Consider the following 161,483-nt stretch of genomic DNA (forward strand, 5'->3'; position numbering starts at 1 on the left):
ATATAAAATAAAAGAATCGTTGTTCTTTTGGAATGACAACAAAAAAGAAGCGTTTTGACATAAATGGGGGATTCATTTTCATGAACAGCAAGGAAAATCGTTTACGTTATATATTAGGATTAGATGGGCTGAGGGCTGTTGCTGTATTGGCAGTCATTGTTTATCACTTACATATCGGACCTGCAAGCGGCGGGTTTCTTGGCGTTGATTTGTTTTTTGTGATTTCTGGGTACTTGATTACGACGATCTTGTTACATAAGCAGGATCTGGGCTATCAAGAGCTTTTACCATTTTGGATGGGCCGGATCAGAAGGCTTCTTCCAGCTGCTTACGTGATGATTTTTTTAACCGTCAGCTGGTGTGCGATTGCGGGTTCGAATGCACTATTGTCCATTCGTGGCGATGCCTTATCGTCCTTTTTTTATGTCAGTAACTGGTGGTACATCTTCCATCAGCTGTCTTATTTTGATAGCTTCAACGCTGTATCTCCACTGAAAAATTTGTGGTCTTTGGCGATAGAAGAGCAATTTTATATCATTTGGCCGGTTCTATTGATTGCAGGGCTAAAATGGGTGAAAAATAGATCCCATCTGCCAATGATCACCTTTGGCCTTGCACTTGTCTCCGCCTTATGGATGGCGATTCTTTATTCACCAGATACCGATCCAAGCAGAGTTTATTACGGAACAGATACTCGTGCATTTGCGCTTCTGATCGGGTGCAGCCTGGCTTTTGTATGGCCCATGCAAAGACTGTCCAGCAAAAAGTTACTTCCTGTTGGCAGACGTATTTTACATATCGCTGGTTTTGGTTCGTTTGCGGTTTTTCTTCTATGTGTTTATGCAGTGGACGAATTTGACGGCTTCCTCTATCAGGGAGGCATGCTTTTATTCTGTCTTAATGCAGCGATTTTAATTGCGTGCATCTGCCACCCTGCAAGTCTTTTGGGAAAATGGCTCTCCTATCAGCCGCTCGTCTGGCTCGGAAAGCGTTCTTATAGTATTTATCTGTGGCATTATCCCATCATCGTGCTGACCACCCCTGTCATTGAAATTGGACAGCCTTCTATGGGGCGTGTCGCATTGCAGATCATGGCCATTTTACTCATTGCAGAGGCCTCTTACCGCTTCATCGAACAACCGATTCGCCGGCTTGGCTTCAGACAATATTTTGCCTCTTGGTCTATTTGGAAAAAGGGATTCAAACAATGGTCTACGTCTCATAAAGTGTTCCTTGGAATCGCAGCAGCTCTTTTGATCTTATTTACCATTGGCATGTCCAGTTCGTCCCATACGTCCCCACATGCCAAGGAAGTGACACAAATTAAGACGGCACCGAAAAAAGCAGGAGACTCTGCGGAACCAAAAGCTAAGAAAAAGAAAGAAAAACACGAGAAGAAAGCAGCAGATCAGAAACAGTTTCACCAAATTCTTGCTATTGGTGATTCCGTCATGCTGGACATTGCGCCGAATCTTGAAAAAGCATATGCACAAATCACCATCGATGCAAAGGTTGGCAGACAAATGAACGAAGCCGTCAGCATCGCTCCTCAATATGCTTCATTTAATCAATCTGATGCCGCTGTTATTATTGAGCTTGGCACGAATGGCTATTTTACTGAGGGCACATTGACAGCATTCATTCAACAATTTTCAAAGGCGCACATTTTCCTTGTGAACACAAGAGTCCCAAGGTCTTGGGAAAATGATGTGAATGCAGTCATTCAGCGAGTGGCCAATCAATATTCCAATGTGACCCTTGTCGATTGGCATTCAGCCGCTACTGGACAGCCCTCTTATTTTCAGCCGGATGGTGTTCACCTTTCAACAAAAGGCTCTGACACATTGACACAGCTCATTACAGCGAGCATCAAGAAAAAAGGAGATGTGTCATCTTCATCATAAAAAGACTAGCATCCTGCTAGTCTTCTCAGATTGTTGACAAAGGGCTAAAATGATCTTCATTTTAGCCTTTTGTCTTCTTTTCAGCGTGATAGAAAACCTTTGCAGTCTAGGAAGGACGAGTACCGGAGCGGAGCGAATTTAACATTCGTGAGCACCGGCACGCAGGACTGACACCGAATGCGAGGGTTTGTCTACACGCTGAGAAGACTAGCATTCTGCTAGTCTTCTTTTATTCCGTCAAAAGGATGGCTCTAACCGCTAACACCCGCTTTTCCTTCGTTGTTTGATCCACCAAAGCAAAATCACCGTTCTCATACGCTAGAGAAAATACTTCTTCGATATGAAAAACACCTGTCTGAAACCGCCTGTTCAATAAATGCAGAGCCGCTGCAATGGCGACTTGAGCTGTTGCTTGAGACTCATCGCGTCCTTTTATTCCAAGCGCTGCTTGATGAATCTTGTTCCCATCCATTCCTGTAGCCTCCACTTTCACTGCATATTGATCTGTTCCCATTTGAGCAGATTGAATCATGGAAATGGCTCGTTTCTTGATTTTCGGCACAGTGAGAAGGGACGTCATTCCGAGACTCCTTGTGAAGGCAAATGCACGCGTTGCCGCGCGGGAATCAAAACAGAGCCTTGTCGTCACAGAAGGCACGCGGAGCGTCGAAGGCAATGTCTGCTGATCAGAGAAGGGGAACTGATAGGCATGCCGCTTTCCAAGACTTCCACCAAAGTCTATCCGTTTACCTCCAGTAAAGCTTTTGACTCTTTTACGCTGATGATGCTTAGTAAGCACATAGTCAGTATGGACATGATCAAGCGTCCATTCAATAGCGGCTTTTCCATGCTGATCACCCAACCCAAGCATAATCCCTATATCTATTTGATTCACTGATGAGAGCATAGATGCTGCTTTCGCTGCCAATAAATTCGTAAGGCCAGGCGCAAGCCCGACACTGAGCAAAGCCGTTGCACCGATGTGCCGCTGATCCAGCTTTGCCACCTGTTCCATGTACGTTCCCTTTGCGGAGATATCTATATAATCAATGCCTGACCGCAGAACTGCTTCAGCAAATGACGGTTCTTCTTGATCAAGGCACATGATCACCAGCTTTGTTTTATCCATCCAGTCCGAAAATAACGGCTCACTGACATCTAGTTGATAAGGACGAACCTTCCCTTTTGTGTGGCGTGAAAATTTCTCTGCCTTCTCATAGCTTCTGCCTGCCGCAACAATTTGCCCGGGATACACTTCGCTTAACTGTAGACATATTTGCTGTCCAACATGTCCATAGCCGCCAATCACCATCACCTGTGATCTCATTTCTCATCCGCCTCTCTTCGACCTCGCTTGCAAACAAGCCCTTTGATCATTCCTGCCTGAAAATAAGGTCTGATGTCTTCAAATCCCGCTTTGATTAAATGCTCTCTTATCTCTTCCTCAGGAACAGGGTGTGTCGCGTGTCCCAGCCTGTTTTTAAAGGATGTAAACACTTCTTTTTCTAGACCCTGCCGCTGCATGAAAAGAGAAAGCATGAAAAGCTCCTGTTGAAATGTATGGGACTTCATCTCTCCCTGTATAAATGCCAACACAAGCGGTGCATCTGGTTGAAGCCTGCGGGCAATCTCCTTTAAAAAGGGCTGGCGCTTTTCTATAAAATGAATCACAAGCAAACTCATCGCTGCATCGTAAACAGGTTCAGCAGAAACCTTATCTAATACGGTCTCATGCCATGTAACACGCGCCTCCATCTGAAGCTGTCCAACTCGCTGTTTCGCCATATCCAGCATAGAAGGTGACGGATCGATTCCTGTGATAAGCCAGTCTTCTTTTCTTTGAAGCATGTTGATGATCTCTTCGCCCCCGCCCGCTCCAACAGTCAAAATGCGAGAAGCCGCTCCCTTTACTTCAGTTTCTAATACGTCTATTGTCAACTCATGCAATAGCTGATAGCCGGGTACTTTATGAGCAATCGTGGCTGCGTATGATTCAGCTACGGGATCGTGCCAATGCTGGTTTCCTTTCATGTCCTTCTCCTCCAGTTCCTTTCCGCTTTACATCGTTTCCTGTACACTAACGGTATGACATCTTTATTGTAAAAAGAGACATCAAAAAACACGATCCCTAAAAGTGGGGATTTTTGAGGAGGAGATCATGTGACCAATCCAGCCACTCATTTTCAGCAGCTGAGACAACACATTCGGGACGAGCTTGCTGCCGTCCTTGATTTTGATGCCGCCTGTATCACGACCATTGATCCAGCCACTCTCCTCTCGACAGGTTCCTTCACAGATGAACCGATTGAAGAAATTCATGATCAGCTGTTTCAAAATGAGTTCTTAAAAAAGGACGTGCATCAACATGAGTCTCTAGCCAAAGGCCCTATTCATGCTGCGAGCTTAGTCCAAAGCGGGGAATATCTCAACAGTGATCGCTACAGAGACATTTTGTTGCCTAAAGGATGGTCTGATGAATTGCGGGCAGCCCTTGTGATTCAAGGAGAATGCTGGGGTATTGCCAGCCTATATCGTCTAAAGGACAAGGAACCTTTTCAAGAACAAGATATCCGAGCGGTCTTCGAACAAACGCCCAGACTCGCAGCCAAGCTAAGAGATGAACTTTTCAAGAAAAGAGATACTGAAGAGGATGACGCAGCGGAGCAGCAAGGTTTCCTCATTCTCTCACACGATTACAATCTTCTTTATGGAAATGAGACAGGGCTTCATTGGCTTCATACATTTCAAGCCTTTGAACAAATCCATGACAAGGCGACCATGCCGCGCCCGTTCAGAGCATTAGGGGCTAAACTTTTATACGGAGGTATCGACCAAACAGCGGCAAGCATGACGAGAATGCCTACGGGGCTGTTTCTCTCTCTTCAAGCATTTCGATTAGCGCAGGCAGCCGGGCAGGAAGAGGCTGTCATGATTCACATCAAGAGAGCCCAAACAAATGATATTCTTCCTTATGCGGCAAAAACGTACCGGCTGACAGAAAGAGAGATGAACGTCCTCGACTGCTTATTAAAGGGACAGTCTACAAAGGAAATCGCCAGTACTTTATTTATTTCAACCCATACCGTCCATGATCATGTGAAGGCGATGCTGCAAAAGACAAATTTGAGCAGCAGACGGATGCTTGTTTACTTTTTCTCTCACATATAAAAAAGCGGCTACCTCACTGGTAGACCGCTTTTTTGTTTATTTTCCTATAACTAACTCATGCAGGACATGTGCTACTCCGGCTTCATTATTGGATTTTGTCACAACATCCGCTACTGCTTTGACATCATCAATGGCATTTCCCATGGCAACGCCGCAGCCCGCAAATTCCAGCATCGATACGTCGTTCCCATTGTCACCAATGGCCATGACCTCTTCACGAGCAATTCCCAGCTCTTTCGCTAGAAGCTTCACGGCGTTTCCTTTGCTGACTTCAGGATGCAGTATTTCAAGGAAGAAATCTGTGCTTTTCACCATCATGTACTTGTCTTTTACTTCAGATGGAATGGCTTGTATCGTCTTTTCCAACCGTTCTGGCTGATCAATATACATCATCTTCGGAAGTCTCATTGAAGGATCTGCCTCTTCAACAGGTAAATATTTAAGCGGCAGCTTTGTTAAATAAGATTCAAGTACTGTGTATTCACTAATATCACGATTCGGTGTGTACAAATGAGCGGAATCGAAATAATGCATCGGTGTATCGAGCTCACGGCTCAGCTCATATAAAGAAGTCAAATCATCATAGGATAATGTCAGTTCTGACACCACTTCATTTGTATGGCTGTTTTGGACAAGCGCCCCATTGTAGGCAATCACATAGTCTCCTTCTTGATTGAGCTGAAGATCATCTAGATAGCGATTCACTCCACCAATAGGTCGTCCTGTACATAATACAATCTTAACTCCCTCTGCCTTCGCCTGTTGAATGGCCTCAAACACCTCAGCTGTCACCATATGTTGATCATTTAATAACGTACCATCCATATCAATTGCAACTAATTTATACATTCACTGGTCCCCTTTTCTCAGCAAAAAACGTGCTGTCACTATTTTGAGCCATCATCTATATGATGACAGGCTATATCATTACTATTTACCTATTTTAGCCTATCGTTTTTTCATCACGCTGTCTACTTGTTCTCACCTGTAACAAAATTGTCATCTGCCTACTCTATTATATCGTATTCTATTCATCCTGCTTTAAACAGAGTTTGTGCCCTTTTCCAATGGGAAAATGAAAACAAATGTTCACGACTGAACATTTTGAAACTAGCAAATCTAATTGTATGATGGATAGCAAAGAAAGGAGGTGCAGGGAATGATTACGTTTACTAGAGGTAAATTGTCAAAACTGTCTGGTGTGCATATTGAAACCATTCGTTTTTACGAAAATGAGGGTGTGCTCCCCGAACCAAAGAGAGCACATAACGGCTATCGTTTATATGATAAAAAATATGTACTCATGCTTTCCTTTATCACAGAAGCAAGAAAGCTAGATTTCTCACTCAAAGAAATTCGCGAAATTATCAAATCACTATTTGAAAAACAATCAAAAACAGAAGCTGAACAGCTGCTCGAACAAAAAGTTGAGGATATTCAACACTCCATTCAAGAGTTAAAGAAGAGGAAGGCTGCCATTCAATTGTTAACAAAACAAACATTAGCGGACATCAGCTAATTGTAAGGGCTGCCAAAAATGTGCCGGTGTTTGCCACTGGCACCCCTCTCCGCCCAGGCCTCAAGTGCACGTGTAATTCAAACATCAGTTATACTAGAGACAGCTTTACTTGATATCAAACGAGTGGAAGGGGTTTTGAGTAGAATGAACATTGCAACCATTGGAACAGGTGTGATTGTGGAAAGCTTCTTGCAAGCGATTGAACAGCTTGAAGGCGCTTCTTGTCATGCCGTCTATTCAAGAAAGGAAGCAACGGCAAAGAAGCTCGCAGACCAATTTGGTGTGAAAACAACTTATACGGACTTAACGGCTATGCTAGAAGATCCGAACATTGAAGCCGTTTATATTGCATCACCGAATCGTTTACATAGCGAGCATGCCGCAGCTGCATTGGAACACGGAAAACATGTGATTTGCGAAAAGCCTTTCACCTCTAATGTCAAAGAGCTGGAAGCCTTAATCGCACTCGCAAAGGAAAAGCAGCTTCTCTTATTTGAAGCCATTACGACCGTTCATATGCCAAACTATCATTTGATTAAAAAGCACCTTCATCAATTAGGTAAAATCAAACTGGTTCAATGCAACTATAGTCAATATTCAAGCAAATATAATCAGCTGCTAGCCGGCGAAACGCCAAATGTCTTTAACCCTGAATTCTCCGGAGGAGCGTTGATGGATATTAATATCTATAATGTCCATTTCATCATGAACCTCTTCGGATCACCAGAACAGGTCCGCTACCAGGCAAACCGTCACCCAAATGGCATCGATACATCTGGTGTTTTGACTTTCACCTACAATGATTTCATTGCGACAAGTGTCGGCAGTAAGGATACAAGCAGCATGAATTTTGCATTGATTCAAGGAGAAAAAGGCTTCATTCATGTGAAAAATGGGGTGAATGGCTGCGAGGAAGTGTTACTTCATGTGAATGATCAGGTGACCTCACTCAATGCACAAACAAATTCAAACCGCCTGTTTTATGAAACAGAAGCTTTTCAGCACATCATTGAAACAAAAAATTATGAACAGTGCTATGCATGGCTTGATGAAAGTCTCTCCGTAATGAAAGTCCTTGAAGCTGCAAGAAAAGATGCAGGTATTGTTTTCCCAGCAGATCAATTTTAATCAAAAAAACCGCCTTCTATGCGAGAGGGCGGTTTTTGATGATTAAATACTCTTTGAATAGGCTACAAGGCGCTGAGACATGTGGTTCACTTCATCGACTGAAGCATTTACTTGCTCTGTTAAAGCAGCCTGTGTTTGCGTAAGAGCTGTCATGTTCGAAATATTTTCAAGAATTTCATCAATTTGCGTTTTCATTTCCGTTAAACTAGATTCGATATTCTCCGTTGCATTGGCACTATGAAGCGCCAGCTTACGCACTTCATCTGCAACGACTGAGAATCCTCTTCCTTGCTCACCAGCTCTCGCTGCCTCGATCGCAGCATTTAAACCAAGCAGGTTCGTTTGGTTCGCTACTTCTTTGATCAAGTCAGAAATATTTTTCGTCTCATCTGCACTATTTTTTGCTAGATTGGCAGCAGATGTTGACTGCTCTTGTGCGACAGCAAGCTCTTGCGCTTGGTTTGTCACAGAGCTGATGCCTGATACCATCTCGCTGATCGAACTTGAAAGCTGTTCTACTTGTGAAGCCATTTCATTCGCTGTTTTCTCTTTGTTTTTCTCTAACGTGATGTCACGAATGGTTCCAGCCACACGAAGAGGAACACCTTTTTCATCACGAATGGTTTCACCACCTGCATGATACCAGCGATACTCGCCATTTTTGCTCTGCAATCTGTAATCAATGTCAAATGGTGTGCGTCCAGAGTGATCATTTAAATGATCTGCAAAAGCTTGGAGAGCCTTTTCTTGATCCTCAGGATGCAGGCGATCGCTCCAGCTGCTTAACACGTTCGGGAAATCCTTTTCATCCGTAAAACCAAGCGTTTTTCTGAACTGCGGGGACCACCAGAACTCGTTATTCGGATTGACTGGATCGCCGGCCTCTACGACCATGTCCCAAGGAGCTTCCACAAGCGCACGGTTGATCAAGTCATATCTCGTCACGAATGCTTGCAGCTCTTCTTCTTTCAATTTCTGATCATGAATATCAAAAAGAGCTCCCGCTACACGAAGAGGGACACCATTTCGATCACGAATGGTCGTGCCAGTTGCTTTGAACCAGCGATAATCTCCGTTTTTCAACTTCAAGCGATATTCGATATCATATGGTGTACGTCCCGAATGATCCAATAAATGCGAAGAGAATGCATTTAAGGTATATTCTTGTTCATCCGGATGGATTCGAGATGCCCAGCTGTCTAAAACATTTGGAAAATCGTGCTCATTTTGAAAGCCGATCATTTTGCGGAAATCATCCGTCCATGTGAACTCATTTTTTGGATTGACCGGATCTCCAGCGACAACGATCATATCCCATAAACCAACTTGAATGGCTTTTGTCACTAAATTCATCCGCATTTGAATATCTTCATTTACTTCCTGCATCTTTTGCAAAGCTTCATTTATTTGGGCTACTGCTTCAATCGTTTGACTTGAAGAGAATGCAGCAGTATCTATTCTTGCTGAAAGGTCTCCCTTCTCAATTCGTTCTACTAATTGACTGCTTTCATTTAAAAGGGTTCCCGTCGATGAATCATTCGCTTTTCTCATAAACATCTTTCATAACTCCTTTCACTTCTTCATACATTTTTGAAATATTTTACAGTTATAAACAATTCTTTATTAGGACTTTAGTATTACAAAAGATATATCGACAAAAACTGAAAATTGTTTATGTCATAATTAAGGCAAATGTTCATTTTTTCACGAAGTTTCAGATTTTGGTGATGGATGATGGAAAGGATTTATGGAAAAAAACGACTCATTTGAAAGAAACAACCGCCTTTTTTGTCTGAAAAATCTCTTTTTTTATATTGACACTGACGTCCCGAAAAAAGAAAATGGAACATAAGCATTTTTAAAAAAGGAGAACGTCATGAGCGCGAATCAGGAACAACAAGAATTAAAAAAGCTTTTATCACCGCGTCACATTCGCATGATTGCATTGGGCGGGGTCATTGGTACAGGAATTTTTAAAGGAAGTGCCGATACAATCGGTTTAGCAGGTCCAGGGGTCATCTTTTCCTATGTATTTGCCGGATTATTATTGCTCATCGTGATGGCAGCCTTAGCTGAAATGGCGATTGTCTATCCGGGAAATAACCTTCGCGACCTGATACAGATTGCGCTTGGTCAACGTTTTTCATTTGTCGTCGGCTGGGTTTACTGTTTCATGTGGCTCACTGTGTGTGTCATTGAGATTATCGCGGCAGGTAGCTTGCTTCAATACTGGATGCCGAACGTGCCGCTATGGTCACTATGTTTACTCTGCTCACTCTTAGTCATCGGAATTAACTTAAATAATGTAAAATACTTTGGTGAAATTGAGTTTTGGTTCGCTGGAATGAAGATTTTCGTTATTATTGTGTTTATTATTCTTGGTGCAGCCCTATTATTTGGGATCATTCCGAACGAACAAAGCACACCTGCACTCACCAACTATCAAAACTTCGTCCCGAACGGATGGGGTGCGATCTTTGCATCTTTATTAGTCGTTATCTTCTCTTACGGGGGCTCTGAATTGATCGGGCTGACCATTACAGAAACAAAGGATGCCGAGAAGGTCTTGCCTGGTGTTGTTAAAAGTATGATGTGGCGTATTATCTTATTTTACACTTTGCCGATTTTGATCATCTGCGGACTCATTCCTTGGAATCAAATTGATCCAAATAACAGCCCATTTGTTCAAGTCTTTTCAGCAGCCGGTATGCAAGGCGCCTCTCACTTCATTAATTTTGTATTAATTACAGCCGTTTTATCTGCGGCCAATTCTGGCATTTATGGAACGACGAGAATGATGCATTCTCTCTCTAAATCAGATGGCGGTCCGAAAAAGCTGGCACAGGTCAATAAAAGAGGCGTACCCATTTTGAGTTTATGGGTGACCGTTCTGTTTCTTCTCATCGGAACATTCTTTGCTTACTTATATCCAGAGCAAATTTTCAGCTATATGCTGGCTATTCCTGGTTTTGCTGTTTCACTCATTTGGATTAGCATTTGCATGGCACATCTGAAACTTCGCCCGAAATATCCACAGGAGCCGTATTTTAAGGTGTGGCTGTTTCCGTATTTGACTTTATTTGCAGGTCTTGTACTAAGTGTGAGTTTTGTGATGTTTCTATTCAGACCAGAAAACTTGCCTAGCTCGATTATCAGCATCGGTTTCTTAGTCGCAGCCATCATTGCTTCATTCTTAATGAAAAAGAAGGCTTAAACGCCAAAACCCGCCTAATGGCGGGTTTTTTTCATGAGCTGTTGGCTTCTGTTACTTCAAAATCAACCGACGCTTTTGGGATACCGTTGATGATAATCGATAAAGTATGGGTTCCCTCATAATGTTTTCTCGTCGTCATATTTTGAAAAGACTGTGACCTGACGAATTCTCTATGTAATGCTGAGCCTGTTTCAAACTCTGTAATTTTAAATACCTTCTGATTGCGGGTCCCCCGAGCTTTGACGTAGTCTATGGCATACTCTACACGCAGCTTTAGCGGCTTATCGGCCTGAAGTGTAAAATGAAAAGTCATTTTCTCACCGATCCGAATAGGGTCTTGTACTATCTTCAAATCCGTTACCTGAACGGATGGATCGTCTCCATAGCCAAACAAAGCCATGATATCTGGGTCTCCTTTTTTGAGTAAAGTACGGGATGCATGTTTGACAATCCAGTTCGTATGTTTGTTAGTTCCATACCAGTTTTGAACTGTCTGCTTCATCAGATCAGGCTGAATTGCTGAGATATCATTTAGATGGTTCGCCACACTTTTTTGCACATACCGCGCCGAGTCAGACTTCAAATTTTCCAAAATCGGCAGTGTGACCGAAGGATTTTTTTTAAGCGAAGGAACAGATAAGCCCCATGGCAGGCGCGGTCTGCAGCCTTCACTAGCAAGCCTCCGTATATGCTCATTTTGATCCTGAGACCATACGAGCATTTGCGCCAGCATTTTGTCTTGATCTTGAATCAGAAATGGCCGAACGGCAAATTCAGAAGTGGAAAAAGGCGTGAAGAATTCGAGCGCCTTGATCGAGAGATCCCAATGTGCAAGGCCATATGTCTCGACATAGTCTGGAAATACGAGCGCACTAAGCCCTGAAAAATGCGGGGCTGCCTGACGCAGTACCTCAATTGCCTGCTTATAATCCTCAGGCAGACAGGCATGCATCGATTCAGTGACTCTTCTCATCCGTCCTTTTAACTCAAGCTGCTGCCAATCCTCTTGAAGCACGAGCCGCTGGAATTGCTCAGCATCAAATCCAGTCGAAGCCTGTACAAGTTTCTCCGCTAATTCTTGAATAAATAATTCATGGTACACATGTTTTAATGGTTCGATCGTGTCCGCCTCCCACATCTCAATATCATTATTTTACCCCAATCTGAAGAAAGTGGTATCACAACAAGCAAAAACAGCCCAATTCCAAAGAACCAGGCTGTTGTTCGCTATATAAACATATTAATGATCATAATAAATGCAATAGCACTAACGGAAATGATCGTCTCCATAGCCGTCCATGTCAAAAACGTCTCTTTAATGGTCATACCAAAATACTCCTTGATCAGCCAAAAACCAGAGTCATTGACGTGAGATAAAATTAACGAACCCGCTCCTGTGGCTAACACAAGCAGCTCTCTGCTCACATCCGGCATAGTTGCAGCAATTGGGGCTACAATACCTGCTGCCGTCATCATAGAGACCGTCGCAGATCCTGTTGCTACACGAATCACCGCAGCAATTAGCCAGCTTAGCAAAATCGGTGAAATCGGCGAGTGTTTGGCTACATCTGCAATATAATCACCAACGCCCGAATCAATGAGCACATTATTGAAAGCCCCGCCTGCTCCAATGACAAGCAAAATGGAAGCGATTGGTCCTAAGCACTCGTTGCTAAATGAAAGCACTCGGTCACGGCTCATTCCTTGCATAAATCCAAGACTGAAGAAAGAATACACCGTTGCAATCAGCAGTGCTGTAATTGGATCCCCGATGTACTTGAATACCTGGAACCACATATTGTCCTCTGGTAAGATAATGTCCGCCAATGTGGCAAGAAGCATCAGAATCACCGGCACCAATATGGTAAACATCGTATTCGCAAAGCCGGGGAGCCTTCGATCTTCATTTCGTTCAGTGAATTGCTTCCTCAGCATCTCCGGAACTGGTTTATGTATCCGTTTTCCAATCCACTTACCATACAGCGGTCCAGCAATAATCGCTGTCGGCAATCCGACAATTATAGAAAAGAAAATGGTTTTCCCCACGTTGGCATGATAGATGCCAACGGCTGCCATTGCCGCTGGATGAGGCGGCACTAGTCCATGCACGACAGACAAGCCAGCAATTAACGAGAGCCCAATTGTCACGAGTGAGATGCCTGTTTCAATGGCAATTGTAAAAAGTAAAGGAATGAGAAGAACGAAACCGACCTGGAAAAAGACAGGTATCCCCACGATAAAGGCAACAAACATCATTGCCCAATGCACATTTTTCGTCCCAAACCGGCCGATTAAAGTTTGAGCTATCCGCTCTGCTCCCCCTGATTCAGCCATCATTTTCCCAAGCATTGTACCAAGCGCTAGAACAATGGCCAGCAATGATAACGTATTGCCTAATCCCGTTTTAATCGATTGAATGATTTCCTGCAAATCCATTCCAGTAGCAAAGCCCACTAGCATAGAAGTAATAATTAAACTCACAAATGGATTCAGCTTAGCGATTGTAATGAGAATGAGTAAAAGGACAATCGCCGCAATCACGATGAATAAAAGCATGTTCTCCCACCTTTTCCCTGATGTTTAACGATTTTGTTTTAATTGCAGCGCACTAATGACATCAAATTCATCCTTCAGTTTATCGTAGAGACGCTCATATAAATAAAACAGCTCTATGTAAGTTTCATTGTTCTTCATATTAGGTTCATGACGGGCAGAGATTCGAATCCACTCTTGAACCTCTTCTATCTCTTCCATATGACCTAAACTATGAAGTGCGAGGACAGCCGCCCCAAGTGCTGACGCTTCATAACTTTCTGGAACAAGTACTTCTCTGCCCATCGTATCCGCTAAAATTTGCCGCCACAGCGGTGATCGTGCAAATCCGCCCGAAGCTCTGACATCCTTTGCAGAACCGGTTAAATCTCTTAAGGCAACACCGATCGAGAAAACACTCATAATGACGCCTTCTAACACAGCTCTAATAAAATGCTCCCGCTTATGCTGGAGACCGATCCCAAAGAAGGTGCCTCTCGCATTTGGATTCCAATAAGGTGCACGCTCACCCGATAAAAATGGCAGAAACAGCAGTCCCTCTGAGCCTGCTGGAATCTTTTCTGCAATATCCATCATTAAATCGTAAGGGTCCACACCAAGGCGCTTTGCTACCTCCACCTCTGAAGATCCAAATTCATCCTTCAGCCATCTCAGCATGATCCCGCCATTATTGGTCGGTCCTCCCACAACCCAATGTTTATCTGTCAGCGCATAGCAGAACGTTCTTGATTGCTCATCTGTGATTGGTTTGTCTACAACCGTACGGACCGCACCGCTTGTCCCAATCGTAACAGCCACCTCTCCTTTTCCAATCGCGCCAACACCTAAATTCGCTAGAACGCCATCATTCGCACCAATCACAAATGGTGTATCTTCTTTAATGCCCATGCGCAGTGCAATCTCAGGCTGAAGTCCTCTCAGCTGATACGTCGTTGGGACAAGTTCAGACAGTTGACTGGCTTCAATTCCAGCAATACGAAGCGCCTGTTCATCCCATTGAAGCGTTTCCAAATGGAACAGACCTGTTGCTGAAGCGATTGAATAATCGACGACATACTGACCGAAGAAATGATAAAGAATATATTCTTTGATAGAAATAAATTTCGCTGCCTTCTTGAAGAGATCAGGTGTCATTTCCTTGATCCAACGTATTTTTGAAAGCGGTGACATTGGATGGATCGGTGTACCTGTCCTTTTATAAATGTGGAAGCCATCCATATCTGATAAGATTCGTTTCGCTTGTTCTGCACTTCTGTTATCTGCCCAAATGATACTGTTCGTTAACGCCTTGCCATCCTCATCCATCACAATTAAGGAATGCATCGCAGTACTAATCCCGATGCCGATGAGATTTGCTACATCAAATGCTGCTGTCGTCAATGCACCTCTTACACTCGCAATGACGGCTTCTAATATCTTTTCAGGGTCCTGCTCAACCCATGCTGGCTGGGGCTGAATGAGATCATAAGGTACTGAATGCTTCGTTATTACTTTCCCCTGTGGTCCAAACAGAACCGCCTTTGTACTTGTTGTTCCAATATCCAAACCAATTACCGCCTGGTTTCCCTTCATCTGTATCACGCCCAATCATTGATTTGAAATCACATATGTAGTTTTTGATATACCTGTTAAATCCCATTATAAAAATATTTTTTTCGACATTCAACGACCGTAAAGAAAATTATTTTCATCCAAAAGCTCACAATCGTTACCATAGCAGCATTTTTCATCATCAGAAAAATTTATTTTTGGAATCATTACACCCTTTTTTGTGATATGGTTTCTCGCATTTGCTTTAAATTTGTTATTGTTTCCTGCTGCCTTAAGTGAGCAAGTGCAAAGTATAGAACGTCAATGACAGTCAGCTGAGCAAGTCTTGCAGACATCGCTTCTGTTCGAAAAGCCGTTTCTTGCGTCGCTGTATACAACGTGACATCTGCAAGCTGACTCAATGGAGAGCGCTGATAGCTTGTAATGCCGATGGTTTTGGCTCCTTTTCCCTTTGCTGTTTTCATCGCATCGAGTAAATCTTTATTACGTCCAGAATGAGATATACCGATCACTGTACTGTGCTGGTCAAGGAGACCAGCAGACATCGCTTGAAAGTGAGAATCTGTGTGAACAATACAGTTGATACCTGTCCTCATAAATTTATGAAAAGCGTCTGTTGCAATGAGTCCAGACCCACCACTCCCATAAAACTCTAAGCGTTTCGCTTCATGTATGATTTGGATGGCCTTTTCTACATCCTCTGGATTCAACAATTGAAAGCTATCCTTTAAAGCGGATATATTCGCCTGAAAAACCTTTTGCATAAAAATCGCTGTATCATCATCAAGACTCATTTCTTCATCTACATAATTAGGCTTTGTTTGGTCTATTTCCTGGGCAATAGCAATCTTCAAATCTTGAAAGCCCTCAAATCCAAGCCTTTTACAAAGACGAAAAATCGTTGCCTCTGAGCTCGCTGTCTTTTTCGCAAGTTCTACAATAGACAAATGGATGATGTCGCGGGGCTCACTCGTAATATGTTCTGCAATTCCTTTCAGCTTTGGCGGCAATCCCCTGCTTGCTGCTCGTATTTTTTCAATACTACTTAAACTAACAGAAGCCAAATGACTTCACTCCTCCCTTATTGATGTGAACGCATACATTTCCTCATGTTCCCATCTTATAAAAAAGAAGCCTGTTTGCACAGACTTCTCTTTTTATGAATTCATCGTTTTGATCAATAAATCAAAAAAGATTTACTCAAAATTTTATAATATACACTTTTAGCTCAACAATCTACCACATTATTTTCAACTTCATTTTCTATATTTCTTTCCAAAAATCTTAAGCATTTTACCCTTATTTCTTCTAAACTATCACTTAATTCATGTGGTATTAAACTTTCTACATCTTCAAGTTCTGTTCCCAAATGAAGTATATTTATCAGTTCTTCATTTATCCCTTTCTTTTTTAAAACATCGATTGTTCGAGGACTGAACATGAGCTTTTCCGCTTCTTCTATAGTGATTAAACCTTCTTTTAGCGATATGATTATACCAATGATATTTATAACAATAATCCTATCTAAATCTTCATGTGAAGAATATCTTAGTTCTATTTTATTCATAAATCATTTCACACTCCAACCTTTTCACATCATACACCAAACCAGATTTACTTTGAAAATAATGCACAGAAACCTTTTTTCCGTCTTTATATCCATCTTTATATACTTTTTTCCAAGTCCCTCCTTCAATCTGTTTTAACTCCGATAACAATTTTTTATTATTTACTGTAACTTTTTTAGTCTACAAAAATAGTACGGATGACAAGACCCCATACAGCATCGGCTCCTTTATAACCAATTTGTACACTTTTGTCTTTTGAAGAAGCCTCTCGATTAATATGGAATGTTACAGACGGTGAGAATAACGATACAATTAAAGTAAAAATAATTAGAAAAGGAAAATGATATATTTGAATGACATAACAAAATATTCACTATAATCTAATCATATAGCGCAAGGAAAACTTCACCTAACCTTCCGATATATAAGTGTCTTTTAAACTCATTTTTTTATAAACCTTATCTGTATGATTCTTATGAATCTTTTCCCCGTCTCACTCGTATATACTAAAAGAGTGATTGATTTGAAAGGAGATCTGTTTGTGGGATATATTTTGTTATTTTCGGTTGTGATCGGTCTTGTCTTGACCCTTTTGCTCACACCGCTCAGATTGATCGTTAGAAAGAAAGGAACAGAACAGCAGGTTCCGCTTATGTGGATTGCAGGCCTTGCTTTGCTGTTCATGGTCGGTATTTTTGTTTTCTATTACATCTCCAATTTAGATCGCAACCCTTCATCCCTATGGTTGATTGGACTTGTTGTGACAGCAGCAGGTGCCTTTTTGTCAGTTGGATTGGAGCGTAAGATCAAAGGCGTGCTGTTTCTTATTCTATTACTGCTCGGTGTTTATATGGCGACAGCTTTTCTATTCAATGCGAATGAGAAATTTGATGTCTCTAAAATGGAACAAAAAGTGGAAATCAAAGCGTTTGATGAGACGGAAACACCTGCAAGTGTACCGCCTCAATTCGCTCGGAACAAAATGAAGAAATCGTTTGGACAGGTTCCGAACACAAGCTACTATGAGCTTGGCAGCCTGCAAATCCAGAAGGTCAACGGTGAGTATGTGTACATCGCCCCAGTGGAATTCTCGGACTTCTTTAAATGGATTCGTTCGGGCAGTACGCCGGGTTACTTTACACTAAGTGCGACCGACTCATCTGCTAATCCAAAGTTTGTAAAAACAGAGATGGTTTATACGCCTTCCTCTTATTTCAACAAAGAAATTGAGCGGCATATCCGGCTTCAGTACCCTGATTTGATTTTCTACGGCGACACCCAGCTGGAAATCAATGATGATGGTAAGCCTTATTACATTCGCACGTATGGCGATTTTATCTCTGCCCGAAACGGCTTTAAAGCTTCCGGCGTAGTCGTTGTTGATGCCAAAACAGGCGCAACGAAGAAATATGCTCTAGATCAAGTACCTGCTTTTATTGATGGTGCTGTTTCACCAGAATCGGTCAGTCTGCAAAACAGTTATTTCGGAAACTATATTCACGGGTTCTGGAACAGTATGTTTGGAAAATCAGATGTGAAGCTGCCTTCAGATGAAGGAACAGAAGCCAATGTAAGTCCAGTGTTTGATTCAAAAGGAGATATGTATTACTTCACAGATTTCACAAGTCCGAAAGAGGGCGTTGATTCGATGCTTGGGTATGCCCTGACAAATGCCCGGACAGGAAAAGCGACTTACTATACCGGTAATCTTGAAGAGTCCTACATGGATTCTCAAGGTGCTCTGCAAATTATTGAAAAACGATTCATCGAGAAGAAATGGAAAGGGCGCATGCCCATTCTCTATAATTTCTATGGAGAAGCCAGCTGGCTCACACCGGTTCTCGATTCAAATGGATTCCTGCAAAACTACTTTATCGTTTCTGCAGCCAATCCTGAAATCGCTGCGTACGCTTCAACACCAAACGAAGCATTGAGAGCCTATAAGACAGCTCTTCAAAAAGGCGGCGGCACCGTCAACAGTTCATCTAAGCAGGAAAAGAAAGAAGCTACAGGAAAAGTCAAACGAGTCTATAAAGAAAAGACCGGTGATTATACAACCGTCACCTTCCTGCTAGACGATGGGAAAAGCTACACCATGTCATCTGAAAAAGAACCTCTTGTCATTTATTTAAAAGAAGGCGATCAGGTCACCATGAAATACACAGATACAGGTGAAATCTTCCTTCCAGTTGATGAAATCAAAATCAAAGGATTATAAAAAAAGACGTTTCTCCTACTGAGGAGAAGCGTCTTTTCTCTCTTTCCTTAACAATTCAACGAGCAATTCTTTATTTTTATTTCCCCCTGTCATTGGTGACTCGACATAGGAGAATTTTCGTTTGAAATCCATTCCTCTCACAGAAATGACAGCCAATTCACCGCCAATGCTGCCTCGCTGGAGGACATATTTAGATAAAACGGAAAGCCCCATTCCGTGGATCACAGCTTCTTTAATCGCTTGATTGCTGCTAAATGTCACAAATGTCCGTGCTTTCAGTCCATTTGATTTCAGGACGTGCTGTAAGTATTCTCCGGTACCTGATCCCTCTTCTCTTGTGATCCATGTTTCGTTTTGCAATTGATCAATCGTGACATCCTTTTTCTTAGCAAAGGGGTGATCTAATGGCGCCACGATATAGAGCTCGTCTTCTAGAAAAGTTTCGACAGTTAGTTCTTTGTCATTGGTCTGTCCTTCGATCAAACCGATGTCGACATGGAATAAGCGGACATGTCTGGCGATCGCCTCTGTGTTATCAATGACCACCTCAATATCAACATGCGGATAGAGCTGATGAAACTCTGCCAATATTTGCGGCAGCACGTACTCTCCAATGGTGAAACTCGCCCCGATTGTCAGCTTCCCTCTTGCCAGATGATGATGCTCATAAATATCCTGCTTCGCCTGTTCATATAAACGAATGATTTGTTTTGATCGATGGTACAGCATATCCCCAGTTGGTGTAACCGTTAATTGCTTTGGCGAACGATTCAGCAGAACGGTCTGGAATTCCTGCTCCAAGTTCTTAATATGAAGACTGACACTCGGCTGAGAAATCCGCAGCTTTTGGGCTGCTTTTGTAAAGTTTTTCTCTTCCACAACTGTCACAAATGTCTTCAGTGCATCGTAATACATCGGTCCCTCTCCTATCAGAAATCTTAATCCAAAACCTTTCATATATATATCTTACTAATTCCTTCCCAGTGCGTAAAGAAGCGCTTAATTGAAAATAATTTAATAAAAATATTTACTAATTTTTTTAAAGACTCTATACTAGGAGGAGATATTTTCTATAGGAGGTGCTGATTTGGCAGCTAAAATAAAGGACATTGCTGAAAAAGCTGGATTATCCATTGCGACTGTATCTCGTGTACTAAACCAAGATCCCAACCTATCTGTCACGGATCAAACACGCGAAAAAGTATACGCCGCCGCAGAAGCTTTGTCCTATCAAAAGAAAACATTCAAACATTCATTAAAAAAAATCGCCTTTCTCTATTGGATGACCGAAAAGGAAGAGCTTGAAGATATTTATTTTAAATCCATTCGACTGGGCATTGAGGAACTGACCAATACTCGGAGTTTAAATGTCACCGCTTACAATCCATCTGATGGGCTTCATTCCATTGATCCTTCTACAGAAGGGATCATCGCCATCGGCCGATTTAAAACGTCAGAGCTTGATCAATTATATGCAATCACCCAGCATATCGTTTTTATTGATACGTCACCGGATGAAGACCGTTTTGATTCTGTAAAGCCAAACCTGAAACGAATTGTTGAAAAGATCATCGATTCTTTTATTGAAAAAGAGCACACATCTATTGGATTCATTGGCGGCACAGACCTTGATCTGAATACGAATGTGCATATTCCAGATATTCGCGAAACGACTTTCCGTGAATATATGATGGCTCACAATGTCCTTGATGAGCGATTGGTCTATGTCGGTCACCATTTCTCAGTAGATGAAGGCTATTCGCTGATGATGAAGGCGATTGATGAGCTTGGTGATGACCTGCCCACCGCTTTTTGTGTCGCTAGTGATCCTCTTGCCATCGGCTGCTTACAAGCATTAAACGAGCGCGGATTTTCTCTGCCGAACCGCGTGAGCGTCTTTAGTATCAACGATATTCATGTGTCTCAATATGTGTCACCACCGCTCACCACGTATCATATCCACACGTCTTTACTTTGTGAAACAGCTGTCGATTTACTGTTAGAAAGACTTGTGGACGGCAGAACATTACCTAAAACTGTTCTGATTGCTTCAGAACCTGTCTTTCGAAAAAGTACGATATAAACAACTAGAAGCCCCGTCCAATGTGGAGGGCTTCTTTTCTCTCTATATGAGTAAAAAATTTTACTTAATAAATTTAATGAAATATGTTTACTTTTTTTACTTAAGTTGATATTCTCACATTAAGAAAGCGTTTTCTTATTATCTGTGAAAATAGAACGAGAGGGGATTACCAATGAAAAAGGGAAAATGGGCGACATTATTAGCAGTCGTTGGTACTGCTGTGCTTCTGCTTTCAGCTTGCGGACCGGGAGATGACAATTCAAGCGGTACACAGCCGGCATCTACAGGTACAAAGACCTTGCTAGTGTGGGAGGATGTCAAAAAGTCTGATGGGCTTCAAGACGCTGTAAAAGAATTCGAAAAACAAAATGATGTGAAAATCAAAGTGGTCGAAAAAGCTTATGCCGACCAAGTTGAAGCTCTCCGTCTAGATGGTGCAGCCGGGACAGGTCCAGACGTCATCACGATGCCTCACGATCAAATTGGATCAGCTGTCACTGAGGGGCTATTACAGGAAATCAAGCCAGATCAAAAAGTGATTGACTCCTTCACAGACGAATCGATTCAATCACAAACGGTAAACGGCAAGCTGTATGGCCTTCCTAAATCCGTTGAAACGACGGTGCTTTTCTATAACAAAGATCTTGTCAAAAAGGCACCAACGACACTTGATGGCTGGTATGATCTTTCGAAAAAACTGACAAAAGACGGGAAATACGGTTTTGTTGCAAAATGGGATGAAATTTACTATGCACAAAGTGTGTTAGGCGGATCAGGGGGCTATATTTTCAAGCAGAAAAGCGACGGCTCTTATGATGTCAATGATATTGGTCTGAACAACGATGGCGCCAACCAAGGCGGAGAATACATTCAAAAATTCTTTAGCGAAGGGCTTTTCCCGAAAGGCATCATTGGTGAACAAGGAATCAATGTCCTCAACTCCTTATTCACAGAGAAAAAGGCGGCAGCTGTCATTTCTGGTCCATGGTCATTTGGTCCATACAAAGAGGCGGGTATTGACTATGGCGTGGCCCAGCTGCCAACACTCCCTAACGGAAAACATATGAGCTCATTCTTAGGTGTAAAGAGCTACAACGTCTCCTCTTATTCTAAAAATAAAGAACTTGCTGAGAAATTTGTTGAGTTTATCACGAACGAAAAAAATTCGAAGAAGCGCTTTGAATTGACAGAGGAAATTCCACCAGTGAAAAAACTGATGAAAGATCCAATCATTACGGAAAACGCTAATGCGGATGCTGTTTCAAAACAAACGAAATATGCCACGCTGACACCGAACAATCCTGAAATGGCAGAGGTGTGGAAGTCGATTGACAGCGCATTAGGGCTGATTGCAACTGGGCGTACAGATGTGAAAAAGGCATTTGATGATGCGGTCAATCAAATCGACTCTCAAATTAAAGCAAATCACTCCAAATAACCATCAAATGCGGGTAGTCTATCAAGCTGCCCGTAGTTGATCTAATTTCATATGAAGTAGGTGTTAGACGTGACGGGTAACCTTGAACTAGACCGCACACACACAGTGGAATCAAAGACACACCGGAGACGGGCGCTAATGTTCTCCTTTATACCCGGGATGGGGCAGATATACAACAAACAGTACGGCAAAGGGGCACTCTTTTTCCTGTTCGGCGTCTCTTTTTTGATTGTATTTTATGATTTATTCAATATTGGCTTCTGGGGGCTGTTCACACTTGGGACGATGCTGCCTCGTGACAACTCTGTTTTTCTTTTAGCCAAAGGGATTATTGCGCTGTTAACAGCTGGTTTTGGTATCGGCTTTTATGTACTCATGATGCGTGATGCTTTTATGAACGGAAAGAAACGGGATCAAGGGGTTCCGCTTCATTCCATCCGTGCTCAATATCATCAGCTCATCGATCAAGGCTTCCCTTACTTAATGAGCACTCCTGCTTTCTTTTTACTTCTATTTTCTGTTGTCTTTCCTATTATGTTCAGCTTTGCGCTAGCCTTTACGAACTACGATTTATACCACTCGCCTCCTGCCAACCTGATCGACTGGGTAGGAATCAAGAACTTTCAAAATATCTTTTCCATTGATATTTGGAGAGACACCTTCATTGATGTACTTGGCTGGACCGTCGTATGGACTTTGGCTGCGTCGACCCTTCAATGTGCCATCGGCATCTTTTTAGCGGTTCTGCTCAATCAGAAGGATTTAAAGGGAAAACGGTTTTTTAGAACCATTTTGATTCTCCCTTGGGCTGTTCCGGGCTTTGTGACCATTTTGGTGTTTGCTGGACTGTTCAATGATACCTTTGGTGCCATTAACAATACACTTTTTGCATCGATAGGGATTGATCCAAAACCATGGCTGACAGATCCATTTTGGAGCAAAATTGCCCTCATTGCGATGCAGACTTGGCTTGGATTTCCTTTTGTTTTCATTATGACAACAGGCGTTTTGCAGGCGATTCCCGAGGATTTATATGAGGCTGCGACCATCGATGGAGCCGATTTTTTTCAGAAATTCCGGTCCATCACGTTACCGCTTGTTCTCTATTCCATTGCACCCATCCTTATCACACAATATACGTTTAACTTTAACAACTTTAATATTATCTACTTATTTAATGGCGGGGGACCGCCTGTTGCGGGGTCAACCGCTGGAGGAACGGACATCTTGGTTTCTTGGATTTATAAACTTACGATGCAGTCCTCTCAATATGCACTCGCTGCGGCTGTCACGATTTTACTTTCAATCTTTGTCATCGCCATTGCACTCTGGCAGTTTAAGAGAACGAATTCATTCAAAGAGGAGGACATGATGTGATATGGGATCAAAACAAAACAAGCTCATTCGCCTGAGCATTACTTATTTTATCCTTTTCATTGCCTCCATTTGTATTCTATATCCACTGCTTTGGACAATCGGTGCTTCCTTTAATCCTGGAAACAGCCTCATGAGTACAAGTATGTTTCCGATGAATCCAACGTTCAGCCACTTTACCGAGCTCTTTTTCGGTCAGGGGGCACTTTATGCAAAATGGTATTGGAATTCAATGAAGATCAGTATTGCGACTATGCTCTTAACGTTAATTCTTGTCAGTTTTACAGGCTATGCCTTTTCCAGATTCCGTTTCAAAGGACGGAAAAATGGGCTGATGCTCTTTTTGCTGCTGCAAATGATTCCGCAATTTTCAGCGCTGATTGCGATTTTTGTTTTGGCTCAAATGCTTGGACTGATTAACAGCCACCTTGCACTGATTTTGATTTATGTAGGCGGGCAAATTCCGATGAATACGTATTTAATGAAAGGCTATCTTGATGCGATTCCGAAGGATCTCGATGAATCAGCCAGAATGGACGGCGCAGGGCATTTCCGGATTTTCATCCAGATTATCATGCCGCTTGCTAAGCCGATTTTGGCGGTTGTCGCCATCAACTCTTTTACAGGACCACTGGGTGATTTCATCATCTCCAGTGTCATTGTCCGCTCACCCGAAATGTATACGCTCCCGATCGGTCTGTACAATCTTGTGTCAGACAAAATGGGGGCCAGCTACACGACCTTTGCAGCCGGGGCTTTACTCATTGCGATTCCAGTCGCTTTATTGTTTCTTGTTTTACAAAAACAATTTGTATCCGGCCTCACACAAGGCGGGACAAAAGGATAAGGGGAGATATTTGATGAAAAAGTGGATGCTCGTCACGGTTGTCGTTTTCTTTTTTATGGGGTTAGGTATTTTGCCTGAAGCAAAAGCCGATACGATTTCTGTTCAGCCGATCAATGGACTGCAAGGTGATTTCATCAAAGGAGCCGATATCTCTATGCTTGCAGAAGTAGAGAGAAGCGGCGGCAGATACTTCGACCAGAACGGAAAACAGGTGGACCCGCTCAAGCTATTAAAGGAAAAAGGCGTCAACTATGTGCGCATTAGACTGTGGAACCATCCATACGACAACCAAGGCCGTGCCTATAACGGCGGGACAAATGATTTAAACACAGCCATCGCTCTATCGAAACGTGCAAAAGCACAAAATATGAAAGTGCTGCTTGATTTTCACTACAGTGATTTCTGGACTGATCCTGGTAAACAGTTCAAACCGAAAGCTTGGGCATCTCTTTCACAAAGCGATTTAGAAAAAGCGGTCGGCACTTACACAGGGGATGTACTCAAAGCGATGAGAGCACAAAATGCCCTTCCTAACATGGTTCAGGTTGGGAATGAACTGAACTCAGGCATGCTGTGGCCAAATGGAAAGAGCTGGGGTGAAGGCGGCGGGGAATTTGACCGGCTCGCCGCTTTGCTAAAGGCTGGCACAAATGCTGTCCGCTCTGTCGATTCTAACATCAAAATCATGCTTCACCTTGCACACGGAGGGGACAATGGTGCGTCCCACTGGTGGTTTGATGAAATCACAAAACGAGGCATCTCATTCGATACGATCGGTCTATCTTATTACCCGTATTGGGACGGTGGATTTAATGGTCTGACGTCTAATATGAATGATATTAGTGCCCGCTATCACAAAGACGTGATTGTTGTGGAAACCGCCTATGGGTTTACGACAGCAAATGGCGACAACCTAGAGAATTCATTTAATCAAGACTCTGTCAAAACAGCCGGCTACCCGGCTTCACCTCAAGGTCAGGCATCTTTTATACGAGATCTATCAGAGAAAATTTCACAAGTAAAAAACAATTGCGGAAAAGGGTTCTTTTATTGGGAGCCGCTTTGGATTCCAGCGAAAGGCGCTCCGTGGTCTAGTCAATACGGGCTGGCTTATATCCAAACAACCGGTACAGTCGGAAATGCTTGGGAAAATCAAGCGATGTTTGATTTCAACGGAAAAGCACTGCCTTCTCTTGATGTATTTAAACAAATGACACCGTAATTAAAAGGATAGGACGTGACAAAATGGGAAAGCGTTACCCACTCGTTCACCCAAATGTGAAAGGCTTTTTGCATGGTGGCGATTATAATCCAGATCAATGGCTCCATATGCCGGAGATCATTGACGAAGATTTTCGATTAATGAAGCTTGCACACTGTCAAACATTCTCCATCAACATTTTCGCATGGAGTAAGCTAGAGCCAAAAGAAGGGCAGTATGATTTTGCATGGCTGGATGACATCATGGACCGCTTGGCAGCTCAGGGGGCTCACGCCATTCTCGCAACGCCAAGCGGGGCAAGACCTGCTTGGCTGTCACAAGCATATCCAGAGGTATTGCGCGTCGAAGCGAACCGTCAGCGTAATTTACATGGACTGCGCCATAATCATTGCTTCACCTCACCGGTTTATCGAGAAAAAACGAATACACTCAACCGGCTGCTGGCTGAACGCTACAAGGATCATCCAGCACTGATTATGTGGCACATTTCGAATGAGTACGGCGGCGAATGTCATTGTGATCTTTGCCAGGAAGCATTTCGGGACTATTTGAAAGACAAATACAATCATGACCTTGAAGTTTTGAATCAAGCATGGTGGACGGGTTTTTGGAGCCACACGTATAGTGACTGGTCACAAATCGAATCACCTACACCGCACGGGGAGCACATGATTCACGGGATGAACCTAGACTGGAAACGCTTTGTCACAGCGCAAACGATCAATTTTTATCAAAATGAAATTGAACCGCTGCGGGAATTGACGCCTCATATCCCAGTGACCACCAACTTTATGGGCGACTACCCGCATATGCGCCCATTCCTTGGGCTGGATTATCATCAATTTGCAAAAGAGGTCGACGTGATTTCATGGGATAGCTATCCAGCATGGCATAGCGGCAGGGAAACAACCTCCGAATTAGCGTCAAACGTCGCCTTCGTTCACGATTTATATCGTTCATTAAAGGACGGTCAGCCATTTCTCGTTATGGAGAGTACACCGAGCCTTGTGAACTGGCATGAAGTGAATAAGGTCAAACACAAAGGAATGGCACACCTTTCTGCCATACAGGCGATTGCCCACGGATCAGACTCCGTGCTTTACTTCCAGTGGCGCCAAGGCCGAGGTGCCTCCGAGAAATTCCATGGCGCCGTAGTCGATCATTCCGGGCACGAACATACGCGCGTGTTTCAAGAAGTCGCTGATCTAGGGAAACAATTGGAGCAGCTGCAGCCCATTGCGGGCACGTCCGTACAACCAGAAGTCGCCATCATATACGATTGGGAAAACCACTGGGCCATTGATGATGCACAAGGCTTAAATAATACAAACAAACGCTATGTAGAGGCTTGTCAAACTCACTATCGAAGCTTTTGGAAAAAAGGCATCCCTGTTGACATTGTCGGCATGGAAAAGGATTTCTCATCCTATCGTGTGCTGGTTGCTCCAATGCTCTACATGATCAAACCAGGCGTCGCAGAAAAAATCGAAGCCTTTGTCAAAAAGGGCGGTATTTTTATCGCGACATATTGGAGCGGCATGGTCGACGAAAATGACCTATGTTTCCTCGGTGGTTTCCCCGGCCCTCTCCGTCATGTACTTGGCATATGGGCTGAGGAAATCAACACATTGATGCCAGATGAACATGTGTTAATAACCACAGGGAATGGACGCACCTACCATGTCGGGCAATATTGCGAATCCATTCATCCTGAAACGGCCTCTGTGTTAGGGCATTTTGAGAATGGCTGCTACGAAGGACAGCCAGCCCTTACTGTCCATCCTTTTGGAGATGGAAAAGCATACTATATGGCTTCCGAAAATGAGCAGATTTTTTATGATGAGTTCTACGAGGATCTCATCGCAGGAATGGGTATACAGCCCGTCCTATCATCTGTGATTCCAGAGGGAGTTAGTGTACAAAAACGAACAGATGGCACGCAAGACTATGTATTTATGATGAATTTTACAGAAGAGCAGCAGAACATATCACTAGATTCAGCGGAAAGCTATGAAAATATGCTGTCTGAAGAGCAGGTGCCAGACCAGCTTCAGCTTGACCCTTACGAGTACGTCATCTTGAAAAAATAATTTGAAAGAAGCGTTCATTCATTGGACGCTTCTTTTATTTTAACGATTCCAAATACCTATATAAATATATTTGCTTGTAGAAATGCCCTTGAATCGTTATATTTTATCTAAATTTTTTGACATGTTTGATACCGCGCCGTGAATGGATTCACCATCCTTTTTTACCATTGTATAGGTATGAAAGCGGTTGCCTAATACTCATATTTTTGATACCCTTTTTTTCAATGCAGATATGGGACTGCATTGTCATAAAAAGAGCAAGAAAATGTAAACGGTTTATTGTAGGGGGAGGGACTTATGTTAACGTTTGTTGGATTATTGATTATTTTAACGATTGTTGTATTGCTGATTTGGGGGAAAGCAAGTCCAATTGTTGCCATGGTCATGGTGCCTTTAATCGGGGCATTCATCGCAGGATTTGGAATCAATGACATTCAATCTTTCTTTGAAGAGGGGATTATCAAAGTACTGCCAGTGGCGACCATGTTCATCTTCGCCATTTTATTTTTTGGTATTTTACAAGATACAGGGTTCTTTGAACCTGTAATAAAAACACTGATTAAACTGACAAAGGGAAATGTTGTCACGGTTGCGATGGGAACAGCTCTAATAGGAGTCATCGCTCATTTAGACGGAGCAGGAGCGACTACATTTTTATTAACTGTACCTGCACTGCTTCCACTTTATAAAAAATTACATATGAGTCCGTACTTATTGCTGTTATTGATCGGGACAAGTGCCGGCTTAACGAATATGGTGCCGTGGGCTGGCCCCACAGGACGGGCAGCGAGTGTCCTTAATATGGACCCATCTGAACTTTGGGTGCCGCTCATTCCCATTCAGCTCATTGGGGTCGTTCTCGTATTAGGAATGGCATTTATTTTAGGAAAAAGAGAAGAAAAACGCATTCGGGTCAAAATCGCCGCAAATGAAATCGCTGCTGTTCAATTAGAAGGCGCAGATTGGGACCGGGCTATTCAATCCATTAGCGAGACAGGTGATGCCGCTTTAAAACGTTATCACTTGATTTGGGTGAATTTCATTCTGTTTGTAGCCGTTGTTGTCCTTCTTGTGCTCAACGTGATTCCGGCTAGTTATATGTTTATGATTGGTCTTTCTCTCGCACTATTAATTAACTATCCGAAAGTGGATGTACAAATGGAGAGAATCAAGGCGCATGCACCTAGTGCACTCATGATGGCTGCCGTTATTTTCTCCGCAGGTTCATTTTTAGGAATTCTCGAAGGAACGGGCATGCTAAAAGCTATTGCTGTGGACAGCATTCAGATTCTACCTGCTTTCCTGCTTCCATTTTTACATATCATTGTTGGGATGTTTGGGGTACCGCTGGATATGCTGACAAGCACAGACGCCTATTATTATGCTCTACTTCCAATTGTCGAATCGATTACATCTGAGGTTGGCGTGTCGGGCACTTCCGCTGCGTATGCCATGATGATTGGAAACATCATCGGAACCTTTGTCAGTCCACTCGCTCCAGCCGTTTGGCTTGCGATAGGTCTTGCGGGAGTCGATATGGGGAAACACATCCGCTACTCCTTCTTTTGGATGTGGGGATTCAGTATTATCCTTTTGTTCGTTGCGATGCTGATCGGTATCATTTAAAAAAAGAAAGACATGCGTACAACGACGCATGTCTTTTTCTTTGTATTTATGAAGGATATTCACTCGTGTGAATGTCTGTTTTCGGCTTTCTAATAAGAGACATCAATCCAATGATAAACAATAGAACCATTGGAGCAAATGCAAGGCCGACTGTTCCAATCAAAAGAGTCACAGCAGACACCAAGAAAAGAATACCTGAAAGCACGGCACGGCGGTCTGTTTTCAAGAAAATCACACCGACAATCGATAGCACAGCCGCAATTGCGGAAACGACCATGAACTGAGTACCAAATGCATTAACCGAAGCCTGAAGCGTTTCAATCGGCAATGTTTCTCCTTCCTCTTGCAACACTTCATTGATTTGATCATAAAATGATGGACCTAAGGAGAGAATTAATGCTCCAAATCCAACACCAATGGCATTGAGGACAATACTAATAATCCCCATAATTTTTTCACCTTTCCGTCTAATCATGTGTAAACCTCCTAAAAAGTTAAATTAACTGCCTGTTTTCACTTCTCGCTTTTGGAAGACAATTAAGGCAATCGCCAAGAAAATAGCCCAATAGATGACTAGGACTGTTAATGAGAATCCTAGAGACATACCTTCGATAAGAGTAACCTCTTCCATAAAATATTGAGATGGATCATTTGCAAATAACAAATATTTTGCCCAATCAAAGAAGAGCATTAAAATACCTGTAATTGATCCACCCACAATATAAGCTAACACACTAATAGCGATGGAGATAGCTTCACTTCTAAATACTGTAGAAATGGCGAACGAAAGTGTTCCCAGTACGACAAACATTGCACAATGAGCAAGATAATAAAAGACCATATTTGCAAACTGCGAACGTTCAATCACTTCACCATTTTGATAGACCAAATTCACATAATCAGTGTTGAGGCCGAAGAAAATGGCACCCAATATAAATGACAAGATAAACAGTACCACAACAAGTAAAAGAGCATATAGCTGCACCGTAATATATTTAGATATTAGGATCTTTAGCCTTGATGGTGGGCGAATCAATAATAATTTAATTGTACCATGCTTGTATTCAGCCGAGACAATGGTGGAAGCAATAATGATCACAAACACACCTACAAGCTGAAGTAAATTGGCGTTTGTTTTCACATAATCCCATACACTGTCACTAAACTGATTAGCTGGCGGTAAGTTATGCTTGATTCGATAATCATTAATAGCGATCTCTTTTTCAAGGCTTCTTTTAAAGAAACCATTTTCTGTTTCTTTGAGTTCCTTCTTGTTCTCAGTATTCATCATTTCTAGTTGGTCTTTCCAAGCTCCGGATGATTGATCTTCGTCATTTGTTTTAAGTGCAAAGATCAGTGTGGCAATCATACCTAAAACAAGAAGTCCAACCATAATCCAAGTTCCAACACGATAACTGATCTTCATCCACTCGTTTTGAATGAGGCGAATCATACGTCTGCCTCCTTTTTACCTGTTAAGCTTAAGAACTTATCTTCTAAGGTTTGTTTTTCTATTTTGATTTCGTACAAATGAATGGACGCGTCACTCAAATGACGAATCAATTCCGGCATCTTCTCTTCTGGCAAGGAGAAGAATAAATACTGCTCCTCTTCTCTTACAGTCGTGCCTTCCTCAAATACACCAATGAGCTTCTGCGCTTCTTCCAGCTCACCGGATGCGACCTTCATTCGATAATTGACCAGTTCGTCTTGATTCGTCTCTGTACGCTGATCCTCAATCGCAATCAGCTTTCCTTTTTGGATAATCGCAAAACGATCACACATCAATTCCATTTCTGACATGAGGTGACTTGAAACAATAACAGCCAGCCCTTCTTCCTTTGCCAGCCTTCTCAAGTAATCTCGTATCATGCGAATTCCCTCTGGATCAAGTCCATTGGTCGGCTCATCTAATATCAGCAGTTTCGGTCTATGTATAAGAGCCTGCGCAATGCCTAAACGCTGCTTCATTCCTAATGAAAACGTACGGACACGCTTATGTTTCACGTGCTGTAAGCTGACCAGCTCTAGCAGCTCATCAATTCGCCCTTCATCCACTTTCCCATTCATTCTGGCAAAGTGAACAAGATTTTGTCTGGCTGTTAAGTGATTATACATTTCTGGGTTTTCAATAATGGCACCAACATCTTGGATGGCATGCTGATATGAGGATTGAATACTATGACCATTAATCAGAATGTCGCCAGATGTAATTGGAGAAAGACCGACCATCATGCGAATGGTTGTTGTTTTCCCTGCGCCGTTTGGTCCTAAGAAGCCAAAGACTTCGCCCGCTTGGACAGAAAAGCTCAAGTCTTGAACGATCTTTTTCCCGTGAATATGCCTAGATACATTATGCAGTTCTAAAACGTTCGTCACGTTACCTCTCCTTCTTTGTCTAAGTATTATCTATCATCTATTTCCTGATAAACACCATGATCCGTTAAAAATAGAAGAACACTTCCATATGGTACAGCAATGCCCAAAAGTTGTGAAGGGGATTAGGCAAAATTTAGCGAATCATCTGCCTTTTTTAAGGTAGGGTTAAGAAAACAGCAATTTTTTATGTGAAAAGAGGCTTGATTTTTTTAAAAATGAACCTTTTTCAACAGGTATATATGTATGGAATTCTGTTTAAGATTATTCCTTTCACCTATAAATAAAGAAATAAAAAGAGGCCTCTTACTGACAGCCTCCTTTCGTTATTATACCTTTTTCACAAACTCTGATTTTAACTTCATTGCGCCAAAGCTAGGAATTTTACAATCAATGTTATGATCGCCTTCCACTAAACGAATGCCTTTGACCTTCGTCCCTATTTTTAAAACGGAAGAAGAACCTTTTACTTTTAAATCTTTGATGACAGAGACCGTGTCCCCGTCACTTAACAGATTTCCATTTGCATCTTTGACAACAAGCTGCTCCTCTGCCGCTTCTTCTTGTTCTAGCGACCATTCATGCGCACATTCAGGACAAACCAGCAGACTGCCATCCTCATAAGTATACGTTGAACTGCATGTAGGACAATTCGGTAGATTAGACATTTGTGTTTCCTCCAACTTTCTATTTTATTTCATACAATTTTACCACATTTCTATAGAAAGGATTGTGATAGAAAAGGAAACATTTTTCAACGTTTACTTATTTCTTCCAATTGATATAGCAGCCGCAATATTCCGAGCGGTTCTCTCTACATGAAGAGCCCCATCTCTCATCGCCTCAGAAAGAGAAGTTACACCTGGAACGATACTAAAAAGTGCATCAATTCCATGCTCATGTACAACTGCACTGTCTTTTGAGAGGGAGCCCGCAATACCAATCACAGGCAGGTTATACTGCTTTGCTGCTTTGGCTACACCAATTGGCGTTTTTCCATAAATGGTCTGCTGGTCAATCCGGCCTTCCCCAGTAATGACAAGGTCTGCCTCCTTGATGACATCATCAAAATGAACTGCCTTCAGCACAATATCAATTCCTCTTTGCAAATCGGCATGTAAAAAGCCTAATAAACTCGCACCAAGTCCTCCTGCCGCTCCTGCCCCTGCTGCACCTTCAAAAAATACATTGAACTGTTTTTCTGCTACTTGTGCAAAATGAGCTAAGTTTTTATCTAACACTTGAACCGTTTCTTTATCAGCACCCTTTTGAGGACCAAATACAGCAGATGCTCCTCTTTCACCCGTTAAAGGATTGTCCACATCACAAGCTGCCTCCAGCCGAACGGATTGCAGTCTTGGGTCAAGTCCAGATAGATCAATAGAAGCTAATTGATGAAGGGCTCCACCGCCTGGCGACAGATCCTGTCCTGCATTATCAAGAAAAGCCGCACCTAATCCTTGCATCATCCCAACGCCGCCATCATTTGTTGCACTTCCGCCAAGCCCAATGATGACATGCTTCGCTCCTTGATCCAGTGCCGCAAGCATTAATTCCCCTGTTCCTCTCGATGTCGTGAATAAGGGATTGCGTTTTTCTTGCGGAACAAGGTGTAACCCAGAGGCTGCGGCCATCTCTATGACGGCAGTCTGACCGTCCCCTAACATGCCAAAAAAGGCATCAACAGGCTCCCCAAGCGGACCTGTGACCACTTGATTGACAATGTGCCCGCCCGTCGCATCAACTAGCGATTGAACGGTCCCCTCTCCTCCATCTGCCATTGGAAGTTTGATATATTCAGCGTTTGGCAAAATCGCATGAAATCCTCGTTCAATGGCACATGCTGTCTCATATGCAGATAAACTTTCTTTAAATGAATCTGGTGCAATCACAATTTTCATCCTAAAGCCCCTCGTTTCTTATCAAATGTCATCAGCCAAACAACTGGAAAACGCCGAATATAATGGTCGATACAACGGTTAATGTCAAACCAATTAACGATTCAAAAGGCATGAGTTTCAACCGCTCTTTGATGTCCATTTGAACACTGCCTGCTGTGGCATGGAAAAAGCTCCCGTGCGGCATATGATCTAGCACTGTTGCCCCAGCATGAATCATGGCTGCTCCTGAAAGAGCAGATACGCCAAGGCCAATTAATGTACCGCTAAATACGCCACTCGCTACCGCCGTTCCTGCTGTTGTCGAAGCGGTGGCGGCTGACATAAATATCCCTGAAGCTGGTGCAAGTAAATACGGAGGTAATCCCGATGCATCGAGTGCTTGAATAAACACATCTTTTAAGGAAGAATTCGATACAATTCCTGCTAGTGTGCCTGTCCCTAATAACATAATCGCTACACCCGACATTTTATGAAGCCCCGACATCGCATAATCATTGAGAAACTTCCCTTTTTTCATGAAAAGAGCGCCTACAATGCCTCCGATCGGTAAGGCGATCATTGGGTCTATATTGATTTGAAAAAGCGGTCTTAAAGCCAACAATAAAATGGTGACAAGCGGACCCGCAAGTGCTTGAAAAAAAGCTGGCACTTGAACTTTGCTTTGCGCAGTTTCCTCTTCAAGAACAGGTGTCCCTTTTTTTGCAAGCTTTTTGGCTAACACATATGTAACAGCCAATCCAAACACAGCCGGGATGACACCCGCAGCCATCATTGAAGTAAGCGGTACACCAAAAGCATCAGAAGCGGCAATGGCATTCGGATTCGGTGACATGATATTCCCTGCCTTCCCGCCTCCAATCATGGCAAGTAGAATCCCCGTTTTCGACAGCTTTGCCCGTTTGGCAATGGCAAGTGCAATGGGTGCTACCGTGATAACAGCTACATCTACAAAAACGCCCACTGTTGTTAAAATCATGGTTGCCAGTGCGAGTGCTAATAACGCCCTCGCCTCTCCAAGCTTTTTCACGATAGCCTCGGCGATAGTTAAAGCTGCACCCGACTCAATCAAAACGCCAGCCAGCACACCTGCCGCCATAATTCTGAGGACAGCCGGAATCATATCCTTAGCGCCTTCCATCATGACGTTGACGGTCTGAACAATATCTACACCGCCTACCAAGCCGCCTATGAAGGCACCTGCCAGCATGCCATATGCAGGTGATACTTTTTTTAGAATAAGAACAATCGCTATCACAAGCGCCGTCACGGCTCCCAGTGTACTTACTGTCACATCTCCACTCATCCTCGATCTCCCCCAAAATGTCTTTCTCCAATTGTAAGCGTTTACTAGTGGGGATCGGGTTGTGAATCTAGATGAATTTTTTTAATTTATCCCTTCATTCCATTGTGCATATGCACAATCAAGATAGTTGACTCATCAACTGCGCCATATAAAGCTCCATCAACTGTTTCACATGACGGGGATTTTTTCCGGTCAATGCTTGAATTTTATCTAAACGATATCGCAAAGTATTCCGGTGAATAAATAAACGATCAACAATTCTTTGTAAATCACCGCCCTCTTCAATGTAAATCCTTAAAGTTTGGGCGAGCTCCGCTTCCTGTGTTAATGGCTTGTAAAAGTCAGTCCATCTAATCTCCTCTTCAACAGCTCCTGCAGTGAGGAATAGCCTTTCCAACTGATAAGATTTAAAAAAATAAATACTTTCCTCCGGATGAAGAGCCTTCCCCAACCGCAAGGAATCTCTTGCGTGCTCAAAGGACAATGGCAGTCGGCTTATGTCGTCGGCGACAGTCCCTATCCCCACCAGCACCTGACCTCCTACTGCTTTTTCCATTGTTCTTTGCAGCTGCCCTGCCACATGCTTTAAACGATGATCAGGGATTGGCTGCCTTAAAAGAACCAATTCATGACGAAAGGTCATGCCAAGCAAATCATCCGCATTCTTATCGTATTGAATCGCATGCATCATTTTATGCACAGCGTCTTCCGAGGATGGAACTGGCTGAAAAACGATGACCATTCGGCGCTTATCTAAATCCATTCCCAGCCATGCAGCTCGGTTCTTTAGCTGATGATCACCAACGTCCGAATCAGAAATTAACTGATTGACAATTTCACTCTCTATTCTTTGCCGCCACTGAATTCGTTCAAGCAGAAAAGACTGCTCTAACACAAGCTCAGCTGCCATTTTCACCAGCTCGGCATGATGCCGAATGTCCTCTGGCTCACCAGTAATTCCAATCACACCAACTACTTGTTCACGAAAGCAAATAGGCAAATTGATTCCAGGTCTCACTCCTTCTAAGCGTAAGGACGCCTCATGGTCAATTTCCATACTGTTTCCGCTTGTCAGCACAAGTCGTGCACCATCATGTTTCTGACCAATCCTGTTTCGTTCACCAGAACCAATTATGACACCATCCGCATTCATCACATTGATGTTTTTATCTAAAATACGCATCGTACGTTCAACCATTTCTTGTGCCAATTCAGTGGTTAAAAATTGCATGAGGCATCTCTCCTGAAAGTGTTTTCATTCAATGTATCATAGTGTCATTGCACAATAAATGCAATATGTTTAAAAATGAGGCATTGACAAAGGTACATTGAAAAGTGTTTAATCAAATCAAGAGACCGACCGATAGTCTAGTCAAAAGAAAGGATGGCTTTATGAGAACCGTTAAACATCCTGAAGAACGTAAAAATGACATCTTAAATGCAGCAGAAGAGCTTTTTTCTACCAAAGGCTATCAGCAAACAACGATTATCAACATTCTGAGAGCTGTTGGCATTGCAAAAGGCACTTTTTATTATTACTTTTCATCCAAAGAAGAAGTGATGGATGCCATTATTGACAGGATCATCAAAGCAGATATCATCGTGGCAAAGCGTATTGCGGCTGAGCCAGACCTTCCAGTCGTCGACAAACTATTTCGTATCATCATGGCACAATCGCCTCAGCAAGGAAGCAATAAACAGGGGATGATTGAACAATTCCATCAGCCTTCTAATGCGGAGATGCACCAAAAAAGCTTAATCAAAGCGATTAAAGAACTATCACCCGTATTGGCAGACGTCATTCAGCAAGGGGTGGAAGAAGGAACATTCAAAACAAAGTTCCCGCAAGAAACGGTTGAATTCCTTCTTGCTTCTGCACAGGTCATATTTGATGAGGGCCTTTTTCAATGGACAGCCGAAGAAAGTATACGACGCGCTTTAGCTTTTATCGATATCCTCGAATCCTCATTACATGCAGAAAAGGGAAGCTTCTGCTTTCTTCTAAAGCGATTAACTGGAGAGCTGGATGAAAAGAATCAGTGATTGGTCACTTCAATACCAATCCTGCATTCGTTATAGACTGACGGTCGGTCTAAAAGGAGAGTGATACTCATGTCTTTGTTATCCAAAAGAGGTTCATCCCACTTTATGTACCTCGTTCTCGGACAAATTATTTCCGTTTTTGGTTCTTCCTTAATTCGGTTTGTTCTATCTTTACACGTGCTGGATATGACCCAGCGTGTTGACTTATATGCCTTACTATTCGCTTTATCCAATGTCCCACTCCTTCTTTCTCCCTTAGCAGGCGCAATCGCTGACCGGTTTAACAGAAGGAACTTGATGATTTTATTTGATGTTCTCACCGGCATCATGATTCTGGCTTTTTATTTTTGGTTATTCTCAGGAAATGATTCACTCTATATGATCGGAGCAGTCATGGTGCTTCTTGGTGTGATGAGTACGTTCTATGCTCCTGCTGTGATGTCCAGCATTCCACAGTTAGTAAAACAGGAACAATTAGAACAAGCAAACGGAATCGTCAATGGCGTGCAGGCACTTTCAGGTGTTCTCGCTCCTATTATCGGCGGGGTTCTGTACGGACTGATTGGAAGTCAATCCATCATAGGTGCCAGCGCCATCGTGTTTTTTCTATCAGCATGCATGCTTTTACGGTTAAACATATCCTTCTCACCTAGCCCGCTAACGGAAACTATGGGCAAAGTGCTCGTAAAAGATATGAAACAAGGATTTTCCTATATTGGCAGTCAGCCATTTTTAAAAAGAGCCATGCTGCTTGCTGCAATGTTAAATTTCATCCTCACGCCATTTTTTATCGTGGGTGGTCCAATCATTTTAAGGGTCACAATGAAAAGCAGTGACATCATGTATGGAATAGGCATGGGCTTGATTGAGTTCGCTGTGATCGCAGGGGCTCTGCTAGTTGGACTTGTAGCAAAGCATTGGCAGATACCTATTTTATATCGCTGGCTGATCGTCATCGCGATCATCTTGCTACCTGTCGCATTCTCAACATCCAACACAGCTCTTCAATTTGGCACTTATCCAGCTTATTTTCTCTTTCTAGCAGGATGTCTTCCAATTGCTATGCTGCTTACAATGATCTCAATCGTTGTGATTTCACATGTTCAAAAGAAAACGCCAAATAGTCAATTAGGAAAAGTGATGGCAAACCTGACAATGGTTTCTCAATGTGCTGCCCCGCTTGGTCAAATGATGTATGGATTCTTGTTCAATACGTTTTCAGCCAACATGTATGTGACGGTGCTAATAGTCAGCACTTTCATGTTTGCCCTTGCCTACTTAACAAAAAATATGCTTCAACATGAAGGAGAATCAGCCTCATGAGACTGACGTTTATAAAGAAAGACTTAACCCGCCACCGTCTCATTTCCATCGGTTTAACCATTTGTATTATGTTGACATCATTTCTCGCAACAAACGCCGCTCAAATGACAGTACAGCTGAATGGTTCCATTTCTAATCTGCTCCATTCAGCCAAGGCACCAGATTTTGTCCAAATGCATGACGGCAGCCTAAATGAAAAAGACATTGAAGCATTTTCAAACAAGCAGTCCATGGTAAAAGCACATCAAATCGTCCCAATGATTCCAATTGAACATGCAAACATCAAGTTCGGACATGAACCCGCCAAAGCAGGTGTGATGGATCATTTATTTGTGAAACAAAATCGTCATTTTGATTTTCTTTTAAATGAACAAAATGAAAAGCTCACTGTCAATAAAGGTGAAGTGGCTGTCCCTATCTATTTTCAACAAAAGTATCATCTCAAGATAGGAGAAACGTTACTGATTGGGAAAGGGTCTAATCAATTCTCTTTCCGCATCAAAGCGTTCTTGCGAGATGCACAAATGAACCCCAGTCTTGTTAGTTCGAAAAGATTCCTTCTTCATCACAAGGATTGGGACGCAATGAATCAAGTGTTTCATAAAAAGGAATATTTAATTGAATTTTTACTGCATGATGCCGCTCAGGCAGATGCCTTTCAAGCAATCTACCAGTCATCACAGCTTCCACAGCAAGGTCCAGCTGTCACATTACCTTTGCTCCGTATGCTGAATGCATTGACAGATGGAATGGTGATTGCCATTCTCCTGCTTATTTGCATGCTGCTCATTGGTATAGCCCTTCTCTCTCTCCATCTTGCTATGACAGCTTCTATAGAAGAGGATGAACGTGAAATTGGAATACTGAAGGTGCTTGGGATTCCTTTAACAAGAATCAAGCAATTATACGTTGGAAAGTATGCCGTGCTTGCTTGTGTAGGGTGTATAGCAGGTTATGGGTTAACGCTTTTATTTGGTGATTTGTTTACGACCAATATTCAGCGCTACATGGGGAATCAGCCTTCTTTTACTTCTTGGTTCATCCCGCTTTGTGTTTCTATAGTGATAGCAATGATCGTCATTTCTTGCAGCTATGCTGTCCTAAGAAAGTTTGGTCGAGTATCAGCTGCTCAAGCACTTCAAGGCAGCGTCATTTCAACGAATGATAAAAAACAAATACCCTTGCATCTCAAGAAAAACAGGTTCATATCAGTCAATATTTGGCTTGGTTTAAAAGATCTGTTATCACGAAAGAAGTTGTACACAACGATTACTTGTATTATGGCCCTTTGTACATTTTTGATGCTGCTGCCTATTCAGCTATGGTACACCTTACAATCGCCGGATTTCATCACATATCTTGGCTCTGGTCAAAGTGACCTTCGAATTGATATACGACAAGGAAATCATCTAAAGGAAAATACTAATAAAATAGAATCAATGATTCGTGATGATCGAGACATTCAAGCATCAGCCATATATGAAACAACTTCTCTTCAGGCAAAATCAAAGGAGAATTCATTAGAAACACTCTATTTAGAAGCAGGTAATCTCTCAGCATTTCCTCTCACCTATTTACAAGGGAGACAGCCTTTAAAGAAGAAAGAAATTGCCTTATCAGTGCTCAGCTCAGATTCACTCCAAAAAAAGGTTGGAGAAAAAATTACTCTCGTAACAAACGGGCAGGAAATTCAAAAAACTGTGACTGGCATTTATCAGGATGTCACTAACGGCGGGAAAACAGCAAAAGCAATATCACAGCCATTTCCTCAAACAGCTCTTTGGAAAACCATTCAAATCCAACTAAACCAAGGAGTAGAAATTGCGGAGAAAAAGACAGTATTTGAAAAAGAGATATCTCCTGCAAAAGTAACAGATATGAAAGAATACGTTCATCAAACAATCGGCAGCACAGCATCTTTAGTAAAAGTCGTTGCATTTTTGTCTACATTAGCTGCTTTTGGAACCGCCAGTTTGATGTTATTCATGTTTCTGCACATGTTAAAAGCAAAAGATTCAAGCCGAAACCATTTATTACGAACGATTGGATTTTCTAAAAAAGATGTAACAGTACAATATATCACAAGTTTTATCGTCGTTATCTCTTTGGGCACCTTTATTGGTACGATCGCTGCCCATACGATTGGACCAGCTTTGATGAGTGTAGGTGGAGCATCCTTAGGGGCATCAAGCCTGCAGTGGCTGGCACCACAATGGGTGTCAGTTGTGTACCCAATCACACTATTGATTGTCAGCTTAGCTTTAACTGCTTCGTTATTGAAGTCGTTATTTACTAGTCAAACTACACGTCATACACTTTCATAAGGAGATGTTTCACATGGAACACTTGATTGAAACAAAGCGATTGTCTTTGCAAATTGATTCTTTAAAAGGACAGAAACAAATCATTCTTAAAGATATTCATTTATCGATAAATCCTGGGGAATTTGTGACCATTATGGGACCTTCCGGATGCGGGAAAACCTCCTTGCTTTATCAGCTTAGCGGGATAGAATCAGCCTCAACAGGAGAGATCAAATATAAAGGCAGTTTATTATCAGAAATGACAGATAAACAGTTAACTGCTCTGCGTTTAACAGATATGGGATTTGTCTTTCAACACAGCCACTTACTAAAAAATCTTAATCTATTTGATAACATCATTGTTGCAGCTTACTTAACAAAGAAAAAGCCAAGAAAAGAAGTGAATGAGCGAGCTAGATATTTAATGGCGAAACTTGATATTGATCATTTAGCAGATAGATATTTGTCAGAAGTATCAGGAGGTCAGCTTCAAAGAGTCTCTATCTGTCGAGCGCTTATGAATGAACCAGACATTCTTTTTGCTGATGAACCAACAGGTGCTCTTAACTCCAATGCAACGAAGGAAGTGATGAATATATTTTCGAAAATCCATTCTGAAGGAGCGACACTACTGCTCGTCACACATGACCCAAAGGTTGCTCTTCGTTCTGAAAGAATCATGTTTATGAATGACGGAGAAATAACAGCCAGCTTACATTTAGGGAGATATGATGGCTCAACTGCCGAGAATCGAGAATTTAGATTAAATCAATGGCTGCAAAATTTAGGTTTTTAATTGGAGTAAAAACAGGCAGAAAGCTGCCTGTTCTATTTTTTCTGGCACTCAAACGAATAATCCATCGAAAAACGAGTTGTTTCTAATATGATTTTGCCGCCTACTTGTTGACAAGATTCTGTCAGCAACTCTATTTCTTTGCTATAAAAGTATCTCTTTGACATATACAGAGTCACTAAAACGAGTAACAGCGTCGTCATGATCACTGTGATTTGCCAGTTTAAGATTTGAAATCTTTTTTTCATATCAACGTCCTTTCTAATAGACTAGTGTTTGTGATTGGCATTTATTTTTGTCTGCTTCTATCAGTTTCTATTCCAAATTTGATCTAGCATCATCATAACTGATTTTCTTTAATAGATCGACCTTCCAACCGACCCGTCGTTTACCTAAAATCACTTTATTTGTAATATACCAGTGATATTTTCGAACATAATCATAAAACCCAATGTATATATCCCTTTTTTAGACGACTAAAAAAAGATTTTAATCATTTGTAAAAACATTCAATCACCATTACAATTTCGTACATCACATGACCTTAGGTCCTTTTTATTACCTCTTGGCAATCACCTCGCAGAAATGATTATATTCTTCCAAAAATTGTGATATCGTTTTTTAGTGAAACAGGTGAAAGGATCTTAAAGAGGTGAAATTTCATGGCTATCATTTCTGCTGAACAGGTGGGGAACCGTTTAAATGATTGGCGAATTGCGATTCGCAAGCATGATGTACACAGTGCTAACGCAATGTACACAGAATTAAAGCAATTACTTCAAGAAATGGAAGAGAATCAGGAGGTCTTGACTTATTATTCATTGCTAGAAGGCAAGTATAAACTCATGTTATATGAACGGAGAGGTAAAAAACTGAATGAACAGACAGAGCTAGATTGCCCCTCTAAAACAAACGATTTAATTGAATACTATTTTTACCTATACAAAGCCCTTTACGCTTCATATAACAGGGACTATGCATCAGCCATTGGACTGTTTAAAATTGCCGAGAAAAAACTGCAAAACATTCCGGATGAAATAGAAGTAGCAGAATTTCATACGAAAATCGCAAACTTATATATGCTACTTCGTCAAAGCCTAATTTCTCTTCACTATATTCAGAATGCTATAGATATTTTCAAAAGTCATGAAGGATATGAAAGAAGACTAGCGACAGCCTTTGTCATCGCCGCTGCTAATTATATGGACATTGGCGACTTCATAAGAGCAGAAAACTACTACAAAAAAGCAATACACATCGCTGACAGTCTAAATGATCATTTTCTAACTTCACAGCTTTTTCATAATATCAGTATTCTGTATGCCGAAGCTGGAGAATCGAAAAAATGTATCGATGCCCTAGAAAAGGCTCTAAGTGATGAAAACTACCTCTCATCGTGCTATTTCCATCACTCCATGTTTATGTTAATCAAAGAGCTGCTCTCTATTGATGAAAGAACACAAGCTCTCTATTACTTCGAATTGGTCAACCAAAAACATGAATCAGAGAAATGCCCCATCTATACAGCAAAAATGAATTTGCTTTACCATCTATATTTTACTGAAGATATGGCTCAAAAAGCTCAAGCCTGTTTCGATGAAATCAGCATTCTAAAAGAATTAAAGGATGCTGAAGGTGCCTGTGAATTAAGTGCTCTAGCTGCAAAACACTTTGAGGAATTGGGTGACATTCATCAAGCCTATCTCTTTTTAAAGGAAGCCTATCACGGGAACCATCCTATACTTGACTGGAGGAATTCTAATGAAAAAAATGAGTTTATTGATCATCGCTTTAACCATCGTTGTTTTCGGACAAACAGCGTCTTTCAATTCGTTAAATGAGACGAATGCTGGTACAACAGAACGACCTATCGGAACTTAATATAAAAATTAGTCATAGCAAAGAACCACTTGCCTGATCACAAGGCAAGTGGTCCCACCATTATTTTAATTGCTGATAAGATATGAGGCGGTGTATATGTACCGCAAGATAAGTAAGCTCATCATTAGGAATGACGATACTATGCACCTGTTTAATATAATCTTTGATTTTAAAAGCAACATCCATCGCTTGAGGATACAAGTGTGCAATTTGTTCAAACAACTCATTTTCTTGATCTGAGAGTAATTTATTTGCATAAAATCTTTCTACAAAGAACTTCACATGTGTAATGAACCGACTGTAATGAATATTCTCTTGGTCCATCTTCATATTCAATGTATAGCGCACAAGATTGACAATACTCCCGATCATTTTGGCATATTTCATGCCATCTTTCGAATCAGATTCTTCACCTAATGCATTAATTAAGTGAAAGGCGATATTGGCGGCTTCTTCTTTTGGTAATTGTATGCCCAATGTATCATTGACTAACTCAAGTGCGTACTTCCCTACTTCAAATTCTTCAGTATAGTAATTTTTGATTTCCCAGTACACGCGATTCGTAATATTAATATTCTTTTTATGTCGTTCGACAGCAAAATTCAAATGATCCATTAAGGTAAAATAAACACCTGAATTTAGATTTGAATTTAACCGTTTTTCTGCATATTGGACGATGTGCTGAGTTAAATCGATAAACTCTTGAGGCATTGAATCTAACAGTTGAAGAAATTCTTTTGCTCTCATGTTATCGACTGACATAAAGACTTGGTCCGCTTTTTTCTCTTCTATCATTTGACCCGGTTTCTGTCCATAGCCAATCCCTCGGCCAAACAAAACCATCTCCTGTTGGTTCTGATCTTCAGCCAGGACCACACTCGAGTTTAAAACTTTTTTGATTTTAAACATCGTCATCACCTGTTTTCATGATTGTGGTGTTCAATCAAGCGATTCACCATTTGTCTCAATGACTTTTTGGTACCAATAAAATGAGTCTTTTCGAGATCGTTTTAAGGTTCCGTTGCCATCATCATCTTGATCTACGTGAATGAAGCCATAGCGTTTTGACATTTGTGATGTACCTGCACTAATAATATCAATTGAGCCCCAGCTCGTATATCCAAAGAGATCGACGCCTTCTTCAATCGCTTCTCTCATCTGACGGAAATGCTCTTTAAAATAGTTAATACGATAGTCGTCATGGATAGAGCCATCACTTTCAACTACATCCTTTGCACCCATTCCGTTCTCGACAATGATAAGAGGTTTTTGATAGCGATCATACAATTCGATTAAAGAAATTTTCAGACCAACCGGATCAATTTGCCAGCCCCAGTCAGTTGAAGGAAGATAAGGGTTTTTGACTCCACGAATCGTATTCCCTTCTGTCTGTTCTAATCCTTCTTGGGCTGATTCAGTTAAAGACATATAGTAGCTAAATGAGATAAAATCTACTGTGTTTTCTTTTAGAATGGTTAGATCATCTGCTTCCATATGAATATGAATATTTTTTCTCTCAAGCATACGTGTAATCAGTGGCGGATATTCGCCAAACACCTGAACATCTGCATAGAAGTAGTTTTCTAAGTTTTGTTTCAAGGCTTGTTCCACATCATTCGGATGACATGTATGCGGATACGTTGTCAATTTTGTCAGCATACACCCAACCTCGCTGCCTGGGATAATACGATGGCAATCTGCTGTTACAAGAGCAGATGCGACAAATTGATGATGAAGCGCTTGATACACCGTCTCTTCTACTTTTCCTTCTGGGCAACGATCAGGAATAATTCCTGCAGTAATGAATGAGTGGCGGTGTATACTATCAATTTCATTAAAAGTGAGCCAATATTTCACATCATGTTGATAACGTTCGAAACAAACATTGGCGAACTTCACAAAGAGATCGACCACTTTTCTTTCAACCCAGCCGTTATATTTCACACTAAGGGCTAAAGGCATTTCATAATGAGAGAGTGTCACAATCGGTTCTATGTTGAGTTTTTTCATTTCGGCAAATACACGATCATAAAATTGCAGCCCTTTTTCATTCGGTTCAGCTTCTTCTCCAGTAGGAAAGATCCGGCTCCATGCAATAGAAATGCGAAGTGTTTTAAAGCCCATTTCAGCAAATAGAGCCAAATCCTCTTTATAGTGATGATAGAAATCAACACCTCTGCGTTTTGGGTACTTTTTATCGTCTGGATCCTTTATTGCACGATCTATATTTTCAGAAGTAACAGCAAGATGTCCTTCATAATCTTCTACACTTAAATTGGAACGATACATTGCAATATCTGCAACTGATGGTCCCTTTCCATCTATATTCCAGGCGCCTTCTGCCTGGTTGGCGGCAATGGCGCCGCCCCATAAAAATCCTTTTGGAAAACCTTTAATTGTTGTCATATGATTAGCCTCCTAATTGTGTGACAACCATCAATGTATCTTGACGATTGACCTCTTGTAATGGCTGTACCTTTATATCATATTGATCTGTATTTGTGATTACAGCAAGTGTAACTGGATCATATCCTGCTGCTATGATTTTTTCTACATCAAATTCAATCAGTAAATCTCCTGCTTGAACACGTTCTCCTGCCTGCACTTTTGGATGAAAATACTGTCCTTCCAGCTGAACGGTATCGATGCCAATGTGGAATAATACTTCAACCCCTTGGTCCGTTTTCATACCAAGTGCGTGATTTGTTTCGAACAGCAAGGTCACCTCGCCATCTACTGGTGCATAAAGCGCTCCTTTTGAAGGTACTATGGCAATTCCTTCACCCATGACCTTTGAAGAGAAAATATCATCTTTTACTTCAGATAGAGAGATCATTTGACCAATCACAGGGCTTTTGAATGTTTCACCTGCTCCAATTTGTTCAGCAAATGCAGCTTGATCATTTGTCTTTTCTTCTACTGTTTTATCCTTACCTAATACAAAAGCAGCGATAAAGGCGACAATAAACGAAATGACTGCTCCAATGACAGCAAACATCAGATTTCGCGGGAGCTCATCTGAGATAAACATCGACATACTTGCTAATCCAGGGCCAACAAGTACAAAGGCTTGTATACCAACTAATCCAATGAAGATTCCGCCAACAAACGAACCAATCATGACACTTCCAAGGACCCGCTTATTTTGAAGTGTCACACCATACAAAGCAGGCTCTGTGATGCCAAAAAATGCTGAAATCCCTGCCGAAATGGCTGTTGATCTGAGTACCTTGTCTTTTGTGCGTAGTGCCACAGCGAAACACGCTCCACTTTCAGCAATATTATGTGCAAGTGATGCAGGTAAATAAAGCGCTTCTTTCCCAAGGGTCCCCATTGTTGTGACTGCATAAGGGACCATTGCTTTGTGCATACCTGATGCGACCATGAATGGGAGGACTGCTGCTAAAATTGCGACAGCTACCCAGCCTACTGTATTAAACATTGCAAGAATGATGGATGAAAAACCTTGTCCTGCTGTAAAACCAATCGGTCCTAATAGAAGTAACGTAACTGGTACAGTAATGACCAATGACATCATTGGGACAAAGAAAATCCGAATTGGTTTTGGTGAAAATCGTGTAAAGAATTTTTCCATTTGAGCGTAAAGCAATACAGAAAGGATTGCTGGGAACACTTGATACGCATAAGCTATATTTTTTACGTCGAATGTCATCAATTGCGCACCTTCAGTAAGCATAGCCGTCATGTTCGGAAGAAGGAGCGCACCGACTGCTGATAATGCGACCAGTGGGTTTACTTTTAGTTTATTGGCAGTCGTTACAGCGACTAGTAAAGGGAGGAAGTAAAGAGGTGCGTCCCCTACCATGTTCAATATTTGATAGGTTTGGCCCTTTGCATCCATCCAGCCTAATAAAGAGAAAAGGAGAAGAAATGATTTTAAAATCCCTCCGCCTGCGATAGCTGGAACAAGCGGCTGGAAGACACCTACAATGAAATCTAACAGAACTGTGCCTGCTTTTCTTTTTTCTTTTGGCTGATTGGAAGGCGCGTCTTTCCCTGATGAGCTGCTACCTATTAAACTTGTTAACTTTTGATACACTTCGATGACGTCATTCCCAATGACCACTTGGCATTGACCTGACATTCTGACAGCTATGACACCTGGCGTTTTTTCTAGAGCCGGTACATCTGCCTTCTTCTGATCAATCAGTGTGAAGCGAAGTCTTGTTGAACAGTGCTCAAGGTGCGCAATGTTTTCTTTGCCACCTACATGCTGTAAAACGTCTTTGGCAACCTGTGTGTAATCCATTTTTTCTCCCCCTTTTCTCATACATGAGACCTATATTTCGGCAATAAAAAAAGGACCTAAAACGACAAATTAAAGAAATTCATCGTTTTTAGATCCTGCCTGCATGACCAGTCACATGTCTAATTTATCAATATTGGATTTGATTTTAGTATATATTGAGTTAATGTAAGCGTCAACATATATTTTTGAATTTAAAAAATATTTTTTTACAAGTCTAATGTCATCAAAACGACCTCATTTTACTTTAGAGGAAATTTAAATCGAAAAAGTCAGATAGTCTCAAATGTCCTATCTGACTTAATTATTATCATTATTTTTTCTTTGCTTTTTTCTTTGCGGCATTTTTAAATGCTTCTTCTTGCTTTTGATATTGTTTCTTATTCACAGCTTTCAGTTTCATTTTTTCATTCTTTTTCCAAATCGGTAACTCAATATAGGAAGCCTCTACATCAGATGACCCTATCATCTTAGACAAGCCACACTTTATTTTTGGTGTGGGATATACCCAAAAGTTTTTAAAACCTGTGGTTCCAACTGCTTGATATTTTTCTTTTTTCAATGGCTTACTTTTCTTCCCTGTGGCTTTGGAGATTGTAATAGCTCCTGAAAAATCCCCTTCAAAAACGGCTTCTTCGATATCAAGGAAAATTTGATATGAATTGTTTTTTGCTGTATACAGATAGCCGTAGGCTTTATTTAAATTATCTGTGTATTTCCCTATGATCTCATAGTAACGGTCTTCTGCTGTATCGACGTACTCATCATAGCGCTTATCTATGGCTTTTTTGTATTCTTTTAATTTCTTCTCATCAACAGCTTGATAGCGTTTACTTTTCTTTGCTCCTTGCTTTTTGACCATGAGATCTTTTCCAGAAAAATAGATGTCATATACGATTGTTTTCTTCTTTTGTTGGACTTTAAGTTTGTATCCTTTTTTGGTGGTTTTCCCGGTTAGTTTGTATTTTGTTTTCACCATAAAAGGTTCAATTGGATCAATCTTAACACCCTTACCGTTTAGGTAACCCGTGACCTTGCCTTTCTTTTCAGTCACCTTCAGCCAACTGACATTGTCCTTTGTTTTATAAGCATATGCATAAGATTGATTCAGTGATTCTTTTTTAGCAGATGCTTTGTTTCCTCCAAAACTTCCAACACCAATCAATAGTGCAACAATCATGAACAATATTCCTATGTTCCTCAACTTCATTTGTACACCCTCCATTCTTTTATGAATAGATGCGCAAGCACTTTACACATCAAGTATATATTACCATATTTATGATTTATCTCCTGTATTTCAAAAATATAAATCTATCAATTATTATTTTCTTGCTTTTTATTCATTTCAAATTTATTATATATCTAATTGATATATCTTTTAGATAGGTGTGCTGATATGAAAAAATACAATGATACGACGTATGCAATTTTAGGTATTTTAACGACAGATTGTAAGTCAGGGTACGAAGTGAAGCAATTAATTGATAAGAGCTTGCATCATTTTTGGAAAATTAGTTATGGACAAATTTATCCAGCTTTAAAGTTTATAGTCGAGGAAGGTCTTGCTAAGGTTTCACCCGCTTCTACGTCTGGCCGCTCAGACAAGCGGGAATATCATTTGACTGAAAAAGGGCTGAAGACGTTAAGGCAGTGGTTAGCGCAGCCGCTCGATCAGTTACCAACAGAACGAAATGAAGTGTTATTAAAGTTATTCTTCGGTCAATATCTTTCGTTTGAGAAAAAGCTGGTGCTTCTACAGGATTATGAAAGGCAGCTTCGTATCCGTTATGAGACCTATGTTTCGATTGAAAAAAACATTCAAGAGCTTTATCCAGATGAAGCGGATGCGAAGTATTGGCTGTTTACTTTAGATTACGGAAAAAGAGTGGCTCAAGCGGGAATTGATTGGTGCGTGGAAACATCCCATTTGATGAAGAAGGAAGGGTAAATGAATGAAAAAAGACATACGTGCTGGCAGGTTTACAACAGAGAATTCTGACTCGATTGTTGTGTTCATTATCGGCATGCGGATCAACAAACGCTGGGCAGTTCATCAATGGCTGCCTGTGTTCATGGCGATGCCTGGCATGATCAAAGAGCTGTATACCCATCAAGATGAGCTTGGTTTCCTCGGGACAGAGAATTACTTTGGCTTACGCACGACAGCGATGATCCAATATTGGAAATCAACAGATGACCTCCTTGCCTATGCGAAGATGGAAAAACATTTGGCGGCTTGGAAGAACTTCCATCAGAAGGCTCAGAACAATGACGCAGTGGGCATTTATCATGAAACCTATCAAATTCAAGCCGGCTCGTATGAATCCGTCTATATGAACATGCCTTCCTACGGACTGAGCCAAGCGAGAGCTCCTATTCCAATTGGTAAAGGAAAACAAACAGCGAAAGAACGGCTGAAAACAACAAATTCCTAGAGAGCGAATCTCTAGGAATTTCTTTTTGCAACGGTCACAAAATGCTTTAATATGCGGGCTGTTAATCCCCAAATGGTGTAGTTTTCATAATCATAAAACCATTCCTCTATCGATCGGCTCCCCCAGCGGTACTTCTCACCATTCATGATTTTTTCATAAGGGAAATCCTCACCTGGTGTTGGCTGAACGGATACATGATGTAAGTACGGCTCATATTGGCTGAGCCATGATAGAGGCACGGTAAAGGTCTCTTCTACTTCTTCTTGATTGAAGGAGTGTTTCACTTTTTGTTCATCAATGATCCCGACATATGGGTAGACCACGAAGGATGGAGAAGCAATGTAAGGACTGAGCTGTCCAAGAATCTCCACCGATTCTGGCGGAATGCCCAGCTCCTCATATGTTTCCCGCAATGCAGCTTCCTGTGCTGTTTCGCTGCCGTCGAGTTTGCCACCAGGGAAGCTAATATCACCCGGCTGTTTTCTCATGGTCAGCGATCGCACCTCAAATAATATATGCCATTCCCCGTTTACTTGCACCAAAGGGACAAGGACCGCAGCTTTGAACGCTGTCTCTTCTCCAATAAATAACGGTTGTGATTGATGTAAGTCATTTTTTAATTGGTCAATGAACACGGACATCACCTGTTTTCTGTTCCTCTTTCCTTTAGCGTATCATGGTTCACCTTTTGATTAAAGATGATCTTTCTGACAATTATTTTTATCAATTTGACAACTATACTTGTCAAATTGAATACAATACTTTACAATCAAAGAAAGATTTCGATCAAAGTTGAGGTGACAGAATGAAAAATCGGCTAAAAGAGCTTCGTGCGCGTGATGGGTTGAACCAAACTGAGCTTGCAAAGCGTGCAAAGGTTTCTCGTCAGACCATCAGCTTGATGGAACGAGATGAATTAATGCCGTCTCTCTTGCTCGCTGTTAAGCTTTCACGAATTTTTCAGGAACCCATTGAACGTATTTTTCTATTCGAGGAGGATGAACTCACATGAAAACTGTATACAAAATGCTCTTAGGTGCTCTCCTTGGCTTTCTCGGCGCTTACTGTCTGCTGGCAGCCGAATTTGAGATGACACTTCTTGATGTTGCATTCGAAGCGACTCTTGTCATCAGCGGATTGACGATTCTATTGATTATTTATTGTTTTTCAGGGATTTCACGTATGAAAAAAAGAGTATCACTTTCGGTATCTGGTGATGAGGAGGATGAACTGGAAGCAAAACAGTATCGAACCTTTACTGATTTGACGTTAGCCAATACGGTGAGTACCATTTTGTCCATTATTGCCATCGGTATGGCCATCGTAACCGAGCAGCCTATTTGGCTGATTCTGGTCAATGTTACTTTATTTATCGTCACCATTATCGGTTCTTATGTAGCGATATCCGTTCTAAAGCTTGTCTACCCTAATCGCAACCTACCAAGCCCATCTGACAAAGATTATAGTAAAAAGCTGCTCGCTATTTCTGACGAAGGTGAAAAGCATGTGATGCTTGGCGGACTGTTTCACACATATCAATTGATGAATATCCTGTTGATCGGTGCCATGTTTATTTTGATTGTGTATTCCCTTGGGGCCAATCACTCTCAGCTCTTCTCAATCATGGTGATTGGACTTGTTTTAATCATTTTGAATGCAAATTATATGTTCAGGATTAGAAATCGTTAAATGAACAAAAGCACAGCCTAATGCAAAGGCTGTGCTTTTTTCCGTCCATTATGACGCACGGCGTTTCTTTCGTGCATAAATCAATAATAAGAAACCAAACCAAACCGGTGTTAATAAGAGCGCCGGACGTGTTGCATCCGCAAACAGCATGATTACAAGAATGGCAGCAAAGAGCACAAGAACACAAATGTTCACAAAAGGTGTGAACGGTGCTTTAAAAGTAGATGCCGCATGCAGTTCAGGCCGTGTTTTTTTATATTTCAAATGGCAAATTAAAATAATACTCCATACCCAAATGAAACAAATGGCGCTGATGGTTGTGACAATACCAAAGGCTTGTTCGGGAATCAGCTTGCTTAAAAGAGCACCGACCGATACCACAATCGTTGAAACGAATAGTGCATTACTTGGAACAGCGTGCTTGTTCAGACGTCCAAAGGAAGCCGGGCCCTGTTTTTGATGACTGAGATTATACAAAATTCGGCTTGTTGAGAACATACCGCTATTACAAGCTGAAGCCGCAGACGTCAAGACAACAAAATTAATAAGTCCCGCTGCTACTGGTATCCCAATCAGCCCAAAAGTTTTCACAAAAGGACTTTCTGATGCACTGAGCTCAGTCCATGGGTTGATACATAGTAAAACAAAGATGGCACCCACATAGAAAAATAGAATTCTTAAAGGAATTTTATTAATCGCAGACGGGATGTTTTTTTGCGGATTGGCTGTTTCTGCTGCGGACACACCGACTAGTTCCACTCCCACATACGCAAAGATTACCATCTGGAATGACAGTAAGAAGCCTGTGACACCATGCGGGAATAATCCGCCGTGTGACCAAAGATTCGTCACCGTCACCGGACCTGCATCTGTTTGAAAACCCATGATTAAAAGGACAATTCCAACGCCGATCAGTAATAGAATCGTAATGACCTTAATCAACGCAAACCAAAATTCCATTTCTCCGAAAAGCTTCACCGTTAATAAATTAAACCCTAGTAAAATCAACAAACAAATGATGGCAGGAATCCATTGCGGGATGTCAAACCAGTACTGCACATACACTCCGACAGCAATGACATCCGCCATCGCTGTCATAATCCAGCAAAACCAATACGTCCACCCTGTCACAAAGGAAGCCCAAGGACCGAGATAGTCCTCTGCAATATCGGTTAATGACTGATAGCCCGCCTTCGATAAGAGTAATTCACCAAGTGCCCTCATGACAAAAAAGATCGCCATTCCGACAATTAAATAAGCAAAAATGATCGATGGACCTGCCAATTGAATGGCCTTTCCAGAGCCTAAAAACAGCCCAGTTCCAATGGTTCCGCCAATTGCAATCAACTGAACATGGCGGTTTGATAAATCTCGTTTTAATTCTTGTTGTTCCAATGCTAACGCCCTCCTACGACACGATCTTATACTGAAATAATGAACCCTCAAAAAGTCCATAAAAAAAGAGATTGGATGCGCTCCAATCTCACGGTCATAAAAGAATAGCAAAATAGAGAAAAGCAATACACGGCGTCATCCATGCATTACAAATACAATATTTCGTACTCTTCTGTCCTTTTGCCTGAGATTGTGAACCCTTCGGCGCCGCACATACATGCGGTCTCTCCAGAAGCTGCTCCTGCCATAGTGTGACCCACAGCAATCATAGCCTTCGTTATTTACTTAAAATGTTGCTATTTCTGAATAATTTCATATTTTACGCCTCTAGAAGAAAGCTGTCAATGGAAATCTTTTATGATTTCTGTCACTCTACCTGACATCACTTCATCAACACCCCTCATTAAGGTATAATAAATCAAAAGATGTTCGGCTCGTTTGATGGAGAAATCCATCCTGACCATGAACCAAGTTAGGCAATCCATTGAAGTTGGTGAAGATAAATGAAAAAAATGAACAAACAGCGTGTCACATTACAGGAAGTCGCCCGTCATGCCGGTGTATCGACTTCAACGGCCTCACTCGTTGTTCGAAACAACCCAAGAATCTCTGAAGCCACTCGAAAAAAGGTCCTGCAATCTATGGAGGAATTAGGATACGTGTATGACCGCGTCGCTGCTAACATGCGGTCAAAAAGTTCAAATATTGTAGGTGTGATTGTCACGGATATTTCAAACACGTTTATTTCTGAGTTTTTAATCGGCGTGCAAACCACACTTGAATCACTGGGCTATACCGTTTTACTTGGGACAACCTTTGACAGTGTCGATAAGCAGGAACGGCTCATTTCCACCATGGTAGAGCACCGAGTTGGCGGGATCATTTTAAACCCAGCTTCGAAAAGCTCTGCTCGGACGGTCAAACAATTAAATCAAATTCGCACCCCAAAAGTACTGGCAAATCGTGAATTAGCAGATGTGCATTGTGACTATGTCGGTGCTGATTATGAACAAGGCGCTTGGATGGCGGTCCATCATCTTCTTCAAAAGGGACATCGGCGCATTGCCTTTTTAGGCGGCATCAAGTCCTCCTCGACTTGGATTGACCGAATGAAAGGGTTCAAAAGAGCCCACGACGAGGCAAACCTAACAATTGATGAATCTCTTATTATTGATATGGAACCGACTCGTGAAGGCGGGAAAGAAGCACTCGCCCAAGTCATCGATCAGCCCGATCCTCCTACCGCTATTTTTTGTTTTAGTGACTTAGTTGCGTTTGGGGTCATTCAAGGACTGACATCACGTGACATCAAGCCTGGTGAAGATATCGATGTAGTTGGATTCGATAACATCCCTGAAGCGGAAATGTATCACCCGCCGCTCACCACTGTCTCTTCATTCCCACGGTCCATCGGGGTAAAAGCAGCGAACCTTTTATATCATAAAATGAACGAGCAGGATGAAGAGCTGCAGCGATTGATCTTAAAGCCTCAACTTCATATCAGAGAAAGCTCTACCTCATCGTGAAAAGGAGAATTGTGTATAGCAATTCTCTTTTTTTATTGAGCAAGTCAATCATTTCTTTGTTTCATTTTTCTTTTTTTAAATCACAAAGTCATAAACTTGACACATTTTAAACACAGGAGTATATTTATCTCGTTGCTTCTTTTAGTATATCGTTATACCTATTTCTGTGTATCGTTGTTTTTATCAACATCAGTTAAAAGTGGACTTTTCTGATTCTGATCAAATTATGAAGATTCACTTTCTAATCAAGGCTGTTTTTATTTTTTTATTTTAGTAGAACGATATACTTAATTGAAGAACAGATGAATATTCATTATTTTTTCATCAATCACATAAGGGGTGTTGTGATGGGCTTTATGTACATTCATAAAAAGAACAACCGACATAAAAAGATTTAACCCTAAAAGGGTTGCAAATATAGGAGTGGGAACATGAAAAATCCTTATATTAAATCGTCACTCGGCATGTATTTAAATTACTTCATGCTCGGCATGATCAATATCATTGTAGCGTCCAATATGGATAGCTTATCTGAACGCTACCATGTAGATATTACGAAAATCAGCTTGCTTGTATCGGCGATCGGAATTGGTAAACTGATTGCTCTCTTTTTCTCTGGCCGGTTAGCAGACCGCTGGGGACGTAAGCCTGTCATTATTACAGGGAACTTTCTTTACTTATTATTCTTAATCGGTATTCCAACGACAACGAATTATACATTGGCATTTATCTTTGCGATTTCAGCCGGGATTGCAAACTCATTACTTGATTCGGGAACATATCCTGCTTTGACAGAATCGTTTCCTAAAAAGGCAAGTTCAGCTTCTGTTTTAGTGAAGGCGTCCGTTTCAATTGGAGCGACTGTTCTTCCATTTATCTTGGCGTTCCTTATTGCACATGACATCTTCTGGGGCTGGGCGTTCTTTGGGCTAGGACTTCTTTATTTACTTGTAGGGATTTACTTGATCTTTATGCCGTTCCCGAACCATAAGCAAGTCTCTACACAAGATGACCTTCCAGTGCAGGAACAAATGAAGGAAGAACCTAAAATGTTGGGTGAAGGCTTAGCCGTCGTGCTCATGGGATTCACGTCTACTGCATTGTTTGTCGTATGGCAAACGTGGCTTCCACAGCTCGGATTGAAATTGATTGGGCTTGGCGCAGGACAAGCGACACAGCTTCTTTCTTATTTTAGTATTGGTGCCCTTGTGTCAGTTCTACTGCTCTCAATTGTATTAGATAAATTCATTTCGCCGATTATGGTCGCAATCATTTATCCAGTTGGAGCATTTCTTGCCATGCTTTCACTATTTCAAATTGAAACGTATAGCATTGTCATTGTCAGCACCTTTTTCTTAGGATTATTTACAGCAGGGATCTTCCAGCTGGCGATGAGTATTATGATGAAATTATTCCCTACAAACAAAGCAACGGCTTCATCATACGTCAACATTGCGGCAAGCTCAGCGTTTATTCTTGTGCCGCTCATTACAAGCGGTTTGGTCAGCACGTACGATATTAAAATGACGTTATTTTTCGATATGATCATTGCGGTTATTAGCGTATTGTTAGCGGTCTTTGTTCTTGGACGCATGAAAAAATTGTTTAGATAATTAAAGGAGATGTCAATCATGACAAACATACATGAACGTAATATTGATGGAAAAACAAAATTAGTAGGCCTTCTTGCTACACCAATCGGACACAGCCTGTCACCACGTATGCATAACCTTGGCTATACACTAACAGGAATCAACTACGCTTACCTCGCATTTGAAGTAGGGAATGAGGAACTAGAAGCAGCTGTCAACGGTATGAAAGCAATGGGTGCAGCTGGGTTTAACGTTTCTATGCCGAACAAAATGAAAGTGCTAGACTACTTAGATGAACTAGATGATTCTGCAAAATACACACGTGCAAGTAACACCGTCGTAAACAAAGATGGCAAACTGATTGGCTACAACACAGATGGTCTTGGTTACGTGAGAAACTTGATTGAACATGGCGTTGAATTAGCTGGACAAAAGGTCACACTAGTCGGATCTGGCGGAGCTGCAACACCGATTGCCATTCAGCTTGCACAATCAGGTATTCGTGAAATTAGTATTTTTGCTCGTAATGATCAATACTTTGTTCAAGCAGAAGAAAATGTAAATTACATCAACAACGAAATGACATCATTTGGTGTCAAAGCGAACATTTTCCCACTTGAAAACAAAGACGCTTTCCGCCGTGAAGTAGCTGAAAGTGCAATCTTAGCAAATGGGACAAGCCTTGGCATGAAACCACTAGATCAGCTCAGCATCATCGATGATACGCTTGATGTCCTGCGTGAAGATTTAATCGTGACAGACGTCGTATATAACCCGCAAAAAACAAAGCTCCTTGCGCAAGCACAGGAAGCTGGTGCCAAAACCATTAACGGTCTTGGCATGATGCTATGGCAAGGTGCACTTGCTTACAAACTCTTTACTGGTGAAGATATGCCAGTTGATCAAGTGAAACAAATTCTTTTTGAAAATGACCGTTTCTAAACAAAAGAAAGACGACTTCCTGAGCGGAGGTCGTCTTTTTTATTCATGGACCATGATTTGACGGTATCGATACAGAATATACAGTGCACCGATAATAGCGGCAACTGCCACCACCGCATCGAACAGAAAGATTTGTAAAATGGTCGAGTGACTTTCAATTAAACCTGTTACGACCGGAATGACAATAGCCGACACCCCGCCGGCTGTGGAGATAATCCCTGTCATCGTTCCTTTGTTCTTCCAGAAGAATTCAGCCATCACCGTTAACGTCAGCTGAAAAACACCGGCTGTTGAGAATCCCAATACAAAGGCATTGACAGTTCCGATGACTGGGGATTTCACGACCAATAGTACACAGATGGAGACAAGTGTAATGATTGGATAGATCAGCAGCACAGTGACTGGACGGACAAAACGTCGCAAAAGAAATGCGAGCAATAAGACAGACAGCAGACCGCCCATGCTATAGTAACTAAGCAGCTTCACAGCACTCCCTGAAGCCATCCCCAATATGGTCTCACCGTAAGTAGGCAGCCAAATTTGCGGCAACGCATACAGCCCATTTGACGTAAAGCTGATCACAATGAGTGCAATCCCTTCTCTCCAAAACGTAGGCTCTGTCGAGAAGCGCGGAAGTCCGTCATGCTCCGTTACCTGGACTTGCTCCACCTTGCGATGATTCGGAAATGGCAAGCTCCACAGTATCAAGACATTCACAAGATAGATCAGAGCAGGAACAAAAAATGCCATTCCATAAAACAAATCATGCTCTGCTAAAAAGAAAATCGCCAGTGGCAAAATGGTTGCCCCAATCGAGATAAAGGCCTTCACCATCACATTCGCAGATCCCGAGTTTTGAGGAAAAGCCTCCATTAACGCTGGATACGTTCCTGCATCCATCGCCGAATTCGCCACCCCTGCCAAAATCGCAAACGCAAACGCAATTTGATAATTCGGAGACAATGGGATTCCGATGAGAAACACCGCCATCAGCACACCCGAAACCAAAATGACCGGCTTTCGCCCAAAACGATCTGACAGCACGCCCGATAGACCATACGTGAGCACCCTGCCAATGCCGAGCGCCGAAATCATATAACTAATTCCCGCACTATTGGTATCTAACTGTTTGATTAAAAATGGCATATTTGAAGCCAAAATAATATTGACCATACCTAATAAAAAATAATTGATATAAAGACTAGAAGCCGTTCTCACATACGGATTTCTCATCCTGACACACCCCTCAACACCATCGCAATGAAGTGACAAATAATGGTTACGCTTACAAGATCTCATATGTGAGGAAGAACAGCTTTGCAGCCTTCACGTTCATACATCTCATCCGCTCACAGCTTACATGCCCTTCATGTATCAAGCATTTCTTCAATTTTTCACTCTCTTATTTTATACGAATGCGAAAGGTAAAGATAGTGAATTGCTTAAATTTGAGAGAAAATCATCGATCAAGCGTATGACTCCATCGATAGAAAAAAAGAGTGGCTAATTCCACTCCCTAAAAGATGTGTCAACTCTATTCATCGTTAATTATTCTAGCCCCCAAATACTTAGCTCATAAAAATATTCCGTTCGCTCTATGCATAACCCAAAACAAAAATCCTCTGCGACTAAAATAAAATCCCCGTATCCACTTGAAAATTTCGTTTGCTCAAGAAGCTGGTTTAAATGGCTGAAAACTTCATGTACGTTTACTAAAAGTGCTTCAATTTCATGCTCTCGATAGTGGTTTCCGTGTATTTGAATTTTATCTTCTCTTGATTGAAGGAAAGTAAAAACCTTTTGACAAAACAATTGATTTTCTTCGATATCTAAAAATGCGTTTTCTGGAAGTGTCATATAGCTTAACTCGTTCATTAAGTGCTTTCTTCTGCTTCTTCTTTTTAAGGTTTCGATTTTAGTTTTTGGGTTATTATTCATTTTGGTGACCTTAATATTCCTTTTCCATCTTGTATTTATCAGATACATCCTTCATTAGATAATCAATTAATTTATGAATATGCTTCTTTAATCATAAATCGGAACAAATATAAAAAACCTTTAAGTTGAATTTCGTGTATAGCATACCATAAAACAATTTGGAGGTGTTTTTGTATGAAAAAGGAGTGAGTTATTCAATCAGTGTAAAAGGAGCGACCGTTCGATTGAAGTTAGCAGAGATTCAGTCAAAAAATAAGGATTAAGAATAGTACACAAGTGGAAACATGAAGAAATGGTATCTTAATGGGGAACAGCATTGCTTTCATCAATTGAAATGAAACAACAAGCCATCGAAAGAGTTTCGACAACTGGCTGTTTCATAAAGTGTCATGATCCCTGTCTCAAAAATGAGAGTCAGTCCCGAATGTGGGGATTGTTTAATATGTTAGAGATCATTGTCTTTTGAAGATACTATGAATAGCTTTGTATTCGCTGCCGTATTTTCTGGGTAAGATCTTGATTTAATATCAATGCCAATTCGGCCTCATTTACAACAGAGCCCCATCTGAAAATAATTTCACTATTCAAACCATATTTCAAAAAAAGTGCTTGATAATCTACTTCGTGACTATCCTTGTTCAAACCTGAGTAAAACAAATCTTTTATAGATTCCTCTGAAAGAATAGAATCCCTTCTAGTGGCAATCATGAAACTCGATTGATACTTATCCATTATCCGCAATGCTTTATCTAATTCAGGCTGAGGAACTTTCGCCATACTGACATAAAAATGATTTCTATGTTCATCTAAAAGTAGTTCTGGCCCCTTTTCAAAACCTGAAGTATTTATTTCTGAGTCAATAGACTTCCATACTTTTCGAAATTTCTCTATTCGAGAATGTACATCACTTACTTTCTTACTCAGGAATATATAAAAATGGTAATTATTCAACTGGTCGCTAAAAATTTCGATAAGTTCATTTTGACAATAACGTTGAAAAGTCTTAATTCCGCCATCATCTAAAAAGTAATATCCATTAATACTATATACACTTAACTGTTTAAGTTCATTTATTTTTTGATCTAACCACTTATAGTAGTTTGTAACTTCTTTTTCGAATTCAAGTTCTATTTTCATTAGGCATCTTTTAATCAGTAGTTACATTTGCTCAAATTGAACAAATGCTTTTTCTTTTTGTAAAAACTCCTCAAAAAGAGATGCTAATCTATTTATATTCTCTTCTTTTGAATATAGCAACGGATTATAACCATCTGAAGGAGGCATATAATGAATAAACGGTTCCATATCCTCAGGATATCCAAAATCTGCGTATACTTCAGAAAGTTCATCCAACAACTCTTCAGTTGAATTCTTATTTATTTCTTTTAAGTGAGAAGTTATACCATATCTCCATTTCCTTTTTTCAATGTCCCATTGGCTGGATTCTTCTTCTATCAAATCATTATATAATTCTACCAATACCATTTGAAGTTTTCTATAATCTTCATCTGGGTCGCCAGCTCCCCAAGCTAATTCTAGGATTAAAGAATTTTCACATTCAATATGATTAGATAAATATTCCACAGCATACTTGCTTATTTCTTTATATGAAATCAAATCTAGCCTAATTCCTACATATATAGTTTTCCAATCATAATGAATATTATAAGTTTTTAAGACCTCTATAGAACTTTTCATTTTTTCTTCATTCCTATCTTTTAGGATTTTGATTAGGTAATCCTGTAATTTCACCTTCTGGAATAAACCTTCTATGAGTAACCCCCTTATTGGGATCTACAATCCACTCAAAAATACCATTTTGATCTTTTACCGAAAACACTCTTTCAATTATACGTAAATCTTTATTATAAACGTCCTTGTAACTATAGTATTTCATTCCACCTTCTATTTGATATAACTTAACCTTTGTTTTATCACCACCAACCAAATCAAACTCTTTAGCCAGTGGTGTGTAATTGTCAATTATATCATTGAAACCATGTTGACCATCTGGCTTTTTCAACGCACTTCCGACCCTTTTATTATCTATTACCGGATGTTCAATTTTATCTCCTTTAATCCCCATCTTCCCATTGAACCCTTTCGCCCCAAACGGCAAAAGCATTCCCAGCGCCGCATTCATACTCGCTTCCTGCTGTTCTTTCGAGACCTTATTCCCAAGCATGTCTCTACCTGTAATTGCTTCACTGAAACCGTTGGTGGCGGTGAGGCCATATAAGCCTTTTTGGGATGTTTTTAAGGCATCAAAGGATTTTTGCGAGGTCTTGTAGATGTCGACTGCTCGTACTGCAGCTGAGGTGGCTTGAGTCGTTTTATAAACGGCTTTCCCACCTTTGAAAATGCGTCCTGCCCAACCGACGATAGGGATATATCCTGCTGCTGCCATGCCGCCTGCGGCGACGCGCTGTCCTGCGGTAAGTTCTTCGCCTGTGATCGGGTCAACGCCTGTTGCGGCACGTTTTGCATCGTTCACACCTGTCAGCTCATTCACGATGTTCCCGCCATAATCGAGCGCTTTTTCATACCAAGGACGGTTGGCGAGGGTTTCTTGTTCCTTCGCAATCTTTCGGGCTTCTTCTTGTTCTTTTTTGATTTTGAGATATTCGGAAGTTTGCTTCTCAATATCGCTTTTTGCCTTGTAGATTTCGCTATTTTGATACGCTTTCTTGTCAAAATTCATAGGCGAAATCGCTTTTCCGTCATTTGTCGCATTCATCATTTCTGCGTACAATGCCATTGTAGCTTGCTGCTCCGTTTCTGACAAAGCATATTCATCTTTTAAATTTTGATCAAGCTCTCTTAGGTCTTTTACTGTCTTTTTTCGTTCATCTTCTGCATTTGCAATTTTTTCATCAAAGGTTTTGCTGTCAAATACCTCTAGAGAAATGAGGTCGTCGATGTCTTGAAAAATCGTTTTGAGTGCCTTTTTTTGATCCTTTACAATGCTTTTGGCATTTTTGATGCCCATATGTACAGCGTTGTCTAAAAAGTGTTCTTCTACGAAGGTATCGCCGCCAAAGTTTGTATCATCGAGTGTCCCAGAAACACCTTCATGAAAGGCTTTTTGCTTATCAATGAAGCTGATAAACATGTCTACATTTCCAGCCAGCTCTTTATAAAAGCTTTTAATGTTGTCGGCGCCTTTTCCAGTGAAATCATCACCGAGATTCGCCACACCTTGTAGTGCCTTTTTTAAATCTACCATTTGTTCACGGAGTTCCTGATAGTGTTTTGCCCTTGTGTCCGTGGCACTTGTTAGTGCTTTTGCATCAATTATCTTGCCCAGAAGAAGTCACTCCCTCCATTATTGATCATAAAGTCTATTTTACCGTGTCCACCAAAACGGAAAAATAGGCTAATTGACATAAAAAATGGAATAGACTCACTATTTAACGGGCTAAAAAATAAGCTAGACAATGCGCTATGCTCTGTCTAGCCATACATTCGTTTTATTTATAATCATTGACAGGTCCTTTATCCATCAAAACCTCAATTTCATTAGAAGACTTCATTTTTAATTTAGGTCTGCGCTCAGAGTTTGGTTTGCTGTAAAGCTCAAGTGGGCGGATGATCACACCATCATTTGTATTTTGAAGTATACCTGGCACACAAGAATAAATACGATCATTGTCATTGGCATGTTTGGCATGAATCGTCACAGACGTTCCTTGGTGATTATCTATACTCATAGATACTCTATATCTATAAAAGGAACCTGTTCCGTTTGATTGGGCAGAATAAACAACCGGAACGACAGCAAGGATATCGTCATTTAACCGTAGTTTAATAACTTCTGTTTTCATTGATTCATGGTCTCTGCCGACATCTCCCATATGCTCAACAGCTCCGCTGCCGTAACTTTTGAGAGCAGGAATTCCTTTCGCACCAAACATAGCCACATCTACTTGCTTTCCTGACTTTGTGTAGACCAATGCATAAATATCATAATCGGTGCCGGACTCCCAGGATACTGTAGCTGTGATCTCAGGCGTTTTCTCGATTATGATCGGTTTATGACCTTTGTCTAGACTAATTTTACCCTGAACTTTCTCTAAACTGATAGGTGCAGAGACTTTCTCTTTAGCAGTTGTCTTCGTTTGAGCAGGGTCTTTAATTGGTTGTTTTTCAGGAGCCATTTGATGTGTAGAAATATCCTGTTCATCAGGTTCAACCTCCACACCATAAAGCTTGCATAGACCTTCCAGTCCAGAATCGAAACCACGCCAAATTGAGCGTGCTTTCGTGTCACCATTTCTTATATATAGCTCTACTACGACAATGCCCTTTTCATTTGTAAAGTTTACTGGTGTTAGATAAAACACCTCGTCACCTGTTCGAATTTCTGCTTGCAAATTCTTCACTTGAGAAAAGCCCGTTCCTTGATCTTCTGTTAATGTAATAGCCATCTTTGTGATTCCAGCAGGCACTTTGCTCATATCAAAATTCAATTGATGCCTTTTCCACTGACCTGATACCTCTGCTGGTAAAAGTGACGCTGCACCCGAAGCACTCTCTGGTTGATTGTAAAAAATAATGCCATGATCTCCTTCAACCTGATCTGAATCTGTTAAAAGAAACGCCGTTAAAGAAATATCAATTGCAGATGACACTTCATAACTGATGGATACATGCCCCTTTGGAGAACTTAGTACGGTATTGGCTCCCATTTGCAGAGTTTGATTCATCTCAACAGCTCCTATACTTTATCTACCATTTATCATTTTTATAGATCAATTATACCAAATCATGTAATAGAACCTATTAATATCTTTATCTCTTTTCAACCTCTGCAATGATATGAGACAATGCTAACTAAAAACAAACCACTCCCGAAAGGAAAATCAATGTGTATAAAAGAATCATTCCTGCAGTTATGGTGATATTCGGCCTTTGGATTCTTCTTCAAATATCCTTGAACATCAAGATCTTTCACAATCCAATGAACTATTTTGTCGCCATTACTCTCTTTTTTCTTTGTATTCAGGCTCTATTAAAACATAAACGATGAAAAACCCGAACAAGCACATACTTCGCTCATCCGGGCTTCTCTTTTCCTTTGTTACACTTCTTCACCGTTCGTGGCAATGACGTTTTGGTACCAAGTAAAAGAATCTTTTTTGAGTCTCTTCATCGAGCCGTTGCCTTCGTTGTCGCGGTCAACGTAGATCATGCCGTAGCGTTTTTTCATTTCACCTGTTGTGAATGACACGATATCAATGATGCCCCAAGGTGTGTAGCCAATAAGGTCAACACCGTCGTATTCAATGGCTTTTTTCAGTGCTTCGATATGAGAAGCGAGATATTGAATACGTTCTGGATCGTGAATAGAACCGTCTTCTTCCACTTGATCTATGGCACCAAATCCATTTTCTACAATGAATAGCGGGATTTGATAGCGATCATAAAAACGATTCAAAGTATATCTTAGGCCTGTCGGGTCAATGGACCAGCCCCAGTCGCTTGATTTGATATAAGGATTGTCTACACCATGCGGCAGGGCTCCGTTGACAATATCTCCGTTGTTATCAGACACTGCATCACTTTTAACCGTTGTCGACATGTAGTAGCTAAAGCCAAGATAATCTACTTTCCCTTTTCTTAAGCTTTCTTCATCGCCTTCTTCAAACGGAATATGATAGCCTTCGCGTTCGAATTCTTTAAGTGCATAGCTCGGATAGTAGCCCCGAACTTGTACATCTGGGAAGAAATAGCGTTGTCTCATATATTCTTCAGCAAGCATGACATCCTCTGGATTTGAGGAATATGGATAGATTGGTACGTGAGAAACCATTGCTCCAATTTGAAAAGCAGGATTGATTTCTTTGCCTTTTGCTACTGCCCACGCACTTGCAAGTAATTCATGATGTCCTGCTTGATACATGATTTCTTTGGCATTTTCGCCTTCTTTGACTGATACCCCTGAATTTGTCCAAAGGAACAGTGGGTTGTTGACATCCATTTTGTTATTGATTTCATTAAATGTCATCCAGTATGTGACTTTGTCCTTGTATCGATTGAAGCACACTTCTGCGAATTTCGCGAAATACTCAGCGACTTTTCGGCTTCGGAACCCGCCGTATTCTCTTGCCAAATGAAGCGGCATCTCAAAGTGAGACAGTGTAATCACAGGCTCGATGCCATGCTTGAGCAGTTCATCAAATACATCATCATAGAATTGTAAACCAGCTTCATTCGGTTCAGCTTCATCTCCCTTTGGGAAAATTCGGCTCCAGCCGATGGATGTACGCAGGCATTTCAAACCCATTTCGGCAAACATCGCGATATCTTCCTTGTAACGATGGTAGAAATCGATCGCTTCATGGTTCGGATAAAATTTGTTGTCTTCTATCGTCTCAGTAATTTGTCTCGGTACTCCGTGAGCACCAGCTGTCATTACATCCACAACACTTGGGCCTTTTCCTCCTTCATTCCATCCACCTTCGAATTGATGTGCAGCTAATGCTCCGCCCCATAGAAAACCTTTTGGTAATGTCATTATTTATTCCTCCTATTTTACAATTGTAATCATGACGTCCGTTGGCTGACATGTCGATTGTGCTTCTACCATCACATCTTCATACGCTTGTGTATTGGTGATGATGACTGGTGTGACTGTTTTTAATCCTTTGCTTTCGATGGCTTCTTGATCAAATGTCATCAACAAGTCACCCTTCTTCACCTTGTCACCTTCTTTGATCTTGAGTGTAAATGCTGAGCCATCTAGAGAAACCGTATCAATTCCAACGTGAACAAGTAACTCCACACCAAATTCTGAACGAAGTCCAACGGCATGCTTTGTTGGTGCAAGCATGACGACACTGCCGTCAAACGGTGCATACAGCTTATTGTCTGTCGGTTCAATGGCAAAGCCTTTGCCCATCGCCCCGGAGCTAAATACGGCATCCGGTACTTCAGATAATGTGAGCACTTTTCCTGCAAGTGGTGCAGTGATTGTTTCTTCATTGTTCATCGAAGCATTCTTTTTTTCTTTATCTTGATCTTTGACAGTTGTTGTTCCGGCTGTCTGCTCCACTGTATCTTCCCCATAACCAAACATTTGAATGAGCACAACTGGTAAGATCAGCGCAATTGCGACACCAATTAAGATACCGATGATCGATGTTGGGTAATCTGCACTAATTCCGTTCACAATTGTCAGCGGACCAGGCAAACCTGCATACGCAAAGTAATAAGGTGTGAAGAAGCTGGCAACGATAGCACCGGCTGCTCCAGAAATACATCCGAAAATAAACGGCTTTTTAAAACGTAAGGTAACACCGTAAATCGCAGGCTCCGTAATTCCGAAGAGTCCCGTGATTCCGGCTGAGACTCCGACTTTCCGAGTTTCGCGGTTTCTTGCTTTTAAAATAACTCCTAACACTGCGCCGACCTGAGCGATAACAGCGATGGTTTGATATGCCTGGAAGGAGTCACGTCCATATTGTTCAAAGTTGGCGAGCACCATTGGCGTAATGCCCCAGTGAACGCCGAATATGACAAGTACTTGCCAGAATCCACCGATAATGGCGCCTGCTAAAGCCGGTACATTTTCTGCTAAGATATTGTATCCGTTTGCAATCCCATTTGCACCTGCTGTTGAAAGAGGACCAATTAATAGAATGGTTAACGGAACCATAACGACCATACAGATAAATGGTACAAATAACGGTTTTACTACCTCGTGAATCCGTTTATTTAAAAATCTCTCTACATATGAAAGAATCCATACCAAGAACAGCGGAGGCAAAACAGATGACGTATAAACAGTTTCAGATAACGCAATGCCTAAAAAGGTAACGCCTTCACCTGAAGCCACACGCCCAGCAATTTCTGTCCAAGCTGGACTGACAAGCGCTGCTGTACACGCTACTGCGATATACATATTCGTTTTAAAATGCTTAGCTGCTGTGATGGCAATAAAGATTGGCAAAAATGTAAACGGTGCCCATGAAATGAAACTAAAGACTTCATATGTTCCCGTTTTCGAAAAGCTTGGAAATAACAAATTAATGAGGATAAGTGCACCTTGTAAAATACCAGCTGCAGCCAAAATATACACAAAAGGCGCAAACACAGCGGACATGGTCGCAATGACACGGTTCAGTACCGTTCCCTTGTTTTCATTAGGCTGGTCATCATCCGACGATTGGAGCTGAACAAGGTTGGAAAAATGCTCGTATACTTCACCAACATGCTGGCCGATGACGACCTGAAATTGACCGCCGTTTTCCACCACGGTAATAACACCAGGCATGGCGTTGACTGCTTCCTTGGCCTTTGGATTCGAACGTTTCAGTACCAAACGCAGACGCGTGGCGCATCTTGCGGCACTCACCACATTTTCTTCTCCGCCAACTGCCTCTAAGATGTCTTCTGCAAGCTTTTGATAATCCCTCACTTTTGACATATAACCCCCCCTTTATCACTACTAGTATATGTATATTATAATTATACCGGTACAATATATCAATACATATATAATTTTGATTAGCATATCAAAGGAAAATCGGTATGTGCTATAATACAAAGACAATAAATCGTGAAAACAAAGAGGAATGGCTATGTTAAAGTATCAACAAATTGCGAGCGATATTGAAAAATATATTGTCACCCATGAGCTGCAGCAAGGGGACAAGCTTCCTGTACTCGAAACCCTCATGAGCCAATTTGCTGTGAGCAAAAGCACCATTATCAAATCATTAGACTTACTCGAAAGAAAAGGAATTATCTATCAAGTGAGGGGCAGCGGCATCTTTGTTCGAAGACACAGGCGCAAAGGCTACATCAGCCTTTTATCCAACCAAGGGTTTAAAAAAGATTTAGAGGAATTTCAACTGACTTCAGAGGTTTTAATGCTAGACACCATCAAACCGTCCGAAGAAGCTGCGCTTAATTTGAATATTGAAGAAGATGAGGATGTTTTTTACCTCAAACGCATCCGTTACATCAATGGACAAACCTTATGTCTAGAAGAATCCTATTACCGAAAAACCATCATTCCCTATCTCAACACAGAAATTGCTGCCGATTCTGTTTTTAAATTTATCAGTGAAGGCCTTGGACTCAAGGTCGGCTTTTCCGATATGTACTTACAAGTAGGAAAACTGAATGAAACCGAAGCAAAGCACCTCGGCCTTAAACAAGATGATCCCGCTCTCCGCGTCGAGACCGTCTTTCATCTCACAAACGGCCAGCCCTTCGACTTCTCGAAAATCACTTATAACTACATGCAGTCCCAATTTTTTATTCAGGCGAATAATTATTATGGGTGATGGATGGAAAAAGCTTCCTGGGACAATCAGGAAGCTTTTTTGTCGTATGAAGAAATGTCGCATGATGAATGTTTTGCCGAATATGAGGCATCACCCGCTCACCTCATCAGTTAATGAAAGACCGTTTCGATTCCGCCGCAGCAATACAATCCCTAATTCGGATACGAGCTTCACAATGTTATGACTCACGCCAGACTGTGTCAGCCCAAGTTTCTCCTCGGCTTTTAAAACTGCCGGATTCGACGACTGTTAGAAATATTTTGTATTGGAATGTGATCAGTTTGCTTATCTCAAATGTTAATCTCACATTAAATCTTGGCAAAACCTACTGCTCGATATATCTTTGATCTTTCGATTTAAATGGCTTTCTACCAACTGAAAACATTTTTCCTGAATCAATGACCGTTTATGCGTGTCTAGTTGTTCTTTTTCATCACCATGCACATCTTCATCTTCCTCTAACTGAAAATCAGTTAAGTCCATTTTGTCATGAACATGAGTTTTAATAAAAACATGAGCATTGTGAAAATAGTGCATATGCTCTACTAAAGAAGAGATCGTGGTGATAAAATCATCGAATGTTTCTTCTTCAAACGTTTTTTTGAGATCGAGATTACTATGGACATCAATTGAAATGTAATTATCTCTTTCATCCAGTTCTTCTTGGGTAGCTAGAGGATTATCGTGAGTCGTTGCTTTTCGATTTAAATCTGTAATGGAGAAATAAATGGTGATTTCTTTTTTATCGAGAAATTCATACTCCCATATTTCTGCGTCTCTTAATCTTAATATGCGGGTTAGGTTGTCCAACTTTTTAAACCCTCCATTGTTATTCATCTATTTCTAAAAAATGATGATCTTAATTCGTCGTTGCCGACGACGAAGACCTAGACGCTGCTTCATCAGCCTTCACACAATCAATCGCAACAACCAACGCAATCATTACAGGCTCCATCTCTTCTTTCAAAATATCAACCTTATAGCTGTCACCCCAAGTAAACCATTCCTTCTTCACCTGACCGATCACTTCGCCGTTCTGCAGCACTTGGAAATTCATATCCCACCAGTTGCCTTGTACTTCTACACCAGCAGCATCAATTGAATATTTTGCTTTAAAGAACGTAAACTCTTTTTTGATCGTCAATACCTCTTGCCCACCAACTTCTACTAAAAACTTTGGTAAAAAGCTAAACATTTTCTTCGTAATCACGGCGATTTCTTCTCGTTCTGTATTCAGAATGGTGAACGTCTTCGGCATCTTCATAAAGCTGCCCTCGACCACATACACATCGTTCTCTTGCTGATCCTTTACCGTAAACCTGCCGCTCAGACTAAATACTTTCTGCTTCATGTAAAGCTGTTTCATATGTACCTCCCTCTACTCAAATGACAACTTCATTAAAGTTTATCATACAGAAAAAGGCCCAGATAACCCAGCTGTAAATTTCTTCACCAAAAACTGTATCAAACTAAGCGTTTTCCCCATTCATTTTCTTTTTAAAAGCAAAAATGGCGATAGCTACAATAACACCTGTATATCCAATTACCCACCAAAGATGCAGTAAAATTGATGCATAGTCTCCAGAAAGTGCGGCTCTGCTAGCGTCTACTGCGTGAGCAAATGGAAGTGCGTACGCAATATCTTTGAACCAGCCTCCAACTAAATTCAAATCAAACCATGTACCACTTAACCATGCGCTCATATTCGTTAGTAGCGCTCCACAAATACCACCAACCTGCTTGTCGTTAAATATACTCCCCACTAAGAGCCCTATGCCGATAAATAGTAAAGATGTTGGCAAAAGGACAAGAATGGATAACAAAACATTGGAATTAAAAGGTAATCCTAAGAAAAGTGCTGCGATAAAGCTAATGATAACTTGAACAATTGCTATCGGTATGAGTGGGACAATATACCCTACAATGTAGTCTGAGGCAGAAAGAGGTGTAGTAAACAATCGCATCAAAAATGATGTACTTCGATCTTTAGCTATTAACATTCCAGAGAATAGTGAGATAAAAGAAAGCCCGAAGACGGCTATGCCAGGAATTAGTTTATCAATGACAAATAAATCAGTTGGAACATTCGCTTGAATAGCATGAAGCAAAAATAAGATAACTAACGGGAAGCCTATACCAAATGCTAAGTTTAAAGGATCTCTCAAAATCTCTTTACGATTACGTGCAGCAAAGGCTAGTGACTTCATCTGGTGACCTCCTCATTGGTAGCTAACGAAATAAAGGCATCCTCAAGTGATTTGGTGTTGGTAATTTCCATCAATTCAGCTGCTGTTCCAACTGCCTTTAATTTTCCTTTCGCCATCGTCCCTATTCGATCCGAAAGGGCTGCTGCTTCCTCCATATAATGTGTCGTGAGAATGATGGTCATGCTCCCCTTTAATTTCTCAATAGTACTCCATAGCTCACGCCTTGCGATGACATCGAGACCGAGAGTAGGTTCATCAAGAAAAAGGATTTTGGGGTCTGTAATGAGTGCCATTGCAATACTAAGTCTTCTTTGCATTCCTCCAGATAAGGTTTTAGCCTTCATTTTAGATACCTCAGTCAAACTAAACGTATGAAGCATTTCCTCCACTTTTATATCCACCGTTTTATTGTGGAACCCGTATATTTGAGCGATTAATTCAAGATTTTCTTTAACGGATAAATTAGGAGCTACTGCCGTTTCCTGTGGTGAAACATTAATCTGTTCTTTTACTGCGTAGGGATTAGAAACAATACTGTTACCAAGGATCGTTGCATCACCGGTAGTAGGGATGCTAAGACAGGTCAACATCTTGATCGTTGTCGTTTTACCTGCACCATTCACTCCAAGTAAAGTAAAAAGCTCGCCTTGTTCAATTGAAAGATTAAGAGAATCGACTGCAATCTTTTCTTCGAATTTCTTAGTTAGATTCTTTGTTTGAATAGCAATCATTCCTCATCCTCCTGATCTTCCTGTGCCTTATATATATCGTCAGCAAACTGCAGGAAGGCCTCATTTTTTACAATGGCGATTCCTTGAGCTTCATCACCCAAAATCAACAGGCTGTCTCCAGGACTGATGCTGAATATCTCCCTCGCTTTTTTAGGAATGACAATTTGCCCGCGTTCACCAACCTTTACAAGTCCAAATATGTGTTTTCCTTTTGGTTTCACCCCTGCCTCTTCTGTACCATCCACATTATTCACGAGATCATCCAAAGCAACGCCGTATATTTCAGCCAAAGCCTTACAATTGTTGATATCCGGCACAGTTTCTCCCGATTCCCATTTCGCAACAGCTTGCCTTGAAACACCAATTTTCTCAGCCACTTCTTCTTGTGTAAACCTGTGTATTTTTCGCATTTTTTTCAAATTCATATTGATCATGTTTTTCACACCCTTCAATATCATTATATAAGACTTATTCCGATCATCTACCAACTGAACATGACATCAGAAGTTATCTTCAATTTACATTTGGTTAAATGCCTAAGTTTAACCCAAAAAAGCCACCTCGAAATTAAGTGGAGGGGACTTTTTTGGTGTGTAATCGAATAAAGGAACTGAGATTCATATGTTTAATCACATATACTAATTTTTTCTTCTGCTACAACACCTTTTGCTAAAGCTAATAAGGGAAGTAAGAATGGCTTGGAAAATAGGTATTCCCTCACGCAAAGAATCACTAGATAAGTATAGTAATGTTATCAGTGAATAAAAGGAGGAACTATGAAAAAAATAAAGTTTTTTGACTGGACAATCAATTTACAACATGATTTAACCGCAATTACAGATCATAACGAAAAGAAAATGGTCATTTTAGAACCATCAATTGAACTAAACAGTGTGATCTGGATGGATGAAAACAATGAACTACAAATCAAACCTACTTGGGATTGTATCATTACAATCGATTCAACTAACAGATCACTGACAATTCAGCAAACAGAAGAAGTTTTTGGAAATGTATACGAGTGAAAATAGGAGGAATGATGAAGGAAACCACTTTTTTTGACTGGACGGTTCACTATCCAGAACATTTAACAGCAGTCAAAGATGATACAGAAAAGAAGATGGTTTTTCTAGAACAAACTGTTGAATTCAAAGGGATTATCCGTATTGATGAGAATGATGAACTGCAAATTAAGCCAACTTGGGATTGTGTCATTTTGTGATGCAGAATATGTTGTAGGTTTACCATAGAAAATAAAAAAGTCTCGTTTGAGGGAAATCACTCAAATGAGACTTTTTTGTTTAGTTTCAGCAATTATTTAATAACCATTTACAAAATAAGCGATCGTCTCTAACTCATCTTCTTTGAGTTCTCTGTTAACATGTGCTTGATATTCACTCACGATTCTCTGCCGATCTCCACCACAAAGATCAGTGTATTTCGCAATCATCCTAAGCTTATCTGTTTCCTGACGAAACTCCTCCTTTGTCCACGGTCTTTGGTGTGAAGGAATATACGTATCGGCATCAAAAGCATCTAACTCATCTAAAAGACGCAATGTTTCCTTCATTGAATAATGGACTTTTTCGGCATACATTTTCGGATAAATACAATCACCAAGAAAAAGGATTTTCTCTTCTTTCACATACACGATGACTGAGTCAGCGGCATGATCGCCCCCAACAAGTTGCACGACACAAGTGACCCCGCCAAGATCGATCTCCATCCGACGGTCAAATGTCACATCCGGTAAAACCACCTGAATATCTCGGTGATCCTGATATTCCTCCTTGATGGCCTTCGCGCAGAACTCAATCTCCGTTCCTTCCCTCACCCGCTCATCAATCGCCTCATCTGACCACGAAAACGGAAGAAGCTTCTTCATTTCCTTTCTTGTCTTTGCAGAAGCAATCGAAAGCGAATCAGGCAGCGCTGGCAGACCAAAGATATGATCCCAATGCCAATGCGTGAGCACAACCATATCAGGAGTCAAGTTCTCATGTTTTAACGTTTCTTTGATAAAGTACTTGGCATGTTCTTTCGAGTTACCAGCATCAATCATTAATGTCTTGTTACTGCCCACAACCATACCTAGAATGGGGCGGTCGGTAAGCGATATAGGTGTGATGTACCAAAAATTCTGACCTATTTTTTTAATTGAGTGCATAGGTTGCTTCCTCCTTTCTATAATTATATTTTAAATCGAATCACGTTTTTTACCATCGTTCCGCTGTTTATGATGCGGTTGTCCTTCAATATTATAAGTGCGGTTTACTAATTCGAATTCCATTACTCGAAGTAGCACGTGAAGCCAATATTGTTACAATGATCGCGATTGCAACACCCAAAGCCCCTACCCAAGTAATGGAAGATAGAGAAACTCTCTCTACAAAGATACCTCCAATAGCTGCACCTGCAGCCATCGCCAATTGCATCATTGACTGATTGAGACCTAATAGTATACCTGATGACTCTGGCTCCATTGTAGCTAGGTGATATTGTTGAGTCGGGCCAGAAGACCATGCAGCAAATGACCATAATATTAAAATAAGAAATACTCCAATATAAGAATGCGTAACTAGTGAGAGCAATATTAGCATGATGACATGTAATGTCATTCCGCTAATCAGAGTAAAATTCACACCCCATCGATCGGTACTAAATCCACCAAACTTTGACCCAACTAGACTAGCAATCCCGAATACGAGGAGAACTCCACTCAGCAATTTGTTGCTTACACCTGATATATTTAAAAGGTAAGGGGATAGGTAGGTATAGGCAATTGAATAACCACCAAGCCAGAAAAAGGTGATGGCTAATCCCAACACTACTTTTGGTTTTTTAAAAAGAGCGAGTTGTTGAATTAAAGGTACAGGTTTATCCCCTTGGATTTTTGGAATCGTAAGAGAAATTATCACCATTGCTAATAATCCGAGTAAGGCTATTCCTCCAAATACAGCTTTCCAACCGAAGAAATCACTAGTCATTCTGCCCAGTGGGACTCCAATGATCAATGATGCTGTAAATCCCATTACTACTGTAGCAATAGCGTTACCTTGCTTACCTTTTGGTGCGATTTTTTCAGCAATTGTTAATGCAGTAACGACGACCATTCCCGCCCCAAGAGCCATAATAATTCTTGAAACAATAAATAATTGATACCCAGGGAGGACGAATGCAAGAATATTACCTAGAATAAAAACGCTAAGTGAAAATAACATTAACTTGCGTTTATTCATTCCCGATGTTAAAGCCATTAATACTGGGGTGAAGATGGCATACACAAGAGAAAAAATCGTAATTAACTGGCCAGCTGCAGCTATCGTAATCCCTAATGATTCAGAAATATTATCCAAAATACCAGAGATGATATACTCTGATGTACCAACTAAAAAACTTACAATAGCTAAAATGTAAATCTTTACAGTGTTTGACAATGTAGATCACTCCTTATATATAATACATTTACATATCTAGAATTGTTAATATGTATGGACAAAAAAACATATTACGATAAGTCGATTTGTATTTAATAAATGAAACTGAATTCTGATGTATGAATTCAGTTCATTTATTAAATATTTTTTTCTAGAATCTTAGCAATTTTTTTTATGGCATTTTCATCTCTTTTATAATACGTGTATTTACCTATACGCTCTGTCGTAATTAATCCAGCTCGTAGTAAAATTGAAAGGTATTGAGATGCTGTTGATTGCGTCATTTTCAATTTATCTGTTATTTGACTAACACATACCCCTGTAGTATTCATATCAATCCCTTCATGGGGTGTAAAATGACGATCAGGTTCCTTTAGCCATTGTAAAATTTGCAGTCTTGATTCATTGGATAAGGCTTTGAAAACTTCTATTGGCTCCATACAAACCATTATATCGATAAATAACGATATGTCAACATGTTTTGTTTGAGATCCCTTAAAACTTTCTATTTTCCTTCTTCCTCTGGTACGGTTCACCGTGATGCCTTTACATGCATTGAGCCTGTGATTACGCTGTCTCACTTTGAGATGCCGCTTCATTTGGTAAGTGAGTATGGCGGGTTCCACAGCCGAAAAGTTGCTGAGTATTTCGTGAAATTCGCAGAAGTGTGCTTCAATCGATACTGACACTATTGATACTATTTTTATAGGAAATAACTCTAAGAAAGGTGAAATTCGTACTTCAGCAATTGCAGCTGCTGTAGTGTTTACCTCATTCCAGGGATAGGACCAGTTGCTTTAACGGTAATTGGTGGAGTTACCATTGCAGCTGGTTCTTAGCTCTATAATAAGATTAGTTATTATTTCAGTAAGAAAAATGCTGATGCTGCAGCTAAAAAAATCCCAAAGAGTTTAAAGGGTAAAGTTGATTTAAAAAAGTTTAAAGACAAACATGGAAAAACGCCAGCCCAAAAAACAAGCGGTACGTTCAAAAATGGTAATTTGGTAATAACAATGTTACCAGTGAATAAAAGGAGGAACTATGAAGAAAATCACTTTTTATGATTGGACAGCTCACTATCCTGAACATTTAACAGCCCGTCAAAGACGATACAGAAAAGAAAATGGTCTTTCTAGAACAGACTGTTGAATTTAAAGGAATTATCCGTATTGATGAGAATGATGAACTGCAAATTAAGCCGACTTGGAATTGTGTCATTATTATCAATGCCAAAAACATGTCTGTCACAGTTCGTGATGCAGAGGATGTTGTAGGTTTGCCGTAGAAATTAATAAGTCTCATTTGAGTGAAATAGCTCAAATGAGACTTTTTTAGTTTAGTTACCTTACCATAATTATTTAATAACCATTTACAAAGTAAACAATGGTTTCTAATTCATCTTCTTTCAGTTCTATGTTCACGTAATTTTGATATTCTTTCGTGATTTTCTGCTTATCTCCACCACATCGATCAGTGAATTTCGCCATCATCCGAAGCTTATCTGTTTCCTGACGAAACTCCTCTTTTGTCCACGGTCTTTGGTGTGAAGGAATATACGTATCGGCATCAAAAGCATCTAACTCATCTAAAAGACGCAACGTTTCCTTCACCGTATAATGTACTTTTTCGGCCTACATTTTCGGATAAATGCAATCACCAAGAAAAAGGATTTTCTCTTCTTTCACATACACGATCACGGAATCAGCAGCATGATCGCCTCCAACATGTTGCACGACACAAGTAACCCCGCCAAGATCAATCTCTATCCGACTGTAAAACCACCTGAATATCTCGATGATTCTTATACTCTTCTTTTACCGCCTTTGCGCAAAACTCAATCTCCGTTCCTTCCCTCACCCGCTCATCAATCGCCTCATCTGACCAAGAAAACGGAAGAAGCTTCTCCATTTCCTTTCTGGTTCTTGCAGAAGCAATTGAAACCGTATCAGACAGCACCGACAGACCAAAAATATGATCCCAATGCCAATGCGTGAGGACAACGAGATCGGGCTTGGCGTTCTCGTGCTTTAAGGTTTCTTTGATAAAGAATTTGGCATGATCTTCTGAGTTACCAGCATCGATCATTAAGGTTTTGTTATTGCCTTCGACCATGCCTAGGATGGGGCGGTCGGTGAGTGATACTGATGTGATGTAGGTGAAGGTTTGGCCTATTTTTTTGATTGTGTGCATGGTGTGCCTGCTTTCTTAGATTGTATATTGAAGTACTACTTACGCAGCCGGTTACAAGCCAGTTGTACGTATATGTTATAAGTTTGAAATTCACTTATTATTATAGTCATTAATAATTGAAATAGTCTTGTTTGCAACGTCACTTCCAAGAGATGCATACAATTTCTTATCACCAATAATATAAAATTCTTCTTTAGCTCGAGTGGCCGCCACATTCATTATATTGGGCTCTGAAACAGCCCATTTTGCTGCTCCACTGCTATTTGAATCTGTTCCTAGGACAAAGTAGACAATTTTCGCTTCTTTTCCTTGAAAAGTATGAACAGTACCTACATTTGTTGGTTTACCGTCTTTTCGTTTAGTAAAGCAAATTTCATCTAAAACTCTTGTAATTTGATAAGCAACATTTCTAAAGGGAGATATTACATAGATATCATCAGCTAAATCTGTATTTGCTTGTAACTGCTTAGTAATTTGATTTTTTAGTAACTCAGCTTGTTCTTTAACATATTTGTCATTCGCCTTTCCCACACAATGAAGCCACTCTGAACTCCCTTGCACCTCATCATCATTTTTTCCTTGTACCATTAAACCATCATAAGAAATTTCATTAGAAATCGTGAACATTGGATAGTTTGAACGTCTATGTACCCACAAGGGAATTCCAATCCATTCGTCTTCGTTTTTTTGGAATCCATACTGACTAGTATCATCTACTATTGTTTGAGTGGATGCATTAGCAGATACAAATTTTTCGTCTACGTTATAGTGTCTTCCAATCAAAGTTAAAACATTTGGATCTAAATTTAATACTGGCCTTATTTGTGAGGGGTCTCCAACAACCATTACTTTTTTACTTCTAAAAATGGCTCCTACACTAGCCTGCGGTAATGCTTGACCAGCCTCGTCAATGAATAAGTTGCCTATTGAATTTTCCTTGAGGTTTTTAAACATTCGACCAAAACTTGCAAAAGTAGTACTGATAACTGGCACAGCGAAATTGATCCATTGCCATGCTTCTGAAATTATCTCATGGCCATTCTCTTTCGCAATGTAATTTGGTTGTTTATTCCAGATAATCCTTGCTGCTTTTAAATTTCTTACGTTCTCATTGAGGAATTGCTTTCTAACTTTTAAAGCCGAAATAAATAATTCTGATTGTAAAATACGAAACTCCTTTGTAAACCAAGGATTAGACTTTTGGAGTTCTTCGTATGATAAAGAAAAGTCTATTTCCTTAATTTCATTTTGTGACTTGTTCTTTTCAAATGCATCAATTTCTTTTTTCATTTTTCCCAAATCATTATTCTTAGCATTCACCCATCGTTCATAGGTAGATTTTCTTTCCATCATTTGTTTTTGAGTATGCTCTTTTTTAACAGCATTTTTCGCTAGATGCTTTTCAAGCTGTCTATAATCATTTGTAAGTGTTGTTTTTTGTTGAGTTAGATCATTTAAGTGTTCATTCACGCTGCTTAGCTTTTTGAAATAATGTTCGACTTTAGATTTATTAAATATTTTCTGAAACCATAAAAAACTAGGCTTTTGTGAAGTAAGAACATGATAATTTCGTTCAGCTAGTACTTCTGCCCTTGATAAATTTTCAAGTTCAATAGAAACATTAGATAAAACTTTTTGAAATTTTAATTCCTCTTCTCTAAGTCTCTCTAATTCAGCTTTTGCTTCTTTTTTATTACTAGTCAAAACTTTATGTTTTTCTTTTTTCTCATTTTCAAATTCTTTAACATGATTTATATAATTGATCTTTAGTTTTCGTATTTTATATAATTTTTGGCTATATTTTTCTACTTTGTCTCTTTCAACTTTTAATTTATTATAAAGCCGTTTGAATTCCTGATATACTCCAGTATTCGATTGATCATCTTCCTCTAAATCTTTTTCAATTGCCTCTATATTGAGAAGCAATTTATTCATGTTGATTGAATTTCCACCTTCTAATGAAAAAACACCCCAATTTTTATCATTGAGCAGTTCACTTATAATGTATCGATCTTTCCCAAATCCTTCTCCTGTTAGTTGAGAATTAGAAATATCTTTGAAATAATTTGCTTTCTCTAATTGATCTTGAAAACATTTTGGAATCTCTTCTTTCACCGGTAATTCATTAACGATATTTTGGACTGCTCCATTATTAGAACTTGCCACAATAATATTTTTATCAGAAATAGTTCGTGGTAACACGCCAAGTTTAGCATTTTGCCAATAGGCCAGACTGCCTTGAATCACTTTATTAGAAAGATTTGAAATAGCTAGAGCCTGTTGTACGACTAAATCAGCAAAAATATCCTTCAACAATGTTGTCTTGCCTGTTCCTGGTGGGCCGTTAATACTTCGGATATCGTTTTTGTCGTTTAAAGCTAAATTGACAGCTGCTTGTTGCATAAAATAGAGTGCATAATCAGGGTTTGATGGAAAACGTCCTAACGGATAATATTTTGGTCTTAAAGAAATTTCCTCAAAAATATAAGCGTTAAAATGTTCAGACTCTTTATGACTGTCTAGATTTCTTCTATTTCCAGTAAACCCGTTAAAATATCTGTTTATATTTTCAGTATCAATTAACTTTGCCATTTTTAAATCTTCAATAAAGAAGGAATGTAGATTTATATCCTCATTATCCAGATGTCGTATGAATTTATAACGGAAATTATCTATTGACACATGATACTTTTGTATAAGTTCAGAAAACACATTATGAAAACCCTCTTCAAATTTTCGATCTAATTCTTCTCTAAATAAAGTTTCAACTTTTAAGAAATCATCAGGTAAATGGCCATGTTCACGGATATAGCCGCTCATAGTTAAAAACAGTTTATCAGCTACCAAGTTAAGTTGATGATCAAAATATAAAGCTAAAGTAAATTTTTCCGAATGACTGACTTCCTCATAAGTTTTCTCAATATTGTATTTTTCTTTCAAAATATCAACAACTTCTTGGAAATTGAAAATACCAAAGTAAAATATGATTCCAGACTTTTTAAAGGCTTTATCAGACATATTATTTTGTTGTTTTTGATAAGATAAAAAATTCATAAAGAATTGTTGCCAATCTTTTTCAATACAATGAAATGTCTTTAATAATTTGCCACTTTTATTAATTGAACCTTCTGCTAACTGCTCTATTGTAATCCATGCATTTAGAATATCTTCTTTTTTATTCATGCTATATCTCCTGTTATCGAGCATATTTAAATAACGACAATTATACTTTTGAATAGTTTTTGAGTCTTTAATATTAAATAATAACATACTTTTCCAGTGTCACTCAATTCCATATTGCAGTTAATATGAAGTAGCAAAATATCAACTAAACATATTTCAAAAATTTTTTATAATAACCTTTCTATAGATGGTTTTATTACGTCATTAAATAAATAAAGCGTCATTCAATAGAATTGAATGACGCTTGCTTGATCTATAAATTAACTAATTCTGTTCTCTTTTTTTGAGCAGATAAACCATCCATTCCAACAGAACCATAATAAATAGCTAATCTATATCCTTTACCAATAATCCCAACTGGATAATCAGCTTCTCCAATGAAACCTTCAAAGTCATCTGGATGGACATCAACTTCAATTTCATGGCCAATGAACGCATGATGATAAGAGAGATCCTGATAAAGTTCGATTAAAAACTGTAGCATTTGATTTTGAAGAATAAATACTTCTTGAGAGGCTACTTCTTCCCAGTTAAAATCTAGTAAGAAACCAAAGTATCCATCTTCTATATGAATTGTTAATCTTACTGGTTTAGAGCTATTTAATAGATTTAATACTTCAAATTCTGTATAGTGACCAGACAAATATGAATCTTCGATGATATTTTTACTTATACTTTGTTCAATCCAATTTTCTCCATCTGTATCTATACTATACTTTACTTTTTTAAAGGACACGTCCCTTTTTTTTAAGGAATTTACGAAAGACTGAAACATTTGAATATGATCATCTTCACGAAAAACAACACCAACATTTACAGATCCACCTATACCCATTATTAATCACCTCTTAACTATTAACTCACCGATTCTAACATAGTTATTTTTTTGTTTCGTTGAGAGCTTATAACCAGTAATAAATTCACCGTTCTGCTTGAAAAATGCAGCTTTATTCCCCTTTAAATGCATCATAACGTAACCTGATTGTCCACTATGCTTTGTTCTATATACATGACTTGAACGACTTACGTGGTTTCTTAGAGCTGTTTCAAATTTTTTTGCATTTGCCTTGCTATAAGATCCTTTTACACCAAAATCAACAGCATGTTTAAATTTCTTTTGTAGCTGCACAGATTTAAACGTAACTGCAGTAACAGCTCTTAAAATTTGACTTCTTGTATACATCTTAAAAGCAATCTTAGCAGAAGTTCTGATAATCACACCTAAAATAATAGCTGGTAAAATAGAAGCCTCAATTTCTTCAGAATTAACAGTGTATTTTTCACCAGAGTCTTTATCTGTTAAGGTAGCTTTAAACGTTTCATTATCCGCCTCTTCAACGGCAATGTCATATTCTTTGTTAATAAGTTTACCATTTTCATCAATAATAGATGACGTAAAGTTCATTTCTTCCGTTTCTAAGCTCATTTCAAGGTCACCCTTAACTTCAAGATCTTCTGAGTTAAAGGTAGTTTCAATATGAAGTGATTCTTCTTCTAAGTCAATTAAATTAATATCCAATTCATCAGTATAATCAATATTTAATTCATCATAGACTTCCTGCTTAATCTCATCAAACTGATTTTCTAACAATTGATTATTTACTTCATTACTTTCACTAATTGCTTCGGCTTGATTTATTGGTAAATTTACAATTACCATCGCAGTCACTATTAATATAGTTATTATTTTTTTATAATTCATTTTAGGCTCCTTTATGATTATAGATTATTAATCCGTTCCCTTGCTCATCATCATTTAAAGATTGAACTTTTCGGGATTCTTGTTTCAACTTTTTCATAAGTTCATCAACATTTAACTTCTTAGATTTACTCAAGTAATCCTGAACATACAGTGAAGTTACACCAGTAACATGTGCGGCTGCAAAGGAGGTTCCAGTAAACAAACTATATTCCCCCCTATGATTAGTAGAGAGTATATCAACTCCTGGTGCAATATAATCTATCTTTCCTCTTGCCGCTGAGCTTGGCCTTTTAAGATTTTTTTTAATAGAATTAACTGATATCACATTTGTGTATTTCGCTGGATACTCTACACCAGTTCCATATGTATTTCCTGCTGCAGCTACTATAATTATTCCATGTGACACTGCTTTATCAATGGATGACTTTAATTTAGCTTTATTAGTAACTACACCTGAACTGATATTGATTATATGTACACCTTCTTTTATGCTCCATTCAATACCCTTTATTAAAGAATCAACATCTCCTTTACCTTGTTGATTTAAAACCTTAACATCATAAAGCTCCACACCTGAATGATTGTAACTTGTTATACCTTTATTAGATTGTCTTGCTCCAATGATTCCTGCCACGGCAGTGCCATGACCAAAATCATCGGTGACAGGTCTTTTTGGAGTAACAGCATTATATTCCTTTTTAACAATACCTTTTAAATCCTGATGTTGTTGATTAATACCACTGTCTAAGATAGCTATTTTAACTTTAGTTCTTCCTTCGCTTCTTCCACTGTTCATATATGGATCAAGCAACTTAATATTCCATTGGACTTTTATGTCTTCACTGAAGTTAGCTTTCTCACTCTCTTTATTCGTATTGTTTAAGTTATTAAATACAAAAAAAACAATTAAGAAAACTAACACTATTATACTAATTATAAACGTGTAAATTTTTATTCTTATATATAAAACCTCCTATTCATGACTTAAGAATCACTTAACTTCAAATATATGATAACTTATCATAATGGAAAATTCAATATTTTTATCCATAATTAGTTATTTAATGAACGTAATTATTAACTTAATTACTTTTTCAGCTTAATATATTAAAGGGGTTAGTTAAACGGAGATTTACTTCTATTAACAGATTACGGTAGGGAATTAATGATTAATCCAGATTCAAACATCAATGATTTTTGGAATAATCAGCTTCCAAAGGAAACTTCAGGGAAGTTGCAATCACTAGAGGCCCCATTCACTTATGATAAGGCTCACCGTGATGTATCTAAATGAGGTTTCTTGATATTAAACATAGCCAAATACATCTCCAACATTATTGAAAAGCCTTTTACTAAAAAGAAAAACACCATCAGGTTGATGGTGTAAACTTAAGTTTCAGTTTTTACATACCTAAATTAATAATTAGGTTATCTACCTGCAATATCTGCAGCTTCTTCAATCCAATCAGAAAAATTTTCGTAACCCTTGTCCAAATCCCAATAGTAAGTATTAAATACAGTTGAAGCTTTCTTTTGTTTCCCATCAACAGTTATATAATAATTATCTAGAGGATTATCTCCTTTAGTATCCTTTTCTCCATCTTGATTTTTTAGGCGGTGAATGTAAATTCCTAACAAACCATTACCCTTTTCAATTTCATAATTTACCCATTTTATATTTGATGTCTCTTTTCCAATAAGTACTACAGTAACAGAAGTACCTTTTAACTGTTCGTCTATCCAGCCACTAATTGCTTTATCACCTTTTCTTTTTACTTCTTCCCATTCTGCTGCATCCAAATAGCCCTTAATTGCTTGGGTTATGTTAGAGTTTCTAACCTGCCCAGCTCTCCATGCATCTCTTTCGTAATGAAAACTAAAAAACACCTTTCTCGCCATTATACCCGCTTCCTGATTCTTTCAATTATTGCAATTACCTCGTCAATAACATTTTTCGGATAGGTCTCTTTCTCCAATACATCTAACGAATCCTGTAAGTACCAATACCTTTTTAGGTCGCTTTTTACTTCTTTATAAATCGCTTCTGTTACATAACCTGTTGAACTGATAGGTATAATGTATTTTCCAGTATCTCTTGCAATGTGGAATTCTTCTAACATTCCATTTGCATGAACTACTTCAGCATCCACTAACTTATTACCAAATAAGAAAATCATCACACCCGCATCGTCTATCATTTCTTTTCTATACTCCGTCCAAAGCTCTTTTAGCGACTTTTCTCCCGAAGCTGATTGAGGAAATGGACGTAATGTTAGATATTCATTAATTTTCTTTCCCTTATTCTCAAATATTTCTTCAAGTGCACCATTTATTACATAACTGCCTACTCCCAAGCCGAACCCCGATATAATATGGTGGTTATTAGCAACAAGAGACTTAGAAAGATTATGTAATAAGCCTTTAGCTTCCTCGACAGAGTAATTCCCATAATTTTCGACGCTACCAGAAATAAATACTTTATTTACTTTAAACTTTTTTTCAATATTGATTAATATATTTGTAATATCTGTGTACTCTTCAATAAGAACTGAATTAATACCATATCTTTTAAGGTCTCTGATTTTCAAATCTTGCTTAACCCTGTCGTAATTAAATTCTTCCTCATTAATGGAACCATCGGGATTTTTGTATCGACTATCCGACCTATTAACTCTTCTAAAGAAACAGTAATGATTTTTAGGACTGTTTCCTAGTAAGTCTACACGAATTTTACTTAAAATTTGTTCTAGATTTGGGTCTTCAAAGCTAAAACCTATAAATATAAAAGTTTTAGATATAAGTTCACCTTTAAGTTGTGTGGTAAATAAAGTTCTTTCACTGTCATATTTTTCATAATCATCTCTCGTTATAACAGCATCATCTGGAAATTCCTTATCACCATGCATTTTATAAACAACAACATCCCGGTTAGGCTTATAATTTTTCATCTGACTTTGGCTAATTTTTTTATCTACTGTTTTTCCTTTATCACCCAAAGTATCTTCAATAATCGAATCATAGTTTGTAGTCCAATAAGTATCAATAGGTAGTCGAGATAAAATATCCATATTTACATTTCTTTCTGCCGTTCTTTGAAACTCTTCTACAATCGCCTCATTGATAGTTTGTCTACCATTTGCATTAAAATGATATTGAGCTACTGAAACTAAATCAAATTCTTTATTAATATCCAAGTCTAATTCAGAAGCAACATCACTAAGCAATCCTCGCCAATCAACAAAACCTGATCCCCTCGAAAGTCCTGCTCCGGCAAAAATAGCTAAGTTATTATTACGAAGTTCTTTTAATACTGCTTTTTCAAACATTGCTATAGATATACTCATAATAAACTATCTCCTAATTTATTTACTAATAATAAGGAAGCTAAAAAATATAAAACTCAACTTTACAGTAACAAATTTCAATAAACCAATTTTATCGCTTAAATTGAATTGTCCGATATTTTCTTTATAATCAAATTAACAACTTCACTTGTAGTTGTGTTTCTAAAATCAATATATCCCGTTGTAGGTAAAAGACCTGGAACCTCTGTATCATCAAGCCTTAAAGGTAAAATATACTCTTGATTTTCCTTCAATGCTTTTGCCTGAGCTGCTTGTCGTTCGAAGTTTGGCCAGTGCTCTTTTGCATAACTTTTTGAAACTATCATTAAACAATATTTTGCCCTTTCTCCGTAAATCTCACTTAAATAAGCATACAAATCTTTTCCCCATAAATTAGATTTTTCGAAATTATCATAGAATACTCTCTTACCTGAATTAGTTAAAAATTCTGCTATATCCTCAGCTATTTTCCTATCCTCTCCTGCAAATGATAAAGCAATATCATAATTTCTTTTATTGGAATTTGATAATTCCCATCTAATATCATCAAATTTTACCCACAAATTTTCACTGTTTTCTATAATTATATGCGATAATGTAATAAATGGTGTATGGAACTTAATATCCTCAATTGTTCCATTAGTTAATACGGGAAACTCCTCTTCATGAAGATCCAGAACTGATAAAATAATTTCAGCCTCGCTTATTTCGGAACGATTATTGTTATTAGCATTTTTTATACATTTGTCTATTATTAGGTATCGGTAATTACTATTTTCTTTTACAGAGTAATTATCAACAAAATAAGGATCACGCACTTTAAAATTACTATCATTATCTAATGTTCTCTTAATATCTTTAATTGCTAATATAGAGTTACCACCATACTTATCAATTATTTCTGCAAAATCGGCGTACATTGTGATTAATGGTAATAACAAATCTGAAGGAAAAAAAGCCATATTTCTTTTATAGCAAATTTCTTCAGCATTCATTAAAATATTTAGGGCATTTCCACTTATAGAGAAACCCCTTTTTTTCACAAAATAAATTAAATCTGCTTTTAATTCTGCTTTAACTTTTTCCAAATAACATTCCCTCTTTTTAATTATTTAAGTACTACTAAATATAGTTAATATAGGAATTTAATTCCTCACTTACTTATGATAAGGCTCCCCCCGCACAATCCGAAACGCCCGATAAATCTGCTCCACCAGCACCAGCCTCATCAACTGATGCGGGAACGTCATTTTCGAAAACGACAGCTTCTCATTCGCACGCTGCATGACGGCGTCGCTTAATCCGAGGGATCCGCCTATGACGAAACATACCTTGCTTTTTCCGTATGTTGCCAGCTTATCTATTGTATCGGCTAATTCTTCGGAACTTTTCATTTTTCCTTCGATGGCGAGGGCGATGACGTGGGCGTCTGGGTTGATTTTGCTTAGGATGCGTTCGCCTTCTTTGTCTTTGATGATTTTCATGTCTTGATCGCTGAGGTGTTCGGGTGCTTTTTCGTCTGCGAGCTCAATGATGTCGATTTTCGCATAGGCTTGTAATCGCTTTGTGTATTCGGCTATGCCTTGTTTTAAATATTTCTCTTTTAATTTTCCTACTGTGATAATTGATATATTCACAGGTCATCCCCACCTTAAGAACAAGTTATTCATATAAGTTATCAACAATTGTGGATAAAATTTGTGTATTTTGTGTCCGATCATTCGTTCCCCACTATATATATTGCAGGTTCATCGCACAATTCACAGGTTGTGGATAAACTGTGTGTATGTTCGATTTTTCTGAATTCTGGTGGCAGTTCGTGATCATCTATGTACATGTCTAATACGGTTTCTATGTGTTCTGCACAAGCATATAATGTTTTGTTCATAAGTTTCTGATTCCTCCAATATGTTGTCTGGTTATTTACAAGTGTTTCGCTCATTGTTCAATATAACCGATTTATTCACATGTTAATAGTCTTTTGCCATTTCCCACACCTTTTATCCACAAACCAAACAAAGAAGCCTCCACTTCTGTGAAGGCTTCTTTCTATAAAAATGGATTATAAAATCTCGTTCCTCTAACAAATGTAATCACAAGCGACACGATGAGTACCACACCAACAAACAATAACGCAGCATAATCTGCTTTTTGAAAGTCTTTCGCCGTGAACCATGTGCGCTTTTTATGCTTTCCAAATCCGCGCAGCTCCATCGCATTGCTGATCGTTTCAATCCGCTCCAAGCTGGAGAAAATCAGCGGCATCACAATCGACAGCGCATTTTTAATCCGTTTCCCCAGTTTTTCATTCTTCGATAAATCAATTCCTCTTGCTTGCTGAGAAATCGCTATCGTTCGAAAATCCCGCTGAATATCTGGAATATAGCGTAAAGCAATCGCGACAGCATAGGAAATCCGGTAGCTGACCCCGATTCGGCTGAGCGATGAGGCAAATTCACTTGGATTCGTTGTGACGATAAACAAAAGCGCTGCTGGCATGACGGTCACATATTTCAGCGTAATATTCAATTGATAGAAAAGCTGTTCCAGTGTGACGTTGTACCAGCCTGCAATATGAAACAGCTCATGCTTTGCTCCGTAGATGGCGACTCCTTGCTGGGGCGCAAAGATGTAAATAGCGATGTTGTTGATGACTAGGAAAATCGCCAGGACAATCACCACGAAGGAAATATCACGAAATCGCACGTTCGATAGCTGAAAGAATACGATACTGGCGGCTAGCATAAAGACTAAAATGCCTGTATCATACGTGAGCATCGCTGCGGATGACCAGAGGATAAAGCAAATGAGTTTGGTTGCACCTGTCAGCCGATGAATCGGCGACGGGCGATCGATATAGGACAGCATGTCTACAGCCATGTCATTCGTTCCTTTCTGTCAACCTCAATGAAGCGATCCACGAGTTCATTTGGATTTGGCCAGTCTGCTTTCAGTGCCAGTTCGTACAGCGATGTTTCCTTTAAGCTCGCCTTTTGGACAAGCAGTTGATCTGTCAGCACTTTGGCTGGGGTATCATCTGCGATTTTTTCTCCATCTGAAATGACAATGGTTCTTGTCGTGTATTCGAGCATCAAATGCATATCATGGGTGATCATGAAGATCGTGACACCCTGCTGATTTAATTGCTCTAAAAACGTCATCATCTCTGTGTAATGTTTAAAATCCTGTCCTGCGGTTGGCTCATCTAAAATGATGATTTCTGGCTCTAATACAAGAATTGATGCGATGGTGACGCGTTTTTTCTGTCCGAAGCTGAGGGCTGAAATCGGCCAGTTCCGAAATGGATATAAGCCGCATACTTTTAGAACCCGCTCCACCCGTTCCTTGATGTCGTCTTCCTTTACGCCTCTTAAAACGAGACCGAGTGCGACTTCATCAAAGATCATTTGTTTTGAAATCATTTGATTTGGGTTTTGCATGACAACGCCGATTCGTTCAGAACGCTGTTTGATTGTGTCTCCTGTGATGTCATCGCCATTCAGATGAATTGTCCCTTTCGTTGGCTTTTCAAACGCGCAGAGCACCTTGGACAATGTCGTCTTGCCTGCGCCATTGGCTCCAGCGATGCTGATCATTTCTCCTTTTTTGACGGTAAAGGAGATGTTGCTCAGCGTGTTTGGTCTTGTCGGATAGTCAAAGCTCAGCTCACGCACCTCTAGTAAATCCTGCGATGCAATCTGCTCTACTGACGGCTCAGACGCTTCCATCCACTGCTCGATTTTCTCTTTTTCCTCGTCATTTAAGGTGAGATGCTGTAAATTAGCTATCTGATCTCCCGGTGTAACTGGAATGCCTGCATATTTCATGGCCTTTACATATAAAGGCTCGCGCAAATATGCCGCTTCTAATACATTTGAGGCGAGCAATTCATCTGGTGTCATATCCGCTGCAATCGTGCCGTCATTGACGACGATGATGCGGTCGACATGACGGAAGAGGACGTCCTCTAACCGGTGCTCGACCATCACGACGGTTTTTTTCGTTTCTTTTTGCAGTCGATCGATAAGGTCGATCACTTCTTTGCCTGTAGACGGATCAAGGCTTGCAAGTGGTTCATCAAACAGCAAAATGTCGACATCGTTGACAAGTACGCCCGCAATGGCGACACGTTGTTTTTGACCGCCTGACAGCTCATGTACGGACGATGCCAGCTTGCCGTCCACCTCTGTTAATCTTGCCGCTTCTTCGACACGTGTTTTCATTTCTTCGCGTGTGACTTGATCATTTTCAAGAGCAAACGCGATGTCTTCTCCAACGGTCAGCCCGATAAATTGTCCATCAGGGTCCTGCAGCACCGTTCCGACGAGCTGTGAAAGGGAAAAAATGTTCTCTTTCTCTGCATTCTTCCCGCCGATGTGAAGACTTCCTTCCATAGAACCTTTATAAGACGCAGGAACTAGCCCATTGATACAATGGGCTAGCGTGCTTTTTCCCGATCCAGACGGGCCTGCGATGAGGACTTTTTCCCCTTCATAGATGGTCAGGTTGATATCTTTCAATGTCGGTTCTGCCTGACTGCGATACTTGAATCCGAAATGTTCGAATTGAATCATCGGTTTCTTCATTTATGTGTTCCACCTTGCTTCATGATGTTTCTTTCGATAGACTGCCGCTTTTGCTTCTCGTTTTCGCATAAGCCGCAATGATGATGGTTCCTAGTACACCGACTGTGATGATGTTCGAGATCCCTGCCACGATGCCTTGAACAAATACTTTGTTCGCAGGTTCTGCATAGATCACAATGTCGAGTACAGGAGCAATGACAAACCAGCCTAATGCCTGCGCACCTGCTTGTACGGCGTTGAAAAGCGTGATCTTCTTCCAGCCAAAGTCGCCCTCTTCTACTTTTAAACGGTTAGAAATGAAGCCAATCAATAACCCAACAACACCTGAAACGATAATCCAGCTCCACCAAGGGCCGAATGTGGTGGCATCTTTAATGAGATGACCAATAAACCCAATCAGTGCGCCTGCAACAGGACCAAAAAGCACAGCCATTAATGCAAGGAATGCGTATGATGTCTCAATTTGTGTATTCGGAATCCCAGTTGGAATGGAGACGAAGCGTCCTAAAATGACAAAGACGGCTGCGCCAATTCCGATGGCAACGACAGTTTTCGTTGAAAGTTGTTTACCTGCCATGATGTTTCCTCCTCTTATTCGTATATAATGCGCGGAGCTTTGCGAATCGAAAGGCGCCAGCCTGTGCCTGTACCGATGTTATAAGCCTTTGCAAATGACCCTTGATTGATCGCCACGCCTAAATGGTCGAGTGAATTGACATATACGAGTGGTTCGCCTACCTTTAAATCGGCAAAAGATCGTCCATAGGTCATGATATTTTTATACACATTTTTCGGCCCGTTGGCAATGGTAACTTCTATTGCATCGCCGTAATTAATTGAAAGCTGTTCAAATAACGTGTGATGAATGTTTGTCCATAGGTTTCCGAACCTCACGTCTAAAATATCAATCGTCCCTGTGATGACTTCTTCTTTCGCATACGCCTGTACGACTGGAAGGTGAATAATATCATCAATATTCGCCTTTGGCCCCACCTCTTCAAAAGAAATCACACCTGAAGCGATTCTCGCCCCTGTATATGCGTAAATGTCTCTCCCATGGAATGTATGTGATTTTCCCGACTTCGGCAGCCGGTTAATGGTTTCATCTAAATAACGGGCTTCCACAATGCCAATATCCTGCGCGACGTGCGTGAGTGTCCCGTTATCTGGGGTAATGATATAGTGCGAGCTTGTGGTTTTGACGACAAGACTCTTTCTCTCTGACCCAACGCCTGGGTCAACAACGGAAACGAATACCGTCTCTTCCGGCCAGTATGTGACGGTTTGGAGCAGGCGGTAAGATGCCTCCCAAATGTCATACTGCGGTATATTGTGTGTTAAATCAAAAAGGCGGATCCTGCTGCTCACCGTATTTGCCACTCCGTACATTGCGCTGACTGCTCCATCATCAATGCCGAAATCTGATTGTAAAACCAATGCATGTTCACTCATGTCAATCTCCCTTTCATTTGAAAAAATGGATGTGGTGTTTCACGTGGAACATTTGAACATTTGTATGAAAAAAGTGGACAATAAAAAATACCCCATCCTTATCTTTGAATCATAAGGACGAGGTATTTGTCTCGTGGTACCACCTTTATTTACTGTTTGCTCGCGCTAAACAGCCTCTACAAGTACAAAGCTCCAATCTGGCTCATATACTGTGGTTTTGATAACGAGTACCAACTCTCGTCGTGTCCTACTAATATCATAGATATGTTCAGCACGAGGCTCAGAGACCATTTTTCGAATCATTATTTTTGCTTCTTTTCAGCTGCCGAAGCTCTCTGTGGAAAAATTGATGATTGTACTTTCTCTCGTCATTGCCTGTTTAACTATCTTGAATTAAAGCTATCATACATGATGTTTTTTGATAAATCAAGATATTTTTCTGAACATTTTCAAAAGTGGGTCAACTGATGCTGGAAGAGTCTTCTTTTTATAAAATTTAAACAAATGTTAAAGAGCGAGATATGGTGTCTTTCCTTTCTAGCTGTATAATAAAGATGAAGGGAGGTACAGCGTGTGTGGACCATCTGTATGAATGAGTTTAAGCAGCTCTTCAAAAGCACAAAATCCATTTTAACAATTGTTATTATTTTCATTTTATCTACTTTTGTTTCAACTCTTCCGTTTATTGCTGCTCATCAGGACAAATGGGAGCAGGCAAAGGATCCTTATTCTATTGGGAATGAACTGGTGATGTCGTTATTTGGTTTCTTCCTTATTTTTTTATTGTCTCATGATATTTTGAGCCGCGAAATTCATTTAAAAACCATTCGTTTTCTAGTCAGTAAAACAACCCGTTTGAACATTATTATCGGAAAATATCTTGGGCTGATGCTGTTTTGGCTTAGCTGCATTATGACGACATACGTACTGAATATGGTGATTTCACATCGTTTTCTGTTCTCTGATGCGTTTAAAATCTTAACCTTTATCAGTGTCGGTATCTCATGTACTTTATTTTTGTCCATGCTCTTTCCAACACCGCAGAAATCAATGTTTGTTGGGATGTTGTTTTCCTTTCTTTTCCCGATCGTCAGTATGATATCTGTTCTTTCTTCAGAACGATTGATTCATTGGTTCCAATATATGACGCCTTATTATTATGCGCGCTTGAGTGAACCGCTGACCTATGTACTCATGAATACAGCATTAACCGTTGTATTACTCATTGGAACAGCACTCCTATTTCAAAGGAGGGATGTCTAAATGCTGCATACAAAAGAGCTCACAAAAAAATATCGGACAAAAGTCGCGATAGATCACATTACCATTGATGTCAATCAAGGCGATATCTTCGGACTCATTGGACCTAAGGGTTCTGGTAAGACGACGTTTTTCAATATCATTACGGGAATTTCCCGGCCAACCTCTGGTACGTTTACGATGATGGATATGCCTTCATTAAAAAAGGTGAGGCAGCATATCGGTGTTCTGCCTGAATATACGGATTTATATGAAGGGCTCACGGCACTTGAACATATTGCCTACTTATCCAAAATCACCGGGACACGCCAGAAAACGAGTGATTATGAAGAACTGCTCGAATTTGTCGGTTTAGATCACTATCATCAGGAAAAAGTCGGTACCTTCACACCTGGTATGAAGAAGCGGCTCGGAATGGCGCAGGCCATCGCCCATCGGCCCGAATTTATTTTACTAGACGAGCCTTTTGCCGATATTGATGCTGATTCGATCTTACACATCCAGCAGGTCATTGAAACGTTAAAACATGAAGGGAAAACCGTCTTTTTAACGGCTGACCGCCCAAGGTTCACAAATAGTATTTGTACCAAAACGGCATTCATTTCTGAAGGAAAATTAGTGTCCCCCCATACTCATCCTCAAGAAAAAACCATCACATCCTCAAACATACGTGCAACCTTCAAGCATGCGTGGATTGATGATGAGGTGAAACCTGTTCTCACGCAGTACTTACAAACTGTCGGAACAGATCTTGTGATCAGTGATGACGAGACCTCATTGTTGATTCGTTCAGAAGCCCAAGTCCCATCGATCATCCGCGCTTTCGTGAAATGCAAAGTCGATTTATACAGAGTCACGGCTCAGGATGCCATGAGCACCTCATAAAAAAGTACCGTACGCGATCCGCACGGTACTTCTTCTTTTTTATAAAGGTTTACTCATATAGATTCCGGTTTCTGCAAATCCGGTCTTCTCGTACAGTGAACGGGCGATTTGATTGTGAGCAAAAACATGCAGCGAGAGTTTCTGCACTCCTAATGACTTTGCCTGCCCCTCTAATGCAGCAATAGCCTGCTTTGCAAAGCCTTTTCCTCGATAAGCTTCGAATAAAATAAAGTTATAAATGAATCCTTCCTGCTGAGGGTGATTCGGGTCATAACAAAGCCAAACCCAGCCAATCGCTTCTTCCCCATTTAAGAAATTCCATAGTTCATGATGCTCTGTCTGCAGACCTTCTGGAAGCAGACGATCAAATTGCTCTTCTGCGTTCGCAAGTGATTCTTCCTTTTCCCATGTCCCTGCGAGTACCTTTTCTTCTGCGTACCGCTGAATGGCCTTCTCCATCAATACATCGTAATCCGTTTGTGACATTGGTTGTAGTGTAACCAATCGCATCGCCCCCTTTCCTCCATCATATGATGAGCATGCAAAAAAAACCAGTCCCATCAAGGAACTGGTCATCCGCCGAATCGGTCGGTTTGAGAAAGTTTGATCTCTACTGATTTTTTCTTTCCGCTTCGGTAAAACTCCATCTTTACCTTGTCGCCGACTTTCTTTTGATATAAATACTTACGAAGATCTACGATATTCTGTACACTCTTGCCATCAAAGGAGGTGACGACATCCAGCTCTTTTAGTCCCGCTTTTCCCGCTGGAGACAAAGACTCGACACTCATCACGACAACCCCTGATGTGACTTTAGATGGCAGCTTCAACGTTTCCTGCCAGTGATAGCTCGCAATATCTGCTAATGATTTCATGCCAACGCCTAGATACGGACGCTTCACCTCTCCGTAGCGCTCTAAATCTTCTATGACAGGGATGACTAGATTCGCCGGGATAGACAGCCCGATGCCTTCTACCTCTGATTCAGCAATCTTCATTGAGTTGATGCCGATCACTTTTCCGTCCATATTGATCAAGGCACCACCGCTGTTGCCTGGATTGATGGCGGCATCTGTTTGCAGTACCTCCGCATTCCAATCCGCCTGTCCGTCCCCATTCGAGTCTACAGGAATCGCACGTTCCGTTCCCGAAATGACACCTTGTGTGACAGAGCCCGCGAATTCAAGCCCTAACGGATTTCCAATGGCGATGACTGGCTCACCTGGCTTCACATGATCTGAATTGCCAAAGGCGGCGGTCTTCTTGATCTTATCACTTTTGACGGTGAGAACCGCTAAATCCATCAGCTGATCGCTTCCAACAAGATTGGCACCAATTCTTGTCCCATCCTGAAGGCTCACTTCAAGCTGGTTGGCTCCTTTGATGACATGGTGGTTGGTCACGATATAAAAGGTATCACCCTTTTTCTTATAAATCACACCTGACCCGCTGCCTGCCTCCCCGCCTTCTTCCCAAAAGCTCGACTTTTGGATATTAATGACGCCGACAACCGTATCCGACATATTAGATACGACTTTCGTGACCGCATCATTGACGTTCACATTGACGGTCTTTAAAGGGCCCTGTGCTGATTGCTCATCTCCGTTCTGCTGCCACCCAAAGGGACTGCCGCTCTGTCCTGACACATAGGGGAAAAAGAATCCCATTAAAAAAGCTCCTACCAATACACCGATCAGACCAGATAGGAAATATCCTTTTCTGCTTCGTCTCGGCATCCACTCTACATCGCGATAATCCACTATGTTTCCTTCCTTTCAGTGAATAGATGATGTATATAGTGTTGGTAAGAAGCTCTTATCTTAATCATACGATTGTAAAAATCATACGGCGCAAAGCGGGGTTGCTTTTTTCGGGTCCGTATCATATAAATCAAAGCCATCCCCGACAACAAAGCCTTTCATCTCAAGTGTCTGCTGGACCGCCATACGGGCTAAATCCTTCATGTTGTTGTCTTGACTCAAGTGAGCCAAGTAAATGCGTGAGGTGGCATCTCCAATGACATCGGTCATCGCAAGAGCGGCATCTTCATTTGAAACATGTCCGACATCGCTCAAAATTCTGCGCTTAATGCTCCACGGGTATCGGCCCATTTGCAGCATACCGACATCATGATTGCTCTCAAATACAAATGTATTGGCTGACTGAATGATGCCTTTCATACGGTCACTCACATAGCCTGTATCCGTCATTAGGGCAAGTTTGCGTCCGCCATAATGGAACACGTAAAACATGGGCTCAGCCGCATCATGTGAGACGCCAAAGGACTCAACATCGAGACCGCCAAAGGATTGGACGGTTTCCATATCAAAGTGGAATTTTTGCTCTGTGTCAATCTTCCCGATATGAGACTCCATCGCCTTCCATGTTTTCGCATTTGCATAGACAGGGAGCTTGTACTTTCTCGCCATGACACCGAGCCCTTTAATATGATCTGAGTGCTCGTGTGTCACAAAAATGCCATCCAAATCTTCAGGCTTGCGGTCGATTTGACCAAGCAGCTCGACCATTTGTTTGCCGCTTAACCCAGCATCCACTAAAAAGGCATGCTCGTCTGTTTCTAAATAAAAAGCGTTCCCCGTACTTCCGCTCGCTAGTACACTGAACTGCAAGCTCATGTTCTCTCACTCCATTGAAGATTTGTCATCTTTCTCTATATGATCAAGTGTTGAGCCATCAATGGCATTGATCAAATACTCTTCTTCTGTCTTTTTCTTTGAACTAACTGATACGCCTTCAAGCTCGACTCGCCATACAGGCACCATGACCTGCGTGCTTGCACCCGGGTATTGCGTATAGTAGCCAAGCTCTACCTTTTTCACGGTCGTGTTTTGGCTCAGCATGTTTTGTGTATATAAGTCCTTCACGGTTTCAAGCGCTGGGACAAGGGTTTCTTTTCTCACTTCATTAATCGACGTCACCATCGACTGCTGATACGACACGACCTCGTTTTGATCGTTTACATCTAAGGTGATTTTCCCGATGGTTTCGGTGTCATCAAGGCCTTCTTGGAAGATGTATTTCCCTTTATACGTTTGGAAAAAGACGATCTTCCCTGTCTCTTCATCAATACTCCACAGCTTATAATTCTTCCCATCCAGCAAACGCTGGTTTACGAGGTTTGCCGCCGCTGTTTTTATATCCTTTTTTGGCAATGCAACGGGTTTATTGAAGGTCATCTCAAGCAGTGTGACAGGATCATCTTTGTCCGTTTTCGGGAATGTGCTTTTCGCCTTTTGATCAGCTAATCCGTCGACATCCTTTTTCGTATATTGCTTCTTTTCAGCTGTAATGCGGTATCCAATCTTCGCTTCATCTGATAGATTGCCATATTTGATCCCATCTGCCTTCATTTCTTCCAGCGTATCCGTTTTTTCAATAATCGCAAAATGATCGGTTGATCGTTTTTCAAAGTATTGAAAACCTAGAAAGATATCGAGAACGAGAAAGGCTAGGATAAAGATCGTTTTGGTCTTATTCCACTCCATTATTCTCGCTCCCCTCTGTCAACAAATCATGCGATAGTATCACGGTTTTGCCGTTATATTTCATGCACCATACTGGCTCCAGCCAGACAAACATCGCTTGATCTTGATCTGATGCGGTTGAAGCAGCTTGATAGGCCGGGAAAATTTGTTCAATTTTCTCCAGGTCATCATATTTCGTCTGCTTGACGATTAAGTCCTTCAGCTCTGTCCCGTTCATCAGCTTGACCTGTTCACTCTGACTCGCTTTGTTGCCTAGAATATAGTTTGGACGCTTGTAATTCAAGATGTCATCATTCGCCCACTGTACTTCAAGAGAGGTCATCCCAAATGGATGCTTTGTACTGTTGACGATCGGCAGACCATCCATAAACATATTAAAGGAAAGCTGCTGGTTGCTGTTGATGCCAAAGTATTGATAGTCATCGGTAAAGCTCCCCGTATCATTGAAATACTTCACACTTCGCTTGATCAAATCCCCCGTTTGGAAAACGGTGCTGGAATTGATATTGCGGTGCTGATATTGGATGCGGTGGTCTTTTTGATTGGCTTCAAGACGGCTTGTGCCATCTGTGTACACTGTCCGATTTAAATTAGACTCCTCGCCCACAAGACTCGGGTCCGTAAACAGAGCGTCCTTGAATTTGCTTGTCTTAATCGTTTCGATAAAGAACATTTTCGCTTCAAGCTGCTTTTGCTTTCTCGGAAGGAGGAAATCTCGTTTAGAATTAGCTGAGAATGTATAGAGATCGTAGCGCGGCATCTCGTTTTGAGCGGCTGAGATACTGTCCATTAGATTCCGATAGTTAGCGGATTCTATTGTCAGCTCAAGCACCGTTTCCTTGCTGTATGAAACCAAATAGACTTTCTTATTGGCCTTGTCCTGCTGGGAGAACGGCACAATCATCCGATCAAACGAGTTGTATTCAATGGACTTATTCGGCCATTTAAACAGCGCTTGGAAAATATCAATCGGAATCGAGTCATTGAATACAAGATCCAATGTCTTCCCCTGTCCTCCGCTTCCATAGAAGAAATTCTTAAATCTCTGCTCAGAATATTGATCCGACACATCCGAAATCTCTTTGACATCCCAAAGGCTCACATCATTCCAGAAGTTTTGAAAGAGTTCCTTTTGATCGACTTTAAAATGCTCCCCATTTGAATGGATGAACATCTCGCGCGGCTTCACGACATCAATGAGACTTCTAGGCTCGTCGCTTGAAATCTTCTTCGTTTCCACGACCTGTGTGCCGGCATCTGCCTGGTCCTGCATGACGGGCTGGAACATCCAAATATTCCACGTAAACACAAGACTGATCGCAATTAGGATTGTCAATATTATGGTTTTAAAGGTCTCACGCTTCATCCCAATCATCCTCTTGTTCTTCATTGTACGGAAGGGTAAAGGTCACCGTTGTTCCTTTTCCTTCAATGCTGTCAGCCCAAATATCTCCGCCATGAGCCTGAACCATTTCTTTTGCAATCGCAAGTCCTAGGCCGGTTCCGCCAAGCTTTCTTGTTCTCGCCTTATCCACTCGATAAAAACGTTCAAAGATTTTATCCATATCCTTCTTCGGAATACCGATCCCTTCATCTTTGACGCTGAATAACACAAGGCCATTCTCCTCATCCAGATCAACGGTAAACGTGATATGTCCACCCTCTGGGGAGTATTTCATGGCATTGGAAATGATATTATCGAGCACCTGTGTGATTTTATCTTGATCAATTTCCACGTATATTTCACGCTGCGGCAGATTGCGGATAAACTCGACATGCTGCTCTTTCGTCATTTCAAAACGATCAATGACCAATGAGATAAACCTGATAAAATTCGTCCACTCACGGTTGAATTGATAATCCTTGCTGTCGAACTTAGACAGCTGCAGCAGGTCATTAACAAGCCGGATCATGCGCTCTGTTTCATTTTGCGTGACACTGAGGAACCTTGGCGCAAGCTCTTTATCACCAATTGCCCCTTCAGCCAGTGCCTCAAGATAGCTTCGCATCGTCGTCAGCGGTGTGCGCAGCTCATGTGATACGTTTGCGACGAATTCACGGCGTTCTGCATCAATTTTCTCCTGCTCTGTGACGTCATAAATGACCGCAATTAAACCATCAATCTTCCCATGCTCTTTCTGAATGACTGAGAAATTCACACGCAAAACAGACAGCTGATCTTCGCGTTCAATTTCTATCAGCATGGAATCTTGATTTTCGACTAAATCTTCAAATGTATGCGTCTCCTCGAGGCCCAGTAAGGACGTAATCGGCATCTCTAGAGCTGTTTCACGTGAAACATTTAACAGCTCTAATGCGGGGCTGTTTAATAGAATAATCGCACCGTTTTGATTCGTGGCGATGACGCCATCCGTCATATAGGCAATAACAGAAGAAAGCTTTTTCCGCTCACCCTCTGTCATGAGCTGCGCTTCCTCCAGCTCTCTCGTCAGATGGTTAAAGGTTGTCGCAAGCTGGCCAATCTCGTCATGTCCATACTTTCGGACTTTCCTGGAAAAATTCCCTTTGGCAAGCTCGATCGCTTGCTTTCTCATATCCGAAATAGGATGAGTGATTGTTCTAAAGATGAAGATACCAAGCAGTGCGGTCGTCCCAAGTGCGATCAGTGTGCCAGTCGCCAAAATGGTGTTAATGGTTCGCATTTGGTTAAACACGCTCTCCATCGAAGACACAACATAAATCACACCGACGGTTTCTTGGTTTTCATTTTTCACGGCTGTCGCAGAAATACGCACCCGTTTATTGGATTCTGGGTCATAGAATTTCTTTTCATAGTCTTTGCCGACCGCAAAAATACGGCTAATGATTTGATCAGTGATTTTCTTCCCGGCAATCTCCTGACTGCCATTATTCACAGAGGCAATGACCTCTCTGCTTTCGTCAATATAGCTGACTTCAGAAATTTCATTAGACTCATCTTTGTTGTTAAAGTCGTTTAATATCTTTTGAGCATCCTCTTTTAATTCTGCCTTGCTTTTCGATGAATCTTGTTCTAGGTAATACGATAACGAGTAGATTCGCTGATTCAAGGAATTATCATAGGAATTAATTAAGGACTGCTCTAGCTGCTTCACAAAGTACACGCCAATGATCTGCATGGCGACAATGATCAGCAGCACGTAAATTAAGGTCAATTTGAAGTGAATCGAGCGAAAAAAACCTACTTTACTCATAAGAATCTTAGTCCTGCTCTGGGTTTCTTAAATAGTAGCCAACGCCTCGTCGTGTCACGATCCAGCTCGGGTGGCTAGGATTGTCTTCAATTTTCTCACGAAGACGGCGGACTGTGACGTCCACTGTACGCACATCCCCGAAATAATCGTAGCCCCATACGGTTTGCAGCAAGTGCTCACGTGTCATAACTTGTCCGATATGTTTCGCTAAGTAATGAAGCAATTCGAACTCACGGTGCGTCAATTCAATTGTTTCCTCACGCTTAGACACCACATATGCATCTGGATAAATGACAAGTGATCCAATTTCAATATCATTTGATTCAGATTCTTCCTCTGTCTGCGGCGCAGCAATTTGTCTTCTCAAATTCGCTTTCACACGGGCAAGCAGCTCGCGCGTGCTAAATGGCTTCGTCACATAATCATCTGCGCCAAGCTCAAGACCGATGACTTTATCAATTTCAGAGTCTTTTGCTGTCAGCATGATAATCGGCATGTCATATTTTTTTCTCACTTCACGGCATACCTCAACGCCATCTTTGTTCGGCAGCATAATGTCGAGCAGAATGATGTCCGGTTTGATTTCTTCTACCATTTCAAGGGCTTCATTTCCGTCATATGCACAATGAACCTCATAGCCCTCTTTTCTTAAGTTAAACTCCAATATATCAGCAATCGGTTTTTCATCATCTACGACAAGAATCTTTTTTTCCATTGTGATTTCCTCCTGCATTTTTAGCATCTATGTCATTCCATTTTGCATGTCTCATCAGGCCTTTTCGTTTGAGCAAAAAAGGCTCACTGTCTATTATAACGTTTTACGTGGCAAAGATAAAAATAATAACGGCTTTCTTTTCTAGTAAACGTTGGATAGGAAGTCACCTCTCAAAAAAATTGATGGCTTTTTTCCTTTTTTATTGAAACTTTTCCAGTCAATAATCGTCTATATAGATGTAACGTCTTCTTCTTATGGAGCCGGGCCCTACCTAGGCCCGGCTTCTCCCTTTTTATGCCTTCTTTTCATAAGAAAAACGCACCTGCGATTGCAGATGCGTTTGGAAGTGGCTCGGGACGGAATCGAACCGCCGACACACGGATTTTCAGTCCGTTGCTCTACCAACTGAGCTACCGAGCCATCATCAAAAAGATGAATATGTATAAATGGCGGTCCGGACGGGACTCGAACCCGCGACCTCCTGCGTGACAGGCAGGCATTCTAACCAACTGAACTACCGGACCTCAGTAACTTGCCCGAAAAAGCAATCGTGGTGCTCCTTCAAGCAAGTGAGGAAAAATTAGCTTAACGCTAAAGTAAATCAATGACCCGTACGGGATTCGAACCCGTGTTACCGCCGTGAAAGGGCGGTGTCTTAACCGCTTGACCAACGGGCCAATACATGGTGAGCCATGAAGGACTCGAACCTTCGACCCTCTGATTAAAAGTCAGATGCTCTACCAACTGAGCTAATGGCTCTCGGTTTGTGAAAAGTGAATCTGAAGAAGCTGTATTGCGTCAAACCAATCGCTTTAAAAAAGCTGGAACATCGCATCCTAACAAGTTTCAGAGACCTTTGCAACAACGAGATTTATAATATCATAGAGTAATTACATATGGCAATACGTTTTTCGACATTTTTTTAAAAAAAGTGTCGGATTTGAAATCTCCCGCCAAAGCCCTTCTATTTGCAAGCGCCTTCATATCTGTTGCCCCTTTTCATGACCACTGCCTATTCAAGCACATAGAAACGTTTTAGACCGCTCAAAAATGGTTATACATGAAACAAGTGACATTGTGATTGAAAAAGGAGGAAGCAGTATGAGTTCATTTAAATTAGGAGATAAAATGCCCAACTTTTCACTTCCAACCATTCAGGGCGAACATATTGATTTTCACAAACATTTAGAGGAGCATCAAAGCTGGCACCTCATCGTCTTCTTTAGAGGCTCATGGTGCCCAGTATGTGTAGAAGAATTAAAAGAGCTCGAACAGCAGCAATCATACTTTCAAGACAAGGATATCCACTTAATGGCGATTTCAACGGATCATCCTGATGACTTGAAGGAATTTGCGGATAAAGAAGGACTATCTTTCCCGATCATGTCTGACCAGGACCTTACTTCATTAAAAGCATATGAAGTCCACTATCACGGAGAAGATGCTCCTTATGAAGATCACGGAGTGCACGGGGAACCTGCCTATTTCTTATTAAATGAAAAGGGCCAAGTCCTCTATCAGCAAAGACAAACAAGTCCGTTTGGCAGACCGCATGTCAACGAACTGCGCAAAATCATTCAGTACATCCGCAAAAACTTAAAAGGCCAATATAAAAGCGTGAAATAAGAAAGAACCCTCGTAATGAGGGCTCTTTTTTTATGATTGTCTTTTGTTAAACAGCCAGTCTGCGGCGAAAAACACAAGAAGTCCCGCCATGAGAATGACAAAAGTGACGGGTGGTCTGTCACCTTCGACATACGAGTACAGCGCATGCCCTCCTAATGCGAGAAGATAAAAGACAAACGCTGGTACAGCTGCTTTATGTGAATTCGCTTGTTCTCTTTTCGTCATTTTTTTAAAAAACATTGTAGCTATTCCCCTTTATGCTGCCTTCTTCATCGTCACTCGGCGAAGTGCCCGCGAACGAATATATTCCATTGGACCCATTCTCCAAACCTTTAGACAAAATGCTGATACGGCGATTTGCAGAAGAGAAATGAGCAGCCATGCCAATACGATAAGAGGGGCGTTGATTTGTCCGCCAAGACCCAATCCCCAGCTATAAAAAAGAACCGAGCAGACGATATTTTGCAGGATGTAACAGCTGAGTGCCATTTTCCCTACATATTCAAACCAATTCCACATGAACCATGATTCCGTGTGAACCAGGAGCTTCGCAATGACAGCGATATAGAAAAGAGAAAGGAATGGCGAAAACGCATAGCGCACAACGAATTCCACTAGTTCGTTCGGAACGAAGACAAGTGCATTCAGCGGCAGACCCACCCACAGACCGACTCGGAATAATATTTTCCGTAGAGATTGCCCGCGTTCGTTTGCATAAAAAACACCGGCTCTCATCATCCGCACACCTAATAAAAACAGAAATGTGTTCATTGGAATGATAAAGATCGCTTCTTCACGGTACATGAAAAAGTGTTGTAATCGTTCTTGAACCTGCGAGATCCATGTCTCTGGCAGCTGCTCTTCCAGCGCCGGTTCACTGCTTTGATCATACGATTCTGTCTCCATTTCAGAGAGGGAGAACACCATCAGATAGGACAGAACAAGTAGATGAATGACTCCAGAGAAGATCATGCCTCTTTTGATGCGCTTGCTCCCTCCTCGTACAATAAATGCCACAAGCAAACCGGTCACAGCGTAACTCATGAGCACATCATATTCCATCACAAGTGCAAAATGGACAAAGCCTTCGATAAATAAAAATAAAAGAATCCATAAATATGTACCCGGCCAAGGCGTGTTTTTTCTTTTGGCCTGCTGATATTTCAGCTCTAGCCCTACACCGAACATGATTGTGAGCAGTGAGAGCATTTTCCCATAGACGAACATGGAAACAAGGCTTTCTAGAAAACTGCCATGTTCATATTCATCTGCAATCTGATCTGTCGCAAAGGTATCCCCTGCATACGCAAAAAACCAGACGTTCGTTCCCAATGTGCCTAATATGGCAAAACCTCGTAAAATATCTAATAATCTTATTCTTTCTTTCACTAGAACGCTCCTTCCCCCTATACAGTTATCATATTTTGGTAATGATCGGAAGCCTGTTCTACTGAAATTAAGAAATATTTAAACAAAAAGACACCAGTAAAATGTGCAATTTTACTGGTGTCTGATCAGTCTATTATTATGGACGGTACACGCTGCGGACAACGTTCGTTTGGGAACGATCTGGTCCGACTGAGAAAATGGAAAGTGGAATACCTGTTAATTGTGAAATGCGCTCTAAATAATGACGGGCATTTTCAGGCAGTTCGCTTAAATTCTTCACGCCTGTAATATCCTCTGTCCATCCTGGCATTTCCTCGTAGACAGGCTCACATTTCGCTAGTTCATTTAGACTTGCTGGAAATTCTTCTGTGATTTCTCCGTTCAATTTATAAGCGACACAGATTTTCAATGTTTCAATCCCTGTCAGTACATCAATTGAGTTAAGAGATAGATCTGTAATCCCGCTCACACGGCGAGCATGACGGACAACGACACTGTCAAACCAGCCAACACGGCGCGGACGTCCAGTTGTTGTACCGTATTCACGGCCAACCTCACGGATTTGATCGCCAATTTCATCATGGAGTTCTGTCGGGAATGGGCCATCTCCAACACGTGTTGTGTACGCTTTTGACACGCCGACCACATGTTGAATTTTTGTTGGTCCTACGCCAGAACCAATCGTCACTCCTCCAGCTACTGGGTTAGATGACGTGACAAATGGATATGTCCCTTGATCAATATCAAGCATAACTCCTTGTGCTCCTTCAAATAGCACACGGCGGCCTTCATCTAGTGCGTCATTCAAGACAACAGATGTGTCCACGACATATTTTTTCACTTGCTGGCCATATTCATAATACTCGTCTAAAATATCTTCAATCTTGAAGCCTTCTGTGTCGTACATTTTCTCTAAAAGACGATTTTTTTCTTCTAGATTACGTGCAAGCTTCTCTTCAAACACTTCACGATCTAATAGATCTGCGACACGGATACCGATACGAGCTGCTTTGTCCATATAAGCTGGTCCGATTCCTTTTTTCGTCGTACCGATCTTGTTAGCCCCTTTCCGCTCTTCTTCCACCTCGTCCAATTTTAAATGGTAAGGCAGAATCACATGGGCTCTATTGCTGATTCTGAGGTTATCTGTACTCACATTCCGTTCGTGAAGATACGCAAGCTCAGTGACCAACGCTTTAGGATCAACCACCATTCCATTACCGATGACACAAGTTTTCTCTTGATAAAAAATACCGGACGGAATGAGGTGTAGCTTGTAAGTCACTCCATCAAATTTGATCGTGTGACCTGCATTGTTTCCCCCTTGATAACGGGCAATCACCTCTGCATTTTCTGAAAGGAAATCGGTAATTTTCCCTTTCCCTTCGTCACCCCACTGCGTACCTACTACGACTACTGAAGACATATCGTGCACCTCCGTTAACCTTTCAAAACGTTATCTCTTTCAAACACATTTATTTTATCAATGCAAAACGAAAAAGTCAACGTGAAATCCGAACATTAATATCTCGAAATCAAATTTTGTTCGTTTTAATTATGAGAAAAAGCGCTTTAATCACTTCTTCAGCGCTTAAAAAGGGAGATTTTGAGTAAAAACAACTATTTTGATGGTTCCTAATTTCTATTGATTTTCAATTAAATGAATCATCGAGCTTGCCATAAAATCAGGTGAGTACGGTCTCCCTGTCCTCAACCACCATTCTGCTGTTCCAACATAAGCAGAAATAACGAATTGCTGCTGCATGTCGATTGGAACGAGATGTGGATGAGGCTTTGAGCCTGCGATTTCCTCTAACCCCATAGAAAAGCTTTCTTCAAAAAAAGCACGAACCGTTTCATGAATATTGAGCTCTCGTCCTCGTTTCAAAAGAATTTGATACTCCTCTTCATGTTCCTGCAAATGCTGATAAAATCGAAAAATATACACATATGCCGCATGCTCTTTTTTCACATCACCTTCTTGTACAGGAGCAAAAATGGCACATTTCATCACATCAAACATCTCATCCATCACCTGCTGGGCAAGATCAAATTTATCCTCATAATGCTGATAAAAGGTGGTGCGGTGGATGCCCGCCACTTTCGTCAAATCCTGTACAGAAATCTTCTCCCACTCTTTTTCTCTTAATAACTGAAATAACGCTTTTCTTAATTGCTGCTTCGATTCCGTTGCACGCTTATCCCCTCTGTAGCAGTCCGCCACAAGCCATTCTCCCCTTCCTATGAACTTCAACAGATTCCGCTTTTCTGTTGGTTGAATCCTCAAGGCTGATGAATTAACTTTAATCTAACACAATGAAAAAAAGGAAGCATCTGACAACCTATAAGGAGTGATGATCATGGAAACAACTACACCAACTGCCGTGCAAAAAGCGTTATTAAGAGGAAAAAACAAGCAAGATCCGTATAACCCATTTGATTGGTATGCCAACATGCGTCAGACATCACCTGTTCATTTTGACGAAGCCAGCCGAACATGGAGTGTATTCACCTATGAGGAAGCAAAACGTGTGACAATCGATAAAAATACCTTTTCTAGTCAGCCTCCTAAAGACCAGCGGAAGCATTCACTGATGAAAACAATGGTGATGATGGACCCTCCCAAACACACTCGAATCCGCTCCATTGTGAGCAAAGCCTTTACACCTCGAGTCATGAAATTGTGGGAGCCGCGTATTCAAGAATTGATGGAGGAACTCATGGCACAAATAGAAGGAAAAAACGAGATTGACCTAGTGCAAGCCATCTCTTATCCGCTTCCTGTCATTGTCATTGCAGAGCTTTTAGGTGTGCCCTCAGAGCATAAACAATCCTTTAAAGAATGGTCTGATATTCTCGTCAGTATGCCTAAAAGTGAAGATGAGGAGGATGTCGCTGAATGGCAGAAAATTCGGGACCAAGGAGAGGCTGATATGATGGCGTTTTTTGCAGACATCATTGAAAGGAAACGTCACAACCTCGGTGATGATTTGATTTCCCTCCTCATTCAAGCTGAGGAGAATGGAGACAGGCTGTCAGCGGATGAATTAATACCATTCTGTAATCTTCTTCTTTTAGCCGGCAACGAAACAACCACCAATTTGATCTCCAATCTGATCTTCAGCTTGTTAGAACAGCCGGGTGCGTATGAAGCGCTCGTTCAATCACCTGAGCTCATCCCGCGTGCTGTAGAGGAGGCCGTCCGTTTTCGTGCACCCGCTCCTACGATCGTCCGCTATGTCACAGAAGACACAGAGCTTGGGGGAAAAGTGCTGAAAAAGGGAGACAATGTGATTGTGTTTCTTGCTTCTGCCAACCGGGATGAGCGTCAATTTTCAAATGCACATGAATTCGATATACACCGCCACCCTAATCCTCATATTGGTTTCGGGCACGGTATTCATTTCTGTCTTGGCGCACCACTTGCCCGCTTGGAAGCATGTACTGCCATCAAGGCCTTATTGGACCGATATGAGTCACTAGAGCTCCTCTCCTATATGCCGATGACAAACAGCGGCATGTATGGGCTGAAAGAGCTGAAGCTGCGCGTCACACTTCGTTCATAACAGAAAAGACTCCCACCAAGCATGGGAGTCTTTTTTAAACGGGGGTAATTCCTTCTGTGTTCATGAGCACAACTCGATATCCATCTGGATCTTCAATGGTTGCCCCTCCTCGATCCCAGTATGGGTTCGTAGAGGTGACTTGCCGTCCGCCAAATGAGATCAGTCTCTCTTTCATCTGCTGAAACTCCTGTTCATCAGGAATATAAAAAACAAGCAGCTGTTCTGGATGCGGAACGGGCAGGCTCTCTTCTTCTTCATGTTTGGTGATTTCTAAATGAACATGCTGATGAGGAAGCCCCAGCATCACACCATCGTATCCTTCATGCTGATCAAATGAACCTATTCGTTTGAGCCCTAAGCCTTTTTCATAAAAAGAAACAACCTCTTCCATGTTGACGGTTGGACGTGCGATGCGTAATTGAGCGGCTTCGAACTGTTGAAATTTCATCAGTCATCACTCCTTTTCTCCTTTTAGTATACGATTTCTCTCTCTCCCTCTCCTCCTCATTTCGACCGTTTTTCAATCATTCTTTCGATGTAGATCCATCAAAAAAAAGCCCAGCTTCTTGAGCTGGGCTTTAAGCACCGGGCGGAACACCCGCATCGTCAAACCTTCTTTCCAGATTGACGAATTTGTTATATTCTTTGACGAACGCCAGTGATACTGTACCAACTGGACCGTTACGCTGTTTGGCAATGATGATTTCAATAATGTTCTTATTCTCTGATTCTTTGTCGTAGTAATCATCACGATAAAGGAATGCCACGATATCGGCATCCTGCTCGATACTTCCTGATTCACGAATATCAGACATCATTGGACGTTTGTCCTGACGCTGCTCTACTCCGCGTGAAAGCTGAGACAAAGCAATAACCGGAACTTCAAGTTCCCTTGCCAGCGATTTTAACGCCCTAGAGATTTCAGAAACCTCTTGCTGACGGTTATCGCTTGATCGTCCGCTCCCTTGAATGAGCTGCAAGTAGTCAATCAGGATCATGCCAAGACCGTTTTCTTGCTTCAAACGGCGGCATTTCGAGCGAATTTCACTTACCCTGATTCCAGGTGTATCATCAATGAAAATCCCACTATTTGATAGCGAGCCCATCGCCATTGTCAGCTTGCCCCAGTCCTCTTCTGTCAGATTACCGGTTCTTAGGTTCTGTGCATTGATATTTCCCTCTGCACAAAGCATACGCATGACAAGCTGCTCAGCCCCCATCTCTAAACTAAAGATGGCGACACTTTCGTCTGTCTTCGTCGCGACATTTTGTGCAATGTTCAATGCGAAGGCTGTTTTCCCTACCGATGGACGAGCCGCTACAATAATCAAGTCATTTCGCTGGAATCCAGCAGTCATCCGGTCAAGCTCAGAGAATCCCGTTGGAATCCCTGTGATATCGCCTTTTCGGTTATGAAGCTGTTCAATATTATCATATGTCTGAACAAGAACGTCCTTAATGTTTTGGAAGGCTCCTGAGTTTTTACGCTGCGCCACTTCCATAATGGTCTTTTCAGCATCACTCAACAGATCCTCTACTTCATCCTCACGCGTGTACCCATCCTGTGCAATGGTTGTCGCCGTACGGATCAGACGTCTTAAAATTGATTTCTCTTCTACAATTTTTGCATAGTATTCTATGTTTGCGGCAGTTGGGACAGAATTCGCAATATCGGTTAAATACGAAATCCCGCCTACCTCTTCTAGTAAATCTGTATTGGCCAGTTCAGAAGTCACCGTAACAAGATCGACCGGTTCCCCTCTATCGCCAAGTACAAGCATCGCATTGTAAATCTTTTGATGCGACATTCTATAGAAATCCTCTGGAATTAATACCTCAGAAGCGAGCGTGAGCGCAGATGGTTCTAAAAAAACAGCACCTAATACGGCCTGCTCGGCTTCTATATTTTGCGGCGGCAGCCGGTCATCGAGAAGTTCCGTCATGCCAAGCACCGTCCTTTCATAAAAAAATACGCTACTCATCATTTTAACATTTTCATCAATAAAAAAGTGAAAAACATCGACTATAGTCAAAATTACCATGAGGATGTTTCGTTGAACAGTGTGTTTCTGAACAGCAAAACTAACGCATTTCAATAGAAAAGACTCTGTAACATAAATTGTTATAGAGTCCTTCATTGTCGCTAATGGGATTTGTATCTGTTGCCGTTCACATTTTGTTAATCTATCGTTTTCTTCACTCCATAATTTTCTTTTTGTCCAATGTCATGTAAAGACCCATTTTGATAACCAATAGATAACACCAAATCGGGAATAGAATCAAACCCGTTTTTGGCTAGATCAAATAACTGTGCTCCGTAATGTGAAGCGGCAATGCTTGCATTTTCTGCTGTGTATGGATTTTTCAGGAGTTCTTCTTTGTATATATCAAAAATATTCTTCCCGTTATCCGTTACAAATTGACCGTTTACAATGCTTAAATCTTTTAAATTGTAGCCTGTGACCGTTTTGATTTGATTAACAAGGTGGAATTTGGCAAGAGAATCAGGCGTGAATTGAGTAGAATCGTCAGATCTGCTTTTCATGATGTGGAAAAATAATTCTCTTGTATTGTTGGTTGTATTTAATAGGTCTTCTATTTGTTTGGTCAGCGATTCGTCTGTTGAACCACTCACCAATAATTTGAAATGATTTGGGTCAATGGTAAAAGTTAAATTTGTGTTTTTAGGAATGGTTATACCGTTTTTAGAGAATAAATCTTGCAATTGTTCGTTGACCTTTTGCCGATTGAATATTTTTTTCTCTACGCTTTCTTGGGTAGGATCGTACCGTTTTTCATTACGGAAGATGGCGTCATTAAAGTCATATTGACCTCCTTTTCCAGAATTAGCCCAGCCAATCTCCATCGTATAAGCAGCTTCTCTCTCTACTTTAGTTAGATCATTCCTGAAATAAGGAGAGTAAGAATTTCTATACTTATCGTGTATATGACCATGAGGATTTTTGAAACGTTTATTTTGTTCATTTATTTTTTCATATTTTTCATCTAATATTTTCATTCGTCTATCAGCTTCGGTCATCACCTCATTTGTACTTTTAATAGCTGATTGACCTTTATAGTCTATTCGGTTCTGATTGTTTGAAGCACCTGCCGTGTATGACGTATTAATATTCATTTTGATTCTCCTTTTAAAAAAATTAGTGATTATTAAATATATCGGCAATTCAGTTAAAATTTGTTAGTTCTGATCCGATATAGTAATTATTACAAGGAGGGTTAAAATATGACAAATACTATCTTCAAACGTTTTTTATTACCTGCATTGGTATTAGTGCTTGTTACTAGTTTTTTTGCACCTAATTCAGCGGAAGCAGCTATTACAGGGAATAACAGCCCTAACACAGCAAGCTCAATGGGATATTGGAAAAATAGTCGTCCAGATACAACAATCTTACCTGAAGGTGAAAATGAAGCGTATTATCAGTTCACGATCAATAAGGGTGAAAGGGTTTATGTGCGAAGTTCATATGATAAGCAATATACGGGGATGAAAATCGAGGTGTATAATTCGAAGAGTTCTAAGCCAGGGTCAAGAGTGATTAATCCTGATTCAGTAACGCCCTTTATATTTGCAAATACTGGTGACGTTACTTCAACTTCAGAAACTTATTTTGTGAAAGTGACCCGTGGTACATATACAGGGAATATGTATTTTACTGTCTCCATTCAAGATCGTATCAAATCTGGAAATGGGACATTCAATTTTACGGGAGCCGCTACCAACTCGGGGAATACTTCTTTGAATTTTTTGGGAGTTGATTCTTCTATCATTACAATGGATTTAACGAACAATTCTTCTATCCCTAACAATGCAATCGTTAAATCGATTTCAACAACTAGTACCCAATCGCCTAACCAAGGAAATGTCACACACAAACTGATGGCTGATGAAAACAAGATTTGGAACGAATCCGTTTTTTCCTCTGCAACAAGTGGTTCTTACCGTATTTCTCTGGAAGATCAATTAAAAGTCGCTCAAAAATGGAGCTTTAAGTACAATGCAAAAGCTACAGCGAGATCTACTATGAGCAATGTCAAAGCCGATATCCGTTACGAATATGATGTCACAGATGGATTCTAATTTAATGGTGTTTACAGACATGTTCACCAATTGATCAAAAAGTAAGGGTACATCCCTTACTTTTTTAATTGTGGCATTTTTGATGCTATACTTCGCCACTCTTAAAACAGCTACGCATGATATTGAATAAGTTGTGAGATATGATCACCAGCTTTTTGAAAAATCCTCCTCTTTTTTCCTAAAAATACAAGTGGGTCTATAGACTTATTTTTCCTCAAAATTATTTCAAGAAGAAAAGCCTATATTTATTCCTGAATCAAACAGAAGAAAACAGTAAATATTCCGAGGCAGTCCAGGTCTTTTGACATTTCTCCTCTTTTTAAATGACAAGGTCCGGTATTCCCTATTTCAAATCATTTGTTAGTGAGTTAGTCCTTTATTTTCTGAATATTAAGATTAAAATATCCAATACACAACTTTATGAACATTTGACTTCATAATTGATAACCATTATCATTTGATTTGCTTGCGTGATAGTTGAGAATCATTTTCATTTGGAGGAACCATTCTTCAATTACTACACTCTTCCAATATCCGCAAGCCTGCTTTTATCATTGTATGAGGGTCGAATTTGAGGAAGGAGATTTTCTAAATATGTCCAAACGCCCTGAAGGAATGGGTACTGAGGATTCACTTTTCGGAGAAAGCCGTCCTTTTTTTATACCTGGGACGGAGCAACTGGATATCACAGCGCACCCATACAGACTTTTTATATTTAAACCGAATACTACTCCTCCAGCGGCTGGTTTTCCAGTCATGTACGTGCTTGATGGGAATTCACTTTTTGGCACAATGGTCGAAGCCATTCGTTTACAGTCAAGAAAACCTGAAAAAACAGGTGTCGTACCTGCCATCATTATTGGAATTGGCTATCAGACAGAAGCGCCCTATCATCCGCTCAGGCATTATGATCTCACTCTTACCAGCCCTGATGCTTCCATTGGGGGCAAAAGAAAGGACTTCTCCATCCATACATATGGCGGGGCCTCTGCTTTCTTTTCTTTTTTAGAAAAGACTGTAAAGCCTTATATCGAGCAACGCTTTCCGATCAACCTGAGTCGTCAAACACTGTTTGGGCATTCTCTTGGCGGTCTTTTTGTATTACACACACTATTTGAGCACCCTGATGCTTATCAGACATATATTGCGGGCAGTCCTTCTATCCACTGGAATAAAAAATTATTTCTAGAAAAAGAATACCAATTCACCAACCGTATACGTCAGGTGCCTATGGATGTAAGGCTGTTTGTAGGTGTAGGTGAGCTAGAAAAACATCATCCATGTCAAATGAATGATCATGCAAAGTCACTAGCAAATCGTATGTTGCCTTTATCCTCATATGGCTTACATACGGCCTATCATGAGTTCCCTGAAGAAGGACATACGTCCGTTTTACCGGTGCTGATGAATTACGCTTTCCGTTTTGCACTCTATCATGATGATCCTTTAACAACCACAGACATGAAAGAAAGGTAGTGAACACATGAAACATAGTGGTCTATCTCAAAAGATTGCCCTTATCACAGGCGCAGGACAAGGTATTGGGCAAGCAGTCGCAAAAAGACTATCCGAAGAAGGTGCGATCATTGCAGCAGTTGACGCAAATGAAGATCAGCTGCAAAGCACCATCCAACAAATGAATGATGAAGGCATACGCGCCTTTGCCTATCCAGGTGACATTACCGATCAAGCTTCTGTTCAGCACATTGTCGATCAAATTGAAAAGCAGCTCGGACCCATTTATTTACTAGTCAATGTAGCAGGCATTCTTCGAATCGGTTCTATTGACCAGCTTTGTGCAGATGACTGGCACCAAACCTTCGCAGTCAACACACATGGTGTCTTTTACGTATCTCAAGCTGTCTCCAAATACATGATGAAAAGATCAGAAGGGGTCATTGTGACCGTCAGCTCTAACGCAGGTGCCATCCCTAGAATGAATATGGCTGCCTATGCCGCATCAAAAGCCGCAGCTACTTCCTTTACAAAAACGCTTGGATTAGAGCTAGCAGCCTATGGAATCAGATGCAATGTCGTCTCTCCTGGCTCTACCGCAACACCTATGCAATGGGCTTTATGGTCTGATGAACAAGGAGCAGATCAGGTGATTAAAGGTTCATTAGAGACGTATAAAACCGGTATTCCTTTACAAAAAATCGCTGATCCTCAAAACATCGCTGATGCAGTCATCTTCTTTGCATCTGAGCAATCCAGTCATATTACGATGCAGAATCTCACGATTGATGGTGGCGCAACACTCGGAATCTAGCATTTCATCAAAAAGGAGGCCTTTTCATGAAACATTCATTATTGTCGTCAGAAGAAAAAGTACAGTTGATTCAAGACTATCAGCCAGGCGCTTTTTTCCTTGCTTCCCCTAAACGTACGATACTGGCAGAAGGGATTTTCCAGCATATTGAAACCAATCAGCTAAATGAACTATCCACAAGGGTAGCTCACGTATTTGACGCTGCCAAACAAGCTGGTATTCGAACACCGATTGTTGCTGGTGCTGTTCCGTTTGATCCGGCGCAACCCGTTCGTTTAAGTGTTCCAATCCATGTACAGTTTAGTGATCCACTCGAATTTCATCAAGGAGATGAGGAGTCGGAAGTGGCAGCTCCATCCTATGAGGTGACGCCTGTTCCCTCTCCAGATGTCTACATGAATGGTGTGAACGAAGGGTTAGCTAAAATTGAGAAAGGAGAGCTTAGCAAAATCGTACTCTCTAGATCTCTCTATCTCAAATCAAATCGAGAAATTAATACGAAAGCAATACTTGAACGACTTGCTCGTCATAATACGACTGGCTATACGTTTGCTGCAAATGTAGCTGACCCGGAATCTTCCCAAAAGCGCACACTGCTTGGGGCAAGCCCTGAGCTGCTTCTTTCAAAAACTGGTTCATCTGTTATTTCCAATCCACTTGCTGGTTCTCGGCCACGCAGTTCAGATCCAGTAGAAGACCAGCGTCGTCACGATGAACTCCTTACTTCAGCGAAGGATTTACACGAGCATGCAGTGGTTGTCGATGCTGTCACTAAAGCGCTTGCTCCTTACTGTCATACACTAGATGTGCCTGCATCACCATCCGTCATACAAACAGAAACGATGTGGCATTTATCTACTGTCGTTAAAGGTGAATTAGCAGATGCAGGTGTATCCTCAATTGATTTAGCGCTTAGCCTTCATCCAACACCCGCAGTATGCGGAACACCTACAGCAGATGCTCGTGAAGCAATCCAAGCGATTGAACCCTTCGATCGAGGATTTTTCACAGGAATGATCGGTTGGTCAGATGCAAATGGTGATGGTGATTGGATTGTCACCATTCGTTGTGCAGAAGCTGAGGGGCACTCCCTTCGCCTCTTTGCTGGTGCAGGAGTGGTCAAAGGATCAAAGGCAGAAGAAGAGCTAGCCGAAACATCTGCAAAATTCAACACGATGCTTCATGCGATGGGCATCCATCAGTTATAAAAATACATAGGAGATGACAAAACATGTTTGTTCAACCACCTACATGGCCAGAAGAATTTGCAAAACGCTACCGTGAAAACGGCTGTTGGCGTGGGGAAACCTTTAGCGGCATGCTTCGTGAACGCGCCGCATCGTTAGGGAATAAAACAGCAATTACATACGCTGATACGCACATGAGCTACCAAGAACTTGATGAGCGCGTCAGCAGTCTTGCCGCCGGTTTTCATCAGCTTGGAATTCAAAAGGGAAGTCGAGTTGTCGTTCAGCTTCCTAACATTCCTGCTTTTTTTGAAGTCATTTTCGCTTTATTTCGAATCGGTGCTTTACCCGTCTTCTCGCTACCATCTCATAGAAGCAGCGAAATCACTTATTTTATTGAGTTTGCCGAAGCAGACGCATATGTCATACCAGATATCGATGGTAGCTTTGATTATCGATCACTCGCACGTCAAGTGAAAGAAAAGCTTCCCTCATTACCTCATGTCATTGTTGCAGGGGAAGCTGAGGAATTCCTTGACTTGGATGATCTGCGCAAGGACCCATCACTTGATCCTCAAATTCATGTAGAGGCAAGCGATATTGCGTTTCTTCAGTTATCTGGAGGCAGCACAGGCCTTTCAAAGCTCATTCCTCGCACACATGATGACTATATTTATAGTCTTTGGAAAAGCAATGAGGTGTGCGAGCTTACACAAGATAGTGTGTATCTAGCTACACTTCCAGTTGCACACAACTATCCATTAAGCTCGCCTGGAGTCCTTGGGACGTTATACGCAGGTGGAAGAGTCGTTCTTGCACCTGGATCAAGCCCTGATGTAGTCTTTCCACTCATTGAAAAAGAACGAGCGACCATTACCGCTGTGGTTCCACCTATCGCATTGATTTGGCTAGAGGCCGCTCCTCATCGATCAGATGACTTATCGAGTCTTGAGGTCTTACAAGTCGGTGGTGCTAAATTAAGTGCTGAAGCAGCAAAACGAGTGATGCCTGCCCTTGGGTGTAAATTACAGCAAGTTTTTGGCATGGCAGAAGGTCTGGTCAACTATACCAGACTAAATGATCCTGAACATGTCATTATTCATACACAAGGACGCCCGATGTCTGAATATGATGAGGTACTAGTGGTAGATGATGAGGACAAGCCCGTCCCGAATGAAGTGGCTGGACATCTTTTAACAAGAGGACCTTATACGATTCGTGGCTACTATAAAGCTGATGAACAAAACAAAAAAGCATTTACACCCGATGGCTTTTACAGAACAGGTGACATCGTGCGATTAACCAAAGAAGGAAATGTTGTTGTAGAAGGCAGAGACAAGGATCAAATCAATCGTGGTGGCGAAAAGGTTGCCGCTGAAGAAGTCGAAAACCATTTACTTGCGCATGCTGACATTCATGATGCCGCCATGGTGTCCATGCCAGATCCGTTTCTTGGCGAACGCTCATGTGCCTTTGTTATTGCGAAAGGAAACAACAAGCCAGCACCACACGCATTAAAGTCATTTCTAAGAGAACGCGGGCTCGCTGCCTATAAAATTCCCGACCGCATTGAATGGATCGATGCGTTCCCACAAACAGGTGTAGGCAAAGTCAGTAAAAAAGCATTAAGAGAATTAGCTGCAATCCATACTGCCAACGTATAAAAAAAGAGGAGTGAAAACCATGGCAATCCCTACTATTCCTGGGTATCCAATGCCGAGCACACAAGATTTACCCGAAAATAAAGTGAACTGGATACCGGATCCGAAACGTGCTGTTCTGCTGATACATGACATGCAGCAATATTTTTTAAATGCATTTCAACAAGATACATCACCAATCACAGAGTTAGTTCAACATATTGAACAATTACGTAATACATGCAATGAACTTGGAATTCCAGTCGTCTATACAGCTCAACCTGGTGACCAAGACCCGAAGGATCGTGCCTTATTAACAGATTTTTGGGGACCTGGACTTGGTGATGATGAAGCATTGACAAAAATCATTGATCAGCTTGCTCCATCTGAAGCAGATACAATGCTGACAAAATGGCGTTATAGCGCTTTCAAAAAATCCAATTTTTTAGATATTCTTCAAGAAGGCGGGCGTGATCAACTGATCATTACTGGCGTATATGCACATATTGGCTGTATGCTGACAGCCGCAGAAGCATTCATGCTCGATATTGAAACCTTTTTTGTCGCCGATGCCGTTGCTGACTTTTCACTTAAGCATCACAAAATGGCAATGACCTATGCAGCTGAACGCTGTGCGGTCACCACAACGACAAACCAAATCATTAGTCGTTTAACAGGACAGGAAGCAGACGATGACCTATCTTTTGAGGCCATCCTTCACCAAGTAGCTGAGTATCTCGAAATCGAGCCGAATGAAATACCGCTTGACGAGAATCTCGTCTACCTTGGGCTTGATTCTATTAGAATGATGAGCCTAGCGGAAAAGTGGAGACAGCAAGGAATGACAGTCAATTTCGTTGAGCTTGCAGCAAATCCAACGCTCACTCATTGGCGAACTCTTCTTTTCCCAGAAAAACAGCCATCTATCCCAAATATCGATTACATGTAAAGGAGGTATAGACTCTTGTCGATCCAGTCAGTCGATTCATTCCCACTAACCGGTGCCCAATCAGGCATATGGTATGCGCAGCAGCTTGATCCATCTAATCCCATTTTCAATACAGCTGAGTATATAGATATTAAAGGTTATATTGACCCCATACACTTTGAAGCAGCCATTAGAAAGACTGTCTTAGAAGCAGATTCCTTGTATATGCGCTTCGTTGAGGATACTGACGGTCCAAAGCAATGGTTTACATCTAAGAAGGAGATTCCATTTCAATATATCAATTTACAATATGAAAAACAGCCGCTTGATGCGGCTAAAGCATGGATGAATGCAGATCTTTCAACACCAGTCTCTTTAGAGAAAGATGTATTATTCCGTGAAGTACTTTTTCAACTTGCTGACGACCGATTTATCTGGTATCAGCGCATTCATCACATTGCCATTGATGGATTCGCCTTTTCGCTCATTGCACGCCGTGTTGCTGAGGTCTATTCAGCCCTATCGAAAGGGACACCTGTGCCTCCTCAAACATTTGGAGCCTTACATGACGTAGTCCAAGAGGAGATCACCTATCAACAGTCCAATCGGTATGAAGATGATCGAGCGTTTTGGAAAAATCGCTTTGCTGATCAACCTGAAATTGTGAGCCTTGCTGAGCTTGCCCCAAGAACTTCAGATGATTTTATCCGAAAAACCGCTAGCTATGATGCCGAAAAGGTAAGCAAAATGAAAAAAATTGCTCAAACTTTCGGTTGTACCTGGCATGAAATGATTCTTGCCGCATCCGCTCTATATATGCATCGTATGACTGGTGCACACGATATTGTTTTAGGATTGCCTGTTATGATGCGCCTTGGATCTTGCGCCTTGCAAACACCCGGAATGGTCATGAACCTAGTACCGCTTCGTTTAACATGCAAACCAGAAATGACGCTCTCAGCACTTGTTCGCCAAGTATCTGATGAACTGAAAGCCATTCGGCCTCATCAAAGATATCGTCACGAAGACATGCGGAGAGACTTTAAACTCATCGGAAGAAATCAACGATTATTCGGCCCACAGATCAATATCATGCCATTTGATTATGATCTCATGTTCGATCAGAGCATTGGTCAAGCACATAATCTTTCAGCAGGACCCGTAGATGATTTATCGATCAACATATACGACCGCGCGGACGGGAACGGATTTCAAATCGACTTTGATGCAAACCCTGCCGTTTACAAAGAGCAAGCAGTTGACGCTCATCAGCATCGTTTTCTTCAATTGCTCGAGGAAATAACTGGACTAGAACAAGATCAGACAATCAGTCAATTCAACCTTCTTTTGTCTAAAGAAAAAGAGAACATCCTCAAGCACTGGAATGATACAAAACGAGAATTACCAAAAGAATCTTTACGGGAACTATTTGAAAAACAAGTCAGCAAAACACCACAAGCAAAAGCAATACAGTTTGAAGGAACCACTTTGACCTACGAAGAGTTAAATCAACGGGTAAATCAATTAGCTCATTATTTGAAAAGGCATGGCATTGGACCAGAACAATTTGTCGCAATTGCTCTGCCTCGATCCATCGATATGGTCGTAAGTCTGTTGGCCGTCGTCAAAACAGGAGCCGCATATCTGCCATTAGACCCTGATTACCCTAGCGATCGTGTCGCCTATATGCTAAATGATGCCAAACCAGCGTGCTTGCTCACAGTCAAAGAGACAGCAGACCGTTTGGACCATCCACACATCGTTCAACTGAATGATTCAACTGTTTATCAGGAGATCGTAGGCAGCCCGCATCTCAATCCGACCTGGAACGAAGGCTCTCCACATCACCCGGCTTACATCCTCTACACGTCAGGATCGACAGGCAAACCAAAGGGTGTTGTTGTAACGAAACGAAATGTGATCAACTTTATATTGTCCATGCAAGATTCATTTTTATTAGATCAAGGAGACCAGCTTTTAGCGGTAACGACCATTGCCTTTGATATTTCCGGGCTAGAAATGTTCCTCCCACTCTTACATGGGGCTGCTCTTTTATTGGCAAAAAAAGAAATCATACAAGAGCCAGCAAAGCTTTCAGACATGATTCGTTCTCATCATGTCACAATCATGCAGGCAACACCAACGTTGTGGCATGTATTGGCAGATGAATACCCTGACGTGATAACAGGTATGCGTGTTCTTGTTGGAGGAGAAGCACTCCCTGCTTCCCTTTTGCACACATTGCAATCTCTTCAATGCGACATTACCAATTTGTACGGACCTACAGAAACGACGATCTGGTCTACGATGGAAAATGTCACAGCACATCAAGAGAATAGCGGGCCGCCAATTGGCAAACCCATTTGGAATACGAGTATTTACATTTTAGATGAAGGGCTAAACCCTGTCCCAGCAGGATCAATCGGTGAACTTTATATTGCAGGTGAAGGAGTATCCAGAGGATATCTTGGACGATATGATTTAACGGCTGAACGTTTTGTGGCTGATCCATTCGGTACAAAAGGCACGAGAATGTATCGTACTGGTGATTTAGCCAGATGGCATGAGGATGGTTCAATTGATTATATCAGCCGTGCCGATCATCAAATTAAAATCCGCGGCTTCCGTATTGAACTAGGTGAAATCGAAACCGTGATTATGCAACACCCATCCATAAAGCATACATCTGTTATCGTTCGTGAGGATCAACCTGGACAACAGCTGCTTTGTGCGTATGTTGTGCTGACAGATGGCACTTCTCTGCACCCTTCAGAGCTCAGGCAGTTTGTGGCTGCATCACTTCCTGATTACATGGTGCCTTCTGCTGTTGTCGTTTTGCCAGAACTTCCACTTACACCAAACGGCAAAATCGATCGCAAAGCATTACCAGCACCAAATATGTCTTTAGTTAGTTCTGAGCGTACACCTAGAACACCCCAAGAAGACATGTTATGTAGTTTATTTGCAGAAACCCTTGGCCTATCTCAAATTGGCATAGATGATAGTTTCTTTGACTTAGGCGGACATTCCTTACTCGCCGCTCGTCTGCTTAGACGTATACGCGATACACTTGGTGCAGACCTAAGCATGAGTACCATTTTTGAATCACCTCGAGTTGCTGAGCTTGCGCAGCACATTGACAAAGCGAAGGACATTCGGCCGCCGCTTCAGGTAGAAAACAAGCCAGATGAGATTCCGTTATCCTTTGCCCAAAAACGGCTCTGGTTCCTTCATTGCCTTGAAGGGCCAAGTCCAACTTACAATATCCCACTTGTCATTCAGCTGACAGGTACACTAGATCAAAAAGCTCTAATTGGTGCATTGGCAGATATCACTGAAAAACATGAAACCCTTAGAACCATTTTTCCAAATAAGAACGGCATGCCAAGACAGGTCATTTTACATCCAAAAAGTGTTCAGCCTGAACTCCATGTCACAGCTTCAAGCGATCAACAAATTGAGAATCAGTTAAACGAAGCCATTCGCTATAGCTTTAAGATTGAAGAAGAACCCGCACTGCGAGCAGATTTATTCATGCTTGATGCAAATCGATCCGTACTGCTTCTATTGCTGCATCACATCGCTGGTGACGGCTGGTCACTTGCACCATTGACACGAGACTTAGCTGCTGCTTACGAAGCACGTATACAAGGGAAATCACTCTCCTTGCCAGCCGAACCTGTTCAATATGCTGACTATGCTATTTGGCAGCAGAAGCTGTTGGGCAGTGAAGAAGAGACGGATAGTCTATTTGCCAAGCAACTAAGCTATTGGACAGGTGCCTTACATGACCTGCCAGAAGAACTGGAGCTTCCCTATGACTTCCCGCGTCCACAGAAAGGAAGCTTCAACGGTGCTACGATAGACTTTACGATTGAGCCCGCTTTACACCAGCTGCTCCTTGAGCTTGCAAAGCAGCATCAAGTGAGTTTGTTCATGGTGCTTCAAGCATCACTTGCAGCATTACTGACACGCCTTGGGGCGGGGACAGATATCCCAATTGGCAGTCCAATTGCTGGACGGAATGACGATGCACTTGACGACATTGTGGGATTGTTTGTGAACACACTAGTATTACGTACAAATACAGCTGGTAATCCAACCTTTAGTGAGCTATTGAAGCGAGTTCGAGACGTTGACTTAGCAGCCTATGAGCATCAGGATCTGCCATTTGAACGGCTAGTCGAAATCCTAAATCCAACCCGATCCAGATCACGCAATCCATTGTTCCAGGTCATGCTTGCCTTCCAAAATACACCGAAGGCGGAAATGAAGCTGACACAACTTGACTCAGATCTCTACGTGAAACCAGTAGGGTCAGCTAAATTTGATCTGACCATCGAATTGACAGAACAAAGAACTGAAACTGGATCAGCAGCAGGATTAACAGGTTTGTTTGAATTCAGTACAGATGTATTTAAACAAAGCACCATTCGAGCAATCGCTGACAGAATGAAGCGCTTTTTAACAGAAGTAGCTGAGCGCCCACACCTGCCGATTGGTCAAGTGAACATTTTGTCGGATAAAGAACGACAAACATTTCTCCCTGACAAAAAGACATTCGCTCAGTTAGACCAAGCACCTAGTCTCCCAGCCTTATTTGAAAAAACGGCGCAGCAATACCCTGTTCGAGTGGCTGTAACGGATGGCAATCAACAGCTTACCTATGAAGAGTTAAACAACAAAGCCAATCGTCTTGCTCATTTATTAATAGAAAGAGGCGTTGGACCAGAACAGTTCGTTGCACTTGCCCTGCCTAGATCAATCGATATGCTCGTAAGCTTATTAGCCGTTCATAAAGCAGGCGCAGCCTATGTTCCGCTTGATCCTGACTATCCAGCAGACAGGCTGGCATACATGATACAAGATGCCAAACCCGTTTGCAGCATCACAACAAAAGCAGATGCAGTGCATCTCCCTGCTGATTGTGATTTGATTTTGTTAGACGAAAAAGAAACGAGCGATCAATTGCTGACTACGCCAAATCACAATCCGGCTGATATAGACAGAATTGAGCCACTATCTTCTCTGCATCCGGCCTATATTATTTATACATCCGGTTCTACAGGGAAACCAAAAGGAGTGGTCATCCCACACCAAAATGTCATCCGTCTTCTGACATCTACTGCACATTGGTTCCATTTTGATGAAGAAGATGTTTGGACAATGTTTCATTCGTATGCCTTTGATTTTTCAGTATGGGAAATATGGGGACCACTTTTATATGGAGGTCGACTTGTCATTGTACCTCATACCATCTCTCGCTCTCCAGACGAGATGCTGCAGCTTCTAGTCGAGGAAGGTGTGACTGTGCTTAATCAAACACCTTCTGCCTTCTATCAGCTCATGCAGATAGACAAGGAACAACAGACACTTGGTCAAGCATTATCACTCCGCTATGTCATCTTTGGCGGTGAAGCATTAGAGCTTAGCAGATTAGAAGATTGGTACAGCCGTCACCCAGACTGTAAGCCAAAGCTAATTAACATGTACGGCATTACAGAAACCACCGTACACGTTACGTACAATATACTCAATCGAGACATGATCGCAAAGAAATCCAGTAGCTTAATAGGCGAACCGATTCCTGATCTACACGTTTACGTACTAGATGAATACCTACAACCTGTTCCCCCTGGGACGACAGGTGAAATGTATGTAGCTGGAGCTGGCTTGGCAAGAGGTTATCTAAGCAGGCCTGACCTGACCTCAGATCGATTCCCTGCCGACCCTTATGGAGCACCTGGCACAAGGATGTATCGTACAGGTGACCTCGCACGCTGGACAGAAGAAGGGGCACTTGATTACATTGGCAGAGCTGATCATCAAATTAAAATACGCGGGTTTAGGATTGAACTTGGAGAAATCGAAGCCGTTCTGGCACGCCACGATGCAGTTGCACAAGTTGCCGTCATTATGCGAGAGGATCAGCCTGGTGACAAACGCTTAGTCGCATATATCGTAACAACTGAAGAAGACTGTTTCGATACAGAGACCCTTCGTCATTTTGCCGCAGCCAGTCTTCCTGATTACATGGTGCCTGCGGCATATGTACAGATTGATACCATGCCACTTACAGCAAACGGGAAGCTTGATCAAAAATCACTGCCGGCACCTCAATTGCATATAAAGCAAACGGATGGCCGCGGCCCAAGAAATCCGAAGGAGGAAATCCTATGTCATCTCTTTGAAGAGGTGCTTGATTTGCCAAAAATCAGCATTGACGATCGCTTTTTTGACATTGGCGGGCATTCCTTACTTGCGGTTCGTTTAATCAGCCGCATTCGTGATGCACTTGGTGTCAAACTAAGCATCGGAACGTTGTTTGAAGCACCAAATGTTGCAAGTTTGGCAGAGAAACTAGAAACAGGAAGCGATGAAAACGCACTAGAAATCTTGCTGCCACTACGAACAAATGGAGAAAGATATCCTCTCTTCTGTGTTCACCCAGCAGGTGGTCTTAGCTGGTGCTATGCTGGTCTCTTGAATACATTAGAGAAAGACATCCCTATTTATGGATTACAGGCACGAGGAATCGCAAGAAAAGATGACTACCCGCGCACACTAGATGATATGGCTGCGGATTATATCAAGCACATCCAAACGATTCAGCCAAAAGGCCCTTATCATCTTCTTGGCTGGTCACTAGGCGGAAACGTTGTACAGGCAATAGCTACACAGCTCCAGCAGCAAGGTGAAGAAATCTCACTCGTTGCGATGCTGGATGCCTATCCGAACCATTTCTTACCGATTAAAGAAGCACCTGATGAAGAAGAAGCACTAATCGCTCTTCTTGCGCTCGGCGGTTATGATCCAGATACCTTAACAGATGAACCGCTCACAATGAAAAGTGCCGTCGACATCTTGAAAAAAGATGGCAGTGCACTAGCAAGCTTAAGTGAAGATGCCATTAGAAATCTAAAAGAAACCTATGTCAATTCAGTTCGATTGCTCGGAGAATATCAGCCAAAAACTTATCATGGAGACATATTATTCTTTAGATCTACCATTATCCCAGATTGGTTTACACCAATTGATCCCGAAGCATGGGCACCTTATATCAACGGAAAAATTGAACAGCACGACATTCATTGCCGGCACAAAGACATGTGCCAGCCTAAACCCCTAGCAGAAATTGGTGTCATCTTAGACAACACACTGCATCGGGTCAAACAAAAGCACTAAGAATAAAGGAGAGATGACAAATGACAAATCCCTTTGATCGTGAAGACGGTGTCTTTCTTGTGCTTGTCAATGAACAAGGACAGCATTCACTTTGGCCATCATTTGCACCAGTGCCAGATGGATGGGAAAAGGTCTTTGGTGAAGACACTAGAAATGCCTGCATCGATTATATCCAGACACACTGGCAGGACTTACGGCCTTTAAGCTTAACAAAAGAACCTGCCCTAGCACATGGAAAAACGGAATAAATCATCGCACCCTGATCTCACTCAGGGTGCTTTTTTGACAGAATAAACATCACCATCTTTCCAGCCCTTTCTGCTACAATTTAATTGAGAATGTTTATCAATCATTAAGAGATCAGGTGGTTTTATGGGAAATAACAATCAATTACGTACAATGGCAAATGCCGAACAATTCATCTATCGATTAACATATACTGAAAAAATAAATAATGCAGAGCTTCCGCATACGGAGCAACAGCTATCAGATACATTCTGCCTCCTCTTCAGCATAAGCGGCAGCGGTTTACTCACATTGAACGATCAAAAATGGCGATTGAAAAATCTGACACTCTATACGATCATGCCTGGGGAAACATTTATGTTGAAAACAGAGCCTTATCAAAAACACGAGCTCTATCTGCTTCGCTTTCAGCTCTACACACTGCAAGATCAAAACATAGGAGAAGTATCAACTGAACATGCCCGTTCTTTACTGAATGTATGGCAATTTATCGATATTAGCTCGATTGAACAAATTCATTCTTTACTGCCTGAAATGACAGAGGAATGGAAAAGACCTGAATCCATTAGCTTTTTTAGAAGCCAAACTCTTTTTCAACAGCTCATTATGCAGCTTTTCACACTGCATAAAGAAGATATTTGTGACACGGCACATGCCCTTTTCAAAACAAAACAATATATTGATCAACATTCCGAAGAACCCCTCAGCCTTACAAGTCTATCTCATATGGCTCGCATCAGCGCCAATCATTACAGTGAGCTATTTAAAAAGCATTTTGATGTGAGTGTCACTGATTATATCACCAAGAAAAGGATGGCTAGAGCCAAACAGTTAATGGCAAAAAGCAATGCAAAGCTCAAAGACATTGCACTGGAAATCGGCTATCAAGATCCCTATTACTTTAGCCGCATCTTTAAGAAAAAAACTGGCATGACCCCTTCTGCTTATATGAAAAGCCGTCAGCGGAAAATTGCAGCCTATGGTCATTCCATACTCGGTCAGCTCACACCAATTCATATCATCCCATATGCTGCCCCTCTTCATCCTAAATGGACAGCACATGATTTTAAGCATCATGCAGAAGAAATTCCGATTCACCTGAGTGCACATCGTATCAACGAGCACGCTGAAGCCAATTTACAGCAATTAAAGGAAACAAAACCTGAGCTGATCATTGCCAATGATCATGTGACAGAGGAAGAAAAACAAGTGTTGAAAACCATCTGTCCTGTTCACTTTGTTCCATTCACACAATTGAATTGGCGCGCTCAATTCAGACAAACAGCTATGTTCCTGAACGAAGCGAAGGAAGCAGAAGAATGGTTGCTTCATTACGAGGAAATCGTCATTCAAGCGAAAAAGGCATGCCTTGTTGATCATCCACCAAAAACCGTCCTGCCTCTTCGTATCTTTCAAGATCAGCTCTACTTGTCTGTAAATCGCACCATGTCAGAAGTGATTTTTCATGACATTGGTCTTCTGCCAGCTTTTCAGAATGATGGTCAGCTAATAGAAAAAAAAATCAGCATTCGCTCCATACAACAGCTAGACCCAGACGCCATCTTCCTCTTCTTGCATAAGGAGCCAAAAACCATTGCATTTTATCAAAAGTTAAAGCAACAGGAGGCTTGGCAAAATCTCAAGGCTGTGAGTCAACAAGCAGTCTATCCACTCGCTTCTGACCCTTGGCGTGAATACACAGCAGCCAGTCATCAACGAGTCATTCAGGACCTTTTATCTTTTTTTCCGTAAAAAGTCCATCATTTGATAGAGAATTGTCTATGGCTAAAAGGACGAAAGCCTAATACAATCTTTAATTGAGAACAATTATCAGTTAAAGGAGAAAACAAATGAAAAAATGGTTAGCATTGCTTACCCTTTGTATCATGACGATCACCACAGCAGCCTGTGGTGCTACAGAAAATAAACCTGCTTCAAACACAGCCAAAAGCAAGTCAGCTGAAGCAACAGAAACAAAAATCAATTACTTAGATCAAACGTACAAGCTCAAAACACCAGTGAAACGAATCGTCATTGCTGGAAGCCTAGAATCAATGGAAGATGCAAAATTACTTGGTATCCAACCTATTGGTGCTTCTACCGTAGGCGGCACATTCCCTGAATTATTTAAAGACATCACAGCGAAAACAGAAGGCATCGGTGAAAAAACAGAACCAAACCTAGAGAAAATCTTAAAACTAAAACCAGACGTGATACTCGGATCAACAAAGTTCCCGCCTGCAACAATTAAAAAACTGGATAAAGTCCAAACGACGATCCCAGTATCCCATGTCTCTTCTGACTGGGAAAGCAATCTTTTATTGCTCGGTACACTGACTGGAAAGAGTGAAGAAGCCAAAAACATCATTTCTGATTATCAGAAAGATCTCAAACAAGCGAAAGAAACCCTGAAAGACAAAAGCAACAACAAAACAGCTGTCATTTTGCGCATTAGACAGGGCGACCTGTACGTGTATCCAGAAGACGTATACTTCAACTCAACCTTATATGGGGACTTAGGATTTTCAGCACCAAGTGATATCAAAAAAGCCAAAGCACAAGCGATGATTTCGATGGAGCGCCTGGGCGAACTAAATCCTGACTATATTTTTGTTCAGTTCTCTAAAGCGGAAAACTCATCGAATCCAAACGCATTGAAGGACTTAGAGCAAAATAAAATTTGGACAAGCCTAAAAGCTGTGAAAAATGGGCACATCAATGCAAATGTCGTTGATCCTATGCTTCAAGGAGGAACAGCACTAAGCAAAACAACCTTCCTTGATAAAGCTGTCAAATGGTTAGAGAAAAACAACTAAAAAAAGAAGCGCCAATTTGCGCGATCAGATTGTTGACAAAGGGCTAAAATGATCTTTATTTTTAGCTCTTTGTCTTCTTTTCAGCGTAGTTGAAAACCTTGAGGAGAGAATACACATGAACGGAACGTTTCTATATGACGAGTTTAATGGGCGTCAGCTTGATATTTACCTTCCACAGGACACCTCTATTGATGTTCCAGCTGTCTTTGTACAAGATGGCTCTTCTTTGTTTAGAACACACCTGCTAGAGATCGAAAGAATGATCGAAGCCAATACCATCTCGCCAATCATCATTGTCGGCATACACCCCTTCAATCGACTTGATGAATATACACCATGGAAGGCGTCATCACTGCGTTCTGAGTTTCCTGACTTTAATGGCGAGGCACAGACGTATATGTCATTTTTAGCAAATGACTTGCTCCCATATATCAAAAGAGAATATCCAGTCAAGCAGACCTGTCATCAACATAGTCACGTAGGTGCTTCATTAGGTGGACTATTTGCTATTTATACCCTATTGATGCACCCTGCCCTTTTTAAAAACATCGCATCTATCTCTGGGTCATTTTGGTATCAAGATTTTCTACCGTTTGCTAAACAACAAAGCATTCAGTGTGTGGAGCACCTTGTCTATTTATCTGTAGGCAGTGAAGAAGGTAAAGGCAAAACATCTGCTCAACAGCACATGCCTTTATTCAACAAACAACTACATGACCTTTTATTACAGAAAGGGATGCAGGATTGGCAGCTGCAATATCACATCGAACAAGGGGAGGGCCATCATCTGAAACAATTTCAAAAAAATTTCTTATCGGCCATAAAGTGGTTTTATAAAAGAGAACTCTAATTTTTTATCAGCATGGCACAAAGCCGATATGTTATATTGGAACGTATAGATTGAAAGAGGAGGGATTTGCTCATGAGACCTTTACAAATCTCAGCCGATACAGCACAAAAACTTGCGGCATCACTCAATGTACCCATTGAACAAATCATGCATATGCCGCAGCATATCTTAATCGCTAAACTAGCAGAACTTGAACAGAAGAAAGATCGTTCTTCTTAAAGAAATAAAGGAGTTTACATTCATGGAACAACATCTAGAACAATCAACATTACATCCTCGCAGTAAAGGACAAACCATCCTGCTGATTGCTGGGATTTTACTCATTGCATTTAATCTACGGCCTGCCATTACGTCCGTGGGGCCTCTCATCGGCGCCATTCGTTCCGATTTACAGCTTTCAAATGGACTTGCGGGTTTTCTCACAACATTACCACTGCTCTCATTCGCATTGCTTTCTCCAATTGCACCTAAAATCGGAAAACGTCTTGGCAATGAACGAACCCTTTGGCTTGGGCTTGCTGTCCTTTTATTTGGGATTGTGATTCGCTCGTTTGGCACGATCACCTTCTTAATGATTGGAACCGCGCTTGTCGGTGTCGGGATTGCAATATGTAATGTGCTCTTACCGGGGCTCGTGAAGCATAAATTTCCTGCACATGCTGGATTGATGACGAGCGTGTATACGACCTCGATGTCCGTCTTTGCGGCACTTGCATCAGGTATCAGTGTTCCACTCAGTCATACGATGCCTGGCGGCTGGAATACATCATTCCTCGTATGGGCTGGCCTTGCTCTTCTCGCGATGATGGTCTGGGCGCCACAGCTTCTTCATCAGAACACAGCGGCCGTCAAAAGCATTTCGCTCACAGAGCAGCCGATATGGCGTTCACATGTCGCATGGCAGGTGACCTTTTTTATGGGGTTGCAGTCATTCCTTTTCTATAGCAGCATCGCCTGGTTTCCTGATATTTTAACATCACATGGAATGAACCTGTCGACAGCCGGCTGGATGCTGTCCATTATGCAGTTTGCTGGGCTGCCATCCACCTTTTTAACGCCTGTTTTTGCAGAAAAATTAAAAACACAAAGACCGCTTGTCTTCGGACTTGTCCTTGTGTATTTACTTGGCATGATCGGACTTCTTCTCGGAGGATCGACGCCTATTCTCGTGATCTCTGTTTTATTGATCGGTATTGGACAAGGTGCCAGCATCAGTCTGGCGCTCACATTTATCGGATTACGGACGACCAATATGGAGCAAGCCGCTGCCCTTTCCGGAATGGCGCAGTCTCTCGGTTATTTATTAGCCGCCGTTGGTCCGTTCATGATCGGTATCCTTTTTGATCTCACACATACATGGACGCCATCCATTATCATCTTTATCATCATCCTATTTTTCATGTTTTTATCCGGTATGCGAGCCGGACGAAGCGTCTATATTTCAGATCCATCATAAAAAAAGAACCCGCCTCCTCGTGAGACGGGTTCTTTTCTGCTTTATGCTTGTTCTGTCACATGAACCTTTAACGTTGCTTGTACCTCTGGATGAAGCTTCACCGGTACATTTGTGTAACCTAATGCACGGATGGCGTCATTCAGCTCGATTTTGCGCTTATCGAGTTTGATTTGATGATCTTTTTGCAATTTATCAGCGATTTGTTTGCTTGTAATCGATCCAAACAGACGACCGCCTTCACCTGATTTTGCAGTGAGCTCCACTGTTAACGCCTCAAGTGTCTCTTTTAGTTGCTTCGCTTGTTCAAGCTCTTGGATGGCATTCTTTTTCTCTTTGTTTTTCTGCCCTTCCAATGCGCTTAGGTTCGTTGGATTTGCTTCAACCGCTAACCCTTGTTTGATGAGAAAGTTGTGAGCGTATCCATCAGCTACATTCTTGACTTCGCCTTTTTTCCCTTTGCCTTTTACGTCTTTTAGAAAGATGACTTTCATCTTTGAACCCCTCCTTCGAAATATTCATCAATGGCAGCTTTTAACTGCTCTACCGCTTCTTCAATGGTTATACCATACATTTGGGTGGCAGCGTTAGTCAAATGACCGCCGCCATCTAACGCTTCCATGATAATTTGGACGTTGATATCTCCTAATGATCTCGCACTAATGCACACCGTGTTGTCATCTCGTCTAGCGACAGCAAATGACGCTTCTACCTCACTCATTGACAACAGAGAATCAGCCGTCTGGGCAATCGTAATTTGATCATAATACTCCGAGCTGTCTGACGGCAATGAAGCAATCGCCACCTGATTTTGATACAAATCTGTATGCTGAATGAGTTTTGCCCGTTTGATGTAATGATCAACTGTCTCTTTTAGGAATTTTTGCACAAGGACAGGATCTGCCCCCTTCGCACGAAGATAGGATGCTGCATCAAACGTTCTTGATCCCGTTCTCAGCGAGAAACTCTTCGTATCCACGATGATCCCTGCGAGAAGCGCAGTAGCTTCAATCATGTTAATACGCAATTTCTTCGGCTGATACTCTAGAAGCTCTGTCACAAGCTCTGCTGTGGATGAAGCATACGGCTCCATATAGACAAGTAATGGATCACGGATAAACTCTTCGCCGCGTCTATGATGGTCAATGACCACGATATTTTCAATCTTATTGAGCAGTCGTTCTTCCATGACGAGAGACGGTTTATGTGTATCCACGACCACAAGCAATGTATCATCCTCTGCAAGCTCCATGGCTTCCTCTGGGGTGATAAAACGTGACCAAAGATCTTCATAATTCTTAATCTCACTAATCAAACGTTGAACACTGTCACCAATTTGGTTGGCATCAATGACAATATAGCCTTCTTTCCCATTGGCCTGGGCGACCTTTAAAATTCCAATCGATGCACCGATCGAGTCCATGTCTGGGAACTTATGCCCCATGATCATGACATTTCCGCTTTCAGATACAATTTCTTTTAAAGCATGAGAAATGACTCGTGCGCGTACACGTGTCCGTTTCTCCATTGGATTCGTTTTCCCGCCGTAGAATTTCACTTTTCCATTTGGCTGCTTAATGGCTACCTGATCCCCGCCTCGTCCGAGGGCAAGATCAAGACTCGACTGCGCAAGTGCCCCAAGCTCTTTTAAAGAAGGAACGGACGCTCCAATCCCGATACTCAGAGTAAGTGTCGCACTATGCGCCCCTGTTTTCTCACGGACCTCGTCTAAAATGGAGAACTTCGACGCTTCAAGCTCTGCTAAGATGCTCTCATTTAGAACCGCCATAAATCGTTCAGACGAAATTCGCTTCAGGAAAATGCCATATTCTTGTGCCCAATTGTTTAACAGCGACGTCACTTCACTATTAATGGTGCTGCGCACCTGATCATCAAGACCCTGCGTGACATCATCGTAATTGTCTAAAAAGATATAAGATAACACCGTTCGTTCATTTTCGTACTGTCTTTCAATCTGCACCTGTTCCGTGACATCAAAGAAATATAAAAGGCGCTCTGACCGTTTAATAATGACTTTGAATTTCCGGTCATTCAGCGTCACATTTTCTGTATCGACCTCTTGTTTAATAAGAGGCACAACGGACTCGAATGTATCATACAAGGATCTGCCGACAAGCGTGCTTTCATGAAAGCACGAAGCGAGAAATGGATTTGTCCATTCGATATAATACTGGTCATTAAACAGCATAATACCAATTGGCATTTCCATTAATGCTTCTTCTCCAACCTTTTTGACTCGATAGGATAATGTTGAAATATATGAATCAATCTCTTTTTGCACTTGCGTATCTGCCCACTTTAAGAAGTAGAGCACACCTGCAAGAACGAAAAGACCAACCGCTCCTATGATCCAATTATAATAAAGGTTGAGGAGGACTGTGACCACCGCAAGGACAATCAAAGCGATGATCGGATACTTGATGACAGGTTTTCTATAGAAGCTTGGCACTGATATCAACTCCTCAACATTCAGAGTGAATTATTTGTTTTTTACTTTCTCTCTTAAATCAAAGCCTATGTCAGCAATCCCTATAATACGCACAATCACACCGACTGGCGGATAGAGAACCCCTAACACGATAGCGAAAATGGGCACCGCTTTTGAGATGCTTTTTTCGTGGCAATAATAGAAGATAAAGGAAAATCCCTGAATAAGCACCAGTATAAATAAAATTTGAAAAGCACTCGTTTGAACAAGCCATAAAAAGCTGCCTTTTTCCGTCTGAATCAGCATCAAAAGCAGTGTGAGTAAATAATACCATACCATGCTTTTTGGCAGCCGCATATCCTTAAATTTCTTCAAGACCGGCATGTCTTTGACAAACCGTTTGATCAGAGGCTGCACGAACCAGTGATTCACGAACGCCAGCAATGTGACACCAATTAACAGCGCTACAGGCAAAGCACTCAATGCAGCATCCTGCATCTCTCTGAACTGCTTCAGCTGCTTCGCAATGTTCTGCTCAGAAGCGCCGGATTGCTTTAAGACACTCTCTAACATCGAAATCATTTGTTCAACCGACTCTTTCGCGATACCCATGATATCGACTTGAAAAAGCTGAACACTGACAATAAAGGAGATAAGAAAACTGAATAAATAGATCAGCGCACCTGTAATGATGGCATTCCCAGGCTGCCTTCTGCTGTAGAAAACACCCATGCCTAATCCGGCAGCAATCAGAATTGGCGCACTCATGAGTCCAGCAAGAGACCCAATTAAAAAGCTGATCACTATCCCAATAGCGCCAGCAGCAATTCCTTTTTTCAAGCCGTGCCTGATTGTATAGAGGATAATCGGTATCGGAGCAGCTAGAAAGAAAATAATGGATAATAGCGGCACATACAAATAAAACAGCATCATGACAGAAAAAATACTGATCATGATAGCGCCCTCTACTAACGCTTTTGTTTGTTTCACACCTTCACCTCTATCCAATCCTTTTTCTATATCTTGCTCAATGTGTCCTTCTATGTATACGTACGATGTAAGCTACACCATGTCTTACCCCAACCTTTATTTTACCATAGCGGCAAATCGCAAGTAAAATGCAGGCTATCTTAGGAGCGTTTCACGTGGAACACCAATATAGATTCGTACATGCAACTTTTCAATCAGCATGTTACAATTTTTTAGATTATTCTTAGCTATAAACCCTGAATTCAAGGTCAAAAGCTGTTAGAATAGAAACATCATCAATAAATGTAAGAAGGAGAATTCACATGGGAAAAACACTCGTATTCGGACACAAAAACCCTGACACAGACACGATTTGCTCTGCTATCGCTTACGCTGATCTGAAAAACAAAATCGGCGTTCAGGCAGAAGCGGTCAGACTTGGAGAAATCAATGGAGAAACACAATACGCATTAGATTTCTTTAAACAAGAAGCACCTCGTTTCATTGAAACGGCTGCAAACGAAACAAAGCAAGTCATTCTTGTCGATCATAACGAATTCCAACAAAGTGTAAGCGATATTGATCAAGTACAAGTGACTGAGGTTATTGATCATCACCGTATTGCCAACTTTGAAACAAGTGAACCTCTTTACTATCGCGCTGAGCCTGTTGGCTGTACAGCAACAATCTTAAACAAAATGTACAAAGAGAACCAAGTGAAGATTGAAAAAGAAATCGCTGGTTTGCTTTTATCTGCAATCATTTCTGATTCCTTGCTATTCAAATCCCCAACATGCACACAGCAAGACATTGATGCTGCGCATGAGCTAGCTGAAATTGCAGGGGTAGATCCAGAAGTTTACGGCCTAGACATGCTGAAAGCTGGCGCTGACCTAAGCCAAAAAACGGTTCAAGAATTAATTACAATTGATGCAAAAGAATTTGCACTAGGCAATAGCAAAGTGGAAATTGCGCAAGTTAATACAGTAGATATCGCGGAAGTAACAGCAAGACAGGCTGACATTGAAGCGAAAATCAATGAAGTCATCGCAGCGAAAGGTCTTGATCTCTTCGTTCTTGTGATCACAGACATCCTAGAAAATGACTCCCTTGCTCTTGCACTCGGTACCGAAGCTGAAAAAGTAGAAAAAGCATTTAATGTCACACTTGAAAACAACACCGCTTTACTAAAAGGTGTTGTATCAAGAAAGAAACAAGTGGTACCTGCACTAACAGACGCACTTTCTTAATCAACACAACAAGACTGCTGACATGTTCAGCAGTCTTTTTTCTTCTTTTAATGAATGTACATATCGCTGACAAGAATATCCTTTAGCACACTTGTTGGAATCGTGAATTCAACTACACCCATGTAACCAGGTGCCACATCATATTCATTAAAGGAAATCACCAGTTTGCCTTTTGAATTGATATAGAAGCTTTGATCCGGCTTAATTTTCTTAAATGGATCCGCCATATCTTGCTTGCCAATCCAGTAAATCTTATTTGAATCCTCTTTCATCTGTTTCTTCATTTGATCTTTAATATTTTCACTAATGACATCTATATACCGATCATCTTTAAACAAGCTTGGTAATGTAATCAGTACATGATTTTTCTTATCCACCGTATCATATGTCATTTCCTCTGCCGCAGAAGCTTGAGTCGTCACCTTGTATCGACCTAACGAGAGAATTTGGTCATTGTTCGTTCTCACTTCATATCCGCTCTCTACACTTAAATGACCATTTTTATAACCCTTTGTTTCCTTTTCAAAATCTTGATACAGCTTTTTGTTTTCAGCTAAATATTTTTGATTCAGGCTGTCTTGTAATTTTCCGTCCCCAAGCCCTGAAACGTGTGGTGTTTTAAGGTCAATATTCGTTCCTTGATCACTCTTTTTAAATTCTGTGAATGTCACGACTTTCACCAGCTCGCCAATGACAGGCACCTCTGAAATGGCTCTTGCCGCCTGTGGACTGACATTAACTGTCGTGACAAATAGAGCAGCCGCAGCAACAAGTCCAATGGTCCATTGCTGAAAATGAGGTTTTTTGTTTTTTCGTTTCAACGTTCGTTCAACCATAGCATCATATTCCGGTGGAATAGGGATTTCTAAATATTCCTCTTTTAACTGTTCCAAATGCTTATCCATTTATATTTCCTCCTGCGATAATTCTACTTTTAAAAGCCGCAACGCCTTATATAATCTTGTTTTGATGGTGTTTTCGTTTTCTTCGAGAATATGGGCGATGTCCTCTAATTTTAAATCTTCAAAGAATCTCAAAATGATGATAACCCGGTACATCTCAGGCAAATCCTCTAGGGCTCGTCTGACATCTTGATCCTCATAGACATCTGACTCACCCTTTGACAAGAATTCGAGTGTGTCATCATCTGTCACTTGCACCCGCTTCTTTTTTCGTAAAAAGTCTAGGGCAGCGTTCACCACGATTTTATAAAACCAGCTATGCATCTTAGTCGCATCCTCTAATCGGTGAACAGATTTGAGTGCTTTATGAATCGCCTCTTGAACGACATCCATCGCATCCTCTGGGTTTTTGACATAACTATAGGACAATCGATAAAAACTGTGTTTATGCTCCATTACGTAATCAGCAAATTGATCCTCAATCTTTCGTTTCTTCATTTTACAAAGAGCTCCTTTATCTTAAATGCGCATCGGTTATTTCTTACAATGGATAGACGCGCGCCTTTGGAAAATAGTTTGCGCTCGGTTATTTTTTTAACATGTCATCCCATTTCCGTTTCTATACAAAAAGAGCGAACCAGACAGGTTCACTCTTTCAAAGCAGATATTGTTTGATGGACAAACTGTTTAAGTGGAGAAAGCGGATGAATGATCGGAACGCCTGTCTCCTCTTCCATCTGCTGTGCCGCATGAACCATCGATAGCTGCATCACGCAAATATCTCCGCTTTTTTTCATACATCTTCTGAGCTGCTTTTTGATTTGCTCCTCATAAGCCTGCATATCACCATTTAGGCAAAGGTGAAAGACATCCTCCATCACCATAACTTCTGCATCAATCTGTTTGCCGTGCTCTTTTGCATATGATTTAAGCCGCTTCATTGTCCCTTCCACTGTATCCGGGTTTGAAAACACAAGTTGAAGAGGCCCTTTTCCCTGACAAATCAGCTCAAATAACGGTTCATCGATCGGAACAATCGGTTGTTTAAAAAGATGCTGCTGATCACCCAAAGCGGCAATGTATTGTGTACACGTGAGCAGAATGAGATCGGCTTCATCTTCTTGCATCAATTTGTTGATGACATAGGCTTGCTGCTTGTGTTGATCAAAAGTGGGATCTTGTGTAGCGCGTTCTATAAATGATGAATCGACCGTGTGATAAAGCGCAATATCGGTATCGCCAAAAACATCTTCTATATATGACTGATTGGACGGATGGGCGTGAAGGCAGTGTAATCGAATCATCAGGTTCGCTCCTCGTGAAAGTTTTCAATCATTATATCAATCCTTGTATGAAATAGGGAGCATGATGACCATATTGTTAGGGAGATATTGAAGGAGGGATTTAATTGAAAGAAGAACAACACCCTAAACCATCTTCAGAGTCAGAAGACACTTTAACAAATCGGCAAGGTCATCCCGTAACAGACAATCAAAATATGAGAACCGTTGGAAATAGAGGACCAACTACGCTTGAAAACTACGATTTCCTAGAGAAAATCAGTCATTTTGATCGTGAACGCATTCCTGAACGTGTCGTCCATGCGCGCGGGGCCGGAGCTCACGGTTATTTTGAAGCCTATGGCACATTCGGTGACGAACCCATTTCCACTTATACAAGGGCAAAATTATTTCAGGAAAAAGGAAAAAAGACACCTGTTTTCGTTCGTTTTTCTTCTGTGATTCACGGCGGTCATTCACCAGAAACATTGCGTGACCCTAGAGGATTTGCGATTAAATTTTATACAGAAGAAGGCAACTGGGATCTCGTGGGGAACAACCTCAAAATTTTCTTTATCCGAGATGCTTTGAAATTCCCTGATTTGGTTCATGCCTTTAAGCCTGATCCTGTCACCAACCGTCAAGACGGCGAGCGTATTTTTGACTTCGTCTCGCAATCACCTGAAGCGACGCATATGGTGACATTTCTCTTCTCACCATGGGGCATCCCCGCAACCTATCGGCACATGCAAGGCTCAGGTGTCCATGCCTACAAATGGGTGAACCATGAAGGAAAAGCAGTGCTGGTCAAATATCACTTTGAACCGAAGCAAGGCATTCGCAACCTGACGCAAGAACAAGCTCAAGCGATTCAAGGAGAAAACTTTAATCATGCCACACAGGATTTGTATGAAGCCATTGAGCAAGGAGATCATCCTGAATGGGAGGTATATGCGCAGATCATGGAAGATGATGCCCATCCTCACCTTGACTTTGACCCGCTTGATCCGACAAAGCTTTGGTACAAGGATGACTATCCATGGAAACCGATTGGACGAATGGTGTTAAACAAAAATCCAGAAAATTATTTCGCAGAAGTCGAACAGGTCGCCTTTGGGACTGGCGTTCTCGTAGACGGTTTGGATTTCTCAGATGATAAGTTGCTTCAAGGGCGCACCTTCTCCTATTCTGACACGCAGCGATATCGTGTGGGGCCAAACTATTTACAGCTGCCGATCAATGCACCGAAAAAGCATGTGGCCACGAATCAAAGAGATGGGCAAATGGAATACCATGTCGATCAAGGCAAAGAGCAAAACCCTCATGTGAATTATGAACCATCGATCCTCGGCGGATTAAAAGAAGCCAAGCAGGATGGAAAAGATCATACGCCTTTTGTAGAGGGTGACGTCAAACGAGAAGCCATTGACCGCCCGAACAACTTTGGCCAAGCCGGAGAAACGTATCGCCGCTTCAATGATTGGGAACGTGAGGAACTGATTAAGAACTTAGTCAACACCCTTGCGACCTGTCAAAAGGACATTCAAGAGCAAATGATCGAAAACTTTACAAAGGCTGACCCTGATTACGGGAAGCGTGTCGCTGACGGCTTAAAAGCCTTCAAACAAGAACAGCCAAGCGGACCTATAGGCTCTACAGGCGCCGCACAAGCCGTGAACGAAGCGATTAACAACAGCACACCTTCAGATCCTTATTAAATAAAAAAGAATGCAGCACCTAGGCTGCATTTTTTTTGTATCCATCGATTAAGCGTTTTGACCTTTTTTGATCCATTCTGCCACATTGACTGTACGTTTTGCCTGATGTTTTGCAGCAGCTTCTGCATCCTCTTGGATCTTTCCATTTTGGTCAACAGTGACACTCACGCCGTAAGGGTTGCCCCCTGCACCGTATAATGAGTCATCTGTGTATCCAGGAGCGGCAATAATCGCTCCCCAGTGGAACATCGTTGTGTAAAGGCTAAGAATGGTCTGTTCCTGCCCGCCATTTGGGTTTTGTGCAGAGGTCATCGCACTCACTGCTTTGTTTGCCAATTTCCCTTGGAACCATAAGCCGCCAGTTGTATCTAAGAATTGCTTCATTTGAGCCGGCAAGTTACCGAAACGTGTCGGCATGCTAAAGATGATGGCATCTGCCCACTCTAAATCACTTAATTGAACCTCTGGAACATCCTTTGTTTCGTCTAAATGTGCTTTCCATGCTGGATTTGATGCTACAACTGCTTCTGGTGCCAATTCAGCAACCTTTAATACTTTCACTTCGGCGCCAGCTTCTTTCGCTCCAGCTTCAGCCCATTTTGCCATCTGATAGTTTGTACCTGTTGAACTATAATAAATAATCGCTAATTTTACGTTTTCCATTTGTTCCATCTCCTTTTGTTTGGTTTGCCCAAAAAGCTTCTGTAAAAATCCCACCTGTATTCCCCACCTTCATTAAAATTGACGACGATACCATAATGCTGCAGCATCGACTTCTTCTCTCGTTAGCTGATGCCCGCGATTTTCCCAATGTAGTGTGACCGAAGCGCCTGCGCCTTTCAGCAATTGCTCGAGCTCTTGTGATTCCTCTGGGCGGCACATTGGGTCATTTTCACCAGCTGCGATAAAGACTTGTTTCCCCACCAATGAAGGCAATGAAACTCCGCGTCTTGGAACCATTGGATGATGCAGGATCGCTCCTTTTAACGCATCTTCGTAATGGAATAAAAGACTTCCAGCAATGTTTGCCCCATTAGAATATCCGATAGCCACCACATTGTGACGATCGAACCCATATTCATCTGCTGCTTCTCCGATAAATGTATATAGTTCCTCTGTACGCTCAATTAAATCCTGCTCATCAAATACACCCTCTGCCAAACGCCTGAAAAAGCGCGGCATACCGTTTTCCAACACATTTCCTCTCACACTAAGAACGGATGCGTCAGCATCTACTAAATCGGCAAGCGGCAATAAATCTTCTTCCGTCCCGCCAGTACCATGCAGTAATAACAAAACAGGTCTTTGTTCATTCTTTCCTTTTCGAAAAAGATGCTTCATCATGAATCTCCTTTCCCTTTAATCTCTCTCACTTCTATTGGCAGCACAATTTGTTCAATCTGACTGCGCTGCGCCTCATATTGCGGTGGCAGTTTCAATGCTTCACCCATTGTTTCCACTGATTCATCGTGTGCAAACCCTGGAGGATCAGTCGCAATTTCAAATAATATGCCGCCAAGCTCTCTAAAATAAATAGCATTGAAGTAATTTCGATCTTGCACAGGTGTCACTTGATACCCGCTTTGCGCAATATGTCTTTGCCAATCTAATTGATCCTGATCATCTGTCGCTCTCCATGCAATATGATGCACAACCCCAACACCCATACGTCCGCGTGCAACAGGTGTCTTGTTCACATCAATCACATTGCCTATCTCACCAAACGAACGGAATCTCACATAGTCCTCTTCTGCTCCAACTCGTTCAAAACCCATTGTTTGTTCTAGCAGCTGCATCGTTTGCTCCGGCTGTGATGTTAACAAAACAGCTCCGCCAAATCCTTTTATCGCGACATCTGGTGTGACCCCGTTAAATGTCCACTCATTTTGTTTTCCCTCCGCTCGTTCTACTAGCTCAATCAACAAGCCGTGTGGATCTTCAAATGAGAGAAAGGCTTCATCAAAACGTTCAACCATTTCATAAGAAATATCAAACTGCTCAAGACGTTCCTTCCAGAAAGAGAAAGCGCCTGGCGGTACGACATATGTCGTCACGCCCACTTGACCTGCGCCAATTTGTCCCTTTTGTGCACCTGGCCATGGGAAAAACGTGATAATCGTCCCCGGAGATCCCCCTTCATTTCCAAAATATAAATGGTACGTACCCGGATCATCAAAATTAACGGTCTTCTTCACGAGACGAAGTCCTAAAACACCTGCATAAAAATCAACGTTCTCCTGAGGAAGACCTACAATTGCTGTGATATGGTGAATTCCTTCTGTTTTCTTCACTTCTAATGACCTCCTCATCATGAAGTACAAGCCTCTATTCATTATGTCTTTACTGACGTCTTTATATTATCTCGAATTCGAGATATTAAATCAAAAAAATATATTTATCTCGAATTAAGGATATGATGTTTTTAAATAAATGTCAACGGTTTTTGTTTTCCCTTTTAAAAAAGCAGGTCTGCTTTTTACATAACAGACCTGCTCTTCCTTGATTATTGCAGTAATTTTTTCTTTTTTAAATAGGCTTTCGCAACCTGAAATGCATCCTTACCTTTCACATTTACTTCATAATTCATTTCTCTCATCTCATCATCTGTGATTTGACCACCAAGCTTATTGAGAGAGGTCCCGATCTCAGGGAACTCAGTTAATGTCTCCTGTCTTAGCAGCGGTGCTCCTTGATATGGCGGGAAAACATGCTGATCATCATCAAGCACCTTTAATTTGTATTCCCTCAATTCACTGTCTGTCGAATACGCATCGACTAAATTGATATCTCCTTTTTGAATCGCTCGATACCGAAGCTTCGGTTCCATCGTCACCACATCGTCAAAGGAAAATTGATAGGTCTTTTGAATACCTAGATACCCATCCTGTCGATCAGAAAATTCCAACGTGAAGCCAGCCTTTATGCGATTCTTGATCTTGCCTAGATCTGAAATATTGGATACATCATATTGATCAGCCAGCGACTGAGGCACGGCTAAAGCATACGTATTGTTGTAAGCCATCGGCTCAAGAAGGCGGAGCTGAAAGGATGATTCCAAACCACGCCGCGCTTGCTCATACACTTTTTCTTTATCTGTGCTTTTCGCTGTTTGTTTGAGGAACTCAGAAATCGCAGTACCGGTAAACTCAGGATAAATATCAATATCACCAGACCGTAAAGCTTGAAAAACAAAGGACGTCTTGCCAAGACCAGGCTTAAGATTGACTTGAATATCCGTATCCTGTTCAATTAAAAGCTTATACATCGAGATCAGGATTTCAGGCTCTGATCCTAACTTTCCACCGATGGTGATTTCTTTCTTTTCTTGTTGAAACAGTAATGGGCCCGCGACAACTGCTCCTGCAATCACAGCAAAAACCGTCACAGAGATCACAGTCTTTTTAAAAGAGATTTTCTCAAAAGTGCGCAGCACCACATCAAATAAGAGTGCGAGTAAGGCAGCTGGTATAGCGCCAATGACAATGAGCGACATATCATTTCGATCAATTCCCAGCAAAATCAGACTTCCTAATCCCCCAGCTCCGATCAGTGCGGCAAGAGTGGCAGTTCCCACAATGAGAACCATCCCGGTTCTGATACCTGCCATGATTACTGGCATGGCCAAAGGCAGCTCCACCTTTAATAACCGTTTGCGGTGATTCATTCCCATGGCAAGCGCCGCTTCTCTCAGGGAAGGGTCGACCTCCTGAATGCCTGTATATGTATTTCTTAAAATAGGGAGTAAGGCATAGACGACAAGCGCAATAATGGCAGGCACTTGTCCAATCCCAACGAGAGGAATCAACAAGCCAAGCAGCGCGAGCGACGGAATTGTTTGCAAAACCGCCGTCACCCCAATCACCCACTCTGCAAGCTTTGGCACCCTCGTTAAATAGATACCTAATGGAATGGCAATCAAAATCGCTAAAAATAAAGCAATAAAAGAAATTTGAATATGCTCAAGTAAGGCGTGTCCCAATTGTTCTTTTCGGTCCAATAACACACTGATCCAATCATTCATGTGACTCGCCCCTCTCTCTAGGAGAATCAGCTAAAAACTGAATCACCGCTTGACGATTCACTAGTCCAATTCGCTCCCCATCCTTTTCCACAGCCAATTCCTCATGCTTTGCCAATTGGGATAAGACATCGTCCAGCGTGGCATGTGCTGTGATCGCTTCATAGCCTAAAAGAGCCTCAGGAGCCATTGGTCTAGCCATGGCCTCTAGCTCAAACGCTTGATGTCCCACATGGCGAGCAGCCCCTGAGACAAACTCCCGAACAAAAGCATTGACTGGGTGTTGAACCAATTCCTCTGGACGACCAATCTGCACCACTTTCCCTTCCTTCATGATACAAATTCGATCACCAAGCCTCATCGCTTCCTGCATATCATGCGTCACGAAGACAATGGTCTTTTGAATACGGCGCTGCAAATCAAGCAGATCATCCTGCAATTTCTCCCTCGTTAGTGGATCTAACGCACTAAAGGGTTCATCCATCAGGACAATCTCAGGATCAGCTGCAAGTGCACGTGCCACACCGACACGCTGCTGTTGTCCGCCAGACAGCTCTGACGGCTTTCGATGTCGATACATAGCAGGATCAAGCCCAACCATCTGCATCAATTCATCGACACGCTTATTGGTCTCATTCCGGCTCCACTGTTTGAGCTCTGGTACCACGGCGATATTTTCTTCAATGGTCATATGAGGAAAAAGAGCAATTTGCTGCAGAACATACCCAATATCCCAGCGCAGCTCATACATATCATAATCATTTATTTTTTGACCTTTTATGTAAATCTCACCTTCTGTAGAAGAAATGAGACGATTGATCATTTTCAATGTCGTCGTTTTCCCGCTTCCACTAGGTCCAATAAATACAAAAAATTCACCTTTCTGAATCTCTAAATCAACCGATTGAACGGCATAGCGCTCATCAGAAAATTGCATCGATACCTTCTTAAATTCAATCATCTTCCCACGCCCTGACTGCAATTATTTTCTAGACTATCAATATGACAGATTGACCCCGTATTTGTATAGAACAAACTGTCACTTTCTCTCTCTTTTACATACTTCCCCTAGGATGCCCGCCAAAAACAGCTCTAGCCAATTCGGATGAGATTCTTAGTGAGACAAATAAAAAAAGCGAAGAGCTCGAGGCTCTCCGCTTTTAAGTCAACGACTTACTCACCAGTAACGTATGGAAGTAATGCCATTTGACGTGATTTTTTAATCGCTAATGTCAATTTACGTTGATACTTAGCGCTAGTTCCTGTTACACGACGAGGTAAAATTTTACCACGCTCAGAAACAAACTTTCTAAGAAGATCAACATCTTTGTAATCGATGTGCGTGATACCGTTAGAAGTAAAGAAACATACCTTACGACGTTTCGCACGACCGCCTCTGCGTCCACCTGCCATTTGTTTTCACACCTTTCCTTTAGTCAATTTTTCAGATCAATTAGAATGGCAAATCATCATCGGAGATGTCAATCGGTTTACCATCATTCGCAAATGGATCATCATTGAAGCTATTTCCCTGATTACGATTTTGTTGGTTGCTTTGATTGCCATATGGATTTTGATTTGGTTCATTTCCGAATGGATTCTGATCGTTTTGGCTACCGCCATAATACTGGCCTCCGCTATTGCCACCGCCGCTGTATCCACCTGAACCAGCACCGCCGCTCTTAGGCTCAAGAAATTGAACACTTTCAGCTTGAACCTCTGTCACGAAGACACGCTGTCCTTGCTGATTTTCATAGTTTCTTGTCTGCAAACGACCGTCTACACCGGCAAGACTTCCTTTTTTCAAGAAATTAGCCACGTTCTCGGCTTGTCTTCTCCAAGTAACACAGTTAATGAAATCGGCTTCACGCTCTCCAGATTGATTCGTAAACGTACGATTCACAGCTAGAGTAAACGTGGCTACAGCCGCACCATTAGGCGTGTAGCGAAGCTCAGGGTCTTTTGTTAGTCTTCCGACCAATACAACACGGTTTAGCATATTGAAAGACCACCTTTAAATATATATTTCAATGATTTATACTTCTTCTTTAACAACAATGTGGCGAATGATATCGTCACTGATCTTAGCTAAGCGGTCAAATTCTTGAACTGCTGCAGCGTCAGATTGAACGTTTACGATTTGGTAGAAGCCTTCACGGAAATCGTTGATTTCGTATGCAAGACGACGTTTACCCCAATCCTTTGTTCCAGTGATCTCCGCACCGTTAGAAGTTAACACGTTATTGAAACGCTCGATAACTGCTTTTTTAGCCTCATCGTCAACTGTTGGGCGGATGATGTACATAACTTCGTACTTTCTCATCTGATTGCACCTCCTTTTGGTCTAAGCGGCCCTAAACGGGCAAGGAGCAATAAATTATATTACTCACAATTGTATATTATAACAAATCTCTTGGCCTATGACAAGAACCTATACATTAAAACGGAAATGAATGACGTCTCCATCTTTCACTACATATTCTTTACCTTCTAGACGAACTTTTCCTGCCTCTTTTGCAGCAGACATGCTTCCGCCAGCAAGTAAATCCTCATATGCAACCGTTTCAGCACGAATAAATCCACGCTCGAAGTCTGTATGAATGATTCCAGCACATTCCGGTGCCTTCATTCCTTTTTTAAACGTCCAAGCGCGTACTTCCTGCTCACCTGCTGTGAAATAAGTAGCTAAGCCAAGAAGTGAATAAGATGCTTGAATCAGCTGATCTAGACCTGACTCTTTGATGCCAAGCTCTTCAAGGAACATCTGCTTCTCTTCTCCTTCAAGCTCTGCAATTTCAGACTCGATCTTCGCACAAACGACGATGACTTCAGCATTTTCACCAGAAGCAAACTCACGGATTTGCTGCACATATTCGTTACCGTCATGATCCGCTACTTCATCCTCACTCACATTTGCTACATAAAGAACTGGTTTAGATGTGAGTAAATGAAGCTGTTTCACAAGCTTCTGCTGCTCATCTGTAAATTCTACAGATCTTGCCGATTTCCCAGCTTCAAATGCGTCCATTAGCTTCGACAAAATATCAAATTCAGCTACCGCTTCCTTATCCTTTTGTTTTGCAAGCTTACTCACACGAGCCAAACGCTTTTCAACTGTTTCTAAATCAGCCAAAATTAATTCTAAATTAATGGTTTCGATATCTGACACAGGGTCAACCTTACCTGATACGTGTGTGATGTTATCATCTGCAAAAGCTCTCACCACGTGACAGATCGCATCTACTTGACGAATGTGAGAAAGGAATTTATTTCCTAAACCTTCACCTTTAGAAGCCCCTTTGACTATACCGGCAATATCAGTGAATTCAAAAGCAGTCGGAACTGTCTTTTTCGGCTGCACCAATTCTGTTAGTTTTTGCAAACGCTCGTCTGGAACTTCTACAATTCCGACGTTTGGATCAATGGTACAAAACGGATAGTTAGCAGACTCCGCTCCAGCCTGTGTAATTGCATTAAATAGCGTTGACTTCCCGACGTTAGGTAAGCCAACAATACCAGCTGTTAAAGCCATTCTTTCATCTCCTCTATATCAAACGTGCTCGTTATACTGCGTAATATGAACCTAGAGCAATTATAAGTAGGTTTACATGAAAAGACAAGCTAACCGTTATGCATTATCAATAGAAGAAACATTGCCAAAAAGGATTAATCAGTGCTTTAAAACGCGAATTTACACCTGCTTCTTCTATACAAAAGACGAATTTCATCAAAAAAGCATGAGGCCTGCTTAAGCAGTTGGCTCCTCATGCTTGACGAGAATTTTCTTCATTTTTCGGTCAAAGTCTCTTCTTGGGATCATCACGCTGTGCCCGCAGCCTTCACATTTAATGCGAATATCCATGCCCAATCGAATAACTTTCCACCGATTGACACCACATGGATGGGGTTTCTTCATTTCAACGACGTCATGTAACCCAAACGCTTTGTCTGCCATCAGCCTTCACCTCTCTTGCTCACTTCATTGAATCTATTGTACAAAAAAACGGCGATGAAGAGCAATGTACAAAACAAAGAACCTCTTTCAATCATTCATCCTATTCTTTTTTATAGAAAAAACCCTTCTTTTAGATCATTTTATTTGTGACCAATAGTTACTTAAACTCCGCTTTTTTTCAATATTGTCACAAACACTGTAGGTCAAAAGGTTTTTATTGGTAGAACGCTGTGGTTTTTCCATATTTTTTGATTTATGATATCTGCATAAATGTTATGTGAGGGAGCAGGTACGATGGTCAATCGAAAGGATAGATTAACTGATAAAGAATATAAAATCATATCCGATCATGCTGGAAACATAGACAATTACCAGCAGCACCATACGATAGAAATAGGTCAGCAAACGCTCACTGTCCATGATTTTCTCAAGGTCGATCATCAATTATATGGTTTAACGATGCAGCCGGAACAATCAGACGAGTTCATCGTCGCTTTTCACTGTCCGCAGCCAAATCAAATGCCGGTGACCTCGCCACAAGATGTACACACCGCGGCACAGTCATTGCTCAAAACGGATTATGCCTATCCCATTGAAAGGAAGTCCCTTGATGGCAATCAAGATCATGTCTTTTTTAAAGGAAAGGAATACATAGAGCAAGTCTGTCAGCAGCATCCAAATGCAGGTATCTATCTCACTGGACAAGCCCTTGCCGGTGCTGTTTGTGCTTATGTTGCAACAGAACAGCCAGCTGTCAAAAAAGCCGTCACCTTTGATAGCCCAAATATATGGAGCAGTCTGTCGCCTGCGATTCAGCAGAAAGCGCAGCAAGGTCAATACACACGGATATTGACTGAATATATTCAACCTAGTCATTATGTAGGTTTACTCAATCGTCATGATCATGGGGTTGGTCAAGTCAAGTATACTGTACCGCCACGGCAGCAAGACGCCGTCCAAGAACCCGTTACATACAAAAAAAGAGAAATTGACACCTTTTTAAAATCAGCATTTGCGTCTATGAATATAGAATGGAACGAATCCTTTGATACAAATGCTTTTTTAGCTCTTATTTCTGGGAGTTACAAAGTAAATGGGTATTCATTTCACACAGATGGGTCTGCCCGTATTTTAGATGAACAGCTTGATCATAATACAAGTTTTACAGCCATGCTGTTGCAAGAAATCCATTCTGGACGTGCATATGCACAAAGCGGCCTTGAAATTATCATAAAATCCCATTTACTGAAAAATTCATCCTACGATCTCCAAAGCGTTATTGAACATGAAGTACACACTATATTTGAGAAAATCGATGGGATCGATGAAAGTGTAAAAGACGCCGTCCAGCATGTAAAACAGGAGCTCAAAGGACTCGTCGGCTTTGGTCACTATGATTTACTAAGTCCTAGTGATGTGGAAGCACTAGTAGAGGAAGTGAGGATGGAACAACATCATTCCTCCTTTTATTCACACGAAAAACAGCTGAATGCCTTGTACACCCTGAGAGATTACGAACAAGAACTTTCTACCCTTTCAAGACATATGTACACAATGGGTGATGACTACGCCAAGGCAGATAGACGCCTTGCGATGCAAATGGGTATTCATTAAGAAAGGAGTCATCGCATGATCAATCAAAATAAACCTCCTAGTGACGCCCAGCGTTTCTTGCAAAATGTGAGTGCCCGCCGCTCCATGTCTGTATTTGAAAGTCAATCGGCACCGCAAACACAGACGCAGTCCCCCGAAGAAATGGCCGCAATTCAGGCCATACGCAGAGAAGGACAGCGAAAGGATCTAAAACGGCTGCTCAAAATGCGGCTTCATGACGAATTAGCAAACACTCGCGTGCACTTGGAGTATCAATTGTCTAAAACCGAAGACATGATCAACCAAACGACCATTGTCAAACAACACATCTCCCAGCATTTAAAGGGACAAGCCATTTCAGAATTAGAGGAACGACTTCAGCGTCTCAAGCAAATGCCAGTCTATGATGATATCAAAGACGCCATTGATTCTATTGGGATAAAATAAGCACCGCTCTGACAAAGAGAGGCGCTTATTTTATTTTATCAATATAATTTTTAGAGCGGGAAAATATCTTTTTACTTAAAATCGGATATAGCATTAAACAGACAAGCAAATAAAGATTCAGCAAACTATATATCGGATACAAGAAAGCAATCAAATCGGCAAACCCAAGAGATGTTAAAGGCGCCATCAAAAGAAGCATCACAAGCACAACCAGCCAGCGAGGCAATGGTACAAAAGAGAGCATCCGGCTGGATAGACCAAATAAACCCGCAGCTGTCGTCGTATAAATAGCTAGACAAAGGACAACCGTCATAAACACAAACAATGATGTCGGTGCTCCTTCTAATACTGTAAACAAAGGAATGCCTTCTGCTGATAGACTCCCAGAAATATCAACCAGTATTTCGTTATACACGTACGAGATGACCCCAAAAATCAGGCCGCTTAATATACTCGCCACTTTGGCCTCTCCAAGCCCCTTCATTTCTTTCCCAACCGAAGACAGCACTGCCACCACAGATAATATATTCAAAGAGGCAAAGACAATGCTGGCAGGCCAATTGTACTGCTGCCCAAAATCAATCCGCCACATATGATCATGGTTCATATAATAAAAAACAAACGCATAGATGAGCCCCGCCACCAAAATTGGTATAATGAAAGCATTCACAGATAAGAGCCCTTTCACATCCCAGAAAAAAATCATAAATGAAAACAGACAAAATGCACCGATGCCAATCCAAAATGGTACATGATACATCTCGAGTGTCACCCCGCCACCGGCAATCATGACTGTCGTTGTCGTGAATAAATAAAGGACAATTAAAACGTCATACACTTTAGCCAGCCATGGACCGACAAGCCGCTCTAGCACTGGCACAAAGTGATCGGCACGTACCTCATAACTGATTTTCAACACCACATAGGTAGACAGCATAAACATCAATGTAAACAGTAGAATGGCTAGTCCGCTATCAATGCCAAAAAACTGCCAAATTTCTTGGCCGGAAGCATACCCCGCTCCTATTAAGCTTCCTAAAATTAAAAGCGTCCACCTTGAACCAGCCTTCCACACAATCATCACCTCATAGGTATAGAATTAAGCTTGTTTCCGTATACTGTTACTAACTACTATGACAAGGAAGTGAGACCTATGAATAGCAAGAACGGTCTTTTTTTTAGAAATAGGGTGAAAGAATACGTGTCCCATACGGATACAAATGCCATTCAACAGCTTAAAAGTATTTTATTCTCGCATCTTCAGAAAGCAGGAAAAAGACCCGTTGCCATCGTTTGTATTGGAACAGACCGCTCAACTGGCGACTCTCTAGGTCCACTTGTTGGTACAAAGCTTTCAGGTCTGGATTTGAAAAAGCTTCATGTATATGGAACGCTCTCTGACCCAGTTCATGCGGTCAATTTAAAAGAAAAGCTCGCTGAAATTGAACAAGCTCATAAACATCCGTTTATTGTAGCGATTGATGCCTGTTTAGGAAGAGTGAAAAGTGTAGGCTCCTTCCAAATTGGAGATGGACCGTTAAAGCCTGGGGCGGGTGTACAAAAGGAGCTGCCAGAGGTAGGAGATATTCATATTAATGGAATCGTCAATGTGAGCGGTTTTATGGAATACTTCGTTCTCCAAAACACACGTCTTCATCTTGTCATGTCTATGGCCAATACACTTTCTGAAAGTCTATCTCACATTGATCAAATGGATTGGACAAGAGAAAAAAATCGGTCCCTTTTCGCTCCTATTCAAAATATCACCGGCAGAATATAAAAAAGACCATCTCGTATCAAGATGGTCACTCTGATGATTCTCTCGTAGAAAGCAATTCGAGGATTCTTTCTAAATCTTCGTTGGAGAGAAATTCAATCTCAATTTTTCCTTTTTTCTTCTGTTTCTTGATCGTCACTGAAGTGCCAAAGTAGTTTTGTAAGAAAGACTCTCTTTCTTTCAAGACTCGATCCTTTGGTGCTTCTTTTTTCTTTGTTTCACGTGGAACATTTTCGTTTAACTGCTGAACAAGTTTCTCAACCTGGCGTACGTTTAACCCCTCATCCACGATTTTCTTTACCAATGGCGCTAGCTTATTTTTGTTTTTCAAGCTAAGCAATGTTCTTCCATGTCCCATCGACAACGTTCCATCTTCAATCAGCTTTTGTACTTCATCCGGTAAAGTCAAAAGGCGAAGATGGTTCGCAATATGCGGTCTGCTCTTCCCTAATCGCTTCGCTAATTCCTCTTGCGTCACACTGAGGTGATCTAGCAAGGAAGCATAGGCTTCCGCTTCTTCTAATGGAGATAAATCCTCGCGCTGCAGGTTTTCTAAAAGGGCAATCTCTCTCATCAGCGTTTCTGAAAATTCTCTGACGATCGCAGGAATCGTTGTCAGACCAGCTTGCTGTGCTGCACGGAAACGACGTTCACCTGCTACAATGTCATATCCTTTAATCGATTTACGGACAATGATCGGCTGTAAAACTCCGTGCTGCTGAATTGATTCTTTCAGATCAGCCAATGCATCATCATCAAACGTTTTCCTTGGCTGATACGGGTTCGGACGCAAATCCTTTAATTTGATTTCTTCGACCGTTTCTTCATTTGAGTCTACATTGTTAAATAGTGCATTAATACCCTTTCCAAGACCTTTAGCCATTCGCATCCACTTCCTTTGCTAAGTCTAAATAGACATCTGCACCTCTTGAACGTGGATCATACAAGATAATCGGTTTCCCATGACTAGGCGCTTCACTCAGTCTCACATTTCGCGGAATCACGGTCTGATAGACTTTATCTCTAAAGTATTTCTTCACTTCTTCGATGACCTGAATCCCAAGATTTGTTCGTGCATCAAGCATTGTCAGCAAGACACCTTCAATGGCAAGATCCGTATTTAAATGTTTCTGCACGAGACGAACTGTGTTTAACAATTGGCTCAATCCTTCAAGCGCATAATATTCACACTGTACCGGGATTAAAACGGAATCGGAAGCTGTTAACGCATTAATCGTCAGTAATCCGAGTGATGGCGGGCAGTCAATAATCATATAATCATAATTTTGCTTAACAGATTCAAGTGCTCTCTTCAATCTCACTTCACGTGAAATCGTAGGCACAAGCTCTATTTCAGCCCCTGCAAGCTGTATCGTCGCAGGAATGACATCAAGATTTTCGACCTCTGTCGTCTTAATCACATCAAGGACATCTGCATCATCAACTAAAATATCATACACACACTTCTCTACGTCGGCCTTCTCAATCCCAATACCACTCGTGGCATTGCCCTGCGGATCAATATCAACTAACAACACTCGTTTACCTATGTATGCTAAACACGCACTCAAATTAACAGAAGTTGTCGTCTTCCCGACGCCGCCCTTCTGGTTGGTAATCGCTATGATTTTTCCCACGATGTCACCCACTTTCAACTTAACAAGTTTCTCATTTTATTCATACTTCCTATTCTATCAAAAAAAGTATGAAACGTTTGCTTTTTTTGTTTCTCCATTATATATTCGTCAGCAAATGTCTATTTTCGTACATGAAAGGACGAACCAAAACGCATTAAAAAATATATCAATATATCTTTTTAGTGGAAAAGACAAGCATAAAAAACCCTCACTTTCATCAAAAGTGAGGGGCACATGTCAAAAATGTAATCCACCAATTTTACGGCCTTCGTTCACAATGACTTTAGGAGTCACTGTATGATAGCTTCTCTTTTTTAAGAATCCGTAGGGGGTTTTAATGGTATATGTCGCATGTCCCAAAGCGTCACCAGTTTTGGCATAGGCCTGCCACACAATCTTTGAACAATACGTCGGATCGAGTGATTGAATTGACAGGGTGATGGAGTATCGAGCCTTTGGATGAGTTTTCACATAATCGTGCGCCCATTCCCCTGCCAGGTCTGCTGTTTCCTCTTGATTAATCCGAATTACCTTTGTATTGGCATTATAGCGAAACCAGTTAAGAATGGAATCAAGCTGAGGATGCTGTCGAAACCCTGGAATAGAAGCAAAGCTTTTCTCATTAATGACGATACCTGCATGTCCAACGATACCCTTCAAAGCATCAGTACTTGTCACCAATATATCTCCTTTTTTAGGCATAATATCGGTACCAGGATACGGCTTTCCTAAAAGGTGCTTGATGGTGTGCGGCTTTTCATCCGTTACCAACTCATCCTGCTTGTTTTGTTGTAAGCCATAGTCCTTCAAATCATCGCTAGCTGAAATCAAGTCAATTGTGTCGTCCTGAGACTCATGCTCATGATTTAATTGCTGTAAAGTGACCTCCTTAGAAACAACACCTTGTTTCTTCAGAACGTTCAGTTCTTTTTTGGCCAGCGGGCTTTCTTCTGCAGGAGCCGTTGGCGAATTCACAGCAAATATGGTTGTTTCATTTGTAAAAAGAAAAAAAGAAAATAGTAAATAACAAATAATAACAAATTTCGTCTTTTTCATTTTCATCGAGTCATGTCACCTCCTTTCTTCCATTAAAATCATATTCTACCAATTTATGAATAATAAGTAAATATATTGTGGAACCAATAAAAAAAGCTGACGAGTGGCTCTCATCAGCTTTTTTCTATTTAGGAATCCGAATCGTTAATTGGATATATTCCTCAAACTCTTCTTCCTCGGTATTTATTTTAAGCCCGCTGTCTTCTACCATATGGAGAGACTGACGAATGGTATTCATCGCAATTCGTGTATCACGACTAAACGCCTTACGTTTTGGCTTCGGTTTGCGATCTGTTTTTTGTTCAAGCATTTTCACTACACGCTCTTCAGTCTGTTTTACATTCAGCTGCTTTTCGATGATTTCCTGCAATAGCGCGATTTGTAATTCTGGAAGCTTTAGGGGTACAAGTGAACGTGCATGCCTTTCAGAGATTTTTTTCTCTAAAATGGCCTGTTGTACCTCTTCAGGCAACTTTAAAAGTCTTAATTTGTTTGCAACAGTTGATTGTCCCTTGCCTAAACGCTGAGCAAGCGCCTCCTGTGTTAAATCATGAAGCTCTAAAAGACGTGCATAAGCATGAGCCTCTTCAATAGCAGACAGCTCTTCCCTTTGCAAATTTTCAATCAATGCCACAGATGCCGTTTCCGTATCAGTAAAGTCTTTTATAATAGCGGGGATTTTCTCCCATTGAAGAGTCTGTACCGCTCTCCAACGTCTTTCGCCGGCGATCAGTTCATATTTACCTTCTTCTTCTGTTGGTCTGACAACAATAGGTTGGATAATGCCATGGGTATGAATCGTCGTGGCCAGCTCATGTATCTTTTCTTCTGAAAAAATGGTGCGTGGCTGAAAACGGTTTGGCATAATTGTGTCGACCGGGAGCTCCTGTATCTCTTCCTTTAATGTATCATGCTCAGCAATCTCTGCCTCTATTTCGGTTTCACGCTCAGGATGTTCTTTGTCACCAAGCCCGAAGAAGCGTGAGAGTGAATGCTTCATGAACCTACACCACCTTTAAAAACTACCTTTTTATAATTCTATTTTCTCATGTTTTTTCCTTCTGTAAAATCTTAAATATTGAAGAAAAACCGACCTTTTACATGATCAACCTTCTATTGGTGATTTATTAGGTGTTCCTGGTTTTCTAGGATATTTTTTTGGTGTTTGCTTTTTCTTTTCAATGACAATGATGTTCCGTTCGCTTTCTTCTAAAGGAAGAACAAAGGAATGCTTTTCAACAACCTCTCCTCCGAGGACAGTAACAGCTTTTTTCCCTGCTTGCATTTCTTCATCAGCGGCAGATGCTTTTAATGCAACAAACAATCCTTCCTTTTTTACAAGGGGCAGACATAGTTCGCTCAAGACGGATAAACGCGCAACCGCTCTAGCAGTGACAAGATCATAGCTTTCACGCTTTTCCTTACGTTGTCCAAACGTCTCCGCACGATCATGATAAAAAGTAGTATCTTGTAAGTTTAACCCTTTTGCTAACTCATTGAGAAACGTAATTCGTTTCTGAAGAGAATCAACAATGGTTACATGTAGATGAGGGAAGCAAATTTTAAGAGGAATGCTTGGGAAACCAGCACCAGCTCCAATATCGCAAATCGTCGTCACTTTGTGAAAATCAATAAAAAATGCTGCTGAAATTGAATCATAAAAATGCTTTAAATACACTTCTTCCTTTTCAGTAATGGACGTTAAATTCATCTTCTCGTTCCATTCTACAAGCATGCGGAAGTAAGTTTCAAATTGTTCAAGCTGCACAGGAGAAAGAGTCATCCCTTTCTCCTCTAGTGCTGCTGTAAATTGTTCAATGTTCATGCCGACATCCTTTCTATTCTGCTATCTTCGCAATACGTCCCTGCTCTAAATATACTAAAAGGATAGAAATATCAGCAGGGTTAACGCCTGAAATACGAGAAGCCTGTGCAACAGAAAGCGGTCGGACTTCTTTCAGCTTTTGTTTCGCTTCAGTTGCAATTCCTTTGATGGCATCATAATCAATACGATCAGGAATCTTTTTGTTCTCCATCTTTTTCAGCTTTTCAACTTGTTGGAGTGACTTTTCAATATAACCTTCGTATTTAATTTGAATCTCTACCTGCTCACACACATCAGAAGGAAGTGGTATTTCAGCAGGAGCTAACGTCACAACAGATTCATAGTTCATTTCTGGACGCTTCATCAAATCACTTGCACGAATACCGTCCTTCAGCTCACTTCCACCAAGTGTACGAATAAATTCTTGTGTCTCTGCTGTAGGTTTGATGATGACAGAATATAAACGTTTTTTCTCTGCTTCAATGGCTTCTTTTTTCTGCTGGAATGTCTGGAATCTTTCTTGAGAAATTAATCCAATATGATAGCCAAGTTCAGTTAATCTTAAATCCGCATTGTCATGACGAAGAAGCAAACGATACTCTGCACGGGATGTTAAAAGACGGTAAGGTTCATTTGTTCCCTTTGTGACAAGGTCATCAATGAGAACACCGATATATGCATCAGATCGGCTTAAAATGACTTCTTCTTTACCCAATGCTTTTCTTCCTGCATTAATACCTGCCATAATTCCTTGACCTGCTGCTTCCTCATAGCCAGACGTACCATTAATTTGGCCCGCTGTATATAATCCAGAAATTTTCTTCGTCTCAAGTGTAGGCCACAATTGAGTAGGCACAATTGCATCATACTCAATGGCATAACCCGCTCTCATCATTTGTACATTTTCGAGCCCTGGGATGGTGGAAAGCATGCGCTGCTGTACATCCTCTGGAAGACTTGTAGATAATCCTTGAACATACACTTCCTGCGTATTACGACCTTCTGGCTCTAAGAAAATTTGATGTCTCGGTTTGTCATTGAAACGAACCACTTTATCTTCAATAGAAGGGCAGTATCTAGGACCAGTTCCTTTAATCATACCTGAATACATTGGAGAACGGTGAAGATTCTCATCAATAATTTGATGTGTTTCTAAACTCGTATATGTTAACCAGCATGGCAGTTGGTCTGTAATATATTCAACCGTTTCATAGGAGAACGCCCGCGGAACATCATCACCTGGTTGAATTTCTGTTTTACTATAGTCAATCGAGTGACTATTCACTCGAGGAGGTGTTCCTGTTTTAAAGCGAACCAAATCGAATCCTAACTCTGCTAGGTGATCCGATAATTTGATTGATGGCTGCTGGTTATTAGGACCACTTGAATACGATAGATCCCCTAAAATAATGCGGCCTTTTAAGAAAGTCCCAGTCGTTAATACAACAGACTTCGCACGATAGTTTGCTCCTGTTTGGGTAACGACACCTTTACATTCATCATCTTCTACAATTAAATGATCCACCATACCTTGAAGCATTGTCAGGTTCGGTTCATTTTCCATTGTTTTTTTCATTTCATGCTGATATTGGAACTTATCTGCTTGCGCTCTTAACGCACGGACAGCAGGTCCTTTCCCCGTATTCAGCATGCGCATTTGGATATGCGTCTTATCTATATTTCGTGCCATTTCTCCGCCCAGTGCATCAATTTCTCTAACGACAATCCCTTTTGCAGGACCGCCTACGGACGGATTACATGGCATAAAAGCAACCATATCGAGGTTGATAGTCAATACAAGTGTTTTGGCGCCCTGTCTTGCAGAAGCAAGAGCAGCCTCAACCCCAGCATGACCGGCACCCACGACGATGACGTCATAATTGCCAGCTTCATAACCCATTTCTTATGTTCCTCCCTTTACTTTCCTAAACAAAATTGAGAGAATAGCTGATCAATCAAGCTTTCATGAACAGCATCTCCTATAATTTCACCGAGCTGTTCCCAGCAGCGTGTTAAATCTATTTGAACAATGTCAATCGGTACGTCCATTTCAATGCCTTCAAGAGCATCCTCAATTGATTGTTTTGCTGCCTGAAGGAGGGCAATATGCCTTGTATTACTTACATACGTTAAATCTCCACTTTCAATTGATCCAGTGAAGAACAGTGATTGAATCGCCATTTCAAGCTCATCAATGCCCTTTTCTTGTAATAATGATGTGGTGACGACCGGACGATCCTTCGCTAACTGCTTGACCTTTTCTACATCAAGCTTAGGCTCAAGGTCTGTCTTATTCACAATCACGATGATATCCATACCTGAGACAGCCTCAAAAAGCTTCATATCTTCTTCTGATAATTCTTCGCTATAATTGAGCACAAGTAAAATCAGGTCAGCTTCTTTTAAGACCTGTCTAGATCGTTCAACCCCTATACGCTCAACAATGTCCTCAGTCTCACGTATACCCGCAGTATCGACTAGACGAAGAGGTACACCTCTTACATTCACATATTCCTCAATGACATCTCTGGTAGTTCCAGGAATATCTGTGACAATCGCCTTTGTTTCCTGTACAAGGCTATTCAGCAAGGAAGACTTTCCAACATTCGGCCTTCCTATAATCACAGTGGATAAGCCCTCTCGAAGGATTTTCCCTTGCTGAGAAGTCGAGAGCAGCGACTCAATTTCTTTTTTGACCGATGTCGCTTTTTCCACTAAGACGCGATGTGTCATTTCTTCAACATCGTCATACTCAGGGTAGTCAATATTGACTTCAATATGCGCCAGTGTTTCTAGGATCTCGCCGCGCAGTCGCTGAACCAAACCGGAGAGGCGTCCCTCCATTTGAGTGATTGCTACGTTCATCGCACGATCAGTCTTTGCCCGAATCAAGTCCATAACAGCCTCTGCTTGCGAAAGATCTATTCTTCCATTTAAGAAAGCACGTTTTGTGAACTCACCTGGCTCCGCTAATCTTGCTCCTTCTCTTAAAGCAAGCTGCAATACTTTATTGACCGTTACAATTCCGCCATGGCAGTTAATCTCAATAACGTCTTCTCTCGTAAATGTTTTTGGCGCTCGAAGTACTGACACCATGACCTCTTCTATTACTTGATCAGTACTTGAATCCACAATATGACCATAATGAATTGTATGGGAATCCACTGCTACAAGTTTTTTCTCCTTAGGCCCTTTATACATCCGATCAGCGATCTGTACCGCATCAGGCCCACTTAAACGAATAATCGCAATTGCTCCTTCACCCATCGGTGTAGAAATGGCTGCAATTGTATCCATCACTCAATCACCTCTTTCTCTACTTAATAGACAGTCTTTTATCTATTAAATGGACGTTGTCCATCTCTATATCAAAAACGCTTAATCCAAAATTTAAAGATACCATAAATGAAAGCGAAGTGAAAGTATCCCATATCTAATTATCCACAGCTTTGCATCCTATCTATTTTAACACTTAACTTATCCACATGTGAATAACGACGTTCTAAACTTATCTTCACATCTTACACCGAAATCCAATAAATTTAAACGCCCTGATCCCTTTGCTTACTTGTAAAAATGGCGTTTTCCACTCATATCACACACTAATTTTTTAGAAATAAAGGATGAATCTTCTATAGAAAGACAATTTTTCAATAAAAAAAGACTAAAATCCAGCTTTGCTGAATTCTAGCCTTTCTGTTATTTTTTATACAGCACCACAACATGACGCTTGCTGCCTGTATCTTCCGATGCCGTTGCAAGTTCTTTAGAAAATGCGGCGATCGTATCATGAATTACTTTTCGTTCATTAGAAGGCATTGGTTCTAAATGAACCTTTCTCTTCGTTTTTAAAACTCTGTTTGCTGTCTTGACGGCATATTGTTCAAGTGCTTCTTGTCGCTTCTTCCTATAATCTCCAATATCAATGGTAATATGATGATACTGATCAGAATAGCGATTAAATACTAGCTGTACCAATGTTTCTAAAGAGTACAAAGTTTGTCCTCTTTTTCCAATCATTAATGACGTTTTATCTCCATCAATGTGGAAAGAAATCTTTTTCGGTTCCTTTTTGGAAACAATCTTCGCTTTAGGATCAATTGATTTAACAATATTATCTAAATACTGTGTAGCTAATTTAAGAGCATTTCTCTTTTCTATCAACTTGACTACAGCTTGTCTTTTGCCAAATAATCCCAAGAAACCTTTATTTCCTTCATCAACTATTGTGATATCTACTTCTTCTTTTAGAAGTTGAATTTGTTTAAGTCCGGAATCTACTGCTTCTTCGATTGTGCGACCGACAGCAGTTATTTCCTTCATTTTTTATTCCCGCCAGCTTTTTCTTTTGTATCCAATTTTACTTGAGGAGTTTTAATCACTAATGTTTGGATGATCATGAAAATGTTACCTACAACCCAGTACAATGAAAGTGCTGCTGGGAAACTAATGGCAAATACAATGATCATAATCGGCATAACCCATAGCATGATAGCCATTTGAGGGTTGTCCGAAGGATTTCCAGCCATCATCAGTTTTTGCTGAATGAAAGTAGCTACCCCCGCAATGATCGGTAATAGGAACAATGGATCTGGACTGCCTAAGTCAAACCATAAAAATGTATGCTTTTTAATTTCTGCTGTTCTCATAATCGCATGATAAAAACCAATTAGGATTGGCATCTGAATTAAAATCGGGAAACATCCAGCTAATGGATTGACGCCATTTTTTTGGAAAAGGGCCATTGTTTCCTGTTGAAGCTGCTGCTGAGTTTTTTGGTCTTTAGAGCTATATTTTTCACGAAGCTTTTTCAATTCAGGCTGCAATGCTTGCATTGCTTTTGTACTTCTTAACTGCTTAATCATTAATGGTAAAATGAGCAAGCGGATTAACAGTGTCACAATAATGATCGCAACCCCGTAGTTTTCACCAGTCAAATTTGCCATGTACGTGATTAATTGAGATAGCGGGTAAACAATATAAGAATTCCAGAATCCCTTACTATCTGATGTGATTGGTTCATTGATTTGTGTACATCCTGCCAATAGAACCAACACGCCAATCAAGCTAAATATTAGTAATAATCGCCTTTTCAACAAGATTCCTCCCATTACTTCAAACTTTATTTAAGTTGGAATTGATTACGAAAGTGACTCACCTAATCAGTATGGTAACATTTTTTCATTACAAAGTGGTGGTTTCATTTTAATTCACTAGATGAAGGAAGCGCTTTTAAAAATTGATTCAACGAAAGTTTCTATTACGAAGACTTTTTCGGTTGTTGTTGATAAACAGCGGATTTTCTAAATAAATGTTGGAGAGACTTCTTTGTTTCTTCAAAGGTCAATTCACTTGCTGGTTTTCTTGCAATGACAATGTAGTCTTTTTCTTGCTTTAACTTATGACCTTCCTCTAAAAACACCTGGCGGATCAGTCGTTTAATTCGATTTCTCATCACTGCATTACCAATCTTCTTACTGACAGACAATCCCAAACGCAGTTCATCTTGATTTGGTTGATCCAGCTGGTAAATAACGAATTGACGATTCGCCATTGATTGACCTTTTCTGAACACTTTTTGAAACTCTTCATTTTTTTTTAGCCTGTTTCGCTTCTTCATGTTTTCTTCCACTCCGATAAAAACTGACAGTTCATTTACGATTTTATGTAAAAAAGACCACTGACATTATTCAGTGGCCTAAGCTGATAATTTTTTTCTACCTTTGCTGCGGCGTCGCTTTAAAACTAGACGTCCGTTTTTAGAACTCATACGGCTGCGGAAGCCATGAACTTTACTACGCTTACGGTTATTTGGTTGAAACGTTCTTTTCATTTATGACACCTCCCTGAGGAATAGCTGTTTAAGACAGTCTAACTCATTATATTTGTGTAACCCATCGATTGTCAATATCAATGATAAAACTCTTATTATCAACCTTATAAGCATAACATAATTTATCAAACGAAGAAACCTTCTTTTTCAGTTTCCAGCATTTTATTCTTTTTTCCTCCTAAAAGGCCTGCAAAACAAGGGTGTGGATATTTTTCCGGCATATTTAGACTATCCACATCCATTATCGACATTTTTTTCACACAAATAACCGATGTGGATAATTATTTTTCAACAGGATGTAAAGTGTGTGGATAAGTTTGTGACACCCATTGCACCATCTTGTTTATTTTGATATTATATTTGTGTTTTAACTCTTAATTACTTATCTGACCTATTTGCGTTATCCACAAATTGTGGATAAGCTGTGGAAAGATATTACACAGGCTGTTGAATTATTTATCCACAGACTGTGTAATTTGTCGAAAAGACGTTTTTCTACTATATTATTTGTTTTCAACAACGTATGTGCACGAATGGTGATGACCATTTGCTCTTTTTCGTGTTCTATAACAGTTTGATATTGGTCATTTTATAAAGAAAAGGAGGGGGGAGAAGCCTT

The 161,483-nt window shown here is 41.1% G+C and carries 146 protein-coding genes, 4 tRNA genes, 3 pseudogenes, 1 riboswitch and 1 other annotated feature; of the genes and pseudogenes, 53 read left to right on the forward strand and 100 right to left on the reverse strand.

The features are described from left to right. Positions 1–80: 80 nt before the first annotated feature. Positions 81–1,904, forward strand: coding sequence for an acyltransferase family protein (locus tag GKC25_RS17615; protein ID WP_187704249.1), 1,824 nt, complete (start codon positions 81–83; stop codon positions 1,902–1,904). 229 nt (positions 1,905–2,133) lie between these two features. On the opposite strand, the gene GKC25_RS17620 is transcribed toward GKC25_RS17615, so the two are convergent. Beyond that, positions 2,134–3,231 (reverse strand): saccharopine dehydrogenase family protein, encoded by a 1,098-nt coding sequence (locus GKC25_RS17620; RefSeq protein ID WP_034660507.1) that lies wholly within the window; start codon positions 3,229–3,231, stop codon positions 2,134–2,136. Then, positions 3,228–3,935 carry a class I SAM-dependent methyltransferase gene (locus tag GKC25_RS17625; protein ID WP_095285599.1) on the reverse strand — a complete coding sequence of 236 codons (708 nt, stop codon included), beginning with the start codon at positions 3,933–3,935 and terminating at the stop codon, positions 3,228–3,230. The genes GKC25_RS17620 and GKC25_RS17625 overlap by 4 nt, the downstream gene beginning before the upstream one ends. 129 nt (positions 3,936–4,064) lie before the next feature. On the opposite strand from GKC25_RS17625, the gene GKC25_RS17630 reads away from it, so the two are divergent. Further along, a complete protein-coding gene (locus GKC25_RS17630; RefSeq protein WP_034660509.1) occupies positions 4,065–5,072 on the forward strand; it encodes a helix-turn-helix transcriptional regulator in 1,008 nt (335 codons plus the stop codon). Positions 5,073–5,108: 36 nt separating this feature from the next. On the opposite strand, the gene yidA is transcribed toward GKC25_RS17630, so the two are convergent. After that, positions 5,109–5,921 (reverse strand): sugar-phosphatase, encoded by an 813-nt coding sequence (gene yidA / locus GKC25_RS17635; RefSeq protein WP_309415995.1) that lies wholly within the window; start codon positions 5,919–5,921, stop codon positions 5,109–5,111. A 310-nt stretch (positions 5,922–6,231) separates the two neighbouring features. Between yidA and GKC25_RS17640 the strand changes: the two genes are divergently transcribed. Further along, positions 6,232–6,591: a MerR family transcriptional regulator gene (locus tag GKC25_RS17640; protein ID WP_034660511.1), complete on the forward strand. Its 360-nt coding sequence runs from the start codon at positions 6,232–6,234 to the stop codon at positions 6,589–6,591. A 144-nt stretch (positions 6,592–6,735) separates the two neighbouring features. Continuing rightward, positions 6,736–7,719: a Gfo/Idh/MocA family protein gene (locus tag GKC25_RS17645; RefSeq protein WP_106030695.1), complete on the forward strand. Its 984-nt coding sequence runs from the start codon at positions 6,736–6,738 to the stop codon at positions 7,717–7,719. A 42-nt stretch (positions 7,720–7,761) separates the two neighbouring features. Here GKC25_RS17645 and GKC25_RS17650 read toward each other — a convergent pair whose 3' ends face one another. Next, on the reverse strand, positions 7,762–9,276 hold the full coding sequence (locus tag GKC25_RS17650) for a methyl-accepting chemotaxis protein (RefSeq protein WP_342689862.1): 1,515 nt from the start codon (positions 9,274–9,276) through the stop codon (positions 7,762–7,764). 319 nt (positions 9,277–9,595) lie between these two features. On the opposite strand from GKC25_RS17650, the gene GKC25_RS17655 reads away from it, so the two are divergent. Beyond that, complete coding sequence (locus tag GKC25_RS17655; RefSeq protein WP_034660513.1) at positions 9,596–10,933, forward strand: amino acid permease; 1,338 nt, start codon at positions 9,596–9,598, stop codon at positions 10,931–10,933. 31 nt (positions 10,934–10,964) lie between these two features. On the opposite strand, the gene GKC25_RS17660 is transcribed toward GKC25_RS17655, so the two are convergent. From GKC25_RS17660 to GKC25_RS17680, 5 genes are all read right to left on the reverse strand, one after another. After that, a complete protein-coding gene (locus tag GKC25_RS17660; RefSeq protein WP_342689863.1) occupies positions 10,965–12,071 on the reverse strand; it encodes a DNA alkylation repair protein in 1,107 nt (368 codons plus the stop codon). Positions 12,072–12,160: 89 nt separating this feature from the next. Further along, positions 12,161–13,489, reverse strand: coding sequence for a GntP family permease (locus GKC25_RS17665; protein ID WP_034660515.1), 1,329 nt, complete (start codon positions 13,487–13,489; stop codon positions 12,161–12,163). A gap of 24 nt (positions 13,490–13,513) precedes the next feature. Continuing rightward, entirely contained in the window at positions 13,514–15,058 is a 1,545-nt protein-coding gene (gene gntK, locus GKC25_RS17670; RefSeq protein ID WP_034660516.1) for a gluconokinase, read from the reverse strand. Between the two features lie 185 nt (positions 15,059–15,243). After that, positions 15,244–16,101, reverse strand: a complete 858-nt coding sequence (locus tag GKC25_RS17675) for a MurR/RpiR family transcriptional regulator (RefSeq protein ID WP_060597627.1) — start codon at positions 16,099–16,101, stop codon at positions 15,244–15,246. Between the two features lie 164 nt (positions 16,102–16,265). Continuing rightward, positions 16,266–16,604: a DUF3969 family protein gene (locus tag GKC25_RS17680; protein WP_045210169.1), complete on the reverse strand. Its 339-nt coding sequence runs from the start codon at positions 16,602–16,604 to the stop codon at positions 16,266–16,268. 542 nt (positions 16,605–17,146) lie between these two features. Here GKC25_RS17680 and GKC25_RS17685 point away from each other — a divergent pair. Next, on the forward strand, positions 17,147–18,823 hold the full coding sequence (locus tag GKC25_RS17685) for a hypothetical protein (protein WP_187704250.1): 1,677 nt from the start codon (positions 17,147–17,149) through the stop codon (positions 18,821–18,823). 15 nt (positions 18,824–18,838) lie between these two features. On the opposite strand, the gene GKC25_RS17690 is transcribed toward GKC25_RS17685, so the two are convergent. Then, positions 18,839–19,738 carry a LysR family transcriptional regulator gene (locus GKC25_RS17690; protein WP_034660520.1) on the reverse strand — a complete coding sequence of 300 codons (900 nt, stop codon included), beginning with the start codon at positions 19,736–19,738 and terminating at the stop codon, positions 18,839–18,841. A gap of 172 nt (positions 19,739–19,910) precedes the next feature. On the opposite strand from GKC25_RS17690, the gene GKC25_RS17695 reads away from it, so the two are divergent. From GKC25_RS17695 to GKC25_RS17725, 7 genes are all read left to right on the forward strand, one after another. Then, a complete protein-coding gene (locus tag GKC25_RS17695; protein WP_095285593.1) occupies positions 19,911–20,906 on the forward strand; it encodes a LacI family DNA-binding transcriptional regulator in 996 nt (331 codons plus the stop codon). A 172-nt stretch (positions 20,907–21,078) separates the two neighbouring features. Beyond that, the gene (locus tag GKC25_RS17700) at positions 21,079–22,344 is read left to right on the forward strand and encodes an extracellular solute-binding protein (RefSeq protein ID WP_342689864.1); all 1,266 of its coding nucleotides are present in this window, start codon (positions 21,079–21,081) and stop codon (positions 22,342–22,344) included. A gap of 138 nt (positions 22,345–22,482) precedes the next feature. Next, positions 22,483–23,721, forward strand: coding sequence for a sugar ABC transporter permease (locus tag GKC25_RS17705; protein ID WP_342689978.1), 1,239 nt, complete (start codon positions 22,483–22,485; stop codon positions 23,719–23,721). Position 23,722: 1 nt separating this feature from the next. Beyond that, complete coding sequence (locus GKC25_RS17710; RefSeq protein ID WP_342689865.1) at positions 23,723–24,565, forward strand: sugar ABC transporter permease; 843 nt, start codon at positions 23,723–23,725, stop codon at positions 24,563–24,565. A gap of 13 nt (positions 24,566–24,578) precedes the next feature. Next, positions 24,579–25,787 carry a glycoside hydrolase family 53 protein gene (locus GKC25_RS17715; RefSeq protein WP_342689866.1) on the forward strand — a complete coding sequence of 403 codons (1,209 nt, stop codon included), beginning with the start codon at positions 24,579–24,581 and terminating at the stop codon, positions 25,785–25,787. A gap of 23 nt (positions 25,788–25,810) precedes the next feature. Continuing rightward, positions 25,811–27,877 (forward strand): beta-galactosidase, encoded by a 2,067-nt coding sequence (locus GKC25_RS17720; protein ID WP_342689867.1) that lies wholly within the window; start codon positions 25,811–25,813, stop codon positions 27,875–27,877. A gap of 297 nt (positions 27,878–28,174) precedes the next feature. Then, positions 28,175–29,503: a CitMHS family transporter gene (locus GKC25_RS17725; RefSeq protein ID WP_034660528.1), complete on the forward strand. Its 1,329-nt coding sequence runs from the start codon at positions 28,175–28,177 to the stop codon at positions 29,501–29,503. A gap of 46 nt (positions 29,504–29,549) precedes the next feature. Here GKC25_RS17725 and GKC25_RS17730 read toward each other — a convergent pair whose 3' ends face one another. From GKC25_RS17730 to GKC25_RS17760, 7 genes are all read right to left on the reverse strand, one after another. Next, the gene (locus GKC25_RS17730; protein ID WP_034660529.1) at positions 29,550–29,978 is read right to left on the reverse strand and encodes a DUF4064 domain-containing protein; all 429 of its coding nucleotides are present in this window, start codon (positions 29,976–29,978) and stop codon (positions 29,550–29,552) included. A gap of 24 nt (positions 29,979–30,002) precedes the next feature. After that, positions 30,003–30,956, reverse strand: a complete 954-nt coding sequence (locus GKC25_RS17735) for an ABC transporter permease (RefSeq protein WP_034660531.1) — start codon at positions 30,954–30,956, stop codon at positions 30,003–30,005. Then, positions 30,953–31,882, reverse strand: a complete 930-nt coding sequence (locus GKC25_RS17740) for an ABC transporter ATP-binding protein (protein ID WP_034660532.1) — start codon at positions 31,880–31,882, stop codon at positions 30,953–30,955. The genes GKC25_RS17735 and GKC25_RS17740 overlap by 4 nt, the downstream gene beginning before the upstream one ends. A 326-nt stretch (positions 31,883–32,208) precedes the next feature. Continuing rightward, positions 32,209–32,547 carry a zinc ribbon domain-containing protein YjdM gene (locus GKC25_RS17745; protein WP_034660533.1) on the reverse strand — a complete coding sequence of 113 codons (339 nt, stop codon included), beginning with the start codon at positions 32,545–32,547 and terminating at the stop codon, positions 32,209–32,211. Between the two features lie 93 nt (positions 32,548–32,640). Further along, the gene (locus tag GKC25_RS17750; RefSeq protein ID WP_342689868.1) at positions 32,641–33,780 is read right to left on the reverse strand and encodes a glycerate kinase; all 1,140 of its coding nucleotides are present in this window, start codon (positions 33,778–33,780) and stop codon (positions 32,641–32,643) included. 31 nt (positions 33,781–33,811) lie between these two features. Then, positions 33,812–35,083, reverse strand: coding sequence for a GntP family permease (locus GKC25_RS17755; RefSeq protein WP_034660535.1), 1,272 nt, complete (start codon positions 35,081–35,083; stop codon positions 33,812–33,814). Between the two features lie 118 nt (positions 35,084–35,201). Beyond that, positions 35,202–36,314: a CdaR family transcriptional regulator gene (locus tag GKC25_RS17760; protein WP_342689869.1), complete on the reverse strand. Its 1,113-nt coding sequence runs from the start codon at positions 36,312–36,314 to the stop codon at positions 35,202–35,204. Positions 36,315–36,475: 161 nt separating this feature from the next. Between GKC25_RS17760 and GKC25_RS17765 the strand changes: the two genes are divergently transcribed. The 5 genes from GKC25_RS17765 to GKC25_RS17785 all read left to right on the forward strand — a co-directional run bounded on the left by GKC25_RS17765 (position 36,476) and on the right by GKC25_RS17785 (position 43,386). Beyond that, positions 36,476–37,126, forward strand: coding sequence for a TetR/AcrR family transcriptional regulator (locus tag GKC25_RS17765; RefSeq protein WP_342689870.1), 651 nt, complete (start codon positions 36,476–36,478; stop codon positions 37,124–37,126). 69 nt (positions 37,127–37,195) lie between these two features. Then, on the forward strand, positions 37,196–38,449 hold the full coding sequence (locus GKC25_RS17770) for an MFS transporter (protein ID WP_034660538.1): 1,254 nt from the start codon (positions 37,196–37,198) through the stop codon (positions 38,447–38,449). Then, positions 38,446–40,773 (forward strand): ABC transporter permease, encoded by a 2,328-nt coding sequence (locus GKC25_RS17775; protein WP_342689871.1) that lies wholly within the window; start codon positions 38,446–38,448, stop codon positions 40,771–40,773. The genes GKC25_RS17770 and GKC25_RS17775 overlap by 4 nt, the downstream gene beginning before the upstream one ends. A gap of 13 nt (positions 40,774–40,786) precedes the next feature. After that, positions 40,787–41,548, forward strand: a complete 762-nt coding sequence (locus GKC25_RS17780) for an ABC transporter ATP-binding protein (RefSeq protein ID WP_187704256.1) — start codon at positions 40,787–40,789, stop codon at positions 41,546–41,548. A gap of 659 nt (positions 41,549–42,207) precedes the next feature. Next, on the forward strand, positions 42,208–43,386 hold the full coding sequence (locus GKC25_RS17785) for a Rap family tetratricopeptide repeat protein (protein WP_095285588.1): 1,179 nt from the start codon (positions 42,208–42,210) through the stop codon (positions 43,384–43,386). A gap of 100 nt (positions 43,387–43,486) precedes the next feature. On the opposite strand, the gene GKC25_RS17790 is transcribed toward GKC25_RS17785, so the two are convergent. From GKC25_RS17790 to GKC25_RS17805, 4 genes are all read right to left on the reverse strand, one after another. Beyond that, complete coding sequence (locus GKC25_RS17790; protein ID WP_034660546.1) at positions 43,487–44,335, reverse strand: PRD domain-containing protein; 849 nt, start codon at positions 44,333–44,335, stop codon at positions 43,487–43,489. 30 nt (positions 44,336–44,365) lie between these two features. Further along, positions 44,366–45,832, reverse strand: a complete 1,467-nt coding sequence (locus GKC25_RS17795) for a glycoside hydrolase family 1 protein (protein WP_106030713.1) — start codon at positions 45,830–45,832, stop codon at positions 44,366–44,368. A 4-nt stretch (positions 45,833–45,836) separates the two neighbouring features. After that, positions 45,837–47,696 carry a beta-glucoside-specific PTS transporter subunit IIABC gene (locus GKC25_RS17800; protein ID WP_034660550.1) on the reverse strand — a complete coding sequence of 620 codons (1,860 nt, stop codon included), beginning with the start codon at positions 47,694–47,696 and terminating at the stop codon, positions 45,837–45,839. A 310-nt stretch (positions 47,697–48,006) separates the two neighbouring features. Then, complete coding sequence (locus GKC25_RS17805; protein WP_052004378.1) at positions 48,007–48,873, reverse strand: hypothetical protein; 867 nt, start codon at positions 48,871–48,873, stop codon at positions 48,007–48,009. A gap of 219 nt (positions 48,874–49,092) precedes the next feature. Between GKC25_RS17805 and GKC25_RS17810 the strand changes: the two genes are divergently transcribed. Together GKC25_RS17810 and GKC25_RS17815 are read left to right on the forward strand one after the other, a co-directional pair. After that, the gene (locus GKC25_RS17810; RefSeq protein ID WP_034660552.1) at positions 49,093–49,644 is read left to right on the forward strand and encodes a PadR family transcriptional regulator; all 552 of its coding nucleotides are present in this window, start codon (positions 49,093–49,095) and stop codon (positions 49,642–49,644) included. 4 nt (positions 49,645–49,648) lie between these two features. Then, the gene (locus tag GKC25_RS17815) at positions 49,649–50,131 is read left to right on the forward strand and encodes a DUF4188 domain-containing protein (protein ID WP_095285585.1); all 483 of its coding nucleotides are present in this window, start codon (positions 49,649–49,651) and stop codon (positions 50,129–50,131) included. An 11-nt stretch (positions 50,132–50,142) separates the two neighbouring features. Here the strand turns inward: GKC25_RS17815 and GKC25_RS17820 are convergent, their stop codons facing one another. After that, positions 50,143–50,766: an NUDIX hydrolase gene (locus GKC25_RS17820; protein WP_034660554.1), complete on the reverse strand. Its 624-nt coding sequence runs from the start codon at positions 50,764–50,766 to the stop codon at positions 50,143–50,145. Positions 50,767–50,936: 170 nt separating this feature from the next. On the opposite strand from GKC25_RS17820, the gene GKC25_RS17825 reads away from it, so the two are divergent. Both GKC25_RS17825 and GKC25_RS17830 read left to right on the forward strand, forming a co-directional pair. Then, a complete protein-coding gene (locus GKC25_RS17825) occupies positions 50,937–51,143 on the forward strand; it encodes a helix-turn-helix transcriptional regulator (RefSeq protein ID WP_034323321.1) in 207 nt (68 codons plus the stop codon). Next, positions 51,140–51,820: a DUF3169 family protein gene (locus GKC25_RS17830; protein ID WP_034660555.1), complete on the forward strand. Its 681-nt coding sequence runs from the start codon at positions 51,140–51,142 to the stop codon at positions 51,818–51,820. Before GKC25_RS17825 ends, GKC25_RS17830 begins: the two co-directional genes overlap by 4 nt. 48 nt (positions 51,821–51,868) lie before the next feature. Here the strand turns inward: GKC25_RS17830 and GKC25_RS17835 are convergent, their stop codons facing one another. Then, positions 51,869–53,215, reverse strand: a complete 1,347-nt coding sequence (locus tag GKC25_RS17835) for an amino acid permease (RefSeq protein WP_034660556.1) — start codon at positions 53,213–53,215, stop codon at positions 51,869–51,871. 162 nt (positions 53,216–53,377) lie between these two features. Beyond that, a riboswitch (glycine riboswitch) is annotated at positions 53,378–53,457 on the reverse strand. Between the two features lie 261 nt (positions 53,458–53,718). On the opposite strand from GKC25_RS17835, the gene GKC25_RS17840 reads away from it, so the two are divergent. The 3 genes from GKC25_RS17840 to GKC25_RS17850 all read left to right on the forward strand — a co-directional run bounded on the left by GKC25_RS17840 (position 53,719) and on the right by GKC25_RS17850 (position 57,275). Continuing rightward, positions 53,719–54,741: a LacI family DNA-binding transcriptional regulator gene (locus GKC25_RS17840; protein WP_034660557.1), complete on the forward strand. Its 1,023-nt coding sequence runs from the start codon at positions 53,719–53,721 to the stop codon at positions 54,739–54,741. Between the two features lie 431 nt (positions 54,742–55,172). After that, complete coding sequence (locus GKC25_RS17845) at positions 55,173–56,354, forward strand: MFS transporter (RefSeq protein WP_095285584.1); 1,182 nt, start codon at positions 55,173–55,175, stop codon at positions 56,352–56,354. An 18-nt stretch (positions 56,355–56,372) separates the two neighbouring features. Continuing rightward, positions 56,373–57,275 (forward strand): quinate/shikimate dehydrogenase, encoded by a 903-nt coding sequence (locus GKC25_RS17850; RefSeq protein WP_187704257.1) that lies wholly within the window; start codon positions 56,373–56,375, stop codon positions 57,273–57,275. A gap of 39 nt (positions 57,276–57,314) precedes the next feature. Here the strand turns inward: GKC25_RS17850 and GKC25_RS17855 are convergent, their stop codons facing one another. From GKC25_RS17855 to GKC25_RS17880, 6 genes are all read right to left on the reverse strand, one after another. Next, a complete protein-coding gene (locus GKC25_RS17855) occupies positions 57,315–58,508 on the reverse strand; it encodes an MFS transporter (RefSeq protein WP_034660560.1) in 1,194 nt (397 codons plus the stop codon). Positions 58,509–58,823: 315 nt separating this feature from the next. Beyond that, positions 58,824–59,213 (reverse strand): YxiF family protein, encoded by a 390-nt coding sequence (locus tag GKC25_RS17860; RefSeq protein WP_034660561.1) that lies wholly within the window; start codon positions 59,211–59,213, stop codon positions 58,824–58,826. A 471-nt stretch (positions 59,214–59,684) separates the two neighbouring features. Beyond that, positions 59,685–60,350, reverse strand: coding sequence for a hypothetical protein (locus GKC25_RS17865; RefSeq protein WP_034660562.1), 666 nt, complete (start codon positions 60,348–60,350; stop codon positions 59,685–59,687). A gap of 21 nt (positions 60,351–60,371) precedes the next feature. Next, entirely contained in the window at positions 60,372–60,965 is a 594-nt protein-coding gene (locus GKC25_RS17870; RefSeq protein WP_223254333.1) for a DUF2247 family protein, read from the reverse strand. Then, positions 60,925–62,520 carry a ribonuclease YeeF family protein gene (locus tag GKC25_RS17875; RefSeq protein ID WP_080869562.1) on the reverse strand — a complete coding sequence of 532 codons (1,596 nt, stop codon included), beginning with the start codon at positions 62,518–62,520 and terminating at the stop codon, positions 60,925–60,927. The genes GKC25_RS17870 and GKC25_RS17875 overlap by 41 nt, the downstream gene beginning before the upstream one ends. Before the next feature lie 163 nt (positions 62,521–62,683). After that, positions 62,684–63,919 (reverse strand): TerD family protein, encoded by a 1,236-nt coding sequence (locus GKC25_RS17880; protein WP_034660564.1) that lies wholly within the window; start codon positions 63,917–63,919, stop codon positions 62,684–62,686. A gap of 161 nt (positions 63,920–64,080) precedes the next feature. Here GKC25_RS17880 and GKC25_RS17885 point away from each other — a divergent pair, with 161 nt between their 5' ends. Further along, entirely contained in the window at positions 64,081–64,242 is a 162-nt protein-coding gene (locus GKC25_RS17885) for a hypothetical protein (protein ID WP_223256601.1), read from the forward strand. A gap of 51 nt (positions 64,243–64,293) precedes the next feature. On the opposite strand, the gene bglA is transcribed toward GKC25_RS17885, so the two are convergent. Beyond that, the gene (gene bglA / locus GKC25_RS17890) at positions 64,294–65,730 is read right to left on the reverse strand and encodes a 6-phospho-beta-glucosidase BglA (RefSeq protein WP_034660565.1); all 1,437 of its coding nucleotides are present in this window, start codon (positions 65,728–65,730) and stop codon (positions 64,294–64,296) included. Positions 65,731–65,742: 12 nt separating this feature from the next. Continuing rightward, entirely contained in the window at positions 65,743–67,641 is a 1,899-nt protein-coding gene (locus tag GKC25_RS17895) for a beta-glucoside-specific PTS transporter subunit IIABC (protein ID WP_034660567.1), read from the reverse strand. A 154-nt stretch (positions 67,642–67,795) separates the two neighbouring features. Here GKC25_RS17895 and GKC25_RS17900 point away from each other — a divergent pair, with 154 nt between their 5' ends. Further along, entirely contained in the window at positions 67,796–68,506 is a 711-nt protein-coding gene (locus tag GKC25_RS17900) for a GntR family transcriptional regulator (RefSeq protein ID WP_106038565.1), read from the forward strand. A 49-nt stretch (positions 68,507–68,555) separates the two neighbouring features. Here GKC25_RS17900 and GKC25_RS17905 read toward each other — a convergent pair. The 6 genes and pseudogenes from GKC25_RS17905 to GKC25_RS17930 form a co-directional block, all read right to left on the reverse strand. Beyond that, positions 68,556–68,783 (reverse strand): annotated as a pseudogene (locus GKC25_RS17905) (LysR family transcriptional regulator); the annotation flags it as partial. A 26-nt stretch (positions 68,784–68,809) separates the two neighbouring features. Then, the gene (locus tag GKC25_RS17910; protein ID WP_187704258.1) at positions 68,810–69,316 is read right to left on the reverse strand and encodes a hypothetical protein; all 507 of its coding nucleotides are present in this window, start codon (positions 69,314–69,316) and stop codon (positions 68,810–68,812) included. A 49-nt stretch (positions 69,317–69,365) separates the two neighbouring features. Continuing rightward, positions 69,366–69,872: an LURP-one-related/scramblase family protein gene (locus tag GKC25_RS17915; RefSeq protein ID WP_034660571.1), complete on the reverse strand. Its 507-nt coding sequence runs from the start codon at positions 69,870–69,872 to the stop codon at positions 69,366–69,368. A 103-nt stretch (positions 69,873–69,975) separates the two neighbouring features. Next, positions 69,976–70,713, reverse strand: a complete 738-nt coding sequence (locus GKC25_RS17920; RefSeq protein WP_187704259.1) for an ABC transporter permease — start codon at positions 70,711–70,713, stop codon at positions 69,976–69,978. After that, positions 70,710–71,444 (reverse strand): ABC transporter ATP-binding protein, encoded by a 735-nt coding sequence (locus GKC25_RS17925; protein WP_187704260.1) that lies wholly within the window; start codon positions 71,442–71,444, stop codon positions 70,710–70,712. The genes GKC25_RS17920 and GKC25_RS17925 overlap by 4 nt, the downstream gene beginning before the upstream one ends. Then, complete coding sequence (locus GKC25_RS17930; protein ID WP_223260724.1) at positions 71,441–71,878, reverse strand: helix-turn-helix transcriptional regulator; 438 nt, start codon at positions 71,876–71,878, stop codon at positions 71,441–71,443. The genes GKC25_RS17925 and GKC25_RS17930 overlap by 4 nt, the downstream gene beginning before the upstream one ends. Before the next feature lie 342 nt (positions 71,879–72,220). On the opposite strand from GKC25_RS17930, the gene GKC25_RS17935 reads away from it, so the two are divergent. After that, positions 72,221–72,469 carry a hypothetical protein gene (locus GKC25_RS17935; protein ID WP_187704261.1) on the forward strand — a complete coding sequence of 83 codons (249 nt, stop codon included), beginning with the start codon at positions 72,221–72,223 and terminating at the stop codon, positions 72,467–72,469. A gap of 14 nt (positions 72,470–72,483) precedes the next feature. Beyond that, a complete protein-coding gene (locus tag GKC25_RS17940; RefSeq protein ID WP_187704262.1) occupies positions 72,484–72,666 on the forward strand; it encodes a hypothetical protein in 183 nt (60 codons plus the stop codon). 96 nt (positions 72,667–72,762) lie between these two features. Here GKC25_RS17940 and GKC25_RS17945 read toward each other — a convergent pair whose 3' ends face one another. The 3 genes from GKC25_RS17945 to GKC25_RS17955 all read right to left on the reverse strand — a co-directional run bounded on the left by GKC25_RS17945 (position 72,763) and on the right by GKC25_RS17955 (position 75,321). Next, on the reverse strand, positions 72,763–73,611 hold the full coding sequence (locus GKC25_RS17945; RefSeq protein ID WP_187704263.1) for an MBL fold metallo-hydrolase: 849 nt from the start codon (positions 73,609–73,611) through the stop codon (positions 72,763–72,765). A 91-nt stretch (positions 73,612–73,702) separates the two neighbouring features. Further along, positions 73,703–74,881 carry an MFS transporter gene (locus tag GKC25_RS17950; RefSeq protein WP_187704264.1) on the reverse strand — a complete coding sequence of 393 codons (1,179 nt, stop codon included), beginning with the start codon at positions 74,879–74,881 and terminating at the stop codon, positions 73,703–73,705. A 137-nt stretch (positions 74,882–75,018) separates the two neighbouring features. After that, on the reverse strand, positions 75,019–75,321 hold the full coding sequence (locus GKC25_RS17955; protein WP_045034889.1) for an ArsR/SmtB family transcription factor: 303 nt from the start codon (positions 75,319–75,321) through the stop codon (positions 75,019–75,021). A gap of 114 nt (positions 75,322–75,435) precedes the next feature. Between GKC25_RS17955 and GKC25_RS17960 the strand changes: the two are divergent. Continuing rightward, positions 75,436–75,564, forward strand: a pseudogene (locus GKC25_RS17960) (family 1 glycosylhydrolase); the annotation flags it as partial. A 440-nt stretch (positions 75,565–76,004) separates the two neighbouring features. Beyond that, on the forward strand, positions 76,005–76,166 hold the full coding sequence (locus tag GKC25_RS17965; RefSeq protein WP_262417071.1) for a hypothetical protein: 162 nt from the start codon (positions 76,005–76,007) through the stop codon (positions 76,164–76,166). Positions 76,167–76,239: 73 nt separating this feature from the next. Here GKC25_RS17965 and GKC25_RS17970 read toward each other — a convergent pair. The 14 genes and pseudogenes from GKC25_RS17970 to GKC25_RS18035 all read right to left on the reverse strand — a co-directional run bounded on the left by GKC25_RS17970 (position 76,240) and on the right by GKC25_RS18035 (position 91,338). Further along, positions 76,240–77,071, reverse strand: a pseudogene (locus GKC25_RS17970) (MBL fold metallo-hydrolase). Positions 77,072–77,161: 90 nt separating this feature from the next. Beyond that, the gene (locus GKC25_RS17975) at positions 77,162–80,254 is read right to left on the reverse strand and encodes an AAA domain-containing protein (RefSeq protein ID WP_187704265.1); all 3,093 of its coding nucleotides are present in this window, start codon (positions 80,252–80,254) and stop codon (positions 77,162–77,164) included. A gap of 253 nt (positions 80,255–80,507) precedes the next feature. Beyond that, positions 80,508–81,089, reverse strand: a complete 582-nt coding sequence (locus GKC25_RS17980; protein WP_187704266.1) for an Imm64 family immunity protein — start codon at positions 81,087–81,089, stop codon at positions 80,508–80,510. Between the two features lie 6 nt (positions 81,090–81,095). Then, entirely contained in the window at positions 81,096–81,956 is an 861-nt protein-coding gene (locus GKC25_RS17985) for an SAR2788 family putative toxin (RefSeq protein ID WP_024424012.1), read from the reverse strand. 1 nt (position 81,957) lies between these two features. Next, entirely contained in the window at positions 81,958–82,878 is a 921-nt protein-coding gene (locus GKC25_RS17990) for a S8 family peptidase (RefSeq protein WP_187704267.1), read from the reverse strand. A 506-nt stretch (positions 82,879–83,384) separates the two neighbouring features. Beyond that, positions 83,385–83,855, reverse strand: coding sequence for a TIR domain-containing protein (locus tag GKC25_RS17995; RefSeq protein WP_187704268.1), 471 nt, complete (start codon positions 83,853–83,855; stop codon positions 83,385–83,387). Further along, positions 83,855–85,300, reverse strand: coding sequence for an SIR2 family protein (locus GKC25_RS18000; protein ID WP_222948582.1), 1,446 nt, complete (start codon positions 85,298–85,300; stop codon positions 83,855–83,857). Before GKC25_RS18000 ends, GKC25_RS17995 begins: the two co-directional genes overlap by 1 nt. Positions 85,301–85,398: 98 nt before the next feature. Next, positions 85,399–86,388: a toll/interleukin-1 receptor domain-containing protein gene (locus tag GKC25_RS18005; RefSeq protein WP_106031736.1), complete on the reverse strand. Its 990-nt coding sequence runs from the start codon at positions 86,386–86,388 to the stop codon at positions 85,399–85,401. Positions 86,389–86,457: 69 nt separating this feature from the next. Continuing rightward, positions 86,458–86,937 carry a 23S rRNA (pseudouridine(1915)-N(3))-methyltransferase RlmH gene (rlmH, locus tag GKC25_RS18010; protein WP_034660583.1) on the reverse strand — a complete coding sequence of 160 codons (480 nt, stop codon included), beginning with the start codon at positions 86,935–86,937 and terminating at the stop codon, positions 86,458–86,460. 80 nt (positions 86,938–87,017) lie between these two features. After that, complete coding sequence (locus tag GKC25_RS18015) at positions 87,018–87,188, reverse strand: CxxH/CxxC protein (RefSeq protein WP_080869563.1); 171 nt, start codon at positions 87,186–87,188, stop codon at positions 87,018–87,020. Positions 87,189–87,349: 161 nt separating this feature from the next. Beyond that, positions 87,350–88,180, reverse strand: a complete 831-nt coding sequence (locus tag GKC25_RS18020; protein ID WP_034660585.1) for an energy-coupling factor transporter transmembrane component T family protein — start codon at positions 88,178–88,180, stop codon at positions 87,350–87,352. Next, the gene (locus GKC25_RS18025) at positions 88,171–89,886 is read right to left on the reverse strand and encodes an ABC transporter ATP-binding protein (protein ID WP_034660587.1); all 1,716 of its coding nucleotides are present in this window, start codon (positions 89,884–89,886) and stop codon (positions 88,171–88,173) included. The genes GKC25_RS18020 and GKC25_RS18025 overlap by 10 nt, the downstream gene beginning before the upstream one ends. Positions 89,887–89,905: 19 nt before the next feature. Next, positions 89,906–90,463 (reverse strand): ECF-type riboflavin transporter substrate-binding protein, encoded by a 558-nt coding sequence (locus GKC25_RS18030; protein ID WP_012011871.1) that lies wholly within the window; start codon positions 90,461–90,463, stop codon positions 89,906–89,908. Positions 90,464–90,477: 14 nt separating this feature from the next. Beyond that, positions 90,478–91,338, reverse strand: coding sequence for an SAM hydrolase/SAM-dependent halogenase family protein (locus tag GKC25_RS18035; protein ID WP_034660590.1), 861 nt, complete (start codon positions 91,336–91,338; stop codon positions 90,478–90,480). A 110-nt stretch (positions 91,339–91,448) separates the two neighbouring features. Continuing rightward, positions 91,449–91,719: a binding site (T-box leader), on the reverse strand. Between the two features lie 192 nt (positions 91,720–91,911). Here GKC25_RS18035 and GKC25_RS18040 point away from each other — a divergent pair. After that, positions 91,912–92,601: an ABC transporter permease subunit gene (locus GKC25_RS18040; protein ID WP_034660593.1), complete on the forward strand. Its 690-nt coding sequence runs from the start codon at positions 91,912–91,914 to the stop codon at positions 92,599–92,601. Next, positions 92,602–93,483 (forward strand): ABC transporter ATP-binding protein, encoded by an 882-nt coding sequence (locus tag GKC25_RS18045; RefSeq protein WP_034660595.1) that lies wholly within the window; start codon positions 92,602–92,604, stop codon positions 93,481–93,483. A gap of 39 nt (positions 93,484–93,522) precedes the next feature. Here the strand turns inward: GKC25_RS18045 and GKC25_RS18050 are convergent, their stop codons facing one another. The 11 genes from GKC25_RS18050 to GKC25_RS18100 form a co-directional block, all read right to left on the reverse strand. After that, positions 93,523–93,993, reverse strand: coding sequence for a GNAT family N-acetyltransferase (locus GKC25_RS18050; protein WP_223253272.1), 471 nt, complete (start codon positions 93,991–93,993; stop codon positions 93,523–93,525). 62 nt (positions 93,994–94,055) lie between these two features. Then, a complete protein-coding gene (locus tag GKC25_RS18055) occupies positions 94,056–95,243 on the reverse strand; it encodes a S1C family serine protease (protein ID WP_425389366.1) in 1,188 nt (395 codons plus the stop codon). Between the two features lie 81 nt (positions 95,244–95,324). Next, entirely contained in the window at positions 95,325–96,119 is a 795-nt protein-coding gene (locus GKC25_RS18060) for an MBL fold metallo-hydrolase (RefSeq protein WP_034660602.1), read from the reverse strand. 6 nt (positions 96,120–96,125) lie between these two features. Next, positions 96,126–96,989: a two-component system regulatory protein YycI gene (locus tag GKC25_RS18065; RefSeq protein ID WP_106042815.1), complete on the reverse strand. Its 864-nt coding sequence runs from the start codon at positions 96,987–96,989 to the stop codon at positions 96,126–96,128. After that, on the reverse strand, positions 96,976–98,355 hold the full coding sequence (gene yycH / locus GKC25_RS18070) for a two-component system activity regulator YycH (RefSeq protein WP_060597680.1): 1,380 nt from the start codon (positions 98,353–98,355) through the stop codon (positions 96,976–96,978). The genes GKC25_RS18065 and yycH overlap by 14 nt, the downstream gene beginning before the upstream one ends. After that, entirely contained in the window at positions 98,345–100,183 is a 1,839-nt protein-coding gene (walK, locus tag GKC25_RS18075) for a cell wall metabolism sensor histidine kinase WalK (RefSeq protein ID WP_106042813.1), read from the reverse strand. The genes yycH and walK overlap by 11 nt, the downstream gene beginning before the upstream one ends. Before the next feature lie 7 nt (positions 100,184–100,190). After that, complete coding sequence (gene yycF / locus GKC25_RS18080) at positions 100,191–100,898, reverse strand: response regulator YycF (protein WP_034660610.1); 708 nt, start codon at positions 100,896–100,898, stop codon at positions 100,191–100,193. Between the two features lie 347 nt (positions 100,899–101,245). Further along, positions 101,246–101,318 (reverse strand) — tRNA-Phe (locus GKC25_RS18085). A gap of 27 nt (positions 101,319–101,345) precedes the next feature. Continuing rightward, positions 101,346–101,422 (reverse strand) — tRNA-Asp (locus GKC25_RS18090). A gap of 81 nt (positions 101,423–101,503) precedes the next feature. Beyond that, positions 101,504–101,575 (reverse strand) — tRNA-Glu (locus GKC25_RS18095). Between the two features lie 6 nt (positions 101,576–101,581). Continuing rightward, positions 101,582–101,657 (reverse strand) — tRNA-Lys (locus GKC25_RS18100). A 342-nt stretch (positions 101,658–101,999) separates the two neighbouring features. Here GKC25_RS18100 and GKC25_RS18105 point away from each other — a divergent pair. Further along, the gene (locus tag GKC25_RS18105; protein ID WP_034660612.1) at positions 102,000–102,524 is read left to right on the forward strand and encodes a peroxiredoxin family protein; all 525 of its coding nucleotides are present in this window, start codon (positions 102,000–102,002) and stop codon (positions 102,522–102,524) included. Positions 102,525–102,554: 30 nt separating this feature from the next. On the opposite strand, the gene GKC25_RS18110 is transcribed toward GKC25_RS18105, so the two are convergent. The 4 genes from GKC25_RS18110 to GKC25_RS18125 form a co-directional block, all read right to left on the reverse strand. Next, positions 102,555–102,764, reverse strand: coding sequence for a hypothetical protein (locus GKC25_RS18110; RefSeq protein ID WP_034660614.1), 210 nt, complete (start codon positions 102,762–102,764; stop codon positions 102,555–102,557). Between the two features lie 15 nt (positions 102,765–102,779). Continuing rightward, a complete protein-coding gene (locus GKC25_RS18115; RefSeq protein ID WP_342689872.1) occupies positions 102,780–103,913 on the reverse strand; it encodes a DUF418 domain-containing protein in 1,134 nt (377 codons plus the stop codon). Between the two features lie 136 nt (positions 103,914–104,049). Next, positions 104,050–105,339, reverse strand: a complete 1,290-nt coding sequence (locus GKC25_RS18120; RefSeq protein ID WP_034660617.1) for an adenylosuccinate synthase — start codon at positions 105,337–105,339, stop codon at positions 104,050–104,052. Positions 105,340–105,555: 216 nt separating this feature from the next. Further along, the gene (locus tag GKC25_RS18125) at positions 105,556–106,167 is read right to left on the reverse strand and encodes a TetR/AcrR family transcriptional regulator (RefSeq protein WP_252067885.1); all 612 of its coding nucleotides are present in this window, start codon (positions 106,165–106,167) and stop codon (positions 105,556–105,558) included. Positions 106,168–106,273: 106 nt separating this feature from the next. Between GKC25_RS18125 and GKC25_RS18130 the strand changes: the two genes are divergently transcribed. After that, on the forward strand, positions 106,274–107,479 hold the full coding sequence (locus GKC25_RS18130; protein ID WP_106038858.1) for a cytochrome P450: 1,206 nt from the start codon (positions 106,274–106,276) through the stop codon (positions 107,477–107,479). A gap of 34 nt (positions 107,480–107,513) precedes the next feature. Here the strand turns inward: GKC25_RS18130 and GKC25_RS18135 are convergent, their stop codons facing one another. The 3 genes from GKC25_RS18135 to GKC25_RS18145 all read right to left on the reverse strand — a co-directional run bounded on the left by GKC25_RS18135 (position 107,514) and on the right by GKC25_RS18145 (position 110,615). Next, the gene (locus GKC25_RS18135) at positions 107,514–107,927 is read right to left on the reverse strand and encodes a VOC family protein (RefSeq protein WP_095286160.1); all 414 of its coding nucleotides are present in this window, start codon (positions 107,925–107,927) and stop codon (positions 107,514–107,516) included. 130 nt (positions 107,928–108,057) lie between these two features. Further along, positions 108,058–109,422 (reverse strand): replicative DNA helicase, encoded by a 1,365-nt coding sequence (gene dnaB, locus GKC25_RS18140; protein WP_003214779.1) that lies wholly within the window; start codon positions 109,420–109,422, stop codon positions 108,058–108,060. 236 nt (positions 109,423–109,658) lie between these two features. Then, positions 109,659–110,615 carry a DUF4885 family protein gene (locus tag GKC25_RS18145; protein ID WP_034660625.1) on the reverse strand — a complete coding sequence of 319 codons (957 nt, stop codon included), beginning with the start codon at positions 110,613–110,615 and terminating at the stop codon, positions 109,659–109,661. A gap of 108 nt (positions 110,616–110,723) precedes the next feature. Between GKC25_RS18145 and GKC25_RS18150 the strand changes: the two genes are divergently transcribed. The 13 genes from GKC25_RS18150 to GKC25_RS18210 all read left to right on the forward strand — a co-directional run bounded on the left by GKC25_RS18150 (position 110,724) and on the right by GKC25_RS18210 (position 130,158). Continuing rightward, positions 110,724–111,581, forward strand: coding sequence for a hypothetical protein (locus GKC25_RS18150; RefSeq protein ID WP_034660627.1), 858 nt, complete (start codon positions 110,724–110,726; stop codon positions 111,579–111,581). 594 nt (positions 111,582–112,175) lie between these two features. Further along, positions 112,176–113,057, forward strand: coding sequence for an alpha/beta hydrolase (locus GKC25_RS18155; protein WP_187704273.1), 882 nt, complete (start codon positions 112,176–112,178; stop codon positions 113,055–113,057). Between the two features lie 7 nt (positions 113,058–113,064). Next, positions 113,065–113,850, forward strand: coding sequence for a 2,3-dihydro-2,3-dihydroxybenzoate dehydrogenase (locus GKC25_RS18160; protein WP_034660629.1), 786 nt, complete (start codon positions 113,065–113,067; stop codon positions 113,848–113,850). Positions 113,851–113,876: 26 nt separating this feature from the next. Beyond that, the gene (dhbC, locus tag GKC25_RS18165) at positions 113,877–115,058 is read left to right on the forward strand and encodes an isochorismate synthase DhbC (protein ID WP_106038542.1); all 1,182 of its coding nucleotides are present in this window, start codon (positions 113,877–113,879) and stop codon (positions 115,056–115,058) included. Between the two features lie 23 nt (positions 115,059–115,081). Next, positions 115,082–116,701 carry a (2,3-dihydroxybenzoyl)adenylate synthase gene (locus GKC25_RS18170; protein ID WP_095286165.1) on the forward strand — a complete coding sequence of 540 codons (1,620 nt, stop codon included), beginning with the start codon at positions 115,082–115,084 and terminating at the stop codon, positions 116,699–116,701. A 19-nt stretch (positions 116,702–116,720) separates the two neighbouring features. Further along, the gene (locus GKC25_RS18175; RefSeq protein ID WP_106038541.1) at positions 116,721–117,626 is read left to right on the forward strand and encodes an isochorismatase family protein; all 906 of its coding nucleotides are present in this window, start codon (positions 116,721–116,723) and stop codon (positions 117,624–117,626) included. Positions 117,627–117,641: 15 nt separating this feature from the next. Further along, entirely contained in the window at positions 117,642–124,790 is a 7,149-nt protein-coding gene (locus GKC25_RS18180) for an amino acid adenylation domain-containing protein (protein ID WP_187704275.1), read from the forward strand. 20 nt (positions 124,791–124,810) lie between these two features. Beyond that, positions 124,811–125,038 carry an MbtH family protein gene (locus tag GKC25_RS18185; RefSeq protein ID WP_025093680.1) on the forward strand — a complete coding sequence of 76 codons (228 nt, stop codon included), beginning with the start codon at positions 124,811–124,813 and terminating at the stop codon, positions 125,036–125,038. A 124-nt stretch (positions 125,039–125,162) separates the two neighbouring features. Then, complete coding sequence (locus GKC25_RS18190) at positions 125,163–126,788, forward strand: AraC family transcriptional regulator (RefSeq protein ID WP_095286168.1); 1,626 nt, start codon at positions 125,163–125,165, stop codon at positions 126,786–126,788. 98 nt (positions 126,789–126,886) lie between these two features. Next, complete coding sequence (locus GKC25_RS18195; protein WP_034660636.1) at positions 126,887–127,852, forward strand: ABC transporter substrate-binding protein; 966 nt, start codon at positions 126,887–126,889, stop codon at positions 127,850–127,852. A 115-nt stretch (positions 127,853–127,967) separates the two neighbouring features. Next, positions 127,968–128,702, forward strand: coding sequence for an alpha/beta hydrolase (locus GKC25_RS18200; RefSeq protein WP_060597691.1), 735 nt, complete (start codon positions 127,968–127,970; stop codon positions 128,700–128,702). 72 nt (positions 128,703–128,774) lie between these two features. Continuing rightward, positions 128,775–128,921 (forward strand): YycC family protein, encoded by a 147-nt coding sequence (locus GKC25_RS18205; RefSeq protein WP_003214589.1) that lies wholly within the window; start codon positions 128,775–128,777, stop codon positions 128,919–128,921. 22 nt (positions 128,922–128,943) lie between these two features. Further along, on the forward strand, positions 128,944–130,158 hold the full coding sequence (locus GKC25_RS18210; RefSeq protein WP_034660638.1) for a CynX/NimT family MFS transporter: 1,215 nt from the start codon (positions 128,944–128,946) through the stop codon (positions 130,156–130,158). Between the two features lie 41 nt (positions 130,159–130,199). On the opposite strand, the gene rplI is transcribed toward GKC25_RS18210, so the two are convergent. Genes rplI through GKC25_RS18225 form a run of 3 tightly spaced genes read right to left on the reverse strand, consistent with a single transcriptional unit; the run spans position 130,200 to position 133,594 of the window. Further along, a complete protein-coding gene (gene rplI, locus GKC25_RS18215) occupies positions 130,200–130,649 on the reverse strand; it encodes a 50S ribosomal protein L9 (RefSeq protein WP_034323903.1) in 450 nt (149 codons plus the stop codon). Beyond that, entirely contained in the window at positions 130,646–132,625 is a 1,980-nt protein-coding gene (locus GKC25_RS18220) for a DHH family phosphoesterase (RefSeq protein ID WP_187704276.1), read from the reverse strand. Before GKC25_RS18220 ends, rplI begins: the two co-directional genes overlap by 4 nt. 30 nt (positions 132,626–132,655) lie before the next feature. Next, a complete protein-coding gene (locus tag GKC25_RS18225) occupies positions 132,656–133,594 on the reverse strand; it encodes a YybS family protein (RefSeq protein ID WP_342689873.1) in 939 nt (312 codons plus the stop codon). Between the two features lie 302 nt (positions 133,595–133,896). On the opposite strand from GKC25_RS18225, the gene GKC25_RS18230 reads away from it, so the two are divergent. Further along, on the forward strand, positions 133,897–134,823 hold the full coding sequence (locus tag GKC25_RS18230) for a manganese-dependent inorganic pyrophosphatase (protein WP_095286172.1): 927 nt from the start codon (positions 133,897–133,899) through the stop codon (positions 134,821–134,823). 47 nt (positions 134,824–134,870) lie between these two features. On the opposite strand, the gene GKC25_RS18235 is transcribed toward GKC25_RS18230, so the two are convergent. The 3 genes from GKC25_RS18235 to GKC25_RS18245 form a co-directional block, all read right to left on the reverse strand. Beyond that, complete coding sequence (locus GKC25_RS18235) at positions 134,871–135,728, reverse strand: DUF3298 and DUF4163 domain-containing protein (protein ID WP_106036341.1); 858 nt, start codon at positions 135,726–135,728, stop codon at positions 134,871–134,873. Then, the gene (locus tag GKC25_RS18240) at positions 135,729–136,223 is read right to left on the reverse strand and encodes an RNA polymerase sigma factor (protein ID WP_034660642.1); all 495 of its coding nucleotides are present in this window, start codon (positions 136,221–136,223) and stop codon (positions 135,729–135,731) included. Positions 136,224–136,372: 149 nt separating this feature from the next. Beyond that, the gene (locus tag GKC25_RS18245) at positions 136,373–137,029 is read right to left on the reverse strand and encodes a hypothetical protein (RefSeq protein WP_106038537.1); all 657 of its coding nucleotides are present in this window, start codon (positions 137,027–137,029) and stop codon (positions 136,373–136,375) included. Positions 137,030–137,223: 194 nt separating this feature from the next. Here GKC25_RS18245 and katX point away from each other — a divergent pair, with 194 nt between their 5' ends. Continuing rightward, positions 137,224–138,723 carry a catalase KatX gene (katX, locus tag GKC25_RS18250; protein WP_254637664.1) on the forward strand — a complete coding sequence of 500 codons (1,500 nt, stop codon included), beginning with the start codon at positions 137,224–137,226 and terminating at the stop codon, positions 138,721–138,723. A gap of 48 nt (positions 138,724–138,771) precedes the next feature. Here the strand turns inward: katX and wrbA are convergent, their stop codons facing one another. The 10 genes from wrbA to GKC25_RS18300 all read right to left on the reverse strand — a co-directional run bounded on the left by wrbA (position 138,772) and on the right by GKC25_RS18300 (position 146,696). After that, positions 138,772–139,386, reverse strand: a complete 615-nt coding sequence (gene wrbA, locus GKC25_RS18255) for an NAD(P)H:quinone oxidoreductase (RefSeq protein ID WP_003215063.1) — start codon at positions 139,384–139,386, stop codon at positions 138,772–138,774. A 72-nt stretch (positions 139,387–139,458) separates the two neighbouring features. Next, entirely contained in the window at positions 139,459–140,067 is a 609-nt protein-coding gene (locus GKC25_RS18260) for an alpha/beta hydrolase (RefSeq protein WP_080869564.1), read from the reverse strand. Beyond that, on the reverse strand, positions 140,064–141,035 hold the full coding sequence (locus GKC25_RS18265) for a ring-cleaving dioxygenase (protein WP_187704277.1): 972 nt from the start codon (positions 141,033–141,035) through the stop codon (positions 140,064–140,066). Before GKC25_RS18265 ends, GKC25_RS18260 begins: the two co-directional genes overlap by 4 nt. A gap of 191 nt (positions 141,036–141,226) precedes the next feature. Next, positions 141,227–142,744, reverse strand: a complete 1,518-nt coding sequence (locus GKC25_RS18270; RefSeq protein WP_034660646.1) for an ABC transporter permease/substrate-binding protein — start codon at positions 142,742–142,744, stop codon at positions 141,227–141,229. After that, entirely contained in the window at positions 142,737–143,702 is a 966-nt protein-coding gene (locus tag GKC25_RS18275) for an ABC transporter ATP-binding protein (RefSeq protein ID WP_034660648.1), read from the reverse strand. The genes GKC25_RS18270 and GKC25_RS18275 overlap by 8 nt, the downstream gene beginning before the upstream one ends. A 212-nt stretch (positions 143,703–143,914) precedes the next feature. After that, on the reverse strand, positions 143,915–144,154 hold the full coding sequence (gene rpsR, locus GKC25_RS18280; protein WP_008347556.1) for a 30S ribosomal protein S18: 240 nt from the start codon (positions 144,152–144,154) through the stop codon (positions 143,915–143,917). Positions 144,155–144,194: 40 nt separating this feature from the next. Continuing rightward, positions 144,195–144,740 carry a single-stranded DNA-binding protein SsbA gene (gene ssbA / locus GKC25_RS18285; protein WP_034660649.1) on the reverse strand — a complete coding sequence of 182 codons (546 nt, stop codon included), beginning with the start codon at positions 144,738–144,740 and terminating at the stop codon, positions 144,195–144,197. A 36-nt stretch (positions 144,741–144,776) separates the two neighbouring features. Then, complete coding sequence (rpsF, locus tag GKC25_RS18290; protein ID WP_003215073.1) at positions 144,777–145,064, reverse strand: 30S ribosomal protein S6; 288 nt, start codon at positions 145,062–145,064, stop codon at positions 144,777–144,779. A 108-nt stretch (positions 145,065–145,172) separates the two neighbouring features. Further along, positions 145,173–146,273 (reverse strand): redox-regulated ATPase YchF, encoded by a 1,101-nt coding sequence (ychF, locus tag GKC25_RS18295; protein ID WP_034660650.1) that lies wholly within the window; start codon positions 146,271–146,273, stop codon positions 145,173–145,175. 216 nt (positions 146,274–146,489) lie between these two features. After that, on the reverse strand, positions 146,490–146,696 hold the full coding sequence (locus tag GKC25_RS18300; RefSeq protein ID WP_342689874.1) for a DUF951 domain-containing protein: 207 nt from the start codon (positions 146,694–146,696) through the stop codon (positions 146,490–146,492). 294 nt (positions 146,697–146,990) lie between these two features. On the opposite strand from GKC25_RS18300, the gene GKC25_RS18305 reads away from it, so the two are divergent. Together GKC25_RS18305 and GKC25_RS18310 are read left to right on the forward strand one after the other, a co-directional pair. Beyond that, positions 146,991–148,310 (forward strand): phage hydrolase, encoded by a 1,320-nt coding sequence (locus GKC25_RS18305; RefSeq protein ID WP_034660651.1) that lies wholly within the window; start codon positions 146,991–146,993, stop codon positions 148,308–148,310. Positions 148,311–148,325: 15 nt separating this feature from the next. Then, on the forward strand, positions 148,326–148,736 hold the full coding sequence (locus GKC25_RS18310) for a hypothetical protein (protein ID WP_034660652.1): 411 nt from the start codon (positions 148,326–148,328) through the stop codon (positions 148,734–148,736). 25 nt (positions 148,737–148,761) lie between these two features. Here GKC25_RS18310 and GKC25_RS18315 read toward each other — a convergent pair whose 3' ends face one another. After that, positions 148,762–149,817, reverse strand: coding sequence for a YkvI family membrane protein (locus GKC25_RS18315; protein ID WP_080869565.1), 1,056 nt, complete (start codon positions 149,815–149,817; stop codon positions 148,762–148,764). A gap of 72 nt (positions 149,818–149,889) precedes the next feature. Here GKC25_RS18315 and yyaC point away from each other — a divergent pair, with 72 nt between their 5' ends. Then, the gene (yyaC, locus tag GKC25_RS18320; RefSeq protein ID WP_034660655.1) at positions 149,890–150,516 is read left to right on the forward strand and encodes a spore protease YyaC; all 627 of its coding nucleotides are present in this window, start codon (positions 149,890–149,892) and stop codon (positions 150,514–150,516) included. Between the two features lie 25 nt (positions 150,517–150,541). On the opposite strand, the gene GKC25_RS18325 is transcribed toward yyaC, so the two are convergent. The 11 genes from GKC25_RS18325 to rpmH form a co-directional block, all read right to left on the reverse strand. Beyond that, the gene (locus GKC25_RS18325) at positions 150,542–151,396 is read right to left on the reverse strand and encodes a ParB/RepB/Spo0J family partition protein (RefSeq protein WP_034660656.1); all 855 of its coding nucleotides are present in this window, start codon (positions 151,394–151,396) and stop codon (positions 150,542–150,544) included. Beyond that, positions 151,389–152,150, reverse strand: a complete 762-nt coding sequence (gene soj / locus GKC25_RS18330; RefSeq protein WP_034620351.1) for a sporulation initiation inhibitor protein Soj — start codon at positions 152,148–152,150, stop codon at positions 151,389–151,391. Before soj ends, GKC25_RS18325 begins: the two co-directional genes overlap by 8 nt. Before the next feature lie 237 nt (positions 152,151–152,387). Further along, positions 152,388–153,212: an orthopoxovirus pf05708 family protein gene (locus tag GKC25_RS18335; protein WP_034660658.1), complete on the reverse strand. Its 825-nt coding sequence runs from the start codon at positions 153,210–153,212 to the stop codon at positions 152,388–152,390. Positions 153,213–153,330: 118 nt separating this feature from the next. Further along, positions 153,331–154,206 carry a nucleoid occlusion protein gene (noc, locus tag GKC25_RS18340; RefSeq protein ID WP_034660661.1) on the reverse strand — a complete coding sequence of 292 codons (876 nt, stop codon included), beginning with the start codon at positions 154,204–154,206 and terminating at the stop codon, positions 153,331–153,333. A 105-nt stretch (positions 154,207–154,311) separates the two neighbouring features. Then, on the reverse strand, positions 154,312–155,031 hold the full coding sequence (rsmG, locus tag GKC25_RS18345; protein ID WP_034660662.1) for a 16S rRNA (guanine(527)-N(7))-methyltransferase RsmG: 720 nt from the start codon (positions 155,029–155,031) through the stop codon (positions 154,312–154,314). A gap of 13 nt (positions 155,032–155,044) precedes the next feature. After that, positions 155,045–156,931, reverse strand: a complete 1,887-nt coding sequence (gene mnmG / locus GKC25_RS18350) for a tRNA uridine-5-carboxymethylaminomethyl(34) synthesis enzyme MnmG (protein ID WP_034660664.1) — start codon at positions 156,929–156,931, stop codon at positions 155,045–155,047. A gap of 17 nt (positions 156,932–156,948) precedes the next feature. After that, complete coding sequence (gene mnmE / locus GKC25_RS18355; RefSeq protein WP_034660665.1) at positions 156,949–158,328, reverse strand: tRNA uridine-5-carboxymethylaminomethyl(34) synthesis GTPase MnmE; 1,380 nt, start codon at positions 158,326–158,328, stop codon at positions 156,949–156,951. Positions 158,329–158,730: 402 nt separating this feature from the next. After that, positions 158,731–159,354 carry an RNA-binding cell elongation regulator Jag/EloR gene (jag, locus tag GKC25_RS18360; RefSeq protein ID WP_034660666.1) on the reverse strand — a complete coding sequence of 208 codons (624 nt, stop codon included), beginning with the start codon at positions 159,352–159,354 and terminating at the stop codon, positions 158,731–158,733. Then, a complete protein-coding gene (gene spoIIIJ / locus GKC25_RS18365) occupies positions 159,351–160,133 on the reverse strand; it encodes a YidC family membrane integrase SpoIIIJ (protein WP_095286180.1) in 783 nt (260 codons plus the stop codon). The genes jag and spoIIIJ overlap by 4 nt, the downstream gene beginning before the upstream one ends. Before the next feature lie 158 nt (positions 160,134–160,291). Further along, the gene (rnpA, locus tag GKC25_RS18370) at positions 160,292–160,651 is read right to left on the reverse strand and encodes a ribonuclease P protein component (protein WP_034660668.1); all 360 of its coding nucleotides are present in this window, start codon (positions 160,649–160,651) and stop codon (positions 160,292–160,294) included. Positions 160,652–160,729: 78 nt separating this feature from the next. Beyond that, complete coding sequence (gene rpmH, locus GKC25_RS18375; protein WP_008360908.1) at positions 160,730–160,864, reverse strand: 50S ribosomal protein L34; 135 nt, start codon at positions 160,862–160,864, stop codon at positions 160,730–160,732. Positions 160,865–161,483: the final 619 nt, after the last annotated feature.

Origin of the sequence: Bacillus pumilus (assembly GCF_038738535.1) — a bacterium.
In the GTDB taxonomy this organism is placed as follows: Bacteria; Bacillota; Bacilli; order Bacillales; family Bacillaceae; genus Bacillus.

Coding starts and splice junctions, on each gene's coding strand:
- GKC25_RS18260 (WP_080869564.1), bottom strand. CDS start 140,067: ATGATGAAGCATCTTTTTCGAAAAGGAAAGAATGAACAAAGACCTGTT.
- GKC25_RS17855 (WP_034660560.1), bottom strand. CDS start 58,508: ATGAGAAATCCGTATGTGAGAACGGCTTCTAGTCTTTATATCAATTAT.
- GKC25_RS18050 (WP_223253272.1), bottom strand. CDS start 93,993: ATGCGATTGGTTACACTACAACCAATGTCACAAACGGATTACGATGTA.
- GKC25_RS17665 (WP_034660515.1), bottom strand. CDS start 13,489: ATGCTTTTATTCATCGTGATTGCGGCGATTGTCCTTTTACTCATTCTC.
- GKC25_RS18335 (WP_034660658.1), bottom strand. CDS start 153,212: ATGAAAATGAAAAAGACGAAATTTGTTATTATTTGTTATTTACTATTT.
- GKC25_RS18175 (WP_106038541.1), top strand. CDS start 116,721: ATGGCAATCCCTACTATTCCTGGGTATCCAATGCCGAGCACACAAGAT.
- GKC25_RS18185 (WP_025093680.1), top strand. CDS start 124,811: ATGACAAATCCCTTTGATCGTGAAGACGGTGTCTTTCTTGTGCTTGTC.
- GKC25_RS17795 (WP_106030713.1), bottom strand. CDS start 45,832: ATGACAACAATTAAAGGTTTTCCAAAAGGATTTTTATGGGGCGGCGCC.
- GKC25_RS18325 (WP_034660656.1), bottom strand. CDS start 151,396: ATGGCTAAAGGTCTTGGAAAGGGTATTAATGCACTATTTAACAATGTA.
- GKC25_RS18130 (WP_106038858.1), top strand. CDS start 106,274: ATGGAAACAACTACACCAACTGCCGTGCAAAAAGCGTTATTAAGAGGA.
- GKC25_RS17815 (WP_095285585.1), top strand. CDS start 49,649: ATGAAAAAAGACATACGTGCTGGCAGGTTTACAACAGAGAATTCTGAC.
- GKC25_RS18135 (WP_095286160.1), bottom strand. CDS start 107,927: ATGAAATTTCAACAGTTCGAAGCCGCTCAATTACGCATCGCACGTCCA.
- GKC25_RS17680 (WP_045210169.1), bottom strand. CDS start 16,604: ATGAATAAAATAGAACTAAGATATTCTTCACATGAAGATTTAGATAGG.
- GKC25_RS17760 (WP_342689869.1), bottom strand. CDS start 36,314: ATGCAATTTTTAACCACTGAATTGGCACAAGAAATGGTTGAACGTACG.
- GKC25_RS17925 (WP_187704260.1), bottom strand. CDS start 71,444: ATGATTGCTATTCAAACAAAGAATCTAACTAAGAAATTCGAAGAAAAG.
- rplI (WP_034323903.1), bottom strand. CDS start 130,649: ATGAAAGTCATCTTTCTAAAAGACGTAAAAGGCAAAGGGAAAAAAGGC.
- GKC25_RS17730 (WP_034660529.1), bottom strand. CDS start 29,978: ATGATTAGACGGAAAGGTGAAAAAATTATGGGGATTATTAGTATTGTC.
- GKC25_RS17825 (WP_034323321.1), top strand. CDS start 50,937: ATGAAAAATCGGCTAAAAGAGCTTCGTGCGCGTGATGGGTTGAACCAA.
- GKC25_RS17975 (WP_187704265.1), bottom strand. CDS start 80,254: ATGAATAAAAAAGAAGATATTCTAAATGCATGGATTACAATAGAGCAG.
- GKC25_RS17930 (WP_223260724.1), bottom strand. CDS start 71,878: ATGATCAATATGAATTTGAAAAAAATGCGAAAAATACACAGGTTTACA.
- GKC25_RS18060 (WP_034660602.1), bottom strand. CDS start 96,119: ATGAGCTTGCAGTTCAGTGTACTAGCGAGCGGAAGTACGGGGAACGCT.
- ssbA (WP_034660649.1), bottom strand. CDS start 144,740: ATGCTAAACCGTGTTGTATTGGTCGGAAGACTAACAAAAGACCCTGAG.
- GKC25_RS17965 (WP_262417071.1), top strand. CDS start 76,005: ATGGTCTTTCTAGAACAGACTGTTGAATTTAAAGGAATTATCCGTATT.
- GKC25_RS17915 (WP_034660571.1), bottom strand. CDS start 69,872: ATGAAACAGCTTTACATGAAGCAGAAAGTATTTAGTCTGAGCGGCAGG.
- rpmH (WP_008360908.1), bottom strand. CDS start 160,864: ATGAAAAGAACGTTTCAACCAAATAACCGTAAGCGTAGTAAAGTTCAT.
- GKC25_RS17995 (WP_187704268.1), bottom strand. CDS start 83,855: ATGGCGAGAAAGGTGTTTTTTAGTTTTCATTACGAAAGAGATGCATGG.
- yidA (WP_309415995.1), bottom strand. CDS start 5,921: ATGTATAAATTAGTTGCAATTGATATGGATGGTACGTTATTAAATGAT.
- GKC25_RS17800 (WP_034660550.1), bottom strand. CDS start 47,696: ATGGATTACACACAGGTTGCCAAAGACGTTTTACAGCATGTAGGTGGC.
- GKC25_RS18305 (WP_034660651.1), top strand. CDS start 146,991: ATGGTCAATCGAAAGGATAGATTAACTGATAAAGAATATAAAATCATA.
- rpsR (WP_008347556.1), bottom strand. CDS start 144,154: ATGGCAGGTGGACGCAGAGGCGGTCGTGCGAAACGTCGTAAGGTATGT.
- GKC25_RS17660 (WP_342689863.1), bottom strand. CDS start 12,071: ATGTGGGAGGCGGACACGATCGAACCATTAAAACATGTGTACCATGAA.
- rsmG (WP_034660662.1), bottom strand. CDS start 155,031: ATGAACATTGAACAATTTACAGCAGCACTAGAGGAGAAAGGGATGACT.
- GKC25_RS18270 (WP_034660646.1), bottom strand. CDS start 142,744: ATGAATGATTGGATCAGTGTGTTATTGGACCGAAAAGAACAATTGGGA.
- GKC25_RS18245 (WP_106038537.1), bottom strand. CDS start 137,029: ATGATTCGATTACACTGCCTTCACGCCCATCCGTCCAATCAGTCATAT.
- rnpA (WP_034660668.1), bottom strand. CDS start 160,651: ATGAAGAAGCGAAACAGGCTAAAAAAAAATGAAGAGTTTCAAAAAGTG.
- GKC25_RS17735 (WP_034660531.1), bottom strand. CDS start 30,956: ATGATTCGCCTCATTCAAAACGAGTGGATGAAGATCAGTTATCGTGTT.
- GKC25_RS17920 (WP_187704259.1), bottom strand. CDS start 70,713: ATGAAGTCACTAGCCTTTGCTGCACGTAATCGTAAAGAGATTTTGAGA.
- GKC25_RS18300 (WP_342689874.1), bottom strand. CDS start 146,696: ATGGCAGACAAAGCGTTTGGGTTACATGACGTCGTTGAAATGAAGAAA.
- GKC25_RS17720 (WP_342689867.1), top strand. CDS start 25,811: ATGGGAAAGCGTTACCCACTCGTTCACCCAAATGTGAAAGGCTTTTTG.
- GKC25_RS18030 (WP_012011871.1), bottom strand. CDS start 90,463: ATGGCAGGTAAACAACTTTCAACGAAAACTGTCGTTGCCATCGGAATT.
- bglA (WP_034660565.1), bottom strand. CDS start 65,730: ATGACATTACCAAAAGGTTTTCTATGGGGCGGAGCATTAGCTGCACAT.
- GKC25_RS17935 (WP_187704261.1), top strand. CDS start 72,221: ATGAAAAAAATAAAGTTTTTTGACTGGACAATCAATTTACAACATGAT.
- GKC25_RS18160 (WP_034660629.1), top strand. CDS start 113,065: ATGAAACATAGTGGTCTATCTCAAAAGATTGCCCTTATCACAGGCGCA.
- GKC25_RS17625 (WP_095285599.1), bottom strand. CDS start 3,935: ATGAAAGGAAACCAGCATTGGCACGATCCCGTAGCTGAATCATACGCA.
- GKC25_RS17860 (WP_034660561.1), bottom strand. CDS start 59,213: ATGAATAATAACCCAAAAACTAAAATCGAAACCTTAAAAAGAAGAAGC.
- ychF (WP_034660650.1), bottom strand. CDS start 146,273: ATGGCTTTAACAGCTGGTATTGTTGGCTTACCTAACGTCGGGAAGTCA.
- GKC25_RS18205 (WP_003214589.1), top strand. CDS start 128,775: ATGAGACCTTTACAAATCTCAGCCGATACAGCACAAAAACTTGCGGCA.
- dnaB (WP_003214779.1), bottom strand. CDS start 109,422: ATGACGGAACTTCTCGATGACCGGCTGCCGCCGCAAAATATAGAAGCC.
- GKC25_RS17980 (WP_187704266.1), bottom strand. CDS start 81,089: ATGGGTATAGGTGGATCTGTAAATGTTGGTGTTGTTTTTCGTGAAGAT.
- GKC25_RS17805 (WP_052004378.1), bottom strand. CDS start 48,873: ATGATTGTTGCACTATTGATTGGTGTTGGAAGTTTTGGAGGAAACAAA.
- GKC25_RS17830 (WP_034660555.1), top strand. CDS start 51,140: ATGAAAACTGTATACAAAATGCTCTTAGGTGCTCTCCTTGGCTTTCTC.
- GKC25_RS17640 (WP_034660511.1), top strand. CDS start 6,232: ATGATTACGTTTACTAGAGGTAAATTGTCAAAACTGTCTGGTGTGCAT.
- GKC25_RS17655 (WP_034660513.1), top strand. CDS start 9,596: ATGAGCGCGAATCAGGAACAACAAGAATTAAAAAAGCTTTTATCACCG.
- GKC25_RS17900 (WP_106038565.1), top strand. CDS start 67,796: ATGTTAAAGTATCAACAAATTGCGAGCGATATTGAAAAATATATTGTC.
- GKC25_RS18195 (WP_034660636.1), top strand. CDS start 126,887: ATGAAAAAATGGTTAGCATTGCTTACCCTTTGTATCATGACGATCACC.
- GKC25_RS17880 (WP_034660564.1), bottom strand. CDS start 63,919: ATGAATCAAACTCTGCAAATGGGAGCCAATACCGTACTAAGTTCTCCA.
- GKC25_RS17770 (WP_034660538.1), top strand. CDS start 37,196: ATGTCTTTGTTATCCAAAAGAGGTTCATCCCACTTTATGTACCTCGTT.
- GKC25_RS17895 (WP_034660567.1), bottom strand. CDS start 67,641: ATGTCAAAAGTGAGGGATTATCAAAAGCTTGCAGAAGACATCTTAGAG.
- GKC25_RS17840 (WP_034660557.1), top strand. CDS start 53,719: ATGAAAAAAATGAACAAACAGCGTGTCACATTACAGGAAGTCGCCCGT.
- GKC25_RS18310 (WP_034660652.1), top strand. CDS start 148,326: ATGATCAATCAAAATAAACCTCCTAGTGACGCCCAGCGTTTCTTGCAA.
- GKC25_RS17845 (WP_095285584.1), top strand. CDS start 55,173: ATGAAAAATCCTTATATTAAATCGTCACTCGGCATGTATTTAAATTAC.
- GKC25_RS17765 (WP_342689870.1), top strand. CDS start 36,476: ATGAGAACCGTTAAACATCCTGAAGAACGTAAAAATGACATCTTAAAT.
- GKC25_RS17775 (WP_342689871.1), top strand. CDS start 38,446: ATGAGACTGACGTTTATAAAGAAAGACTTAACCCGCCACCGTCTCATT.
- GKC25_RS17955 (WP_045034889.1), bottom strand. CDS start 75,321: ATGGAGCCAATAGAAGTTTTCAAAGCCTTATCCAATGAATCAAGACTG.
- rpsF (WP_003215073.1), bottom strand. CDS start 145,064: ATGAGAAAGTACGAAGTTATGTACATCATCCGCCCAACAGTTGACGAT.
- GKC25_RS18025 (WP_034660587.1), bottom strand. CDS start 89,886: ATGAAGAAACCGATGATTCAATTCGAACATTTCGGATTCAAGTATCGC.
- GKC25_RS17705 (WP_342689978.1), top strand. CDS start 22,483: ATGTTCTCCTTTATACCCGGGATGGGGCAGATATACAACAAACAGTAC.
- GKC25_RS18110 (WP_034660614.1), bottom strand. CDS start 102,764: ATGTTTTTTAAAAAAATGACGAAAAGAGAACAAGCGAATTCACATAAA.
- GKC25_RS18000 (WP_222948582.1), bottom strand. CDS start 85,300: ATGAGTATATCTATAGCAATGTTTGAAAAAGCAGTATTAAAAGAACTT.
- GKC25_RS17785 (WP_095285588.1), top strand. CDS start 42,208: ATGGCTATCATTTCTGCTGAACAGGTGGGGAACCGTTTAAATGATTGG.
- GKC25_RS17865 (WP_034660562.1), bottom strand. CDS start 60,350: ATGAAAATAGAACTTGAATTCGAAAAAGAAGTTACAAACTACTATAAG.
- GKC25_RS17745 (WP_034660533.1), bottom strand. CDS start 32,547: ATGTCTAATCTACCGAATTGTCCTACATGCAGTTCAACGTATACTTAT.
- GKC25_RS18235 (WP_106036341.1), bottom strand. CDS start 135,728: ATGGATAAGCATTTGGAACAGTTAAAAGAGGAATATTTAGAAATCCCT.
- GKC25_RS17850 (WP_187704257.1), top strand. CDS start 56,373: ATGACAAACATACATGAACGTAATATTGATGGAAAAACAAAATTAGTA.
- noc (WP_034660661.1), bottom strand. CDS start 154,206: ATGAAGCATTCACTCTCACGCTTCTTCGGGCTTGGTGACAAAGAACAT.
- GKC25_RS18315 (WP_080869565.1), bottom strand. CDS start 149,817: ATGATTGTGTGGAAGGCTGGTTCAAGGTGGACGCTTTTAATTTTAGGA.
- GKC25_RS18120 (WP_034660617.1), bottom strand. CDS start 105,339: ATGTCTTCAGTAGTCGTAGTAGGTACGCAGTGGGGTGACGAAGGGAAA.
- GKC25_RS17810 (WP_034660552.1), top strand. CDS start 49,093: ATGAAAAAATACAATGATACGACGTATGCAATTTTAGGTATTTTAACG.
- gntK (WP_034660516.1), bottom strand. CDS start 15,058: ATGAAGGGAAACCAGGCGGTAATTGGTTTGGATATTGGAACAACAAGT.
- GKC25_RS17710 (WP_342689865.1), top strand. CDS start 23,723: ATGGGATCAAAACAAAACAAGCTCATTCGCCTGAGCATTACTTATTTT.
- GKC25_RS17650 (WP_342689862.1), bottom strand. CDS start 9,276: ATGTTTATGAGAAAAGCGAATGATTCATCGACGGGAACCCTTTTAAAT.
- wrbA (WP_003215063.1), bottom strand. CDS start 139,386: ATGGAAAACGTAAAATTAGCGATTATTTATTATAGTTCAACAGGTACA.
- yycH (WP_060597680.1), bottom strand. CDS start 98,355: ATGAAGCGTGAGACCTTTAAAACCATAATATTGACAATCCTAATTGCG.
- GKC25_RS17790 (WP_034660546.1), bottom strand. CDS start 44,335: ATGTTTAAAATCAAAAAAGTTTTAAACTCGAGTGTGGTCCTGGCTGAA.
- GKC25_RS18015 (WP_080869563.1), bottom strand. CDS start 87,188: ATGAACAAAACATTATATGCTTGTGCAGAACACATAGAAACCGTATTA.
- GKC25_RS17725 (WP_034660528.1), top strand. CDS start 28,175: ATGTTAACGTTTGTTGGATTATTGATTATTTTAACGATTGTTGTATTG.
- GKC25_RS18020 (WP_034660585.1), bottom strand. CDS start 88,180: ATGGCTGTAGACATGCTGTCCTATATCGATCGCCCGTCGCCGATTCAT.
- GKC25_RS17645 (WP_106030695.1), top strand. CDS start 6,736: ATGAACATTGCAACCATTGGAACAGGTGTGATTGTGGAAAGCTTCTTG.
- GKC25_RS18145 (WP_034660625.1), bottom strand. CDS start 110,615: ATGAATATTAATACGTCATACACGGCAGGTGCTTCAAACAATCAGAAC.
- GKC25_RS17690 (WP_034660520.1), bottom strand. CDS start 19,738: ATGTATTACGATGCACTGAAGACATTTGTGACAGTTGTGGAAGAGAAA.
- GKC25_RS17620 (WP_034660507.1), bottom strand. CDS start 3,231: ATGAGATCACAGGTGATGGTGATTGGCGGCTATGGACATGTTGGACAG.
- GKC25_RS17750 (WP_342689868.1), bottom strand. CDS start 33,780: ATGAAAATTGTGATTGCACCAGATTCATTTAAAGAAAGTTTATCTGCA.
- GKC25_RS17755 (WP_034660535.1), bottom strand. CDS start 35,083: ATGAGTGGAGATGTGACAGTAAGTACACTGGGAGCCGTGACGGCGCTT.
- dhbC (WP_106038542.1), top strand. CDS start 113,877: ATGAAACATTCATTATTGTCGTCAGAAGAAAAAGTACAGTTGATTCAA.
- GKC25_RS18275 (WP_034660648.1), bottom strand. CDS start 143,702: ATGATTGAATTTAAGAAGGTATCGATGCAATTTTCTGATGAGCGCTAT.
- GKC25_RS17985 (WP_024424012.1), bottom strand. CDS start 81,956: ATGAATTATAAAAAAATAATAACTATATTAATAGTGACTGCGATGGTA.
- katX (WP_254637664.1), top strand. CDS start 137,224: ATGAGAACCGTTGGAAATAGAGGACCAACTACGCTTGAAAACTACGAT.
- GKC25_RS17715 (WP_342689866.1), top strand. CDS start 24,579: ATGAAAAAGTGGATGCTCGTCACGGTTGTCGTTTTCTTTTTTATGGGG.
- yyaC (WP_034660655.1), top strand. CDS start 149,890: ATGAATAGCAAGAACGGTCTTTTTTTTAGAAATAGGGTGAAAGAATAC.
- jag (WP_034660666.1), bottom strand. CDS start 159,354: ATGAAGGAAATAACTGCTGTCGGTCGCACAATCGAAGAAGCAGTAGAT.
- GKC25_RS18065 (WP_106042815.1), bottom strand. CDS start 96,989: ATGGAGTGGAATAAGACCAAAACGATCTTTATCCTAGCCTTTCTCGTT.
- walK (WP_106042813.1), bottom strand. CDS start 100,183: ATGAGTAAAGTAGGTTTTTTTCGCTCGATTCACTTCAAATTGACCTTA.
- GKC25_RS17780 (WP_187704256.1), top strand. CDS start 40,787: ATGGAACACTTGATTGAAACAAAGCGATTGTCTTTGCAAATTGATTCT.
- mnmG (WP_034660664.1), bottom strand. CDS start 156,931: ATGGGTTATGAAGCTGGCAATTATGACGTCATCGTCGTGGGTGCCGGT.
- GKC25_RS18210 (WP_034660638.1), top strand. CDS start 128,944: ATGGAACAACATCTAGAACAATCAACATTACATCCTCGCAGTAAAGGA.
- yycF (WP_034660610.1), bottom strand. CDS start 100,898: ATGGAAAAAAAGATTCTTGTCGTAGATGATGAAAAACCGATTGCTGAT.
- GKC25_RS18105 (WP_034660612.1), top strand. CDS start 102,000: ATGAGTTCATTTAAATTAGGAGATAAAATGCCCAACTTTTCACTTCCA.
- GKC25_RS17940 (WP_187704262.1), top strand. CDS start 72,484: ATGAAGGAAACCACTTTTTTTGACTGGACGGTTCACTATCCAGAACAT.
- GKC25_RS18170 (WP_095286165.1), top strand. CDS start 115,082: ATGTTTGTTCAACCACCTACATGGCCAGAAGAATTTGCAAAACGCTAC.
- GKC25_RS18200 (WP_060597691.1), top strand. CDS start 127,968: ATGAACGGAACGTTTCTATATGACGAGTTTAATGGGCGTCAGCTTGAT.
- GKC25_RS17700 (WP_342689864.1), top strand. CDS start 21,079: ATGAAAAAGGGAAAATGGGCGACATTATTAGCAGTCGTTGGTACTGCT.
- mnmE (WP_034660665.1), bottom strand. CDS start 158,328: ATGGATACAATTGCAGCCATTTCTACACCGATGGGTGAAGGAGCAATT.
- GKC25_RS18045 (WP_034660595.1), top strand. CDS start 92,602: ATGCTGCATACAAAAGAGCTCACAAAAAAATATCGGACAAAAGTCGCG.
- GKC25_RS18150 (WP_034660627.1), top strand. CDS start 110,724: ATGACAAATACTATCTTCAAACGTTTTTTATTACCTGCATTGGTATTA.
- GKC25_RS17945 (WP_187704263.1), bottom strand. CDS start 73,611: ATGCACTCAATTAAAAAAATAGGTCAGAATTTTTGGTACATCACACCT.
- GKC25_RS18240 (WP_034660642.1), bottom strand. CDS start 136,223: ATGAAGAAACGAAAGATTGAGGATCAATTTGCTGATTACGTAATGGAG.
- GKC25_RS18265 (WP_187704277.1), bottom strand. CDS start 141,035: ATGATGAGGAGGTCATTAGAAGTGAAGAAAACAGAAGGAATTCACCAT.
- GKC25_RS18230 (WP_095286172.1), top strand. CDS start 133,897: ATGGGAAAAACACTCGTATTCGGACACAAAAACCCTGACACAGACACG.
- GKC25_RS18035 (WP_034660590.1), bottom strand. CDS start 91,338: ATGAGTGAACATGCATTGGTTTTACAATCAGATTTCGGCATTGATGAT.
- GKC25_RS18190 (WP_095286168.1), top strand. CDS start 125,163: ATGGGAAATAACAATCAATTACGTACAATGGCAAATGCCGAACAATTC.
- GKC25_RS18155 (WP_187704273.1), top strand. CDS start 112,176: ATGTCCAAACGCCCTGAAGGAATGGGTACTGAGGATTCACTTTTCGGA.
- GKC25_RS17615 (WP_187704249.1), top strand. CDS start 81: ATGAACAGCAAGGAAAATCGTTTACGTTATATATTAGGATTAGATGGG.